This window comes from Micromonospora sp. U21 (assembly GCF_018070045.1).
Lineage (GTDB): Bacteria > Actinomycetota > Actinomycetes > Mycobacteriales > Micromonosporaceae > Micromonospora.
Window position 1 is genome coordinate 111,990 of the sequence record NZ_JAGPYK010000002.1, and the last position, 229,621, is coordinate 341,610.

Consider the following 229,621-nt stretch of genomic DNA (forward strand, 5'->3'; position numbering starts at 1 on the left):
CGGTGAAGTTGTTCAGCGCGTTGTTGAGGATCATTCCCCGCGCTTCCAGGTGCGACCCGAAGTGGGTGTTGTTGGTCGTGGTCATGGCCACGGCGTTGCCGTCCGAATCCACGATGCTGACGTGGCTCGTCGGGTCACCCACGTCCACCGTGCTGGGGACGGCATCCTTCGGCGGGCCGGCGGGAGGGACGACGCCCGGAGGATCCCCCGGGGTGATCGGATCGATCGCCTTGTCCGGGTCGAAGAGCGAGAAACGCCGGTCGAGGTAGGCGTTGTCGAGCAGCCCGTCCACGGGCACGTCGTGGAACTTCGGGTCGCCAACGTACGCCCGGCGGTCGAAGTTCGCCAGACGGCTGACCTCGACCGAGAGATGCAGCCGTTCTCCCGAACCCGGTTTCGTCTTTGCCACCTGGCCGCGTTCGAGCATCCCGAGCATTTCCAGGACCGTCACACCTCCGAACGCCGCCGGCGCCGACGTGCACACCTTCACGCCGAAGACGTTGCGGCAGAGTGGTTCCCGCTCGATGGCCTGGTAGTCGGCGAAGTCGTCCGCTGTCATGAGGCTGGGAATCACCACCGGGCCGGCGGTGTTGCCCTTGAGCTTGATCGGGCCCTTCGCCGCGTGGTGGGCGATCGCGGGAGCGATCGTGCCGTTCGGGTCGTAGAACGCCTCCGCGCCGCCGTCGCGGACCTCGCGCAGCACCTGGGCTATCTCCGGGTTCTTCAGCGTCGTCCCCGGCGACTTGGCCCGGTCGCCGTTGCAGTACCGGGGCCGCAGGTCGGGATAGTTGCACCGTTTACGTCCGTTGAAGCGGTCGTTGACACCGCTGCTCAGGGACTCGGACATCGGAAAGCCATTGGCGGCCAAGCGGATGGCGTCGTCGAAGAGCCGGTCCCAGTCGAGGGTGCCGTACACGTCGTGCACGTCCTTGAGCACTTTCAGCGTTCCGGGAACGCCGAAGGCGCGCCCGGTCGCCGACACGTCCCAGGGAAAGCGGTCGACGTCCAGCCTTCTGCTCTCCTCCTCGGTGGGAGTCATGAGGTTCTGCGTCACGGTCCTCGGTGCTGTGGACATTCCGTCGAAGAGGCGTACCGTGCGCTTGTCCGGATCCCAGTAGTTGATGAGCGTGCCGCCCGCCAGACCGGAGGCGTGTGGCTCCACCACGGCGAGGACGGCCTGCACCGTCACCGCGGCATCGGCAGCGTTGCCGCCCCTGGCCAGGATCCGGCAGCCGGCCTGGACTGCGAGCGGGTTGGCCGCCGCCACCATGAACTTCGTGCCGACCGCATCGGAATCCCGGCCGCTAGTCAAATTCGCGCAAGGGTCCGCTGGCGCAGCCTGGGTGTTTCCTGGCTCTTTCGCCAGGACCGTCAACCCGAGCGCCAGTACCAGAGCGGCAGCCAGGAAACGCAGCTTACGTGCGTGCATATGACAACTCCGGTTCGATGTGGAAACGGGTGCGTCATGCTCGACCTGCGTTGCTCGTAGGGACCGGCACGCGCGGGTTCGGTAGGAACTCAGCGTCGGCGGGGCCGGCAGACCCGACATCGGAATCATCTTCGGCGCTGGGATGACGGCGCAGGAGATCACGAAAAGTCGTGGCCCTCGGGACTGGCGTGCCGAAGGTGGCGCCGTGGAGTTCGATGGGCCGAGCATTATGTTCCCCATCCACGATGAATCGGGTCGGCTAAAGGGAATGTGGCCGTCGACGTCCCGATCAGCGTGTTTGTCCGCCGCGTCTGGTGCCGGATGCTGCGGGCACATATTGTCGGCCGGCAATGAATAGGCCACCGGTCATCGTGCCGTGTTAGCGTCGGCAAATGAGGGCGCCATGACATGCGCCGCGCCCGGTCGCCCGGTCGTCTCACCGGGCAGCGGGTAACGACCTGCGGTTCGAGCCGTCACATTCGTCCAACACCCGGCGCGACATCCACCCTGAGGAGGAATCGTGCAGGATCGGATCGACAACCCGGGTCACACCCGGTGGCGGCGCTCCGCCGCACTGCTGGTTCCGGTGGCCGTGGTCGCGGGCGCCATCGTGCTCGGCATGGCCAACGGCGCGGTCGCGGCCTCGTTCGCCGTCTCCGGCCAGACGTTCAAGGTGTCCGCGTCGGAGCTGCAGGGCACCGGCTTCGTCCAGTACGGCGGCGTTGCCCGGGAGGTGGACGGCAAGGAGCACCCGGTTGCGGTCACCGGCATCCGCGAGGCGCGACTCTACGACCTCTGTCAGTCGGTGAAGACGCCCGGCCTCCCCGTGGTGCTCACCATCAACGCCGGCGGCGGCGGTAGACCCGCCACCGCGAGCGACCTCTTGATCGACGCCGAGTCGCTCGAGGGTGACGTCGTGTTCAAGAACGTCAACATCGGGCAGGACGCGTCGACCCTGCAAGGCGGTCCGGACGGTGCGCAGGGTCCCCCGAAGGGCTTCGGTCAGCAGGCCGACGCGGTGACGATCAAAAACCTTCGCCAGGTGGCCCGCTCCACCCAGGCCGGGACGTTCAACCTGACGGGAATGCGGCTGAAGGTCAACGTGGGCGCCGCCGCGAAGGAATGCTTCTGAGCTGACCACCGGAGTCCGCGGGAGGGCTTGGCGGCTCCGTGCCGGCCCTCAATTTTCCCTTCTCCGGCAGGAGGCCATGCGTGACGACCGCCGAACCGCAAACTGCCGGGTCCAGCCGGTTCCGCGACACGCTGGGCGGCTTCCGACTCTGGCGGCGGACCCGTCCGTTCTGGGGTGGCCTGCTCACCGCACTGGCCGGTCTGGAGATCTTCGGCACGACCCAGATGTCGCTCGGTGGTCTGGCATTCCAGTTGGGGCCGACCGGCTTCCTGTCCTGGTTGATCCCCGCCATTCTGGTGACCTGCGGGATGTTGATGTGGTTCAAGCCGCAACACCGGATCCTCTACGCGGTGGTCGCGGCGGTTACCGCACTCTTCTCCCTGATCGGGGTGAACCTCGGCGGCTTCTTCATCGGGCTGCTGCTGGGCGCGTTCGGCAGCGCCCTCGGCTTCGGCTGGATGCCGGACACCCACCGGACCGTCCGGTCGGATGACCAGCCGGCTGACGACACCGCGCGCACGCCGCCGAGCGCGGGCGGCCGGCGCTCCTCGACGAGTTGATGACCGGCCGGGACGGCACCGGGCGGGGTGGGTCGCCGCCGGCGTCCACGGTCTACGGGGTGTGCGGTGCGCGCCGTGGTTCTCGGCGGTTCGGGCGACCGGAGGCGGCGGAGCCGATGCCCTGGCACACCGACCTGCGGGTCGTCACGGTACTGCTGGGTATCTCCGCCGCCGTTGCCCTGGCGGCGCCCGGCCCGGGCCGGGCGTCCGGTCCCGGCACCCCGACGCTGGACGGACCCACCTGTCCGACCATCGACTGCACTCCGGGGCCGCCACGGACCACCACCGGCGGCGCCGAGGCCCGGAAGCCGTTGCCCCTGGTCTCGCCTGAGCCTGGACAGCCGGTGGTGGCGACGACGCCGTCACACTGGACCGGGTCGCGGGTGACGATGACCGGGCTCCGGATCGAGGGGATCGTCAAGCTGCCCACAGCGGACGGCACGGTCACGACGTTGAAGTTCAAGCTGGACCGTGCGGTCACCGACGATCTCCTGCTCGACGCACCCGCCCCGGCGGGCCGGATGCTGCACCTGCGCACCAGTGAGCTGACGCTCGACGGGAATGTTGCCTTCTACGCCACCAGGTTCGTCGGAAAGCTTCTCGACAACAAGATCACACTTGCCCCGGACCTGCCGCTCCCGGACGGCATCCCGCTCGCGTCAGCCGTCTCGATCACGGTCACAGAGCCGGCGATCGACATGGTCTCCGTCGGCAGTGACACGCTGACCGCGCGGTCGACGCTGAAGCTCACCTCGAACTGACCGCGCCGCCGGCCCGCCCACCATCCGACCCGGGGCACTGACCGACAACGCCGCCGAACAGACCTTCCTCAGCGGGCGGGCGGCGGCCGTGGCACCGGACCGACCGTGCCGGGCCGGCTGCCGGTGCGGCATCGCCTACTCAGCGGATGTCGTGCGTCTGGAGCCAGAGTTCCAGCAGCCCGAGCTGCCACAGCTTGTTGCTGCCGGCCGCCGCCTCCGCCCGGTCCGGTTCGGCGAGCAGCCGTGCCACGTACTCCGGGCGGAACAGCCCCCGCTCCCGCGCGGCCGGCGCCTGCAACGCCTCGGCCACCAGCTCGCGCACCGGCCCGTCCACGTTGCGCAGCGCCGGCACCGGGAAGTAGCCCTTCGGCCGGTCGATGACCTCGGCCGGCAGCACCTCCCGGGCAACCTCCTTCAGCACACCCTTGCCACCCTGGGCCACCTTGTGCTCCGGCGGGCAGTGCGCGGCCAGGGTGACCAGGTCCTGGTCGAGGAAGGGGGTGCGCACCTCCAGGCCCCACGCCATGCTCATGTTGTCCACCCGCTTGACCGGGTCGTCGGGCAGCATCAGGTGGGTGTCCAGGCGCAGCACCGCGTCCAGCGCGGTCTGTGCACCGGGTGCCGCGAGGTGCTCGGTCAGCAGGTCGCGGCTGGCGTCGTGGTCCAGCGCGTACACCGGGCCGACGATCCGGCGCAGCTCGTCGTGGCCGCGGTCGAAGAACGCGGCGGCGAACGTCTCGGCGGCGCCGTGCCGGGGCGCCTCGGTCAGTGGCTGGTGGTAGCCGTAACCGGCGAACACCTCGTCGGCGCCCTGCCCGGACTGGGCCACCTTCACCTGCTGGGCCACCTGCTCGGAGAGCAGGTGGAAGGCGACCACATCGTGGCTGCCCATCGGCTCGGCCATCGCCAGAACGGCGCGCCGCACGGCGGGCACCAGGTCGTCGTTGGACAGCCGGATCCGGTCGTGGTCGGTGTCGTACGCGCGGGCCACCAGGTCGGAGTAGTGGAACTCGTCGCCGGATTCGCCGTCGCGGCTGTCGAAGCCGATGCTGAACGTGCGCAGGTGCCGCTGGCCGGCCTCGGCGAGCAGCGCCACGATGAGGCTGGAGTCCAGCCCGCCGGAGAGCAGCACCCCGACCGGCACGTCCGCGACCAGCCGACGGCGTACCGCTGTGCGGAGCGCGTCCCCGATGGCGGCCCGCCAGTCCGCGGCGTCCATCCCGGCGTCGGCCGGTTCCCGCACGTAGTCCGGCCGCCAGTACACCTCCTCCCGGCTGCGCCCGTCCGCCTCGATTACCCGCAGGGTGGCTGGCGGCAGCTTGCGTACGCCGCGCAGCACGGTCCGCGGCGCGGGCACGATCGAGTGCCACGACAGGTAGTGGTGCAGCGCCACCGGGTCGATGCTGGTGTCCACGTCGCCGGCGCGCAGCAACGCGGGCAGGGTGGAGGCGAACCGGAGCCGCCCGGGGGTCTCGGCGAGGTAGAGCGGCTTGATACCGAGCCGGTCGCGGGCCAGCACCAGCCGCCGCCGGGCCCGGTCGACCAGCCCGATCGCGAACATGCCGACCAGGTGGTCGACGAAGCGGTCACCCCAGTGCGCGTACGCCACCAGGATCACCTCGGTGTCGCTGGTGGAGTGGAAGGCGTACCCGGCGTGGGTGAGTTCCTCGCGCAGATCCGGATAGTTGTAGATGCAGCCGTTGAAGATCAGCGCCAACCCCAGGTCCTCGCGCACCATCGGCTGGCCGCCCGCGTCGGACAGGTCGATGATGGTCAGCCGGCGGTGTCCGAGGGTCACCCAGTCGTCGGTGAACAGCCCCTCGCCGTCCGGGCCGCGGGACCGCATCGCCTCGGCCATCCGGGTGACCGCCGTCGCGTCGGGCGGCCTGCCGTCGAATCGGGCCTCCCCGCTGATCCCGCACATCAGGCGGAATGGTGAGTCAGATGGGACACCAGCGGCACGGCCATCCTCCTGTCACCTCGCCCGGCCCGTCACGGCCGGTCCCGCCGACCGGACGGGGCGCTGGCTACCCGGGCGCGGGGTGGGCAAACCCGCTGTTAGGAAGGGGCCCTTCCTATGCACCAGGCGTTAACAAGGGGCCCTTCCTTGCATCTCAGCAGAGCAGGGTGCGCAGGATGCGGGCGAGTTGGTCGCGGTCGGCGTCGTCCAGGTGGCCGAAGAAGCGGTCGGCCTCGGCCCGGCGGGCGGCCCGGATGGCGGCGCTGACCCGGTTGCCCTCCCCGGTGAGCGCGACCAGGGTCGCCCGCCGGTCGGCCGGGTCGGGTCGGCGTTCGACGAGCCCCCGGGTCTGGAGGTCGTCGACGACCTCGGTGGCGGAGCGGGGCGCGATGCGCAGGTGCTCGGCGATGGTGCCGGGGCGCAGCTCACCGTGCCGGGCCAGCACCCCGAGTGCTCGGGACTGGCTGGGGGTGACGTCCCACGGCGCCAACGACTCCCGCGCCTGCCGGCGCAGTCGCCCGGCCACCGCCCAGAACGTCTCCGCCAGGCTCTCGTCGTCGCCGTCCGCCGTGCGCTCCGTCACGGGGAATACGGTAGCAGGGGACGCGGTTGCTACCTCATGATGAGGTAACCTCAGCAATATCGCCGACGAGAGGCAGGGCCCCTTGGAACCCACCCCCACCGGCCGCGACCGCGGCCACCGCACCGTCAGCGCCGACGAGAAGGCGCAGGCCCGCCAGGTGTCACTGCGCCGCATCGGCCGGCTGTTCACCGCCCACCGGCCCGCGGTGGCCGCCGTGACCGCGATCATCGTGGCCTCCTCGATCATCGCGATGGCCACCCCGTTCCTGCTGCGTGCCGTCATCGACCGGGCCCTGCCGCAGGGCGACGTGACCCTGCTGGTCTGGCTGGTCCTCGGCATGGTCGCGGTGGCCGCGGTGACCGCCGCCCTCGGCGTCGTCCAGACCTGGATCTCCACCCGCGTCGGGCAGCAGATCATGCACCGGCTGCGCACCGACGTCTTCAGCCACCTCCAGCGGCAGTCGCTGGGCTTCTTTATCCGGACCCGCAGCGGGGAGGTGCAGTCCCGCATCACCAACGACATCGGCGGCATGCAGTCGGTGGTCACCTCGACCGCCACCGCCGTCGCGTCCAACCTCACCACCGTGATCGCCACCGCCGTCGCCATGGTCGCGCTCTCCTGGCAGCTCTCCCTGGTCTCGCTGGTGGTGCTGCCACCGGCGATCTGGCTGACCCGCCGGGTCGCCCGGATGCGCCGGGAGATCACCGCCCAGCGCCAGCGGGAGCTCGCCGACCTCAACGTCACCGTGGAGGAAGGGCTGTCGATCAGCGGCGTCCAACTGGCCAAGACCCTCGGCACCGGGCCCGCGCTGATCGACCGGTTCAACGCCTCGTCGGCCCGCCTGGTCGACCTGGAGCTGCGTAGCGAGCTGGCCGGTCGCTGGCGGATGGCCTCGATGAGCATCATCTTCGCCGCCGTCCCGGCGGTCATCTACCTCGCCGCCGGCCTGCCCGGCACCGCCGGCACGCTGAGCATCGGCACCCTGGTCGCCTTCACCGCGTTGCAGGGCGGCCTGTTCCGGCCGCTGATGGGCCTGCTCAACGTGGGCGTGTCGCTGACCGCCTCGCTGGCGCTGTTCGCCCGGATCTTCGAATACCTCGACCTGCCGGTCGACGTGGCCGACCCCACCGAGCCGATCCGCCTCGACCCCGCCCAGGTGCGCGGCCGCCTGCGCCTGGAGGACGTCACCTTCGGCTACCCGGGCAGCGACACCGCCGCGCTCGCCGGGGTCACCCTGGACGTGCCCGCCGGCACCAGCCTCGCCCTGGTCGGCGAGACCGGCTCCGGCAAGAGCACCCTCGCCGGGCTGGTCAGCCGGCTGCACGACCCGACCGCCGGCCGGGTCACCATCGACGGGGTCGACCTGCGCGACCTGCGCCTGGCCGACCTGGCCTCGATCGTCGGCGTGGTCAGCCAGGAGACGTACCTGCTGCACACCACCGTCCGGGAGAACCTGCGCTACGCCCGGCCGGACGCCACCGACGCGGAGATCGAGGACGCCGCCCGCGCGGCCCAGATCCACGACCTGATCGCCGGCCTTCCCGACGGGTACGACACCGTGGTCGGCTCGCGCGGCCACCGGTTCTCCGGCGGCGAGAAGCAGCGGCTGGCCATCGCCCGTACGCTGCTGCGCGACCCGCGCATCCTGGTCCTCGACGAGGCCACCAGCGCGCTGGACACCGAGACCGAACGGGCCGTGCAGCGGGCGTTCGACGTGCTGGCCGAGGGACGTACCACCATCACCATCGCGCACCGGCTCTCCACCGTCCGCGACGCCGACCAGATCGCGGTGCTCGACCACGGCCGGATCGTCGAGGCCGGCACCCACGACAGCCTGCTGCACCGCAACGGCCGCTACGCCACCCTGGCCGCCTGACCGTCCGGCCGGGCGGTTCACAACCGTCTCGAAACCGTCGCTAAAACCGTCTCGTTATTGCTCGTCCAGATGGCGGTAGACGGTGGCCCGCGAGACGCCCAGGGTGGCGGCGATGGCGTCCACCGAGTGGGTGCCCGCCGCGTGCATCCGCCGGGCCGTTTCGATCTGCTCACGGCCCAGCGCCCGCGGCCGCCCCGGTCGCCGCCGACGCTCACCCGGCCCGACGGCGGAGACCGTGGCGGACGGCGCCGCCAACAGACGGCGTGCGCCGTCGAGCATGTCGGCGCGCAGCACCTCATCGGGCACGTCGGTGAAGAAGACGATCGGATCGCTGCACGTGGCGACCGCCTGCACCGCCCGGACCCGCTCCCGCCGCCCGGCCGCCGGTCCGGCGATGAGGTCGTTGGCCCGCATCGCGATCCCCATCAGCCGGTGGTACGTGTCGCCCCGGCCCACTAGCGCGATGTCGTGGAAGAGCATGCCGAGCGGCCGACGGTGGGCGAGCAGGGTGTCCACCCAGCCCTCCAGCACAGTCCACCGGGCCTGCTCCGTGGGCTGCTCCCGGGCCGCGTCGAGCAGCGCCTCCAGGTCGGCCAGCAGTGGCTCGACCAGTGCCGCCAGCAGGTGCTCCTTGGCCGGGAAGTGGTACAGGATCGCGGCCTTGGTCAGCCGCAGCCGCTCGCCGATCTGGCGCAGCGAGGTGCGCTGGTATCCGTGCACGGCGAAGAGGTCGAGCGCGGCGCGCAGGATCCGGGTACGGGTGTCGTCCGCGGGATCGGCGGTCATGCCGGCCAGCCTAACCGGCGTCCTGACCGGTGGCTGACGTCACCGTTGATTGTGCTGACCGGCGGTCAGTACAGTGGGGACGGTCGACGCATCCAACGGCTGGAGGGGCGATGCCCGTCATCTCGATCGACAACCTGGTCAAGACCTTCGGCGGAATCCGGGCACTCGACGGGCTCGACCTGCGGGTCGAGGCGGGGGAGGTGCACGGCTTCCTCGGGCCCAACGGGTCCGGGAAGTCCACCACCATCCGGATCCTGCTCGGGCTGCTCCGCCATGACTCCGGCGAGGCGCGGGTGCTCGGCGCCGACCCCTGGCGCGACGCGGTGCGCCTGCACCGCCGGCTGGCGTACGTGCCGGGCGACGTCAGCCTCTGGCCGAACCTCTCCGGCGGGGAGGCGATCGACCTGTTCGGTGAGCTGCGCGGCGGCCTCGACCGGCGTCGCCGCGACGAGCTGCTGCAACGCTTCGATCTGGACCCCACCCGCGGGTGCCGCACGTACTCCAAGGGCAACCGGCAGAAGGTCGCCATCGTCGCCGCCTTCTCCTCCAACGTGGAGCTGTACGTGCTCGACGAGCCGACCTCCGGCCTCGACCCCCTGATGGAGGCGGTGTTCCAGGACGAGGTGCGGCGGATCAAGCAGGCCGGCGCCACCGTGCTGCTGTCCAGCCACGTGCTCGCCGAGGTCGAGGCGCTCTGCGACCGGGTCAGCATCATCCGCGAGGGTCGCACCGTCGAGTCCGGCAGCCTCGCCGAGCTGCGTCACCTCACCCGCACGGCGGTGATCGTCGAGACGGCCCGACCGGTGACCGGCCTGGACGCGCTGCCCGGTGTGCACGACGTGCGCGAGGTCGACGGGCGTACCCACCTGGAGGTCGAGCCGGCGCACCTCGACGAGCTGCTCGGCCAGCTCATCCGCTTCGGCGTCCGCGCGCTGACCAGCACCCCACCCACCCTGGAGCAGCTGTTCCTGCGCCACTACGGCGACGAGCGCGTCGCCGCCGACGACCCCGAGTCGGCCGAAGCCCAGCGGGCCGGTACCCGGTGACCGCCCTCACCGGCACCCGCCGGCTGGCCCGGCTCGTGCTGCGCCGCGACCGGATCCGCCTGGTGATCTGGGTGCTCGGCACGCCCCTGCTCGGCTACGCCCTCGCCGGCAGCGTCGCCGGCATCTACCCCGACGAGGCCGCCCGGCAGGGCTACGCCACCACGTCCGCATCCAGCCTGGTCGCCCGGGCCTTCAACGGCCCCATCGCCGGCACCGACGTCGGCGCCGTGGTGGTCGCCGAGACGTACGTGACGCTGGCCCTGATCGTCGCGCTGCTGAGCACCTTCGCGGTGACCCGGCACACCCGCCAGAACGAGGAGACCGGCCGCGCCGAGCTGCTCGGCGCCTCCGTCGTCGGCCGGTACGCGCCGCTCACCGCCGCGCTGCTGGTCGTGGTCGCGGCGAACCTTGCGGCCGCGGCGCTGCTCGCCGTCGCCCTGACCGGCGCGGGCCTGCCACTGGCCGGCTCTGTCGCGGCAGCCGGCGCGGTCGGCGGCGTCGGGGTGGCCTTCACCGGCGTCGCCGCGGTCACCGCGCAGGTCTCGGTCACCTCCCGGGGCGCCAACGCGCTCGCCGCCGCCGTCGTCGGGCTCTCCTTCGTGCTACGCGCCGCCGGTGACGTGCTCGGTGACACCAGCGCCGACGGCACCCGGGTGGAGAGCGGCTGGCCGTCCTGGCTCTCCCCGCTCGGCTGGGGCAACCAGGTGCGGGCCTTCGGCGGGGAACGCTGGTGGGTGCTCGCCCTGCCCGTCGCACTGCTGCTCGCCGGGGTGGCGCTGGCGTACGCCCTCGCGGAGCGGCGGGACCAGGGCGCCGGGCTGGTCGCCCCCCGACCCAAGCCCGCGACCGGTGCGGCGTGGCTGCTCAGCCCGGCCGGGCTGGCCTGGCGGATGCAGCGCGGCACACTGCTCGGCTGGGCGGTCGGGATCGCCGTGCTCGGCGTCTCGATGGGCGTCGCCGCCGACGAGTTCAACGCCATGATCGAGCAGAATCCGGCCGCCGCCGAGGCGATCAACGCGATGGGCGGCGGAGCCGACCTGGTCGACGCGTACCTGGCCGCGATGCTCGGGCTCTTCGCCCTGACCATCGGGGCGTACGTGGTGCAGGCCCTGCTCCGGATACGTGGCGACGAAGCCGACGGGGTGCTGGAGGCCGCCCTCGCCACCGCGGTGAGCCGCACCCGATGGCTCGGCACCCAGGTCCTCGCCGCGGCGCTCGGCACGCTCGCCCTGCTGCTGCTCGCCGGCCTGACCACCGGGCTCGGCTACGGCCTGGTCACCGGCGACCCGCTCGGCGAGGCCATCGCCCTGGGCGGTGCCGCGCTGCTGCGGCTGCCGGCCCTGCTCGTGGTGGCCGGGGTGGTGACCGCGCTCTTCGGCCTGCTGCCCCGCCGGTCGGTGGTGCTCTCCTGGACGGCGCTGCTGGTCTTCCTGCTCCTCGGGCAACTCGGCGCGGTGCTGGAGCTGCCACAGGCCGCGCTCAACGTCTCGCCGTACACCCATGTGCCGTCCGTACCCGCGGTCGACCCGGCGGTGCTGCCGCTGGTGCTGCTCGCCGGGGTGGCGGCGGCGCTGCTCACGGTCGGCGTCACGGCCTTTCGGCACCGCGACGTCCCGAGCTGACGTGCCTCTTTCCTGGTGATCGTTGGCCTCTGGGCGACTCGACACGCCGAGGCACGCCTTGCTGAGCTGCCACCGATCGCTTCGGCTAGCAGAAATCGAGCGGTGAGTGGGTGTCCTCCACAGGTTGGCGGGTGTCCACAGGGGGAGGAGTGATGTGGTTGCGGGGGGTTGAGGTGGAGCGACACGGTCGGTGGTGTGAATTCGGTGCTTCTGGAACTGGTGGAGCTTGGTGGAGGGCTGGTGACGCGTGGGGTCGCCAGGCAGGTAGTGCCACAGTGGACGCTAGATGATCGATTCCAAGGGATGCGGGACAGCAAGCAGACGCGAGGGCGTCCATGATCGGCGTTGCCTAGGCAACGAGACCATGGAGGCCACGTGCACGTCGATCTGGACACCCTCGCGACCGCACTCTACGTCAGGATCGACGACGAATTGAAGGCGTCTCCGCAGCTCAATCGGTGGCGGCCTAAGGTCGGGATCGCTCCGCAGATCACCGACGCCGAACTGATCACGGTGTCGGTCATGCAGGCCCTGCTGGGCTATCACAACGAGAGTCGCTGGATCCGCTACGCCCGCAAGTCGATCATCCACTTGTTCCCCTACTTGCCCAAGCAGCCTGGCTACAACAAGCGCCTGCGAAGTCTGGGCGCCCAGATCAGCCACCTCATCGCGGTGCTGGTCACCGACACCGACCTCTGGCGGCACCCGATCAGGATCGCCGACTCCACCCCGGTGCCGTGCGGCATGTCCCGCGAGACGGTTCAACGCTCCGACCTGGCTGGCTGGGCCGGCTATGGCTACTGCGCCTCGCACTCCCGGCTCTTCTGGGGCCTGCGGCTGCACCTGGTCACCACCGTGCACGGCCTGCCCGTCGCGTTCGCCCTGAGCAACGCCAAAACCGACGAACGTGAGGTCCTCACCGACCTGGTGACCCTGCAGCCGAACATGTTCCACCACCCGGACGGGCTGATCCTCATCGTCGACAAGGGCTACCGCGACCGCGACACCGAAACCTGGCTCAACGACAGCGGTATTACCCTCGTGCGACCCGCGTACCGCACCGAACCGGCACGCCCCGGTCGTGGCCTGCTGCGGGCCGTCCGGCAGAGCATCGAATCGGTCAACCAGACCATCAAAGGCCAACTCGATCTCGAACAACACGGTGGCCGTACCATCACCGGCGTCGCCGTCCGGGTCCTGCAACGCGTCCTCGCCCTGACCGCCGCGATCTGGCACAACTGGCACACCGGCCAACCAATCATGCGATCACTGATCGCCTACGACCACTGACCCCTTGGAATCGATCATCTAGACCAGGCTTGCCGCAACGGTGAGCTGGTGCGGGTGTTGCCCGAGGTGTTCGTCGCGGCCCAGCTGTTGGGCGGTCGACCGGGTGGCCCTGCCCTGAGTCGACTCGACCCTGCACTGGGTCACCGTGCGGTCCTCGCCTGGGCCGACGGCTGCGGCGCACTCAGTCACCTAAGCGCGCTCAGCGCATGGGGCCTGCTCCCGCAGGCAGTCGGCGACCCGGTGCACCTGAGCACGCCGGCGGACGCCAGCCTGCGCACCCGACCCGGGGTGGTCGTGCATCGACGCCGGGGCCTCGTCATCGGGCCGCCGCACGTGGTGATCCGGCGGGGATTGGTGGTCACCCGCCTTGAGCAGGCACTCGTCGAGTCGTGGCCGATGTTGCCGTCCACCGAGCGGCGGGCACCGGTGATCCGGGCGGTCAACGATTGGCTGACCACGCCCGAACGCCTGGCGGAGGCCTTGGGCACTGTGCCGAAGCTGAACGACCGAGCAGCTTTCCGAACGCTGCTGACCCGGCTCGCCGACGGCTGCCGCAGCCCCTTGGAGATCTGGGGGCACGAGCACGTCTTCACCGGCCCGAACATGCCGGCGTTCCGCCGACAGGTGCCGCTACGCGTCGGGCGGCGCACCCTGTACCTCGACATGCTCGCCGAGCGGGAGCGAGTCAACATCGAACTCGACGGGGCCAGCACCCACGGCGACCCACGCCAGCGGGAGATCGACCTGCGCCGGGACGCCTTGCTGGCGACCACCGGAATCCTGGTGGTCCGCTTCGCCCACCGCCGCCTGGTTCATGAGACCGACGCGGTACGCCGGGAAACCCTGGCCATCCTCGCGACCCGCCGGGCGGGCGCGACCGCCTGAGGATCACTTGCACAAGCGGAAAGTGTTCGCATACGCTTTCCGGCGTGGAAAGTACTGGTATTGAGGAGCAGCTCAGGGCGGCCGAGCGCGGTGCCGCCGCGCCCTACGTGAACTATCCGCCCACCCCATGGTGGTATGCGCCAGCCATCGGGGCCTGGGCCGCCGCCATGATCGGCACGTTCACGTGGTGGCGGGAGAACGCGGCCCTGTTCATGGCGTCGCTCGCCGCCCTGATCGCCGTCGAGGCCCTGTTCGTCGTCTGGATGCGGCGTCGGCACGGCGCGCTCCCGATGCCGGGCAAGGGAACGCCACCCGCCGAGATCGCCGCGGTGTGGCGCGGATATTTCGCTGCCCTACCCGTGGTCACCCTGGTCGTCGGGCTCGTGTGGTGGCTGGTCGGTATCCCAGCTGCCGCCGGGGCGGCATTCGTCCTCGTGACGGTCGGCCTGGCCGTCTATGAGCGGCGATATGCCTCGGCTGCCGCCGGGACGCGGGCACGCCTGCGATGATCGACGGACTGGACCCGATCATCCACGTGCCCAAGCGCCTGGCGGCCATGGCTGTCCTGGCCAACGCCCCTTCGGTCTCGTTCCGGTTCCTGAGGGACCATTTGCAGATCAGTGAGTCGGATCTGTCCAAGCAAATGTCCACATTGGAGGCAGCGGGCTATGTCGCCTCGACGAAGGTCGGTCGTGGCCGTGGCGGCAGTACCACCTATCGGATGGTCGAGGCCGGGCAGAAGGCCTACGAGCAGCACTGCGCGGCACTGAGAGCACTGATCGGCGACGCATAGCGTTGGTGTGCGACACCGGGTAGGGGCTGGCGGGGTTGCCCGGTGCTGGCAGCCTCGGCGGCGTGGGCACTCTTCTGACGCAGCTTCCGGCACTTCTCGGCGTACTGGTCGGCACCCTGGGCACGATCCTCGCCACCTCGCTCACCGACCGCGCGCGGTGGCGGCGCGGCCAGAGCGTCCGCTGGGACGAGCGGCGGCTGGACGCGTACGTCGACTACGCGCACGCCATCAAGGAGAGTCACGCCATCGCGCTACGGATGACGGCCGACCACCGGCCGGGATCGCACAGCCACCCCATCGACCGCGAGAGCGGGCTGGTCCGGCTGGCCGAGGCGGACGCGCGACGCACCATCGTCTGGGAAAACCTGCTGCTGCTCGGCGGCTCCCGGGCGGCGATCAAGCTGGGGGAGTACGTCGAGCAGGCGTGGCAGCTCACCGTGCCTGCGCTGCGGGCCTCGTTGTCGGCTGCGGCTGGGCCGGTGCTGCTGCACGACGCGGCAGTGCTGGCGCGGTACCGGGCGATGGACCGGCTCTACGAGCTGGTCGACGTGGCACGCGGTGGGGTGGGGGCGTGTGGCTGCTCTGCCCGATGGAGGACCCGGCGCTGCTGCCCAAGCTGGACGGTGCGGTCGTGCGGGTCGGCGACAACGAGTGGATCGCCCTGCCGGACGCCTGGGTCGTCAACGCACACCGCAGCACAGCGGCCGCCTCCTGACGGATTCGGCGTGCACGCCGATTGGTGCGACCGGCCGCCGTACCCGGATCCCATGATCGTTGACGGCTGGGCGACGCGACACACCGACGACCCTGCAGCTGAACCGTCAACGATCAAGGCTCGCGTTCCCGGTTCATGGTGGGTTCTCGTTCTCGGCGTGTCGCGGTTTGCGGTCAGGCCGGTCGGGTGCGGCAGACTGTGCCGGTGAGTCCAGTGAGCCGTGGTCGACGCCGCAATGCAAAGAAGCGATCAGTACGCGGCGGTGCGCCGCTCGTCGTGGTGGGCACGCCGGAGGAGTGCGACTGCCCGCACTGTGCCGGTGTGCAGCCAACGCCGGGGCAGATCGGTGACCTGCTCAAGCAGTCGGTCGACATCGACGCCATGCAGGATCCGCTGGAGGTAGAGCTCGCCGCCTCGATGTTGCTGGCGATCGGGGCGGCCATGGGCGACGACTTCGACCGGGCGTTGCTGGACCTGTTCGTGCCGACGTTCGAGGCGAAGTCCACCCCAGAGGCGCGGGCGATGCTGGCGGGGATCGCTTCGGTCACCGATGGTGAGGTCAGTCGGGCGGCGACGGAGGCTGCCCGCCGGCTCACCGGTGCCGGCGTCACCGCACCATCCTGGCTCGCCGAACTGGACGCCCCGATCACGGTCAAGGATTGCTGCTGCTTTGTCGATCCGTCGGGGTCGGCGTTCCTGCTGGCTGGCAGGTTCCAGCGGGCCGGTCGGTCGAATGTTGTCGCCGTCAGCCTGGACGACTGCGACTGTTGTGCCGCCGGTCAGATCCTGTTGATCGAGGCGTACCGGTGGGACGAGGCCCGCGAAGCGCTCCTGTCCGACCTGCACGCCGGTGGCGTCGACGTCACGGAGGAGAAGCTGCGGCCGGCGGACTTCCGCCGAACCGTGGAGGACGCGCTGGACGCCCGAGCCGAGCACGACCGGTTCGACCCTGAGGTGCTGGACGAAGTCCTCGAGGAGGACGGTCCCGACTACCCCGCTCTGGCCCTGTTGCTGCGTAGTTGGATGCGGGCGCTGCCAGCGAGCCGCCGCCGCCCCCGGGGTTACGGTCACGATGCCGAAGTGGATGTTGCCTCGATCTCCGCGCTGCTCGACCTCCTGAGCCCAAGGGGGCCCGGCGGTGCCGTACCGGCCCAGCGTCGCCCCGCCAGCCTGCCCGCGAAGCGCAAGAAGTCCGACGGCCCAGCACCGATCTACCAGATCAAGGTCAGCCTGCGGGGCGCCCGCCCGCCGATCTGGCGGCGTCTCGAGGTGCCCGCCGACGTCAGCCTCGCCCGGTTGCACGAGCTGATCCAGGTCGCCTTCGGCTGGCACGACAGCCACCTGCACGTCTTCGAGACCCGACACGGCAGCTTCGGCCGACCTGACCCGGAACTCGGCCACCGCGCCGCATCGCGGGTCACCCTGGAGCAGGTCGCCCCCGCCGTCGGGGACAAGCTGCGGTACACCTACGACTTCGGCGACAACTGGGAGCACGACATCCTCGTGGAGAAGGCCCTCGACCGGGAGAAGTCCGGGGCGTACCCGCGCTGTGTCGGCGGACGACGTGCGGCGCCGCCGGAGGACTGCGGCGGCGTGTGGGGGTACGCCGAGCTGGTGGAGATTCTTGGTGACCCCACCCATCCCGAGCACCAGGACCGGCTCTACTGGCTGGACCTGGACGATCCGACCGGCTTCGACCCGGCCCGTTTCGACGCGAAGGCGGTGACCGTAGCCCTGCAGCAGAGCCGGTAGCCCATGGAGCCAACCCCCGGGCGTCGATCGCCGGCTTGGGCCAGCGGGCGAGCGCCGGCTTGTCGAGGAGGTAGATTTGCCCACGAGCTGGGCCATCTCGTTATCGGCCTCGAGTATTCGAGCGGAATTCATTGAGGCGTCGGGGTGGACTCCACAGCCCTACCTTGACTCGGCGCGGATACCGCCGACGTACGCGCACGCGGTGATGGAGGCCTGGCGGGCGAACCGGATCACCCAGGCCCGGGCGCTGGAGCTGATGCACGGCCAGGTCGTCGACGCGGACCTGCCGGTGAACGACGACTTGGAGATGGAGCCGCGTGGTCGGGTTCGCCGGTGCCGGTGCCGGTGCCGGTGCCGGTGCCGGTCCTGGTCCTGGTCCTGGTCCTGGTGCTGGACACGATGGTGCTCAGCCACTTCACCCTCGCCGACCGGTTGGATGTCCTCCAGAATCTGTTGATCGACGCGGACTGCTGAACGACGCAGGTCGTCATCAAGGAATTGAGGGCGGGGGCGAGTACCGTCCCCACGGGATGGGGATGGTTGCAAGTGGAGTCATGACCGTTCGGGTGGTGGCGACGAGATCAACTTCGGTGCACCCTGGCCGTTGTGAAGGCCTTCGTGGGAGTGACGGACGAGAAGTGGTACCGCTTCCTGGCGGCCCGCCCCGGCCTGAACGAGGTCAACTTCTGGCGCCCTTCAGGAGGCGGATTTCGTGCACTCACCCCTGGCGAGCCCTTCTTCTTCAAGGCTCACTATCCCCTCAACCGGGTCATCGGTGGCGGCTTCTTCAGTGGGTTCACGCAGTTGCGGATTTCGGAAGCCTGGGAGCTGTTCGGCGAAGCCAACGGCGTCGCCAGCCTCGATGAGATGCGTCGTAGCGTCGGCCGGTACCGCAAGCAGGCGATCGGCCTCGACGAAGATCCGGTCATCGGGTGCATCTTTGTCCGCGATACCACTTTCTTCCCGAACGAGTCCACCGTTGCGGCGCCGCCTGGATTCGCGTCGAACGTCGTACAGGGAAAGACCTATGATCTTGCCGACGGGCTCTCGGCCGATTACTTCAACCTGTTGATCCACCGCCTGATCGGTACGACGGTTGAGCTTGATCTGAGCGAGCCCTGGCACCGTCCGGGGCCGGTGTACGGGGATCCCAGGCTGGTGCCGCAGCGCCTCGGTCAGCAGTCGTTCAAGGCTGTGGTGCTCGGAGCCTACGGTCGGCGCTGCGCCATCACCGGTAACAAGGTCCAGCCGGTGTTGCAGGCTGCCCACATCCGGCCGCTTCCAATGGGCGGCGAGCACCGCCTGGACAACGGTCTGCTCCTCAAGTCGGACGTCCACATCCTCTTCGACAGGGGCTATCTGGGGGTGGACCCGAAGCACCGGCTGATGGTCAGCCGACGGCTGCGCAGCGAGTTCGGCAACGGCGACCAGTTTTACTCCAAGGCCGGAACGCAGATAGCCCTTCCAGAGCGGCGTGGCGACCGGCCGAATGGTGAGTTCCTGGAGTGGCATCTCGATACGGTGTTCAAGGCCGCCTGAGAACCTTCACGGCTCTCGTACCCGGTGACCGACCGGGAGTACGCGGTGTCGCCCGACCTGCCGTCGTGGCGCGCGGAATCGTTGCGACGCCGTCCTGGCCGTATCGAGATGCACGGACCGGACATCTGCGGTGACAACCACGTCATCGTGCTACCGGGTCAGGGCACCCCGGAATGGACGGCTGCGCTGACGAAAGGCCGCCAGCCGGACGTTGGTGTCACCTGGCGGGCCCCACCCCCACCAATTGTCCGAAGAGCCCTATAACGAATAGCGGTGACTGCCGTCTGCGGCCTGAGGTTGTTGTTGGTGTCGCTACCACCGCCTATGGTGTGGATGTCAGTTTGGGGAGGGGACAAGACGTGAGCACTGATAACAAGGCAGCCGTGCCAGTATGGACACTCGCTACGGAGGCCGTGAGCGTGCCGGACGTGCTAGGCGATGAGGGCATGACACCGGCCCGGCTCGCAGAACTGAGAACAGTCCTGGCAACACTTGCAGGTTCCCGCATCGCCACGCTCGAAGCGCATCCGATGTCAACCAAGCGCGATCGTAACGGGGGGATTCCGCTTCATGCAGCCAGTCCGCTCGCTCAACAGTTGTCGCAACTCGTGGCTCAGACAGCGAAGTCAGCTCCTCCGACGCTGAACGTCGCCGCTGCCGGTGACGTGCTCTATAAAATGGTGGTACCGGCAAAGTTCGCCGCACAGGTCGGTAAAGGACTTGTCCGGCCCATGGCTGCGAAGGCATCTGCAGGAGGGTTCTACGGCGACCTGGTCAACTCCACTGGCATCGTAGCAAAAGCCACGTTTGTGCCCGTTGCTGGCAAGGCCGCTGTTGCAGGTGCTGCAACCGGCTCGGCCACCACGGCTGGTGTGGCCGTGGCCAGCACCGGAGCCTTGACAGTGGCCGCGCCACTTGTGCTGATGGCCGTCGCGGTCAGCGTCAGCGCCTACGCTGATCATCAACGCCAGAAAGCGATCGAGCGAATCACCGACCTCCTGGAGCAGTTGCACGAAGACAAACTCGAGAACGAACGCAGCGAGTTGGACGGTTGTCGTGACGCGATCGACAAGGCGACGTCGGTTCTCCTCGACCAGGGAAGAATCGGCCTGTCGTTAGGACTGGATTCCTCGTCGTACGCGATCAACACGGCGATCGAACGGACCAAGCGTCGGCTCATGAAGTGGCAAGATGCGCTAGCTGCGCTGCCCGACGGCCCGGTTGAAGTCGGTGCATTGACGAAGTCATTCCCCGGTATCAACGAGGAGGGCGGTGCATTCCGCGCACACATGGAGCTTGCCCGACTCGCCATTGCTCTCAAACGCCGAGTGCTCGTGCTTCAAGCAGTTGAACACGCTCAACAGCCGGGAACGGACAATCCGTTCAAGAGCTTCATCGGAAGCTTGCAGGACGACGAGCGTCGCGTCGACGAGTTGGAATCAGGCATCAACTCGATCCTACTTCGATTGTCGACTCTCGAGTTGAAGCGGCACGGCGGTTTCCGAAGCATCATGTTCACGCAGGGCGAGGTCGACGACCTACTCAAAGCCGCATATCGCCTTCGCGGCTTGGCCGATGGCCTCAACGTGGGAATCCACCAGGCTGACGTTGCGATTGAGATCGAACGAAGCAGCGACGGATCGCTCGTAGTGTTCCCTGCAGTCGCTGCCTGACCGGACGCCACGCGCAAGGCCGTCGGCCGGGCGGTCGGCACCGAGGTCGCCAGGCCGCTCGTCTTCTATGTTGGGGAGCAGCACGTGCGGTGCCGCCGGAGGCATGGCCCGGCAAGGGCGCGGGTAGGCGGCGGGCATGACTGGATTGGTTGCGCACCTGCACGGTGGGCCACTCGACGGGGTGGATCGGCAACTGCCCGGCGCCACTGACGAACTCGTGGAGTTCACCCATGAAAGCCGTGATGGCACCTGGTACGTGGAGTACCGCAGGGTTCGCCGCGACGATGACGGATGGCATTACGAGGCGACCGGCGAGATGGAAAAACAGGACGAGGAGTAAGCAATAGCCGCCAAAGCGCCACACCCTCCGCCGGGTGGTTGTCGGGGGCCGGCGCGGGTAGACATCAGCGCCAGCCCAGGCAGTGACCACTGCAATCGTGGTCGCGGCTGCCCATTGTCTGCTGGCCGCCGCGCTTGGGGGTCGCTGACTGATGTGCGACGTGACACCGTCGTCCGTACCAGGGCGGTTGTCGGGGGAGATCGTGGAGCTGAGGGTCCACGGGGTGGCAGGCACCGGGGCCGGTCAAATGCTCGGTTGCCAGGACGTCCGTCAGGTGGCCGGCGACCGGCGGGCCGGCTTCTACCGCCCCGGGGCGCAATCCCGGCATACTTCCGGTCCGGGCGGGACCGTGCTGGAGGCGTACCAGTGGAGCGACCTGCCCTCGGGCACCGCGGGGCGAACGCTGTCCCTGGTCTTTCTCCTGCCGTTCATGCTGAGCAACATGACCTTCTGGATGCGTCCAGCGGGCGGGGGCTTGCGGTCCGGCGTCACGGCGCTGTGCCGGCTCCTTGCGCTCACCCTGACGCTGCTGTACGCGCTGACGGCAGCCGGGGTCGTCCTCGATCTCCTGGGATGGACGTGCCTGGGCTCGTCCCGTTGTCTCGCCGGGCGTGGCTGGCTGTCCTGGCTGGCCGGCCGACCGGTCGGTCTGCGCCTGGCGCTGCTGGCCCTGGTGCCGTTCGCCGCGGTGGCACTGGTGTGGTTGCTCAGCGCACGACAGGTTCGCTCGTACGGGGCCTTCCGGTTGTCGACGGCGGACTCGCAGGATGCCCACTTCGCGGCCTTGGACCGGTGGGACGTTTCGCCGACGGCGAAGCGGCTTCGCGCGATCCACGTCGCCGCTGCTTTCGTCACGCTGGACCTCGTGCTGCTCGCCGCACGCGCCGCCGCCGGGGCGTCCGTGGCGGTGATCGTGCTGTCCGCGCTCACCGGAGCGCTGCTGGCCACGTGTGTTGTGCTGCTCTGCTTCTCGGGCCTGCTGGAGCCGACCCCGACCGACAGCACCACGGATCGGATGCCGGTGACGCTGCAGGTCGTAGCCGGCGGCCTGACGGTCGCGACGCTCGGGGCCGTCGCCATGGGGCCGGTCCGCTGGCCGCGGTCGAACGGGCTGCCCAGGTACGACGCCATCGTCGCCATCGTCTTCGTCGCTCAGACGGCGCTGCTCGTCGCGCTCGCCGTACTGGTGCTGTGGCGTCCTGACGGCCGGGATCGCCGGCCGGCGCTGCTGCACGGGTTGGGCGCCGTCATCGTCGCCACAGTCGCGGCGGGCCTGGCCGGGGCCCTTTCCGGCGAGTTGGTCTACCGGACGGCGTCCCTGCTCAGCGGGCCGACGTTCGTGCTGCGGCCCAGCGACCCGGCGGTGCCAGCGCCGGCGTACCGGTGGGCGATCCTGGCCTTCTTCCTGACCACGATCGCCGGCGCGGCGACGTGGGTCATCATCATCCTGTCGGCTCGCGCGGACCGTCGGCGGACCGCGGCGGCCATCGTGACCCGGGACTACCCAGCTCCTCCTCCGGAAGCGACCACTCAGGTGCAACGAGTGAGGAAAGCGGTGAGCCGGGCTTCCCTCACCGAGCAGTTGGGCACACTTGGCATCGCCTACGCGTGCCTGACCGTGATCGGGCTCGCGGCCGGCGTGCTGGCTCTTGTGGGCTTGGAGCCCGGCCCGCTGGTGCAGAACCGCCTCGGCGTGTCGAGTGGGGCGGTGAGCGTGGTGATGGCCATCGGCAGCTACATGATTCTCGCGGTCGTCGGCGGGCTCCTGGTCGGCGCGCTGTTCCCGAACGAGACGGCGGGATTTCGCCGCTACGGCGGAGTGCTGTGGGACATCGGCACCTTCTGGCCCCACGCGGCCCACCCGTTCGCGCCGCCCTGCTATACCGACCGGGCGGTCCCCGAGCTGACGGATCGGATCTGCCGGCTGGCGCGGCGCTACGACGGTGTGGTGCTCAGCGGACACAGCCACGGGTCCGTCATTCTGGCCGCAACCGTGCTGCGACTGCCCCCAGAGGTGCGGCGACGAGTCGCGCTGCTCACCTACGCCTCCCCCCTCAAACGGCTCTACGCCCAGCTCCACCCCGCGTACTTCGGCGATCCCGTGCTGCACGAGGTCGGCGACCGGATCGGGTGGCGCTGGCTGAACCTGTGGAGCGACACCGACCCCATCGGTGGCTGGATCTTCTCCGGGCATCGGCCCGGGGATTCTCCCCTGCGCCCTTCGCCCGCCGCGTTGGTGGATCGCCGCCTACGCGACCCCGAAAACGTGCTGCCTCAGCCAGGGGAGAGCGCCCCGCCACAGGTGAAGGGGCACATGCCAAATGAATCGGACGATCGGTACGCGGCGGCAGTCCGTGAGTTGGCAGACCAGCTGCGAGCAGATCTGGAGGAGCGGAGTAGCTGGCCGGACCGTCGGGCAGCGTGACGGCGTGGCGAGGGGTCCACCAAGAACTATCCATTCCAGCGCAAGGACCGGCGTGACTACGCGACGAGGGCGTGGCGGGCGGGCGAGGTGCTGTGCGCGGTCTGCAGCGTCACGAAGGGGGTGTATCCGGGGCTGGGCGGGTCTGCTGGGGTGGGATGAAGGGGGAGGGGATCGGGTCGGCGGGGTGTTTGGAGCGGTGGTGGAGGAGTTCCTTGATCCACCGTGCGGCGTCCCTCTGCGCGGTGAGCATGTGGTCGCGGGCGTCGGCGAAGTCTTGGTCGCCGGTCACGGTGGCGTGTTGGGCCAGGATCTCCGCCCAGCGGCGGCTCAGCTCCTCGGCGTACCGGGCTCGCCGAAGCTGCTCGTCGAACTGGTACTCGAGCTTGACCAGCCGGTCGATGTGCGGCTGGAGCGCTGGCATGATCCGCTCGTCGAGCCGGACTGAGGCGTCGGGCTGGCAGGTGATGACGACCTCGCCCCGCTCGTAGCGCCAGATGGGGTCGTCGGCGAGCGCCCGCTGCAACGCCACTTCCAGGTCGCCTGCCCGGTTCGGCGGTAGGTCTCGAGCGGCGTCGGCGGCGAGCCGGGTCAGCCGCTGGATCGCGTTCGGCTGGAAGTACCGCACGTACCAGCTCAGCACCTCGGACCGCAGGCTCGCCTGAGACGACCAGGCGAACGTGGCGCGGATGTAGAAGGAGTACACGTACCCCCGGGCGGGAACCGCGATCAGCCGCGGCACGTGGCGCTGCTCGACGAGCGGGCCGGATGGCGATGGTGCGGCGCCGGCCCCGACGGGCGCCTCATCCTGCAGCGCGGCGACCAGTCGGTCCCAGGTCCGCGTCCACCAGCGCCAACCGCGGACGCTCGCGTCCCGGGTGACGCTCAGCCCGCGGGTACCCCACTGTCGCCACCGATCCGCGGTCTTCGGCGTCCCGTCGGGGGCGTCCGTCATGGCACCCCTCCATGGTCACGGATCCGCATGCCACGCTAACAACCGGTGACCGATCCGCTCGCCGCCACGCCGACGCGAGCGGCAAGCGGCAGAGCTGGGGCGCCGGCCACCACGATGAGCGTGATGACTCTGCGGTATCAAAATGACTCTGAGGTATCGCGCTCGCGAGAGAACATTCCGTCCGGCGCCGGGCCGTCCCCGGTGCTCAGTTCCCGACAGTCCGGGCCGCTTCCGGTCGCGGTGACGGTGGCGGTGACGGTTGCGTGACGGGCCCTTCGCGATCCTCGTGCCGAGCCGGGCACTGTGCACCCGGCGCGGGCAGCGGGGAGGCCGGTGCAATGGACTTCGTCGACGGAGTGCTGGTGCGGTTGGCCGATCCGGGCACCCGCGCCGCGGTCTTCGACGACGCGTCGCTGGCACACCTGGTGGAGGCCGCGTACGACACCGAGGCGATGCCGGTCGCGCCTCCGTACGCGGCGGTCTTCGACGAGCTGACCCTCGGCTTCGCCGCCGCCCCGGTCACCCTGGCCGAGGGGGAGTGGCTGGGCTCCGGCGGCACCACCCGCACCGAGCTGCGGGTACGCCTGCACGGCCTCGGCGGTTCGGCGCTGCGCATCGACGCGCTCTGGCGGGGCAGCCTGGTGGTGCGCACCAGCGCGGCCCGGGACCGGGTCGAGGATCTCGACGTCGCGGTGCCCGCCTTCGACGTCGACCCGCAGATCATCGCCGACCTGGGCGCGCTGCCGGCCGACCCGGCCCAGTTGGAGACCGAGCGCCGGACGCGGCTGGTGACCCGGCTGCGGGCCGGGCTGCACCAGCCGGCCGCGTTCACCGACGCGCACCTGGACCGGCTGCTCGCCGGCGTGGGTGCTGCCAACGCCGGTGACCTGGTGGCGCGGATGCGCGGTCAGGCTGCCGGCGCCACCGTCAAGCTGCGCTACGCGGCCCCGCCGGCCGCCCCACCCACCCCGCGCCCGCTGCCGTTCGCCGCCGCCGTGCTGGTCCGCGACCGGGGCTTCTCCCTGGCCGACCTGCTCGTCGAGACCCGCCTGGTCCGGGCCCGCGCCGAGGAGCTGGGGCTGGACGTGCCCGCGCCGGACGACGTCCGGCGGCGGCACCGGGTCGTCGCCGTCTGGGTGGTCCCCATCGAGACGTTCAACGACGACGGCTGGCCCGGCGGCGGCAGCGGCACCGACGCACAACGGAGGGCCGCCCGGTTCGCTCGGGCCGGCCAGTGGCTCGCCCGCAGTGGCATCGGACTGGCCGCAGTGAACACCTGAGGCTCCCGGCCGCTGCCACCCACAGCGGCCGGGAGCCGCCTACCGACCGCAGCAGCAACTCCGTCCGGGAGGACCCGTGGCACCGACAGCAGCATTCCCGTTCATCGAGGTCCGGATCGTGCCGCCACCGGCGCCACTGGCCCAGCGCTCGCCGGGCGTCATCGCCGTGGTCGGCAAGACCCCGGCCACCGCCGACGGCGGCTCGGCGCCGGCGAACACCCCGGTCCGGATCGAGACCCTCGACGACGCGGTCACCAACTTCGCCCGCCGGCAGGCCGGCAACGTGGTCCGCAACGCCCTCTACAACTCGCTGGAGCTGGCGTTCCTCCAGGACCCGCGCCCGGCCAAGGTGTACGGGGTCAAGGTCGCCGGGGACGACTACGCCGCCGCGCTCAGCGGCCTGGAGGCCGCAGACGACGTGACCATGGTGTCGCTGGCCAACGAGTCGACCGTCGGCAACCCCGCCGGGGCGGGCGCGCCGACCGGGCTGCATGCGCTCAAGGCGCACGTGGAGACGATGTCGGCGGCTGGCCAGCGGCGGATCGGCTTCGCCATGGTCAACCCGGCCACCGAGAAGAGTCCCACCTACGTCGCCGACATCACCACCGCGGCGAACCCGCTCAAGAGCAGCACCAGCCGGATGGTGATGATCGCGGCCCGGGGCGCGGACGGCGATGCCGCCACCGCCGCGATGGCCGCCGTGGCCGGGCTGCCGGTGCACCACAGCATCGTGCTGAAGAAGATCCGCGGGGTGGCCATGCCGGTGGCCAAGCAGTACAGCCCGGCCGAGATCAAGGGCCTGTCCGAGGCCAACCTCACCCCGATCATCGACCCGAGCCTGATCACCGGGGAGAGCCTGCACTTCGCCGACGGGCGGCTCTTCACCTCCGACGCGAGCCTGCTGCACATGGACCTGCTGCGCACCCTCGACCAGATCGAGTTCATGCTCCGCGCCGGCCTGATCGGTCTGATCGGCGACGCGCGGATCACCAAGCCGGGCATGACCCTGCTGAAGACCCAGGTGGACGGCATCCTCGGCCCGCTCAAGCGGCAGGCGGTGATCGACGACTACCGGATCGAGATCCCGGTGCTGGACATCCTCACCATCCCGGAGGTCGCCCGCACCGCCACCGACACCTCGATCGTCACCACCGCCCGGGCCGACCGCACCGTCGACCTGGTCGTCACCGTCACGTACGGCCCGGCCGTGAGCCGCCTGCTGGTCACGCTCGTGGCCAAGTTCTGACCGGAGGAACCAGACCATGGAGTGGAAGACCCGCCTCGCGGTGCAGTACACCAAGGGCACCGAGACGGTGCTGATCAGCCCGATCGACTCGTTCAGCCCGTCCTTCTCGCTCAACGTCGAGCCGCTGCACTCGTGCGAGGTGACGCACATGGGCGCGATCCACGCTCCGGTGTCGATGAACTTCACGATGACCGTCAAGGCCATCGGGGACGTCGCCGGCCGGCTCACCAAGCTGGCGCTCGACGGCGACCTCTTCGACATCACCCTGCTGGAGCACACCGGCGACGACTGGGCGTTCTCCTCCTTCGTGCTGCAGGACTGCCTGATCACCAGCGCGACGCCGACCACCGCCACCATCTCCGGCGCCCCGGCGGCGACCTTCAGCGGTTTCAGCCTGGCCGCCACCGTCGACCCGAAGACCGGCGACCAGTCCGTGCTGCCCTGACCCGCCAACGACAGCCCGCCGACGACGAACCGGAGGTAGCAGATGGCGACCGGAGCTGGCCGTGCCGCCCGGGTCACCCGTACCGGGCTCGCCCTGGTGCACGCGGGCGAACTGGTGCTGCCGGCGGCCGGCAGCGAGGCGGAGGCCGAGCAGGTGGCCGAGGACGACCGCGCGGTCATCGCGTACCACTTCCCGGTGGAGATCGAGGTGGTCGCCGCCGGCGGCGCGGTCGACGCCGACGCGCTCGCGGACCTCGCGCTGGCCCGGCTCGCCGAGCACCTGGACGGGCGGTCCTGACAGTGGCCATCTCGGTGAACGTGCCGGTGCAGATCCGGCTGGACGCCCGGTCGCTGACCGAGCGGCCGGAGGCGGTGACCGAGGCGCTCGCCGCGGCCCTGGCCCGCGCCCTGGAACGCTCCCGCCGGGAGGTGGTCGCGCCGCGCGGCGGCTACCTGGAGGTACGACCCGGCGCTCCAAAGTTCCGCTGGACCGGCGCGGCCGGCGAGCGGGTGTCCCCGGACGACCGGCGGGCCTTCGAGGCCCGGCTGCGCCGGCGCATCGACGAGGTGGTGACCGCGGCGCGGCTGGACCCGGGGTTGCCGGTCGGGGTGGCCGCGCCGCTGAGCCGGCCGCCGGCCGAGTTGTTCGACCCGCAGCGGATGCGCCACCTGCTGGCCGTCTACCGGGTGCCGTCCTACGACGACGGTGGCGACGCCGCCGAGGTTCCGGTGGACGGCGACGAGCCCCCGCCGGTGCGCTACGAGTGGCAGTTGCGCCCGGTCACCTACCTCGTCGGCCACTTCGCCGAGCTGGCCCGCGAGGCGGTCCGGCAGCACGGTGGCCTTCCCTCCGGCACCCCACAGGGCGTCATCGCCCGGGTCACCGACCCCGGGGGGCGGCAGGTGTGGCTGGTCATGGTGACCACGACCCCGCTGTCGTACTTCACCTTCGACCGGTTCGGCGAGACGGTCTTCCGGGCCACCCCGCAGCCGCACTTCGAGATCGAGGCGCGGACGCCCAGCCCGCAACCGGGCACGGTCGACCGCCGACCGGTCGCCGACCGGGCCGCGCTGGTGGCCATGGTGGACGAGGAGATCGGCGCCGACATCCGGTCCCGGCTCCGCACCGCCCAGCCGCGCGGCGAGACCACCACCGCCGAGGAGTACCGGGCGCAGGTCGAGCGGGCCGTCGAGGTGGAGGTGAACCGGCGGGTCGACGGGATCGTCGGCTCGCTGGGCGGCGCGACGCCGACCAGCCTGATCATCGTCCAGGTCGGCGGGACGTCGCTGCTGCTGGTCGGCACCGAGGCCACCGACGCGACGCTGCACTGGACCGGGCGGGCCAACCTGCTCCCGATCAGCGTCGAGCAGCACCCGACAACGCCGGTCGACCCGAACGCGCCGCCCGGCGGTGGCGTCGGCGGCGGTACCGGCCCGGGCGGCGGCACCGGCTCCGGTGCCGGCGGTGGTACGGGAGCCGCCGGTGGCACGGGCACCGGGGCGGGCGACGGCACAGGGACCGGCGCGGGCGCCGGTGGCGGCACCGGCGACGGAGCCGGCGGTACGCCACGAGGGGGGTTCGTCTTCGACCCGAGCGCCCCGACCGCGCCGCCTGGCGCCAACGCGAGCCGGTTCCCACTGGTCACCGGCGGGCGTGCGGAGATCCCGCCGTGCGGATCACTCAACGGCGAACCCGAACTCGACGCGCTCGGCACGGACGCCGACGACCTGCGCCGGCTGATGGACGACATCGCGTTCCGGCTGCAGATGAACCAGCCCTGCCGCTACCCGGCGACCTTCTGCCTCCAGGCCGCCGCGGTGCTGCGCGCCCGGGCCGCCGCGATCGGCGTACTGGTCGGCGCGGCGGAACGGGAGGCGTTCAGCCGCCCGGTCCCGGAGGGCACCGGCCGGCTCGGGCCGCTGGACTTCCGGCCGGTCGCCTCGCCCGCCATCCAGTTCCTGCGCCACCTCGCCGGGGTGGTGCCCCGGCTGGACAACCTCGCCGAGCGGATCATGGCCGTCTACCGGAAGCCGGAGCACTGGGCCCGGATCCGCAGCGACTGGTTCGAGCATCCGGCCGCCTGGAACCTGCACTTCCTGCACGAGTTCACGCCAGCGGTGAAGGACGCCGTCGGGACGATCTTCGTGATCGGCAACAAGGCCCTGCTGGTGCAGTTGCTGCTCACCTCGCGGCAGAGCATCCAGGCTCGGATCACCAACTTCAACCGGTACGCGCCGATCTTCGAGCGGCTGATCGTCTCCCAACTCACCGAGTACGTCGAGTTGCAGGGCCTCCGGGACCGGCTACGCCGGCACGAGGCGGCCCGAACGGTCGTGACCCACACCGGCACCGGTGGAGGGACGCTCGCCACCGCCAGCCTGGTAAACCCCTCCACCGCCTGGTATGGGGCGGCGCACTCGCTCTCCGGAACGTTCCTGGCCGCCGAGACCGCCTTCACCAGCCCCGGGGCGGCCGGCGAGATCGTCGAGCGGGACGGCGTGACCCGGATCCGGGACTCCCACGGGGTGCTCTGGACCGTCGCCGACATCGAGCAGGCGATGGTCATCCAGCGCGGCGAGGCCGAGGGCATCGACCCGCTGGTCAAGCAGATCACCGACCTGCCCGACGTGCTGGCTCGCTTCGCCGGCGACCGGAACGCGATCCGCGCCGAGCTGTGGCGGGTGTTGCACGACATGCAGCGCAACAACGCCGAGATGCTCGGACGCGCCCGCGAGGACGCCGGGTTCGCGTTCCGCTCCAGCCGGATCAGCGAACACATCCCGTCGGCGACCATCCCCGGTGGCCGGTACGCCCTGCAGGGCATCCACCTCGTCACCCACCAGCAGCTCGGCGAGTTCTTCGGCGGCAACTCGTTCTATGCGCTCGGCGTCGACGACCTGTTCAGCAGCGAACTGGGCCGGCAGGCGCTGTCCGCGTTCGCGCTGACCGTCGGGATCATCGCCCTGTCGGTGCTCTGCCCACCGCTGGGCTTCGCCGTCGGGGTGGCCGTCGCCGTCGGTGACGTGGTCCACGCCCACCGGCGGGAACGGCTCTACGGGGCGCTGATCGACCCGGAGCTGGTGCTCACCCGCGCCGAGGTGGAGGTGGAGCTCTTCGCCGCGTACCTCGGGCTGGCGCTGTCGCTGGTACCGGAGGTCGGCACCATCGGCGGCGCGGCCGTGCGCGGCGGCCGGGTCGCCCTGCGGTACGGGCTGCGCGCCGGCCTACGGTCCGGTGGCCGGTACGTGGCACGCCGGCTCGCCCGGCAGGTCATCGAGGCGGCCTCCCGTGACCTGCTCCAGGCGTTCATCACCGAGATCCTGCTCAACGAGGTGCTCGAACGCGTCGTCCAGAAGCTGATGGAACCGTTGCTGGCGTACGTGGAGCGGGAGGCGATGCTGCGCAGCTCGGTCGGCGGCCCGGAGGGCGCCGGGTTCATCCTCATGGTGCTCGACTCGCAACCCGGTGGCGCCGCCGCCGGGCCCCACGTCCCGGTGGTGCGGCCGTGACTCCGCCCCGCCGGTTCCGCGCCGGCCGCTTCCTCGACGCCGCCGCGGTGCACGCCGCCGCCGACGCCAACCCGCGGCTGCGCCGCTTCCTGCGCACCGTCGCCGGGCACGGCGACGCCGGCGAGGTACGCGCCCGACGGCTGCTGGAGCACATCATCCGACGCGTCGTCGACGACGTGGGTGACCTGCATCTGGGCAACGCGGTGTCCCGGCTGGAGCGCATCGCCGTGCTGCGGGAGCGGATCGCCGGCATCCTCGACCACGTGCTCGAGGGCGGGACTCTACCCGAAGGCGTGCGGGTGGAAGCGCTCGGCGAATCCTTCGACCAGCTCCGCACCGAGATGCGCGAGCTGAGCCGACCCCGCGATGGCATCGTCGGCGACGCGCCGCTGCGGCTGGCCGAGGACGCGGCCGCGTACGCCGACTCGATGCTGCGGGAGTTCGAGGCCGGCGGCGGGGCAGTCGGCCTGCACTCCGAGCCGGCCGCGGCGGTCAACGACGCGTTCCGGGCCATGCCCGCCAACCGGCAGGCAGCCGTACGCCGCGCCGCCGCACTGGAGCCGCAGGCATTGTGGCGGGCGGTGGCCAGCGAGACCGAGGGCGGCAAGCGCGCCGCCGTCGCCGACCTCGAGACCCGGCTCGGCGGCCGGCTCACCCCCGCCGAGCTGGGCCGGCTACGCACCGCCCTGGACGACCTCGGTCGGGCCCGCAACCGTGGCCTGCAGGTCAGTCAGACCCGGCTCACCGCGGCACTCGCGCGCATCGCCGACCCGGAGCTGCGCGCCGTGGTGGCCGGCGGCGACGTCTGGCTCACCCAGCAGCTCGCCCTGCACAACCCGGAGGCGCTGGCCACCCTGTGGCAGCGCTTCCGGGACCGGGGTGGACGCTCCGACGACGGTCCCGGGTTCCGCGCCTACCTGCGCCACGACATGGTCACCTACGGCCGGGGCGTGCTCGGCGAGTACACCGCCGCGTTCTCGCTGAGCAGCATCGAGCTGTTCCTCAAGGGGCCGGACGCCAACGTCAAGGCCGCCGGCACGGACCTCGTCGGCATCGGTCACGACGGCTGGGTGTGGCTGGTCGACGACAAGTCGCACCGCGCGACCAGCGTCGGCGGAGTCAGCGCCCTCACCGAGAACCTGGTCACCAACCTGCGCCGCGACGCCGGAGACTTCCGCGACGGCATCGCCCGGCTGCAACGCGACGACCCCGGCTTCACCCCCGACCCGCGGATCCTGGACGCGATATCCCGGATGGAGGACGCGGCCGCCGAGATCGACCGGATCAACCGGCGCGGCTCCGCGGCCACCCGGCCGGCGCGGATCAGCCGGGCGCTCGAGGAACGCCGGCTGCGGCTGCGGGTGACCAGCGCCGTCGGCGAGGTCCGCGAGATCACCCGGGCGCTGCGCGACCTGGGACTGGCTGTCGAACCCACCGGCGCACCGGTGCCACTGCCACCCACCGGAGGTCGCTGAGCATGGCGTTCACCAGCAGTTTCATGCGGTACGACACGGTGCCGTCGGCGATCATCAGCGACGGGGTGCTGCCGATCCCGCTCTGGGCGGTCACCGCCATCTCCCTCGCCCAGACCTACCACCTGCCACCGATCGGCTCCACCGCGCACAAGGCCATCGTGGCCACCCACGACGACACCATCACCCTGACCGGGGTGCTGGTCGGCGCGGAACGCTACGCCTGGAAGTTCGCCCTGGAGACGATGGCCGAGGCGAGCAAACGCGGTACCGCCCTGGCCGCGTACTCCGGCGGGAAGTTCGGCGGGCTGATCCTGGTCACCTCGATGACCATCCGCACCGACATGCAGGTGCAGTCGCTGACCTTCAGCGCCTCGGCCGCCCGCCGCGACGTGCTGGACACCACCATCACCCTCGTCCACGTGCCCCGTCCCAGCCTGCTCGGCAAGCTGCTCGACGTGGCCAGCATCGGAGTCGGCGCGCTCGCCGACGGGTTGGGAAACTGATGCCGCCGTTCCCGATCGACCGCTACCTGCTGCCGGAGACGCCGATCGAGGTGCCGGCCGGGTTCACCGAGGTCCGGCAGAGCCTCACCGCCGGCCTGCCGCACCGCGTCGAGCTGGGCGCCGGCGTGCACGGCGTGCTGATCCTGCCCACCGGGCTGGCCCGGCAGTGGCTGGACACCGACCCGCTCGCCGTGGTCAGCAGCTCCGCCGACGACCTGGCGCCCCGGCCGGCACCACCGGCCACCCCCCGACCACCGGCGCTGGTCGGCCGGGTGCCGCTACGGCTGGTCGTCCGCCAGGGCACCCAGATCCTCGGCTCGGTGCCGCTCGCCGCCGGGCTGCGCCGGGTGTGCCCCGACGCCGGCCCGCCCGCCGCCGACGCCGCCGCGCCCGCCCCGGTCGCCGTCGAACTGCTGGTGCTGAGCTGGCTGCTGCACGCCGGGACGGTACGCGGCTCCGGCGACTACGGCTCGTCTGTGACGCTGGCCTGGCGGCCGGCGGACCGCGCCGTGGACCGGTTCGGTCCGCCGCCGATCAACGAGTTCGTCTGGCGTCGACGCCCGCCCGCCCAGCGGGTCGAATCCGAGCTGGGCCCCGGCAAGCTGCGCTACCGCTATCTGCTCGACAAGAAGCTGCGGAGGGTGTTGCGATGACGCTCACGCCGTTCCAGACCGGCCAGGTACGCCAGGGCGCGGTCGGCAACGACGCCGGCTGGACCCTGACCTTCCACCGCGAGACCCCGACCGGGCTCAGCCAGGACTCGGCCCTCACCCTGTCCAGCGCCGACTACTACGCGGCCATCGACGCCGCGCTGCCCGACGGGCTGGGCCCCGGCGCATACACGATCACCGTGCAGGGGCTGATCGACGAGCACTTCGCCGCGCTGCGCACCGCCGAGGGACAACCGCCGCTCGTGGCGAAGCTGCACCTGTACTGGCGGGACGCCAACACCTCCGTCGGCGCGTTCTTCACCAACCTGGTCGGCGTCAACGCCGGCCCCTCACCGGCCGAGCTGACCCAGGCGCTGGTCGCCGTGCTGCGGGTGACCAAGGTGCGCCGGCTCACCGGCGAGCGGACGTACGACACCGAGCTGACCCTCGTCGAGCAGGCGTACGCCCGGCTCGGCCAGCGGGTCGCCGAGCGGTTCGAGGCGGCCACCTTCACCGCCGCGATCCGAGCCATCGCCGAACGGACCAGAGTGGACATCGCCGGCTGGGGCGCCAACCCGGACGGCACGATGACCCGGGGCGCCACCGAGGCGGCCGGTGACGAGCGGGTCGCCTTCGGCGCCGGGCTGCTCTACCGCGCCGCGCTGGACCGGATCGGTGGCGCGTTGCAGCAGTCGCTGAACGCGTACGGGCGGGGGATGCTGCTGATCCGCGACGGCACCGTGCACGTCGGCAAGCGGCCGATCCCGTACCCGGAGGGGGAGCCGAAGCCGCTCACCCTCGCCACCGGCCTGCTCGAGTGCACCGAGAACGGCAGCCAGGACACCGACCCCTACGCGGACACCGAAACGGGCGGCACCGCGCCGCCGCGCCGACGGGCGTGGACGCTCACCCTCAAGGGCCGCCCCGATCTCAAGCCCGGCGACCTGGTCCGCTTCGACCCGCCGGCGGTGGACGAGGCGACCACGCTGGGCAGCGTCGGCGCGGCGCTGCTCGGCTCGTTCGCCGCCCCGTTCGCCCCGTCCACCGGCGAGTTGGGTCCCGGGGCGAAGCTGCTCTACCTCAGCGCCGCCCGGCACACCCTGTCGCGGACGGCCGGGTTCGTGACGGTGGTGCAGGGGGTGGAGGTGGCGTCGGCCAGCCAGGCCTGGGACAGCTGGAGCGACGCCTCCGGCGTGGGCACCGCCGAGCCGGCCGGTCCGGCCTCCTCGCCCGGGGTGGCCGCCGCCGAGGCGGTGCGCCGCGCGGCCCGGGCGGCCCGCGGCGAGACGCGCGGGTTGGAGATCGGCGAGGTGCGGGCGGCGGCCACCAACGCCAGCGGCGCGGTCGAGCCGCCGGCGCAGACCGAGACGGTCTGGGAGGGGCTCGCCCGCCCGGACGGCCGACCGAACGGCGCCCGGCGGCTGCCGGTACGCAGGGAGCAGCCGGCACCGTTGCCCGGGGTGACGTACCTGACCCCGTTCGCCTGGGGTGGCTGCGGACTCATCCTGCCCCGCTACCCGGGCACCCGCGTGGCGCTGGCCTACCGCAACGGCGCCCCCGACGACCCGGTGGAGGTGGGCGCGCTCTGGCCCACCGGGCACGCCCCGGTCTCCCAGCCGGGGGACTGGTGGCTGTCACTGCCGGTCGGGGTCGACACCAACCGCCGCTCGTCCATCGGCGACACGCTGGTGCCCGCCGACCACGACGGCAAGGTGGCGCACGACCTCACCGACGGCGACGGCAACCGGGTCATCGAGCTGGGTGAGTTGACCGTGCGGGTGGGCCGGGCCCAGCTGCGCGGCCGGGGCCAGCGCCCGGAACGCGCCGACGAGGCCGACAGCATCACCATCGAGCACGCCGCCGGCGGCTCGTCGATCGTGATGAAACAGGACGGCTCGATCACCATCACCGCCACCCAGATCGACCTGGATGCCGGCAACGGCGCGGTGAACATCAGCGGCGGCTCGGTCAGCATCGCCGCCGACGACGTCGACGTCCAGGTCAGCAACACGATGAACGTCCACTGAGGAGGTCGAGATGCCCTTCGTGCTCACCACGTCGAGCGACGTGCACTGCCCCAGCCAGGGAAAAGTCTCCCCGGCCGGGCAGGGCAAGCTGACCGTCGACCACGTCCCGGTGGTCCGGCTGGACGGCATCAGCGGCAAGTCGGTGGCCGGGTGCACCATCGCCACCAGCAACTCCACCAAGCAGTGCAGCACGGTGACCTCGGCCTCCGGCGCCGCCGGCAGGCTCATGGTCGGCAGCGTCGCCGTGGCGCTGGACTCGCTCACCGGCGCCACCGACGGCTCCACCCCGGGCCTGGCTGCCAGCGCGGGGCAGAGCAAGCTGCGGGCGGTCTGAGATGGACCGGACCGAGCGGGAACGGCAGGCCGCCCAGCGCCGGTACCTCGGCTGGGGCCTCGCCTTCGAACCCACCATGCCCGGGCTGGACCTGGCCCGCGACGTCGTCTTCGACGACGGCCCGAACGGCCGGGTGCTGGCCCTCGTCGCCGGCACCGAGAACGTGGCGCAGAGCCTCGCGGTGGCGCTGACGACACTGCGCGGCTCGAACGTCTTCGACGCCACCTTCGGTTTCGACGGGCTCAACGCCCTGGCCGAACCGGTCGAACCGACCCTGATCCGCGAGCAGGTGCGGATCGGCATCATCACGCTGCTCGACCGTGACCCCCGGGTCCGCCGGATCGTCGACGTCAACCTCGACGACGGCCGGCTGGGTGTCGGTGGCACCGGCGATGGCCAAGGCGGCGCCGACGACGCCACCCGGGCAGCGCTGCGCGCCTCACGCACCCTGCAGGTCCAGGTCCAGTTCGAAACCATCACCGACGACCGGCTCTCGGTGCACCTCGGGGAGCTGCCCAATGTCTGATCCCACCCTCCCGGCCGAGCTGGCCGACGTCCTCGCGGTCGACGCCGCCGCGCTGCGGGCCACCGGCTCGACCGGATTCGGCATCGTCGAGACCGGCTTCGTGCCGAAGTCCTTCGCCCGGCTGCTCGCCGAGAAGCTGGCCACCGCCCGGCTGCTCTTCGGTGAGGACGTCGACCTGACCAGCGGCGCCGTCCTGCGCAAGGTGCTGGAACTGGCCGCGCTGGAGGACGCCCGGCTGTGGGCGGCGCTCGGCGCGGTCTACGACAACTCGTACGTGGTGTCGGCGACCGCCGACGCGCTGACCCGCCTCGGCGAGGAACTCGGCATCCCCCGGCCGTACCTGCCGGCCCGCGGCACCGTGAAACTGAAGCTGAAGGCCGCCCTGCCGACCGGTCGGACCCAGCTCACGCTGCCCCGCGGCGCGCGACTGTCCACACCCGGCGGGCACCACGTCGCGCTCGACGAGACGGTGGTGCTCTCCGCCGCCGTCGGCGAGCGGACCCCGGCCGTCGCCGCGTTCTACCCCGGCCCGTCGCACAATCTCGACCCCACCGAGCCCAGCCAGAAGATCGACCGGTGGAACCGGGCCGACACCCTGCTGGCCGACCTGGACGACGCCGAGCAGGCCGCCGGGAAGGAGCTGGTGGAGATCACCCACACCGTCGCGCTGACCGGCGGCGAACAGCAGGTCCCCGACGCCCGCTACCGGCAGCTCCTGCTGGCCGCGCCCCGGTCCATCTGGACGGCCGAGGCGATCGGACTGGCCGTGGCCACCGTGCCCGGCGTACGGCAGGTGCAGGTCTTCGACGGCCGGGGCGGCCTGGACCTCAACCAGTCCATCTTCGGCAACTTCAACTTCATCGAGCGGGTCTTCAGCACCGAACGGGACCTCGGCAACCCGTACTACGTGACGGTGCTGGTCGCGCCGACCGCGGCGGCCATCTGGGACGGCCCCGACGGGCTGCACGCCACCGTCGAGTCGGTGATCGAGGACCTGCGCCCGGTGGGCATCTTCGCATCGGTGGACCGGGCCGACGAGGTGGGCATCGGCGTGGAGGCCGACCTGGTGATCCGTGGCCTGCCACTGCCCACCGGCTCCCGGGAGACGGTGAACGCGTCCACCGCCGCCACCGAGCTGCGTGCCCGGCTGCACGCCCGGCTGCGCCGCTACGTCGACGAGCTGCCCTTCGGTGAGCCGGTCCGCGCGGCCGAGGTGATCTGGACGCTGATGAACGAGCCGGGCGTCGCCGACGTCCGCGAGCTGCGGCTGGTCCGCTTCCCGGCCGACTCGGCGGCGGTGGTGACCGGCAGCGCGCCCACCGGCGACGGGGTGCAGCGGCTGCCGGTCGGTGACAACGCGGTGCTCGCCGCCAACCAGGTGCCCGTCTACGTCGACCGGGACGCCCCCCGGCCGTTCCGGATCGTCTGAGGGGACGCGATGACCGACATCCGGGTGCCGGTGGACGGGGCCGACCCGTCCGTCGAACGCAACCTCGTCGACCAGCTGGAGGGCCCGTACCCGGGCACCGTGCGGCGGGTGGTGGTCCCTATCGCCAACACCGGCGCCGCCGCGGTGGACTGGACCAGCCGGCACCCGCTGCTCACCGCGGTGCTGCGCCGGGACCTGGCCGAGGAGAGCGTCCGGGTGACCGTCACCGTGGACCCGGGCGGCGCCGGCGAGCAGGTGCTGCCGCCGGTGGTCTTCGCGCCCTGGTCGGCCGCCGGCGCGTCGGTGCCGGCGTACGTGCCGGACACCGCCGACGAGCCGCTGGTCGCGCCGTTCACCGTCGCCGTGGCCGTCGAGCGGACCGTCGACGGCGGCGCGGGTACGGCGGTCACCGGGGCGGCGCTCGCCGCGCTGGTCGAGCTGGCCGTGCTGGAGGGCAACCTGGGCCGGCTGCTCTACCTGGTGTCGTACGAGAAGCACCGGCTGCGCCGCGCCGCCCGGGAGGTGCACGCGTACCGCACCCTCCCGCACGCCCGACGGGACGCGCTGGACCGGATCGGTGCGGACGTCGGGGTGGCCCGCTTCGTCGACGAGCTGGTGCACGAGCCGGCCAGCGGCGAGGTGTACGCCCGTCGGCTGGCACCGCCGGCCCGGGAGCCGGACTCCGCGTACGCCCACCGGCTCGGGCTCTACCGGCGGTTCCTGCTGCCCACCCCGGGCGCGGTGCGCCGGCTGCTCAACGGACCGGGCGCGGACACCGACCCGAACGCCGGTCTCTTCGCCGACCTGCCCGGCGGCGCGCGGTTCACCCTGCGGGAGGACGACGACCGGTTCGCGGTGGCGATCCGGCTGGTCGCCGCAGGTGACCCGCAGCACCGCACCAACTTCCTCGCCCAGCTGCGCCGGGACCGGCTGGTGCTGCCCGCGAACACCCCGCCGAACAACACCGTGCACGCCGGCCGGGCGCTGCCCGCCAGCCGGCTGGCCGAGGTCACCGCGCTGCGAGCCAGCCTGCGCCAGTCGTACGCCTTCGCCAGCGGGCACGGCGTCGCGCCGCCGCTGGCCGCCGCGCTGGACCGGGCCGGGCGCGTCTGCCGGGCGCTCGGCTCGACAGTGGTGTGGCAGGTGACCCGGGCCCAGGACGACGCCGGCGGCAGCCGCTACGAGCTGGGCCTCGGCGTGGACCTCACCCCGCCGACCGCGGCGCAGGCCACCGAGCTGCGCAACCGGGTGCTGGACACCGGACGCGCCGCCACCACCGATCGGACCGCCGAGGCACTGGTCGCCGCGGCCCGCGCGGCCGGCGTGCCCACCGTGGCGGCCGACGGCGAGCTGGCCTGGCTGTGGCGGGTGTGCGGGCTGCAGACCGCGCACCGGGTCAGCACCGGCACGCTGTACCTGTCCCACCTGCCCACCCGAGGGCTGGCGGTGACCGCGCCGGTGACCGCCGCGGTCGGCGTCAACGCGGCGGTTGAGGCGCAGTTCCACGCGCCGGGCGACCCGGGCGGCAACGCGCTGCTGCTGGCCGGGCTGACCGCCGCCCGGGCGGCCTGGACCGGCGCCGGGGAGCCGGCGTGGACGTCGCTGACCGACGCGGCGGCCCGGACCCGGTGGGCGGCGGTGCCGACCCGGCCGGCCGGGCAGCCGGTGGACCAGGTGCTGGCCGCCGCCGGCCTGCCCGCGGTACGGGAACCGGCGCCGGTGGTGGCCGCGTTGAACCGGCTCCCCGACGAGCTGGTGGAGACCATCGAGCTGCCGGCGGCGCTCGCCAGCGCCCTGGTGGCCGGGCAGCCCGCCGCCGCCGACCGGCTGGCCCGGCTGGTCGCCCTGCTGCGCGATCAGCACCTCGCCGCCGCGCTGCCGCTGGTCGACACCGGCAACCGGGTGCTGCTGGTGTGCAGCGTGATCGGTCTGCCGCAGGCCGGCCTGAACCTGGCCGAGCGGCGCGCCACCGGGTTCCGCTGGTACACCGTGGGGCTCGGCGGCGGCACGGCGGAGATCAAGGCGATCGGCGCGCGGACCACGCTGCGGCCCACCCACGCCGGGCTGGTCGCCGTGGTGGCGCTCTCCTACGTGCGCACCGGCCTGACCGACCCGTACGAGTTCCGGGTGGAACTGCCCGACGGGGTGACGCTGACCCTGGCGCAGTACGAGCGGCTGATGAACGCGTTGACCCGGGTCTGCCCACTCGGCGTGGAGATCAACACTTTCGGCATCCGGCGCGACCACGTCGACCTCGACGCCGACGGCGCCGCCGAGCCGCTGCGCCCGGCGGTGGCCCGGACCTTCCGCACCTTCCAGCAGCGCCGGCACCGCGGCGTGTACGACCAGCTCTGAGAGGGACACCACCATGGCGAGCGAGATCAACTACGACGGGGTGACCGTCACCGAGCTGTACGAGACGTTCACCAAGCACGGCATCCCGGCCTCGGACGCCAGCGTGCTGGTCTCCTCCTGGATCTACGAGAACGTGGGCACGGCGAAGCGGGTGTTCAGCTACGCCGAGCCGTTCCCGGCGGTGGAGCCGGGCTGCGCGCCGCCGCCGTTCGCCCGCACCTTCGCGCACAGCGACTGGGTCGACGGCGAGGACGTCGTGCAGGCCGGGCAGACCCCCGGCGAGCAGGGCTTCAACGAGCGTTTCCACCGCATCGAGCACGACCTGGACCACCTCGGCGCCGACCTGGCCAAGGCGTTCTCCTGCATGGCCGCGATGCGGGTGAGCCTGCGGCGGCTGCTCGACGAGATCCGCGCGGAGATCAACCGGCTGCACTCGACGGTGCACGAGAAGAAGGTCGACGGCGGACCGCTGCTGGTCGACAAGATCCCCAACTACATCGGCGCGCTGGACTTCGGAAAGTACATGGGCACCACGATGTTCCTGGACAAGAAGGTCAGCATCTGGCAGACAAAGGCCGGGACCATCGTGCTGCCCGCCGTGGAGACCCTCGGCGTGGACGTGGTCGCCGGGCCGAAGCTCAAGGGCGCCGCCCAGCTCGACCGGTACACCGCGGAGCACGAGGACGTCCGGCAGCGCTTCCCGCGTGAGGTGAAGCTGTCGGAGTTCATCCGCGTCTTCGGCGAGGACGAGCTGGCTGACGGCCGGCTGGTCCGTGACGTGCTCAAGGTGCTGCCGGCGGAGACCGCCTACCCGAGCGTCGACGCGATGCTCGCCGAGGTCAGCGAGCGGGAGGCGGTGATCGTCCGGACCACCGTCGGCGCCCAGGCGGCGGTCGCCGCGGCGTTGGGCATCGAAACCGAGCTGGAGAACGTCGGGGACGCCGACATCGCGATGCTCACCGGGGTGCCGACCAAGGCCCGGGCGGCGCTGGCCCGCAGCGGCATCAGCACCCTCGGCAAACTGGCCGAGGCGCCAGCCGAGCAGGTGCTCGCCATCATGAAGGAGGCCCAGGTACGTGCCGACGTCGGCGACGCCGCCGAGTGGACCGGATACGCCCGGACGCTGAGCAAGCTGCGCTGAACGGCCGGGCCGGGCTCCGGCGAACGGCTGGACCGTCCCGCCCGCCGCGTCGGTGTGACGACACAGCGCTGGCGCGCCGACCATCCACATCCGAGCGTGGAACTCCCACGGTGCGATCGGGTGTGGAGGCGCGCGAATGGTTCTCTCCCAGGTGGCGTACGGCCCCGCTCCGGCAATCGGTGACGGCGGGCACCCGCCCCGGTACGTCCTGCGGCTGCTCGGCGGGTTCGGGCTGGAACGCGACGGGCGGGCCGTGGCGGTGCCGCAGGGCGCCCGCCGGCTGCTGGCCTACCTCGGGGTACGCCAGCGGTGCGCCCGGGCGGAGGCCGCCGGCACGCTCTGGCCCGGCTCGCACGAGGAGCGCGCCCGCGCCAACCTGCGCACCATGCTCTGGCGACTGCACCGGGTCACCCCCGAGCCACTGCTGGAGGAGGACGACCGGCTGGCCCTGGCCGCCAGCGTCACGAGCGACGTGGTCACCCTGGGCGCGGCGGCGGCCGCGCTGCTGGCCGGCGGGTCGCCGGTGGGCACCGGCCCCGGAGTGCCGGCGTTGGCGACCGGCGAGCTGCTGCCGGGTTGGTACGACGACTGGGTCCTGACCGAGCGGGAACGGCTGCGCCAGACCCAGCTGCACGCGCTGGAGGCGCTCGCGGAGCGGCTCACCGCGCAGGGCCGGTTCAGCGAGGCCGTGCAAGTGGCGTTGACCGCCGTGCAGTTGGAGCCACTCCGGGAGAGCGCCACCCGGGCGTTGATCGCCGTGCACCTGGCCGAGCGGAACATCAACGAGGCGGTACGCCGGTTCGAGCTGTTCCGTGCCGACCTGGGCCGGGAGCTCGGTGTCGCTCCGACACCCTGGCTGGAGCACCTGGTGCGGGCCGGCAGGTCCGGAACCGCAGTCCCTTATCCGTGAGCGGCTGCACCGCCCATCCCGACGTCCCGCCCGGGCCCAGGCCGGCGCGAGCCCGACGTCCCCCGCGCAGCCTTTGCTCTGCTTCAGCCGGCGCAACACTTACGGCGTCTAGGTGTTGCGTCCGTTGAAGCAGAGCAAAGGACGTGCGGGGCGGGGCTGGGCTGGGCTGGGGATGACCGGCGGTGCGGGTGGTGCGCCCGCACCGCCGGTCATCCAGATCAGTGTGTCGCGGGCGGGATGCTCTGCTCGTACTGGAAGACGTTGTGCGGGTCGTACTTCGCCTTGATCTTGCGCAGCCGTTGGAAGTTGCGCCCCCAGTAGGCGGTCTCCCACTCGGCCATGCCGATGTTCGGGACGTTGACGTAGGCGCCGTCCACGTAGGGCCGCAAGGCCTGGCTGAACTCGGCGATCCAGGTCTGGGCGATCGGGGTGACGGCATCGCCGCTGTTGGGCTCGCCGCGGGTGCCCCAGCCCACGCCGGGCTCGGAGTAGAAGAGCGCGTCGCGGTGCGGGAACGCCGCACCGCCGAAGGGCTCCTGTCGTTGGGCTCCCTTACCGAAGGCCTGGGTGAAGAAGTTGCTGTCCGGTGACGGGGACTTCTCCATGAACTCGCGGACCACGCTGATGGCCTTCTCGGGGAACGGCTCGCGAGTGAACTGGGAGAAGAACTTCCAGTTCGCGGGCTCGTCGTCGGTCGGGATCTGGAAGCCGGCATAGGTGTCGCCCCAGCCGTCGATCTGCACCGTGACCGTGGGGTTGCCGATCGACAGGATCGGCGCCAGCAGCTTCCTGGCCTCTGCCTCCGACCCCTCCGCGAGCACCGCGAACAGCAGGATCTCGTTCGGGTGGACCTCGACCTGGCTGCCGAGGCGGGGGTCGGTGAAGGGTGCGACGCGCTGCCAGGCGTCGAAGACCTCGTGCAGGTCGTCGAGGCCGGGCCAGGTCACCTGTAGGTAGGCGACGCTCTTCAGCGGCGCCACCTCGTAGGTCAGGGAGGTGACGATCCCGAAGTTGCCGTTCCCCGCTCCGCGCAGCGCCCAGAGCAGGTCCGAGTGGTTCCACGGGTCCACCTCGAGCACCCTCGCGCCGTTGGCGCCCGCCGCGACGACGATCTCCGCCCCGATCAGGTTGTCGCAGGCCATGCCGAGGTAGCGGGTGAGGAACCCGAAGCCGCCGCCGAGGGTCGCCCCGGACAAGCCGACGCTTCCCTCCGTTCCGGTCGTCGCCGCGAGGTCGTGCTCCCCGAGCGCGGTCACCGCCTCCGACTGGTTGAGCCCCGCGCCGACCTTCGCCGTGCGAGTGGCGGTGTCGATGTGTACGTCCTTGAGCTCGCTGACGTCGATCACGATGCCGTTGTCGACGTTCGACCAGCCTTCCAGGCTGTGCCGGCCGCTGCGCACTCGCAGCGCGACGTCGTGCTGCCGTGCCCAGGTGAGGGCGTTGACCACGTCCTGGGTCTCCTGGGCGAAGACGATGACCAGCGGATAGCGCACGAACAGCTCGTCCCAGCCGATGCTCGCCTGCGCGTAGTCGGGGCTCTGGGGGCGGACGATGCGCCCGGTCAAGGTCGCGGGCGGGTACGTCGCGTCGGACGAGCCGACGCCGTCCGCCGCGATCGCCGAACTGCCGCCGACCAGCACGCCCGGCAGGGCGACCGCCCCGGCGCCAACCGCTGTCGCCCTGAGTAGATCGCGGCGAGAAAGGTCACCCATGGCCAAGTCCTCTCAATCGGGTCACGCCAGGCATTTCGACCAAGAGGTGTCTTGGTTCGCATCTGGCGCAAACCAACCGTAGGGCCGGTGTACGTCCCGAAGATCTGAGAACTTGTCGCGGAACCCGGTCGGGTGACGGGGCGATCCGCTCAGCTGCGCAGGACCGGCTGGTCCAGGATGGCGCTGAACCGCTCCTCGGCCAGGTCGAGCTGACCGAAAATGTGTCGCTTCACCGCCGGCGACAGCGGAGTGTCCGGGCGGCCGATCAGGTCGCGGAACAGTGGCACCAGCGGTCGGTACTTCCGGGCCGACGAGACGACCTTCGGCCCGACCGTGTGGATCACGCCCACGCCGTTGTCGGTGAAGTCCGACACCTTGATCACCCGTGCCCAGGGCTCCCGGTCCAGGCTGACCGCCAGGTGCTCTCGGTACTGCGCGTTGCGGTCCCGCTCCGGGTCGTACGCCGGATTGGTGACCGCGGCGACCAGGGTGGCCACCCGGGGCCCGAACCGCGCGGCGAGGGCGGTCAGCGCGGCGCCGGTCGGGTCGGCCCCCGGGTCGCCGCCGGCCAGCTCGGCCGGGTGGTCCTCGACCGCGTCGTGCAGCAGGCCGGCGACGATCACGTCCACGTCACGCACCTGGTAGTGGTGCATCAACCGGATCGCGACCCGCAGCAGGTGGTTGAGGTAGGGCTCGCGGACGCGTCGGTCGTCGCGATGCAGCTCGGCGGCGAGGTCGAGCGCGGCGGTCAACCGCGCCCGGGCGGCGTCGTCGAACTGCTGGACCTCCAACCGGAAACGCTCCAGCAGGCCCGGTTCGCCGTGGATCTCGGTGATCGCGTGCATCGGCATGCTGCCCAGGTGCGGCGGGAAGTCCATGCGTCACTTATAGCCGATCTTCACCATGTCGATGGTGCCGTGCGTCGCCGACCCGACCGTGCGGGACCGGGCCGACGCCGTGCGGGCGTCGACCCGGTCGTGGGGCGATCGGGGTCAGCCGGTGATCCGTCCGTGCCGGCGCCAGCGGTTGCCGTCGCCCCCTATCCCGCCAGCTCCGCGCGGTACGCCGGCACCGCCCACGGCACCGCCAGCTCGCTCGGCAGCGCCCCCCGTTCGGCCGCCCGACGCAACACCTCGACGACGCCCCGCACATGGCGGACCCGTTCCCCGCCTTCGCCGACCGTGGTCACCAGGTCGCCGTCGAGCAGCCGGGGCTCGGGCGCGGGTCGCAACGCGTCCAGCAGCGCGGTGAACGGCGCGGTACGGGCCAGCGGCGCGATCAGCGGCACGCCCACCGGGTCGGCCCGGTGGGTGAGCAGGTTCTCCAGCAGCCCCACCCGACCCGGTACCCGGCGGGTCACCACGTCCCCGGGCAACCGCAACCGGTCGGTCGGGTACTCCAGCACCGCGCGCCCGGCCGTGCCGGTCGTCACCACCTCGCCCGCCACGAACTCCTCGGCGGCCAGGGTCACCGCCACCACGATCGGCGGCCCGGCGCGGAGCCGGACCCGCAGCACCGCGGTGTCCTCCACCTCGATCGGTCGGACCCGGTAACGCTCCACCTCGATCGCCACCGGCCACGGCGGCGCCCCGCCGAGCGCCTCGGCGACCGCCAGGCACTGCATCACCGCGTGCGCGAGCGGGTTGGCCAGGGCGCCGTCCAGCACCGGACGGCCGTCCACGCTCCGCCGGCCGGCCCAGGGCGATCGGGCGTAGTAGGCGTCCGGCCGCTGCCACGCGGCGACGGTGGCGATGCCGGTGACCGTGCCCAGCCGGCCGGCCGCCAGCGCGTCGGTCAGCGCGGTCAGCGCCGCCGAACCGAGCGCCTGGAAACCGACCTGGGCCACCCGTCCGGCAGCCGCCAGCGCAGCGGTCAGCTCCTCGTGCTCGGCCAGCGACAGCACCGGCGGCTTCTCCAGCAGCAGGTCCGCGCCGGCGGCCAGGGCGTCCCGGGCGATCGGCAGGTGGGTGTGCGGCGGCGTGCAGATCACCACCACCTCCGGGCGCGTCGCGGCGAGCATCGCGCGGTGGTCGGTGAACACCCCCACCCCGGGCGGCACCCGCGCGTCCGGGTCGTCCTCCACCGGCTGGACGTCGACCAGAGCGACCAGCCGCAGCCGACCGGCGGCGTGCAGCGGCGCGATGACCCGCCGGTGCCACCGGCCGTGGCCGTTCGCCCCGATCACCGCCACCCGGGGCCGCGGCGTCGCCCCGGTCACCGGGCACCGGCCAGCGTCGCCGCGACGCCGTGCCGCTCCAGCGCGGTCAGCCAGGCGGTCACGTCGGCCCGCACCTCGTCGTCCCCGGCCACCTCGGCGGGGATGACCTCGCGCAGCGCGAAGACCGCCTCGACGACGCCGGCCGGACTCCGCACGCCGGCGTCCAGCGCGGCCCGGATCGGCCCGGCCAGCGGATCCTGGAACGGCAGCGGCCGGCCGTCGTCCGCGTAGCCCAGCGCGAAGCGCAGCCAGGCGGCCACCACCAGCGCGGCCCAGCGCGCGGACCGCCCACCCGCGCGCAGGTCGACGATGGTGTGCAGGACCCGCTGCGGCAGCTTCTGCGAGCCGTCGATCGCCACCTGGAGGGTGCGGTGCCGGATCGCCGGGTTGCCGAACCGGGCCAGGACCTGCTCGCCGTAGTCGACCACCCGGACGCCGTCCGGCGGGATGAAGCTGGCCGCCACGTCCTCGGCGATCAGCCGGCGCAGCACATCTGACAGGTGCGGGATCTCCAGCGCGTCGGCGACCGTCTCCCGACCGGCCAGTGCACCCAGGTACGCCACGGCCGAGTGCACGCCGTTGAGGGCGCGCAGCTTCAACCGCTCCCAGGGGCCGGCGTCGTCGGTCAGCACCGCCCCGGCGTGCTCCCAACCCGGCCGGCCGCCGGGGAAGTCGTCCTCGATCACCCACTGCGCGTACGGCTCGGCGGCCACCGCGGCCAGGTCGGTCACGCCGAGCGCCCGGCGGGCCGCGTCGATCGTCTCCGGGGTGCTGGCCGGCACGATCCGGTCCACCATGGTGCCCGGGCAGGTGACATTGCCGGCCACCCAGTCGACCAGCCCGGTCGGCACGCCAGCGGCACGGCCGACCGCCTGGTCGACCAGGCCGCGCAGCCGCCGGCCGTTGGCCGGCAGGTTGTCGCAGCTGACCAGCGCCACCGGCCCGGCGTCGGCGGCGGCCCGCGCGGCCAGCCCGCGCAGCAGCAGACCCGGCACGGTGGTCGGCGGGCGGCCGCCGGCCAGGTCCGCGGCGAGGGCCGGGTCGGGGCACAACTGGCCGGTCACCGGGTCGAGTTGGTACGCCTTCTCGGTGACGGTCAGCGTCACCACCCGCACCGCCGGGTCGGCGAGCAGGGCTACCACGGCGTCCGGGTCGCTGGCCGCGTGCCGTACCCCGCTCAGCGCGCCCACCACGCGGGTGGCGCTGCCGGCGGCGGAGAGGGTGCTGACGCTGAACAGGTTGTCCTGCGCGGCGAGCGCTTCCACCAGGGTGGTGCTGCGCGGGGCGACCGCCACGATGCCCCAGTCGCCGCCGGCCGCGCCGATCGCGGCCTCGGTGTAGACGGCCTGGTGCGCCCGGTGGAACGCACCGAGCCCGAGATGCACGACACCGGCCGGCACGGTGCCCGGCCGCACCAGCGGTCGGGCCGCGGCGGGCAGCCGGCGCAGCACACCCAGGCCGAGCCGGGAGCCGCCGACGGTCACCGCCACGCCGGGCCGTCCGGGAAGCGGAACTCGGCGATCGACGCCGGCTTCATGGTGGCGCTGTAACCGGGCCGCTGGGGCAGCAGGTAGCGGCCACCACGGGTGCGTACCGGGTCGACGAAGTGTTCGTGCAGGTGGTCGACGTACTCGATCATCCGCCCGTCCAGGCTGGTGCCCACCCGCAGGTAGTCGAAGATCGCCAGGTGTTGGACGTACTCGCAGAGGCCGACGCCGCCGGCGTGCGGGCAGACCGGCACCCCGAACTTGGCCGCCAGCAGCAGCTCGGCCAGGACCTCGTTGACCCCGCCGACCCGGCACGCGTCGATCTGCATCACGCCGATCGCCTCGGCCTGGAGCAGCTGCTTGAAGATCACCCGGTTGGCGGCCACCTCACCGGTGGCCACCCGGCACCGGCCGTCGGTCAGCTCGCTGACCGCGCGGGCGATCCGGGCATGGCCGAGGATGTCGTCGGCGTGCGTCGGCTCCTCGATCCAGTACGGGTCCACCTCGGCCAGCACGGTCATCGCGGTGATCGCCTCGTCGACATCCCAGACCTGGTTGGCGTCCATCATCAGCAGCGCGTCGGGGCCGATTTCGGCGCGGATGATCCGGGCGCGGCGCAGGTCGTCGGCGAGCGGGCCGCCGACCTTCATCTTCATCGCCCGCCAGCCGTCGTCGTACGCCCGCCGGGTCAGCGCCCGCACCTTGTCGTCCGGGTAGCCGAGCCAGCCGACCGAGGTGGTGTACGAAGGGAAACCGGTCCGCTCAAGCTCCGCGAGCCTGCCATCCCCTCCGATCAATCCCTTGTCGAGGATGGCGGCGGCGTCGTCCGGGGTGAGCGCGTCGGTGATGTGCCGGAAGTCGAGGCTGGCCACGAGGTCGTCGGTGGGCAGCTCGGCGAGGAACCGCCACATCGGCTTGCCGGCCAGCGTGGCCCGCAGGTCCCACACCGCGTTGACCAGCGCGCCGGTCGCCATGTGGATGACACCCTTCTCCGGGCCCAGCCAGCGCAGCTGCACGTCGGCGCTGAGCGAGCGCCAGAACGCCACCGGCTCGGCGGCGATCTCCTCGACGGTGCGCCCCCGTACGTGGTGGGCCAGCGCGCGGACCGCCGCGCAGGTGATCTCGTTGCCGCGGCCGTTGGTGAAGGTGAAACCCGCGCCGGTCGGCCCCGCGTCGGTGCCCAGCTCCACGTAGGTCGCCGAGTAGTCGCCCCGGTTGATCGCGTCGGAGCCGTCGCCCCGCGCGGCGGTTGGGAACCGCACGTCGTGCACCTCGACGGAGGTGATGGTGACGCTCACTGGTTCTGCCCTCCGAAGTTGAAGACCCGCTTGGGCAGCCGGTACGCCAGGTCGACGATGGTCTCGGCCGCCTCGTCGATCGGCAGCCGGTGCTCGGCGACGAGGCGGGCCAGGAAGCCGGCGTCGACCCGGCGGGCCACGTCGTGGCGGACCGGGATGGAGCAGAACGCCCGGGTGTCGTCGACGAACCCGGTGGTGTTGTAGAAGCCGGCGGTCTCGGTGACCGTCTCCCGGAACCGGCGCAGCACCTCGGGGGAGTCCAGGAACCACCAGGGCGCGCCGAGCAGCAGCGCGGCGTAGCCACCGGCCAGGGGTGCCAGCTCGCGGGTGAAGGTGTCCTCGTCGAGGGTGTAGAGCACCACCCGCAGCCGGGGGTCGTTGCCGTAGCGCTCCAGCAGCGGGGCGAGCGCGTGCACGTACTCGGTGGCCTGCGGAACGTCCCCGCCGACGTCGCGCCCGTGCCGGGTGTGCAGCCAGCGGTTGTGGTTGCGCACCGCGCCGGGGTGCAGCTGCATGACCAGGCCGTCGTCGAGCGACATCCGGGCGAACTCCACCAGCATGTGCGCCCGGAACGCCTCCGCGTCAGCCGGGCCGGCCTCGCCGCGCCGGCCCCGGTCGTACAGCCGAGCGGCCTCCTGCGGGGCCAGGTCCAGGGTGCGGGCGGTGGGGTGGCCGTGGTCCGACGAGGTCGCCCCGGCGGCGATGAACGCGGCCCGGCGTGCCCGCAGCGCGGTCAGGTAGCCGGCGTACGTGCCGGTGTCCTCTCCGGCCAGCTCGCCCAGCCGGTCGACGTTGCTCGACCAGCCCTCGAACTCCATGTCCACCACGTCGTCGGGGCGGAAGGTGGTGACCACCCGGCCGCCCGGCCCGCCCCAGCCGTCGGCGGCGAGCTTGGCGTGCTGGCCGAGGTCGTCCAGCGGCGACTCGGTGGTGGCCAGCACCTCGATGCCGAACCGCTCGAACAGCGCCCGGGGCCGGAAGCCCGGCTCGGCGAGCCGGGCGGCCAGCTCGTCGTAGAGGGTGTCGGCGGTGGCCGGGCCGAGCGGGGTGTGCACCCCGAACACGGTGCGGAAGGTCTGCTCCAGCCACAGTCGTGACGGGGTGCCCCGGAACAGGTGCCAGTGCGCGGCGAAGCGCCGCCAGATGACCCGGCCGTCGGTCTCCACGGGGCTGCCGTCGCGGGTGGGTACCCCCAGGTCCGCCGGGGGTACGCCCTGGCTGAGCAGCATCCGGGTCAGGTAGTGGTCGGGCACGATGAGCAGCTGCGCCGGGTCGGGAAACGGCCGGTCCTCGGCGAGCAGGGCCGGGTCGACGTGCCCGTGCGGTGAGATGATGGGCTGCTCCGCCGCGAGGGCGTACAGCTCCCGGGCCAGCGTGCGCTGGCCGGGCTCGGGCGGCAGGAGCAGGTCGGTGTTGTCGAACGTGGGCACGGGGATCGGCTCCTCGTCTCCTGGGTCAGCGGGGGGTGAGCAGGTCGGCGACCCGGACCGGTTGACCGGTCTCGAAGGACCGGTTGGCGGCCAGGCCGGTGAGCAGGGCCAGGGCGCCGTCGTCCGCGGACGCGGCGCGGTCCAGCGGGTCGGGTTGGCCACCGAAGAGCACGCCGGTCATCCGGGCGTCCGCGCCGCCGTGCCCGTGCCGGGTGCGGCCCTCGACGGGGATCTGCCGGGGCGGCGTCCAGAACGGACGCAGGGTGAGCGTCGCGCCGCCGCCCTCGGCCGGCGCCTCGGCGCCGTGCGGCGCGGCGCCCTTGACCGCGCCGGCGGTGCCCCGGTCGACGAAGTCGTTCTCGGTGACCTCCAGCTCCAGCCGGCCGTGGCTGCCGTTGACCATCACCCGGTAGCCCTCCCAGGGGGCGTACGCGGTGAGGTGGTAGGTCATCGTGGCGCCGGTGGAGTAGCGGGCGAGCACCGCCATGTCGTCCTCGATGCTCACCCCGGGGGCGAACACGTTGCGGTCGCGCTGGTAGCCGTCCTCGGCCTCGGCGTCGAGGTACAGCTCGCGCAGCCGGGGGTGTGCGTCGAGTCGGAGCGCGAACGGGTCGTCGACGGCGGCGGGGGAGCCGTGCGCCCGGTCGTAGTCGCGGGCGTAGCCGTGCCGGCGGCCGTCCTCGCCGTAGAAGAACAGTCGCCCGGCCGCGTACACCTCGACCGGGGTGGCATCCAGCCACCAGTTGACCAGGTCGAAGTGGTGGCTGGCCTTGTGCACCATCAGCCCGCCGGAGGTGGCCTTGTCCCGGTGCCAGCGGCGGAAGTAGTCGGCGCCGTGCCGCACGTCGAGCAGCCACTCAAAGTGCACCGAGCCGATCTCGCCGACCGCGCCGTCGGCGAGCAGTCGGCGGACCTGTTCGTGCAGCGGGTTGTAGCGGTAGTTGAAGGCCACCGTCACCCGGCCGCCGGTCTCCGCCACGGCGTCCAGGATCCGCCGGCAGCGCGGCGCGTCCACGGTCATCGGCTTCTCGGTGATGACCTCGCGCCCGGCGCGCAGCGCGGCCACCACGTACTTGTCGTGGGTGACGTCCACGCTGGTGACCAGGACGACGTCGACCCGCTCCTTGTCCAGCATGGCCACGAAGTCGCCGGCCGGATAGGTCGGCACCGGGCGGTGGCCCAGCTCGGTGAGCCAGCGGTTGTGCGCGTCCATCCGGGCCTGGTTGACGTCGGCGAAGGCGACCAGCTCGGTGGTGTCGGGGTGGTCGAGCGCCAGGGCCCGGACGAACATCTCCGCCCGGGCTCCGGTGCCCACGACGGCGTGCCGGACCCGGCCGTCGGCTCTGGGTGACATTCGGTCGCCTCCCGGTGATCCTGCAAAGGTTTGCAGTGAAGTAATCACGATCGATCCGATCCCGTCAACGAGGGCGGCGCAATCGGCGGTAAATGTCAGTGTTTGCGGGCCTGGAAGTCGCCAACGGGAGTCCTGGCGCAACAGAACCGTAATCATGCGCCGTTGACAGTGGAGCAACCGTTTGCATTAATTGGCCCCACCCACGTGACCGCCGCCACATCGGACGAAGGGGCCGCCGTGCCAGTCACCATCCGGGACGTCGCCCGCGCCTCCGGGGTGCACATCTCCACCGTGTCGCGCACCTTCTCCGCCCCGCACCTCGTCAACCCGGAGACCCGGGTCCGGGTGCTGGCCTGCGCGGAGGATCTGGGCTACCGGCCGAACCGTGCCGCCCGGGCCCTGATCACCGGGCGGACGCACAACATCGGGCTGATCATCGCGGACATCGCGAACCCGTTCTTCCCGCCGCTGATCAAGGCGGCGGAGAGTCAGGCCCGGCACCGCGACTACCACGTCTTCGTGGCCGACACCAATGAGGACCCGACCGCCGAGGAGGAGCTGGTCCACGCCCTGGCCAAGCAGGTGGACGGGGTGCTGCTGTGCAGCCCGCGGATGAGCAACAGCCTGATCGAGCAGCTCAGCCGCGAGGTGCCGCTGGTGGTGGTGAACCGCCAGGTCACCGGCCTGCCCTGTGTGCTGATGGATGTCGGGCAGGGTGCCCGGGCGGCGATCGAGCACCTGATCGGCCTGGGTCACACCCGCATCGCGCTGCTCGGCGGCCCACGCAGCTCGTGGACCAACCGGGAGATGCGCCGCGCCGCCAGCACGGCCGCCCGGGCCGGTGGCGCCGAGCTGACCCTGCTCGGCCCGAACGCGCCCACCGGGACCGGTGGATCCGCGGCCGCCGAGCAGGTGCGGCGCAGCGGCGTGTCCGCCGTGCTCGCCTACAACGACCTGATGGCGATCGGCCTCATCGAGGGGCTGGACGCGCTCGGGGTCCGGGTGCCGCAGGAGGTGAGCGTCGTCGGGGTCGACGACATCGCCCTGAGCCGGCTCACCCGCCCCAAACTGACGACGGTGGCCACACCCACCGCGGCCGCCGGCCGGACGGCCGTCGACATGCTGCTGCAACAGGACACCGAGTCACCGCGCGGTGCGCGGGGGTCCGGTGCCGGCGCGGCGCTCGGCGTCCGTCGTACCACCGCACAGGTAATGCTCCAGACCGACCTGGTCATCCGCGACTCGACCGGCCCGGGCCCGCACGCCCGACCGGCACGTCCCCTGGCCGCGCCGCGAAGCCCGGACCCGCATTGCCCTGCGGGCCCGGGCATCCCGACCGCGGCCACCGGTGACGCCGTCGCCTCCTAATGCCGAGGAGTGAGCGCACATGCACCCCGCAACGCCCCCCACCACTGACGCGCCCGTCGGGCGCACCCACCGTACTCCGCTGCCCCGGCGGCGACTGCTGCGCGGCCTGCTCGTCGCGACGGTCGCCGCGCCGCTGATGTTCGGCGCCGCGGCCTGCGGAGACGACGGCGGTGCCGCCGACCCGAACGCCCCGGTCAAGCTCTCCATCTTTTGGTGGGGCGGCGACGCCCGGGCCAAGCTGACCGAGGACGCGCTCGCCCTTTACACCAAGAAGCACCCGAACGTGACGTTCGAGAAGACCTGGCAGGCCAACCAGGGCTACTTCGACAAGCTGGCGACGCTCACCGCCGGTGGCAACCCGCCCGACCTGTTCCAGATCGACGACAACTACCTGGCCGAGTACGCGGCCCGCAACACCACGCTCGATCTGACCTCCTACCAGAAGTCCGGCAAGCTGGACACCTCGAAGTTCCCTGAGAGCCTCTGGCAGTACGGCGTGGTCGACGGCAAGCTCGCCGGCCTCGCCTCCGGGGAGAACACCCAGGGCCTGGTCTACAACAAGACGCTGCTGACCAAGCACAACCTGCCCGAGCCCACCACCGGGATGACCTGGGAGCAGCACATCGCCTGGGCCGAGCAGGTCACCGCCAAGTCCAAGGTGCCCGGCACCCAGGACCCGAGCGCCGACTACAAGGCGTTCTGGGTCTGGCTGCGCCAGCAGGGCAAGGACCTCTACCAGGGCAAGGACCTGGGCTTCACCGCCGAGGACGTGACCAAGTGGTTCGAGCTGTGGAAGGGCGCACGGGACCGCAAGGCCACCCCGACCGCCGACGTCATCCACGAGGGCAACTCCAGCGACATCACCAAGCAACTGGTGGTCACCGGCAAGTCGGCGACCTCCTGGGTCTGGGCCAACCAGATGCCGGATCTGAAGAAGAACACCAAGGACGAGCTGGGCGTCATCGCCTACCCCGGTGACCCGAGCGCGCAGTGGGCCCGGGCCTCGATGTACTGGTCGGTGTTCAGGGGCAGCAAGCACAAGGACGTCGCGGTCGACGTGATCAACTTTCTGAACAACGACCAGGAGGCGGTCAAGCTGCTCGGCACCGACCGGGGCCTGCCGTCCAACCAGGACCTGCGCCGGGTGGTCAGCGACGACACCACCGACCCCGCCATGAAGCAGTCGATTGCCGTCGAGGCGGAGCTGACCCAGAAGTTCGGCAAGTCCCCGCAGGTGCCGATCAAGGGACACAGCAAGGTCCGCTCCGAGCTGATCAAGGCCGCGGAGAACGCCCAGTACGGCCGGGCCACCCCCGCCGAGGCGGCCGCACAGTTCATCGAGGCGTGCAAGTCCGCCATCGCCTGACCGCCGCACCAGGCGAGGAGAGGAGCTGTTCGTGGCGTTGACCACGGCACCCGAACCGACCCGACCTGATCCCGGCCCCGTCCGGCACAGCGAAGGTCTCGCGGGGTACGTCTTCCTGTCGCCGTGGCTCATTGGCCTGATGGGTGTCACGGCGATCCCCATGCTGCTGTCGCTCTACCTGAGCTTCACCAACTACGACATCCTCACCCCCTGGTCCGAGGTGCAGTGGGTGGGGCTGGCCAACTACGAGCGGATGTTCACCGCCGACCCGTCGTACTGGCATTCGGTGCGGGTCACCCTCACCTTCGCGCTGATCGCCGTACCGCTGAAACTGGCCGCGGCGCTCGGCGTGGCGCTGCTGCTCAACCGCGCCTGGCGTGGGGTCGGGCTGTTCCGCGGGCTGTTCTACCTGCCGTCGCTGCTCGGCGGCAGCGTCGCGCTGGCCATCGTCTGGGTCAACATGTTCAACCGCGACGGCGCGTTCAACTCGCTGCTGAGCCTCTTCGGCATCCAGGGCAAGCCCTGGGTCAACGACCCGGACTGGGCCCTCGAAACGCTGATGGTGCTGGCGATCTGGCAGTTCGGCGCGCCGATGGTGATCTTCCTGGCCGGGCTCAAGCAGGTGCCCACCGAGCTGTACGAGGCCGCGTCGGTCGACGGCGCCGGCCGGTTCCGTAAATTCCGGAACGTCACCCTGCCGATGCTCTCCCCGGTGATCTTCTTCAACCTGGTGCTGGAGACGATCAACGGCTTCCAGGGCTTCACCGCCGCGTTCGTGCTCAGCAACGGCACGGGTGGCCCGGTCGACTCCACCCTGATGTACACGCTGAACCTCTACATCACCGGCTTCACCGACCTCGAGATGGGCTACGCCTCGGCGATGGCCTGGGTCTTCCTGCTCGCCATCGCGGTGATCACCGCGATCTTCTTCAGCACGGGGCGGTTCTGGGTGCACTACTCCGACGGGGAGGACCGGTGATGGTGGTGGTGACCCCGACGGCCGGCGCGCCGACCGGAGCAGGGCCGACCACGCGTCGTCGGCCCGGCGGTCGGCCGGTGCTGCGACTGCTCATCCTGGTGGCGATCGTCGCCGTGGTGCTCTACCCGCTGATCTGGATGGTCGGCACCTCGGTGAAGTCCCAGGAGGAGATCGTCAACAACATCGGGCTGCTGCCCGAGCGGTTCACCCCCGGCAACTACACCGCCGGGTGGAGCAACTTCGACGTCAGCTTCGGCCGGTTCTTCCTCAACAGCGCCATGGTCAGCCTGCTCACCGTGGTCGGCAACGGGATCTCCTGCCTGCTGGCCGCGTACGCCTTCGCCCGGCTACGGTTCCGGCTGCGCGGCATGTGGTTCGCCGTCATGATTGGCACGCTGCTGCTGCCCTCGCACGTGCTGATCGTGCCGCAGTACATCCTGTTCCGGACGCTGGGGCTGGTCGGCGGGGACTGGCCGTACCTGCCGCTGCTGATCCCGCAGTTCCTGGCCACCGAGGCGTTCTTCGTCTTCCTGATGGTGCAGTTCATGCGGGGCGTCCCGCGCGAGCTGGACGAGGCGGCCCGGATCGACGGCGCCGGCCCGTACGGCATCTTCCGGCACGTCATCCTGCCGCTGAGCCGTCCCGCGCTGGTCACCACCGCGATCTTCTCGTTCATCTGGACCTGGAACGACTTCTTCCGGCAGTTGGTCTTCCTCTCCCAACTGGAGGACTACACCGTGCCGGTCGCGCTGACGCTGTTCATCGACTCGACCAGCCAGAGCGCGGTCGGGCCGATGTTCGCCATGTCGGTGCTGTCGCTGCTGCCGGTCTTCCTGTTCTTCGTCGCGTTCCAGCGCATGCTCGTCGAGGGGATCAACACCAGTGGCATCAAGGGCTGAGCCGGCGGACACCAGCGGGCGGCGGGACTGGCGCGATGTCGTCCGGGACGCCGCCGACCTGGCGCTGCTCGGCATCCTGCTGACCCTCGCGGCGGTGCCCCTGCTCACCGCCGCCGCAGCGGCGGGCACGGCCAGCGCGGCGGTGCACGACTGGACCCGGACCGGCAGTTGGCCGTCGGCGCGCACGACCCTGCGCCGGTTCGGCCGGTCGGTGCTGCCCGGCGTGCCGGTCAGCCTGCTCGCGCTCGCCGTGGCCGGGCTGCTCGCCGCCGACCTGGCTGCGCTGGCCACCGGGCGTGTGCCGGGCGGCCCGCCGGCGCTGCTGGTGACCGCGCTGGTCTCGGCCGGCCTGGCGGGTTACGCCGGGTTGGTCGTCGTCGAGGTGGGCGGCAACGGGGGCGGGCGGTGGCGGGCCGCGGCCCGGTCCGCCGCCCGCGCCTGCCTCGACGCGCCCACCCGCTGGGCCGCGCTCACCGGGGTGACCGCGCTGGCCGGGCTGCTCGCCGTCCTGGTCACCCCGGTCGCGGTGCCGATCCTCGCCGGTTACACCGTGGCTGCCCTGCACGCCGTCGCCGCCCGCCGGCCGGTCTCTGCCGACCTCACCGTCGGCCGGCAGAGACCGGCCGACCCCACCGTCCGCCGGCCGGTCTCAGCCGCCGTCGTCGGCCGCCGGGAGCTGTCGTGAGTGGGGAGCCGGTGCGGCTGACGGTCGGGGCCACGGAGGTGGCCGAGTACGTGCTCGACCCGGCGCTGGACGCGCGGCACGGGCCCCGACCGTACCTGCACCCGGTACGCACCCTCGGCGGAACGGTGGTCACCGACGCGCTACCCGCCGACCACGTGTGGCACCTCGGCGCGTCCCTCGCGGTGCAGGACGTCGACGGCAGCAACCTCTGGGGCGGGCGTACCTACGTCCGCGACGTCGGCTACACCTGGCGTGACGACCACGGCATCATCGCGCACACCGGCGAGGTCGAACGGTCCCCGGGCCGGTACGCGCACGATCTCCAGTGGCGCGACCGGGCCGGCGGGGTACTGCTGACCGAACGACGGGGGCTCGCAGTGTCGGCGGTCGCGCCGGACACCTGGCGGCTCGATGTGGATTCCGTCCTCACCGCCCCGGTCGACCGGGAGGTGCGCCTGGGCAGCCCGGCCACCAACGGCCGCCCGGGCGGGGCCGGCTACGGCGGGTTCTTCTGGCGGGCCGCCGCCGACGGCGAACCGGTGGTGTTCACCGCCGACGCGGCCGGGGAGGAGACGGTCAACGGCAGTGCGGCGCCGTGGCTCGCGTTGACCGGCGTCCGGTCGGGCGGCGGGGCGTACACCTTGGTCTTCGCGGGCCTCGGCCGAGGCGACCGGTGGTTCGTGCGGACCGGGATGTATCCGGGGGTCTGTGTGGCGTTCGCGTTCGACCGGCCGGCGGTGGTGCCGGCCGGTGGGAGCCGGCACGGCCGGTACCGGGTGTGGGTGGCCGACGGGACCCTCGACCGAAACGGTGTCGCTGCCCTGGTCGCGGCCGTGCCGTGAACCTCGCGCGGGCCCTGCGGTCAGCCGGACCGGTCGGTCAGCTCACGGATCGCCGCCTGGTACGCGGCCTGGGTGTGGTACGGCCAGTGTCCTTCGATCGGCGGCGGCACGGTGTCCGCCGGGTCGATGGTCAGGCTGCGGGGATCACGGAGTCGACTGTCGACGTCGGCGCCGGGCGGTGGTCCGTCCGGGCCCGGAGGGAAGAGCGGCCCGCCGATCGGGTCGGTGTCGCGCCACAGGTTGCGCCACCGCCACCCGATCCGCCCGCCCAGGTCGCGCAGCGTCCGCGGCCCGAGGTACGCCGGGTAGAGCCGCGCGTAGGTGCGTTGCAGCGGTGAGCCGTAGGTCAACAGCGAGACCCGGGCCAGCACGGACGGCGGTAGTTGCAGGATGGTGGCCGTGGCGAGCACCGAGCCGTGGCTGTGTCCGGAGATGACCACCGGTCCCCGCGCGGTGAGCCCGGCGACCCGTTTGGCCAGCTCCGGAACGGCGCGGGCGGCGTAGCAGGGCGGCGCGAACGGGTGGACCGTTCGGGGCCAGAACGTGCCGAGGTCCCACAGCACCGCCACCACCCGCCGGGTCTGGGCCGACCGGTACGCCCGGAAACCGAGGATCATGAGGCAGAGCACCAGCAGGCTGATCACCCAGACACCGGCGTCGGTGACGTAGGCGGCGAGCACGGCGGCCGCACCACCGTGCCCGCCGAGGCGGTCCGCGAGCTGGGTGGGACCGATCCCGATCACGTCGAAGGTGACGGTGGCCAGCCCGAGCGACGCGATCAGCAGGAACGCGACCAGCACCGGGCCGAGCTCCTCGGTGATCCGGGACCGGGCGATGGTCTCCCGGACCAGGCGCAGCCGGTGCGCGTCCTCCGCCGACACGTCCGGGTAGTCCCGCTCGATGATCCGCGCCGCCAGCCTCCGTCGCTGTCGGCGGGTCAGCAGGAGGGTCGCCGAGGTCACCGCCGCGCCGATCAGCAGCGCGCCGAGCCCGGCGAGCGCGGCCCACCAGTAGGCCACCGGCGGCTCCAGCGGGCCGACGATCGGCGGGTTGGGCCGGATCGGATCGGGGATGTCGCCGTGGTCGAGGGCGTCCGCGACGCGGTAGACCAGGGTCGCGGTGAAGGCCGCGCCAACGCTCACCGCTGCCGCCGCCATGATCGGGGTGCCGAGCCCGCGCAGGAAGGGGCGCTCGTCGTCGCGGGCGGCACGCTGCCGGGTGTACGTGACGACGGTGAGCACGACGAGCAGGACGCCCTGAGTGGCGACCACCCCGGCGGCGGCGCCCTCGTACCCGGGCAGCTTGCCCGAGCCGGACGGTGCCGCGTCCGCGAGCGCAGCCGAGCCGAGGCACAACACGGTCACCACCACGGTGGCCGCCCAGAGGGGGCGCAGAAACCGTCGGGCCCCCGCCGGGCTGGCCGGCACGGGCAGGGCGAGGAGGGCCACCTCGACCACGAGCAGCCCGACGGCGATCCCGAACAGCGCGCCGTGACCGGGCGCGCCCACCCCACCCGGTGAGATGCCGGCGAGCAGGGCGACGTTCAGCGTCCCGATGCCCAGCACCACGTGGATCTGTCGCAGCCAACCGGTGGTCTGCTCGTCCTGCCAGAAGCCGGCGTCGGTGAGGCTCTCGGTTTGGCCGCCGGACGGGGGTTGCGCCGACGACGGGCCGAACCCCTCGAAGGCCCGCGCCGACCGGGTGCCGATGGCCCAGACGACCCGCAGCGCCAGCAGGGGAACGATCGACAGCAGGGCCAGCCGGGGCCCGGTCGGGAGGGTGTGCAGCCAGGCCAGGTAGGGGCGGCTGGCCCGGCACCCGGGGTACGGCACACACTGCCAGCCGACCAGGTCCAGCGTGACGCCCACCGCCGCCAGCATGAACGTGGCCGTGAGGGCGCCGGCGAGCAACCGGCACAGCACGCCGAGCAGCCCCCACCGGTCGTGCCCCGGCGGCCGGAGCCAGATCGCCAGGTTGCTCAGCATGAAGGGCAGCAGCAGCAACATCGAGGCCGTCCGTACCGCCGCGCCGGCGGTCAGCGAACCCCAGCGGTACGCCTCGACGGCGACTCCATCGGTGGCCCCGCCGGCGGTGCCGCTCCCCGGCCGGGGCCGGAAGAAGCCCGCGTGCGTGTTTCCGGCGACCCGGGTCACGATCGGGTGGTCGAGGATCCGTTCGGCGGTGACTCCGGAGATGCCGTGCACGCGCAGCTCCACGGCGTCGCGCCCCGGCGTCCTGTCCACGCCGTCAGGGTCACAGACAATCCACTCGGGCGCTGCCGATACCGCAAACGTCGACGGGTGGGCGGCACGGCTCTGACCCGGGTGGCCGTGCGGTTCGCCGGTGCGACGAGATGACGTACCTTCCCGGAGGAAGTCGCCAACGGGGAAGTCACGTCCACGGGGTTCCACGATCGTGATGAGGACCAACGCCGCCATGCGGAGCCTGCTCGGCAGTGCGGCCTTCGCCGCCGACCAGCCGACCGTTCCCGAGTTGGACCAGGACACGCTCGACGCGGGCTGGACGGTGGAACCGAGCGGTGCGCTCCTCTTGGTGGGGAATCGGCCGAAGCGCATGCACGACATCCCGGCGGAGGCGCTCGGGGAGGGCGAGTACGAGATCAACGACGTCTACGTGTCGCTTGACGACCTGGGTAGGGAGACAGCCGACTTCCTCCCGAGGGCGGCGTCCCGTGGGCTGTACTTCGCCCGCCGGATGCTGGCGGCGGCGCGCGGCCTGCCGGGTTCGGAGACGCTCCTGGCGACCGTCGCCATCCATGTCGAAGTACTTCGCCCTTCAGGGCGCCACGATCCGCTTCTTCTGCCGGCGCGGGGCCCATCCACCCTGGTTCGACGAGCTGGAGACCTACACTCGGGAGGCGATCGCAGTGCTCGACCTGTCCGACGTAGGGGACCCCCAGTCGGCCGCAGGTCCCTAACCCGCTCAGGTTGGCCATGAAGTTGTTGCCACGACACGCCGAGCGGAGTGGCAACAACTTCATGATCAACGGGGTGAGGAGTGGGTGGCGGCGGCTGCGCGGGCCGGTAGTGCCGCGGTGACCCGGATGGCTTTGACGATCGCCGGGATGGAGCCGATCAACAGCACCAGTCCCCAGATGATCGCGATGATCGCGAAGATCAGCGCTGCCACGTCGTCGACGATGCTGACCAGGATCACCGGCACCAGGTTGTGCAGGAACTCCAGCACGACCGTGCACAGCAGGGTGGTGAGGATCAGCAGGACGAGGCCCTTGTTCTGCAGGAAGCGCGGCTGGGCCAGCACCAGCATCCCGGCCCACACCAGCTTGAGCAGCAGCACCAGCCCGAGCAGCACCGCCGCCTCGCCGACCGGGAAGAACCCCCACAGCGCCAGGTACGCCAGGGTGCCGAACGGGACGGCCAGGAACAGCGACACCATGATGGACAGCTCCACGAACGCGACGACCAGCGCGACCAGCCCGACGATGATCAGGATGATCGAGAAGATCAGGCTGGCGACGCCCTGCACCCGACCCTGGACGCGTTCGGGCAGCAGCAGGCCCAGGCAGAACAGCCCCGTGCTCCAGACCGCCACCGCGTCGATCAACGCCAGGTAGCCGGTGCCCCGGCCGGACGGTTCGCTGACCCCGGAGGCGTCGTCGATCTCCACGTCCAACGCGCCGGCGCTGTCCGCGAGTGCCGCACCGGCGTCGGCGCCGCCGAGCAGCAGCCCGGCACCGAGCTCCACCCCGATCGCCAGGACGATGGCGAGCATTGCCAGCAGCAGGAACGGTTTGCGCAGGTCACCCACGGCGGCACCTTCCTTTCCAGTCCCGGTGTGGCCAGGACGATCGGGTCAGGACGTGGCCACGACGACCGTGCAGGCGCCCAGGCCGGGGCAGACCAGGCCCACATCGGTGACCTGGTCGACGGCGATCTTCGCCACCGCGCCGGTGCCGTCCGCCGCCGGCTCGACCTCGTCGCGGATGGTGAGGTCGGCGTCGCCGGGCGCCGGGGCGACGACCGTGAACCGCGCCGCGCTGCGCAGCACCAGGGTGCGCAGCCCGCCGGGGTCCGCGACCCGCACCGCGCAGCTGCCGGAGAACTCCAGCCGGCCCGTTTCGTCGGCGCAGTCGGCGCTGACCGTCGCCGGATCCACCGCTGAACGCTCGCCGCCCAGCGCGCCCAACCGGTCGACGAACCCGTGCCGGGCCCCCGGATCACCCTGGTCGTCGCGGCCCGCGCCGACCGCGACCACGAACAGCGCCACCAGCAGGACGGCGAGCAGCCCCAGCAGCGCCTTCTGCCGACCACTCATCGCGCCACGGCCTGCGCCACGATCTCGGTGAACCGGATCTCGTCGACGCCCGCGAAGTAGCGGTTCGTGCCCTGCGTCTTGCCGACCACCAGCAGCGTGACCTGGTGCGGGCCCTTGGTGAGCTGCACCGTGCCGACGTCCAGCAACTCCGTCTTTCGCACGGTCGGCGTGAAGCCGAGGAACGTGCCGCCGACCTGGTTGCCGTCGATCGTGAAGACGGTGTTGGCGTAGTCGAGGGAGGTGGTGCGTACCGCCGCGAAACGCCAGGTGCCGTCGGTCGGGATCTGCACCGTCACGGTGACCTTGTCGCCGATGGCCAACCCCTGGAAGAACAACTGCCTGTCGCCGGACCAGGTCACCCCACAGCAGTTGGATTGCGCCTCCACCTTCGCCCCGCTCTTCTTCGGAGACTCCACCAGCGCGCCCGGCACCAGGCTCTCCGCCTCGACGGTGACCACCCGCGGCTCGTCAGGGGCCGGCTCGCCGTCGCGGGTCAGCAACACCACCGCCACGGCGACCACCACCAGCACCAACGCCGCCGCGGCGGCGATCCACAACCACGGGGTACGCCGGGGCGGGGCGACCGCCCGCACCTCGTAGGTGACCCGGCCGCTGGAGCGGGAACTCTCCTCCGGCGCGGTGTTCGCCGAGTACGCGAACCCGGTCATGTCGTAGCGCCGGGGTGGGGTGCCCGCCGGCACGGCGAGCTTGACCAGGAACGAGACCGAGCCCTGCCCGGGCACCACCCGCTGCGGCTCGGTCACGGTGAACCAGGCCCGCTGGGAGCCGTCGCCGGGCGCAACGTCGAACACCACCGTGTCCGGCGCGTTGCCCGGGTTGGAGACGGTGAAGGTCAGCTCGCCGCTGTTGCGCGGGTCGAGGGTGAACTGTTCGGCGGCGGCGACGACCGCCCACTCGGTGGTCATGACGACTCCTCTGCGACGACGATCTCGGCGGTGGCCGAGGCGGGCTTCTCCGCCTCGACGATGCGGGTGATGACGGCGAGCTGGTCGGCGGCGGCCGCCGGCACCCGCACCACGACGTGAAACGGCTGCTCGGCCGGCTCCTCGATCGCGAAACCGCGCATCCCGGTGGCCAGCTCAAGAGCCCTGCACATCCCGTACGGGGTACCGCGCCAGCGGGCCAGCAGGGCGGCGTTGGCCACCAGGTCGCGCAGCCGGCCCACCGGCAGCGGCAGCGGGGCGTCCGGGCGCGGCGAGGCCACCACGTGGTCCATCGCCACCCAGCGGGTCAGCTGCACGACCAGCCCGTCCGGTGCCCGGTACGGGTCGAACAGGGCGTCCACCTCGGCGAGGATCGCCTCGTCCGGGGCGTGCAGCCCCTCCATCACCTCCAGCAGCGCCCAGAGGACGCTGCCCGGCACGCAGGCCCGCTGGTAGGCGGCGGGCAGCAGCCGTTCAATCGCCGAGCGTCGCATCCTGCCGCACCACCTCGATGTCGTGCTCGCCGGAGCAGAGCAGCCAGGTGTCGGGGACGGTCACCACGTCGGCGGTGGCCTGGTTGGCGCTGGCGGTCCAGTCCACCGCGCCGGCACTGCGGTACACGCCGCGCTCGCCGCCGGCCAGGATCAGCCGTTCCTGATCGGCGCCGGTCGCCGCGCCGCCGCTCACCGCGATGGCGTCCACCGGTACGAACCGGGTCCGGTCGCGCAGCGGCAACCCGCAGTTGACCATCACCGGTTGCCACTGCGGATGAGCGGCCAGGGTGTCCAGCCGCAGCACCCCGCCGCTCTGCGTGGCCGCCACGGCGAGGGGGCCGGCGAACGCGAGATCCCGGCAGGTGCCGCCGATCCAGCCGCCCTGCACCGACTGCCACTGCACGTCGGACTCGAACAGCCGGGTGCGGTGGCAGCCCTGGCCCGGCTTCTTCGGGTCCGGCTCGCCGGCGCCGCTCCACAGCAGCGTGGCGGGGCCGTCGTACTGCACCGCCAGCACCCGGTTGTCCACGTTGGACAGGCCGACGTGGGCGAAGCTGCCCGGTCGACCGCCAGCCGTCGACAGGTACACCCCGAAACCGGCCTGCGCGGCCACCGCCACGCCCGGCGCGCCCCGCTCGGAGACGAACGCGCGCACCGCGTAGAACCCCCGGTCGGCGTCGGACGGGTCGACCAGGATCTGCAACGGCACCGCGCCGGGCAGCAGCGACACCTCGTACAGGCCGGTGTCGGTGGCCACCAGCAGCGCGCCCGCGCCGTCGCGATCCAGCCAGGCCACGTCGGAGATCCGCGAGTCCAGGTCGGTCAGCAGTGACCACGTCTCGCCGAGGTCGGTGCTCAGGTGCACCCGGGAGCCGCCGGAGGCGCGCAGCGTCACCACGGCCACCGAGCCGGGACGCGGCACGATGCCCGGGCGCGCCGGCGCCGGGGCGGGCGCCACCCGCAGCACCGTCTCGCCGTCGAAGCGGCCGGCCGGTTCCCACCCCGCACCCGCGTTGCTGGAGCGGAACAGCACCGGGCCCCGCCCGGCGTACCAGGTGCGGGGCTGGTACTGGTCGACGGCGAGGGCGCGTACCTCGGCGTCGGGCGCCTCGTCGACCACGAACCGCACCGACTCGACGTAGCGCACGCCCGGCTCGGCGTGCTCCAGCAGCCGGTACACGTTGGACGCCCGCAGCGGCTCGCCGAACGGCCAGCCGGTCGGGTTGAGCGCGGTGGGCAGCGGGCTCAGCGTCTGGTGCAACCGGTCATGGATCCGCCGGCGGACCGCGTCCACGTCCTCCTCCCGCCGGACCACCACCCGGGCTCGTACCGACACCGCCTTGAACCGGGCCCAGGTCGCCCGCGACCGGATACCGACCATCCGCCGCTGTTCCAGGTCCGTCTCCACCCGGCGCCGCGCCTCGGGCACCTCGTGCTCGCGCAGCACCGCCACCGGCAGCCGTCCACCCGGCCGCGCCGCCGCCGGCACGTACGGCACCAGCACCACCTCGACCTCGCCGGGCCGGGCGAAGCTGTACACCGCGGCGCGGGTGAACGCGCGGGCCCGGGCCACCGCGCCGGAGCTGGTGGCGAGCACCTCGAAGTCGCGGGCGGTGACCGCGCGCTGCTGGGCGAAGAACTCGTACGGGCCGCGCAGCAGCACCGATTCCAGCGCCTCCTTCTCCCGGCCGCCGGCCGCTGGCCCGGGGTTGTCGACGCGTACCCCGGTCAGTGGGTCGCGCAGGCTGGTCAGCGTGCCGGCGGCCACGTTGCCGGCCGGCCCGCCGCCGGCGCGGTACCAGAGTCGGATCTGCCGTCCGGCCGGCGGCACCGCCGCCACGGTCACCGGCGACGGCGACGGCGCCGGGCCACCGGGTGCGGCCGGGGGTTCGGCGGAGGCGGCCGGATCGGCCGGCGCGGGCTCGCCGGTGCTGCCGGGCTGGGTCGGCCCGGCGGGCGGCCGCAGGTCGAGGGCGGGGGCGAAGGTGACCGTTCCCGAGCACCGGTCCACCAGGTACACCTTGGCCTGCGGACCGAGGCCGGCGAAGCTGTCGACCGGCCGCCAGATCTCGAACGTGCGGCCGTCGTGCTCGCGCGCCGCCGCGCCCAGCTCGACCGTGCCGGCCGGCACCTCCACCCCGAGCAGCAGGTCCAGCGGCTCGGCGGTGTGCGCGAGCGGGGCCCGGGCCGCCCGCAGCACCTGGCCCGGCTGGCCGGTGCCGATGCCGAGCAGCTCCGCCTCGACCGGCTCGCAGTGGTGCATCCGCACGATCACCGAGGTCTCGCCGGCGGGCAGCAGCGCCGGCTCGGTGGTGACGAACACGACCGGCCGGGGGTCGGCGCCGCGAGCCGCCGCGACCCGCAGGCCGGCCGGGATCCGCACCGCGCCCCGGTCGGTGCCGCTGCGGGTGAACCGGACGTCCGCCCAGGCCGCGGTGGGCGCGTGCCGGGCCACGCCGAGCAGGTTCAGGAACGAGACGTACGCCTTCTCCGGCAACTGGTTCAGCCGGTAGATCATCACCTCGGTGAGGTGCGCGAACGCCTCCACCAGCGCCATGCCCGGGTCGTGCGCCGACAGGTCGGTCCAGGCCGGGCAGGACTGCCGGATCCGCTCGCGGGCCTCGGTGACCAGATCGAGGAACGCGCGGTCGTCCAGGTGCGGCACGGGCAGCGTCATGAAGGTCCTCCCGGTGCCGGTTCGTCGAGGGGGAGCAGGTCCACGGAGACGATCAGCTGTCCGGGGGTCAGGCTGGCCCGTACCCGGTAGTCCAGCCGGATCACCAGCCGCCACGCGTCGTCCGGGTCCGGGCCGGCGTCCACGTCGATCACCTCGACCCGGGGCTCCCACCGGGCGATGGCCTGCCGCACGTAGTGGATGGCCAGCCCGGCCGTCGTGTCGTCGTTGGGCGCGAAGATCAGCCGGTGCAGCCGGGAGCCGTACCGGGGCCGCATCAGCCGCTCGCCCGGCGTGGTCGACAACAGCAGGAACAGCGCCTGGCGTACGGTCTCGTCGCCCTCGGTCATGGCCAGGCCGCCGGCCGCGGTGAGCGCCAAGCCGCCGCTGCGCCCCGCGTCGAAGCCGGCGCCGACGAAGCGGAACGCCCTCATCGGTCCGCCTCCAGGAACCGCTGGCGCGGGTCGCGCACCGTGTGGTGGACCGCGCTGGGCGGCGTTCCGTTGGTGAACCCCTCCAGGTGGGACAGCACCACCCGCTGCCCGTCGACCCGTAGCCAGTCGCTGTAGCCGACGCGCAGGCTCTCCGTCGTGGTGCACGGTTTGATGGTCGGGCCGTAGTTCGGGCAGGCGATGATCTTGCGTCCCTCCGGGTCGTCGTCCACCAGCACCGGCACGCCGGTGACGGTCACCCACCGCTGGGAGGGCCGGTTCTCGACCCGGCCGTCGTGGTCGCAGGTGATCACCGAGTCGCGGTGGATCCAGCGCATCAGCCGCCTCCTTCGTGGTGTGCGCGGGCGAGCGCACGGGCCCGCTCCACCGCGGTGGTCGGGTCCTCGGTCGACTCGGCGTGCAGGAAGTCCACGCTGCGGGCCCGGACCACCATGGCCCGGCCCGGCGCGGAGATCACCAGGTCGGTCGCCGCGTGCAGGGTGGCCAGGTCGGGGGTGAGCTCCAGCCAGCTGCCGCCCTCCGTGGCCAGGCGCAGGCTGCGCTGGACGTCGTCGACGACGATCGACTGCCCTCCGGCGGTACGCAGCGTCCAACGGCGGGCCCGCCCGTCGTTGATGCCCGCGTCGTACGGCTCGACGGCCCCGAACAGCGAGCCGAGCACGATGCCGGAGGCCGGCTCGCCGCCGGGCAGCACCACCAGCACGGTGTCGTCCGGGTCGGGGAGAGCGACCAGCCCCTTGCCGCGCCCGGCACCGGGACAGAGCACGCCGAGCCACCCGGCGTCGAGGTCCCCGTACGCCGGCAGGGTCAGCCGGACCCGGCCCAGCCTGTCCGGGTCGGCGACGTCGGTGACCGTGCCGAGCGTGACGACCGCGCCGGCGCTCGACGCGGTGGGCGGCGCGGCCGGTGGCACGGTGGAGAACCGGGTCAGGTGGCCGTTGCCGTCCACGGTGTGCACCACCTCGGTCAGCACGTACGCCCCGGCGACCGGGTCGGGCACGCCGGTCAGGTCGATCCGCCGGCCGGGCCGCAGCACCGGGTCGCCCTCGGCCACCCCCTCGGCGGTGACCAGCGCGGCCGCGCGGATGTCCAGCCGGGCCTGGGCCAGCGCGGCCAGCTCGTCGTCGCTGCGGCCGGGCTGGTCGACGGCCGTGCGTACCCCGTCCGCGCCCACGTCGGCCGGGTCCGGCCGGTCACCGGCCGGCCGGCCGCAGCGCGCCTCGTCGGCCTGCTGGCTGATCGGTTCGGCCCGTTGTGGGTGCCAGCCCAGCGCCGCGCTGGCGCCGCTGGCCTGGTCCAGGTTGGTGGACAGCCGCAAGGTGTGCACGCCCGCGCCGAGGGCCAACGCGACCGGTTCCCCGTACCCGGCGAGCGTGATCAGCCGGACCTCGTCGCCGTCGGCGGCCAGGTGCAGCCCGGCCCGGCCGGTCACCTCCCGCAGCAGCTCCAGATCGCTGTGCCGGTGCTGGAGCAGCCGCTCCAGCCGCGGCCCGTCGGTCTCCGCCGTCACCGTCAGCCCGACCTCGCCGCACAGCTCCCGGGCCAGCTCGGCGGCGGTCACCGAGGTGAACACCCGCAGACCCTGTCGCTTGCGCAACCGGTGCAGCGCGTCGTACGCCCGCAGGCGCAGCACCGCCGCGCCGTCGGCGGCGTACTCGACCTCCACGCAGGTCACCTCCCCGGTGAACAGCGCGTCGGGATGATCGGCGAGCCGTACGTCCAGTGCGGCGCCGGGGCGTACCGCGGGGTCGAACGCGCCGCTTCCCGCGCTGGTGGCGAGCACCAGCTCGGCCTGGGTGGGCTGGTCGAGGCGGGCGGCCACCCGCAGCGAGCGGACCCGCTGGCGGGCCGCACCGGCCAGCTCGGCGCCGTCGAGCAGGACCGTCAGCGCCCGGGGCGCGACGCTGGTCACGGCGCACCGCCCGGCCCGGCGCCGCCCGGGTTGGTGCCGGCTGGGCTCATGCCGGCTGGGTTGGTGCTGGCCGGACTGGCGCCGGTCGTCGTTCCGGTCGCTCCCCAGGCCGCGGGCGCGGTGGCGATCGAGGTGCCCCCGAACGACGCGCCGGCACCCACCGCACCGGCCACCGCCCTGGCCATCCCGGCCACCGCACCCGTCACCGTGGACGCTGCCGCGACACCGCCGGCCGGGACGCCGGACGGCGGGACGGCCAGCGTGGTGCCGGCCGGCACGGCCAGCGGATCGGTGATCCGGTTGTGCTCGGCCAGCAACCGCCAGCGCAGCGGCGAGCCGAGCGCGTCGTTGGCCAGCAGATCGAAGCGCACCCCGGAACGGCCGGGTTCGGCGGCGCCGTCGCCGGCGGCGACCACCGCGCTGCCCGGGGCGGCGGTCGGGGTGCTCGCCGCGGCCAGCTCCTCGGCGAAGCCGGCCTCCGCCTGATCGGCCGTCTCGGCGGCCCGGACCAGTTTCAGCCGCAGCCAGGAGCGCCGTGGCGAACCGGTGCCGGTGAACGCGTCGAACCGTTCGGCCACCGCGATGATGACGCCGGGCACGTTCCAGGTCTTGCCCCAGACCAGCCGGACCAGCGGCGGCCGCAACCACCCGTGCTCGGCGCTGGAGTTCTCCGCCAGCATCCACAGCGGACGGGTGAGCACCCGTACGTCACCCGGACGGACCTGAGCCTCCACGAAATCGACGTCGAAGAGCAGGTCGAGCACCAGCTCGGTCCGGCCGCCGCCGGTGAACACCAGCGGGTCGTCAGCCAGCCCGGCCCCGGTGAGCTGCCCACCGGCGGCCGCCCGATGGCGTACTCCGGCGAGCCGGGTCACCTGCACGGTCTCCGGGTTGAGCAGACAGTCCACCCGTTCGCCGGAGGAGTCGATGAGGAAGGCGACGCGTTCCATCAGTCACCCGCCTGTTCCCGTTCCAGTCGGCCCAGGTCGGTCGCGTCCAGCGCCGCACCGGGCACCGTCCACAGCAGCCGGTCGTCGGGCAGCGCCGGCCACAGATCGCCGGTCACCGTCAGCCACCCTCCGCCGGCCGGGCCGCGCCCCGACCCACCCGTCCACGCCGCGCCGGTGACCGCCTCCGCCCCGCCGGTCCGGTGCCCGGACCACGCCGGCTCGTCCGGCAGCGCCGGCCAGGGTCCGCTGCCGGCGGCGCGGGCCACGTCGAGCGGGCCACCACCCGTCGCGAGCCCCACCGGGCCCGTCCGTCCGGCTCGCTCGTCGGCCTCGTAAAGGTGCGGCCCGCGCGGCGCGTCTCCAGCCGCCGCCGAAGCCACGCCCGGCCGTCCCGCTCGACCACCGCCCGCCGTGAGCCCGCCTCGACCGACCTCGAACCCGTCCCGGTCGACCTCGAACCCGTCCCGGCCGGTCTCAGGGCGGCTGGTTCCCGCCGAGTGCATGCTCCCGCCCGCCGTGGACCGGTCTGTGCCCCGATCCGGCCCGCCCTCGGATCCGCCAGCGGATCTTGGTGGGAAAGTGCCCCTGGAGGGGTCGAGATCTTCCAAGATCCGGCCCGGCCCCCGGGAGTCGAGCGCGGCGGTGGCGGGCGAGGTGGTTGCGGGGGGCTCAGATCTGCGCGAAGGGCCGGTGACCGCGGGCGGGTGGGACGGCCCGGGGACGGCAGGACGGATCATCGGCCGGAATGGCGCAACGGCTTTCCCCGCCTGTCCGGATCGCGCCGGCCGGTCCCCGTCCCTCCCGGCAACGGCGCCGGAGGCAGCCCGTTGCGCCGGTCCGCCGAGCCCCGAGGTCGCACCCGATCCCGCCGACGCGGTCGACCCTGCCGGTGCGTCCGGCCCGGGCGGCGAAGCGAACCCGCGGCGGAAGCGCGGTCGGGCTGACCTCGTCCCGTCGGCCGCCGAGCCACCCGGCGCCCCGAACCCCATCCTCGCGCGAAACACGCCAGACGTCCCGGGGGCACCCGCGTCTGCGGACCCGCCGGCCGCGCCGATCCTGGCACCCCGGCCGGACGAGCCGCCGGCGCCGGACGAGCCACCGTCGCCTGGGTTCGCATCGCCGGACCGATCAGCTGCACCATCCGCGCCGGGCACTGCGAACCCGCCGGCCCCAGGCCCGCCGGATGCACCACCCGCGCCGGGCACTCCGAACCCGCCCGCGCCAGGAACGCCGAATGCGCCGGCATGCGGGCCGCCGGCGCTGGCAGGACCACCGAACTCGGCAGCGCCATACCGCCCCGACCCACCCGCACCCGGGAGCCCGGCCGGATTCCCGAATCCAGCCGACGGGTCGACTGTGGACCGCTGACGACCCGATCCCTGGACGGCCCCGCTCGCCCCATCGCCGGCTTCTGCACGCCGGACGGCGTCCTCGCGGCCGGGACGGCCGTGGTGTCCGTCCGTACCATCGCCAGCGGCGCCGGCCCAGGCCGGCCCGGCCTCCGGCCCGTCGAGGTTCAGGTCCTGCAGCAGACCGGGAGCGTGTGTGGCGACCAGGTCCAGCCAGTGCTGCGGTGGCTCCCCGAAGCGGCGCGGCGCAGCCGCACGGACGTCCGGCGGCCGGTGCCCGGTCGCGGGTTCGACGCGCCCGGCGAGACGCTGCACCGCCCCGGCCGCCGAGCGCAGCCGGCCGGCCAGCCAGCTACGCGGGAGCCGGTGCGGTGGCACCGCCGGTCTCCAGCTCCAGACCCTCGTAGCGCAGGGTCAGCGATGCGATGGCGATCTCGTGGCTGAGTGTGTTGAGGTGCGCCCCGCGCCACCGGGTGGGCCAGGCGTCGATCAGGTTCCAGCGCAGCACCTCGGCGGTCCCGACGGAGTCCAGCAGCACCACCGAGACGTTGCGGCGGTTGAGTGTGCCCTGGGCCGTGGCGTGCACCCAGTCCCACAGCTCCCGGGATGCGGTGAGCCCGAAGTGCAGCGTCACCGGCTCGTACTCCGCCTGACCCGGCACCATCCGCATCCGGCCCAGGCCGTGCTCCCGGTACGGCTGGCCCGGGATGTTCACCTCCAGGCCGCTCATCTCGGTGAAGTGGCCGTTGGTGACGCCGTTGATGAGCAGCCGGAAGTTGTACGCCCGGTACGGGTCGACCGGGGCACCCGGCTGCGGGGTGGCTGTGGTGGGCATGTCAGCCTCCGATCGTCTCGGTCTCGGTGCCGCCGGCCCACTGGCTCAGCTTGAACACCACGAATTCGGCGGGCTTGACGACGGCGATGCCGATGTGGGCGATCACCATGCCCGCGTCGCGGACCTCCGGCGGGTTGGTCTCCTCGTCGCACTTGACGAAGAACGCCTCCTCGGGGCTGCGCCCGAGCAGCGCGCCGTCGCGCCACACCCGGGTCAGGAACGCCCCGATGTCGCGTCGGATCGACCGCCAGAGGGTGAAGTCGTTGGGCTCGAAGACCATCCACCGGGTGCCGTTGGCGATGGCCTGCTCGATGGCGATGCTGAGTCGGCGCACGTTGAGGTAGCGCCATTCACTGGCCTCGGCGGCGAGCGTACGGGCGCCCCAGACCCGGATGCCCTCACCGGCGAAGTAGCGGATCACGTTGACGCCCTTGGGGTTGAGCACGTCGTGCTCCGGCCGGGTGACCAGGTAACCCAGGTCGACGGCGCCGCGGACCGGCTCGTTGGCCGGTGCCTTGTGCACACCGCGCAGCGCGTCGGTGCGGGCCCAGATGCCGGCCAGGTGACCGCTCGGTGGGGTCAGTTCCAGCTCCCCGCTGATCGGGTCGCGCACACGCAGCCACGGGTAATAGAAGGCGCCGAACTCCGACTGCCGGGGCCGGTACGCCGCCCCCTCGTGGCCGCCCGAGCCGCCAGGGCCGCCGGAACCGCCTCCCGCGCCGCCGGATCCGCCGGCCGGGCCGCTGCCCCCGCCCTCGGCAGGCTTGGGGGGCTTGCCGGAGGACGGGGTGGCGACCCGGGTCAGCGCGGAGATGTCGTCGATGTCGGGCGCCGGGTCGCAGATCGCCACCATGGTGCGGGTCCGCTCGGCCATGCTCAGCAGCGCCTCGTGGGCGACGACGTCGTGGAAACCGGGCGCGGCGATGATGGAGATCTCGTCGATCGCCTCCAGCAGTTGCAGCCCGCCCCGCCGCTGCCCGGTGCCGCTGATCGCGCCGCCCTCACCGACGTTGACCACCCAGCAGCGGGCGCCGCCGTTGTCCAGGAAGCCGAAGACCGCCCGGGCCAGCGCGGTGCTCTCCGCCTGCTCACCGCCGGCGTAGAGCCGCAGGAACTCGGTCCAGTTGTTGACCGGCACCGCCCTACCCAGTTGGGCGGAGCGGTCCGGGGCGACGCCGACGAAGGCGGCGATGCTGGTGCTCGCCGGTCCGATCGGTCGGGCGCCGCTGGGGACCTCCTCGACGTAGATGCCGGGGGAGAAGTAGCTGGGCATCGGTCCTCCTGTGCGGGTGGGCGTCAGCGGGTCGGTGGCGCGCAGACGATGACGATGTCGGGTTCGGCCGGGTCGACCTCGGCGGTGAGCACGAGCCCGCGCCCGGTCAGCCGGAGCCGGACCGGGCCCGGGTGGTCGGGGTCGTGCGGTACGCCGACGATCAGGAACCGGCCGTCGGGGTCGGTGCGGGTGACGGACGACGTGCCGGGCAGCTCGACCCGCATCGCGGCGAGGGGTTGCTCCTCGGGGCCGACCACCCGGCCGGTGAGGGTGCGCAGTTCCAGTTGCCGCAGCCGCAGCGGTTGCAGCACCGGCGGCGCGGCCGGGGTCGGGTGGTCCACCTGCGCCGGCACGTCGATCAGCAGCGCGGGGCGTGGCGCGGTGCCGAACGCGGTCCACAGCGGCGCCTCGCCGGCCTCCAGCACCACCGGGTAGCGACCGTCGCGGGTCGCGGCGGTGAGCACCCGGTCCAGCCGGTCCAGCCCGGCCGGACCGGTCACGCAGAGCAGGTAGCGGACCGTGAACCGGTACGGCTCGCGGACCGCGCCGCTGGAGCGGGTCTGCCGCGCCGGGCGCAGCTCCATCGGCCAGAGGGTGAGGCCGGCGGCGTCACCGTCGGTACGGGGCGGGCCGACCGGGACGGTTTCCCCCGCCGCGCTGGTCAGCCAGGCGGCCAACTCGGCGGTCGCCGTCTCGATCGGTCCGCGCCCGTCGGTGCTCATCGCGGCGGCGTGCCCTGGATCCGGTACGCGATTGCCTCGTTCCACACGTGCGGGTAGACGCCGATCTCGAAGTAGCGGGTGAACCGGTTGATCGGCGCGTTGGTGTGGTCGTGGTAGAGCAGCCACACCGGTGCGATGGTGAACAGCACGTAGTTCGCCAGCACCAGCGGGATGTAGAGCGGGCCGAGCAGGCGGCCCTGGAAGATGTGCACGTCCTCGTGCCGCTGGATGCCGGGGCTGGAGCCGGCGCAGACGGTGCCGATGGTGGTGGCGTACCGGGGCGACACCCCCTCCACCAGGCTGACCCGGCCGCTGCCCAGCGAGGTTGGCCGGTCCAGCGAGTGCCCGAAGAGCAGGTGCACGGCCAGGTAGATGGCCCCGACGACCGTGTTCAGCAGGCTCCAGGTGTGGTCGACGACGAAGAGGAAGATGCCGCGGGCGTCCGACGCGTACACCCCGGCGGAGGCCACCGCCCAGCCGAAGACCGCGCCGACCAGCAGGCCCACGACGGCGCCGATCAGCAGCCCGATCGGGCCGCCGGCCAGGAGGCCGAGCAGGGCACCGAAGCCGACCTGGACCGCCGCGCTGATGATTCCGAAGACCATGACGTCACCCCTCAGACCCAGGAGCGGAAGACACGGGGCTCGCGACCCTGCGCGACCTGGGTCGGCGACGCCTGGGTCGCCTGCCGGTTGCCGGGCGGGATCTGGTTGACGCCGAGCGCGGCGGAGAAGATCACCAGTGCGTTGAAGAACGCGATGATCCACTTTTCGCCGCCGGCGTCGTCGGCGAACGCCGCGGTCACGTAGGACAGCAGGAGCGCGATGGCGATGGCGATCCACTTGCGGATCTTGTCGCCGCTGGGGCCGATCAGCCCGCCGATGACGTTGGTGGCCAGCAGGGTGGCGGCGCTCGCGCCGGCGAGGCTGCCCAGGGCGGCCCAGGTGAAGAGATCGTTCATGGCGATCCCCCTTTTCTGCGATGGTGCGACCGGGATGTGGTGGTGGTGAGGTCCGGTGCTCCCGGGTGGGAGCACCGGGGCCGGTCGCCGTCGTGGCGGGGCGGCCGGGGCCGGGCGTGGCCGGCAGGGCCGGCCACCGGATGGATCAGCCGGGCCCGGGCGCGCCGGCGGGCGGGCCCGGCGAGGTCGGGCCCGGTGCGGCCGGCGCCGTCGGGCGGCGGCGACGCAGCAGGAGTACGCCCACCGCGGCGAGCAGCAGCAGGAGGAGCAGCCCGCCGACGATCAGCAGCCAGGGGAACCCGCCTTCGCCGGCGGCGGCGACCGGCGAGGCCGACGGCCGGGGCGGCGCCTCGGCGACGGCCCGTAGCTCGGTCGGCTTGTCCTGGTTGGAGTCCACCTTCCAGCTGACCGAACGGCCGTTGACGGTGCCATTGGAGTCGATCACCCGGCCGGGAAATGTCACCGAGATCTCGAACGACATCAGCTTGAGGAATGCCTGTTGCTGCTGCGGATTCTGCTGGGCCATTTTTCCGCCGTATTTCGCGGGGTCGAGCGGCAACGTGAAGCGGTAGAAATCACCGTCCCGGACCAGTTTGACGCTCTCGCTGTCGAAGCTCGCCAGCGGTGCCTTGCGGTAACTGATCTGGGTGCCGAAGAGTTGGTTGTCCTCGTAGCCGGTCTCTTCGCCGGGCGGCAACGCGGGAATGTTCTGCCGCAGCTCCGCGAACGCCGCCGGGACGTTCTTGTTCCGCGAGGTCAGCAGGGACTTCTGGGCGGTCAGCAGCAGCTGCCCGTCGACCGTGTCGTCGGCGTTGACGGTGAGCCCCATGTTGAGCTGCATGCAGCCGCTCAGAACGGCGAGGAGGAGGAGACACACCGCGACGCGGAGTGCCTTACCGCGGTTGAATCTCCTGTTCATGGAATCAGTGTGTGTGATCCCATTCACACGAGCAGTCGGCGATCAGTCACAACGCAGTCGCCGATCTTACCGGTGTGCTGTCACGTTCGGCTGAGGCCGACGCCGGTACACATGACTACTCTGGAGTCTTGGGCCCAGCGCAGTTTTCACGCGCCTCGGTTCGTCACGCGGGCCGACGCGCCAGCGCCTACCCGGCAGAGTCACCCGCCCGGCCTAGGCTCAGGGAATGATTGTGATCGCGGCCGTGCTGCTGGTGGATTCCGATGGACGACTGCTGCTGCAACTGCGCGACGGCAACGCCCGCTACCATCCCGACGTGTGGGGGCTGCCCGGCGGGCACGCCGAGGCGGGGGAGACGCCGGAACAGACCGCCGAGCGGGAGCTGTGGGAGGAGACCGGCCTGCGCGCCGACGGCCCGCTGCGCCCGTTCGCGGTGCAGCCGCTGCCGCAGCTCCGGCGGGTCAAGCACTACTTCATCGGCGGCACCCGGGCCCGGCAGGAGGACGTCGTGCTCGGCGAGGGGGCGGCGATGGTCTTCGTGCCCCGCGACGAGGTGCTCGACGGCCGCCCCTACACGCCGGGCACCGTCGAGGTGCTGACCAGGTTCCTCGCCGCACCCGAGTACGCCGGCACGGCCACCGCCGGCTGAACGTCCGCCGGGACCGGCTCAGCCATGCGGTGCAGGGTGGCCCGGTGTACGCCGAGCGCCGTGGTGCCCAGGTGGCGGGTCATCTCCGCTCCATCCACCCTGGACAGCCACCGGCCGTGCCGGTCGCGGATCCCGTCGGGCGCCTCGGCGTGCTCGCCCCGGCGGACGGCCGGGCCGAGACCGAGCGCGTCCAGCGCCCGCAGCGCGTTCGCCATCAGGGTCAGCCCGGCGCCAACCTCGCGTAGCTCGGCGGGCGCGCTCCAGGACGGTGACCCGCCATCCCTGTCGGTGCAGGGCGAGCGCCGCGCTCAGCCCACCGATCCCGGTGCCGACCACCACCGCGTGCGGGTCGTCCATGTCGACCACCTTTCCACACCGGTAGGAGCGACCCCGCTGGCGATCAGTCGGCGGTGGCGCCGATCCGGTGCTGGCTCGGGCTGATCCCGCGGACCCGACGGAACGCGGTGCTCAGCGCGTACGGGCTGGCGTAGCCGACCCGGCGGGCCACCGCGCCGAGCGTGGCGTCCGGCTCGCGCAGCAGATCCGCGGCGAGCGCCAGCCGCCACCCGGTCAGGTACGCCATCGGCGGCTCACCGACCAGCTCGGCGAACCGGCGGGACAGCACCGCCCGGGAGACGCCCACCTCGGCGGCGAGCACGGCGACCGTCCACGGTCGGGCCGGGTCGTTCTCCAGCAGCCGCAGGGCCGGGCCGACCACCGGGTCGCCGGCCGCCCGGTACCAGCCCGGCGCCGCGTCCGGGCGGCCGAACCAGGCGCGCAGCGCGCCGATCAGCAGCAGGTCCAGCAGCCGGTCCAGCACCGCCGCCTGGCCGGGCGCGTCCCGGGTCACCTCCTGCGCCAGCAGCGGGACCAGCGGGCTGCGCCACTCGTCGGCGGGGACCACCAGCAGCGGCGGCAGTGCGGTGAGCAGCCGCCGGCTCACCTCGCCGGGCAACTGGTACGTGCCGGTCAGCAGCACCGTCGACCCGTGGGGGCCGGTGCCCCAGGTGCGTACGCCCAGCGCCATCGACTCGGCCAGCGGCTCGCCGCGCAGGGTGGTGCAGCGCTGACCGGGATGGATCACCACCTGGGGTGGGGTGGCCGGGTCGTCGGCGACGAGGTAGCCGTCCGGCCCCCGCAGCACCGCCACGTCGCCGGGGCCCAGCGCCGCCGCAGCGGCGTCGTCCGGTACGAGCCAGGCGGTGCCGCTGACCAGCGCCACGACGGTGAGCGGCGCCCGGTCCTCGATCCGTAGCGCGTACGGCGGGTCGAGCACCGAACGGAGCAGGAAGGCGCCCCGGGCCCGGGGACCGTCGAGCAGCCCGGTGAGGGGGTCCATCGCGCGATGGTAGACGATCGCGAGGGGCGCTCCGGAGGCCGCGAGCCGCCGGCGCAGTGTGCGGAAGGTGGGCGAAGGTGCGGTTCAGGGGGCTGCGGGTCGCCGGTGGCCGGCTGCGGCGGGACTGGCGGCCGGTACTGGAGACGACCCTCGCGGCGACGGTTGCCTGGCTGCTCGCCACCCGGCTGGTCGGGCACCCGCAGCCCTTCTTCGCCCCGGCGGCGGCGCTCATCGTCCTCGGTCAGGCCCGGGGACAACGGATCCGGCGGGCCGTCGAGGTCGTCCTCGGTGTCGCCGCCGGGGTGCTGGTCGCGGACCTGGTGGTGCAGGCGCTGGGCCCGGGTTCCACCTGGACGGTGTTCACCGTCATCCTGCTCACCGTCCTGCTCTCGGCGGCCCTCGGCGCCACCGGCGTGACGTTGGTGCAGGCCGCGGTCTCCGCGCTCTACCTGGTGGTGGTCGCACCGCCGGACGCATCGCTGGTGCCGTTCCGCTTCGTCGACGCGCTGATCGGCGGCGCGGTCGCGCTCGCCGTCAGCCTGCTGGTCGACGCCCGGCACCCGTTGGCCCCGCTGGTCGCTGAGGTACGGCGGACCTTCGACGAACTGGCCGGGCTGCTGGACGGCATCGCCGACGCGCTGGACCGCCGCGACGAGCCCGGCGCGGTCGCCGCGCTGACCCAGGCCCGCGGCATGGACGCCCGGGTCGACGGGCTGCGCGACGGGGTGCTCGCGGCCGGCGAGGCGCTGCGGCTCAACATGCGCCGGCGCCGGCACATCGGCCGGCTGCGGTCGGTGGACGAGTCGATCCGCCAGATCGACTACGCGGTACGCAACGTCCGGGTGCTGGCCCGCGCCGGGGTGACGCTCAGCCGGCTGCAGTCCCCGGCGCCGCCCGAGCTGGGCGTGGCGCTCCGTGCGCTGGCCGAGGCGGTCCGGGAGGCCGGTGCGGCCCTCGCCGCCGACCTGAACGGGCAGGACGAGGCAGCCGACCGGCACGCCAACCGGGCGAACGAGGCCGCGCTGGCCGCCGTGCACACCGCCGGACAGCTCTTCGGGCCGAGCCAGACCCTCCCACTCGCCATGATCATCGGCCAGGTCCGGGCCACGGCCATCGACCTGTTGCGCGGCGTCGACCCCGACAACGACGTCGCCGTCCTCACCCGGGTGGACGACGCCCTCGGCCTTCCCCCGGTCTGACCCGCGCCCGGTCTCTCGGGGTCAGGTGGTCAGCCAGGTGGTGGCGGACCGCCGTACCGGGGTGGGAATTTCGTGGCCACCGGGGAACTCCTCGTAGGTGACGTCGTAGCCGAGGTCGTGCAGGTGCGGGACGAGCCGGCGGCTGCACATGTCGATCGGCAGGACGCGGTCGTCCACCCCGTGCGAGACGAAGATCCGTGGCCGGCCATGGGTCGCCGGCGGCGCGGCGAAACCGGGGGAGAAGGCCAGCACCGCGTCGACCAGGTCGCCGTTGGCCAGGCCCAGCGAGAGCGCGTACGAGGCGCCGTCGGAGAACCCGCCGAACGTCACGTCGCGTACCGGGTAGCCGTCGAAGACGCTGGCCAACAGCCCGTCGATGCGCCGCACGTCCGCCCCGAAGCCCCCGGCGATCAGGTCCCAGCTGCTGGCGGCCGCCTGCGGGGCGACCAGCAGCAGGTGGTGCGCGTCCGCGACCGGCAGCAGCAGGTCCAGCCCCTGCCGCGCGGAGCCGCCCGCCCCGTGCAGCAGCACCACCAGCCGGTACGCCGCGCCGTCGGCGGCGGGCTCCGGGGCGTACACCATCGCCAACAGCCCACCGCCGGGGGCGCTCAGCGGCATCAGCCCGGCGGGCGCCGGCGCCACCGGCGGGTGGGCGCGGGCGGTCAACCGGCCGGGGCCGGAGCCGCCCGTCGGCTCCTGCCGCGGCGGCCTGAGTTCGGACACGGGTCACCGCTCCTCGCTGTCGGCGGGTGTGCGCCGCGGTTACCCGGCCCGCCACGGGTTAACCGCCGGCAGCTGGTCAGGCGCTGTCGCGGGCCACCAGGACGGACGGGAAGAGGGTCACCGGCGCGGTCGGGCGCCGGTCCAGCACGGCCGTGGCCGCGGCGGCGGCGATCCGGCCCACCGGGTGGCTCGCCGTCGTCAGCGCGGGGGCGGTCATCCCGGCCAGCGGGATGTCGTCGAAGCCGGCCACCGCGACGTCGCCGGGTACCCGCACCCCACCCTCGCGCAGCGCCGCGATCACCCCGAGCGCGGTCTCGTCGCTGATCGCGTAGACCGCGTCGAGGTCCGGCCAGCGCCGCAACGCCTCGCCGGCCGCCGCCCGGCCGCTCGCCGCGGTGAAGTCCCCGGGCAGCACCCGCTCCGGCAGCCCCGCCTGGCGCATCAGCCGGCGGTACGCCTGCACCGGCCGCTGGGAGCACGGCAGCCAGCGGGGGCCGGTCACCATGGCGATCCGGCGGCGACCGCTGGCGTACACGTGCCGCAGCACCTCGTCGGCGCCGGCGCCGTTGTCGACGTCGAACGACGGGACGGTGGCCGAGCCGATGCCGATCGAGGCGATCCGGCCGCGCAGCGACCGCGGCACGGCATCCAGCAGATCTTCGGTGGTGTTCACCAGCACCACCCCGCACACGCTGCCGTCCGCGGCGAGCTGGTCCAGGCTGTTCGGCTCGCTCAGCGGGAGCCAGTGCAGCGCCACCCCGATGGCGGCCGGTGCGCAGACCCGGGCCGCCGAGCCGACCACCCGCTGCACGTACGGGTCGTCCAGCACCGCCGCGCTGGACCCGGCGACCGCGACGACCAGCCGTACGCCGCCGCCACGGACCAGTGCCCGGGCGGCCAGGTTGGGCACGTAGCCGAGCCGGTCGGCGGCCGTCACGACCCGCTCCCGGGCCGCCGGCGAGGCGAACCCGGTCCCGGCGATCACCCGCGAGGCCGTGGACCGGGACACCCCGGCGGCCCGCGCGACGTCCTCCAGCGTGGCCGGTCGGTGTGCCGCTGCCGTCATCGTTGTCTCCCCCCGACCGCCCGTCCGGGCGGACGGACGCCTGTCCGGCATCATGCCCCGCCCGGGTCACCGCCGGTAAGGGGCGGTCATCCCGGTTGTGGTGGAAGCGCTCTCAGGTGTGCGATCGTGCCAGGAGATCACCCCGAGAAAGAGGAACCGCCCCCGTGAGCGCCGCCACCAGTCCGCCCGTTCCCCCGGCCACCGCCCCGGCGCCCCCACGGGCCGTACGGATCGCCCGCAACGGCGTGGCCGTCGTGTTCACCCTCAACGGGCTGGCGGTCGGCAGCTGGTTCTCCCGGGTGCCGGCGGTCCGCGAGGCGTTGGACCTCTCCGCCGGCCGGCTCGGGCTGCTGCTGCTCGCGATGAGCGTCGGCGCGCTGCTCGCGATGCCCACCTCCGGTCTTCTCGCCCAGCGTTTCGGCGCGGCCCGCACCGTGACGCTGGCCACCGTGCTGGTGGCGGTCGGCCTGACCGTCGCCGGGTTGGGCGCCACGGTGACCGGTTCGGTCGTCGTCGTCGCGGTGGGCCTGGTCGCGTTCGGGTACGGCTCCGGCGCCTGCGACGTGGCGATGAATGTCGAGGGCGCGACGGTGGAACGGCGCCTGGGGCGTACCGTCATGCCCCGCTTCCACGCGGCCTGGAGCCTCGGTTCGGTGGCGGGCGCGGCGCTCGGGGCCGGAGCGGCCCGCTTCGACCTGCCCGTCGGCGCGCATCTCGCCGGTGTGGCGGTGGTGGTTCTGGCCGGCACCGTGCTGGGCGCCCGGGCGTTCCTGCCCCAGCCGGCCGTCGATGAGACGGAGGGTACGGCGGACGCCAGCCCGCGCGCTCGCCGCCGCGCCCAGCTCGCCGCCTGGCGGGAGCCGCGCACCCTGCTGATCGGGCTCTTCGTGCTCGTGGCGGCGTTCACCGAGGGCAGCGCCAACGACTGGCTGGCGGTCGCCTTCGTCGACGGCCGCGACCTGAGCGAGGCGGCCGGCGCGGCGGTCTTCGGCGTCTTCGTCGTCGGCATGACCCTCGGGCGCACCGCCGGCACGGTCGCGCTGGACCGGTGGGGTCGGGTGCCGGTGCTCACCGGCACCGTGCTGCTCGCCGCGTTCGGCGCGGGCCTGGCCGTGCTGGCCGGCTCGGGGCCGGTGGCCATCGTCGGTGTCGCGCTCTGGGGGCTCGGCGCGTCGCTGGGCTTCCCGGTCGGCATGAGCGCGGCGGCCGACGAGGAGGCACACGCGCCCGTCCGGGTCAGCGTGGTCGCGGTGATCGGCTACACCGCGTTCCTGGGCGGGCCACCGCTGCTGGGGTTGCTCGGCGACCGGGTCGGCATCCTGCACGCGCTGCTGGTGGTGCCGTTGCTGCTGGTGCCGACGCTGGCGCTGGTGCCGGTGCTGCGCCCGCCCGGCGCCGCCGAACCGACCTCGCCAGCACAGAAAAACTAACCCGTAACGCCGCCGAGCGGTATCGGGCGCGCGGCCGACTGCGCCGCGCGCCCCGGCTGGCTACGGTCGCCCGATGCCGAACGACTCGACCACCGCCGCCGCGGCGGGCAGCTGGACCCTGGGCGACCGCGCCGTGCACCGGATGGGCTTCGGGTCCATGCGGATCACCGCGAACCCGGATCGCGCCCGTGCGATCGCGCTGCTGCGCCGCGCCGTGGAGCTGGGCGTCAACCACATCGACACCGCCGCCTTCTACGTCTCGCCCGGCGGGACCCTGGGGGTCGGCACCGGCCGGGCGCGCTACGCCACCGAGCTGATCCGGGCGGCGCTCGCCCCGTACCCCTTGGATCTGGTGATCACCACCAAGGTCGGCTTCGGGTACGACCCGGTGTCCGGCTTCACCGAAGCGCTCACCCCGGCGCAGTTGCGGGCCCAGGTGGAGGAGAACCTGCGTCGGCTCGGCCTGGACTGCCTGGACGTGGTGAACCTGCGGCTCGGCCGGGGGCCGGGTCCGGTGCCGCTGGCGGATCGGTTCGGCGCCCTGGCCGAGCTGCGCGCCGCCGGGCTGATCCGGCACCTCGGGCTCTCCAACGTCCGGCCCGAACGGCTCAAGGAGGCGGCGGACATCGCGCCGGTGGTCTGCGTGCAGAACAACTACGGGGTGGACGCCTACCGGGAGCAGGACGAGTTCGTCCGAGTCTGCGGCGAGCGGGGGATCGCCTACGTGCCGTTCTTCGCGCTGGCCGGCACCGGCCGGGAGGCGGGCGCGAGCGCCGAGCAGGCCGAGGCCGTTCGTTCCGTCGCCCGGGCCCACGGCGTCACCCCGCACCAGGTGCGCCTGGCCTGGACCCTGCACCAGGGGCCGCACGTGCTGGCCATCCCCGGCACCGGCGACCCGGCGCACCTGAGCGCGAACATCGCCGCCGGCGCCATCCACCTGACCCCCGGAGACCTGGCCCTCCTCAACTGACCGTCCCGGCCGCCGCCGCCCGGTCCGTTCCGGTGATCATGAAGTTGGCGGCGCGACACGCCGGTGGCGAGGACGCCAACTTCATGATCACCGGGGTCGGAGGTCAGGGGTGCAGCCAGACGCGGAGGGGGCCCTGTTCGGTGAAGCCCGCCGCCAGGGCGGGGGGCAGGTCCGGTCCGGATTCGTAGCCGACCAGTGGTGCCCGGGGCACGGTGGCGAGTACGCCGTGCCAGATCTCGCGGGGGTCGATCCCGTGGGCGAACAGGTTGGAGACCCCGTACACGCTGTCGCCGCTGACCACCGCGCCGCCCAGGACCGTGCCCCCGTCGTCGTAGCGGGCCAGTATCCGCACCCGCGGGTCGGCCAGCAGCGCCGGCCGGAACAGCCTCCCCCCACCGTGCGCCGCCGCCCAGGCGGCGAGTTCCGCCGGCGTGGTGACCGGGGTCAGCGGAGCGCCGGTGGGCGGATCCAGCGGTGGTCGGTGGATCCACTGTGCGTCGAAGAGCACCCGGAAGCCGTACCGGGACAGGTCGAGGTCGGCGAAGCCGTCCTTCACCGAGGCGCCGGGCCCGGCGTCGATCCGGGCCAGCAGGGCGTCGGCGTCGACGCCGGGGCGCAGCGTGACCGCGTCCGGGTACCACGTTGGGGAACGGCGGGGAACCGACCAGGCGCCGGCGTCGGTCCGGCCAACCAGCCCGTGGCTGCCGCAGACCACGTCGCACCATTCGGCGTTGTTGCGGGCCGCCGGTTCCCGCACGTCCTTGGGCACGCCACGCAGCCTAAACGGCGACGTATTCGACGACGCTAGGGCAGCCGTTCGGCGTAGACCAGATCCATCGTGTCGGTGTGCCCGCCCCAGCGGAGTTCGAGGTGCCAGCAACCCGCGCGCGGCATGTCGATGATCGATGGGCCGGGACCTCCCGCGACCTCGCGCGTCACCCTGGTGTCGGTGCCGTCCAGTGTCGCCGTGATCGCCAGGACGTCCGGCGACGTCGAGGCAGGGCGGGACACCCACAGGATCTTGTTGTTCGACCCGTCCTGCCTGACCTGCGCCAGCGGGTGGGCGAACAGCACCGCCACCATGTCGCCCCTGGCGCCGAAGACGTGCGGGACCCGGGCGTCCCCGCTGAACCCACCGTCCGCCCAGTCGGGCAGGGACCCCGTCTCGATCCGCGAGCCGCAACCCGTCGCGGCGGTGGTGGCGGCGGCGGTGGTGGCGGTGGCGGCGGCGGTCGCGGAGGCCGTGCTGGCCGGAGCGCCGACCGGCGTGGCTGACCGGCCGGTGGTCGTGCACGCCGTCAACAGGAGCACCGACCCCATCATCAACCTGCCCCATGAACCCATGTCGCCCCTTCCGGATACGTGTCGAGAACTCGAAACGTGCCTCGCACCATCAAGACACCGGACGGGCGCGCCGGGTTCCCGATCCGAGCCTGGGCAGTACACCTAGTCCAGTGATCTGGCGATCTCGATCGCCTCGGCCCTGGTGAAGTCGCCCTCAAGCCGGTAGCTCACGTCGGCCCCCTGCCAGATCAGGGTCGAGGCGGCCAGCCGGGCGGTCTCCTTCCGGACCTGTCCGGTCCGATCCACATAGGCCAGGACGTGCGGGCCGCCCACCCAGACGGCGAACTCGCCGTTAACCTGGACCCACTCCACTCCCGGCCGGCTGGTCTCCTTGTGGAAGGCCAGGTCGAGTCGACCATCAAAGGCGTCGATGCGCAGTGCACCCCCGCGGTAGAGCAGCGTCGCCACCCGACAGGTGCCGGTCTCGTCGGGATCGGCGACCAGCACCTGCTCGGGCGGGCCGAGCTTCGCCGGTAGGCGGATCGGGAAGCGCACCGCCCGTTGTGCCTCATCCAGGGCGGCGGCTCGCTGCCCGGGCAACGACGGCGGGGTGCCGGTGGGCAGCACCGGGGCGGACGACGTGACAACGGTGACTCCCGCGAAGCGCAGCAGTTGCGCGACGGCGTCGGCGAGGGCGGCCCGCCCCGGCGGCAGCACCGCCACGAGCAGGGCGACGAGCGCCGCGGCGACCCAGACGCGCCACCGCCGCCGCCGGGGCGCGGGCGCGGGCGCGGTGAGCCGAGCGCGTACGCGCGTGGTCACGTCGGGCGCGTCGGGTGTCTCCAGCCAGGCGGAGAGGTCGCGCAGCTCCCGTTCGAGGTCATCCATTCCGGACCTCCTCGCGGTCGAGCAGGCCACGGAGCTTCGCCAGCGCCCGGGACGTCCGTGACTTGACCGTGCCCCGGGGCCAGCCCAACGTCGCCACCGTCTCCTCCTCGCTGAGATCGAGGAGGAACCGGCAGACGATCACCTCGCGGTCGCGTACCGGCAGTTGGCGGAGGGCCTCCACCAGCGCGGCGCGGCGCTCCCCGGCGAGGACGGCGCCGACCGCGCCGTCCTCGGCGATCTCCGACGCGGGGTTCGCCGCCGTGGCGCGCAGGACGAGGCCGTCCCGGCGGGTGCGCGACCGGTGCAGGTTGCGCGTCTCGTTGGCGACGATCGCCAGCAGCCAGGAGCGGAACGACGACTCCCCCCGATAGCGGGAGAGCTTGCGGTACCCCTTCACGAAGGCCTCCTGGATGACGTCCTCGGAGTCCGAGCCCGCGCCGAGCAGCACCGCCGTCCGGTACGCGGACGCGGTGTGCCGGGCGACCAGGAGGTCGTACGCCTCCAGGTCACCTGCCCGAGCGCGGGTGACGAGCACGTCGTCGTCCAGGGGGACCTCCGGTTGGATCACACTCATGACACCGCCCGGGCGTCGCGGGTTCCATCCGCGGCTCGGTCAGCTCACTCCCATTCGGCGTGCAGCGTATTGCCAGGATCCGGTGGTGCACTGGAGGGGCGTCGAGGAGAGGAGTCGGGCATGGGCTGGTTCAGTCGGCGGGCCCGGGGCGCCGAGGCGACCCCGACGAAGTTGGACCGGGAGGCGACCCGGGACGACCTCGCCGCGCTCGAGGCGTTCATCGCCAGCCGGCAGGGGGTGGAGTTCTACCTGGAGCCGGAGACCACCGCTACGGACACCACGGTGGTGGCGATCGCCCACGACGGCGAGTGGATCCGCCGCCGGACCGGCACTCCCCGCGCGGCGGGCGCCATCGCCCGCAAGCACGCGGTGCCGCTGTACGAGGCGGCCCGCACCGGCTACCCGGAACGGATGCGTGCCTGGAGCCGGGCCCACCCGGAACGCCACGCCCGCTGAGTGGGGCCGTTCGTCGGCGCGGCGGGGAGCTCGTCGGCGTGTGCCGGGCTCTGCCCAGCGTCGATGATCACATTGCCGCCCCTGTCGGCCACCGTGGCGACGCCGCCGGGACCGCCGTCCGGGTCGGCCTGCCCGGAGAGAGGGCGCCAGCCGGGGCAGGCGGGCGTCGGGACCGCAGGGCGACGATGGTGATCGCCCGTAGATCGATCGCGGACGCTGGCCGGGCGATCGTTGATCCTGAAGGACGGGCCGCGGGTCACGGCCCTGCCGGGCGATCGGGGCAGGCCAGGGTACGTGCGCGTACGCTTTGCTCTGCTTACCCGGGCGCAACGAAAATGCGTCGTCACTGTTGCGTCGGATGAAGCAGAGCAGAGGACGCGTCGCATTGACCCCGGGCATTCCGACGGTGGCGTCCGCGCCCGTGCCCATCATCAAATGTCGATGAGTGGCATGCGTTCGGCGCTGCTGGGGGCGGCGTTGACCGGCGACGGACGGGTGTGGCAGCATTCGCGGCCTGACGGCAGTGAAGGAAGTCGGTGTGATTCCGACGCGGTCCCGCCACTGTCACCGGGGAGCAATCCCCCCTTGTGAGCCACGGCCGTGCTTCTGCGGTTGGAAGGCCGGGGGAGAGCGTCGATCCGGAAGCCAGGATACTTCGGCCGTCGGGATGTACCCCAGGGCGTGGACACCCGAGGAGGATCCGATGACGCACGGCGTCTCTTTCATCGACGAGCACCGTCAGAATTCCCGCGCCGGTCGCTCCGGCCGCGCCGGCCGCCTGCGCCGCTGAGCTGCGCGTCGCCACGCTGACCGCGTCCCGACGCCCGCGTCGGTGACCTGGGCCGGCCTGTCGCATCCGCTGACGCCGCACCCACCCCGCTTCGTTCAGACCGCCCCCGTGGCGGTCGGGGCGTCACTTCCCGGAGCCTTCCGTGCGCATCCTGCTGCTCTCCACCGCCGACACCGACCTGCTGGCCGCCCGTGCCAGTGGCGCCGACTATCGCCTGGCCAACCCCGTGCGGGTCGCCGCCGACGAGGTGCCCGCCCTGCTCGACGGTGTGGACCTCGTCGTCGTACGCCTGCTCGGCGGCCGGCAGGCCTGGCCGGACGGCCTCGCCCGGGTGCTCGCCACCGGCCTGCCGACGGTGGTGCTCGGCGGCGAGGCGGTGCCCGACGCGGAGCTGATGGCCGTCTCCACCGTGCCGTCCGGTGTGGTCACCGAGGCGCTGGCCTACCTGGTCGAGGGCGGCCCGGAGAACCTGGGGCAGCTGGCCCGGTTCCTCTCCGACACGGTGCTGCTCACCGGCGAGGGTTTCGCCCCGCCCGCACCCACCCCGGCGTACGGCGTGCACGGCGACCACCCGGCAGAGCCGGACCGGCCCACGGTGGGAATCGTCTTCTACCGGGCCCACGCGCTGGCCGGCAACACCGGCTTCGTCGACGTGCTGGCCGACGCGGTGCGGGCGGCCGGCGGCAACCCGCTGCCGATCTTCTGCGGCTCGCTACGCGGGCTGACCGCCGGCGCCGGCCCGCTCGGGCTCTTCGCCCGCTGCGACGCGTTGCTGGTCACCGTGCTCGCGGCCGGCGGCGCGGTCGCCGCGGACGCCTCCGGCGGCGGTGACTCCGACGCCTGGGACGTCGGCGTGCTGGCCGCCCTGGACGTGCCGATCATCCAGGCGCTCTGCCTGACCAGCACCCGGGAGCAGTGGGCCGGCAGCGACGCCGGACTGTCCCCGTTGGACGCCGCGATGCAGGTGGCCATTTCCGAGTTCGACGGCCGGATCGTCACCGTGCCGTTCTCGTTCAAGCGGATCGACGCCGACGGGCTCTCGGTCTACGCCGCCGACGAGGAACGCGCCGCCCGGGTGGCCGGCATCGCGGTGCGCCACGCCCGGCTGCGGTACGTGCCCAACGCCGACAAGCGGGTCGCGGTGGTACTCAGCTCGTACCCCACCAAGCACTCGCGGGTCGGCAACGCCGTCGGGCTGGACACCCCGGTCTCGGCGGTCCGGCTCCTCGCCGCGCTCGCCGACGCCGGCTACCACCTCGGCGACACCCCGGTGCCCGACGACGGTGACGCGCTGATCCACGCGCTGATCGCCGCCGGCGGTCACGACGTGGAGTGGCTCACCCCGGAGCAGTTGGCCGCTGCCGAGGCCCGGGTGCCCGGTGAGACCTACCGGCGCTGGTTCGAGCAGGTGCCCGGCGCGCTGCGCGAACGGATGCGCGAACACTGGGGCGAGCCCCCCGGCGAGCTGTACACCGACGGCGGGGACATCGTGCTCGCCGGGCTGTGCTTTGGCAACGTGGTGCTGCTGATCCAGCCGCCGCGCGGCTTCGGAGAGAACCCGATCGCCATCTACCACGACCCGGACCTGCCACCCAGCCACCACTACCTGGCCGCGTACCGCTGGCTCACCGCGCCGGTCGCGGACGGTGGGTTCGGCGTCGACGCCGTGGTGCACCTCGGCAAGCACGGCACCCTCGAATGGCTGCCCGGCAAGGGCCTCGGCCTCGCCGCCGACTGCGCCCCCGACGCCGTCCTCGGCGACCTGCCGCTGGTCTACCCGTTCATCGTCAACGACCCCGGCGAGGGCACCCAGGCCAAGCGGCGGGCACACGCCGTCGTCATCGACCACCTGGTGCCGCCGATGGCCCGCGCCGAAACCTACGGCGACCTGGCCAAGCTGGAGCAACTGCTCGACGAGTACGCCACCGTGCAGGCGCTCGACCCGGCCAAGGTGCCCATCGTGCGGGCGCAGATCTGGGACCTGGTGCGCGCCGCCGAGCTGCACCACGACCTGCACGCCGACGCGATGCCGGACGCCGACGACTTCGACGACTTCGTGCTGCACCTCGACGGTTACCTCTGCGAGGTCAAGGACGTGCAGATCCGCGACGGGCTGCACATCTTCGCCGATGCGCCCACCGGTGAGCCCCGGGTCAACCTGGTGCTCGCGGTGCTGCGCGCCCCCCAGATCTGGGGCGGCACCCGCGCCCTGCCCGGCCTGCGGCAGGCCCTCGCCGCCGCGTACGGGCTCGATGAGCAGGAGTTGCTGGCGTCGCCGGGACAGCGGCTGACCCTGCCCGCGGCGTTGACCGACGTCGCGGACGGACCCGCCGGCACCGCCGCGGACGCCGTCGACCTGATCGAGGCCCTCGCCCGCCGGCTGGTGGTCGGGATGGAGACCCTCGGCTGGGCCGCCGGGGCCGTCGACGCGGTGGTCGAGGAGGTGACCGGCCGACCGATCCCGGACGTCGCCGCCGTGCTGCGCTTCGCCGCCACCGAACTGGTGCCCCGGCTGGACCGGACCACCGACGAGCTGACCAACACCCTCGGCGCGCTCGACGGCCGGTTCGTGCCGCCCGGCCCGTCCGGTTCACCCACCCGGGGTCTGGTCAACGTGCTGCCCACCGGCCGCAACTTCTACTCCGTCGACCCCAAGGCCATCCCCAGCCGCAACGCCTGGGACGTCGGGGTGGCCCTCGCCGACTCGCTGCTGGCCCGGCACCTCGCCGACACCGGCGAGTACCCCCGCTCGGTGGGGTTGACCGTGTGGGGCACCAGCGCCATGCGCACCCAGGGCGACGACATCGCCGAGGTGCTCGCTCTGCTGGGCTGCCGGCCGGTCTGGGACGACCGGTCGCGGCGGGTAACCGGGATCGAGGTGGTGCCGACGGCCGAGCTGGGCCGGCCCCGCGTCGACGTCACGGTGCGCATCTCCGGCTTCTTCCGCGACGCGTTCCCGCACGTGGTGGCGCTGCTCGACGACGCCGTCCGCCGCGTCGCGGCCCTGGACGAGCCGGACGCGGAGAACTACGTACGGGCGCACGTCGTAGCCGATCTCGCCGAGCACGGCGACGAACGGCGGGCCACCGCCCGGATCTTCGGCTCCAAACCCGGGGCGTACGGGGCCGGGCTGCTCCCGCTGATCGACGCCCGGACCTGGCGCAGCGACGCCGACCTGGCCGAGGTGTACGCGGTCTGGGGTGGCTACGCCTACGGCCGGGGCCTGGACGGGCGGGAGGCACGCGCCGACATGGAACGCTCGTTCGCCCGGATCGCGGTCGCGGTGAAGAACCAGGACACCCGCGAGCACGACATCGTCGACTCCGACGACTACTTCCAGTACCACGGCGGGATGGTGGCGATGGTCCGCCACCTCACCGGCGCCTCGCCGCAGGCGTACGTGGGCGACTCGGCGATGCCGCCCGACGTGCGGACCCGCACGTTGGGCGAGGAGACCCGCCGGGTGTTCCGGGCCCGGGTGGTCAATCCGAAGTGGATCGCCGCGATGCGCCGGCACGGCTACAAGGGCGCCTTCGAGCTGGCCGCCACCGTGGACTACCTGTTCGGCTACGACGCCACAGCCGGTGTCGTCGACGACTGGATGTACGAGCACCTGGCTGCGGCGTACCTCTTCGACGAGACCACCCGGGAGTTCCTGGAGCGGTCCAACCCGTGGGCGCTGCGCGGCATCACCGAGCGGCTGCTGGAGGCCGCCGACCGGGGGCTGTGGGCCGAACCCGAGCCGGCCACCCTCGACCGGCTCCGCGACACGTACCTGGCCAGTGAGGGTGACCTTGAGGACCGGGTGTGAGCGCGAGGAGTGAGCCGGTTTTGCGAGCCCCGCAGTCGCGAACGAAAGAAGGCCCAGTGACCGTGACCTACCCGTTCAGCGCCGTGCTCGGCATGGCCGACATGCGGCTGGCGCTGCTGCTCAACGCGGTCTCCCCGGCGATCGGCGGGGTGCTGGTCCGCGGCGAGAAGGGCACCGCCAAGTCCACCGCCGTTCGCGCGCTCGCCGCGCTGCTGCCGCCGGTGCACCGGGTCGCCGGTTGCCGGTTCGGCTGCGACCCGGCCGAGCCCGACCCGGCCTGCCCGGACGGCCCGCACCCGGCCGGCGCCGCCGCCGAGGCCCGTCCGGCGCGGCTGGTGGAGCTGCCGGTCGGCGCCGCCGAGGACCGGGTGGTCGGCTCGCTCGACCTGGAGAAGGCCCTCGGCGAGGGGGTACGCGCCTTCGAGCCGGGCCTGCTGGCCGCCGCGCACCGGGGCGTGCTCTACGTCGACGAGGTCAACCTGCTGCACGACCACCTGGTCGACCTGCTCCTGGACGCGGCCGCGATGGGCCGCAGCCACGTCGAGCGGGAAGGCGTCTCGGTCAGCCACGCCGCCCGGTTCCTGCTGGTCGGCACCATGAACCCGGGGGAGGGGGAGCTGCGCCCCCAACTGCTCGACCGGTTCGGGCTCACCGTCGAGGTCGGCGCCAGCCGGGACCCCGCGGTCCGGGTCGAGGTGGTGCGCCGCCGGCTCGCCGCCGACGCCGACCCGGCCGGCTTCGCCGCCCGCTGGGCCGCCGCCGACGCCGAGGTCGCCGGCCAGGTGGCCGCCGCCCGCCGTCGGCTTCCGGGGGTACGCCTGCCGGACGCCGCGCTGCGCCAGATCGCCGAGGTGTGCGCCGCGTTCGACGTGGACGGGATGCGCGCCGACATCGTCACCGCCCGTACCGCGCTGGCGCACGCCGCCTGGCACGGCCGGGACCGGGTGACCATCGACGACGTCCGGGTGGCCGCCCGGCTGGCCCTGCCGCACCGCCGTCGCCGCGACCCGTTCGACACCCCGGGCCTGGACGAGAAGCGCCTCGACGAGGCGTTGCAGCGAGCCCAGGACGCGCACCCCGACGACCCGGACGACGGCGGCCCCGACGACGGTGGCCCCGGCGGCGGCGACGGTCCGGCCGGTGGGGGCGGTCCCGGTGGTGGTCCGGCCGGCGACGGCGGCCCGGGCGGACGTGGCCCCGACGCGAGCGCCGAAGGGAGGGACGACGGCGCCGACCAGGGCGAAGCCACCTCGACCGCGTATCCGGACGCCGGGCCGGACTTACCGGCCGAGGTGACGGACGGGCCCGCCGGCGGGACGGCCGGCGGCGCGGACGACCCGTCCGGTGGGCGGGGCAGCGCCGCTGACGGCCGGGGCGGTCAGCCGGTGGCCGTACCCCGGGGTGGGTTGACGGCGCGGCTGCTCACCGCGCCCGGCGTGGGTGACGGCGTTCCGGGCCGACGCTCGCGTGCCCGCACCGGGCGGGGCCGCACCACCGGGGCCCGGGTGCCGGCGGGTCGGGTCGGCGCGCTGCACCTGCCGGCCACGGTCCGCGCCGCTGCCCCGCAGCAGGCCGCCCGGGGGCGGCTGGCCGGCCCGCTGCGGCTGCGCCCGGACGACGTGCGGGAGGCGGTCCGCGAGGGACGTGAGGGCAACCTGGTGCTGTTCGTGGTGGACGCGAGCGGCTCGATGGGCGCCCGGCAGCGGATGACCGCCGTCAAGGACGCGGTCCTCGCCCTGCTCACCGACGCGTACCAGCGGCGGGACAAGGTCGCGGTGATCGCCTTCCGGGGCGCCGGCGCGCGGACGCTGCTGCCGGCCACCTCGTCGGTGCTGGCCGCCTCGACCCGGCTGGCCGAGCTGCCCACCGGCGGGCGCACCCCGTTGGCCGAGGGGCTGCTCGCCGCCGCCGACCTGCTGCGGGTGGAGCGCCTGCGCGACCCGAGGCGGCGGCCCCTGGTTCTGGTCGTCACCGACGGCCGGGCCACCGCCGGCCAGCGCCCGCTGGACCGCGCGGCGGGAGCGGCGGCGGTGCTGGCCGCTACGGGGGCCGCCTGCGTCGTCGTCGACTGCGAGTCCGGCCCCGTCCGCCTGAACCTGGCCAACCGCCTGGCACGCCAACTGCACGCCCCGCACCGCCGACTCGACGACGTCACCGCCAACCCCCTGCTGCATCCCCAAGCCGCAGCCAGCACCATCACCACCTCGCCCGACAGGAGTGTCGCCTGATGCCGCAGGGAAAGCCGAGCACGGTGCCCGCCGACGGGTTGACCACCCGGCAACGACGTCACCGGCCGCTGCTGCTCGTCCACACCGGGCAGATGAAGGGAAAGTCCACCGCCGCCTTCGGGCTGGCGCTGCGGGCGTGGACCGCCGGCCTGCCGGTGGGGGTGTTCCAGTTCGTCAAGAGCGCCAAGTGGCGGGTGGGGGAGGAGAAGGCCTTCCGGGCCCTCGGCGAGGTGCACGAGCGCACCGGCCAGGGCGCGCCGGTGGCATGGCACAAGATGGGCGAGGGCTGGTCCTGGATCCAGCGCGGCGGCGACGCCGACCACGCTGCCGACGCCCTGGAGGGCTGGCGGCAGATCCAGCGCGACCTGGCCGCCGAGCGCTACGGGCTGTACGTGCTGGACGAGTTCACCTACCCGATGACGTGGGGCTGGGTGGACGTCGACGAGGTGGTGGCCACCCTGGCCGACCGCCCCGGCTTCCAGCACGTGGTCATCACCGGCCGGGACGCCGACCCACGCCTGGTCGCCGCCGCCGACCTGGTGGCCGAGCTGACCAAGGTCAAGCACCCGATGGACGCCGGCCAGAAGGGCCAGAAGGGCATCGAGTGGTGAGCACCGCCGCCGAGCCGTGGCCGCTGCCCCGGGTGGTGGTCGCAGCGCCCGCCAGCGGCCACGGCAAGACCACCGTCGCCACCGGGCTGCTCGCCGCGCTGCGCCGTCGGGGCCTCACGGTCAGCCCGCACAAGGTCGGTCCGGACTACATCGACCCCGGCTACCACGCCCTCGCCGCCGGGCGACCCGGTCGCAACCTCGACCCGTTCCTGGTCGGCGCGGAGCGGATCGCCCCGCTGCTGCGGCACGGCGCGAGCGTCCCGACACCCGCCGACGTGGCCGTGGTGGAGGGCGTGATGGGCCTGCACGACGGCGCGGTCGGCCGCCGCGACTACGCCTCCACCGCACACGTCGCGCGGCTCATCGGGGCCCCCGTGCTGCTGGTGCTGGACACCACCGCCCAGGGCCGCTCGGCCGCCGCGCTGACGCTGGGCATGGCCGCCTTCGACCCGGCCGTGCGGATCGGCGGGGTCATCCTCAACCGGGTCGGCTCGCCCCGGCACGAGACGCTGCTGCGCGACGCGCTGGCCGAGGTCGGCGTACCGGTGCTCGGGGCGGTCACGCGGGCCGCCGAGGTGGCCGCCCCGGCCCGGCACCTGGGGCTGATCCCGGTCGCCGAGCGGGCACCCGAGTCCCTCGCGATCGTGAGCGCCCTGGCCGAGCTGGTCGAGTCCACCGTGGACCTCGACGCGGTGCTCCACCTGGCCCGGACCGCCCCACCGTTGACCGCCCCGGCCTGGGATCCGGTCGCCGCCGTCGGCGGGCCGGCCGGCGCGGAGCGGCCGATGGTCGCGCTCGCCGGTGGTCCGGCCTTCACCTTCTCGTACGCGGAGACCGCCGAACTGCTCGCCGCCGCCGGCGCGGACGTGGTCACCGTCGACCCGCTGCGCGATCCGGCGCTGCCCGCCGGCACCCGCGCCGTGGTGGTCGGCGGCGGCTTCCCCGAGGCGTACGCGGAGGCGCTGGCCTGCAACGCGGCGCTCCGCGCCGAGCTGGCCGCCTTCGACGGGTCGATCGTGGCCGAGTGCGCCGGGCTGCTCTACCTCGGGCGGTCCCTGGACGGTGCGCCGATGTGCGGCCGGCTGGATCTGACCGCCCGGATGACCGGCCGGCTCACCCTCGGCTACCGGGAGGCGGTGGCCGTCACCGACTCCCCGGTGGCCCGGGCCGGCGAGCCGGTACGCGGGCACGAGTTCCACCGCACCACCACCGACCCGGGGCACGGCGACCGGCCGGCGTGGCGCTGGAACGGCGCGGACCACGGCTTCGTCGCGGGCCGGGTGCACGCCTCCTACCTGCACACCCACTGGGCCGGCCACCCCGGCGCGGCCCGACGCCTGGTCGAGGCGTGCCGGTGAGCGCCGACGGCGTCGTCGGCGTCCGGGCGGTGGCCACACTGACCGGGGTGGGCGTCGGGCCCGGCGACCCGGAACTGCTCACCGTCAAGGCGGTGCGGGTGCTGCGCGAGGCGGACCTGGTCCTCGTACCCGTGATGGCCGACCGGGCCGAGCCGACCGCGACCGCCGTTGCGCCGGGCGCGGACGCGGGGCGCGCCGAGCGGATCGTGCGGGCCCACGTCGCGGCCGACCGGTTGCGCCGGCTGCCCTTCGCCCTGGACGATCGGGGCGGGGTGACCGCCCGGCGGGCCGCGGCCTGGGACGCCGCCGCGCGGGTCGTCGTCGAGGCGATCGACGCGGGCGCCCGGTCGCTGGCCTTCGCCACCATCGGTGACCCGAACGTGTACTCCACCTTCGGCTACCTGGCGCAGGGCGTCCGTGCGCTGCGCCCGGCGGTGCGCGTGGCGACCGTGCCGGGCGTCACCGCCATGCAGGAGCTGGCCGCGCGCAGCGGCACCCCGCTCTGCGAGGGACGCGAGCCGCTGACCCTGCTGCCGGCCACCGCCGGGCTGGCGCTGTTCGCCGACGCGCTGGCCGGGCCGGGCACCGTGGTCGCGTACAAGGGCTGGCGGCGGCACCCGGAGCTGCTCGCCGAGCTGCGCCGACACGGCAGGCTCACCGACGCCGTGCTCGGGCGGAGCCTGGGGCTTCCCGGGGAACGCATCGGCCCGGTCGACGACGCCGAGCACGACCTGCCGTACCTGTCGACGCTGCTGGTCCCGGCCCGCCGCGACCGTCGAGGAGGAAAACTGTGACCGGCGACGGCACGGTGTGGTTCGTCGGCGCCGGCCCCGGGGCGGCGGACCTGCTCACCCTGCGGGCCGCCCGGGTCATCGCCGAGGCGGACATCGTGATCTGGGCGGCCAGCCTGGTGCACGCCGACGTGCTCGCACACGCCCGGCCCGGCGCGGAGATCGTGGACTCCTCGCAGCTACCCATCGAAGGGGTGCTCCCGCTCTACACGCGGGCCGCCGAGCAGGGGTTTGACCGTGGCGCGGATCCACTCCGGCGACCCGGCGCTGTGGGGTGCGGTGCAGGAGCAGCTGGACGTGTGCCGGTCGCTCGGCCTGGCCGTCGAGATCGTGCCCGGGGTCTCCTCGTTCACCGCCGTCGCGGCGATCGTCGGGCGGGAGCTGACCGTCCCCGAGGTGGCTCAGTCGGTGATCCTCACCCGGCTGGAGGGCGGCAAGACCCCGATGCCTCCCGGGGAACGGGTGCGCGACTTCGCCCGGCACGGCACCACCATGGCGCTGTTCCTCTCCGCGGCCCGCTCCGGGCAGGTGCAGGCCGAGCTGCTGGCCGGCGGCTACCCGGCGGACACCCCGGCCGTGGTGGCGTACCAGGCGACCTGGCCGGACGAGCTGGTGGTGCGCTGCACGGTCGGGACCCTGGAGGCGACGGTCAAGCAGCACCGGCTGTGGAAGCACACCCTTTTCCTGGTCGGGCCGGCGCTGGCCGCCGAGGGCACCCGTTCGCACCTGTACCACCCCGGGCACTTCCACACCTTCCGCCGGGCCGAGCCGGCCGCCCGCGCCGAACTCCGCCGCCAGGCGGGCGCCAGGGCCAGCGCAGCGGTCGAGGGTGGCGGCGAGCCGGCGACACCCGAGCACAGGCCCACCCCGTGACGTACGCCGAGCCGCCGCTGCGCGAGCCGGACCTGCCGCGTACCGCGAAGGTCCGGCCCACCGCGCTGCGCACCGGCTGGACCACCGGCGCCTGCGCGACGGCGGCGGCCAAGGCCGCGGTCACCGCGCTCGTCACCGGCGCGGCCCAGCCGGAGGTGGAGATCGGGCTGCCCGCCGGGCGGCGGGTGCGCTTCCCGGTGGCCCGCTGCGAGCTGACCGGCACGCCGCCGGCCCGGGCCGAGGCGGTGGTGGTCAAGGACGCCGGCGACGACCCGGACGTCACCCACGGCGCCGAGTTGACCGCCACCGTGGACTGGACCGACGTTCCCGGGCTGCGGCTGGCCGGCGGCCCCGGCGTCGGCACGGTCACCAGACCGGGCCTCGGGCTCGCGGTCGGCGGCCCGGCGATCAACGACACCCCCCGTCGGATGATCAGCGAAGCGGTGGCCGAGGTGGTCGACCTCACCGAGGTCGGCGTGCAGGTGGTGATCAGCGTCCCGCGCGGCGAGGTCATGGCACGCAAGACCACCAACCGGCGGCTCGGCATCCTCGGCGGCATCTCGATCCTCGGCACCACCGGGATCGTCCGACCCTTCTCCACCGCCTCCTGGCGGGCCAGCGTGGTGCAGGCCGTGCACGTGATGGCCGCCCAGGGCGAGCGGACGGTGGTGCTCTGCACCGGCGGGCGCACCGAGCGTGCCGCCCGCGCGCTGCTGCCCGAGCTGCCCGAGGTCTGCTTCGTCGAGGTCGGCGACTTCACCGGCGCCGCGGTCACCGCCGCCGTCGGCGACGCGATGACCGGGGTGGTCTTCGTCGGCATGGCCGGGAAGCTGGCCAAACTCGCCGCCGGCATCCTGATGACCCACTACACCCGCTCGAAGGTGGACCTCTCCCTGCTCGGCGCGGTGACCGCCGAGGCCGGCGGTGATCAGGCGCTGGTCGCCGCGGTGACCGAGGCGAACACCGGCCGGCACGCGTACGAGCTGTGGGAGGACGCCGGGCTGCTCGCACCGGCCGGCGACCTGCTCTGCCAGCGCGTCCGCCAGGTGCTGCTGCGGTTCGCCGAGCAGGCGGTCACCGTGGACGTGGCGATGGTCGACTTCGCGGGCGCCCGGGTGGTGGCCTCCTCGGGCCGGTGGCCCCGGTGACGCCGGTGGCCCCGGTGACCTCGGTGACGCCGGTGACCGTGGTCGGCCTGGACGCCGCCGGCGCCCCGCCGCACCCGGCGCTCGCGCCCGCGCTGGCCGCCGCCGGGCTGGTGGTCGGGGCGGCCCGACACCTGGCTGCGGTGCCCGTACCGCCCGGCGCGACCACCGTCGCCCTCGGGCCGCTCGCTCCCGCCGTGCACCGGCTGGCCGCCGCCGTCGCCGACGGCGTGCCGGCCGTGGTGCTGGCCAGCGGTGACCCCGGTCTGTTCGGCATCCTCCGGCGGCTCCGCGCGGCCGGGCTGCCGCTGCGCGTGGTGCCGGCGGTGTCCAGTGTGGCCGCCGCGTTCGCCCGCGCCGGGCTGCCGTGGGACGGCGCCGCCGTCGTCACCGCGCACGGTCGCGACCCGCGACCGGCGCTGAACGCCTGCCGGGCGCTCCCGCTGGTCGCGGTGCTCACCGCACCGGGCGCCGGTGCCGGCGAACTGGGCGCCGGCCTGGCCGGCTGGTCCCGTCGCCTGGTGGTCGCCGAGCACCTCGGCACCGATGCCGAGCGGGTCCGCGAGGTGACCCCCGAGCAGGCCGCCGCCGGAACCTGGTCCGACCCGCACGTGCTGCTCAGCATCGCCACAGCGGACACAGCGGACACAGCGGACACAGCGGACGCCGGGCCCGACGCCGCTCGGGCGGCCGGTCGGATGCGGTCCGACAACCAGCCCGCCGCCGCGCCGGTCGGCGGTTGGGCACTGCCGGAGAGCCGGTACGCCCACCGCGCCTCGATGATCACCAAGTCGGAGGTGCGTGCCCTCGTCATCGCCCGGCTGCGCCCCCGGCTCGGCCGGCTGGTCTGGGACATCGGCGCCGGCAGCGGCTCGGTCGGCATCGAGTGCGCCCTGCTCGGCGCGGCCGTTATCGCCGTCGAGCAGGAGCCCGGGGCCGGCGAGACGATCCGCGCCAACGCCGCCGCGCACGCCGTCGACGTCCGACTGGTCGTCGGGCGGGCCCCGGCGGCGCTGGCCGGCCTGCCCGAGCCGGACGCGGTCTTCGTCGGCGGCGGTGGTGCCGACGTCCTCGCCGCCGTGACGGCCCGCCGGCCCGACCGGGTGGTGCTCACCCTCGCCGCCCTGGACCGGGTAGCGCCGGCCGTCGGCCTGCTGCGCGCCGCCGGCTACACGGTCGAGGGCAGCCAGCTCTCCGCCGCCCGCCTCGCCGACCTGCCCGGCGGGTCGATCCGCCTCGCGGCCACCAACCCGGTGGTCGTCCTAACCGGGGAGCGCCCGTGAACGACCTGAGCACGCCCACCCGGATCGGCCTGGTCGCGGCCACCGCCGCCGGCCGGCGGCACGCCCACACCGTCGCGACGGCCTGGCCACACGCCCGGCTGGTCGAGGGGGACAGCGTCGCCGACGCGCTGCGGACCGCCTGGACGCGGTGTGACGCGGTGGTCGCCTTCCTGGCCACCGGCGCGGTCGTGCGGATCCTCGCCCCGCTGCTCGGCGACAAGCGCACCGACCCGGCCGTGGTGGTCGTCGACGAGGCGGCCCGGCACGCGGTGGCGCTGCTCGGCGGGCACGTCGGCGGCGGCAATGACCTCGCCGAGCACGTTGGAGCGCTGCTCGACGCCCGGCCGGTGGTCACCACCGCCACCGACGCGGTCGGGCTGCCCGGGCTGGACACCCTCGGTTGGCCGGTGCAGGGCGCGGTCGCCGCGGTGTCCCGGGCCATCCTGGACGGCGAACCGGTCCGGCTGATCGCCGACGCCGACTGGCCGCTGCCCGCGCTGCCGGCGAACGTCCACCCGGAGGCCGTCGGCACCGACGGCGGTGACGTGGCGGACGGCGGGTACCGGCTGCTGGTCACCGACCGGGTGGTGCCGCTGGACGGGCGGACCGCGGTGCTGCGACCCCCGTCGCTGGTCGCCGGGGTCGGTGCCAGTCGGGGCGTACCCGCCGCCGAGGTGGCGGAGCTGCTGCACCGGGTGCTGGCCGAGGCCGGCCTCAGCCCGGCCAGCCTGCGCTGTCTGGCCAGCGCCGACGTCAAGGCCGACGAGGCGGGCATCCGGTGCACCGCCGACGCGCTCGGCGTACCCCTGGTGACCTGGCCGGCGACGCAGCTGGCGGCGGTCGACGTGCCCCATCCCAGCGAGGTGGTCCGCGCCGCGGTCGGCACGCCGAGCGTGGCCGAGGCCGCCGCGCTGCTCGGCCCGGCCGACCGGGCGGGCGACGCCGCGCTGCTGGTGCCGAAGACCGCGTCGGCGATGGCCACCGTGGCGGTGGCGCGGCACGCGCCGCGCGGCCGGCTGGCCGTCGTCGGCCTCGGCCCGGGCGCAGCCGACCTGCGTACCCCGCGCGCGGTGGCCGAGCTGCGCCGCGCCGCCGTCGTGGTCGGCCTCGACCAGTACCTCGACCAGGTCCGCGACCTGCTCAGACCGGGCACCCGCGTGCTCTCCAGCGGGCTGGGCGCGGAGGAGGCACGGGCCCGGGCCGCCGTCGCCGAGGCCACCGCCGGCCGGGCGGTCGCGCTGATCGGCTCCGGCGACGCCGGGGTGTACGCGATGGCCAGCCCCGCCCTGGAGTACGCCGACGAGCGGATCGACGTGGTCGGCGTGCCGGGGGTGACCGCCGCGCTCGCCGCCGGCGCGCTGCTCGGCGCCCCGCTCGGCCACGATCACGCCTACCTGAGCCTGTCCGACCTGCACACCCCGTGGGAGGTCATCGAGCGGCGGGTGATCGCCGCCGCGCAGGGCGACTTCGTGACGCTCTTCTACAACCCGCGCAGCCGGGCCCGCGACTGGCAGCTCGGCAGGGCGCTCGGCATCCTCGCCAGCCACCGGCCGCCGGACACCCCGGTCGGCGTGGTGCGCAACGCCAGCCGCCCCGGCGAACGGGTGCACCTGGCCACCCTGGCCACCCTCGACCCGGCGGTGGTCGACATGTACAGCGTCGTGGTGGTCGGCAGCAGCGACACCCGGCTGGTCGCCGGCCGGATGGTCACACCCCGGGGGTACCGGTGGCGATCGTGACCATCGGCGCCTGCCAGGGCTGCGGCGCCTGCCTGCTCACCTGCCCGACCCACGCGATCCGGCCGGTCGCCGGGGGACTGACCGTCCGCGCCGACCGCTGCACCGGCTGCCTGGAATGCCTGGAGATCTGCCCGGTGGACGCCATCGGTGTCGCCGAACCCGATGAACGTGGAGGAGCCCGATGAGTTCGGGGATGGTGCACCCGATCGAGGCCGAGTCGTACCGGATCCTGCGCGACCGGGTCGACCTGTCCCACCTGCCGCCGCTGACCCGGGCGGTGACCGAGCGGGTGGTGCACGCCAGCGCCGACCTGGCGTACGTCGACGAGCTGGTCTGCGACGAGGCGGCCCTGGAATCGGGGCTGGCCGCGCTGCGGGCCGGTGTGCCGGTGGTAACCGACGTGGCGATGGTCGCCGCCGGGATCACCCGGGCCGGTCTGGAGCTGGTCTGCCCGATCGCCGAGCCGGCCGCCGCGGAGCTGGGCCGGGCGGTCGGGATCACCCGCTCGGCGGCGGCCGTGCGGATCGCGCTGGACCGGGTCGGCCCGGGCGCGGTCTGGGTGGTCGGCTGCGCCCCGACGGCACTGGTCGAACTGCTCACCCTGGACGCCGTGCCGGCGCTCATCGTCGGCCTGCCGGTCGGCTTCGTGGGCGCGGCCGAGTCGAAGGCGGCACTGCGGGCCAGCGGCCTGCCCGGGGTGTCCAACGTGGGGGAGAAGGGTGGGTCGGCCGTCGCCGCCGCCGCCCTCAACGCCCTGCTCTACGTCGAGGAGACGCCATGAACGGGTTGGTGATCGTCGGGCACGGCACGCGCAGCGTGGCCGGGGTCGAGCAGTTCGCCGCGCTGGTGGAGCGGGTCCGCCGCCGTGGCGCGGGCGCCGTCGGCGACGTCGAGGGCGGCTTCATCGAGCTGTCCCGCCCGCCACTGACCGACGCGGTCGGCGCGCTGGTCGCGCGCGGGCACCGGGCGCTGGTGGCGCTGCCGCTGGTGCTCACCGGGGCCGGGCACGGCAAGGGCGACATCCCCGCCGCGATGGCGCGCGAGCAGCAGCGCCACCCTGGGCTGAGCTACCGCTACGGTCGCCCGCTCGGGCCGCACCCGCTGCTGCACGACGCCCTCGAGCAGCGGGTCGACGCGGCGTTGGCCGGCGCGGACCGGGCCGGCACCTGGGTCGCGCTGATCGGTCGCGGCTCCACCGACCCGGACGCCAACGCCGAGGTGGCCAAGGTCGCCCGGCTGCTGTGGGAGGGGCGTGGCTACGCGGGCGTCGAGCCGGGGTTCATCTCCCTCGCCGAGCCGTCGGTGCCGGCGGTGCTGGACCGGCTGCGTCGGCTCGGCGCGCGGCGGATCGTGGTCGCGCCGTACTTCCTGTTCGCCGGGGTGCTGCCGGACCGGATCGTCGCGCAGGCGGCGGAGTTCACCGCCGCCCATCCCGAGCTGGACGTGCGGGTGGCCGACCTGATCGGCGACTGCGACGCGCTGGCCGACCTGGTGCTGGAGCGGTACGCCGAGGCGCTGGGCGGGGACATCCGGATGAACTGCGACACCTGCGCGTACCGGGTGCTGATGCCGGGCTTCGCCGACAAGGTGGGCCGCCCGCAACGCCCGCACGACCATCCCGACGACCCGGTCGGCGGCCATCATCACCACCACGGGCACGACCACCACCACGGGCACGGCTCGGTCGGGGTGGTCGGCGGCGGGCCGGGGCCCGACGACCTGATCACGGTACGCGGCCAGGCGCTGCTCGACGCGGCGGAGGTGGTGGTGGTGGACCGCCTGGCACCGCAGGGGCTGCTCGCCGGCCTGCGCCCTGACGTGCTGGTGGTCGACGCCGCCAAGGTGCCCCGTGGCCCCTCGATGGCCCAGGACGCGATCAACGCGGCCCTGGTGTCGCACGCGCGCGCCGGCCGGCGGGTCGTCCGGCTCAAGGGCGGTGACCCGTACGTCTTCGGCCGTGGCCACGAGGAGGTGCAGGCCTGCCGGGCCGCCGGCGTACCGGTGACCGTGGTGCCCGGGGTGAGCAGCGCGATCGCCGCGCCGGCGCTGGCCGGGGTCCCGGTGACCCACCGGGGCGTGGCGCACGACGTCACCGTGGTCTCCGGGCACCTGCCGCCCGGCCACCCCGACTCGCTGGTCGACTGGGCGGCGCTGGCGCGGGCCCGGGGCACCCTGGTCCTGCTGATGGCGGTGGACACCATCGCGAAGATCGCCGCCGCGCTGGTGGAGCACGGCCGCGCCCCGGACACTCCGGTGCTCGCGATCCAGGACGCCGGGCACCCCGACCAGCGGTCGGTGCCGGCCCGACTCGACGAGATCGGCGCGGTGGCCGCCCGCGCGGGCATCGCACCGCCGGCCGTCTTCGTCCTCGGCCCGGTGGTCGCCCTGGCCGCGCCTCCCGCATGAGCCTCGCCCATGATCGCGCTCGATCCAGCAGGTATGGCGTCAGCCGGTCAGGGCCCGGGCGAGAGCGTAGCCGGCGGTCGCGGCGGCGAGTCCGGCGGTCACACTGGCCAGCACGTTGGCCAGCGCGAGGAGCCGGTTGCCGGTCCTGGTCAGTCGCAGCGTCTCGTAGCTGAAGGTGGAGTAGGTGGTCAGCGCGCCGCAGAAGCCGGTGCCGAGCAGCGCGCTGACCGCCGGCCCGGCCGGCAGCCCGACGAGCACGCCGAGCAGCAGCGAGCCGAGCACGTTGACGGTCAACGTCCCCCACGGGAACGCCGAGTCGTGCCGGGCCTGGACGGCCCGGTCGGTGAGGTAGCGCAGCGGCGCGCCGACGGCCGCCCCGAGCGCGATGAGCAGCACGGTCACCGGGCGGCCCGCCCGTCGTCGCGGCCGTTCCGATCGAGCAGCCGCGCGGCGGCGGCGTCACCGAGCCACACCGCGACCAGCGCGCCGAGCACCGTCGCGGCCAGGTACGCCAGCGCGGTGGCCGGAGCGCCCGCGACCACCGCCTGCTGCACGTCCACGGCGTAGGTGGAGAAGGTGGTGAATCCGCCGAGCACCCCGACGCCGAGGAACGGGCGGGCCAACGGACGCCCACCGCCGAGGTGCCCGAGCACCGCCATGAGGACGCCGATCAGCAGGCAGCCGGTCAGGTTGACGCCGAAGGTCGCCCACGGGAAACCGGTGGGCTGGGGCGGGACGGCGTGTTGCAGGCCGGCCCGGGCCAGCGCGCCGAGCACACCGCCGGCCGCGATCGCGGTGAGCACCGCGGCGGGGTGGGCGGGCAGCTCGTGACGGTCGGCGGGGACGCGCAGATCGACGTCGGGATCGGTACGGGGGTCGAGTGGTCCGGACACGATGCCTCCCCACCAGTACGGGTGCCACTGGCAGGGACCGTTGGCGAGCGGTGTCGCGGTTCTCCCGGTGCGTTCGCCGGGACGGCGGGCCCCACCGCCGGGAACCGTCCGGCTCCGGCGTCAGCATATCGCCCACCCTGTCGAGCGCCGGGCCGACCGGCGGTTCGCGGACGCCCGGCCCGATCAGGCGGGGCGCCGGGGTTGGCCGGTCAGCGCACCGCCGCGACCGCGGCGTCCGGGCCGCCGCGCCACACCGTGCCGGCCTCGCTGAAGCCGGCCGCGGTCAGCGTGGCCAGGTGCCAGGAGACCGGCGGGTTCCACTCGGGGCTGTGCCCGGTCGGGTAGATGGTGTGCCGCTGGGTGACCAGCGGGGCGAGCACCGGGTCGGCGCCGGCCCGTTCCCACCAGTCCGACCAGGACAGCACGGACCCGGTGGCGTACCGGGCGGCCCGCCGGTCCCGCGCCCGGTCGAGCAGCCGCTTGGTCAGCTCCGGCAGGGTGTCGTCGGGCATGTGGTCGGCGTTGACGAAGATTCCGCCCGGCCGCAGCAGGTCGCGGATCTCGCCGTAGAGCCGGCCGAGCCGCTCGGCCGGAAGCCAGTGCAGCGCGGTGGCGGTGAGCACGGCGTCGTACTCGCGGTGGGGCAGCGCGGAGAGCCATTCGGGGGCGCCGAGGTCGGCGGTGACGATGGTGGCCCGGTCCGTCAGGGAGGCGTGGGCGATGGCCAGCAGCGCCGGGTCGAGGTCCACCAGGGTCACCTCGGCGGTGGGGAACCGCGCCAACGCCCGCAGGGAGATGGTGCCGGTGCCGCCGGCCAGGTCGAGCACCCGTGGCGGCCGGCCGTCGCGGACCGCGTCCACCGCGTCGAGCATGGCGGTGAACCGGTGCTCCCGGTCCGGTAGGTACGCCTCCTGCTGGCGGTCCCAGCTCTCCTGCCACGCCGACGGATCCGTGATGTAAGGAGTCATGGCGATCAGGCTAGTTACGCAGCGCGACACCTGTCCAGACCTTGTTGCATATGACTTGCAATTGCGAGAGGACGGCAGCGCGTTGCCCAGGGTGAACGCCGCGATGTTCGCTCCGCCGACTCCGAGCTGCTCACGCGGGCCCGACCGACGCACGACCAGGTGCTGGCGGACGCGCTGGCCGAGGCGGAGGCCATCCCGGAGCTGGCCGCGCTGGTGGCCGCGCCGCACCGGTTGCCGACGACCGGCTGACCAGGCACGCCCTGGTGGACGCCCGAGAACCCCTGACCGGGGCGGGCGTACCTTACCCGGGTCGGCCGGTGTGGACCCGGCCGCGCCCGTGGACAGGAGGCACCCCCCGATGCAGGACCGCACCCCTCGCCCGGAGGAATTGGAGCCGATCGAGCGAGCCGGCGTCGACGAGCTACGCGACCTGCAACGCGAGCGGCTGCGCTGGTCGTTGCGGCACGCGTACGACAACGTGCCGCACTACCGTCGGGCGTTCGACGCGGCCGGGGTGCATCCCGACGACTGCCGCGACCTCGACGACCTGGCCCGGTTTCCGTTCACCGGCAAGGCGGAGCTGCGGGAGAACTACCCGTTCGGCATGTTCGCCGTGCCCCGCGAGCGGGTCGCCCGGCTGCACGCCTCCTCGGGCACCACCGGCCGGCCGACCGTGGTCGGCTACACCCGCGACGACCTGCGCACCTGGGCCCGGCTGATGGCCCGGTCGATCCGCGCGTCCGGCGGCCGTCCGGGCGACCGGGTGCACGTGGCTTACGGTTACGGGCTGTTCACCGGCGGGCTCGGCGCGCACTACGGCGCCGAGGAACTGGGCTGCACCGTGATCCCGGTCTCCGGCGGCATGACCGAACGCCAGGTCATGCTGATCCGCGACTTCGAACCCGAGGTCATCATGGTCACGCCCAGCTACATGCTGGCCATCGTGGACGAGATGCAGCGCCAGGGCCTCGATCCCCGGGCGACCTCACTGCGGGTGGGCATCTTCGGTGCGGAGCCGTGGACCGAGGACATGCGCCGGGAGATGGAGCACCGGCTGGACATCCATGCGGTCGACATCTACGGGCTCTCCGAGGTGATGGGCCCGGGTGTGGCCACCGAGTGCGTCGAGACCAAGGACGGCCTGCACCTCTGGGAGGACCACTTCTATCCGGAGATCATCGACCCGCTCACCGGCGCGGTGCTGCCCGACGGCGAGCAGGGCGAGCTGGTGCTCACCTCGCTGACGAGGGAGGCGATGCCGGTCGTCCGGTACCGGACCCGGGACCTGACCCGGCTGCTGCCCGGCACCGCCCGCCCGATGCGCCGGATCGAGAAGATCACCGGCCGGACGGACGACATGATGATCGTGCGCGGGGTGAACATCTTCCCGACCCAGATCGAGGAGCTGATCCTGCGGACCCCGCAGCTGTCGCCGCACTTCCAGTGCGTACTCGACCGGCAGGGCCGGCTGGACACCCTGACGGTGCGGGTGGAACGGCGGGCCGGGGTCGCCGTGGACGCCGCCGAGCGCGCCGGCACGACCCTGGTGGAGCTGGTGAAGAACACCATCGGGGTGAGCGTGGCGGTCGAGGTGCTCGCCCCGGACGGGGTGGAGCGTTCGGTGGGCAAGATGCGGCGCATCGTCGACCAGCGGCGGGCCGGTTGACGTGACGGACCATCGCAACCCGGCGTACGACATGTTCGCCGCCGACGCGGCCTCGCGCGGTCTCGGCATCGAGCTGGTCGAGGCGGGCGACGGCGCGGCGGTGGCCCGGATGCGGGTGACCGGGCGGATGCTCAACGGCCACGCGATCGCCCACGGCGGCTTCGTCTTCCTGCTCGCCGACACCGCCTTCGCGCTGGCCTGCAACAGCCGGGGCCCGGTCACCGTCGCGGCTGGCGGTGACATCACCTTCGTCCGGCCGGCCCGCGCCGGTGACCTGCTCACCGCCCGCGCCACCGAGCGCACCCGCTACGGCCGCAGCGGCATCTACGACGTCACGGTCATCCGGGACGACGGCGAGGTGGTCGCGGAGTTCCGGGGCCGCAGCCGGACGACGGCGTCGCCACCGTCGACATAGGATCCGCCCATGCGTGTCCTGGTGGTCTCCGCGCCGCTCGTCGGCCACGTCTTCCCGCTGGTGCCGCTCGCCGTCGCGCTACGCGACGCCGGCCACGACGTCCTGCTGGCGACCGGTGGCGGTGGCCTGGCCGCCGCCGACGCCGGCCTGCCGGTGCACGACGTCGCGCCCGGCTTCGACTTCGGCCGGATCGCGCTGCGCGTGCTGCCGCGCCATCCGCTCATCGCCCGCGCCGAGCTGGCCGGCACGGCCGGCACCCGGGGCGCCGGCCTGCTCTTCGGGGCACTCAACGACCAGCTCACCGACCCGGTCGTCGCGCTGGCCACCCGGTGGCATCCGGACCTGGTGCTGCACGAGCCGTTCGCGGTGGCCGGCGCGGTGGCCGCCGCCCGGCTGGGCGTGCCGGCGGTCCGGCAGGAGAACGCCCTCTTCGACGGTCGGGACCTGGTCCGCGCCACCACCGCCCGGCTCGGCGCCGCGTTGCGCCGGCACGGCCTGGCCGAGTTGCCGCCGCCCGCCGCGGCCCTCGCCGTGGCCCCGCCCAGCGTGACCACGCAGGACGGCTGGCCGATGCGGTACACCTCCTACGCTGGCGGAGGCGAACTGCCGGCCTGGCTGCGCGAGCCGGGTGACCGGCCCCGGATCCTGGTCACCCGCAGCACCCTCACCGGCCCCGGCGACCGGGGGCCGATGCCCGCTGTCGTCGCGGCCGCCGCCCAGGTGGACGCCGAAATCGTGCTGGTCCGGCCGGACCCTCGCTCGCGCCGTGCGCTGCCCGGCAACGTCCGGGTGGTCGACTGGATCCCGCTCGACGAGGCGCTGCCGGCGAGCGCGGCGCTGGTCCACCACGGCGGGGCGGGCAGCGCACTCGGCGCCCTCGCCGCCGGCCTGCCGCAGCTGGCCACCGTCGGTCCGGGGGACCGGCGGCACAATGCCGAGCTGGTGGCCCGTCGAGGCGCCGGCCTGGCACTACGGCCCCGCGACATCACCCCGCGGACGCTGACCCGGCTGCTCACGGACGACGGCCTGCGGACCGCGGCCGGGCAGGTCGGCCGGGAGATCGCCGCGATGCCGCCACCGTCCGAGCTGGTGGCCCGGCTGGCCGCGCTGGTCTGACGGCCGCCCCGCGTGCCCACACCGCACGGCCGCCCAGCTGGGGCAGGATGACCGGATGCGACACGTCGTGCTGTTCCACTCCGTGTACGGGCTGCGGCCCGCCGTGCGCGCCGCCGCGGACCGGCTGCGTGCCGTCGGGCACCGGGTCGTCACGCCCGACCTCTACGGCGTCCAGGCCACCGATACCGTCGCGGACGGTTTCGCACTGCTTGACAAGATCGGCCAGGAGGTGGTGCTCGACCGGGCCCGGGCGGCGCTGCGGGAGCTGCCGGCGGAGACCGTGCTCGCCGGCTTCTCGATGGGCGCCGGCGTGGCCGGGGCGCTCCTGGCCGAGCGCCCTGACGCCGCCGGTCTGCTCCTGCTGCACGGCACCGGTGGAGCGCCGGAAGCAGTCCGCGCCGGGCTGCCGGTACAGCTGCACCTCGCCGACCCCGATCCGTACGACGCGCCGGACGAGGTCGACGAGTGGCAGCGGGCGATGACCGTGGCCGGCGCGGACCTGACGGTGTTCCGCTACCCGGACGCGGGGCACCTGTTCACCGATCCGGACCTCGCCGAGTACGCCCCGGACGCCGCCGCGGCGACCTGGCGGCGGGTGCTGGCCTTCCTCGCCACTCGCTGAGGTCGAACGGCGGGCCTTCAGGCGGAGGCGGCCAGGCCGTCGGGCCGGCGGATCAACGGCGGCCGGGGTGCGGCGTACACCGGGCGGGGGAGACCACCGACGACGGCGAGCGCGCCGGGACGGGGCGTCGGGCGTCGCCCGGTTGACGTGCTGGCGGGCATCGTACGGACCGCTGCCGACGGTGGGTCGACACCGGGGCTCCGGTCACCGCCGGCACCGGTCGACGACCCGGGTACGGCGGCAGCGCGGGGGGTGGCGAGCGCGGCGGCCCAGGTCGGCGGCAGGCTGCCCGCCGACGCGACCGCGGGCGGTCGGCGCCCGGCCGCCGTCGGGCCGATCCCAGCCTCCGGTGCGGCCGGCGGGGCGACCGCCGTGGGAGTGGGGAGGCGTTGGCGCAGTGTTGCCGGGTCGGATGTGGTCGGCCGCGTCGCGGTCAGCGCCGAGAAGACTGCGTCGAGGCGACGGGCCCGGGAGCGGACGGCGTCGAGATGCACGACTTTGGCGCGATCGGCGGCAGAGCCGACCCCGGCAGCAGGGAGGGCGCCGGTTGCCCGGCTGGCGAAGATGGCGCGCAGCGCGCGCGGCAGCCGCTCGGCGGCGACGCGGCGCAGTGCGGGCGAGGCGAACGCGTACCCGTCGGCGCGGCGCGGGACCAGCAGCCCGGCGGCGGCGAGCCCGCGCAGCGCCGGCCCGGACCGCCCGGGTGTCCAGCCGAGCGCCCGGTCCACCGCCGCGCCGGTGGCCACCCCACCCAGGGTGGCAGCGGCCATCAGCACCGCTCGCCGTTCGCCGTCGAGCCGGTCCAGCTCCGCGCCGACGGGCCGGCGCACCTCGTCGGGCAGCGGGAGCGCCGCCGGGTCCGCTCCGTCGACGATGGAACGCACGTACGCCGCCGCGTGCCCGGGGCGGCCGCCCACCACCGGCAGCAGCCGGTCGACCAGCGCCACCGGTTGCCCGGCCCGGGTCAGCAGGAGGCGCAGCAGCCGCCCGCTCTGCACCGTGGCCAGGGGCCGGACCGCCACCCGCCGGGCCGCGCCGGGTCGGGTGTCGGCCCAGTGCGGCTGGTGCAGGGTGATTACGGCCAGCGGCAGTCCGCGCGCCGTGGCGGCGGTGAACAGCGCGTGCAGGAACCGGCTCACCGCGGGTGCGGCCCGGTCCAGGTCGTCCACGGCGACGATCAGCGGCCGTTGGGCGGCCAGGCGCAGCAGGGCGTCCCGGCAGGCCGCAGCGCCGGCCAGCGAGGCCGCCGAGCCGTCCGGGGTGGCCAGCAACCGTTCCAGCGCCGGGACCGCCGCAGCGACCCGGGCCGGCGGGAGGAGCGGTGTCAGGGTCGCCGTCAACCGGTCGTGGACCACCGCCGGGCCGTCACCGTGGCGGATCCCGGTGAGTACGCGCAGCAGGTCCGCGACCGGCGCCAGCACCTGATCCGGGTACGGTTGGCAGGTCGCCACGCACCAGCGCACCGCCACCCCGTCCACCGTGGTCAGCGACGTGGTCAGCTCGTGCAGCAGACGGCTACGACCGCTGCCCGTCGGACCGACCAGGGACACCCAGCGCGGGTTGTGCTCGCGGACCGCCCGGCTCAGCTGGTCCCGCACGGTGGCCAGCTCGCGACGGCGGCCGATCAGCGGGCCGTCGTGCGGGTCGGCACCGGGGCGTACGGGGCCGACGGCGTGCCAGACCGGCACCGGCGGCACCCGCCCGGCGACCGGCACCGGTGCCAGTTGGCGCTGGGCGATCAGACCGGCGGTGGCCCGGGCGGTGGCCGCGCAGAGCGCGACGGCGCCGGGTTGCGCGTACTCCTGCAGCCGGGCCGCGGTGGTGATCACCGCGCCGCTGGCCACGCCGTGACCGCCGTTGACCGCGCTGGCCAGGTCGACCACCACCTCGCCGGTGGCCACGCCGACGCGAACCCGCAACACGATGTCACCGACCATCGGCCGACGGTCCAGCGCGGCCTGGATCTCCAGCCCGGCGCGGACCGCGCGGTACGCGTCGAAGCCATCGGAGTGCCGCGCGCCGAAGAGAGCCATCACCGCGTCGCCGACGTACTTCTCGACCACCCCGTGCCAGCGGCGCAGCACGCTGGCGACGGTGTCGAAGTAGGCCCGTTGCAGCGCCCGGACGTCCTCCGGGTCCAGTCGGTCCACCAGAGCGGTGGAGCCGACGATGTCAACGAAGAGCACGGTCACCGTGCGCCTCTCCTCCGGCACCGGCCAGGGTGGGGTGGTGGTCCGCTGCGTGACGATGGTGGTCATGGGTATCGCACCGGCCTTTCTCCCGCTGCTGCCTGACGACCTTCGGAGATTGGCATTCCTGGGCTGACAGGGGATCGGCAGAACGACGTATGTCGGCCACCTGCAACCTTTAGTCGCAATGTCGACGCGAGGAGTACCACAAGCTGCAGATGGCCGTAGAACGGTACGGGGGAATGTGATTAGGCTGCGTGCCATGGCCAGCGATGTGGACACCGCACCGCTCGTGGGCCGGGCCGAGCTGGTGCAGACGGTTCGGTCCGCGCTGCTCGGTGACGTCGCGCACGGGCAGACCGCCGCCGTCTTCCTGACCGGCGAGAGCGGTGTGGGCAAGACCCGGCTGCTCGGCGAGATCGGCGCGCGGTTGCGCGACCAGGGCGCGCTGGTGCTCACCGGCAGCTGCCTGGACATCGGTGACGCCTCCCCGCTGCACCCGCTGTTGCAGGCACTGCGACGCTTCGACGCCGACCTGTCCGCCTCGCAGGCGCGTACCTCCTCGGCCGTACGCGGGCTGTTGCAGATGTTCGCCGACGAGACCGCCGGCCCGGACGGCGCGGGCGCGCTGCTGGAACGGGTCTCCCGGGGGCTGCACCTGATCGCCGAGGGCCGGCCGCTGGTGCTGATCCTGGACGACCTCCAGTGGGTCGACCGGAGCACCCGCCAGCTGCTGCTCTACCTGCTGGCCGGGCTCGGCGACCTTCAGCTCTCGGTGCTGGCCGCGGTCCGCGCCGAGTCGTTGCAGGGCGCACACCCGTTGCGCCGGGTGCTCACCGAGCTGCGTCGACTGCGGACGGTGCGGGTGCTCGACCTAGCCCCGCTGGACCGGGCCGGCACCGAACGGCTCGCCGCCGCCGTGGTCGGCCGGGAGCTCGCCGCCGACGCGGCCGAGCAGGTGTGGCAGCGCAGCGGCGGCAACCCGTTCGTCATCGAGGAGCTGGCCCGCGACCTGCGCGACGGCCGGGACGGGCTGTCCGAGACGCTGCGTGAGATCTTCCTCGCGCGGGTCGACGCGCTGCCCCAGCACGCGCACGCGGTCGTGCACGCGGTGGCCGCCGGTGTCGAGCCGGTGGAGCACTGGCTGCTGGCCCAGGTGCTCCGACTGCCGGAGGAGGAGCTGATCGAGGCGGCCCGCGCCGCGGTGGCGCACCGGCTGCTGGTCGGCGCCGACGACGGCTACCGGCTGCGGCACCGCCTCGTCGCCGAGGTCCTGGCGCACGAGCTGCTGCCGGCCGAGCGCTCCGGGTTGCACCGTCGCTACGCCGAGGCGCTGACTGCCGCGCCGGCCGAGCTGCACCAGGCCCGACTGGCGCACCACTGGCGGCTGGCCGGCGAGCCGGCCCGGGCATTGCCGGCGGCCGTGGCCGCCGCGCAGGAGGCCGAGCGGCTGCACGGCTACGCCGAGGCGCACCGGCACTGGTCGGCGGCGTTGCAGCTGGCCGGCGACCCCGGCACGCCGGGTGTGGACCGGGTCGAGCTGCTCGGGCACGCCGCCGAGGCGGCCCACCACTGTGGGGAGCACGCCCGGGCGCTGGCCCTGCTGGAGGAGCTGGCCGCGGTGCAGGGCGGCGAGCCGGGCTGCGCGCTGCACATCCGCCGGGCCCGCTACCTGGCCGCCGCCGGGCGCTCGGCGTTGGCCGAGAAGGAGTACCAGCGGGCGTTGGAGGCGGCGGACTGCTCCCCGGGTGAACGGGCCACCGCCGCCGCGCACCTGGCCGAGCTGCTGCTGCACCTCGGCCGGTACGCAGACGCCGGCCGGCGGGCCCGGGAGGCGCTGGCGCTGGCCGCCACGGTGGAGGGATCCACCACCGAGGTCGTGCTGGCCAGCTCGGCGCTCGGCTTCAGCGAGGCCTACCTGGAGGACCCGGACGCCGGGCTGGCGGTGATGCGCCAGGCGCTCGACACCGCCGAGCGCGCCGGCCGGCCGGAGGACGTGGCCTGCGCGTACCTGCACCTGGCCGAGCTGCTGACCGGTCCGCTGAACATCCTCGAGGAGGGGGTGGTGGTGGCCCGCCGGGGCGCCGAGCGGGTGGCCGAGCTGGGGCTGGGCCGCACCTGGGAGACCCGGCTGCTGGCCATCGCCACCAACGGGCTGTTCCGGGTCGGCCAGTGGGCCGAGGCGGAGAAGGTGGTCGCCGCCGCGCTCCGGCACCGCCCGTCCGGCGCGGACGCCGTCGAGCTGCTGCTGGCCCGGTGCCGGCTCTCGGTGGGCTACGGCGACATCGAGGCCGCCGACCGGGACCTCGACGCGGTGGCCACGGTGCTCGCCGGCGGCGGGGCCCGGCACGTCATCCCCCTGCTCACCCTGCGCGCCGGGTTGGCCATGTGGGAGGGCCGGCACGACGTGGCGCGGCAGGCGGTGCAGCGCGGCCTGACCGAGAGCCGCTCCGACGACGTGACCATCCTCTCGGCGCTGGTCTGGCACGGCCTGCGCGCCGAGGCGGAGGCGCACGCCAGCCGCACGGTGGCGGTCGACCCGACGGCGGTGCGCCGACTGCGGGACGTGGCCGAGCGGGTGGCGCGCAAGAGCGCGTCCGCGGCCCGTCCGGTGCGTTCGGTGGTGGACGGCTTCCTGGCGCTCTGCGCCGCCGAGGTGAGTCGACTCGACGGCAGCGACCCGGAGCTGTGGGCCAGCTCGGTCGCCGAGTGGGACCGGCGCAACCACCCCTATCCGGCGGCGTACTCGCGGCTGCGGCAGGCCGAGGCGTTGCTGGCGCGGCGTAGCCGGGTGGCCACCGCCGCCAAGCTGCTGCGCGAGGCGTACCGGGTGGCGCAGGGGTTGGGCGCGGTGCCGTTGACCTCGGAGATCCGGGAGCTGGCCGGGCGGGCCCGGGTGTCGCTGGAGGAGCGCGAGGCCGCCGACCGCGCGCGGGGCGCGGCCCCGGCCGAGCCGGTCGACGACGAGCTGGCGGCGCTCACCGCGCGGGAGCGGGAGGTGCTCGCCCTGGTCGCCGAGGGACTGACCAACAAGGAGATCGGGCAGCGGCTGTTCATCAGCGAGCGGACCATCGGCGTGCACGTGTCGCACATCTTCGACAAGCTCCAGGTCCGTACCCGGGTCCAGGCCAGCGCCATCCAGTTGCGCAACCGGCGCGGCTGACCGACCGGTCGGTCAGCCGGCGCCTGTGCGCGCCGGGATACGTCGTTCTACTGATCCGGCGCTCGATGTCGGCTGAAAAGCTGAGCACCGTCGACGGCGGCACGGGGGTGCCGCGGACCACCATGGAGGAGAGATGACCGAACCGGTCTGGGGGCCCGTGCACCGGGACATCGTCGACCTGCTCGCCGACCATCCGGCGGACGTGCCGGCCGTTGTCGATCACCTCACGAAGCTCCAGGACATGCTGGTGCGGCTGCCTCCGTTGGAGGAGAGCTGCCCGTTGGCCGACTTCAACAAGCTCTACCTGACCATCACCAGCAGCGTCCTCGACGGGCTGTACGACGACCGCTTCGTCGACCCGGTGTTCCTCTCCCGGCTGGACGTCGAGTTCGCCGCGCGGTATTTCGACGCGATGCGACTGTGGACCGACTCCAGTCCGGGCACCCCGAAGGCGTGGTCGTGCCTGTTCGAGCGGATGCGCGGGCCGGACGCCCGCCCGCTGCCGTCGGCCGCGGCCGGGGTCAACGCGCACATCAACTTCGATCTGCCGTTCGCCCTGGTCACCACGTTCGACCACCTGGAGTCGGAGCCGGTCGACGGCAGCGACCAGCACCACGACTACCTCGAGATCAACAACATCTTCGCGGACAAGATCCCCGGCCTGCGTCGGGGTTACCTCGAGCGGTGGCAGCTGCTCATCGACATGCTCAACGGTGACATCGACGACTGGTACCAGGGGGAGCTGGTCGAGTACACCCGCGATGTCGCCTGGCGCAACGCGCAGAAGATCTGGCGGTGCCGGCACGATCCGGACGCCCGCGAGTGTGAGCGCACGCGGTTGGACGACAACGCCGCGGCGCTCGGCCGGTTGCTGCTCTCGCCCCTGGGGGCGTTTCTGCAGTAGCCGGGACGGGGGGTCCCCGCGCTCCGCCCGATGGGGGGCGGCGGAGCGCGGGGACGCGTCCCGCCCCGCCAGCTCCACCCACCCGCGACGCCGCCCGGGTTCCGGTCGGCTCCGGGTGACAGCCGGCCGACCCGGGGGGTGTCGACCGTCTGCCATCGTCGGCCGGCCCGGGGGGTGCCGGCCGGCGGTCGGGGGAGCAGGCGGAAAGGGGCATCGGCCGCCGTTGCCGGTGGCGGGAGATCCGACCGGACGGGGGGTGTCGTCGGGCCTGTACGGGGTACGCCCGCGCCATGACCGTCCTGGCCCGGCGTCGGCCCGCCGCCCGACCCCGGCCCGCGCGGCCCGGCCCACTGCGGCCGGGTGGCCCGGTGCCGCGACCCACCGTCCGGCCCGGTGCGGGATGACCGGCCCCGCGACCCGGTTCCCGTTCCGCTTCGACCCGGTGTTCCGCCCGGCGCTGGCGCTGCTGGGGGTCCGGCCGGCGACGGCCTGGGTCGCCGTCACCGACCGGGACCTGTTGATCCGGTACGGGCCGTGGCGGTTGCGCACCGACCGGGACAACGTGACCGGCGTCGAGGTGAGCGGCCCGTACCGCTGGTGGCGGGTGATAGGCCCGCACGTGTCGCTGGCCGACCGCGGCGTGAGCTTCGGCAGCAGCACGGCCGGCGGGGTCTGCCTGCGCTTCGGCGTGCCGGTGCCGGCCGTGGTGCCCGGGAAGTGGCCCCGGCACCCGGCGGCCACGGTGACGGTCACCGATCCGCCCGCCCTGGCCCGGCTGATCGCCGGCACGGAACTGCCCTGAGCAGGCCAGCGGCCTGCCCGGTTCCGCCGGCCGCGCCGCGCGGTACCGCCTACCGTCTGAGCAGGACCTGCGAGCGTGGGACGGGCGATGGCTGACGAGCACCGGGGGAAACCGCGACGCGGGGGCGGACGCCGCCACCCGCTCGCCGGCCCGGACCCGGCGCTGCGCGCCGCCCGTGACCCGGCCCGTCCGCACCGGGGTGGCCGGCAGGGCGTCGTGGTGCCCGAGCGGATCGCCAGCCCGGTCCGTCCGGTGCCGCCGGCCAGCCCGCTGCGCCGGTGGCTCTTTCAGCACCAGGTGCAGCCGCCGGGCCCGGAGGCGGCCGAGGGGCAGAGCCGGGCGCACGCCTGGTGGCAGGTGATGTGCCTGACCGGCGTGGACTACTTCTCCACCCTGTCGTACCTGCCGGGCATCGCGGCGGTGGCGGCAGGAGCGCTCTCTCCGCTGGCGACGCTGCTGATCGTCGCGCTCACCCTGTTCGGAATGCTTCCGATGTACCGGCGGGTCGCCCATGAGAGCCCGCACGGGCAGGGTTCGGTGGCGATGCTGGAGCGGCTCCTGCCGTTCTGGCGGGGCAAGATCTTCGTGCTCGTGCTGCTCGGTTTCGTGGCCACCTCCTGGATCATCACGATCACCCTCTCCTCGGCCGACGCCACCGTGCACCTGCTGGAGAATCCGTACCTGCCGGAAGCTCTGCACGGCCGTTTCGTCGCGGTGGCGGTCACCGTGGCGCTGCTGCTCATCCTCGGCGGGGTGTTCCTGCTCGGCTTCCGCGAGGCGGTGGTGGTGGCCATCCCGCTGGTCGCGATCTTCCTGGTGCTCAACGCGGTGATCGTGCTGGTCGCGGTGACCCGGATCGCGACCGAACCGGGCGTCCTGTCGGACTGGACCACCGCGGTGACCGCGGGCGGCCGCGGGCCGGGCGGCGTGCTGCTGACCGCCGCGTTGGCCTTCCCGCTGCTGGTGCTGGGGCTGTCCGGGTTCGAGACCGGGGTCAGCATGATGCCGCTGGTGGCGGCCGGCGGACACGACCGGCAGGCCCGGCTGGCCGCCCGGATCCGCAACACCCGCCTGCTGCTCACCACCGCCGCGCTGATCATGTCGGTGTACCTGATCTCGACCACCTTCGTGACCACGGTGCTCATCCCGGCCGAGGAGTTCCGGCCGGGCGGCGCCGCGAACGGCCGTGCGCTGGCCTTCCTGGCGCACACGTACCTGGGTGAGGCCTTCGGCACCGTCTACGACGTGAGCAGCGTGCTCATCCTCTGGTTCGCCGGCGCCTCGGCGATGGCCGGCCTGATCAACATCGTGCCCCGCTACCTGCCCTCGTACGGCATGGCCCCGGAGTGGGCGCGCGCGGTGCGCCCGGTGGTGATCGTCTACACCCTGGTCAGCGTCGCCATCACCATCGCCTTCCGGGCCGACGTCAACGCCCAGGCCGGGGCGTACGCCACCGGCATCCTGGCGATGATGGTGTCCGGCGCGGTGGCGGTGACGATCTCCGCGGCCCGCCATCACCGGCGCGCCGCCGCCGTCGGCTTCACCGTGCTGACGCTCGTGCTGCTGTACGCGCTGCTGGAGAACGTCATCGAGCAGCCGGACGGGATCACCATCTCGGCGCTGTTCATCCTCGGCATCATCGGGGTCTCGCTGGTCTCCCGGGTCACCCGGACCACCGAGCTGCGCGCCGAGCGGATCGAGTTCGACGAGCCGGCCCGCCGGTTCATCACCGAGTCGCTGGCCCACGACGGGCAGCTGCACCTGATCGCGAACAAGCGGCAGAGCGGCTCGGTGAAGGAGTACACCGTCAAGGAGCGGGCGCAGCGCGGGATGAACCCGGTGCCCGGCGCCGCCGACGTGCTGTTCCTGGAGATCGACGTGGTCGACCCGTCGGAGTTCAGTCAGGTGCTGCGGGTGCACGGGGTCGAGATGGGCGGCTTCCGGGTGCTGCGGGCCAGCAGCCCGGCCGCGCCCAACGCCATCGCGGCGATCCTGCTCGCGCTGCGTGACGCGACCGGGGTACGGCCGCACGCGCACTTCGAGTGGTCGGAGGGCAGCCCCATCGCGCACCTGCTGCGTTACCTGATCCTCGGCCGGGGGGACACCCCGCCGGTGGTGCGGGAGATCATCCGCCGCACCGAGCCGGACCCGCTGCGCCGGCCGGGCATCCACGTCGGCGGCTGAACCCGGCGCCCGACCCGGCCGCCGCGGGGCCAGCCGCGGGCGGCGAGAAGTGACCTCGAACTGATGCTTCGCCGGCATTCAGCCCTGCTGGACCCGCTCGGCGCCGGATGGGGCATGGAAGCGGAACCGCAAGGTTATTCACGTTCGCCTGCCTTGTCACAATTTACCGTCGTATCGTCATTTTCGGTGGCGCAGCGATGTTGGCCACCCCGCGCCTGTTTCGGTGCGGCCGTTCACATGCACGAGAGGCAGGGAAGCCCTATGTTCACGTACCGAGTGAGTCGGCGCCCAGCGCGGCCCAGGCGGCGGTCCCGGTGGTTTTTAACCGGTGGCCTGGTGGCGGGCGGCGTGATGGTGGCGACGACGGGTCTGACCGGCGTGGCGGCCGCGGCAGCCGACCGGGTGACGGTGCCCTGCGACTCCGACCGACTCATCGCGGCGCTCGTCCGCGCCAACGCCGAGGGCGGCGGCGAGCTTCGGCTCGCGCGCAAGTGCACGTACACCCTCACCGAGGCCTTCCAGCAACCCGACGACTACGACGGCGGCATCCGGGACGCCCGCGAGGCAGCCGACACCGCCGAGAACCCCGGGGACGCCGAGGCGCCCCCGCGGGATCCGAAGGACGACAAGGCCGGCCTGCCCGTCATCTACCACCCCATCACCATTCGCGGGGAGGGCGCCACCATCCGGCGTGCCCCGGACGCCGACGAGTTCCGGTTCTTCACCGTCCGCGACGGTGGCGAGCTGGACCTGAGTGACGTCGTCCTCAGGAACGGCCGGTCGGCCGCCGAAGGGGGCAGCATCCACGTGGTCCACGGTGCCGCCGCCGCCGTGCGGCACACGACGATCATCGGAAGCACCTCCCGCTCCGCCGAGGGCGGCGGCGGCGGGATCTTCAACGACGGCAACATGGTCATCAGCGACAGCACCTTCGTCGGCAACCGGGCCACCGGCAATGAGGGCAAGGGCGGGGGCCTGCTCAACGGTGGCGTGCTCACCCTGGACAAGTCGAAGTTCTTCGAGAACACCGCCGCCAGCTACGGCGGTGGGTTCGGCAACTACCGGGGAGCGGCCGAGGTCCACCGGAGCACCTTCGCCGACAACAAGGCGGCGCAGGGCGGGGGCTTCGCCAGTTTCTCGGCGCGCACCAAGGTCTCGGACGTCCGGGTGATCGGCAACACCGCCGAGGTCGGCGGGGGCATCGCCAACTCCGATGCGGTGCTCTACCTGCGGGGCATGACGATCCGCGACAACACCGCCACGGTCAAGGGCGGCGGCATCTCCACCTTCCAGGGTCTGCTTCCGCTCGACGACAGCACCATCAGGCACAACACGTCCGAGGGCGATGGCGGCGGGATCCACGCCGAGAAGTCCAACCTGCTGGTGCGCCGTAGCGACGTCAGCCGCAACGACGCCGACAAGAAGGCGGGCGGCATCTTCGTCACCATGGGTCAGATCTCGCTGTTCAAGAGCCGGGTGAACGACAACGTCTCGAACGTGCCGCCGGGCGGCCTCTTCGTGGACAAGGCCCAAGCCAAGGTCGACGACGAGACCGAGATCAGCGAGAACGAGCCCGGCAACTGCCTGGGCAGCACGGTGCCGGTTCCCAACTGTTTCCGCTGACCCGTCAGCGGGGCGGCCCGCCGGAGTGGCGGGCACCGGTCCGGAACGCACCCGACCCGCAGGAGCGATCACCCCGATCGCCGGTGGGCCGGGTGCGTCGGGCTTCACCCCATGGGTGCAGCTGACGGCCGACGGCCGCGCCAACCAGCCTCCTAGGACGCCCTTCGCGATGTGCGGTGCGTCCTGGCCGCTCAGGGAGTCGGCGAGTCGAAGGGCTCGCCGTGTGCCGGACAGCGAACGGCCCGCGCCCCGAAGGGGCGCGGGCCGGCGCCTTGGTCCTACTTGGACGGCTCGGGCAGCGCACAGTCGACCTTGGGGTTCGCGCCGATGTAGTTCAGGGGCCCGGCCACGATGGTGACCAGGATGGTGCCGGCTTCAGCGCAGTTGGTGTCGTCGTTGCCGTAGTAGCCCCGCTGGCCGGCGGCGATCGCGCCGATCACCAACCAGATCACGACGATGACTCCGAGTATCGAGGTGCCGCGCATCGCTGCCTCCTGAGGGAATGTGGTGGATCGAGGTGCAGGCGTTGTACCCAATCGGGTCGAGCCGCTAACTGCTGCCCGCGCGACCCTGCGGATCGTCCGTCCGGCCGATACCGTCCGCCGTCGGTACAGCCCTGCCATCGGCCGCCCGCACCAGGTCGGGCGGGCCGGCTATCGGATCGACGACGGACCCGGCCGTCGGACGGGTCACCCGACGTAGAACTGCCTCACGGCCCCCGCCGAGGAGGACTCATGGACGCCCCGCAACCGACCCTGTACCTGGACCGCCCCGAGGACGTGGCGATCGCGGCTCGCGCGCTCGCCGGCGGCGCGGTCGTCGCGGCGGCCTTCGCCAACTTCTACGTCATCGTCACCCGCCCGGACACGGCCACCGTGCGCCGGGTCAACCTGGCCAAGGGCCGCCCGATCCACCAGGTCGGCAGCATCACCACCGCGGTCGGCCGGATCCCGGCGATGTTCGACTGGTCCCGGATCTCGCCCCGGTTGCCGGTCGGCCGGTTGCGGGCGCTGATGGACGCCCTCTACGGCGCCGGGCCGTTCGGCTTCCGGGGCCCGGCGGCGGACCGGCTGCCGGAGCACCTCACCCAGATCGACCAGGGGCTGCGCACCACCCAGGTGATCGCGCCCGGCCTGACCTGCCCGTCCAACGCGTTCTTCGAGCGGGCGCTCGCGGAGACGGGGTCGGACCACCTCTACATCACCTCGGCGAACCGGTCCCGGCACCTCACCGGCGCGGCCGAGGAGCCCGCGCACTGGAAGGCCGGCGGCCTCGCCGCCGACTTCGCCCACCTCGACGACCTGGTGGTGCTCGCCCATCGGGACGAGGCGGCGGCGCGCGCCGCCTATCCGGGGTACCTCACCACCTCGGTCACCCTGCTCTCCTTCCACGCCCCCGAGGGCGAGCTGGAGGAGCCGCCGGTGCTCACCGTGGACCGGCACGGCTCGCTGCACCTGGACGAGGTGCGCCGGGCCGCCGCGCCGCTCGGCCTCCAGGTGCGTCTCGGTGGCGCCGCCACGCAGCGGTTGCAGGTCCGGGGGTACGCCGGGGCGCTGGTGTGAGCGGCTACCGGGTCGGCCTGGTGCTGCCCAGCTCGAACACCACCATGGAGACCGAGATCCCGGCGATGCTGCGCCGGCGCGAGACCGTCGACCCGACGGTCCACTTCACCACCCACGCCAGCCGGGTACGGCTGCACCAGGTGACCCCCGACGAACTGGCCCGGATGAACCGCTCCGCCGTCCGCTGCGTCGCCGAGTTGGCTGACGCCCGCTGCGACGTGCTCGCGTACGCGTGCCTGGTGGCGGTGATGTGCGAGGGTCCCGGCGCGCACGAGCGTGCCGAGCAGCGGTTGGGCCGGGCGGCCGGCCGCGCCGGGCACGGCATGCCGGTGGTGACCAGTGCGGGCGCGCTGGTCGCCGGGCTGCGCGCGCTGGGCGCCCGGCGGGTGGCACTGATCGCGCCGTACCTGCCGCCGCTGACCGCGACCGTCGCCGGGTACCTCGCCGGGCACGGTGTGCGGGTGACGGAGGCGGTGAGTCTCAGCGAGCCGGACAACGTCGCGGTTGGCCGCATCCCCACGCAGCGGCTGGTGGAGCTGGCCGACCGGCTGGACGTGACCGATGTGGACGCGGTGGTCCTCTCCGCCTGTGTGCAGCTGCCGTCGCTGGCCGCGGTGCCGCAGGTCGAGGCCCGTCTCGGCCGCCCGGTGCTCACCGCGGCCACCGCCACCGTGCACCAACTGCTCACCGGCCTGGGCGTCGAGCCGTACGTGCCGGACGCGGGTCGGCTGCTGGCCGGGGCGACGCCGCGCTGACCGGTCCTGCACACCGGCGGCACCACGATCGGCCGGTTCAGTGCGGCGGGGCGGGAGCCTCCGGGGGTTTGCCGCGGCTGCGCCGGAAGTCCGCGTAGGCCACGCCGGCCAGCACCAGCATGGCGCCCAGGGAGGCGAAGACCGGTGGCAGGTACAGCACCGCGGGCGCGATGGTCAGCAGTGCCAGCAGGCCGCCCGGACGGGACAGCGACACCCGGCTGAACACCTCGTACTCGAAGGAGGCCCGGCCGGCCAGGAACAGCGCCGGGCCGCCCAGGATCACCGCCAGCCAGGCCGGCGGCGTCCGCCCGGGCTGCTCGTGCAGCACCAGGTGGAACCCGGCGGCTGTGGTCACCACCCCCGCGACCATCAGCAGGTGGGTGTACGGGGCGGTGAACAGGAACCTGCTTGGCTCCCTGGACGACTGGATGGCCACCGGCAGCAGCTCGCCGGACTTGTGCACGTAGATCCGCCAGAGCAGCAGGGTGGTCAGGAAGGCCACCGCGAAGGCCCCGATGTTGGCCACCTCCGAGTGTGCCAGGCTGAACATGGTGCCGACGGTCAGGATGGCGTCGCCAAGGGCGATGATGAAGAACTGCTGGTAGCGCTCGGAGAGGTGCTCCGCCTGAACATTGCGTTGCTGCTCCGGCACCACGCCAAGCCCGGGCACCGGGTACGCGAGCCGAAACCCGCCGTAGTCGATGGCGAGCGCGATGGCCCAGCACGCCATTCGGGCGTCGTCGCTGACGAACCCGCCGATGATCCAGGGGATCGCCGACACGGCGAACCAGACGAAGATCCGCGCCGCCCGACGCTGGGTCTGCGGTTCGCGGCGCACGGTGGGCATCAGGAACAGTCCGCGCCCGAGGTGGATCGCCACGTAGGTGACGGCGAAGACCAGCCCCCGGGCGCCGAACGCCTCCGGGATCGCGGTGGTCATCAGCAGCACGCCGAACATCACCGCCGCGACCAGCAGCTTGATCTCGTTGCGTTCCGGATCGTACATGTCGGTGACCAGGGTGGTGATCGCCCAGGTCCACCAGACGGCGGACAGCAGGATCAGCGCCTCCGCGGCCCGGTGCCAGTCGAGGCCGTCGACCATGTTCCGGGAGATGAGCGCGAGCGCGACCACGTACACCAGGTCGAAGAAGAGCTCGAGCAGCGTCACCCGGCGCGGGGACTCCGGGTCGCGCACCGGGGGACCGGACCCGGGCTCCGGCGCGGCGAAGTGCACGGGTTGCTCCTGTGGTGCCGGTCGAGGTGGCGGACTGTCCGGCCCACCTCGACCGACGGTAGCGAGCAGCCGACGACGCTACCTCCCGGTCGTCCGGTCTTCCCCCGACCGGGGTGATCGACTCGGTGTCCAGGAAGTCGGGGTGTCACGGTCGTGCGGACAGGCCGGTTTCCTGGACCCGGAGTCGATCATCGGGCCTCGGCACGCCGTCGTTCCGCCCCAACGGCCGGGCCCCGCCGGGCCGCCCTCGCAGGACGGCCCGCCGGGGCCCGGTTCTTCGTCGTCAGCCCCGGGCGTCGCCCGGCAGCACGGCGGCCATCTCGTCACCGGCGCCGGCCAGCACCCGCGCCTGCTGCGGCCAACTGGCCAGACCCGGCGCGGCGCGCAGGCCCGCGGCCCGGATCAGGTCGCGCAGCGCCGGCTCGTCCAGCTCGCCGAGCTGGCCGTAGGTGCGCACGCCGGCCGCCTGCAACGCGGCCGCCATCTTCGGCCCGACACCCTGGATCCGGCGGAAGTCGTCGGCCGGGCCCTCCGGGTCGGTGTCGGCACCGCTCGGCGCCGTGTCGGCCACCGGGCGGACCGGCGGCGTGGCGGTGGCGGTCGGCCGGACCGGCGGCGTGGCCCGTACCGGCTCGGAGTCGCCGTCCGCCCGCGCACCGATGACCGACGCCTCCGCCGGCGTCGTGTCGGCCGTCGTGGCCTCCGCCGGCGTCGTGTTGGTGCGCGCCGTCTCGGCCGTCGCGACCTCGGTCGCGGTGACCTCGTCCGGGGTGGTGTCGGCGTGCGGCGCGTCGGTGGGCCGGACGTCGTCCCCCGGCTGGCGGGGGGCGATCACCGTGGCCGGAGCGGACTGCTCCGCGACCGGCTCCGGCTCTGTGGCCGGCTCGGGCCGGAGGTCGGCCGCGTCCGCCGCCTCGGCGGCAGGGCTGGCCGGCGGGGAGTCGGTCAGCGCCATGTCGGCCGGGTCGGCGGTGCTCGGGGCGTCGACCGGGGCGGGACCGTCCGGCGTGGCGTCGGTGGTCACCGCGGCCGGCGCGCTGACCGTGTCCACCGGGGCCGGCTCGTCGGCGACCGCGGCCGGCGCCGTGTCGACGCTCGCCGCCGGCCGGGTGTCGTCGATGGTGGCGGCCGGCGCCGGCGTGGCGACCACGGCCAGGCCGGCGCCGGGGTCGCCGTCCACGATCGACGGACCCTGCCCGCTGGCCCGTACGCCCTGCCGGCCGCGCAGCAACCACCCGGCGGCCAGGCCCAGCAACAGCGCCAGTACCACTATCAGCGAGTGTCCGATAGACCACTCCACGGCGAACCTCCCTCTCACCTCGTCGGAAAAGTCACGAGAAAAACTCGCCGCAGCTTCGCACATGCGCGTAGACGACGACAGGGAGGCTCGGTCGGGGGCGGTACGGGTGGGACGGTCTCTGCGCCGGGTGCCCGGCGAGTGACAGAGTGTTGCGCCGGACGCGACGACTCCGGGCCCGGCGTCCCGACGCCGGGCCCGGGTCGACGTGACCGGGGAGTGCTCGATCAGTCCTGGTCGCCCTCGTAGGTGTGAAAGTCGTCGACGAAGCGGCGACGCAGCCGGGGTACCCGGCTGGTCACCCCGAAGTAGCCGCGCGCGCCGAGCAGCGCGAGCCGACCCACCACCGGGCGGTACATCCGGTCGTCGCCGCTGGTGCCGCTGCGGTTCAGCGATTCGCCGACCCGCGCGAAGCCGTACGGCACCATCGCCGCCTCGTAGTCGGCCACCGCCTGCAGCAACGTCTTGTCACCGGCGACGGCGCCGGTGAGCTGCTGGCAGAGCAGCCGGGCGTCACGCAGCGCGGTGTTCGCGCCCACCCCGCGACCCGGTGTCATGGTGTGGATGGCGTCGCCGAGCAGGGTGACCGTGCTGCTCTTCCAGGGCGGTACCGGCTCGGACGTGGTGACCCTGATCGGCAGGGCGCTGTCCGGGTCGCCGCGGCTCAACAACTCCCGCAGATGCGGATGCCAGTTCGGGGTGAGGTCCAGGGCGACCCGTACCAGGTCCTCGCCACGGCGCTGCAGCACGTCGGCCGGGAACCGGCGGGCGGCGCTCCAGATGATCAGGTTGATGTTGTCGGTGGTGGTGTCGTGGGACAGGCCGGGCCAATCCCGCAGCAGCGCGGCGTCGGCGTCGCTGACGCCGGGCTTGATCGCCCGTTCGGCGTCCCACTTGAACTCCATGACGTGCAGCACGCCCATCGTCCCGCCGGCGCCGAAGATCAGCGAGATGCCCTGGCGTACCCGCTCCGGTACCAGGTCGCGGGTCTGCGCGGTCAGCGGGATCCGCGTGGCGATGTTGATGGTGCCGGCGTCCCGGGTGACCGCGTGCGGCAGGTACTGGCGGCGCACCGCCGAGTGCGTGCCGTCCGCCGCCACCAGCAGGTCACCCGTGGCGCTGGTGCCGTCGGCGAAGTACGCGGTGACCGTCCCGTCGTCACGCTGCTCGTACCGGACGAAGGTCTTGTCGAAGTGCACCACGTCGGTCAGGCCGGTCAACAGCACCTGGCGCAGCACCATCCGGGCCACCGAGTGCTCGGTGTGCCCCGGGTCGGCGTCCGGACGCAGCTCGAACGAGGCGGTCTGGCGCAGCCGCTGGGTGACCACATTGAAGTAACGCGGCGGCCGGGCGCAGGTGGCCAGGAAGGTGGCGAACAGCTCCGGCGGCAGGCACTCCCGCAGTGCCCGGCTGCCGGTCGGACCGATTCCCACCCGGTAGCCGAGCAGTCCCTCGGCGCGGTGGCGGTGTCGTTCGTAGACGGCGACGCTGATCCCGGCGCGGTGCAGCCCGTGCGCCAGGCACAACCCGCCCGTACCGGCGCCGATGATCAGGACGTGTGGTGGCGGGGCGGACACGTCGGCCGTCCCGCTCAGCCGGCCGGGTGCGCCGCGGGGGCCTCAGCGGCGTCCCAGCGGTAGAAGCAGCCGGCGATGGCGTCCCGGGGCGAGCGCCAGGTCGGCAGGTACGGCGAGGTGTGCGCGGAGAGCCGCTCATTGACCTGCTGGAAGAGCGGGTGGTTGCGAGCGGCGGCGAGGGCGTCCGGGTCGACGTCCGAGGTCTCGATCAGGTGCACGCACAGGTCGTGCAGGCAGTACAGGGACCGGTGCGTGACGCCGGTCAGGTCGGGGAGTTCGCTGGCGTCGGACTCGGCGAAGATCTGCGCGACCCGCCCCTCCGCGCCCGGGATGATCCGGCTGACGATCAGTAGACGACTCATGGGACCCCTTCCGCCGGTGGCTTCCCCGACCCTCCGGTCGGCGGCCACGTGCTCCTGTGTGCCCACCGTGCCGCAGCGCCTGTCACGTCACCGTCACGTGCGCCGGCCGGCCGGTGACGGACGGATGGCGCCCTCCCGGCTGGCCTCGCGGATCGGGGCGAGCGTGTCGTCGAGCAGGGCGCTCATCGCGGGGCTGGGCTCCAGGCGTAGCTCCCGGCGCAGCAGATCGCGGTAGACGTAGAAGGCGTGCACGGCCTCGAAGGCGTTGCCCTCGGCGAGGTGGATGCGCACCACCAGCCGGTGTGGCGTCTCGCGCAACGGCTCGGCGGCCATCGCCTCCAGCGCGGCTTCCAGCGCCTCACCGTGGCGCCCCGCGACGAGATGCTGACCGGCAACCTGCTCCAGCATGTGCAGGCGCAGTTGGCGCAGCCGTTCCCGGTCCAGCAGCACCCAGTCGTCGTACCAGCCGGGCAGCAGGTCGTGCCGGCCGGCGGCGAGCGCTCCGGCGGCGGTGCGCGGGTCGTCGCCGTCGCGGACCCGGGCCGCGGTGCCGACCAGGTCGTCCACGTCGAGTCGGACCGCCGGACCGAGCCGCACGGTGTCACCGGTCGCGGTCATCGGGCAGCACGGGTCCTGCCGCAGCCGCCACAGCGCGGTGCGCAGCGACGACAACGCCCGCTCCTCCGACGCGTCGGGCCAGAGCAGCCCGGCCAGCTGGCTGCGGGTGGCGCCGGGGCGCAGCCCGATCAGCGCGATCACCCGTTGCAGTCCGCGCGGCACCACGACCGGCGCCGCGCCGCGTAGCAGCCGGAAACCGCCGAGCAGGTGCAGCGAGACACCGGTCTCGGGAGAATCCCCGGCGGTCGGCACGGACGGATCAGCGGCCACGGCGGCACCCCCTGCGGAACGCTCGTCCCGACTGTCTGCTGTGTCCCGGATCGGCTGCCCGTGACGCCACTGTCGACCCCACCGGTGGGGCGCGACGACGGCTGTCGGGGCGCGGCCCCGCCCGCCGGAGCCGCCGGGCTGGCCACGGTGAAGATTATCAATAGCGGTCACGGTGAGTCAACGCAACCGTGGACCTTCTATCGGTGACGGTCAACCATGAGATCGGTTCTGAACTGCTCAAACCTACGTTCGAATTCATCGCCGCAGGGCTGCTGGGCACATAGCTGATACACAGCTTGCGTCAACGCAGCGTCACCACCAAGCGTCGCTGGCCGACCCGGCACGGTGACGCCGCCGTGACGAGGACTGCCGCATCGTGTCGACAGTCGTCCAGCGCGCCCGGGGTCCACCGGCCACCGGCCCGGACGCCGTGGGGGGAGGCCCAGCATGGACCGATCGCTGATCGTCGCGAAGGTCGTCCCGACCGCCGAGGAGCAGGTCGCCGAGATCTTCGCCGAGTCGGACGCGACGGAGCTGCCGCGACTGGTCGGGGTCCGGCACCGCTCGCTCTACCGACTGCACGACCTCTACGTGCACCTGCTCGAGACCGAGCAACCGGCGCAGGGCGCGGTGGAGGCCGCCCGTGGCCATCCCGAGTTCATCCGGGTCAGCGACCGGCTGCGGCCGTACGTCTCGCCGTACCTGCCGACCTGGCGCTCGCCGCGCGACGCGATGGCCACCTGCTTCTACCGGTTCGACGCCGTGGACGCCGGGCGGCGGTCGTGACCGCCACCGCGCCGCGCGAGGAGCAGCTCTGGTCCCGCTGCGCCGGCTGCGCGAGCCTGCTGTACCGCAAACGGCTGCGGCGCAACCTGGACGTCTGCCCGGAGTGCGGCGCGCACGCCCGGCTCGGCGCGCCGGAACGCCTGCGCCAGCTCGTCGACCCGGGATCGCTGCGCCCGCTGCCCGACCGGCTGCCCGAGGCGGACCCCATCGAGTTCGTCGACGTGCTGCCGTACCCGCACCGGCTCACCGCCGCCCGGGCCAGCACCGGGCTGGCCGAGGCGGTCGTCTGCGGCACCGCCACCATCGGCGGGCACCCCGCGGTGCTGGCGGTGATGGACTTCCGCTTCCTCGGCGGCAGCCTGGGTTGTGCGGTGGGTGAACTGATCACCCGGGCCGCCGAACGGGCGCTGGACGACCGCGTCCCGCTCATCCTGGTCACCGCCTCCGGCGGCGCACGGATGCAGGAGGGCGCGCTGTCGCTGATGCAGATGGCCACGGTCAGCCAGGCCATCGCGGCGCTGCGCGAGGCGGGCCTGCTCACCGTCAGCGTGCTCACCGACCCGACCTACGGCGGGGTGGCGGCGTCGTTCGCCACCAACACCGACCTGGTGCTCGCCGAGAGCGGCGCCCGGATGGGCTTCGCCGGCCCCCGGGTGATCCGCCAGGTCACCGGCCGAGCCTTGCCGGAGGGCTTCCAGACCGCCGACTTCCTGCTCCGGCACGGTCAGGTGGACATGGTGGTGCAGCGTCGATCGCTTCGTGGACGGCTGACGGCGCTGCTCGCCGCCACCCGCGCCGGCCGGTCGGGTCGCCCGCCCGTACCCCGGCAGGAGCCGGCACCGCGTCGCGAGCGCCTGGCCGCCGACGCCCCGGCGCCGGCGCGGCCGGCGATCCCGCCGGCCGGTGCGGACCGGGACCCGCTCGTGGAGAGTCCGGCCAGCCCGACGGCCGGGGACCGTCCGGGCCCGGCGGCACGCGACCCGTGGGACACGGTGCGGACGGCCCGCCACCCCGGTCGACCGACCACTCTGGACTACCTCGACTCGGTCTTCGACGGCTTCGTGGAGCTGCACGGTGACCGGCTCGGCGGTGACTGCCCGGCCGTCGTCGGCGGCGTGGCCCGGCTGGAGGGCCGGCACGTGATGGTGATCGGCCACCAGAAGGGGCACACCACCGCCGAGCTGGTCGCCCGCAACTTCGGCATGGCCAGCCCCGCCGGGCACCGCAAGGCGCTGCGGCTGATGCGCCTCGCCGCCCGGCTCGACCTGCCGGTGGTCACCCTCGTCGACACCCCCGGCGCCGACCCCGGGGTGAGCGCCGAGGAGCAGGGCCAGGCGGCGGCCATCGCGGAGAACATCCTCACTCTCACCGTGCTGCCCACCCCGGTGCTGGCGGTGATCACCGGCGAGGGCGGCAGTGGCGGCGCGCTGGCGCTGGCGGTCGCCGACCGGGTCCTGATGCTGGAGCACGCCGTCTACTCAGTGATCAGCCCGGAGGGCTGCGCCGCGATCCTCTGGCCGGACCGGTCCGCGGCGCCGCAGGCGGCCCGCGCACTGCGGTTGACCGCACCTGACCTGCGCCGGCTCGGGGTGGTCGACGAAATCGTGCCGGAGCCGGCAACGGCCGCGCACGACGACCCGGCGGAGATCGCCCGGCGGCTGCGCGCCGCGTTGCTGGCCAACCTGCTGCCGCTGCTGGACGTACCGCCCGCGATGCTGGTCCGCCTCCGCAGGCAACGGTTCCGTCGGTTCGGCGCCGCGCGTGCCGGTGCCCGGGCGGGTGTGCGGTGACCGCCGAGCCCGCCGGAGACCGGGCGGTGTCGACGGCTGAGGTGCCCGGCGATCGGGCGGCCCCCACCGCCGAGCTGCCCGGCGTCGACCGTCGGGCCACCGGGCACGACGGCGCGCGCCTCGACCCCGGCCAGTCCAACGGCCATGGTGGCGTCCGCCTGGACGGGGACCGCCCGCCGGACGGGAGCCGGCCCGACGACGCCGGTGCGGGCGGCGAGGAGGTGCTGGCCGGGCTGCGCAGGCAGGCGCGGCAGCTGATCGCGGAGCTGACCGGCCCGGTGCGCCGGATCCGGCTGCGCAGCGGGCCGACGGTGCTGGAGGTGGAGTGGCACCCCGGCGAGGTGGCGCGACCGGACGTACCGCCGCCGCCGGACGAGGCCGTGGCCGCACCGCCTGCCGCGCCGGTGCCCGGCCCGCCGGCGGCGCTGATCAGGCCACCGGTGCCCGGGCACGCCGCGGTGCGGGCGCCGATCGTCGGCACCTTCTACCGGGCCCCGGAACCCGGCGCGGCGCCGTTCGTCGCGGTGGGCGACCTGGTCCGACCGGGTCAGCCGGTCGCCATCGTCGAGGCGATGAAGCTGATGAACGAGGTGGCCGCCGACCGCGCCGGCCGGGTGGTCGCGATCCTCGTCGAGGACGGCCAGCCGGTGGAGTACGACCAGCCGCTGGTCGAGCTGGATCCGACGTGACGGCGCGGGGTGAGTGAGCGATGTTCGAGACCGTGCTGATCGCCAACCGGGGCGAGATCGCGCTGCGGGTGCTCCGGGCCTGCCGGGAACTCGGCGTCCGGACGGCGGTGGTCTACTCCGCCGCGGACACCGATTCGGCGGCGGTCCGCCTCGCCGACCAGGCGGTCCGGATCGGGCCGGCGTCGAGCCGGCGCAGCTACCTCAACGCCGCCGCCATCGTGGAGGCGGCCCGGCAGGTGGGTGCGCAGGCCGTGCACCCCGGCTACGGCTTCCTCTCCGAGGACGCCGACTTCGCCGAGATCTGCGCGGACAACGGGCTGACCTTCATCGGCCCGCCGCCGGCGGTGATGGCGGCGCTGGCCGACAAGTCCTCGGCCCGGGCCCTGATGAGCCGGGCGGGCCTGCCGCTGCCGGCGGGCAGCGTCCAGCCGGTGCCGACCGCCGCGGCGGCGGCCGAGGTGGCCGGCGCCATCGGCTACCCGGTCATCGTGAAGGCCGCCGCCGGGGGTGGCGGCCGGGGGATGACCGTGGTGCGCACGCCGGGCGAGCTGGCCCGGGCGTACGCCCGCACGCGGGCCGCGGCGCAGGCCGCCTTCGGCGACGACCGGGTGTACGTCGAGCGGTACCTGACCGAGGCCCGGCACGTGGAGGTGCAGGTGCTCTGCGACGGGCATGGCAACGGGGTGCACCTGGGCACCCGGGACTGCTCGGTGCAGCGCCGGCACCAGAAGCTGGTCGAGGAGGCACCCGCGCCGGCGCTGCCCGCCAGCACACTCGACGCCATCGCGGAGACCGCGCTGCGGGGCGCGCTGGAGGTCGGCTTCGTCGGCGCCGGCACGCTCGAGTTCCTCGTCGACGGGGAGGAACGGTTCCACTTCCTGGAGATCAACTGTCGGATCCAGGTGGAGCATCCGGTCACCGAGATGGTCACCGGGGTGGACCTGGTGCACGAGCAGCTGCACATCGCCGCCGGGGTGCCGCTGCGCTGGCGGCAGGAGGAGATCCGCCTGCACGGCGTCGCGGTGGAGTGCCGGGTCAACACCGAGGACCCGGAGCGCGGCTTCGTTCCCACCCCCGGCCGGCTGGAGCGGTTCACCCCGCCCGGCGGCCCGTTCACCCGGGTGGACACCCACGCCCGTGCCGGCTACCTGGTCGGCCCCTGGTACGACTCGCTGCTGGCCAAGGTGGTGGTCTGGGCGCCCGACCGGGAGCTGGCGCTCAACCGGCTGGAGCGCGCCCTGGAGGAGTTCGACATCGCCGGGCCGGGCGTGCGCACCACCATCCCGTTCGTCCGGCGGGTGCTCGACGACGCCGCGTTCCGCAAGGGCCGCTACACCACCGGCCTGGTCGACCGTCTGCTCGCCGCGCCGCCCGAGCCGGCGCCCGCGCAGCGGCCGACCCCCACACCGCGCCCCGCGCCCGCCGCGGAGCCCGACGTATCCCACAGGAGGACCCGATGACCGTCACCCATGGTCGCCCGTTGACCGCCGAGATCACCGACATCCTGGTGGCGCACTGCGGGCTGGACGCCGACGCCGCGGCCCGGGCGCCCGCCGCGTCGCTGGAGGAACTGGGCATGGACTCGCTCGCACTGCTGGAGCTTTCGGCGGTCGTCGCCGACCGGTGGCAGGTGAGCATCCCGGAGCAGTCCGGGCAGCTGAGCATCCCGGCCGTGGCCGACCTGGTCGCCCGCCGCGCCGATCCGCCCGGGCACACCGAGAACGGCGTGCTCGTCGACGCGCCGCTGGCGCTGGTCTGGGAGATCACCAACGACGTGGCGAACTGGACCGAGCTGTTCACCGAGTACGCCGTGGTGGAGATCCTGCACCGCGACGGGCACACCGTGCGGTTCCGGCTCACCATGCATCCCGACGAGAACGGGGTGCGGTGGAGCTGGGTCAGTGAACGCACGGCCGACCCGGTGAGCCGGCAGGTCCGGGCGCACCGGGTGGAGACCGGGCCGTTCGAGTACATGCGGATCCACTGGCGCTACAGCGAGGAGGAGGGCGGCACCCGGATGATCTGGGTGCAGGACTTCGCCATGAAGCCGACGGCGCCGGTCGACAACGCCGCGATGACCGAACGGATCAACACCAACAGCGTCATCCAACTCGGGGTGATCAAGGACCGGGTCGAGCGTATCGCGCGGCAGCGCGCCGAGCTGGGCCGTCCGGCAGCTGGCGACGAGCCGACGGAGGCCGGCGATGAGTGACCTGAGCACCCGACCGGTCGCCGCCCGGGACGTACCGGCCGACCGGCGGCGCGGCGGTGAGCTGCGGGTGCTGCTCGGCCCCCGCACCGTCGGCAGCACCTCCGGCTTCCTCGGGGTGGCCACGCTCGCGCCGGGGGAGCGGATCGCCGAGCACTACCACCCGTACAGCGAGGAGTTCCTGTACGTGGCCCGCGGCGCGATCACGGTCGACCTGGACGACCAGCCGACGCTGCTGGCCACGGGCGAGGCGCTGTTCGTGCCGGTCAACGTGCGGCACCGGCTGCGCAACACCGGGGTCGAACCAGCCGAGGTGGTCTTCCACCTGGGCCCGCTGGCCCCCCGGCCGGAGCTGGGGCACGTCGACACGGAACTCGTCGAGCAGCGGGGCGGGGCGTGACCGGGCGCCGCACGGTGGTGACCGGCGTCGGGGTGGTCGCCCCCGGCGGCGCCAGCCGGGACCGCTTCTGGAAGACCATCACCGAGGGGCGTACCGCCACCCGGCGGATCAGCTTCTTCGACCCGTCGGCGTTCCGCTCGCAGATCGCCGCCGAGTGCGACTTCGATCCGGTCGCCGCCGGGCTCACCGAGGCCGAGCGGCGCCGGGCCGACCGGTACGTGCAGTTCGCGCTGGCCTGCTCCGCCGAGGCGGTCGCCGACGCCGGCCTGGTGCTCACCGACGCCGAGCGGGACCGGGCCGGGGTGGTGCTCGGCACCGCCGTGGGCGGCACCATGGCCCTGGAGCAGGAGTACGTGACGGTCAGCGAGCACGGCCGGCACTGGCTGGTCGACGCGGCGCGCGGCGGTGCGTACCTCTACCAGGCCCTGGTGCCCAGCAGCCTGGCCGCCGACGTGGCCTGCCGGCACGGGCTGCACGGCCCGGCGCAGGTCGTCTCCACCGGCTGCACCTCCGGCATCGACGCCATCGGTTACGCCCACCAGATGATCGCGGACGGTGAGGCCGACGTGGTGCTGGCCGGCGCGGCCGACTCGCCGATCTCGCCGGTCACCGTCGCCTCGTTCGACGCGATCAAGGCGACCAGCCCGGACAACGACGACCCGGCGCACGCCTCGCGCCCGTTCGACGCCGACCGGCACGGGTTCGTGCTGGCCGAGGGTGCGGCGGTGCTGGTGCTGGAGGAGGCCGGGCGCGCCCGGCGCCGTGGCGCGCACGTCTACTGCGAGGTCGCCGGCTACGCGAGCCGCAGCAACGGCTACCACATGACCGGGCTGCGCCCGGACGGGCTGGAGATGGGGCTGGCCGTCACCGACGCGCTCAAGCAGGGACGAATCGCCCCCGAGCAGGTCTCCTACATCAGCGCGCACGGCTCGGGCACCCGGCAGAACGACCGGCACGAGACGGCCGCGTTCAAGCGGGCGCTGGGCCAGGCCGCGTACCGGGTGCCGATCAGCTCGATCAAGTCGATGGTCGGGCACTCGCTCGGCGCGATCGGCTCGATCGAGATGGCCGCCTGCGCGCTGGCCATCGAGTTCGGCGTGGTGCCGCCGACGGCGAACTGGGCCACGCGGGACCCGGAGTGCGACCTGGACTACGTGCCGAACGAGGCACGGGAGGTCCCGGTGGACGTGGCGCTCTCGGTGGGCAGCGGCTTCGGCGGCTTCCAGTCCGCGATGGTGTTCCGCCGGCTGCCCGCCGCGGCGGTGCCGCGGTGAACGCCCGGGCGGTGGTGACCGGCATCGGCGTCGTCGCGCCCAGCGGTGTCGGCGCGGACGCGCACTGGCGCACCGTGCTGGCCGGCACCCGGCGGACCGGGCCGATCACCCTGTTCGACCCGTCCGGCTACCCGACCCGTTTCGGCGGGGAGGTGCCCGACTTCACCGCCGACGGGTACGCCGACAACCGGCAGTTGGTGCAGACCGACCGGTGGACGCATCTCGGCTTCGCCGCCACCCGGTTGGCGCTGGCCGACGCCGGGCTGCCGGAGCGGGCTCCCGACCCGTACGGCTATGCGGTGACCCTGGCCAGCTCGTCCGGGGGCAACCTGTTCGGCCAGCGGGAGCTGCAACGGCTCTGGGGCGGCTCGTCGCGCACCGTCGGGGCGTACCAGTCGATCGCCTGGTTCTACGCGGCCAGCGTCGGGCAACTCTCCATCCACCACCAGTTCAAGGGCCCGAGCGGGGTGCTGGTCGCGGAGACGGCCGGCGGGCTGGACAGCCTGGCCCACGCCGCCCGGGCGGTGCGCCGGGGCACGCCGGTGGTTATCGCCGGAGCCACCGAGTGCCCGCTGAGCCCGTACGCGCTGGCCTGCCAGCTGCGCTCGGGGCTGCTCAGTGACGTCGCCGACCCGGAGCGGGCGTACCGGCCGTTCGACGTCGCGGCCAGCGGCTACCTGCCCGCCGAGGGGGGCGCGGTGTTCGTGGTGGAGGAGCTGGGGCACGCGCTGGCGCGGGGCGCGCGGATCTACGGCGAGGTGAGCGGCTGGGGCGCGACCCACGACGCCGCGCACACGACGGCGGACAGCGCCGGCGACCCGGCCCAGTACGCCCGGGCGATGCGGCTGGCCCTGGACCGGGCCGGCGTCGCGGCGGCCGGGATCGACGTGGTGCTGCCCGACGCGCTCGGCGTACCCCGCTACGACCGCAGCGAGGCCGAGGCGCTGCGCGCCGTGTTCGCCGACCGGCCGCCTCCGGTCACCATCCAGAAGCCGCTGACGGGGCGGGCGTACCAGGGCGGGTCGGCGCTGGACGTGGCCACCGCACTGCTCGCCTTCGCGCACGACACGTTGCCCGCCTCCGCCGGCCCGGACGAGGTGGCCGACGGGTGCGAGCTGGACTTCCTCCGTGAACACCGCCGGCCGCGCAGCCGGCTGGCGCTGGTCTGCGCGCGGGGCTTCGACGGGTTCAACAGCGCGCTGGTCCTGCGCGGGGCCGCGCCGATGAGGGGAGAGGCGTCATGATCGAGCAGCGGGCCCGGGTGGTCTTCCTGGTGCGGGTGCCGGTGCCGCGCACCGAGCAGTTCCTCGCCGCGTACGAGGCGGTCCGGCACCTGGTTGCCAACGGGGTGCCGGGGCACCTGGTCGACCAGGTCTGTCGCTCGTCGACGGACCCAGAGCAGTGGCTGATCACCAGTGAGTGGGCGAGCCTGGCCGATTTCGAGAGCTGGGAGCGCAGTCCTGAGCACCGGGACCTGGTGCGCCCGATGCGGGAGTGCTTCACCGACGCCCGCTCGCTGCGCTTCCACATCCACGCCGAGACCCCCACCCCAGTCCTGGCTCCGGCGCCGCCGGGATGAGCGCGCTCGGCCGTGGCCGCGATGTGTGGCGCGGCGTCCGCCGCTGCGTCAACCGGCGGTGACACCCTGTCGACATACGCGGCCGATCCTGCCCGTCGAACAGCCTGCCGGCAATCCTGCCAGTCGTCAGTTCGATCCAGCCACTTGCATCTGGCAATGTCTTCGGCAGGCGCCGTATGGTTCCCCGCAACATCCTGGCAGGCGTACGTGAGGGTCTCGACGCTGGGTGGTGATCGGCAGTGGCGGCAGAGAGTCCAACGGCGACGGACCCCGGACCGACGGGCGAGGTTCCGTTCATCAGGCACCCGCCGGCCACCTGGCGCGCCGGGGCGGCGGCGATCCCGCGCCCGCGCGACCGGTCGCCCCGTACCACCACCGGCACAGTGGTCCGCTCGGCAGCCACGCCGCCCTCGGCAGCCACGCCGTGACCGGCCCGCTGCACCGGGTCGACGACCCGGCCCCGACCGCCCGGCGGGCGACAGCCTGCCCGGCCGGTCGCTCAGCCGGTCAGGCTGACCTCGGCCAGGTAGACGCAGGTCCGCTCCTCGTGGGAGGAGTAGTAGCTGACCCACAGCAGGTCGTCGTGCCAGACCAGGCCGGGGTAGCTGGTGTCGCCGCCGGAGGGCAGCGCGACCAGTTCGGTCAGCTCGCCCCGCTCCGGGTCCACCGCACAGACCGCCGTGCGCACCTCGCCGTCGAGCAGGCGCAGCCCAGCTAGCAGCCGCCCGTCGGGGAGCCGCAGCAGTGCCGGCCCGCCGACCTGGACACCCAGGTCGATCCAGCTCCAGTCCCGGTACGGCGGGCAGGCGCGGCCGAGCTGCGCGGTGGCGTCGTCACCATCGCGGCGCAGCAGGCAGATGGCGCTGCCGTCCGGGTCGAAGACCAGCCCCGACTCGTTGGGGTAGCCGCCCTCGAAGAGCGTCGGCACCCAGGGCTGGAGGTCGATGCCGTTCCCGCTGCGGTAGAGCCGGGCGAACCGCGGCTCACAGGTGGCGTAGCCGACGCCGTACATCGCGCCGTCGTGCCAGGCGGCCCGCCACACCCAGACGCCCGGCTCGCCGACCGGGGCAGGTTCGCCCCAGGAGTGCCCGTCCGCGGAGAGCCAGGTCATCGTCTGGAACGCCTTGGTGGTCTCGCCGGTGGCCGCCACCGCCAGCAGCTGTAGCCGCCCGTCGGGCCGCAGGACGAAGCGCGGGTCGCGCAGGTCAGCCCCGGCCCGGCGGACGACCGTCGCGGATGTCCACGACCGCCCGTCGGGGGAGGTCAGCACCCGGATCACGCCGTCCGCGGAGAGGTGGGTCCGGGCCTCCCGGAAGACGCAGAACCAGCTCCCGGCGTACCGGACCAGGTCGGTGAAGGCGCTGTGCGGCGCGCTGTCGCCGATCCGGTGGACGGCGGTGACCTCGGCGGTGGTGCGGCGGGTGGATGACGACGTCATGCGCGGCAGCCTCCTGGCGGTGGGGGGAGTGCGGGACGTTCCGGGCGCCGGCCAGTGCCCGGTCCCCGCTCCGGGTGCCGGGCGGTGCTCCGGACCCGCGCCGACCGTCCGGCCGGCCGGACGGGCCCGGGGCGGGGGGACGACAGCCGACGCTAGCCGCCCCAGCCGACGCCCGCACGGCCACGGGACGAACGCGCGACGAACTCCCCGGCCGGGTGTGGCTCGCACTGTCGGATTGATATCGCCCGTGTGACGGCGTCGGCCCGCTGGGGCGGGTTGATGGCGCCGGCCGGTCACGATTGCGGTGGGCCGGCGTCGTGGCGATGCGGGCCTGACCTGGGCAGATGCCTGTGACGCGCACGATCGCCGGTGCTCGGATCGGCATCCGGTGTGCGCGCCGGGCCGGTTGCGTCGGTTGGGGAGGTGGCGTCGGTGCTCAGCTCGTTCCTCCAGACCATGGCGACCAAGTTGGTCGAGGAGATCCTCAAGCGACTGGTCGAGTGGCTCGCACCGAAGGCGTTGCGGTCCGTGCCACACCGCGCCACGCCGAACTGCCCGCGCTGCGGCGGGTACGGCGTGGCCCGCTGGGCGCCCGGCGGGGTGCGGGCGGTCTTCGTGCTGTCCCTGCTGGCCTTCACGTGGGGCTTCGCCGGCATCCTGCTCGGCGTGCCCGCGGTGGTGTTGACAGTGGTCGGTGGGGTGTTGTCGGACGGTCTCGGCGCGATGCTGCCCGCCCTGCTCGCGCTGCTGGGTCTGCCGGTCTCGGCCACCGTGATGATCGCGGGAGCGCTCGGGCTGGCCTATTACCACAGCTACCCGCCGAAACGGTGCAACCGTTGCCGTGGCAGCTGGCCGCGCCGAGAGCGCGACGAGTACCTGCGGGCGGCCCGGCCGGTGTTCACCTGTGGTTGCGGTCAGCGGCTACGGGTGCCCGGGGCCGCCGGGGCGCGGCTGCGCTGCCCACGTTGCGCCACCGAACACGCGACCCCGGCCCCGGCCGGCCGTTGACTTGGAGCCGATCAGCGTGCCGTCCAGGTCGACGACGATCGCGTGCGTCTGCTGCATCCCGCCGAGCTAGCCGCCGGCCGGCTCCTGCTGGGCGCGGTGGGCGGTGGCGAGCCGCTTGGGGGCGCGGGCGTACCACGCCTCGGTGATCACCTCGGTCAGCTCGGGCACACCGATCCGGTCGAGCCGGACCAGCACCGCCGGGTAGCCCTCGAAGTGCGGGGTGGTGAAGTAGACCGACGGGTCGTCGGCGAGCAGGGCCTCCTTGACGCCGAGGTCGGGCACCTGGACGCCGAGGATCGGCCCGTCGGGCGCGGCGGTGCCGAGGGCGGCCAGGTCGGCCCGTCGCAGCGGCCTCTCCCAGACGAACGCCTTGTCCCGCACCCGCCAGGCGGGCAGCCCGTCGTACGAGGCCCGCTCGGTGGTCTCGGGCAGTGCGAGCGCGATCCGGCGGACGTCCTCCCAGCTGGCCATGTCCACACCGTACGGGGGGTCAGCGGGCCACGGTGTGCTCGGCGAGCAGTTGGTCGAGCACGTGTCGGGCTTCGGCCGGTGCCCGCCCGAGCGTGGGCCAGGGGGGTTGTCCCAGCCGTCGACCTCCACCGCGCGTACCGGCAGCTCGGCCCAGTGCGGGAGCTGGTCGGCGACCAGGCGGCGGACCAGCGCCTCGTCGATCCGGCCGGCCACCGCGTCGTCGGTGTCGGGTACGTCGGGCCCGCTCGGCGTGCTGACACACCGCGTTCATCGGATGGCAAAGCGCGACGACCCGCGTGCCGCCGTCCTGCGTGGACGGTCATAATGGGGTGCATGGTTGCCTGGGAGTACGCCCTGCTCGTCCGCCGCTATCAGGGGCAGGGCCGCAATTTTCACGTCTCGTTCGTCTGGTACGCGCCGGACGGTTCCCGCAGGGACATCACCGCCTTCGGTGACACCGCCATCGCGCACCTCAATCGGGTCGGCCGGGAGGGCTGGGAACTGGTCTCCGCCGGGGAGGACGTGAACAACGTCCAGGGCAGCACCGAAGTCCACCGCTACCACCTCAAGCGCCCCCTGGCCTGAGGCCGACCGACGTTACCGGCGCCGGTCCGGCCGGTCGAGCGCGATACCTCTGAGTCATCGATATGACTCAGAGGTATCGTGCTCGTCCGTCCGCGCTGAGCGGGCGGCCCGGCGGGTGGCCCGCCTCAGCGTCAGGCCAGGTCGATGGCGGGGTAGAGCGGGTGCGGGGCCAGCAGGTCGGTGGCCTGGCGGGCGATCTTGTCGGCGAGGGCCGGGTCGAGGGTGTACTTGGCCTTCGAGGGGGTGCCGTCGGCGTTGGCGCCGGCCGTGGTCTGGGTGAGCACGGTGTGCATCAGCTCCGCGGTCTGGTCCATCTCCGCGGCGCCCAGGCCCCGGGTGGTCAGAGCCGGGGTGCCGACCCGGATGCCGGAGGTGTACCACGCGCCGTTCGGGTCCTGTGGGACCGAGTTTCGGTTGGTGACGATGCCCGAGTCCAGCAGCGCCTGCTCGGCCTGCCGGCCGGTGAGCCCGTAGCCGGACACGTCGATCAGCAACAGGTGGTTGTCGGTGCCGCCGGTGACCAGCTTCGCGCCCCGGCTCAGCAGCCCCTCCGCGAGGGCCTGCGCGTTGTCCACGATCCGCTGGGCGTAGTCGGCGAAGTCGGGACGGCGGGCCTCGGCCAGCGCGACCGCCTTGGCGGCCATCACGTGCGGCAGCGGGCCACCGAGCACCATCGGGCAACCCCGGTCCACCTGGTCGGCCAGCTCCGGCTGGCAGAGCACCATGCCGCCGCGCGGCCCGCGCAGCGACTTGTGCGTGGTGGTGGTGACGATGTGCGCGTGCGGCACCGGGTCGAAGTCGCCGGTGAACACCTTGCCGGCCACCAGGCCGGCGAAGTGCGCCATGTCGACCATGAAGGTGGCGCCGACCGAGTCGGCGATCTCCCGCAGGATCCGGAAGTTCACCTTCCGGGGGTACGCCGAGTAGCCGCCGACCAGGATGAGCGGCTTGAACTCGCGGGCCGCCTCGGCCACCCGGTCGTAGTCGATCAGACCGGTCGCCGGGTCGGTGCCGTAGCTGCGCTGGTCGAACATCTTGCCGGAGATGTTCGGCCGGAAGCCGTGGGTGAGGTGGCCGCCGGCGTCCAGCGACATGCCGAGCATCCGCTGGTTGCCCAGCTCGCGGCGCAGCGCGAACCAGTCGGCCTCGGTGAGGTCGTTGACCTGGCGCACCTGCGCCTTCTTCAGCGCGGGGGACTCCACCCGGTCGGCCAGCACCGCCCAGAACGCGACCAGGTTGGCGTCGATGCCCGAGTGCGGCTGCACGTAGGCGTGCGCCGCGCCGAACAGCTCGCGGGCGTGCTCGGCGGCGAGCGCCTCGACGGTGTCGACGTTCTGGCAACCGGCGTAGAAGCGGCGCCCGACGGTGCCCTCGGCGTACTTGTCGCTGAACCAGTTGCCCATCGCCAGCAGGGTCGCCGGGGAGGCGTAGTTCTCGCTGGCGATGAGCTTGAGAGACTCCCGCTGATCGGTCAGCTCGGCGCCGATGGCGTCGGCCACCCGCGGCTCGACAGCCCGGATCACCTCAAGGGCACTCCGGAATGCGGTGGACTCGGCGTTGCGCGACATGCGACCTCCTACAGACGTGCGGAAGGCCCAGGCGCTCGGCAAACGTCCTCGTGACGGGGCCGCTCCCCGATGGTTCTCCATCCCCACGCGCCAGTAACGGCCCGCGCCGATCCTACCGGGCCGACCCGGGCCCGCCCCGGCCGACCTCGCGACGCGACCCGCCGGGGTGGTTGGGCGGTCCGTGGTGGGGCACACGGTACGAGGCGGGTCACCGCAGCGGGTGCGACCGCCGCCCGAACGAGAGGAGCCACCCTTCATGACCACACCGACCACCGAGCGGCCGCTCGCCGTGGTGACCGGGGCGTCCAGCGGGATCGGGTACGAGCTGGCCGTGCAGTTCGCCGAGCACGGCTTAGACCTTCTCATCGCCGCCGAGGACGACGGCATCACGGCGGCGGCGGAGAAGCTGCGACGCGACGGCGGCCCGCAGGTCCAGCCGGTCCGCGTCGACCTGGCCCGCGAACAGGGCGTGGAGGAGCTGGTGTCGGCCGTCGCCGCGACCGGGCGCCCGATCGGGGCCCTGGCGCTGAACGCGGGCCGGGGTGCCGGCGGGTCCTTCGTCGGCGGCACCGACCTGCGTGACGAGCTCGAGATCGTCGACCTGAACGTGCGCTCGACGGTGCACCTGGCCAAGCGGCTGCTGCCGGGAATGGTCGAGCGGGGCGCGGGTCGGGTGCTGTTCACCTCGTCGATCGCCTCCACGATGCCCGGGCCGTTCCAGGCGGTCTACAACGCGTCGAAGTCGTTCGTGCAGTCCTTCGCCGAGGCGCTGCGCAACGAGCTGAAGGACAACGGCGTCACGGTGACCTCGCTGATGCCCGGTCCGACCGACACCGAGTTCTTCGACCGGGCCGACATGCAGGACACCCGCGTGGGCTCCGCAAAGAAGGACGACCCGGCGAAGGTCGCCGCGCAGGGCTTCGCCGCGTTGATGAAGGGCGACCAGACGGTCACCGTGGGTTCGCTGATGAACAAGGTGCAGACCGCGGCCGGCAAGATCGTCCCGGACAAGCTCAAGTCCGAGCAGCACCGCCGGATGGCCGAGCCGGGCTCGGGCGACTGAGCGCGGTGCCGCCCCGAGCGGGGTGGCGTACGACGAAGGGCCCGGCAACGCGCCGGGCCCTTCGTCGTACGCGGGGTGGTTCAGGCGGTCACCGCGTCGATCGCCTTCTTGATCGCCTTCGGCTCGCCGGGGGTACGCGGCGCGTCCGCGCGCAGTGCGAGCATCTTCTCGCCGATCTCCTGGAGCTGCTTGCGGCCCAGTGCCTCGCGCACCTTGGGGAACCACTCCTGCTCCTCCTCCTCGACGTGGTGGGTGACGTTCTCGATCAGCACCGTCGTCTTGGCGTTGAAGCGCTCGTCCTCGGCGTCCATGCTGGCCAGCTCGAAGCAGAGCAGGTCCGCCACGTGGTGCTCCTCGTACGACTCGAGGATGTCGTCCTCCAGGTCGGGCAGGAGCCGGCGGATCTCCGGGTACATCACCTCGTTCTCCAGGTAGGTGTGCACGGTCAGCGCCTCCAGGATCTGGCCCACCAGCTTCTGCCGCTGGCTCGCCGGCCCCTCCTCGGCATCCTGGAAAGCCTTGAACAGGCGGCGCATCTCCTTGTGGTCCTCTTTGAGCAGGACGATGGCATCGGTCGACACCGGCATGACCTCCCTGGATCTCGTCTGGTGTCGATCCGGTACCCCGGTGGTGAACTGCGGAAACAGGTTGAATACGCCGGAATCGACCGGTCAGACGGTGGCCAGGGTGCGGGGGATCTCGTCGAGCAGTTCGCGGGCCAGGAAGCCGATCCGGCCGTACCGGGGGATGAGCCGCTGGCCGCTCACCGCGTGCGCGAACGCGCCCCAGCAGGCGGCCTGCGCCGGCTCCGCGCGCCGGGAGAGCAGCCCGGCCAGCAGCCCGGCGAGCACGTCCCCGCTGCCGGAGGTGCCCAGCCCGGCGTCGCCGCTCTCCTCGCGCCAGCGCCGCCCGTCCGGGGTGGCCACGTGCCCGTACAGCGAGACGACCGCCTCGTACCGGGCGGCCAGTACGGCCGCCTCGGCGTCCAGGTCGTCGGCGGGGTCCCGGCCGAGCAGGTGCCCGGCCTCGGTGACGTTCGGGGTCAGCACCACGGGCCGCCCCGAGCCGACCAGCAGGTCCGGCTCGTGGCTGAGCGCGCCCAGCGCGTACGCGTCGAGCACCAGCGGGGTGCGCGGCCCCGCCGCGTCCAGGACCAGGCTCAGCAGCTGGCGCGTCTCGTCGATTCCCTTCAGCCCCGGACCCAGGGCCACCACGTCGGCGTGACCGATCAACTCGCCGAGCTGGCCGTCCCCGTCCGCGCCGACCGCGCCGGTCGGGGTCTCCGGCAGCCCGATCACCAGCGCCTCGGGCACCTGGACGCTCAGCGTGGCAGCGGTGGACCCGGCGGCGGTGAGCTGGAGCACGCCCGCGCCGGCGCGCAACGCGGCGACCCCGGCGAGCAGCACCGCCCCGGGGGTGAAGCGGGAGCCGCCGACCACCAGCACGGTGCCCCGGCTCTCCTTGCCGCCGGCCGGGACCGGCAGCGCCCAGTCCCGCAGCAGCCCAGGCGTGATCACCTTCACCTCAGACCGGCTCGGCATGGACCTCGTCCTCCGTGGTTGGCTGGGCGCCCTGCTGGCGCAGGTGGCCGACCTCGTTGAACCCGCCGGGCGTCAGCCGATCCTCGCTGTCGGCCGACCAGTGGGTGATCGAGCAGTTGGCGATCACGTGTTCGCGGGTCAGCGCCATCAGTTCCGGCTCGGTCAGGCCCTCCACCAGGTAGCGCAGCAGGAAGACGAGGGCGTCGTGACCGAAGAGCAGCACCCGCTGACCGGCATGGTCCCGGCGCAGGTCGCCGAGGAGCGTCCGCAGCCGCAGCGCCACGTCGGTCCAGGACTCACCGCCGGGCGGTCGGTAGTAGAACTTGCCCAGCCGGGCCCGGCGCTCGGCCTCGTCCGGAAACCGCCGACGGACCCCGTGCCCGGTCAGCCCGTCGAGGATGCCCAGATCCCGGTCGCGCAGCCGCTCGTCCCGGCTCACCGGCACCCCGGTGGCGTGCAGTGCCAGCTCGGCCGTGGAGACCGCCCGCAGGTACGGCGAGACCACCGCCACGTCCGGGCGACGGTCCGCGGGCAGCCCGGCCAGCCAGCGACCGGTGGCCCGGGCCTGCTCCTCGCCGGTGGGGGAGAGCGGCACGTCGGCGTCCCGGTGGGTGAGCCCGATCAGGTCCGCACCCGAGGACTCGGCCTCGGTTGCCGCCACGTTCGCGGTGCTCTCGCCGTGTCGGATGATCCACAGGGTTGCCAGTTCGGCCATGCGGCACCCCTACCCGGCCCGTGTGCCCGGTAACCGCGCCATCATGCGGCACCGGCGACCCCGGTCGGCGCGTGAACCCGTGCCGGCCGGGTAAGCGTGGGCTTCACCGCGAGCCGACAGGGGAGGTGCGCCGTGGCAACAATGGTCAAGGAACAGACCAGCCCGGTGAAGGACAAGAACTACGACCTGATCCGGACGTTGCAGATGTCGCTGGAGAACGTGTACCGGATGGACACGTACATCTCCGACGCCGAGCAGCGTGGCGACAGTGAACTGGCCAACTGGTTCCGCATGATCCAGGAAAACAGCCGCAAGGCGGGCGAGCAGGGCAAGCAGATGCTGATGTCCCGGATGCAGCAGGAGAAGCGCTGACCGGGGCGAACGTCGTCTGTGCGAAGGCGGATGCCGGTCGCTGACCGGCATCCGCCGCGCTCACCTCCGCAGCACAGTGCCCCACCGTGAGGCAATCCCCTCGATACCCCCGGGACCGGTCCGGTTCAGGACAGCGCCGCAGGAGGTTGATGGGGAACAATGCCGTCCGGGGTGGCCGGGCCGCCCCGAGACGGAGGGGTGGGGCCGACGATGACGGTCGTCCGGGGTCTGCGCGAAGCTTTGCTGCTGTTCCTGATCGCCGCTGTTCTGGTCGCGGCCGCCGCGGCGGTCTGGGTGGCGGTCGACGGGGGTGACTACACCGGCCGACTGGGGATCGCGCTGATGGTGGTGGGCGCCCTGTTCGGAGTGACCGGCGACCTGACGCTGAGCCGGATCGGCATGCTGGGCCCGCGTGCCACCTTCGGGATCGCGCCGGAGCGCGAGGAGGCCGGCGGCGGGCGGGTGCTCACCGGGGTCGGCATCTTCCTGTTCGTCGGGTTGCCGCTGATTCTGGTCGGCGTCCTCCTGGTCACCTGACCGGGCCTGCCGCCCGGACGGCGGTCGACGGCGGGCCGGGCGGACACGCCCGCGCCGCGCCGTGCTGGTCTCCCGTCGATGACCGCGAGGAGCCCGCCGGCGTCGTACCCTCGTGGGCGTGGCAACGGCGGCGGAGGAGATCCAGGTGGGGGAGCGGCTGGTCCGCGTCTCCAGCCCCGACAAGCCGTACTTCCCGGAGCGCGGGCTGACCAAGCTGGACGTGGTCCGCTACTTCCTGTCGGTGGGTGACGGCGTCCTGCGCGCGCTGCGGGACCGGCCGACCATGTTGGAACGCTGGCCTCGTGGCGTCTTCGAGGGCGCGACCATCGCCACCCGGCAGACCAACCGGGGTGACGCGTTCTACCAGAAGCGGCTGCCGGCGGGCGCGCCCGAATGGGTGCGGACCGCGCACATCACCTTTCCCAGCGGCCGCACCGCTGACGAGGTCGCGCCGAGCGAGCTGGCCGTGGTGATCTGGGCGGCCAACCTGGGCACGCTGCGCTTCCACCCGTGGCCGGTCACCGCCGTCGACGTGGAGCGTCCCGACCAGCTGCGCATCGACCTCGACCCGGCGCCCGGCGTCGACTTCGAGCAGGTGGTGCCGGTCGCCCAGGAGGTGCGGGCGTTCCTCGCCGAGCTGGGCCTGACCGGCTATCCGAAGACCACCGGCGGCCGGGGCCTGCACATCTACCTGTCGATCGAGCCGCGGTGGAGCTTCGGCGACTGCCGCCGGGCGGTGCTCGCGCTCGGCCGGGAGATGCAGCGCCGGCTACCGGAGCTGGTCACCACCACCTGGTGGCGCGAGCAGCGGGACAAGCCGGTCTTCGTCGACTACAACCAGATGTCCCGCGACCACACGATGGCCTCGGCGTACTCGATCCGGCCGACACCCCGGGCACTGGTGTCGGCACCGCTGGACTGGGCGGAGCTGGACGACGCCCGCCCGGAGGACTTCGACGTGCTGTCCGTGCCGGCCCGGTTCGCCGAGCGGGGCGACCCGCACGCCGGCCTGGACGGCGACCGGCGCTCGCTGGAGCCGCTGCTGGAGCTGGCCGACCGGGAGGGGCTGGAGGCCCCGCCGGAACGCTGAGCGCCCGGCTGTCACGCCCAGGGGCTGCCCGCCCCGTCGAACTCCTCGAAGACGAGCCAGGTGCGGGTGGACAACACGCCGGGGATGCTCTGCACCCGGCCCAGCACCACGTCCCGCAGCGCGGCGTTGTCCGGTGCGCGGACCAGCGCGAGCACGTCGTGGTCGCCGCCGAGCAGCGCGGCGTGCTCGATGTAGCGCACCCGGGCCAGCTCCGCGGAGACCTCCCGCCAGGTGTTCTGCTCGATCGTCAGCGCGATGTACGCCGAGGTGCCCAGGCCGGCCGCCACGGGCGCCACCTGGGCCCGGAACCCGGTGATCACTCCGTCGCGCAGCAGCCGCTCCACCCGGGCGTACGCGTTGGTGCGGGAGATGTGGATCCGCTCGGCGAGGGTGCGCACCGAGGTCCTCCCGTCACGGACCAGCTCGTCGAGGATCCGCCGGTCCACCTCGTCCAGGGGGCGTGCCGATCGTCCCGATCCGGCCGCCCGGCCCACCCCGTCTGTGGCCTCCTGGCTCACCGATACGCCTTCCGCATGCCAACCGTCCCGCCTTCCACCTGGATCTTGAGTCAATCATCCGACAGGCGGAAGCATAGGCCCACCACACGTCCCAGGAGGTTCCGCCGTGACGACCACTCCCCAGGCGGTCCGCAGGGCATCCCCGCGCACCCGTCGGGCGGCCACCCCGCCCGACCCGGCGCGCCCGCTGCTGCCCGACGCCGAGCCGGTCCGCCTGCTCGATGAGAGCGGCACGCCGCTGCCCGCCCGCACCGACTACCCGGAGCCGCCCGTCGAGGCGCTGCGGGAGCTGTACCGCCGCATGGTGCTCGGCCGCCGGTTCGACACGCAGGCGACCGCGCTGACCAAGCAGGGCCGGCTCGCCGTCTACCCGTCCTCCCGCGGCCAGGAGGCCTGCCAGGTCGCCGCGGTGCTCGCGGTCCGGGACACCGACTGGGTGTTCCCCACCTACCGTGAGTCGATGGCTCTGGTTGCCCGGGGCATCGACCCGGTCGAGGTGCTCACCCTGCTGCGCGGCGACTGGCACTGCGGCTACGACCCGACCGAGGTACGCACCGCGCCGCAGTGCACCCCGCTCGCCACCCAGTGCGTGCACGCCGCCGGGCTGGCCCACGGCGAGGCGTACCAGGGGCGCGACACGGTGGCGCTGGCCTTCATCGGCGACGGCGCGACCAGCGAGGGTGACTTCCACGAGGGGATCAACTTCGCCGCCGTGTTCAAGGCGCCGGTGGTCTACTTCGTCCAGAACAACCGGTACGCGATCAGCGTCCCGCTGTCCCGGCAGACCGCCGCGCCGTCGCTGGCCTACAAGGGCGTCGGCTACGGGGTGCCCAGCGAGCAGGTCGACGGCAACGACCCGGTCGCGGTGCTCGCCGTGCTGACCCGCGCGGTCGCGCACGCACGGGCCGGCAACGGGCCGTACCTGGTGGAGGCGCACACCTACCGGATGGAGCCGCACACCAACGCCGACGACGCCACCCGCTACCGCGACGGCGCCGAGGTCGACGCCTGGCGGGACCGGGACCCGGTCACCCGGCTGGAGACCTACCTGCGGGCGCGCGGAGTGCTCGACGACGCGGCTGTCGCCGACGTCGCCGAGCAGGCCGAGGCGTACGCGGCGGACCTGCGGACCCGGATGAACGAGCAGCCCACGGTCGACCCGCTGAGCCTCTTCGACCATGTCTACGCCGAGCCCACCCCGCAACTGGTCGAGCAGCGCGAGCAGGTCCGCGCCGAGCTGGCCGCCGCCCGCGACGAGGAGGGTGACGCCTGATGGCCACCACCATGGCGAAGGCCCTCAACACCGCGCTCGGCGACGCCCTCGCCGCCGACGAGCGGGTCGTCGTCTTCGGTGAGGACGTCGGCCAGCTCGGCGGCGTCTTCCGGATCACCGACGGCCTCCAGGCCCGGTTCGGCGAGAACCGCTGCTTCGACACCCCCCTGGCCGAGGCCGGCATCGTCGGCTTCGCCGTCGGCCTGGCCATGTCCGGGCTGCGGCCGGTGGTCGAGATGCAGTTCGACGCGTTCGCGTACCCGGCGTTCGAACAGATCGCCTCGCACGTGGCGAAGTTGCGCAACCGCACCAGGGGCGCGCTGAGCGTGCCGATCGTCATCCGGGTGCCGTACGCCGGCGGGATCGGCGGGGTGGAGCACCACTGCGACTCGTCCGAGGCCTACTACGCGCACACCCCCGGCCTGAAGGTGGTCACCCCGGCGACCGTGCAGGACGCGTACTCGCTGCTGCGGGAGGCGATCGAGGACCCGGACCCGGTGGTCTTCATGGAGCCCAAGAAGCTCTACTTCGCCAGCGCCGACGCGGAGCTGCCGGCGCGTACCGAGCCGTTCGGCCGGGCGGTCGTGCGTCGGCCCGGTCGCGACGCCACCCTGGTGGCGTACGGGCCGGCGGTGCCGGTCGCGCTGGAGGCCGCCGAGGCCGCCCGTGAGGAGGGCTGGGACCTGGAGGTGGTGGACGTACGCACCATCGTGCCGTTCGACGACGCCACGATCACCGCCTCCGTCCGGCGTACCGGCCGGTGCGTGGTGATCCAGGAGGCGCCCGGGTTCGCCGGCGTCGGCGCGGAGATCGCCGCCCGGGTGCAGGAACGCTGCTTCCACGCGTTGCACGCCCCGGTGCTGCGGGTGGCCGGGCTGGACATCCCCTACCCGGCGCCGATGCTGGAGCACACCCACCTGCCCGGGGTGGACCGGGTGCTCGACGCGGTGGCCCGGTTGCAGTGGGACGACCAGCCGGACCCGCGCTGGTCGATGCAGGGCAGCGCGGCATGACCACCGTCGAGCGGACGCAGGTCTTCCTCCTGCCCGACCTGGGCGAGGGGCTGAGCGAGGCCGAGATCGTCGAGTGGCGGGTCGCCGTGGGCGACGTGGTCACGGTCGACCAGAGCGTGGTCGAGGTGGAGACCGCCAAGGCGGTCGTCGACGTGCCCTGTCCGTACGCCGGCCGAGTGGTCACCCTGCACGGCGCGGCGGGTGAGGTCCGTCCGGTCGGCCAGCCGTTGATCACCATCGCGCCGCTCGACGGCGACGACGAGCCGGCCGGGCACGCCACCTACCGCGAGGAGGAGCGCGCGGGCTCCGGCAACGTGCTGATCGGGTACGGCACCGGGCACGGTGGAGCGGTCCGGCGGCGACGCCGGCCCCGGCTCGCGCTGGCACCCGAGCCCACCGACGCCCCACCGTCCGGTGGCACCAGCGCCGCGACCGGCGCCAGCCCGGCGGACATCGCCGAGCCGGGCGACCGCGTCACCGCGCCGACGGCCCTGGTCATCTCACCGATCGTCCGTCGGCTGGCCCGGGAGCACGGCGTCGACCTGAGCACGGTGCGTGGGTCCGGGCCCGGCGGCGTGATCCGCCGCGCTGACGTGGAGGCGGCACTGGCCGCGCCCGCTCCCCGGCTGGCGGCCGTACCGGACCTGCACGTGACGGTGGCTCCGGGCGGGGACGGCGATGTGATCGTCCCGCTCACGGGGGTCCGCAAGGTGATCGCCGACAAGCTCTCCCGCAGCCGGCGGGAGATCCCCGAGGTGACCATCTGGGTCGACGTGGACGCCACCGGGCTGCTGGAAACCCGGGCCGCGATCAACGCGGCGACGCCGGACGCGCCGGTGAGCATCCTGGCCCTGCTGGCCCGGATCTGTCTCTCCGGGTTGCGCAGGTTCCCGCAGCTCAACGCCCGGGTCGACACCGACGCCCAGCAGATCGTCCAGTCCGCCGGGGTGCACCTGGGCATCGCCGCGCAGACCGACCGGGGCCTGCTGGTGCCGGTGCTGCGCGACGCCCAGCGGCTCACCACCGCCGAGTTGGCCGCGGAGTTGGCTGCCACCACCGCGGCGGCGCGGGCGGGCACCCTGGCGCCGGCCCGGCTGACCGGCGGCACCTTCACCCTGAACAACTACGGGGTGTTCGGCGTGGACGGCTCCACACCGATCATCAACCACCCCGAGGCGGCACTGCTCGGCGTGGGGCGGATCGTGGACAAGCCGTGGGTGGTGGACGGGCAGCTCGCCGTGCGCAAGGTGACCCAGCTCAGCCTCACCTTCGACCACCGGGTCTGCGACGGTGGCGTGGCCGGTGGCTTCCTGCGGCACGTCGCCGACTGCGTGGAGCGCCCGGCGCTGCTGATCGCCGCCGTCTGACCCGGCGTACCCCGGCCCCGGTGCTGCCCTGTGCGGTGCCGGGGCCGGCCCGCATCCATGGGTTTCCCGCACACGTCACCGGGAAGTCGGCGCGCACCACCCGCGTCGAAGGGAGCCGGCCCGTGGCGTACGAGGCGATACTCGACTCGGTGCGGGTACGGCGGCCCGCCGCAGCCGGCGCGCCGCTCTACTGCGACGCCCTGGAGTACGGGTTGACCGGTGACGGCGCGACCAACGACCAGCCGGCGCTGGCAGCCCTCGTGGACCGGCTCGGCGCAGGGTACGCCTCGGACGGGCGGGCCCGGGTCATCTACTGCCCACCGGGCATCTACTCGATCCGCGACGCCGGCACCGTGTGGCGCAGTGGGGTGTCGCTGGTCGGGGCCGGCCCGGCGGCGACCCGGTTCATGCTCAGCAACGAGGGCAACCGGGTCGACCCCACTCCGTTGGCCTTCTGGACGACCCTCCAGCACGGCGCCGACCGGGACCGGCACATCGCCGACTGCACCTTCGCCGACTTCCAGGTCGACGGCTCGGGCGTGGCGATGGCCGAGTACAACTACCTGGCCAAGGGCCTCGGCCTGCAGTACGTGGTGCGGGGCGTGTTCCGGAACCTCTACATCCACCACACCGCGGCCAGCGGACTGGGCTGCGACTTCCTCCAGGACTCGCTCATCGACGGCGTGGTGGTGGTCGGCTGCGGTCGACTGGACAACGGCGAGCAGATGGGTGGGGCCGGCATCGGAATCGGCGTCGGCGGGTGGGGCCCGGTGGAGCGGCTGACCATCGCCAACTGCACCGCGTTGGCCAACGGCACCAACGGGATATTCCTGGAGCTGCAGAAGGATTACTGGGAGCCGCCCCGCGGCTACCGCATCATCGGCTGCCACAGCCAGGGCAACCGGTTCGGCATCTCCGACTGGGGCACCGACGGCCTGATCGTGTCCGCCTGCACGATGTCCGGCAATCTGGAGGCCGGCTTCGACGTGTCGGCGCAGGGCACCTCGTCCGTCGCCGGGCGGGGTGGACTCCTCACCGACTGCGTCATCGACGGCAACCTGCGCGACGGGGTCAGCATCGGCAACAGCCCCGGCCCGTACATCGTCCGGGGCAACCGGATCAGCGGCAACGGCCAGCACGGCTACCACGCGCACGACCTCGGGCGCGGTTACCAGGGCCCGATCCGGGACGTGGTGATCGAGAGCAACGAGTTCTGGGGCAACGGGCTGGACGCCGTCCGCATCGACCACCAGATGACCGACGCGGTGCTGCTCAACAACCGGATCCGCAACAACGGGCGGCAGTACGCGAGAGCCGCCGGCGGTACGGGCGATGCCGTCCGCTACAGCGAGCGGAGCCTGGTGGATCGGGCGGCCGACTGGCCGCACGACGGGCACCGGGGCAAGGTCCTGCGGGTCGGCCGTTCCGTGGCCACGGTGGCCTCCAACACCGCCGACGAACTGAGCCTGGCCCCGGTCCGTCCGGACGCGTTCACCGCGTGGAGCGGGGACGTGCCGCCGCCGGGCTGCGCGTACGAACTGGCCCCCGCACCCGGGCGGCGAGCCGGCATCACCATCGACGCGCCGTTCGACTCGGCCACCATCCGCGGCAACCGGATCTGGGACAACCACGAATCCGGAACTCAGACCCACGGACTGTGGATCACCGAGCGGGGCAGCTGCGTGGACTGCCGGGTCGAGGACAACGACCTCGCCGGCAACGCCGAGGACGGGATGCGGCTGGACACCCCGCCGGTGGGCGGTCGCTGGCGCGACAACCACGTCGACAGCGACTGGGCCTGATCGACGGGCGGCGGCGGCCGGAATGCTCCGACCGCCGCCGCTGTCACCGTGAAACTGGTCAGCCGGCCAGGCCGGCCACCGGGGTCGGATCCAGCACCACCGTGGCCGAGGCGGACTGCGGCGGCACGCCCGGCTCGGTCGGCGCGTCGGTGTACTCCGCGACGAAGACCGCCGTCAGGTTGTCCGCTCCGCTGTGCCCACCGTCGATGAAGGTCGGGATGGTCCCGCTGCAACCCGTCGACGTGGAGAGCGGGTGCCCGTGCTCGTCGTGCCCGAGCACGTAGGTGACCTTCACCCGGGAGCAGTCCACCGGCAGGTCGTCGGTGACCTTCACCTCGTACGCGACCGTCTGCCCGAACTGGAAGGGCTGCCCGGCCACCGGTGCGACGAACTCGACGATCGGCGCGGTCGGCCCGACCACCAGCGGCAGGGAGGCCGAGGCGGACCGTCCGGTGCGGTCGGTCACCTTCAGCGTCGGCGTGTACGAGCCGTTCTCCGGGAACGTCCAGCTCGCGTTCGGAGCGGTGCTGTCCACCGAGCCGTCCGCGTTGAAGTCCCACGCGTAGCTCAGCTTGTCACCGTCCGGGTCGGTTGTGCCGGCGCTGGAGAACGCGACGGTCAGCGGTGCCTGCCCGACGGTCGGGGTGCCGCTGATCTTCGGGATCGGCGTCCGGTTGCCCCGGACGAAGTCGATCCGGGACAGTTGCGCGTCCGGGTTCTCGGCGAAGTAGCCGTCGCCGTACTCCAGGACGTAGAGCGCGCCGTCCGGGCCGAACTCCATGTCCATCGGGTTGTCCACCACCAGCGACGGCACCACCGGGCGGATGTCGTTGACGTCGCCGTCGGAGTCGAGGCGGAACTCCTTGATGTAGTCGCGGGTCCACTCGTAGAACAGCGGCACCCCGTCGTAGTAGGCCGGCCAGCGGGTCCGCGAGGTGCTGGTCCCGTCGTAGTCGTACGCCGGGCCGCCCATCGGCCCGATGCCGCCGGTGCCCAACTGCGGGAACTCACCGGACGCCGCGGACGGGTACCAGACCTCCGGCTGCTCGACTGGCGGCAGCTGCCGCTTGCCGGTGTTGTGCGGCGAGTCGTTGACCGGGCGCTTGCAGTTGAACTTGGCGCCGGACTCGCCGGTGGCGAAGTCGTAGTCGCGGTAGGCGATCGTCGGCGTCACACAGTACGGCCAGCCGTAGTTCGCCGGCTTGTCGATGCGCATCCACCGACCGTGCCCGGCCGGCCCGCGCTCCGGGTTCGGGTTGGAGGCGTCCGGGGAGTAGTCGCCCAGGTACACGTCGTCGGTCCGCCGGTCGACGGCGAACCGGAACGCGTTGCGCAGCCCCATCGCGTAGATCTCCGGGCGGGTCTGCGCCGTGCCGGGCTTGAACAGGTTGCCGGCCGGCACCGTGTAACCACCACCGGCCTTCACCTTGATACGCAGCAGCTTGCCGCGCAGGTCGTTGGTGTTGGCCGAGGTGCGCTGGGCGTCGTACGCCGGGTTGCGGTCGGCCCGCTCGTCGATCGGGATGTAGCCGTCGGAGGCGAACGGGTTGGTGTCGTCACCGGTCGACAGGTACAGGTTGCCCTTGCTGTCGAAGTCGATCTGGCCGCCGACGTGGCAGCAGATGCCCCGATCGGTGGGCACGTCGATGATCTGCTGCTCGCTGGCGAGGTTCAGCTTCTGCCCGTCCAGCTTGAACCGGGACAGCCGCAGCGCGCCCTTGAACCGCTGCCAGTCCGCCTCGGTGCCGGTCTCCGGCGCGTCCCCCTCGTTGACGTCGGGGGTCGCCGGGTCGTCCACCGGCGTGTTCATCGGCGGCGAGTAGTAGAGGTAGACCCACTTGTTCTGGGCGAAGTTGGGGTCGATGGCGACCCCCTGCAGGCCCTCCTCGTCGTGCTCGTACACCGGGATGTCGGCGGCGAGGGTGTTCAGCCCGGTGCGCGGGTCGTGGATGCGTACCTCGCCGGTGCGGGAGGTGTGCAGCACCCGCAGGTCGGGCAGGACGGCGAGGCTCATCGGCTCGCCGGGGAAGTCGTTCAGTGTCACCTTCTGGAAACTGCTGTCCGGTGGTGCCGCCGGTGCGGGCGCGGCGGCTGCCGGTGGCGCGGCCAGGCCGGCCGTCACCAGCAGCAGGGCGGACACGAGTGCGGTCCTTTTCATGGAGTCGTCCCCCGAGTGTTCGTCAGTACCGGAGTGAGGCGAGATAGTCGAAGCCGACGCGGGCGGTGTCCAGGGCATCGGCGGGCGCGCGCGGCGGGGTGCCCGCGTCGTCGCGTTCCACGATGTACTCCTCGATGCCGGCTTCCCGCTCGTGGGCGAAGATCCGTCCGAAGTCGATGACGCCGTCGCCGAGGTCGGCGAAGCCACCCTCGACGTCGAGGTCCTTGACGTGCACCTGGCGGATCCGGCCGCGGTTGGCCCGGATCACGTCGACCGGGTCGTGTGCGCCCCGCCAGGTCCAGTAGAGGTCGAGTTCGAAGTGGACCAGCCGCGGGTCGGTCTGCCGGGTGAGGATGTCGAAGCCGGTCGACCCGTCGGTCAGTGGCACGAACTCCAGTTGGTGGTTGTGGTAGCCGAAGTCCAGCCCGGCGCGCTCGGCGAGCCGGCCGGCCTGGTTCAGGTCCCGGGCCAGGGCGCGGTAGACGGCAGGGTCCCGGATCGGGCGCCCCTCGGCGTCCCGACCGAAGTACGGGTGGACGATCTTCTTGCAGCCCACCACGTTCGCGTCGGCGAGGGCGCGTTCCCAGGTGGCGGCGTCGAACGGCTGCGGAATGCCGGTGTGCCCGGAGGTGGAGCGGAGCCCTGCCGCGTCCAGCGCGGCCCGGAACTGCGCCGCGGTGCGCCCGACGAAGCCGGCGTGCTCCACCCGCCGGTAGCCGATCCGCCGCAGTGCGTCCAGGGTGCCGGGCAGGTCCGCGGCGAGCTGGTCGCGCAGCGTGTAGAGCTGGATGCTGATCCGGTCCACCGGCACCCGGCGCCGGCCGTGGGACTGTGCGGCCGGCGCGGCGGCGGCCGGACCGGCGAGCAGGCCGGCGGTGCCGAGGGCGGCGGCGGAGACGGTCGCGGCGCGGAGCACGCCGCGTCGGCTGACCGGTTCGGACGCCGGTGCCGACTCCGGTCCGTTGGTCTGTTGATCCATGGTGGTGGTCCCTTCCTGACGGCTGGCTCGCCGTCGGGGGAGGTCGACCGCCTGCCGCCTCCGGGCGCGCCGAACCGGCCGGATCCGGGATCCGGCGGGACGATGGCGGACGGCGCGCGGGTGCGGCCCGGACCTGTCGGGAGCGGAACACAGCGACCCGGCGGGGTGGCGGCAGAGTGATCGACGAATGGGCAACCTTCTATCTGAATCGCGACCTTACCCTTGCCTCCGGACGAAGGCAAAGCTTCGTCTCGATCAGCAGAAGTTTCGCTCCTGCCGACAAAAGTCCTTCCTCGTGCTGCGCCACCCGCCCTGACCTCCTGCTTCTCGTGTCCGACGCCGGCCTGGCCCGGTCGGGCGTCGTACCTCCAGGACCGTGGGATTCCTGCCTGGTGGTACCAGGGGCGAAAGCAGCGGAACTGTGGCAGACCGTGCAAGACCCCCGTGGTGAGGGCCGGACGGGACGGGGCGGGTCGGGTGGGGTGTGGCCGGTCGGAGTGGGTCGGTGCCGCTCACGGTGGGCCGGTTGCGCCTTTGTTTCGTCAAGTGCCTCAACGCCGGAAAATGCGCCGATAAATGCGCCGACGATTATTTCCGAATGGCATGGGCACCCCGATCGAGGCGGCCAGAATGTGGCAGAGGGAAGTCGAAAACGGGGGGACTGAACATGACGTTGAGGCGGCGATTGACGCTGTTGGCGGTAACCATCGCAGCCGCACCGCTGGTTGTGGGCGGGTGCACCTCCGACCGGGACCCGGCGTCGGGCAAGCGGCACGCCGCCCCGCCGGAGCTCACCGTGACGCCGGGGGACAAGGCCCGGGAGGTGCCGGTCAGCGCCGAGGTGGGTACCGCGGTCAAGGGCGGGCGGGTCACCGACGTCCGGCTCACGGACGACAAGGGCAAGCAGGTCAAGGCGGAACCGCGTGAGGACGGCTCGGGCTGGGTGCCGAGCACGCCGCTGCAACCGAAGCGGACCTACACCGCCGAAGTGACGGCGACCGGCGACTCGGGTGCCACGACGACCCGGACCACCACGTTCACCACGATGGCCAAATCCACCAGACCACAGATCACCAGCACGCTTTATTTCGTCGGCAACCGGACGTACGGCACGGCCATGCCGGTAACGGTGGCGTTCGACCCGGGAATTCCGAAAGAGGCCAGGGCGGACGTCCAGCGCCGGTTGTTCGTAAAGACGAATCCGCCGCAGCCGGGTGCCTGGTCGTGGTTGGACGACGGAACCCAGGTCTATTACCGGGCACCAGACTTCTGGCGTCCGGGCACGACGATCAGCGTCCGGGCCGGCCTGGAGGGACTGCCGATCGGCAAGGACCGGGTCGGCGACGCCGAGCGGACCGCAACCTCCAAGATCGGGAAGCAGGTCGCGCTGGAGATCGACAACGCCACCAAGCAGATGACCGTGCTGCGCGACGGCAAGCAGGTCCGCCGGATCCCCGTCAGCCTGGGCAAGCCGAGTACGCCCACCTCGAGCGGCAAGATGGTGATCATGGAGAAGCACGAGCGGACCACGTTCGACACCCGGGGTGAGCCGGACGGCGGCTACGTGGTCGACGTCGACGACGCTCAGCGACTCACCTGGGGTGGCGAGTTCATCCACTCGGCCCCCTGGTCGGAGGGCGACCAGGGCAGCACCAACGTCTCGCACGGGTGCACGAACGTCGCCGCCACCGCCGCGGACTGGTTGATGGGGCTGACCCAGGTCGGTGACCTGGTCACCGTGAAGGGCACCGAGGTGCCGTTGCAGGCCGGCAACGGCTGGACCGCGTGGAACGTGAGCTGGGACGAGTTCGTCCGGGGCAGCGCCCTGCCGGTGCCGCCCGGGCTGCGGCCCGCGCCGGTCGCCCCGGCGCACCCGGGCGCGGTGGCCGGCGGGTCGCCCGCACCGGCGCCCTCGGTCAGCGGCCGCTGAGAGATCGCCGACGGCCTCGGGGCCGGCCCGCCATTCCGGCGGGCCGGCCCCGGACCCGGTGCGGACCTCGGGGGCGCGGCCGACACCGGAGACGATCCCGGCCCGGCCGTATCAGTCCAGCGGTACCCGGGCCACTCCTGACCCGATCAGGCTGCCCAACCAGAGCTGGTCGCCGTGCTGGCGTACCCCGGTGATCATCCAGTAGTGCCCAGCCGGACCGTGCAGCGTCCGGCGGACCGTGCCCGCGCCGTCGACCAGCGCGACCAAGCCGTAGCGGCGTGGCTGCGGCTGCATCGCGTCGGGCAGCAACGCGGCGAGCTGGCGCAGCCGCGGGTGCGGCAGCAGCCGCTCGGCGACCGGCACCCGCGGACTGGGCAGCGCGATCCAGTACGTTCCGTCGCCCACCGCGGAGAGATTGTCCGGATAGGCGGGCAGGTCGCCGAGCACCCGCACCCCGCCGCCCAGCTCGACGCGGAGCAACCGGTGGGTGGTGGTCTCCACCAGGATCAGCGCCGACTCGTCGGGAGTCAGCGCGATCCCGTTGGGGAAGTACAGCCCGTCGGTCACCACCTCGGTGCGCCCGCTGGCCGGGTGGTGCGCGAGCACCCGACCGTTGGGGCGGTGCTCCAGCAGGTCCCGTTTCCAGTGCGAGACCGGGAACCGGTCGGAGGAGTCGGTGAAGTAGATGGTGCCGTCGCGGGACACCGTGGCGTTGTTGGCCAGGTGCACCGGGGGTGCCGTGCCGGTCAGCTCGCGTACCGCGCCGTCGGGCGTGACCCGCAGCAACCCGCGGTACGCGTCGCAGACGATCAGCGCCTCACCGGACGGGTCCAACTCGATGCCGAGCGGCCGACCGCCGGTCTCGGCCAGCAGGCGGGGTCGGGTGCCGGCCGGCGCGTCGGCCGGCCACCACCAGAGTCGGCCGTCCTCGTCGCCGCTGATCACCCGGCCGCCCGGGTCGACCAGCACGTCCTCGGGCCCGACGGCGCCGTCGGGCAGTGGCAGCAGGTCGACGTGGTCGAGCCGGCGGTCGTTGGCCGCCCACGCCCCGGTGAGCGGGGGAGGGACGGTGGCCTGCTCGCGGACGGGCCGGATGAGCCGGGGCGGCCGGGGCCGGGGGATCAGCATCTGTCCATTCTCCACCGCCGATGCCGGCCGGGACGGATCACCGCCGCGTCGCGGCGCGCCGGCCGTCGAGCGGACGGGCGTCGGACTCCCGGTGGCCGGCGCGTGCCTCGGGCGGCGGCGCCGGTGCTCTCCGCGGTGGCGAGCGCGGGGCCGGGGGACCCTGGCCTCCGCCCTGAGGGGGATCGGGGTGGCCTCGGGGTCTGACCCTGGACGTACCCGGAATCACTCCGCGGAGGGGCGAAACTGTCGGTGGTGGGGGCTAGATTTCTCGGCATGGGAGAGCGCAGCGACCGGTTCGACGTGCAGGTCAGCGTGGGTGATCAGGTTGTCCTGGTGCGGGTGGCCGGCGAGGTCGACATCGCCACGGTGGCCGCGTTCCGCTCCGCGCTGTGGTCGGCGCCGGCCCGCCCGGCGCTCCAGGTGGACCTGTCCGAGCTGCAACTGCTCTCCGCCGCCGGGGTGCGCGCGCTGCTCGCCGCCCATCTGCGGGTCCGGGCCCGTGGTGGCGAGCTCGTCCTGGTCGATCCGACCCCGGTGGTGACCCGGGTGCTGCGCGCCACCGGTCTGCACCGGGTGATGCCGATCCTGGAGCCGGCCCGAGCGGTCGAGGCCGCGCGCCGCCCGACGGTCGCGGCCGCACGCCTGGCACTGGCCGCCTGACCAACGCCCCCGTCTCCGCCTGATCCGGCCTCCGCCTGCTGCTGCCCAGCGGGGGCCGCCGGCTTCGGCCGGCGACCCCCGGAGGATCAAATCAGCGCACGCCGAGCAGGTCGACGACGAAGACCAGCGTCTCGCCCGGCTTGATGACGCCGGCCGCGCCGCGGTCGCCGTACCCCAGGTGCGGCGGGATGGTGAGGCGGCGCCGGCCGCCGACGCGCATGCCGACAACGCCCTGGTCCCAGCCGGCGATGACCTGGCCGCCGCCGAGCGGGAACTCGAACGCCTCACCCCGGTTCCAGGACGAATCGAACTCGCTACCGGTGGAGTGCGACACGCCGACGTAGTGCACGCTGGCCAGCTGGCCCGGCTGGGCCTGCGGGCCCTCGCCCACGGTGATGTCCTCGATCACGAGGTCGGCCGGCGGCGCACCCTCGATCGGACCCACCTCGGGCTTGCCCGATCGGGCGCCTGCTGCCTGGTTCATGCGGGGAACTCCTGCCATTTGGGTGATGTGTCCGGTCACCGTCGATCCTGCCGGATCGCAGCCCACCGATGTGCGGCGGTCCCGCTACCGGCGTGGCGACACCCCGGCGGATCCACGACCCACCGGGGTGTTCAGGGCAAAAGGCCGGCCGCACGCCTCGGCGGGCGTCACCGGTGCTGACACCCGCCCGAGGGTGGTGCGGTGTGGATCAGCGGAGCCAGCGCATCCGACGGACGATGGGCAGCCGTGCCCAGGCCCGGCCCAGGCCCCAGGTGTCGCCGGCGTTGACCAGCGCCAGCACCGCCAGCACCGCGGCGTAGATCAGGTGGTCGTCCATGAAGGGGTTGTTCTCCGGAGGCAGCACGGCGGTCCACATCAGCACCAGGAGGAGCCCTCCGGCGACGGCGGCGACCCGCATGCCGACGCCGAGCAACAGGGCGACGCCGATCCCGGCGAGGCCGGCCATGAACAGCCAGTCCGCCCAGGCGGCCCCGGCGATCCCGGCGTAAACGTCCTTGAAGGGACCGGCGACCCCGAAGGTGAGGAACCCCTCGGTCGGGCTGCCCCCGTTGATCCAGGCGTTCTTCGACTCGGTGGCCAGCCCGAGGCCGAACAGCTTGTCGATGAACGCCCAGAGGAAGATCCAGCCCAGCGCCAGCCGGATGCCGGCCAGGATGTACCGGGCGGCCCTCTCGCGGGGGGTGTCCGCCGTCGGAGCGGTGGTCTCGGCGCTGATCCGCTCGATCGTCGCGGCCATGGTCTCCACGTCCCTTCTCTGCTTCGCACCGCGCTTCCCGGTGGCAGCTCCAGTGGACCCCTGGAACGCCGTCGACGGCAGGGCCGACGGACCGCAACGGCCCGGGACCTTCGACCCCTGCCGGGCGGGCCGGCCGGCGCGCGCCGACTTCGCCGGAGCGCCGCCGTCGGATCGGCCGCTCGCCTAGGCTCGGGAACGGCCGTCCGGCGGGTGGGCGGGCGGGCGGTGCGCAGTGGTCGATGCGGGGGGCGCCGGGTGGCTGAGGCGACGGTCGCGGTGCCGCTGTGGGCCTGGGCGGCAGTCGGCGCGGTGATCGCCGTGATGCTCGCGGTCGACGTGCTCATGCACCGGGACAGCCACGTCATCGAGCTGCGCGAGGCGCTGGTCTGGAGTGGCGTCTGGATCGCCGCGGGCCTGCTGTTCGGGCTGGTCGTCTGGTTCGGCCTCGGCGGCGATCCGGCGATCGCGTACTACTCCGGCTACCTGCTGGAGAAGGCGCTCTCGGTGGACAACGTCTTCGTCTTCGCCCTGCTGTTCGGCTATTTCCAGGTGCCGCCGGGCTATCAGCACAAGGTGTTGTTCTGGGGCGTCGTGGGCGCGCTCGTGTTCCGGCTGCTGTTCATCTTCGCCGGCGCGGAGCTGTTGGACCGGCTCGCCTGGGCCGGGTTCGTGCTGGGCGCCTTCCTGATCTGGACCGGCTGGCGGCTGGCGGTGCGGGGTGAGCCGGACGTCGACCCGGAGCGCAATCCGGTGGTCCGGCTGTTCCGGCGGGTGGTCCCCACCGACGCGCGGTTTCACGGCGGCCGGTTCACCGCCCGGGTCGACGGCCGGCGGATGGCGACCCTGCTGCTGGTGACGCTCGTCGCCATCGAGGCCACCGACGTGGTCTTCGCCGTCGACTCGGTGGCGGCGATCCTCGCGATCACCACGAACACCTTCCTGGTCTGGACGGCCACCGCGTTCGCCGTGCTGGGGCTGCGCAGCCTCTACTTCTGCCTCGCCGGCCTGCTGCGCCACTTCGGCTACCTGCGCTACGGGCTGGCCCTGCTGCTCGCCTTCGCGGGGCTGAAACTGATCCTGGCCGAGACGCCGGTGGGCAAGCTGCCGATCTGGCTGACCCTCGCGGTGGTGGTGCTGACCCTGGCGGTCTCCATCGTGGTCAGCGTCATGGCCGCCCGGCGCACCCGTTCCACCGGCTGACCCCGCTCGACGTCAGCCGGCCAGCGTCGGTCGGGACAACTGGTCGGCCAGCAGCGCGGGCGCCTCGGCGAGGGACGGGCCGTACCAGGTGAGGTGTCGCCCGGAGAGCAGGGCGCACGGTACGCCGGGAAACGCCTCCGGCCCGTCGTCGGCGCTGAACCGGTACGGCTCGTCGGGCAGCACCACCAGCTCCGGCCGCTGGTCGCGCAGTTCGGCCAGACTCGGGCGGGGATAACGTTCGGCGTGCTGGTCGTACGCGTTGACCACGCCGAGCCGGCGCAGCACGTCGCCGGCGAACGTGTCGCCGCCGAGCACCACCCACGGCCGGCGCCAGACCGGCACCACCGCCCGGCGGGCCGGTGCCAGGCGGGCCGGCTCGGCCCACGCCCGCCGGGCCGCCCGCAACCAGCCCGGCTCCGCCGGCGCGCCCAGCTCGGCCAGCAGCTCGGCCAGTTCGGTCAGCGAGCCCGGGACGGTACGCGGATAGGTGACCCGCACCGGCACACCGACGGCCCGCAGCGCCTCGGCGTCCTCCCGGCGGTTCTCCTCCACGTTCAGCAGCACGACGTCCGGCCGCAGCGCGCGGACCCGGTCCAGGTCCGGGTACTTGGTGCCGCCGACCCGGACGACGTCCAGCCCGGCCGGGTGCGTGCACCAGTCGGTGGCCCCGACCAGCGCACCCGGCAGGGTCAACGCCACCGCCTCGGTCAGTGACGGCACCAGCGACACCACCCGCACCCGCGCACCTCCGTCCGCCATCCCGTTCCGGTACCGATCATGCCGGCCGGGCCGGTGCGGCGCGGATCAGGGTCGTCCGGGCTCGATCCGGGCGGTCACGTCGAGGTGCGCCGGTTGGCAGCCGGCGGTGGCCGCGAACCGGCGGACCGCGGCGCGGACGTGGTCGCGTACGCCGGCGGCCCGGGCGTCGGCCGTCAGGTCGACCCGGATCCACACGTCGGGTCGCGGCGGCGCGCCGGTGAGCACCACCTGGGCGCGGCGTACCCCCGGGCCGCCGGTGAGGTCGCGCTCCAGCGCGTGGACGAGGACGTCGGCGCGCAGGCGGGTGCGACCCGGGCGGCGCCCGGGGTGACTCAGCGTGCCCCGCACCGCGGAGCGCGGCGGGCGCAGCTCCCAGCCCAGCAGCCGATGCCCGGTCAGGGCGAGCAGCGCCCCGGCGACCGCCGCGGCCAGGGTGGTCCACGGCGTGGCAAGCCGCCACCGGGTCAGGAAGCCGGCGCTGAGCAGCGCCGCACCGGGGTCTCCGCCGGGCAGCACACCGAAGCTGGCCGCCAGCGTCACCGTGCCGCCCGCCACCAGCAGCAACGCGACGATGGTCCACAGCAGTCGGTGTGCGGCGTCGGTCATACCGGCCACTCGCGGGGAAGCAGCCGGACCTCGATCCGGCCGGTGCGTGGCGCGGCGAGGTGGTGCAGCTCCTGGTGCACCGCGAACTCCACCTCGGCACGGGCCGCCGGGTCGCCGGTGGCGCGCACCCGGGGCCGCCACTCGGCGCCGCGCCGCCGTACCCGGACCCGGGCCCGGCGTACGCCCGGCACGGTGCTCGCCGCGTCGGCCAGCCGGCGCTCCACACAGCGGCGGTGCAGGTACCAGCCGTCCCGCTCGTCGACGCGCAGACGGACCGGCGTCCAGCGTCGCAGCTGAGCGGCCAGGACGGCCAGGCCGAGCAGGACGGCCCCGCCGGCCACCGCGCGGACACCCGGGTCGCGCCAGCGGGCGCTGGTCAGCGTGTCGTACCAGCCGGTCGGGGCGAGCAGCGGCGCCGGGCGATCCAGGGTGATCAGCAGCGCCTGTACGGCCAGCAGCGCACCGCCGGCCAGCAGCGTTGCGGCCAGCAGCAGCGAGGCGACCCGGTTGGCGGTCCGCATGGTCAGCCTCCAGCCGTCCGTCCGGTCCCCGGGACGTCGACGCCGGGGAGGAGCAGGTCGTCCACCGTGACCGTCACCGCCGCCACGGTGAGCCCGGTGTCGGCGGCCACCCGGTCGGCGACCGCCACCCGGACCGCCTCGGCGACGGCGGGGACGCTGTGGCCGTACCAGGTGATCAGATGCAGGTCGAGGCCCACGGACCGGTCGTCCATGCGGACCGTGGCCGGGTGAGCGCCGGACACGCCCGGCACCCGGCCCGCCGCGTCGGCCGCGATGCGCGCGACGTCCGCCGATTCGACAGTGCCCCGGCCCGCGCCGGCGCTCTGGCTGATCCCGGCGCTGGGGCTGCTCCCGGCGCTCTGGCCGGTCCCGGCGGTCGGGCCGGTCCCGGCGCTCGGATCACGGCCGGCGGTCGCGATGGTGCCGCCGCTCGGGTCGGGGCCGGCGGTCGGGGCGGACGGGCGGATGGTGCGGGGCGGCGCGGCGAGCCGGTGGTGGCGCCCTGCTCGGCCAGCGCGAGGTCGCCGGAGGATGGTCGGATCACCTGCCAGCCGAGGCCGGCCGGCACGGCGAGTGCGGTCACTCTGGCGCCCGCGAGCGCCCGGACCGCTACCGGCGACGACGCCGAACTGCTGTTCCGACATGCTGACCTCCCGGCCGATCCGCCTACCGGCGACCCCGCTGAATACACGCTGTAGTGACCCCTGGAACTCTGCTCACCTGTGATCCCGGTCACATCGGCGCGCCCCGGTGGTCCTTGACACGCTTCTACAACGTTGCAACGCTCGCTCCGTCCCGAGGAACCGCATGAGTGTCCCGGCACCCGCCGCCACCCCCGCTACCAGCAGCGGGCGGTGCGCAGGTACCCGCAGCGCGGGGCATCTCCGCCCGATCGGCGCCGACCATCCACCGCCCGGTGCTGGTGCTCGCTCGGCGTGGACGCCCCCGGCGCGGGCAACGCCGCACACCACGACATGGCCGTCACCCACGGCTACTGGGAGCGCCTGCCCGCGTTGGTCCGGGCGCACCTGCCCTGCCCGGTGGTGGACCGGCTGGAGCCGATCCGGCAGAAGCACACGATCGAGGGTCTGGTGCTGGGCGCTGCCGAGTAACCGCCGGTCCGGCCGGCCGGGCGGTCCCGGCCGCACCGCCGACGCGCGCACCATGATCGACCGCCTAGACTCGGCGCGGCTCGACCGACCGGCGGATGGATCAGGCAGATGACGAGCACCGTCAGCGACGACCGTGGCTGGCTGCGGGCGTTGCCCGCCGACGGTGAGCGGGACACGCTGTTCATCCGTGCCGGTCACCGGGTGTACCCGGCGCGCCGGCTCAGCGAGCTGGTCCAGGGGCGTCCACCCGGTGTCACCGGCAGCCAGTGGAGTTCGGCCAGCCGGGCCGGCTTCGACTTCGTGGTCTGCGCCGCCGACACCGGGCGACCGATCGTCGCCGTGGAGATCGGCCCGGTCGCGTCCGCCGGCTCCGCGGAGCAGCGGGCCGAGCGGCTCAAGGACGCGGTGAGCGCGGCGGTCGGGCTGCCCGTGCTGCGGATCGGGTCGCCAACCCTGCGAGCGGCGGAGCACGGCCGACGCCTGGTGGAGTACGTGATCGACGCGCGGCACTACGCGGCCGGCGGCGCCGGGGACGAGCCGACCCCGGTGGGCTTCCGGGACATTCTCGGCCGGCTGCCGGACGGCCGGACCGGGCCGGTCAACGACCTTGGCGCGCTGGCCCGCGCGGCCGCGGTCGAGGCGTACGTCGCCCGGCAGCTGGTCGACCCGATCGTGCGGGGGCTGCACGTGCGCTGGGCCGACGGCCCGGCGCAGGGGTGGAGCTGGGTGCAGGTGCGCCCCGACGCCAGCCTGGTGGAGCGGGTTTCGGTGACCGAGCACCGCTTCTCCTGCGGCATCGACGCGGCCCGGCTGGCCGAGGACCTCGCCACGGTCGCCGTCGGGGAACGGCTGCGCGTCACGGAACCCGTCGACCCGGCCCTGCTGCCGCGCGCCGAGCTCACCGCGGAGATCGTCGCGCTGAGCCGGCGCCGGCACGAGCTGGTGGGCGGTTTCGCGTTCGACCACCTCTGCGTCGACTGATCCGTCACCGGCTGCATCCAGCCGACCCTTCCGGCGCGCCCCGCGCCAGATCCCGGCAATTTCCTGTGCGTCGGTTGAACCTTCCCGCTCGCCGTCCCGTACTCCTGCGCGAATGAAGAGGATCTCCCCATCCGCGTCGACGGGACGCGGGAGACGGTGCGGAAAGGGCATCGTCGGCCATCGACACGTCACCGGGTAGGTCGCGGTGGTCGCCGCCGTGGCGTGCCATCTCACATCCGTCGGTCCGCCGAGGGCAGGAATCCACTACCGGATCGAGAAGGAGAGCAATTCGATGCGCAGGTCCACACGGGCGCGCCGGTCATCCGGCATCGCGCGGAGCAAGCGTCTGCTGGCCGTTGTCGGCACGCTCGTGGTCTTCGGCGGAGTAGTCGCCGTGACCCAGATTTCGTCGGCCCAGGACCGGCGGCCGAACAATCCCCGGCCGGCCTCTGGACAGTGTGTGCAGCCGAGCCCGGGCGCGACCGCGCCGAATGGCGGCGGCTCAACCACCCGGACCTGGCAGAACGGTCGATGGGTGCGCAACCACTGGGGTGACGGGCAGCAGTCGGTCCCCGAGTGCGAGGACGGCAAGGACGGCACGGTTGGCAGCGGCTCGGCCGTCGCCTGCCCGGACGTGACGGTCAAGCTCCCGCAGGTGCCGGCCCGGGCCCGGGCCGAGGTGGACCGCAACCTCGCCCAGTTGCAGACCCAGATCGCCGAGGCCGACCGCCGGCTGGCCGCCGAGGGCAGCAAGGGCGAAGCCTTCATCCGCACCTCGATCCTGCAACCGCTGGCCGCCAAGCGGCGCGCGGTGCTGGACCGCATCACGAACGCCATCGACCGGTCCGGGCCCCGTCCGCAGGGTCTCGCGCAGCTCGCCGAATGCCAGGTGCAGCCCACGGGTAACAGCGGTGGCGGCAACACCGGTGGCGGCAACAGCGGTGGCGGAAACAATGGCGGTGGCGGTAACAACGGTGGCGGTACCGCTCCCGGTGCCGGGCTCGGCGTGCTGGCCAACAACTGCGACGAGAGCCAGCTCCAGCCGCACGACGGCTTCCAGACCGGCAACCGCTGTGTGAGCACCGAGTTCGGCGAGGTCGGCGCGGCCGCCAACAACCCCTCGCTGCTGATCACCCAGTTCCCCGAGCAGGTCGGGCAGAACCAGGCCTTCACCCTGCGGGTCAGCACCCGAAACCTGATCCGGGACCGCTTCCTGGCCGCCGGCCAGGGCGGGTACTACGTGGAGAGCTCGCTGCTCAACGACCAGGGCCTGGTCCGCGGTCACTTCCACACCGCCTGCCGGATGCTGGACAGCCTGACCGCCCCGCCGGAGCCGCAGGAGGTGCCGGCCTTCTTCGTCGCCACCGAGGACGGGCAGGGTGGCGCCCAGCCGGACGAGGTGACCATCCAGATCCCGGGCCTGCCCGAGTCGGGCACCGCGCAGTGCGCGGTATGGGCCGGTGACGGCTCGCACCGTCTGCCGATGATGGAACGGGCCAACCAGACCCCGGCGTTCGACGCGGTGCGTATCGAGGTCAACTGAGTCGGGACAGATCGAGCCGACCAGCGGCGGCCGGTCACCGGGGCGGACAGCCCGGGTGGCCGGCCGCCGCCTACCTCCCCGGCGCACTGCCACGCAGCGGTGCGGCCGGGGATGAGCCTTCGACAGAAGACGGCCGGTCAAAATCCGACGGGGTCACGCCGTTTCCGGCGAGACCCCGTCCCCGTGTCGTGCGATCAGCGGTTCTTGTACGCCTCGACGACCTCGACCGGGATCCGGCCCCGCTCGGAAATCTTGTAGCCGTTCTTGACGGCCCATTCCCGGATGGCCCGGTTCTGCTCCCGATCCATTCCGGCGCCGCTGGGTCGCCCCGGCCGCCGAACTGTCCGGGTGTTCTCCACCGGGCCCCGGCCGATCCGCCGACCCGCATTGATGTACGGATCCAACGCCTTGCGCAGGACTCCGGCATTCTCGTCCGAGACATCGATCGTGTAGGCCACGCCGTCAAGACTGAACTCGACGGTCCGGTCGGCCTTCCCACCGTCGAGGTCGTCGGTCAGCACCGTGATTACTTTTCTCGCCATTGCCGATTACTCCCTGTGTGTGGCGGGATGTGTCCAAAGTCTGACCTATCAGCCCGGGAAACCGCAACAATATGCGTCCCATTCATTTCGGCGCGTCGCGATTCCGCTGCGGCAAAACCATGAACGGACGCTGAATCGGGGAAGGGCCCGCCTCATTCGCCGAGCAGGCCGGCGTGCCCGGCGACGGCGGCGGCCTCGGCCCGGTTGGTCACCCGCAGCTTGCGCAGCAGCGCGGCGGTCATCCGTTTCACCGTCCGCTCCGAGACGTGCAGTTCCTCGGCGATGTCGACGGTGTTGCGGCCGGCGGCGATCGCGCGCAGCAGCCGGCGTTCCTCGCCGTCCAGGTCGACCGGCGCGGCGCGCGAGGGCCGCAGCACGGCGCGCAGCAGCTCGGCCGGCAGCACCGCCCAGCCGTCGAGAACGGCCAGCAGCGGCGGCAGCAGCTCCTCCGGTTCGCTGGTCTTCGGCAGGAACCCCTCAGCGCCCGCCCGTAGCGCCTCCAGCGCGGGTGCCGGGTCGGCGGAGCCGGACATCGCGACCACCCGCACCTGCGGCGTGGTCCGCCGGATCGCGGCCACCGCCCGGGTGCCACCGGGAGGCGGCATGTGCAGGTCGACCAGCGCCAGGTCGGGATGGCAGCGGCTGACCAGGGCGGCCGCCGCGGCGGCGTCGCCGGTCGAGCCGACCACCTCGGCGCGGCCGTCGGTGGTCAGCGGGAGCAGCAGCTCCAGGCCGCGGACGAAGAGGGGGTGGTCGTCCACGACCGCGAGTCTGATGCTGGGGGCGTCCGGCATGTCTGGGCCGTTCCCCAGCGGGTACCGATCATGCGGGTACGCACCGAACGAGGGGAGTCGGGTGGATGCGCGCACGCCACGGTTTGCAGGGCCTGTTGCGAGGGTTGCGCCGAACCGAGGTCGGACCCGGTGATCAGGGGCCCTCGCAGGCCGACTCCGAGCTGCTGCTGCGCGTGCTGTGCCACGAGTTCCGTACTCCGGTCAGCACCCTGACCTCGCTGACCCGGGCACTCGCCGACGAGCGCCGGGAGCTGACCGGCGCGGACCGGCGGGCCATCACCGAGTTGGCCCGCGATCAGGCCGTACACCTGCAGAGCCTGCTGCGCGACGCGGCCGCCGGCACCGGCGCGCTGGCGCTGACCGCCCAGCCGGAGCCGGCCGTGCCGCTGGCCGGGATCCTGCGCGAGGCTGCCGCGCTGGTGCCGGCGGACCGCCGGCGGGCTCGGGCGACCCGGCGGGCCTGCGCCTGCCCGGTGCCCGCCGGCCGGACCCGGCAGGTGTTGGTGAATCTCGTGGAGAACGCGCTGCGGCACGGGCCGGCGGAGGGCCAGATCGGGCTCCACGCCGCGCTGCGGCGCCCCGGGCTGAGCATCCTGGTCACCGACGAGGGGCGGGTGGACGACGCGCTGCTGGCCGCGATGCGCCGTCCGGCGCCGGTAGCCGGGATGTCCGGCCTCGGTCTCTGGATCGTGCGACAGCTGGTGGCGGCGGACGGGGGAGTGCTACGGGTGCACCGGTTGCGGCCGCGCGGTGTGGCGCTGGAGGTGCTGCTGCCCGTGGTCCGCCCGGTGCGCTGACCCCGCCGGGACACGGGTTGGCCCGGCCGGGTCACCAGGCGGGGAATCGTCCTCGTGCCAGCTCCCGGCGGCGAGGAGGACCGATGTTCGGTCACGTCAAGGACCTGCAGTTCGAGGCGAAGCCGGACGGCCCGGACGCGGCGTTCGCCCGCCGGTTGCAGGAGATCCTGGGCGGCAAGTGGGGCGAGATGACCGTCGCCAACCAGTACCTCTACCAGGGCTGGAACTGCCGGCTGCCCGGCAAGTACAAGGACCTGCTGCTCGACGTGGGCACCGAGGAGATGGGGCACGTCGAGATGATCGCCACCATGATCACCCGTCTGCTGGAGAACGCCCCTCTGTCCCTGCAGGAAGCCGCCGACGACAACCCGATGGTCGCCGCGATCTACGGCGGGTCGAACCCGGCGCACTTCATCCACGGCGGCGGCGGCGCCCTGCCCACCGACAGCAACGGCGTGCCCTGGAACGCCGCGTTCATCACCGCCAGCGGCAACCTGATGGCCGACTTCCACCTCAACGTCACCGCCGAGGCACAGGGCCGCCTGCAGGTCGCCCGGCTGTTCAACATGACCGACGACCCCGGGGTCAAGCAGATGCTGCGCTTCCTGCTGGCCCGCGACACCATGCACCAGAACATGTGGATGGCCGCCATCGAACAACTCAAGCAGGACGGCCTGGAAGAAATGCCGGTACCCGACGCCTTCACCGACTCCAAGGAGTTCACCCACGCCCCCGAACCGGTGCTCGCACCCGGTGATCCCCGCCTGTACGACACCACCCCGGACCTGGCCGACGACCTGCTCGACGACGACGCCATGTGATGCCGGCGCACCCGCGCGGGAGCTGCTGTTTCCCGTTCGCCGTCCGGAACCGGGCAGTGGCCTGGGTCACAGGCCGGAACAAGGGGAACGCTTTGTTACTTGAGTGAGACACGCTCAAGTCAACGCGATAGCAGGTGTTCGATGGCAACTCTTCCGGTACTTCCCCTGACCGACACCGTGCTGCTGCCCGGCATGGTCATCCCGGTGACCCTCGACCCGACCACCCAGGCCGCGGTCGACGCGGCCCGTGCGACCGGTGACCGCAAGCTGCTCGCCGTGCCCCGCATCGACGGCGAGTACGGCCCGGTGGGCACCGTCGCCACCATCGAGAAGGTCGGCCGACTGCCCGACGGCGAGCCGGCCGCGGTGGTCCGTGGCCTGTCCCGGTCCCGGATCGGCTCCGGCGTGCCCGGCCCGGGCGCCGCGCTCTGGGTCGAGGCGACCGAACTGACCGAACCCGCGCCCGCCGGTCGGGCGCGTGAACTCGCCCGCGAGTACCGCGCCCTGATGACGTCGGTGCTCCAGCAGCGTGGCGCCTGGCAGGTCATCGACGCGATCGAGCGGATGACCGACCTGTCCGAGCTGGCCGACTCGGCCGGCTACGTCTCCTGGCTGAGCCTGGAGCAGAAGACCGAGCTGCTCGCCGCGCCGGACGTCACCGCCCGGCTGGAGCTGCTGGTCGGCTGGGTGAAGGAACACCTGGCTGAGCAGGAGGTCACCGAGCAGATCAACACCGACGTCCGGGAGGGGCTGGAGAAGTCCCAGCGGGAGTTCCTGCTCCGCCAGCAGCTCGCCGCGATCCGCAAGGAGCTGGGTGAGGACGAGCCGGACGGCTCGGCCGACTACCGGTCCCGGGTCGAGGGCGCCGACCTGCCGGAGAAGGTCCGCGAGGCGGCCCTGCGCGAGGTCGGCAAGCTGGAGCGGGCCAGTGACGCCTCCCCGGAGGCCGGCTGGATCCGCACGTGGCTGGACACCGTGCTCGAGATGCCGTGGGGGACGCGTACCCAGGACAACACGGACCTGGCCGCGGCGCGGGCGGTGCTCGACGCCGACCACGCCGGCCTGGCCGACGTGAAGGACCGCATCCTGGAGTACCTCGCGGTGCGCAACCGCCGCGCTGAGCGCAACCTCGGCGTGGTCGGCGGTCGCGGCTCCGGCGCGGTGCTCGCCCTCGCCGGTCCGCCCGGGGTCGGCAAGACCAGCCTCGGCGAGTCGGTCGCCCGGGCGCTCGGACGCAACTTCGTGCGGGTGTCGCTCGGCGGCGTCCGCGACGAGGCGGAGATCCGCGGTCACCGGCGCACCTACGTCGGCGCGCTGCCCGGCCGGATCGTCCGCGCGCTGCGCGAGGCTGGCTCGATGAACCCGGTCGTGCTCCTCGACGAGGTGGACAAGCTGGCCGCCGGCTACGCCGGCGACCCGGCCGCCGCCCTGCTGGAGGTGCTCGACCCGGCGCAGAACCACACCTTCCGGGACCACTACCTGGAGGTCGACCTGGACCTGTCCGACGTGCTCTTCCTGGCCACCGCCAACGTGGTGGAGACCATCCCCGGCCCGCTGCTGGACCGGATGGAGCTGGTCACCCTGGACGGGTACACCGAGGACGAGAAGGTCGCCATCGCCCGGGACCACCTGCTGCCCCGGCAGCGGGAGCGGGCCGGGCTGACCGCCGAGGAGGTGAGCGTCGCCGACGAGGCACTGGCGCTGATCGCGGGGGAGTACACCCGGGAGGCCGGCGTCCGGCAGCTCGAGCGTGCCCTCGCCAAGATCCTGCGCAAGGTGGCGGTGGCGCTGACGACCGCCCCGGCGCCGGTCCGCGTCGACACCGGCAACCTCGCCAACTACCTGGGCCGGCCGAAGTTCACCCCGGAGTCGGCCGAGCGCACGGCGGTGCCGGGCGTGGCCACCGGCCTCGCCGTCACCGGCGCCGGTGGGGACGTGCTCTTCATCGAGGCGACCAGCATGGAGGGCGAGCCGGGGCTGACCCTGACCGGCCAGCTCGGTGACGTGATGAAGGAGTCGGCGCACATCGCCCTCTCCTACCTGCGCTCCAACGGGCGTCGGCTCGGCATCGACCCGAACGCTCTGGCCGCGCGCCGGATCCACCTGCACGTCCCGGCGGGCGCGGTGCCCAAGGACGGCCCCAGCGCCGGCATCACCATGGTGACCGCGTTGGCGTCACTGGTCACCGGCCGCCCGGTCCGCCCGGAGTTCGGGATGACCGGTGAGGTGACGCTCTCCGGTCGGGTGCTGCCCATCGGCGGGGTGAAGCAGAAGCTGCTCGCCGCGCACCGGGCCGGCCTCACCGAGGTGATCATCCCGGCGCGCAACGAGCCGGACCTGGACGACCTGCCGGCCGAGGTGCGCGACGCGCTGACCGTGCACACCCTGGCCGACGTGGCCGACGTGCTCGCCCTGGCGCTGCGCCCGACCGAGGTCAAGGCGCTGGACGGGCCGGCGCTCTTCGCGGTCTGACGCTCCAATCGTCAATGCCCCCGCCGTCCCGGACGGCGGGGGCATTGATGTGTACACGTATGGGTCTACTGTCTCGCTCGAACGCACAACGAGTCTCCCCGCCGCGAGGCGGTCCCTGGAGGAAACCCCCGTGAACGTGGTGCTCTGGATCATCCAGATCCTGCTCGCCGTCGTCTTCGCCGGCGCCGGCGCGGCCAAGCTGACGCAGCCCAAGGACAAGCTGCGCGACCTGATGCGGTGGGTGGACCCCGTCCCGCTGTCCCAGGTCAAGGCGCTCGGTGCCGTCGAGTTGCTGGCCGCCATCGGGCTCGTGCTGCCGCCGCTCACCGGCATCGCCACCGTGCTCACCCCGCTGGCCGCGCTCGGCCTGGTCATCGTCATGATCGGCGGCATACTGGTGCACCTGCGGGACATGAAGAAGCAGGACACGGAGGACCGGCGTCGGACGGAGATCCAGGGCGCGATCACGTGCGCGGTGCTGCTCGTCCTCGCGGCCGTGGTGGCGTGGGGTCGCTTCGGCCCGTACGCCTTCTGATCCTCCCGCCGGCGACCGTCGTACCCGGCGGTCGCCGGCGGTGCGCTCAGCGGTGGTCGCCGCCGCGGTCCCGGCGCACGGTGGCCTTGCGGCCCTTGATGGTGCTGCCGCGCAACCCGGCGATCACCTCGTCGGCCATCCCCTGCGGCACCTCAACCAGCGAGAACCGGTCGGCGATCTCGATCGAGCCGATGTCCCGGCCGCTGATCCCGGTCTCGCCGGTGATCGCGCCGACCAGATCCTGCGGGCGCACCCCCGCGCGCCGGCCCAGGCCGATGAAGACCTGGACGCCGTTGCCGCCCGGGCGCGGCCGGCCGCCACCGCGCCGGTCACCGCCCCGACCGCCGGCCTCCGGCCGGCCCTCGCGCGGGCCGCGCACCGGCGCCTGCGGGATCTCCTCCTCGTCGTCCGAGCCCGGTGAGGTCACCTCGTGTGCCAGCTTCACCGCGGCGAGGGCCACCTCCATCAGGTCGAACTCGTCCGTCAGCGTCTCCACGATCACCCGGTACGGGTCCAGGTCGTCCTCCAGCAGGCTCTCCCGCAGCGCCGCCTGGGTCAGCTCCAGCCGGCGGGTGCGCATGTCCGCCACCGTCGGGATCTTGTCGATGGTGATCCGCTGGCCGGTCACGCGTTCGATGGTCTTGAGCATCCGGTGCTCGCGGGGCTCGGCGAGGGTGATCGCCACGCCCTCCCGTCCGGCCCGGCCCACCCGGCCGATCCGGTGCACGTACGACTCCGGCGCCGACGGCACGTCGTAGTTGACCACGTGGGTGAGCTGCTCGACGTCCAGCCCGCGGGCCGCCACGTCGGTGGCGACCAGCAGGTCGGCGGTGCCGGCCCGCAGCCGCCCCATCACCCGGTCCCGCTGCTCCTGGCTCATCCCGCCGTGCAGCGCCTCGGAGCGGTAGCCCCGGCCGTTCATCGTCTCGGTCAGCCGGTCCACCTCCTCCCGGCTCCGGCAGAACACGATCGCCGCGGTGGGCGACTCGACGTCCAGCACCCGGCCCAGCGCGGCGGGCTTGTGCGCCCGGGTCACGATGTACGCGCTCTGCCGCACCCGGGGCGCCTCGCCGGCCACCTGCTGCTCCCGGCCGATCTCGATCCGTACCGGCTCCCGCAGGTGCTGGCGAGCCATCCCGTCGATCCGGGACGGCATCGTGGCCGAGAAGAGCACGGTCTGGCGCTGCGCCGGGGCGTGCTCCAGGATCGCCTCGATGTCCTCGGCGAAACCCATGTCGAGCATCTCGTCGGCCTCGTCGAGCACCACCGTGGCCAGCCCGCCCAGCCGCAGCGTGCCCCGGGCGATGTGGTCCAGCGCCCGCCCCGGGGTGGCCACCACCACGTCCACCCCGCTGTCCAGTGCCCGCAACTGCCGCCCGATCGGCTGCCCACCGTAGATCGGCAGCACCCGGGCGCCCAGGTCCTTGCCGTAGCGGTGGAACGCCTCGGACACCTGCACCGCCAGCTCACGGGTCGGCACCAGCACCAACGCCACCGGGTCCCCGCCGTCGCGGTGCGCCGGCATCCGGTGCAGCAGCGGTAGTGCGAACGCCGCCGTCTTGCCGGTGCCGGTGGCCGCCTGGCCCAGCAGGTCCCGACCCCCCAGCAGCGGTGGGATCGCCTCCCGCTGGATGGGGGTCGGCTCCTCGTAACCGAGGGCGGCCAGCGCGCCCAGCAGTTCGGCGCGCAGCCCCAGCTCCGTGAAGGCGTTCGCCTCGTCGGTGCCGTCGGGGGTGGTGTCGGTCGGTGCGTCGTGCTGTGCAGGTGCGGAACTCATGCGCCAAGCCTTTCATCACGCCGCCGCACCCGCTGCGGCGACCGGCACAACGCGCCGCGGGAGCCTCGGGCCGCCCGCCGGCCCGACCCCCACCGCCGGACGGTCCGCGACGGTGGGCGGCCCGCTCAGCCGGTGGTCAGGATCGCCAGGATCACGGCGACGCCCAGAATCGCGTCGAGCACGCCGCACCACTCGGCGTAGCCGCGCGGCACCACCCGGCCGCTGCGGTGGTGGGCCAGGTCCCAGCCGGCGTGCGCCAGCCAACCGAACGCCACCAGCCACGCGGCGGTCCGTCCGCCGGCCGTGACCGCGACCAGGGTCAGGGCGACCCAGCCGACCAGGCCGAGCAGTTGGGTGGTGAGCACGCCCGGTCCGCGTAGCGTGCCGCGGGCCAGGCCGATCACCAGGTATCCGCCGGGCAGCACCAGCATCGTCCAGGGGCTGAGCACCTTCGGGTCGAACACCATGTCCAGGCCCATGAGCAGCGCCAATCCGGTCGGCCAGCGGCGGGCGAGCGCCACCACGGCCGGATGCCGTCGTACCGGCACCGGCGTCTCGTGCCGGTGCCGCACCGCCACCAGCACCATCGCCGGCACCATCAGCAGGTGACCGCCGAGCAGCAGCGCGTCGCCGTCCAGCAGGCCGGCCCGAAACGGTACGAGCAGCAGCAGGAACGGGACGTACATCGCGGCGGCCATCTCGCCGACCGCACGCCACCGGTGTGCCCGGTACCGCATCCACACCGTCATGCCGACGGTCATGTTGGTGGCCATCACCAGCGCGGCCACCTCCGGGCGACCCAGCGCTCCGGCCAGCCCCAGCGCGGTGCCGGCCAGGTCCCACCACGGGGCGAGCAGCAGCATCCCGGCGACCATCGCGAGCGCCATCTCGGCGAGGTGCCACCGCAACCGCCGGGAACGGCCGGCCGCCGTCGTGGCTGGCGTGCCCGGCGCTGCCGGCCGGTCGGCCAACAGCGACCCGGCTGGCGGTACGGCGAGCGTGTCGGTGTGCGTCCATGTCTTCTCCATGCCGTCCAGCCTGGCGGCGACCCGGCGTTGGTGGGCAGGCCCGTCCGTCACCGGAAATCCGTGCGGATCGCACGGGTCGACCGTGACATCTCGCAGTGGTGGACCGTGCGCGGAGCCGCCCTAGGATCGGTGCGTGGCGAGCGAGGCGGTGACTCCCCGGGCGGACCGCCGGCTGCACCGGGCGCGGCAGGCGACCCTGCTGTCGCTGGCCACCGGCGTCTGGACGAGCGTGCTGCTGCCCGCCGTCGGCCTGACCCGGGACGCTGACCCCCGCCGCGTCGCGCTCGGCGCGATCGGCATCCTCGCCTTCGCGGCCACCCAGACCGCCGTGCTGTACGCGGCCGTGACGCCGTGGCTCGACCAGCGCTGGCGGCGCCGCGCCCAGCTGAGCCTGGCGGCGGTGGCGGTGCTGACCGTCCCGCTGGTGGGGCCCGTGGCGGCCGGTGCCTGGCAGACCTGGGCCTGGCTGGGCGCTTCGTTGATCGGCATGGCGCCGCTGCTGGTCCGTCACGCGGGCGCGCTGGCGGTGACCGCCGCCACCCTTCTCGTGTCGGCGGGCGTGGCGTGGTGGACCGGCGGCTCCGTCGGGCGGTACCTGGCCGTGAGCGGCGGAATCGGGGTGGGCGTCGCGGCCGTCAACTGGTTCCAGGTGTGGTTCTGGGACCTGCTGGTGGAGGCCCGGCAGGGCCAGGCCGCGCAGGCCCGGCTGGCCGCCGCCGAGGAGCGGCTGCGCTTCGCCCGCGACGTGCACGACGTCCTGGGGCACAGCCTCACCGTGATCGCGCTGAAGGCCGAACTCGCCGCCCGGCTGGCTCCGGTGGACCCGGAGCGGGCCGGCCGGGAGGCCACCGAGGTGCAGCGGCTCGCCGTGTCCGCACTGGCCGAGGTCCGGGAGACCGTGCACGGCTACCGCGCGGTCGACCTCGGCGAACAGTTGGCCGCCGTGGCGGGCGTGCTGCGCTCCTGCGGGCTGCGCTGCACGGTGCTTCCGCCACCGGCCGACCTGCCGCAGTCCGTCGCCACCGAGCTGGCGGTGGTGCTGCGCGAGGCGGGGACGAACGTCCTGCGGCACAGCCGGGCCGACTGGTGCCGGATCCACATCCATCGGGAGGGTGAGGTGGCCAGGATGACGGTGACCAACGACGGCGTCGACGACCGGGGTCCGGACGAGCACAGCCACGGCCTGCGCGGGCTGGCCGACCGGCTCGCCGCCGTCGGGGGCGAGCTGCGGGTGCGCCGCGAGGACGCGGTGTTCATCCTGGAAGCCATCGTGCCGGTGGCCTCGTGATCCGCGTCCTGCTCGCCGATGACGAGGAGCTGATGCGGGTCGCCGTCGCCGCGCTGCTCGGGCTCGAGCCGGACATCGAGGTGGTGGCCCAGGCCGCCGAGGGTCGGGCCGCGGTCGACGCCGCGCTGGCGCATCGTCCCGACGTGGCCGTGGTGGACCTGGAGATGCCTGGCCTGGACGGCATCGACGTGGCCGCCGAGCTGACCCGGGCACTGCCCGCCTGTGCGGTGGTGGTGTTGACCGGGCACGGCCGGCCGGGGCACCTGCGGCAGGCGTTGACGGCCGGAGCGCGGGGATTCCTGCCCAAGGGCTCGCCGGGCGGCGCGCTCGCCGACGTCATCCGCCGCGTGCACGGCGGCGGTCGGTACGTCGACCCGTCGCTCGCCGCGGATGCGCTGACCCTGCCCACCTGCCCGCTGACCCCCCGCGAGCTGGAGACGCTGCGGCTGGCCGAGTTCGGCGCTCCGGTGGCGGTGATCGCCCGCCGGGTGCACCTGTCCACCGGCACGGTGCGCAACCATCTCTCCGCCGCCGTGCAGAAGCTCGGCGCGGCCGACCGGGCCGATGCGGTGCGTACGGCCCGCGACAACGGCTGGCTCTGACCGGGCCGACCGTCCTGCGTCGCTCATCTCCCCTCGCCGGTGGCCTCCGGGGGTTGCGGGCCCGTTGAGCGGTGCAGCGAGCCCTAACCCGCCGGGCTAGCGTGGGTCGGTGCGTACGGTGGAACTGGTCTGCTCGGCCGGGTTGGACACCGCGGTCCGGTCCGCCTGGGACCGGCTGGCCGCGGCCGGGCTGCCCAGCCTGGCCCGCAACACCCACCCGACCAACCGGCCGCACCTGACCCTCGCCGCGGTGGACGGGTTCCCGCCCGGGGCCGAGCACCGCCTGGCCAACCTGTTCGACGCGGTGCTGCCGGTGCCGGTCACACTCGACCGCATCGTCGTCCTCGACGGCAGTGCCCCGTTGGTCTGGCTCGTGCGACCCGCGCCGGCGCTGACCGCGCTGCACGCCGCCGTCTGGGACGTCCTCGCCGACGCCGTCGGACATCGTCCGTGGCACGCGCCCGGTGCTTGGGTGCCGCACCTGAGCCTGGCCCTGCGGTTCCGCAACGCGGACCTGCGGCTGGCCCGGGCGGTCGCCGGCGGTCAGCGGCCGACAGGTGCCTTCGTCGCGGCCCGTAGCTACGACGGCGCCGACCGGACGGTGACGCCGCTGACCCACGTCTGAGCTGCCGCGACCGTCCGGTCCGGGTAACGGTCATCGCTCCGTCAGCATTACGTGGAGGGCCCGGTACCACGCTCGGCGTCGCACCGGGCCCCTCCCTGTCGTGTCAGCGGTAGAAGCGCAGGTAGTCGAAATCGGCGGTGACCGGCGGCTCGGCGCCGCCGTGCGCGACCAGCCCGATCCGCGGGGTGGTGTCGGCCGGGAAGGTCCACACCGCACCCCACGTCCAGTTCCGCCCGTCCCGGCTGGAGCCGGCCCGGAACTCGTGCTCTCCGGTGGCCGGGTCGAGGTGGTGCGCCAGCCGCAGCCAGGTGGTGGTGGCCGGGGTGCCGACGATGCTGCCGCCGTACACCGGCTGGCCGGCGAAGGGCAGCTCGTAGCCGTACTCGACCTGCCGGGTGTTCCAGATCGCGACCTGGGCCAGCCGGGCGAACCGGTCGTCGTCCACGTACGCGACCAGCCCGGCCTGCTGGTAGTTGCGGACCGTCTCCTCGCCCAGGTCCAGCGTCACCTTCGTCTCCACCACGTAGTCGCCGCGCGGCGCGTCGCGCAGCAGCACCGCTGCGGTGTTGCCGGTGCCGGTCAGGTCGGCGGCCTGTACCGGCCAGTGCAGCGCGCCGCCAGCGACGGTGGCCGCGGGGTCCTCGCGGACCCACCGCCAGTCGCCGTCCAGGCCGTCGCCGAACTCGTCGGAGTACGCCCGCAGCGGCGCGCCGATCCGGGGCTCGGGCACCGCCCGCCGGGCCGGCTCGTACAGCCCGGCCACGCTGACGTTGTCGAACACGGCCGGGCCGCCGGTGGCGGTCAGTCCCGGTCGACCGGCGACCGGACGATCGAGGCGCAGCGACACCACGGCGAGCTGGTCACCGAGCCGGGCCGGGCTCAGCTCGGCGACGAGCTGCCGGCCGCGTACCTCGATGGCCAGGTTGTGCCGGTCGGCCAGGTCGAGCCCGGCGGGCAGCGGCGCGGTGGCGCGCCGGTCGCCGTCGCGGGCCACCAGCCGGCCGGCCGCGTCCACCCGGACCTCGACCCGGTCGCCGAGGGTGATCCCGGCGGTGGCCGCGCCGGTCAGCCGCAGGTCGGCCTCCGCCCGGACGTCGCCGCCGACGGTGGTCCGGCTGGTCAGTGCGCCGCTGCCAGTGAGCTGGCCGTCGGTGACCCGCCAGTCGCCGGCGGCACGTCGCCAGCCGGCCAGCCCGGCGGCGCCGAACCGGTCGTCGACCCGGCCGGTGGTCACCGGCGCGGGCCGGGCGCCGTCGGACGGACCGGCGCCGGCGTTCACCGTCGGCCAGCCGTCGATCCAGTCGAGCCGGTCCAGCAGCATCGGGCGTTCGTTGATGCCGAACGGCTCGTCCAGGTACGGGTCGGCGCGGTCGATGGCGTGGTAGACGATCCAGTCCTGGCCGGACAGGTCCGTGAGGAAGCCGTTGTGCCCCGTGCCGATCCACCGGTTGCCGTTCTGGGTGAGCACCGGTGTGCCGCCGGCCCGGGAGGCGGTCAGCGCGACGCCGTCGCGGTCGGTGAACGGACCACGCGGGCTGCGCGCGCGTCCGACCTGGACGGAGTAGCCGGTGGCCGGGCCGGCGCAGCAGTTCGCGGTGGAGGCGAACAGGTAGTACCAGCCATCGTGGCGCAGCACGTAGCTGCCCTCGAACTTGTTGTCGATCGCCACAAGTGTCGGCGTGCCGACCGCGGTCAGCCCGTCCGGGCTGAGCTCGGTGACCGATATGCCGCCGTAGTAGCTGCCGTGGTAAAGGTAGCCGCGGCCGTCGACGTCGGTGAACTGGCTGGGGTCGATGGTCCACAGGTAGCCACCACCACCGCCGGGACGCGGTGCGACGACCGGCTGTGCGGCGAAGGTCCACGGCCCGGTCGGGGTGGGGGCGGTGGCGGCGCCGATGGCGTAGTCGCTGCCCTCGGTGGAGACCGTGGTGTCGGTGACCGTCACGTACATGACCCACCGGTCGCCGAGGCGGCGCACGTCCGGCGCCCAGAACCCCGCCCCGGGCGCCGCGTACGGCGGGCGCTGGTCGGGGCCGAACGCGTCGCCGACGTACGTCCAGTCGACCAGGTCGGCCGAGCGGGCGGTGGGCACGCGGTGGAACTCGTGCTCGCCCTCGCGGAGCGGGTCGGTGGTGCCGTAGGCGTACCAGAAGCCGTCGTCGCCGCGGACGATGACCGGATCGGCGAGGGTGTCGCCGACGGCGGTCGAGATCGGGTTGCGGTAGCGGGACGGGCCGTCGGAGCCGACAGCGGGAGCGGGTGAGCCGGCGGCCAGGATCAGACCGAGCCCGGCGGCGAGCGCGCCACCGCGGCGGAGATGTCGCATGTGGACCTGCCTTGGGGGAGTTGGCGGTGCATCGACAAGGGCGGTGTGTGCCTCCGTTTCTACAACGATGGATACAACGTTGTAAAGACCGTCGGAGTCGGACCCCTCTGACGAGTACGTCGCTGGCCGGGGCGATGATGGGGCGATGAGCGCTGTCACCGAGGGCCGGGGCCTGGCCGAGCTGGCCGCCCTGCTGGCCGACGGCACCCGGGCCGGCATCTGCCTCGCGCTGCTCGACGGCCGCGCCTGGACGGCTGGGGAGCTGGCCCGGCGGGCCGGGGTCGCGCCGTCGACCGCGAGCGACCACCTCACCCGGCTGGTCCGGGGTGGGCTGCTGGTCGAGGAGCGGCAGGGCCGGCACCGCTACCTGCGGCTGGCCGGACCGTCGGTGGCCCAGCTGATCGAGAGCCTGGCCGGGCACGCCCCGGCCGCACCCGCGCCGACCGGGTCGCTGCGGGCGACCATCGCCGGTGCCGCTCTGGCGTACGCCCGCACCTGCTACGACCACCTCGCCGGGCGGCTGGGCGTGCTGATGTACGACGCGCTGCTGGACGACGGGCGGCTGGACCGGGCCAGCGGGCTGACGCTGACGCCCGACGGGTGGGCCTGGGCGGCCGGGCTGGGCGTACCGGTGGACGTGCTGCGCAGCGCTCGGCGCCCGGTGGTCCGGGACTGCCTGGACTGGACCGAGCGCCGGCCGCACCTGGCCGGCGCGCTCGGCGCGGCGCTGTGCCGTCGCTTCGCCGAGCTGGGCTGGACCACACGGAGCACCGGCCGCGCCGTCCGATTGACTCCGACCGGCCGTCCCGCCCTGGCCGACACCCTGGACATCCCCGAGGAGAAGTTGAGCTTCGCCCCGTCCCCGCCACCCAGCAGCGGCCGAGCCTGACCCCTGGCTCCGGCGTCGTGCGCGATCATGGCGGCGGGGCGGGGCCGGCGGGATTGTTCGGTGGGGGGCGAACGGTCCGGGTTCTACGGTCGGGCGGTGACTGATCGCTGGCCCGTTGTTCCGCCCGCTGCCGAAGTGCCGGCGTGCGGGCCTCCCAGGTTCGAGACCGGCAGCGGTTGGTGGGTGACCCGGCACGCCGACGTCCGGGCGGCTCTGACCGATCCGGCCTTTCAGGTACCGGCCGTGGACACCGGGCCACCCGGCACCCTCGCGTGGCTGCGCGGCGCCGTCAGCCGGTTCAGCACGCCGGAGCGGCACGCCGAGCGCCGGGCGATCGGGGTGACCGCGCTGTCCGCGCTGGACCCGGGCGAGCTGCGGCACGAGGCGGCCCGCCGGAGCGCCGCCGCCCTGGACCAGGCCGGTGCCCACCTCGACGTGATGCGCGAACTGGCCAGGCCGGTGCCGCTTCGGGTGCTGGCCGACCGACTCGGCCTCACCGATCCGGCCGCCGCCGGGACGGCGGTCGCGGCCGTCGCCGCCGCGTACCACCCGGGAGCCGGTCCGGCGCTGGTCCGGCGCGCCGACCGGGCGGTGGCGACGCTGCTGACGCTCTGCCCGCCGGCCACGCCGGAGATACGGGCGAACCTGATCGGCCTGCTGGTCCAGGCGTGCGACGCGACCGCCGGCCTGATCGGCGCCGCCGCCCACCATCTGCTGCCCGCTGACCGCGAGGCCGCCGACCCGCCAGCCGGGAAGCGACCGGCCGACCCGCCGGCCCGAGAACAAGCGGGCCTGCCCCTCCGGGAGGGGACGGCGGACCTGTTGGCCGAGGTGCTGCGGATCGACCCGCCGGTCCGGGCCACCCGGCGGGTCACCGTCGCCGCGGTACGGCTGGGCGGCCAGGACCTGCCAGCGGGTAGCCCGGTGCTGCTCCGGTTCGACGCCGCCAACCGCGACCCGGAGGCGTTCGCCGAGCCGGCCGCGTTCCGGCCCGGCCGGCCCGGCGCCGGGCTGCTCACCTTCGGCGCGGGGGAGCGCGGCTGCCCCGGCGACCGGCACGCCCTGGCCCTCGCCACCGGGGTGCTCGACGTGCTGCGGGAGCGCTGCCTGCGTACCCGTGATCTCCTGCGGCACGAGCCGCACCCGACCCTGCGGATACCGACGACCCTGGGGGTGACCGTCCGATGATCGACCGCCGTGCCGCGTTCCGCGCCCTGCACCACACCGGCCGCCCGCTGCTGCTGCCGAACGCCTGGGACCACGCCTCGGCGGCGGCGCTCGCCGCGCAAGGCCATCCGGCGATCGGCACCACCAGTCTCGGGGTCGCCGCGGCGGCCGGCCGGCCCGACGGCGTGGCGGCCACCGGACCCGAGACCCTGGCCCTGGCGCGCCGGCTCGGCCGGCTGCCGGTGCTGCTCACCGTCGACGTGGAGGCCGGGTTCAGCGACGATCCGGGCGCGGTCGCCGGGTATGTTGCGGAGTTGGCCGGGCTCGGCGCGGTCGGGGTCAACCTGGAGGACGGGCGGGCCGACGGCACCCTGGCCGATCCGGAGTGCACCGCCGACAAGATCGCGGCGGTGAAGGCCGCGGTGCCGGACCTGTTCGTCAACGCCCGCACCGACACCTGGTGGCTCGGGGTGGCCGACCCGCTGCCGCGGACCCTGGCCCGCGCCCGGGCCTACCGGGCCGCCGGCGCCGACGGGATCTTCGTGCCCGGCACCGTCGACCTGGCGACGCTGCGGGTGCTGACCGAACGGATCGACGCGCCGCTGAACGCGCTGTACCAGCCGGGTGGGCCGGGGCTGGACCAGCTGGGCCGGGCCGGGGTCGCCCGGGTCAGCACCGGCTCATTGCTGTTCCGGGCCGCGCTGGCCGCCGCCGTCGCCACCGCCGACGCGGTCCGTGCCGCCGGGTTCACGGCGCCGCCGGGGCTGCCGTCGTACGCCGAGGTGCAGGGCCTGGTGCCGGCGGACGCGGACTGACGGTCGTCGCCGCGCCCGGGCGGTGGTTCGTCACCGCGCGGCGCGCCTGCCGTGCCTCGGCCCCGCCGCTCCCTTCGGGGTAGATAGGAGGATTGTTCGGTCCATTCCGGTCCCGATGATTACGGTGTGTTGAGGGCGATCTACCGACAGTCGTGACCGGAGAAGGGACCCCCGTCATGCGAGTGCCCAGCCGTAGTCCGGGACAGCAACCCCGTCCGCCCGTGTCGCCCACCACCCCGGCTCGCCGGCGGCCCTCCGGCACCACTCCCCGTCGCCTTCCCGCCACCGCCCCCGACCTCGCCGCCTACCGGGCGGCCGTCGCCGACCTGCTGGTCGAGGTGGGTGCCCTGGCCGACGCGGCCAGCACCCGGGCCCGTCAGGTACTCATCGACGAGCGGCTGCGCGAACCTGCACTCGCCGCGGTGCTCGACGCCACCCCGCAGGGGCTGATCGGCGCGCGCGAGACGCTGTTGCTGGAGATGGCGCGCTACCAGCCGAACGAGCGCACCTCGGCGCGTGACCTCACCGCGCTGGTCCGGATCTACCTGCTCTCCCGCATCGACGTGCTGTGGTGGCAGGACGCCCCCACCTTCGTCACCGACGACCAGGTCAACGGCAGTGCCGACCTGATCGACCTGGAGTGGCTGCGTCGCCGCGACCTGCTGTGCTTCCGCTACCAGCAGCAGCCCGCCACCATGCTGGGGCGGGCCGCGCGAGCGCTGCGTCGCCGGCTGCGGCCGGACGCCACCCCGCGCACCGCCGGGCTATTGTTCCGGCGTGCCCGGCGGGAGGTGGTCGCGCTGCTCAACGAGATCGGGCGGGAGTTCGCCGCGGCGGCGCCGCCGGCCACCCCGCCGCTCTGGGTGACCAGTCTGGTCCGCAGCACCGAGCACCAGTACCGGCTGCGCCGCCTGGGCTACGCCGCGATGCTGCCCAGCGGGCACTGCCTCGGCTACTCGATGGACGTCGAGCTGGCCTGGTACGAGCGCTTCGGCGCACGCGAAACGCTGGCGGAACTGCTGCTGGCCCGGCAGGAGGCCGGCGAGCTCAACGTGATCGACGAGGGGCAGGCCTGGCACCTCTGTCTCGCGCCCACCGCCCGACGTCGGCTGCGCCGCGCGTACGAAGCCGAGATGGGGGTCTGAGCCGGTGTGCGGCATCGCGTTGAGCATCGGCCCCGAGGCCGACCCGGCGACCTTCCGGCGGATGCTCAGCGTCCTCGCCTCCCGTGGCGAGGTCACCGAGACCCGGTCCGAGAGCGGCTTGCTGGCCGGCACCCGCCGGCTGCGGGTGGTGGACCGGGACCGGGCCGTGCAGCCGTGGACCTCGGCCGACGAGCGCTGGCTGCTCTGCTTCAACGGGGAGATATTCAACCACCGGGAGTTGCGCGCGCAGTTGACCCGGCTCGGGCAGGTGTTCCGCACGGAGAGCGACACCGAGGTGCTGCTCGCCGCGTTCGAGCAGTGGGGCGAGGCGGCGGTGACCCGGCTGCGTGGTGAGTACGCCTTCGCGGTCGTCGAGCGCGGCACCGGCCGGGCGTACCTGGCCCGCGACCCGCTCGGGGTGAAGCCGCTGTACTGGTCGCGGCGACCCGGTTGCCTGCACCTTGCCTCGGAGGTCAAGGCGCTGGTCGGGCACGGCGCCCCGATCGCCGAGGTGCCGCCCGGGCACCACGGCTGGGCGGCACCGGACGGCCACGTGCGGCTGCGCCCGTACGTGGACCTGCTCACCCTCGGCGACGGCCTGCCGGTCATCGACGACCCGGACGAGGCCGCCGTGCTCGTCCATGCCGCGCTGACCGACGCGATCCGGATGCGGGTGGAGACCGACCTCACCGTCGGCGTGGTGCTCTCCGGCGGGTTGGACAGCTCGTTCACCCTGCGGCAGGTGCGGGACATGCACCCGAACTGCGTGGCGGTGACGGTCGGCGTGCCGGACAGCCCGGACGTGGCGTACGCGCGGCGGTTCGCCGCCGACCTCGGCGTGCCGCACGAGGTGATCGAGCTGCGCCCGCGCGACATCCGGCTGACCGACGTGCGCGAGGCGATCCGGATCTCCGAGCTGACCGAGTACGGCGACATCATCAACGCGGTGGTCTCGGTGCCGATCTTCCGGCGTCTGCGCGCGCTGGGCATCAAGGTGGTGCTCACCGGCGACGGCTCCGACGAGCTGTTCGGCGGGTACCCGATGTACCGCCAGGTCGACCCCGTCGCCTCCCGTCGGCTGTTCCTGCACCGGATCCGCAACCTGTGCCGGACCGAGTTGCAGCGGGTCGACCGGGCGGCCATGGGCCACGGTGTCGAGGCCCGGGTGCCGTTCCTCGACCTGAGCGTGGTCGAGTTGGCGATGCGCCTGCCGCTCGAGCTGAAGCTGCGCGACGGGCAGGAGAAGTGGATCGTCCGGAGGGCGTTCGCCGACGTGCTGCCCGACTACATCCGCCGGCGGCCGAAGAACCCGATGTCGTACTCCACCGGGCTGCACGAGCGGGTCCGGCTGTACAAGCCGCTCTTCGCCCGGCTGCACCGCTCGTTCGGCTACGACCTGCTGGAGCCGGTCCGCCGGGACTTCGACACCGTGCTGAGCCGGTGCGGCAACGACCTGGACCGGGCCATCGCCGACGGGCTGAGCCGGCCCGACTACACCGTCCTGGAGCACGCCCGTGACCTGGTCGGGGCGGCGAAGTGGAACGCCGCGCCGGTGGTGCGCCGGCTGGTCGCTCCCCGCCCGCCCCGCCGGTCGCCGGTCGGCTGACCGGTTACCCGACCCGTGACTCCGCACCGGCACTGACCGCACCGGGGTCAGCGCCGGGTCCGATCGCCGCCAGCACCCGCGCGCTCGGCGGGCCAGGCTGGACGGATGACGAACACCATCACGTTCCGCGTCCGCGCCCTGCCGGCCGCGGTGCTCGACACCGTCCGCCGCACCAGTCGCGACGCCGCCGACCAACCCGTCGAGGCGCTCCCCGCCGGTGGCGGGGAACCCCTGCGCTGCTGCCTGACCGATGCCGAGGCGGGGGAGGCGCTGCTCCTCTTCGGGTACGCGCCGCCGGTGGCCGCCGGGCCGTACCGGGAAATCGGCCCGGTCTTCGCGCACGCCACCGCCTGCCCGGGTCCGGACCGGGCGGCCGGCCATCCGCCGGCCTGGCGGGGGCGACCCCAGGTCCTGCGGGCGTACGACCGGAGGGGCCGGATCCATGGCGGCCGGCTGCACGACGGCACCGACCCGGAGGCGGTGATCGCCGAGCTGTTCGCGGACCCGGCGGTGCACCACCTGCACAGCCGCAACGTGGTGTACGGCTGCTTCATGTTCGCCGTGGAGCGGGCGACGTAGCTCCGCTCAGGGGACCGGCGGTCAGCTCGCCAGCAGCAGCGCGCCGACCGCGGCGAGCGTGCCGGTGACCGCGAGCACGGCGCTGGTCACCACGAACCGGGTCACCGGCACCGCCACCCCGGCCGCCCGGCACCGCTCGAACCACAGCAGGGTGCGGGCGGGCGGCGCGCCGACGGCAGGTTTCACGTCGGGTCACGCTGGCACAATGTCCGACCGGCCGCCTCCGCTGCGGCCGCCTTGGTAACCGGTCCCACCAGCATGGGTGCCGTCCACGCTGGTCGGAGAGACACCGACGGGATCACGCTGGGCGGGAACCCGACAGACGGTACCGGCGCGGTGGACAACCGTCGATCAGTCCCATAGCGTCCAACGGGTATGCGCAGGACCCTGCCGGCCGTCACGACGGCCCTGCTGCTCGCCCTCACCTCCTGCACCACGCCGAAGTCCGGAGGGCCACCGCCCACCGGGCCGCCGCCGACGCCCGCGGTCACGCCGACCGCCTCCCGGCAGGACGCCGCCCAGGCCGAGCAGACCATGGCCAGCTTGCGCCGGGTGGACGACCTGCCGCTGTACGAGATGACCTACGTCGGGGCGTACGACCCCACGGTGGGCACCGACGCGACCCCGCCCAGCCCGTTCGGCTGCTCGCTGTTCGTCGCCGCGGGCGACCCGGCCCGCCCGGTGTTCGCCCGCAACTTCGACTGGGACGCCAACCCGGCGCTGGTGCTGCGGACCGATCCGCCGGACGGCTACGCGGCCGTCTCGCTGGTCGACATCTCCTACCTCGGGGTCGGCGCGGACCCGGCCGGTGACCGGCGGCTGCTCAACGCGCCGCTGCTGCCCTTCGACGGGATGAACGAGCGGGGCCTCGCGGTGGGTTTGGCCGCGGACGACGCGGCGACGGTCCGCCCCGATCCGGGCAAGCCGACCGTCGGTTCGGTACGGATCCTGCGGCTGGTGCTGGACCGGGCCGCCACGGTCGACGAGGCGGTCGCCGTGTTCACCCGGCACAACCTCGACTTCGACGGCGGGCCGGCACTGCACTACCTGCTGGCCGACGCGACCGGGGCGTCGGCCGTGATCGAGTTCGTTGATGGTGAGCTGCGGGTGGAGCGGGGCACGGGCGGCTGGCAGGCGCTGACCAACGTGCCGGTGGCCGGGGTTCCCGAACAGCGTCGTCGCGAGGACCACCGGTACGGGCAGATCGCCGCCGCGCTGACCGAGGCCGGCGGGGTGCTGGACGCCACCGCGGCACACCGGGTGCTCGCCGCCGTCCGGCAGGGGCACACCCGCTGGTCGGTGACGTACGGCCTGCGCAGCGGCGAGGTCCGGCTGGTCACCGCGACCGGTGGCGGCGAGCGGCGCTACCAGCTGCCGATGAGCTGACGTCCCCGGCGCACGCGCCCTGCGACGTGGCCGGGCCCGGCCCCCGGAGATCGGGGACCGGGCCCGGCGTCGTGCTCGGTGCCTGTCAGTTCAGTGCTCGGTGCCTACCAGCTCAGGTAGCTGGGCTGGGTCTGCACGTTGAGCTCCTTGTACTTGACCAGCTTGGCCGACCAGGTGCGCCAGTCGTTCAGCTCCAGGACGTCCAGGCCCTTCACCATGTCGTTCGAGTAGATGTGCCCGTTGTAGTAGTACGCGGACCAGGTGCCACCGCCGACGAACGTGTCGGCCGACAGCGGCCCGCGCTCCCAGAAGGCGATCTCCTTCGGGTTGGACGAGTCGGTGAAGTCCCAGACCGAGATGCCGCCCTGGTACCACGCCTGGACCATGATGTCCCGCCCGAGCACCGGGATCAGCGAGCCGTTGTGCGCCACGCAGTTCTCGGTGTCCGCGTTGTTGCGGGGGATCTTGTAGTAGCTGCGGAAGTGCATCGTCCGAGCGTCACCGCGACCGGTGATGTCGTAGATGGCGTCCGCGCCCCGGTTCGGGCCGATGGCCTCGTTGCAGGTCGCCGCGCCGCCGCCACCCAGCTCGTCGGTGAAGATCACCTTGGTGCCGGCGTTGTTGAACGTGGCCGAGTGCCAGAACGCGAAGTTGACCGTGTCGCGCACTCGGTTGATCACCCGGGGCGCCTCCCGGTCGCGGATGTCGAGCAGGATGCCGTCACCCATGCACGCGCCGGCGGCCAGGTCCTTGGCCGGGTAGACGGTGATGTCGTGGCAGCCGGTGGTCGCCGACCCGGTCCCACTGCCCGGGAAACCGCCGTCCGGGAAGAGGTTCGGGGCCGCGATCACCGAGGCGTCGGTCGGCTTCTTCACCGGCACCTTGATGATGGAGATCGAGTCGTGCGGCGGCTGGCAGTCCGGGAACTCGGCCCGCGGGCTGTACGACGAGACGTACAGGTAGACCGTCTTGCTGCTCTTGCCCGGCACCAGGGTGTGGGTGTGCGAGCCGCAGGCGGTCTCCACGGACTTCACGTACCGCGGGTTGGCCTTGTTCTTGATGTCGAAGACCTTGATGCCCTCCCAGGACCCCTTCACGTCCGCCCCCTGCGCCGTGCTGTTGCAGGAGTCGTCGCTGCGGGACGAGTCGGTGGAGAGGAAGAGCAGGTCACCGTGGACGGAGATGTCATTCTGCGACCCCGGGCAGAGGACCCGGGACACGACCTTCGGCGCACTGGGCCGCGAGATGTCGTAGATGACGAAGCCGTTGTAGTTGCCGGCGAACGCGTACTTGCCCTGGAAGGCGATGTCGCTGTTGGTCGCGTCCAGGGGAGCGACCTTGGGCACGTTGGCGATCTGGCGCAGGTTGGGGCTGCTCACGATCTCGTCGACGCCGGGGATGGTGTTCGCGGCGGCGGTCGTCGGAGCCGACTGCGACGCGACCTGAGCGTTGCTTGCCGGGGCGACGAGGACGCTGGCGACGAGCAGCCCGGTCGCGGCGAGGCCGACGATCCGGAGTTGTCGTAACCGTGGCATGTGGAGTCTGATCATCGGCGAGGCCCTTCGCAAGGGGGAGACGATGGTCGACACCTTACCGCCGGATGAAGAGCATCGATGTGACCTGGGTCACATCGAACCGTTCTCCTCAATGGATAGCATCGCGATGACCTCGACCCCAGGGAGTGGCCCATGACCAGTCGGCGCACACGGACCCTTGCGGTCGTCACACTGACGCTCGTGCTGGCGCTGGTGGCGTTCGTTCTGGTCCGCGCAGGCGGCGACCACGAAACGGGCGCCGCGCAGCCGGTCTCCGCACCTGCCACCTCGACACCGGCGGCCAGCCCCGTTCCCACCGACCTGACCGTCATCGTGCCCGGCCGTCCGGGCGAGTCGGCGACCACCCGCCCGGCCCACGAGGTCCGCGACGCGGGCCCGGCCCCGCACAACTCGTTGGACGTCATGTACGTCCGGATGATGATCCCGCACCACGCGCAGGCTCTGGAGATGGCGGAGCTCGCCCCCGACCGCGCCGCCGACCCGGACGTCCGCGCCCTCGCTGAGCGGATCCGGGCCAGCCAGGGGCCGGAGATGGGCATGATGCGCGGCTGGCTGCAGACCCGCGGCCTCTCGCCCGAGGCCCAGGGGCACGACCACGGCACCATGCGGGGCATGCAGTCGCCGGAAGCCATGCGGCAGTTGGCCGCCGCCCGCGGCGCCGACTTCGACCGTCTCTTCGTCCGGATGATGACCGAACACCACCAGGGCGCCATCGAGATTTCCACCGACCTGCTCAAGGTCGGCTCCGACCTGACGCTCAACGAGTTCGCCAACTCGGTCGCCACCGAGCAGACCGTCGAGATCGACCGCATGCGCGAGGTCCTCGGCAACTGAGCCCGCCCGCCCGGCAGCTCGGGCCCGCACGCACGGCGCCCGGGAGATGAGGCCGCTCGGCACGTACGCTGGGTGACCGTGAGACGCACGATGTTCGGTCGCCCGCTGCGCGGCGTCGCCTTCGACGTGGCCGTCTCCGGCCTGGTGGTGCTCGTCGGCCTGGCCGGCGCGGCGAACCAGCCGGGCGGCTGGGCCGCCACGCTGGTCGGCGCGGGGATGGCGGTCGCGCTGCTGTTCCGCCGCTCGCACCCGGGCGCGGTGACCGTGGTGGTCGCGGTGCTCGCCCTGGTCCAGGTGATCGCCCAGTGGGGTCCGCTCCCCTTCGACGTCGCCGTCCTGATCGCGCTCTACAGCGTGGTGAAGTACGGCGAACGGCTGCGCGACGGCGTGCTCGCGGGTGCTGTCGCCGCCGTGGGGGTGCTGCTCGCCGCCGCGCAGACCCAGGGCGTCATCGACTGGTGGGTGACCGCGCTGTGGTACGCGCTGGTCACCGGCGCGGTCTGGCTGTTCGCGCTGAACGTCCGGACCCGCCGCCTCTACGTGGTGAGCCTGGAGGAGCGGGCCAGCACGCTGGAGCGTGAGCGCGAGGCCGAGTCCCGCGCGGCGGTCGCCGAGGAGCGCACCCGGATCGCCCGCGAGCTGCACGACGTGGTGGCGCACAGCATGGCGGTGATGATCGTCCAGGCGGACGGCGCGCGGTTCATGCTGGACCGCGACCCCGAGCAGGCGCGTACCGCCGTCAAGGTCGTCGCCGACACCGGCCGGCAGGCCCTGGAGGAGATGCGGCGGCTCGTCGGCGTCCTGCGCGACGCCGGCCCGACCGGAGCGGGCGGGCCCGTGGTGGCCGCCGACCCGGAACACCGCCGGCTGGCCCTGGCCGAGCTGCCCGACCTGCTGGCCCGGTTCCGCGACGCCGGGCTGCTCATCCGGCACACCGTCGACGGCGAGCCACCGGCGCTCCCACCCGGCTTGGAGTTGACCATCTACCGCGTGGTGCAGGAGGCGCTGACCAACGCGCTCAAGCACGCCGGCGTCGGTGCCGGCGTCGAGCTGACCCTGACGTACGGCGCCGACGCCGTCGTGGTCCGGGTCGTCGACGACGGTCGGGGCCGGCCGGTGGTCAGCCCGGCGCCGTCCGGCGGTCACGGTCTGCTCGGCATGCGGGAGCGGGTGACGGTGTACGACGGCAGCCTCACCGCCGGCGCCCGGCTGGCCGGGGGCTGGCAGCTCGAAGTCCGGCTGCCGCTACCGTCGGAGCCCGCAACGGAGGTGATCGCGGCATGACGGTCCGAGTGGTGATCGTGGACGACCAGGCGCTGGTGCGCGCCGGGTTCCGGATGGTGCTGGATTCCCAGCCCGACCTGGAGGTGGTCGGGGAGGCCATCGACGGCGCGGACGCGCTGCGGGTGCTCGCCCGCACCGAGGCCGACGTGGTGGTGATGGACATCCGGATGCCGACCATGGACGGCGTGGAGGCGACCCGGCGGCTCTGCGCGGACCGGCCCGCCGGCCCTCCCCGGGTGCTGGTGCTGACCACCTTCGACACCGAGGCGGACGCGTTCGCCGCGTTGCAGGCCGGGGCGAGCGGCTTCCTGCTCAAGAACGTCCCGCCGGAGGAGCTGCTGGCCGCGATCCGGGTGGTCGCCGAGGGCGATTCGGTGGTCGCGCCCTCCATCACCCGGCGGCTGCTGGACCGGTTCGCCGGCCAGCTCGGCGCCGGCCCGACCACCGACCCCCGACTGGAGCAGCTCACCGAGCGGGAGCGGGAGGTGCTGCTGCTGGTCGCGCAGGGGCTGTCCAACGCGGAGATCGCCGCCCGGGTACACGTGGCCGAAGCGACGGTGAAGACCCACGTCGGGCGGATCCTGGCCAAGCTCCAGCTGCGCGACCGGGTCCAGGCGGTGGTGCTGGCGTACGAGAGCGGGCTGGTCACGCCCGGCGGATGACCCGGCGTACGACCTGGGTCGTACCGCGCGGCGGGCGCACCGCGACCCGGGACGCACCCAGGTCGAGCGCGCAGGTGGAGATCGACTGACCCGCGCCGGCCATAGCGTTTCAGGGGTCCGATCCGCACCCTGACCGGGAGCCCCACATGTCCCTCGCACCTCCCGCCCACGCCGGCAACGGCGTTGCGGTCACTGCCCGTGGCCTGGAAAAACGGTACGGCAGTGGTCCCGCCGCGGTCGTCGCGCTCGACGGGGTCGACCTCGATGTCGCCGCCGGCCGGTTCACCGCCATCATGGGGCCGTCCGGTTCCGGCAAGTCGACGCTGATGCACTGCCTGGCCGGGTTGGACCGCCCGAGCGCCGGCACGGTCGGGATCGGCGCGGCCGACCTCGGCCGGCTCGACGACCGGCGGCTCACCCTGCTGCGCCGCGACCGGGTCGGCTTCGTCTTCCAGAAGTTCAACCTGCTGCCGGCGCTGACCGCCGAGGAGAACATCGTGCTGCCGCTGGCCATCGCCGGCCGGCGGCCCGACCCGGGCTGGCTGCGTCAGGTGGTGGCGGCGGTGGGGCTGGCCGACCGTCTGCGGCACCGGCCCGCGGAGCTCTCCGGTGGCCAGCAGCAGCGGGTCGCGGTGGCCCGCGCCCTGATCACCAAGCCGTGGGTGATCTTCGCCGACGAACCGACCGGCAACCTGGACTCCCGCTCCGGGGCGGAGGTGCTGCGGCTGCTGCGCGAGGCCGTCGACACCCTGGGCCAGACCGTGATCATGGTGACCCACGACCCGGTGGCCGCCGGGCACGCCGACCGGGCGGTCTTCCTGGCCGACGGACGGCTGGTCGGCGACCTCGCCGCACCCACCGCCGAGCAGGTGCTGGACACCCTGGCCGGCCTCGACCCCGCCCGCCCCGTGCCGGCCCGGGGGCGGTGACCGCGATGATCCGCCTGACCCTGCGCTCACTACGCGCCGAGGCGCTGCGCATGCTGCTCTCCGCGCTGGCCGTCGTGCTCGGCGTCGCGTTCATCGCCGGCACCCTGATCCTGGTCGACGGGATGCGTGCCGGCGCGTACGACCGGGCCGGCACCTTCGATCGGCACACCGACCTGGGCGTCTACGCCACCGGCGATCAGCCGCTGCCCGCCAGCCTCGTCGACCGGGTCCGGGCGGTGGACGGGGTGGACGCCGCCGCCGGCGAGCTGACGAACACCGGTGGGATCGTCGGCGCCGACGGCCGGCCGGTGCTCGGCTTCACCGTGCTCGCCGCCATCCCCACCGAGGACGCGCTGCGCTCGTACGACGTCGTCGCCGGCCGGCTGCCCGACCGTGCCGGGGAGGTGGTGCTCGACGCGCCGACGGTCGCCGAGGAGGGATTCTCCCTCGGCACCCCGGTCCGGATCGGCGGCACCGGCGGCGCTGCCCGCCCGTACACCCTGGTCGGCGCCGTCGACGTGGCCGGCACCGCACGCGACGTCGGCGGTCCCTTCATCGGCCTGGTCGGGCCGGACGCGCTCGCGGTCACCGGCGAGCGTGGATACGGCCGGATCATGGTGGCCGTCCGGCCGGGAACCTCCGCCACGGCGGTGACCGACCGGGTGCGCGCCGTCGTGGGCGCCGACGCCAGCGTGAAGAGCCGACAGCAGATCCTCGACGAGGCCGTCGACGACGCCGTCCGGGACCTCGACACGTTCACCATGGTGCTGCTGATCTTCGCGGGCGTCGCCGTGGTGGTGGCCGGCTTCGTGATCGCCAACACCTTCGCGATCGTGCTGGCCCAGCGCACCCGGCGGACGGCGCTGCTCCGGCTGGTCGGCGCCACCAGGGGGCAGGTCTTCCGGGCCGCCCTGCTGGAGTCGGCGGTGGTCGGGATGGTGGCCTCCGCGCTCGGGGTGCTGCTCGGGGTGGCCCTCGCGGCCGGGATGCGGCTGCTGTTGTCCCGGCTGGACATGCCCGTCACCGGCGGGCTGACGGTGGCCGCCTCCACCGTGCTGACCAGCCTGCTGCTGGGCACCGTGCTCACCGTCGGCTCCGCGCTGCTACCGGCCTGGCGGGGCACCCGGATCGCCCCGATCGCCGCGCTCACCGACGCCGCGGTGCAGCCCAGCCGGGGCGCGGGTTGGCTCCGGCTGGCTCTCGGCGCGGTGGTGCTGGCCGCCGGCGTCGCCGCACTGGCCGGCGCCGCCGACGCCGGTCAGGTGCTGCTGGTGGCCGTCGGCGGGGTGCTGGCCTTCTTCGGGATCGTGCTGTTCGGGCCGGTGCTCGTCCCGGCGCTGGTCCGGGCCTTCGGCTGGCCGGCCCGCCGCCTCGCCGGGGCGACCGCCTCGCTCGCGGTCGCCAACGCGGTCCGCAACTCGCGCAGGGTCGCCGCGACCGCCACCGCCCTGGTGATCGGCATCGGACTGGTGTCGGCGTTCGTGGTCGGCGCGCACAGCACCAAGGAGGGCATCGAACGCAGCGTGGACACCCAGATCGGGACCGACTTCGTGGTCAGCGGCATCGGCCAGGACCTGCCCGCCCCGCTCGCCGGGGAGCTGGCGGCCCGCCCCGAGCTGGGTGTCGTGCACGAGCAGCGCAGCGCGGTCAGCGCCGGCCTCGAGGTCCGCTCCGCCCACCCGGCGCTGGTCGGCCGGACGCTGACCGGCGTGCTCGCGGGTGACGTCGGCCGGCTCGGGCCGGGGCAGGTGCTGGTGCGGCAGGAGCTCGCGGAGGCGCGCGGCTGGCAGGTGGGCTCGCCGGTCACCGTCCGCGGGCGGCCGTTCCGGGTGGCCGCGATCGTCGCCGCCGACACGGCGGCCAACGGCGCGCCCGCCGGTCACGTCATCGACATGGTCGACGCGGACTTCGCCGCACTCTTCCCCGATCAGCGGGGCTTCCTCGCCGAGATCGAGCCCGCCGCCGGGGTGGGTGCCGATCGGGCCCGGGACGCGATCGAAGCGGTGCTCGGCCGGTACCCGACGGTGAACCTGATGGACCAGGGCGCGTACAAGAAGATGCTCACCGGCACGGTGGACATGCTGCTGGCCCTCGTCACCGCGCTACTCGGCCTGGCCGTGGTGATCGCCCTGGTCGGGGTGGCGAACACACTGAGTCTCTCGGTGGTGGAGCGCACCCGGGAGAACGCGGTGCTGCGGGCGGTCGGGCTCACCCGCGGCCGGATGCGGGCCATGCTGGCCGTGGAGGCGGTGCTGATGGCGCTGGTCGGCGCGGTGCTCGGGGTCGGGTTGGGCACCGGGGTCAGCGCCGCCGCGATGGCCCTGCTGGCCCGTCTCGACGAGGAGTTCCAGCTGGTGCTGCCGCTCGGTCAGCTCGGGCTGATCCTCGGCGTCGCCGTGCTGGCGGCCCTGCTCGCCTCGGTGCTACCGGCCCGCCGGGCGCTGTCCCGGCCGGTCGTCGAGGCGCTCGGCGACCTGTGACCCGCGACGCGGACGGACATCCGCCGGCCGGCCCCGCCGTCTTCCTCGGCGGCGGGACCGGCCAGCGGTGCCGGGTCTACAGGCGCTCGACCATCGGGCCGGCGCACCGGTTGCGGGTGTCGAAGACGTAGCGGGCGTGCCGGACCACGAGGTCGTAGTCGAAGCTGTCGTGGTCGGTGACCACCACCACCGCGTCCGCCGCCCGCACCTCGCGCTCGGTCAGCCCGACCACGGTCACCCCGGCGGGAATCTGGTGCGCCTCGGCGTACGGCTCGACCGCGTGGACCTCGGCGCCGAGGGCCTGCAACCGCCGGGCCACGTCGACCGCGGGGGAGTCCCGCATGTCGCCGGTGTTCTTCTTGTACGCCAGCCCGAGCAGCAGCAGCCGGGCCCCGCTGACCGCCTTGCCCGTCCGGTTCAGCCCAGCCATGATCCGCTGCGCGACGTGCTCGGGCATCTCGTGGTTGACGTCGTTGGCCAGCTCGATGAACCGGAACTGTCGGCCGAGGCGGCGCTTGACCTGCCAGGACAGGTAGCACGGGTCGATCGGCAGGCAGTGCCCGCCGACGCCGGGGCCGGGGCGGAACGGCAGGAAGCCGAACGGCTTGGTCTCCGCCGCGTCGATCGCCTGCCAGACGTCGATGTCCAGGTGGTGCGAGAGCATCGTCAGCTCGTTGATCAGCGCGATGTTGACCTGCCGGAAGGTGTTCTCGATCAGCTTGGTCAGCTCGGCGACCCGGGTGGAGTCCACCGGTACGGTGCGCTCCACGAGGCGCCGGTAGAACCCGTCCACCCGGGCCAGCGACGCCGGGTCCACACCGGAGACCACCTTCGGGGTGTTCTCCAGCCGCCAGGTCGGGTTGCCCGGGTCGATCCGCTCCGGGCTGTAGCCGAGGTGGAAGTCGCCCGGGCTGTGCAGCCCGCTGGCCGACTCCAGCAGTGGTCGCAGCAGCTCCTCGGTGGTGCCCGGATAGGTGGTCGACTCCAGGATCACGGTGCTGCCCGGCCGCACGTACGGGCCGATCGCGATACCGGCCTGCTCGACGAAGCTCAGGTCGGGGGTGCCGTCGCGCAGCGGGGTGGGCACGGTGATGACGCAGATGTCGAAGCCCTCGGCGTCGGCGTACTCGGTGCTCGGGTGGTACCGGCCGCTGCCCAGCGCCCGGCCCAGCCGGTCGGTCGGGATGTCCTCGACGAACGACTCGCCGGAGGCGAGCCGCTTCACCCTGTCGGCGTCGACGTCGAGGCCGACCACGTCCAGGCCCGCCTCGACGGCTCGCATGGCCAACGGCAGTCCGACGTACCCCTGGCCGATCACGACCAGCTTCTCAGCGCTCACCCGGGCTCCCGCGGCAGATGGGGAAATGACCTGCTGAGAGCCTAGAGAGGTCTTCGGCGACGTAAGTCCGTTTTGGGGAAATCGGTGCTGGTGGGGCGGATGGGCCGCCCAGCTCAGCCGGCTGGTGGCCCCGCTGGTTCGGTCGGCGGGCTCGTGGTGGTGGACGGCTCGGCCGAGGGTGACGGGTCGTTGGGCGGCGGGGTCGTCGGATCGATGGGCGTCGGGGTGGTCGTACTCGGCGTCGGCGTCGGCGTGCTGGCCGTCTCGCTGGGCTGTGCGCTCGGCGTCGCGCTGACCGTCGCCGACGGGGTGGTGTCGGGGACGTTCGGCCGGTTCGGCCGGGTCGGTTTCTCGGTGATCTCCTCATTCACCGCCGGCAGGTCCATCTGGCGAGTCGTCTCCGACGTCGGCGTGGTGGTCGGCAGGTTGACCGCCGGGACCTCGCCGGCGTTCCGCGCCGCGCCCAGGGCGGCGCCGAGGCCGACCAGCGCGACCAGGGCGGCCGCGGCCGCGCCGACCAGCGGACCACGGCGTCGCCGACGGCCGGCCACCGCCGCGCCGAGCGGCACGTCAGTGCGGGTGCCCGGTCCGGCGTCCCGCAGCGGGGTCGCCGCCGTCACCATCGCGGTGGGTGGCTCGCCGCCGGTCACCGCCAACCTGGCCGCCTCGGCCATCGCCGCGCCGCTGCTGAACCGATCGAGCGGATCCTTGGCCAGTGCCTGGGACACCAGGGCGCGGACCGCCTCCGGGATGTCGTGCGGCAGCTCCGGCGGCTCGTCGTCCAGATGCCGGACGGCGACCTGGAGCGGGTTGTCGCCCGTGAACGGCGGACCGCCGGTGAGGCAGCAGTACGCCACCGCGCCCAGGGCGTAGATGTCGGTGGCGCCGCTGACCGGCCGGCCGGCAGCCTGCTCGGGCGCCATGTAGAGGGCCGTGCCCGGCACCGCGTTGGTGCTGGTGATGCTGGTGACGTTGGTCGAACGGGCCACGCCGAAGTCCACCAGGACGACCGTGCCGTCCTCCTGCACCAGCAGGTTGCTGGGCTTGACGTCGCGGTGCACGATGCCGCCGCGGTGCGCCGCGTTCAGCGCCTGGGCCGCCTGGGCCACGATCGACGTCGTCTCGGCCACGTCGAGCCGGCCGGCCGCCTCGATCCGCTTGGACAGCGGCTCGCCGTCGACGAACTCCATGACCAGGTAGTCGGCCCGACCGCCGTCGGGCAGGTCGTCCTCGCCGCAGTCGTAGACCTGGACGATGCCCGGGTGCCGCAGCGCCGCCATGATCCGCGCCTCGGCCCGGAACCGGGCGATGAAGTCGGGGTCGGAGACCAGCGCCGGCAGCAGGACCTTGACCGCGACCTGACGGCCGAGGACCAGGTCGGAGGCACGCCAGACGTCGCCCATGCCGCCGGTGGCGACACGTTCGTCAAGGCGGTACCGACCGCTGAGCACGACCTCCGAAGACAACACGGCATTACCGTACCCAGAGCGGCGTGGAACGGCGCGCCGCGGCTGGTCGGCCGGGTGGCCGTACCGGCCGGGCCATCCGGTCTGACCTGTGTGGACATGGACCGGGTTGTGACGCTGCGGCAACATTCTGTGACGAAACCCGACACACGGCGGCGTACGCTTGCCCGGCGACGGCGGAAAAGCGCCCCTCGGGGCGCGGAGCGTCCGCTGGTCACGATCCGTTACGGCGACGCGCCGTTCGGCGGGCTAGATAATTGTCACTCTTCCGTGACGTGGTGCCGACTTGTCGCCCCTTTGGTTGCCTCCTAGCGTTAGCCCGGCTCGGGCCAGCCGGGGGGCAGCGCGTCGAGAACCGCCCGCCGTGGCGCTGGTCCAGACATCCCGCCCCGACCCACCATGGCGCGGGCGCGATCACGTTCGGCGGAGGGGCGGTGCGGTGCGGGAGCTGGTCGGGCCAACGGTTCACGCCGCCTGGAACGCTCCGGTGCGGTGGATCCGGCCGGGGCGCCCCGGACGATCCGTGGCCCGCGGATGACCGGCGAGCTGTCGGAGGCGGTCACCGCAGCGCAGGACGGAGACGAGGACGCCTTCCGCTTTCTCTACCGCAGCCTCCAACCCGGTCTGCTGCGCTATCTGACCGCCCTGGTCGGCGCGGACGCCGAGGACGTCGCGTCGGAGACCTGGCTGCAGATATCCCGCGACCTGCCCAGCTTCACCGGCGGCGAGTTCCGCGCCTGGACCGTCACCATCGCCCGCAACCGGGCGATGGACCACCTGCGCCGGCTGCGCCGCCGACCGTCAATGCCGGTTCCGGTGCAGGCGCTCGCCGACCTGGCCGGCGACGCAGACACCGCTGAGCGGGCGGGCGAGACGATCGGCACCGAGGCGGCCCTGGCCCTGATCGCCACCCTGCCGCCCCGCGAGGCCGAGGCGGTCCTGTTGCGGGCCGTGATCGGCCTTGACGCGGAGTCCGCCGGCCGTGTGCTGGGCCGCCGGGCCGGCGCCGTCCGGACCGCGGCCCACCGAGGCCTGCGACGGCTCGCCGCCCTGATGGAACGGCAGGAACCGGTCACGCCCCCGGCCGACGGTGTCGGGCCGTCCCTGGCCGCCGACGGCGTCGCGCCGTCGGTGGGCGACGAGGGTGTCCCGCCGCCCCGTCCGCGCACCGGCCGGTCCCCGCGGACGTCGCACGCTGAACCGGCGGACGGCTGACGTGAGGGGATTCCGGATGAACCCGAACCGGTCCGACCGAGGGGCCGAGCGAGCCGAGACCGAACGGCTGCTCGACGCGACCCGCGCCGGCGCTGCGCCGGACGAGGTCCGCACGTCCACCCCCGCCGACCCGGACGCCGTGACGGCCGAGGTCCGCGCGTCCACCCCCGCCGACCCCGACGTGAACGTGGCGTACCCGCTGGCCCGGCTTCTCGCCGCGGCCGCCGGCCCCGCCCGGCCCGGCGAGCTGGCCGGTGAGGAGGCCGCACTGGCCGCGTTCCGGGCCGCTCGGGCCAACCCGGCGCCCACCGTGGCCCGTCGGCCGCACCGTCGCCGGCTGACCACCAGCGCGGTGGCCTGGACAGGCGCGCTGGCGGCCACCGCGACCGCGGGCGCCGCGTTCGCGGCGGTCACCCTGGACCGGGCGCCGGACCCGGTTCCGGTGCCACCCAGCAGCCCGTCGCCGACCCTCAGCGACGTCGAGGCGACCCCGTCCCTCGACCGCACCGCCGCGCCCAGCCGGTCCACGCCCGGCACGCCGTCCGCCACCAGCACGCCGTCCACGATCGGCACACCCTCCGCGGGCGCGGCGAACGTCGACCAGTTGCGCGGACTGTGCCGTGCCTGGCAGGCCAAGAAGCCCGAGCAGCGGGACAGGGCGCTGCGGACGCCAACCTTCCAGGAGCTGGTGACCGCCGCCGGCGGCGCCGGCGAGGTCGAGGCGTACTGCCAGCGGTTGGCGCCCGAGGCGAAGCCGTCCACATCGGCGAAGGTCAAGCCGTCACACCCGGCGACCGGCCGGCCCGCCCCGGAGTGAGCGTCCGACGGCCGGGGGCGTTCGTTCCGCCCTGCACCGGGAAATTCGTCTGTTAGACAGAGGTTGGTGGCGCCGCGGACGGCCCCCGACGGTGTCGGTGGGTGGGTGGGTTTACGGTGGCACAGTGTTCCGGAGCCGGCGCACGGAGAGGAGCCCGACCGGTGGTGACGTCGCCCGAGCTGGACCGCAGCGCGATCCTCCGCGAGTCCGGTGCCGCAGGCCGGCACCTCGCCCGGATCTGCTTCAAGACCGGCCCACCCACCCGCACCGGTGTCGAACTGGAATGGACCGTGCACGACGCCGCCGACCCCGCCCGACCCGTCGATCCGGCCAGGCTGCGGGCGGCGCTGGGGCGGCACAGCCCCGTCACGCTGGACGCCACCAGCCCGGCCGAGCCGCTGCGACACGGCGGCACGGTGACCGTGGAGCCGGGCGGCCAGCTCGAGATCTCCACCCCGCCGCGCTCCTCGATCGCCTCGTTGATCCAGGCCACCGAGGCCGACATCGCCCAGGTCACCGACCTGTTGGCTGCCGCCGGGTTGATCCTCGGCCGCAGCGGCATCGACCCGCACCGCCGGCCTCGCCCGGTGCTGGAAACTCCCCGCTACCGCGCCATGCGTGGCGCCTTCGACCGACGCGGCCCGGCCGGCCGGACGATGATGTACAGCACCGCCGGCCTGCAGGTCTGCCTCGACGCCGGCGAGCCGGACCAGGTCGCCGCGCGGTGGTCCGCAGCCCACGCGGTCGGCCCGCCGCTGCTCGCGGCCTTCGCCTCCGCCAGCCGGCACGCCGGGCGGCGCACCGGCTGGGCCTCCGCCCGGATGGCCGCCTGGCTGGCCATCGATCCGGCCCGCACCCGCCCCGTCTGGGCGCCGGGCCGCGCCGACGATGACCCGACCGCCACCTGGATCCGGTACGTGCTCGCCGCGCCGTTGCTCTGCCTGCGCCGGCACGGCCCGGACTGGACCCCGCCACCCGGCGTGACCTTCGCCGACTGGCTCGACGGCGCGCTGCCCCGCCCACCCACCACCGACGACCTCGACTACCACGTCAGCACCCTCTTCCCGCCGGTGCGTCCGCGCGGCTACCTGGAGCTGCGTTACCTGGACGCCCAGCCCGGCCGGGACTGGCGGCTCCCGACGGCGGTGCTGACCGCCCTGTTCGCCGATCCGGGCACCGTTCGCGCGGCGTACGCGATCGGCGCGCCGGTGGCGCACCGCTGGTCGGCCGCCGCCCGGCACGGCCTGGCCGACCCGGCCCTGGCCACCGCCGCGGCGGCGCTCTTCGACCTGGCCCTGACCACACTGGCCCGGCTCGACCTGCCGGGCGGCACCCACGACGAGATCCAGCGTGACGTACGCCGGCGGCTGGCCGCCGCGGAAAGGGGAGACCGGTGAGCGCGAGGAGTGAGCCGGGGTTGCGAGCCCCGCAGCCGGGAACGAATGGCGATGCGGTGAGCGCGAGGAGTGAGCCGGGGTTGCGAGCCCCGCAGTCGGGAACGAAAGGCGACGCGGTGACCGCGAGCACGACAGGTCACGCCGACGGGGAGCGGTTGCGCGTCCGGATCGCGGCGGAGCTGGCGCGGGCCCGGTCCCGCACCACGCTGCTGACCGAGGTGGTCGACGACGCCGACCTGATGCGCCAGCACTCGCCGCTGATGTCGCCGCTGGTGTGGGACCTGGCGCACGTCGGCAACCAGGAGGAGCTCTGGCTGGTCCGCGACGTCGGGGGCCGCGAGCCGGTCCGGTGCGACATCGACGAGCTGTACGACGCGTTCAAGCAACCCCGCCGCGACCGGCCCGCGCTGCCCCTGCTGCCACCCGCGGAGGCACGCGCCTACCTGGGCACGGTCCGGGACAAGGTGCACGACCTGCTCGACGCGGTGACCTTCACCGAGCGGCCGCTGCTCGCCGACGGGTTCGCCTTCGGGATGATCGTCCAGCACGAGCAGCAGCACGACGAGACGATGCTCGCCACCCACCAGCTGCGCTCGGGGCCGGCGGTACTGCACGCCCCATCCCCGCCGGAGCCACCCGTCGGGGTCGCCGGGGAGGTGCTGGTGCCGGCCGGCCCGTTCACCATGGGCACCGACACCGACCCGTGGGCACTGGACAACGAGCGCCCCGCGCACCGCGTCGACCTGCCCGCGTACCTCATCGACGCCACCCCGGTCACCAACGGCCAGTACCAGGCCTTCATCGCCGACGGTGGCTACACCGACCCGCGCTGGTGGAGCCCCGCCGGCTGGGCGCACCGGCTTCAGCAGGAGCTCAGCGCGCCGATGCACTGGCGCCCCGACGGCGACGGCTGGTCGTACCAGCGGTTCGGCCGGTGGGACCGGGTCCGCGCCGACGAGCCGGTGGTGCACGTGTGCTGGTACGAGGCCGAGGCGTACGCGGCGTGGGCCGGCAAGCGGCTGCCGACCGAGGCGGAGTGGGAGAAGGCGGCCCGTTGGGACCCGGTGACCGGGCGGTCCCGCCGCTACCCGTGGGGCGACGACGACCCGACCGACGCCCACGCGAACCTCGGCCAACGCCACCTGCGGCCGGCGCCGGTGGGCGCGTATCCGGTCGGCGCCTCACCGCTGGGCGTGCACCAGCTCATCGGTGACGTCTGGGAGTGGACCTCGACGGCCTTCCGCGGGCATCCCGGCTTCACCGCATTCCCGTACCGCGAATACTCGGAGGTCTTCTTCGGCGACGACCACCGGGTGCTGCGCGGCGGCTCGTTCGGCACCGACCGGTCGGCCTGCCGGGGCACCTTCCGCAACTGGGACTATCCGGTCCGGCGGCAGATCTTCAGCGGCTTCCGCTGCGCCCGCGACGCGCGTCCGGACGAGTCGCACCGGTGATCCGCCGGGCCACAGGCGAGCCGGCCGGCGGGGTGCGCTGATGTGTCGCCACCTGGCCTACCTGGGGCCTCCGGTCGCCCTGGCCGAGTTGCTGTTCGATCCTCCGTACTCGCTGGTGCGGCAGTCCTGGGCGCCCCGCGACATGCGCGGCGGCGGCACGATCAACGCCGACGGGTTCGGCATCGGCTGGTACCCGGGCGACGGCGACCCGGTGCGCTACCGGCGGGCCCAGCCGATCTGGAGCGACCCGACCATCGCCCAGCTCGCGGCGGTGACCCGCGCCGGTGCGGTGCTCGCCGCGGTCCGCTCGGCCACCGTCGGGATGGCGGTGCTCGACGGCGCCGCCGCGCCGTTCGCCGAGGGGCGGTGGCTGTTCAGCCACAACGGGGTGGTGCGCGGCTGGCCGGACGCCGTGGTGCCGCTCGCCGCCGGCCTGCCGGTGCGCGACCTGCTCACTCTGGACGCCGCCACCGACTCGGCGCTGCTGTGGGCGCTGGTCCGGCAGCGGCTGCGCGCCGGCACAGATCCGGCGGAGGCGGTCGGGCGGACGGTGGCCGACGTCGCCGCGGCGGCGCCGGGGTCGCGGCTCAACCTGCTGCTCACCGACGGGCGCCGGGCGGTGGCCAGCGTGGCTGGGCACGCCCTGTCGGTACGCGCGGTGGCCGGCTCGGTGCTGCTCGCCTCCGAGCCGCATGACGAGGACCCCGGATGGCGGCCGGTGCCGGAGGGGCACCTGGTGACCGCCACTGCGAGCGAGGTGCGAGTGAGCCCACTGCCGACCCGGTGAGCCGCACCGGTGGGGCACGCGACGGTTGACCGAACAGAGAGGCGATGTGATGACGGCGGAACCGCTGGAGATCTACCTCGAGGAGCAGGACCTGGACCGTGGGCTGCGCCAGGACGTCCGGGCCGGGCTGAGCGCCGAGCCGAAGTGGCTGCCGCCGAAGTGGTTCTACGACGCCCGGGGCAGCGAGCTGTTCGAGGAGATCACCCGCTTGCCCGAGTACTACCCGACCCGGGCCGAGCGGGCTGTGCTGATCGAGCGGGCTCCCGACATCGCGGCGCTGACCGGGGCCAAGACCCTGATCGAGCTGGGCTCCGGCTCGTCGGAGAAGACCCGGCTGCTGCTGGACGCCTTCACCCGCCAGGGCGGGCTGGGCACCTTCGTCCCCCTCGACGTGTCGGTCAGCGCGCTGCGTGGGTCCACCGCCGAGATCGCCGCCGACTATCCGGGGCTGCGGGTCCGCGGCATCGTCGGGGACTTCACCCGGCAGTTGGACCGGCTGCCCACCGGCGGCCGGCGGTTGGTGGTGTTCCTCGGCGGCACCATCGGCAACCTCCTGCCGGCCGAGCGGGCCGAGTTCCTGGCCGCGATGCGCGCCGCGCTGGAGGTCGGCGACTGGCTGCTGCTCGGCACCGACCTGGTGAAGGATCCCTCGGTGACCGTGCCCGCGTACGACGACGCGGCCGGGGTGACGGCCGAGTTCAACCGGAACGTTCTGCACGTGATCAACCGGGAACTGGGCGCCGGCTTCGATCCGGACGCGTTCGAGCACGTCGCCCGCTGGGATCCGGACCACGAGTGGATCGAGATGCGGCTGCGGGCGACCCGGCGGATGCGGGTCCGGGTGCTGGACCTGACCGTGGAGTTTGCCGCGGGTGAGGAGCTGCGCACGGAGGTCTCGGCGAAGTTCCGCCCGGCGGGGGTGGCCGCCGAGCTGACCGCGGCCGGCTTTGTCGCGGCGGAGTTCTGGACTGACCCGGAGGGGCTCTTCGGGGTCACCCTGGCCCAGGCGCGGTGAGCCTGTTCACCCGCCCGGGCCGGCCTGGACGGTGATCGGCTAGGCTGATCGCGCGAAGGGGAGTAGCCCCCAATGTCGTGGTCGACATACTGGTGCGTTCCGCATCCGGCCACGCGGCCCCGGTCTCCGGGGCGGGCGAGACCTTCGACTCAGGCTGTTGCAGCCGGGTCGAGGGCGCCCCTGTACCTCCTCCCGGCATGATCGGGAAGGGTGTCATGGAAGGATTCTTCGCCGCGCTGGTCATCAGCTTCGGCGTCATCTTCGTCGCCGAGCTGGGGGACAAGTCCCAGTTGATGGCGCTGACCTTCGCCACGCGGTTCCGGCCGGTGCCGGTGCTGATCGGCATCACCGTCGCCACGGCGGTGGTGCACCTGGCGTCGGTCGCCATCGGCTCGGGTCTCGGCGCCGTGCTGCCCACCGAGTGGATCACCCTGGTGGCCGGCCTGGCGTTCCTCGCCTTCGGCGCGTGGACCCTGCGCGGGGACAGCCTGACCGACGAGGAGAAGCGCAAGGCCGAGAAGACCAGCAAGTCCGCGATCGTCGCGGTCTCGGTGGCGTTCTTCCTGGCCGAACTGGGCGACAAGACGATGCTCGCCACGATCACGCTGGCCACCAAGTACGGCTGGTTCGGCACCTGGCTCGGCTCGACGATCGGCATGGTGGCCGCGGACGCGCTGGCCATCCTGGTCGGCCGGATGCTCGGCCGCCGCCTGCCGGAGAAGGCCATCAAGTACGGCGCCGCGGTGCTCTTCGCCATCTGCGGCCTCTGGCTGATCCTGGAGGCGGTGAGCCAGCTGACCTGATTGCCGACTACCTGCCCCGGTGGCGGGTAACGGCCCGGGGTGGAGGCGGCGGAGCTACTGCGCCAGGGCGACGCGGTGCTGGTCGCCGTGGTGGAGGTCGCGGGCGCTCTGGTGATCTTCGTCGGCGCGGTGTGGGCGGCGGTGCGGTTCGTGGTCGAGGGGCTGCGACGCCGTACCGCCGCTGTCTTCACCCCGATCCGGCTCTCTCTGGGCCGGTTTCTCACTCTCGGCCTGGAGTTTCAGCTGGCGGCCGACGTGTTGCGCACCGCGGTGTCCCCGTCGTTCACCCAGATCGGCCAGCTCGCCGCGATCGCCACGATCCGGACGGCGCTGAACTACTTCCTGGGCCGGGAGATCCGTCAGGAGCAGCGGCAGGTGGCCGAGGGTGAGCGCCCGACATGATCAACGGGCTGGTCACCGTGGTGACCACGCTGGCTCTGGTCACCGGTGTGGTCACCGTGCTCAGCACCGGGGCCGGCCGAACCGCCATCCGGGTGGTGTTGGACCTGCTGACCGCGGCCGGTCTGCTCCGGCTCGTGGGGGAGCCGAGCTGGGCGGGCCTGGCCGGTTCGGCGGCGATCGTCGCCCTGCGTCTGATGCTCGGGGCGGCGCTGGCCGCCGCACCGCCGTGGTCGCGTCGACAATCCCGGCCGCCCTGCGCCGGGGACGACCACCACCTACCGTTGGCGGTACGAGGCGAAACCGGTGCGAGCGGAGGGACGACCACATGAGCAGGCACGACGAACCGAACGAGTACGGCTTCGCCGGCGGTGCCACCGCTCCGGAGCCGCAGCCCGGCGGGAAGCCCGACGAGCAGGACCTCGCCGAGGAGGTGGCGGTGCCCGGTGACGACCTCACCGAGCCGGCAGCCGAGGCGCTGTCCGAGGAGACCGAGGAGCGCAGGCCCGCCGAACGCGGTCGCTGACCGGACGGCGGGCCGGGCCCGACGGCCGACCGTCGGGGAGCGTTACGGTCAGCCGTCGGGCCGGTCAGCCGTCGCCGTTGCGTTGATAGACGTCGGGCACGCCGTCGCCGTCGGCATCCAGCTGCTCCCGCTCCGCCACCCGGCGGTACACACCGTTGCGGCGGACCAGCACGGTGGCGGCCAACCCGGCGGAGATCACCGACCCGGTCAGCACGGCCACCTTGACCCGGTCGTCGGCCGTGCTGCCGGCACCGAACGCCAGGTCGCCGATGAGCAGCGACACGGTGAACCCGACGCCGGCCAGCAGTGCGATCCCGAGCAGGTCGGGCCAGGTGATGTCCTCGTCCAGCTCGGCGCGGGTGAACCGGGCCAGCAGGTAGGTCGATCCGAAGATGCCGAGGCTCTTGCCGAGCACCAGGCCGGCGACGATGGCGATCACCACCGGGTCGGTCACCAGGGCGCCCAGGTCGGTGCCGCCCAGCGTGACCCCGGCGGCGAACAGCGCGAAGACCGGCACCGCGAAGCCGGCCGACACCGGCCGCCAGCGGTGCTCCAGGTGCGCGGCGAGCCCGCCGCCGGCCCCGTCGGCGCCCGGCCGGTCGCCGGTCGGGGCGTCGCCCGCGCGCCTGCGGGCGGCCAGCACCGGCACGGTGAAGCCGAGCAGTACGCCGGCCACCGTGGCGTGCACCCCGGAGGCGTGCACCAGGGCCCAGGCGGCGACCGCGAGGGGAATCAGAGCCCACCACCAGGTACGCCCGCGCTGCACCAGCAGGGCGAAGAGCCCGATCGGCGCCAGCGCGGCGAGCAGCGGGACGGGATGGAAATCGGCGGTGTAGAAGATCGCGATGATGGTGATCGCGAACAGGTCGTCGACCACGGCGAGGGTGAGCAGGAAGGCCCGTAGGCCCTGGGGCAGGTGCGAGCTGACCACCGCGAGCACGGCCAGCGCGAAGGCGATGTCGGTGGCGGTGGGGATCGCCCATCCGCGCAGCCCTTCACCGCCCGCCGTCAGGACGACCGCCACGTAGATCAGCGCGGGCAGCAGCATTCCGCCGAGCGCGGCCACCATCGGCAGCGCGGCGCGCCGCGGGTCGCGCAGTTCACCGGCGACGAACTCCCGCTTGAGCTCCAGGCCCACCACGAAGAAGAAGATGGCCAGCAGGCCGTCCGCGGCCCAGGTGGCCAGGTCCAGGTCGAGATGCCAGCGTGCGCCGCCGGGCCAGGGCACCCAGTCGCCCAGCCGCGCGTACGCGTCGTCCCAGGGGGAGTTCGCCCAGAGCAGCGCGATCACTGCACCGAGCAGCAGCAGGGCGCCGCCGACGGTCTCGGTGCGCAGCACGTCGGCGAGGTGCCGGGCCTCGGGCCAGGACGATCGCGAGAACAGCCGTGCCGGCCGGAACCGGTCGGACGGTGGGGTGCGGTTGCTCATCTGCGGCGTTCACCTCGGGGATGTCGGGACGGCATGAATCCACTCGCCGACCAGGCTTCCCGGCACACCGTTGTCGACCCTATCCGGGCTCGTCCGTGCCGGCGACCGCAGGGCGATCCGGATGCCGGCCGATCGGCTGTCGACTTTTCCCCGATGTCGCCGCTGCCGAATGGACGTTTCTCGGGTTGGTCATGCGGACGCACTTGTCACCCTTGAAAACACATAACTCCGGACATAAGCCGTATGAGCGGCTTTAATGGTTTCACGAGTTTAAGACGACCTTGGGGGTTTTCGTGAAGTTCTTTGGCGTAACCGGACCGGCACGGAGGCGCGCCTGATGGACCTGCTCCGCCAATTGCGCCACGTGCGTCGGCACTGGTGGATCCCGCTGGTCACGGTCATGGTGGCCCTGGGCGTCTCGGCGTTTCTGACCGTACGGGCCCAGCCCCGGTACGTCGCCTCGGTGACGTTCTTCGTCACCACCCCCAATCAGGGCGTCAGCGACGCCTATCAGGGTGGACTCTTCCTTCAGCAGCGTGTCAAGTCGTACGCCGACCTGCTCACCAGCGACCGGCTGGCGCAGAGCGTGGTGGCCGAGAACCCGGTCGGGCTCACCGCGGACGAGGTGCAGCGTCGGGTGAGCACCTCCACCGAGACCGGCACCGTCCTGCTGCGCGCGTCGGTCACCGACACCGATCAGACCCGCGCGTTGCGGGTGACGGAGACCCTCGCCGCGAAGTTCGTCGAGCTCGTGCAGAAGGTCGAGACCCCACCCGAGGGCAAGGCGCCAATCAAGATCGAAGTGGTCAGCGGTCCGCGGGTCAGCGCCAGCCCGGTCTCGCCACAGCCGGTACGGAACCTGACCCTCGGTGGGTTGATAGGTCTGGTGCTCGGCGTCGGCCTGGCGATCCTGCGCGGCGTGGCCGACATCCGGCTGCGTGACGCCGCCGGTCTGCAACGTGCCACCGGCAGCCCGCTGCTCGGCGAGATCCCGTTCGAGAGCGGCGCCCGCTCCGCTCCGCTGATCGTCGGCGACGCCGCGACGTCGGCGCGGGCCGAGGCGGTCCGCAAGCTGCGCACCAACCTGCGCTTCGTGGACGTGCACGAGCCGGCCCGGGTCATCGCCGTGACCAGCGCCCTGCAGGGCGAGGGTAAGACCACGCTCTCCTGCAACCTGGCCATCGCACTGGCCGAGGCGGGCTGGCGGGTGCTGCTGGTCGACGCGGACCTGCGCCGCCCCAAGGTCGACGAGTACCTGGGCCTGGACGCCGGGGTCGGCCTCACCGACGTGCTGGTCGGTGACGTCCAGGTCGGCGACGTGGTGCAGCGGTGGGGCGACAAGTCCCTGCTCGTGCTGCCCAGCGGCTCCGCGCCGCCGAACCCGAGCGAGCTGCTCGGCTCCAAGGCGATGGCGGACCTGCTGCTGGCGCTGCGCGAGTCAGCGGACATCGTGATCATCGACACCGCGCCGCTGCTCGCGGTGACCGACGGTGTGGTGGTGGCCGTGCAGGCCGACGGCGCGCTGCTGGTGACCCAGCAGGGGCGGACCTCCCGCACCCAGGTGGCCGCGGCGGCCCGCTCCCTGCACTCGGTCTCGGTCCGGTTGCTCGGCTGCGTGCTGAACATGGCCAAGGTGGCCAAGGCCGAGGCGTACCAGTACGAGGCCTACCGGGTGGTGGCCTCCACGGCCACGCCGTCGGTGTCGACCGACCGGGCAACGTCCGCCCGGCACAGCGAGAGCACCGGGGTCAACGGCGTCAGCGACCGCACCCAGGAACTCACCCGGTTGCCCCGATGAGCGCGGCGAGGGGTCGTAGCGATCGTTCGATCTCCTCGGCGCAGCGTCGGAAGTCGGCGGCGGTGCCGCCGATCGGGTCCCGTAGGTCGTCCGCGTCCGGGGCGGCGGGTTGCAGCCGCCCCCGGACGCGGGCGGCGGCGGCGATCGCGGCCCGCAGCGAGTCGTCTGCCGGCTCGGCCTGCGGATCGGCCGCCGCGGCCAGCCGGCCGAACTGGCGCAGGGTGAACGTCCGGTGCAGCGCGGCCGGCGCCAGCGCGGTGCAGACCGACCGCTGGCGCCGGGTCGCGGTCAGCACCAGCGTCGCGTCAGCCAGATACTCGGGGCGCAGCGCCCGGCTGCGGAACGCCGCCGGGTCCGTGCCGCCCTCGGCCGCGATCTCCGCGGCGTACGGGTGCATGGCCAGTCCGTCCATCGCGTCGGTGCCGGCACTGGCCACGGTGACCGGCCGGTCGGCCAGCAGCCGGCGGGCCAGGTACTCGGCCATCGGCGACCGGCACAGGTTGGCGTGGCAGACGAACAGCACGCGGTCGACCATCGGTGCCCCTTTCATCGGTGCGGACGCGGGCGGCCGCACCGCTGGCGCGGTGCGTCGACGCCGGTGGCCGCGCGGGGAGGGGTTGTCGGCATCGTACGCGGACCGGACACCCGCCGGTCGCGGTGCCGCGCCGGCCGGGTCGGATCCATGGCGGACGGCGGTGGCCCGATGAAGATCGGCATCCTGTCGTACCACTTTCCACCAGAGCCGGCGTTCATCCCCGGCAGCCTCGCCGAGGAGTTGGCCGCACGCGGGCATGAGGTTCGGGTGCTCACCGGCTTCCCGGACTACCCCGGCGGGCACGTCTACCCGGGCTGGCGTCAGCGCTGGCACCACGAGACGCACAGCGAACGGCTGTCCGTGCGCCGGGTGCCGCGGTACTCCGGTGGCGCCGGGTCGACCGGCGGCAGGATGGCCAGCTATCTCTCCTTCGCCGGCAGCGCGACGCTGATCGCGCGCCGGTTCCTCGGCGACGTGGACGCGCTCTACGTCTTTCAGCTGCCGGCCACGACATTCGCCGCAGCCGGGGTGCTCCGGCTGCTCGGGCGGGTGCCGGCGGTGCTGCACGTGCAGGACGTCTGGGCGCGCGACGGCGCCGACGAGGCGGGCGACGGGCGCTGGTCGGCACGGATGGGCGCCGCGATGGCCCGCATCTACCGGGCCGCCGCGCGGGTCGCCGTGGCCGCGCCGTCGATGCGGGACCTGGTGGTCGCCGCCGGCGCCGACCCGGCCCGGGTCCGGCTGGTGATGAACTGGACCGACGAGAGGATCTTCCACCCGGCGACGCCCGGTGCCGCGGCCCGCCAGCTGGTCGGCCGCGACGGTCGGTGCGTGGTGATGCACGCCGGCACCATCGGCGCCCGGCAGGGGCTGGAGACCGCGGTACGCGCCGCCGCGGCGCTGGACCGGACGATGGAGCTGGTCCTGGTCGGCTCGGGCGCCGACGAGCGGCGGGTGCGGGGGCTCGCCGCCGACCTGGGCGCCGAGAACGTCCGCTTCGTGGAGCGACGCTCCCCGGTGGACATGCCCGAGCTGTACGCCGCTGCCGACTACCAGCTCGTCATGCTGCGCGACCTGCCGGAGCTGCGGGGCATGGTGCCCGGCAAGCTGCAGGCCGCGCTCTCCTGCGCCGCGCCGGTGGTGGCCTCGGCCGGCGGGGACACCGCCGAGCTGGTGGAACGCGCCCGGGCCGGGTTGTCCTGCCCGCCGGAGGACTGGGCCGCGCTGGCCGACCGGTTCTGGTTGGCCGCCACGATCCCCCCGCCTGCGCGGGCGGAGATGGGCCGCCGGGGCCGGGAGACGTACCTGCGGGAGATGTCGTTGCCGGCCGGGGTGGACCGGATCGAGCGGCTGCTGCATGAGGCGGCCGGCCGGGTCACCGAGCGCGTCGACCCGCGAGGAAACCTCGCGTAAAGGGACGAGAAATGCCATAACGGTACGAGGTCCCTGGATACGTGCTAAGAACGTCAGGGATATCGGACCTTCTGTCCGATTCCACGAAACGGGAGTGTGGTGTGACGGAGGAGAGCGAACGACCGCGCCGGCGGCGAAGCCGGTCCAGGCGCCGCCGGCGGGCCCGACTGCGACGGGCCCTCCTCGGCGCCCTGGTGGTCGGCTCGTTGCTGCTCGCGACCGGCGGGTGGATCGGCTTCCGCGGCTGGCAGGCCCGGGCCCACCTGCTCAACGCCGCTGGCCTGGCCCGCGAGCTGAGCGCCCAGGTGGTCGGCGGAGACACCGATCGTGCCCTGCGGACCCTGGCCGCCCTTCAGGAGCAGTCCGGCGCGGCCCGGGCCGCGACCGCCGACCCTGGCTGGGCGCTCGGTCGGCGTACCCCGATCGCGGGTGACGACCTCGCCGCGGTCCGGCAGATCGCCGTCGCCATCGACGAACTGGCCCGGCAGGCGTTCCCGACCCTGCTCCGGATGGACCTGACCAGCCTGGTGCCGACCGAGGGTCGGCTGGATCTGGCCCGGCTCACCGGGGCCTCCGCCGAGCTGTCCCGGGTGGACGGCGCGGTGCAGCGCACCCGCCGCGACCTGGCCGCGGTGCCCGCCGACCAGCTGGTCAGCCAGATCCGTCGGGCGTTGACCGACCTGCGCGGCGAGATCGACCGGCTGGCCGGCCTCACCACGGCCGCCGACCAGGGCGCCCGACTGCTGCCGCCGCTCCTCGGCGCGAGCGGCCCGCGCCGGTACCTGCTGGTCTCGCAGAACCTGGCCGAGTTGCGCGCCACCGGCGGCATGTTCGGCGCGTACGCGATGATCGAGGCCGAGAAGGGCGAGGTCCGGATGGGCCGGCAGGGCAGCAGTGCCTCCCTCGGCCGGTTCACCCCCGCGCTGAAGCTGCCAGCCGAGATCAGGGCGGTCTGGACCGATCTGCCCGGCATCTATCCCGCCGACGTCAATCTGACCCCGCACTTCCCGACCGCCGCCGCGCTGTACCGGGAAATGTTCCGCCGCAAGACCGGCACCACGGTCGACGGCGTGCTCGCCGTCGACCCGGTGGTGCTGTCCTACCTGCTCAAGGCGACCGGCCCGGTCCTGGTGCCCGGCGGCGTCCCGCTGGCCAGCGAGAAGGTCGTGCAGACCCTGCTCAACGAGACCTACCAGCGGTTGGACCTCAAGGAGCAGGACGCGTTCTTCACGGCGTCCGCCGCTGCGGTGTTTGACGCCTTCTTCAAGAAGAATGTCAACCCGCGGGTGTTGTTGTCCGCATTTGACCGTGCTATCACCGAACGCCGGATATTGTTCTGGAGTGCCCGACCTGAGGAACAGCGGACATTCGGCGAGAGCCGGATGGCCGGGACGCTTCCGGAACAGGACACCGTGCCGACGGTCGGCGTGTTCCTCAACGACGGCAGCGGCGCGAAGCTCGGCTACTACCTGCGGCCGACGGCGAACCTGACGGTCGGCGAATGCCGGCCCGACGGCCGCCGTGAGCTCCGGCTGCGGGTGACCCTGCGCTCGACGGCGCCGAAGTCCGGACTCAGTGAGTCGGTCCTCGGCCTCGGCCTGGCGGGGGACCCGTACACCATCCGCACGCTGGTGTCGATCTTCAGTCCGGCGGGCGGAAGTGTGCTCGACGCGCGCCTCGACGGCACGGAGATCGCTCTGGGCAGCGGCACCGAACGACGCCGGCAGGTCGCCACGGCCAACGTCGAGGCGAGCCCCGGCGCCGAACGGGTCTTGGAGGTCACCGTGTTGACCGCGAAGACCGGCGTCGGACAGGCCGAGCTGTGGCTGACCCCCACCGCCAGCCCTTGGACCACCCAAGTTCATTCCGCACCAAGCTGTGACCAGTAGGAGGGAACCAATCATGCGGCTATCCCGCATCATCATGGCGCTCACGGTCGGCCTGGCCGTGGTGGCCGTGCCGACCGCGGCGGGGGCGGCACAGCCGCAGCCGCAGCCGTCGCCGACGATCACGGACACGCCACAGCCACCGCCGTACGTGCCAGCGCCCCCGTCGCTGACCGTCAACCGGCCGACGATCTTCCTCGGCGAGACGGTCGTGCTGACCGGTACCGGCTTCGGTCCGAACGAGACCGTCGACATCGTCGTGTCGGTCACGCCGCTGGCAGCCCCGGCTGCCGGTCAGGTGCCGGCCCGACGCAGCGACGGCAGCACCGTGGCAATGGCTCCGGTGGCGTACCAGGCGAGCGCGCCGCTGAGCTTCACGGCCCGCACGAACGCCCAGGGCCGTTTCACCAAGAGCTACCGGCCGTCGGTGACGGGTCTGCTGACCTTCACCGCCACCGGCCGGGAGTCCGGTCGGACCGCCAGCGCGGAGCTTCGCGTGCTGCACAAGAAGCAGCCGCTGCCCGTCACGGGTAGCAGCCTCGGCACGCCCATGAAGCTCGGCGGCGGCCTGGTCGGCGCCGGCGCGGTCATGCTGCTGCTGACTCTCGCGTGGCGTCGTCGCCAGCGCCTCGGTGGGGCCGCGCACTGATCCGCACCACCAACCGGGCAGGGCCCGGGTAGCACCTGAGGCTGGCGCCCGTCGGAGTTGTCCGACGGGCGCCAACCTGTCTGTGCCGTGAACGCCGGTGCGGCTTCCGGGGCGTGCGTTGCTGTGCAGTCTGACCCGGCCTGCCGTCGGTGCCGGGGTCCTTCTGGTGTGCCGGGTCCGGGGCCTGGCCTGCCCGTCGTGGCTGGGGTTGGTTTGCGTGTGCCGGGTTCGTGCGGGGTGGGGCCCGCCGTGCCCGGCTCCGGGCGGTCAGGCTTGATCCCTGCGCCGGGCACGGCGGGCCCCACCCCGTCGGTGGTCGCCGTCCGTCGTGCGATTCCGCCCGGGGACCGCCATCGGTTCCGATCCTCGCCACGTGTGGTGAGAGTTCCATTCCGGCGGGTGGTCGCCGTTCCTGCCGAGTCTCTGCGTGGGTTCCGGCAAGCACCGTTCCGGCGGCGAGCGTCGTCGGCACTGATTGCTGCGTCGGGTGCGGTGAGTCCCATCCCGTCGGTGGTCGCCGTCCGTCGTGATCCCTGCGCTGGGTCCGGCAAACCCATCCCCGGCGGTGATCCTCATCCGTGCCGTTCCTGCGCCCGGTGGGGTGAGTCCTATCCCGTCGGGGTTGTCGTTCGCGCTGATCCCTGCCGCTTGGGGGCGTCCCGCCGGCGGTCGCCGGCCGATTACTCCCGATATAGAGAGAAGACGGAGGATGTCGCTGATGCCTACCGGGCCGCTTCGCACAGAACCTGGGACGACGGTCGTCGAGGCGACCGAGCGGCGGCTTCCGCTCGATTACTACCTGCTCCTGACGAATCCGGGCGACCGTGGTCCGGCCGCCGGTGTGGACGGGATCGTCGTCGAGGAGTTCACTGCGGTGGACGTGGCTCATGCCGACCCTTGCCGGGGCGGTCGGTGGGGTGAGCGTTATACCTGTGAGTCATACATATGCCTCTGAGGTATATCGGTCATCGACCACTTCGCCTCCGGATCGCCCCTGCCCGGGGTGATCGACTCGGTATCGCGGATGTCGCGGTGTCCACGGCCACCGGATGCCGCGATATCGTCGATACCGAGTCGATCATCCCCTCAACCGGCCCCATCCGACGTCGGAACGCTCGGTGATCTCGTGCTGGGTGTCCGGTATCGGGGGTTTGTGGGTTGTGACCGGCTGCATCCGTGGGGTGGAATCGTGGCGGGCCGGGGGTCGTTACATACCCTGACGATCGCAGCACCACCGGCCGCCAGGTCCCGTCCCCGCGGGTTGGCAGCGGGGCCGTCCGGGGTTGGAATGCCCGCGAGGCCGTGGTCGTTGCAGAGTCCCTGACCGACCGCACCAGCACCCTCGAACGGGGTGCCTGTCGGATGGGCCAGTCCTGGAATGGGCCCGGCCCGGCGGTCGTTACACACAGTCCCGGCGCCACGAGCCCCCCGGCTTGTAGGCCGCCGACCTAAGACTTTCCCCTGTGTTGTTGAAAGCGCCGGACGAGGTGCTCGCACCCGCGTGCCGTTTCCCCTGTTGGCGGTGGGTGTCTACCCCCTTGAAGGAGCTGACCCCTGATGAACACGATCATTCGTAAGAGCGTGCTGTCGGTTGCTGGTCTCGCGTTCGCCGGTGGTGTCTTCGCCGGTCCGATCGCCGCCACCGCCGCCACCCCGGTCGAGGGCAAGCCGGTCGCAGTCGCCGTGCAGAAGGCGCAGGGTGCGCAGTCGCGCATCGACCTGAACGACGAGCAGACCGCGAATGTCAAGGCGATCATCGCCGCGACGAAGAAGGCCAGGCTGCCCGAGCGGGCCGCGGTCATCTCGATCGCCACCAGCCTGCAGGAGTCCAAGCTGGAGAACCTGGGTCACCTCGGCGACCGCAACGACCACGACTCGCTGGGCCTGTTCCAGCAGCGCCCCAGCTCGGGTTGGGGCACGCCGGAGCAGATCACCGACCCCGAATACTCCACCACCGCGTTCCTCAAGGGCCTCAAGCAGGTCGACGGGTGGCAGGACATGGCGTTGACCGACGCCGCGCAGACCGTGCAGGTCTCGGCCTACCCCGACGCCTACGCCCAGTGGGAACAGCAGGCCACCGACCTGGTCGCCCAGCACTGGAACAGCTGACCCAAGCAGCACCTGCGTGACACCGACCGCTGGCCGGCACCCCACCCCCGGGGCGCCGGCCAGCGGCATGTCCGCGTCTCGCCCCTGGTGGCGTACCCCTCGGGTTGTCAGTCCGGGGTGTGGTTGCGTGTGCGCAGGATGTCGATCAGCGCGGCGATCAGCGCGAGCGCGATGATCCCGGTCGCCAGCAGAAGTGAGTGTTCGAAGGCGGTGGTCCAGTTGCCCTGGTTGTCGGCGAGCGAGGAGAAGAACAGCGAGCCGACGGCGGCGATGCCGGCCGCGGCCCCGATCCGCTGACCGGTCTGGAGCATGCCGGCGCCGCTGCCCGCCTGAGGTACCGGCACCTGGGCGAGGGTGAGGGTCTGGTTGGGTGCGATCACCAAGCCGCTGCCGATGCCGGCGACGAGCAGGGGGCCGGCGGTCACCCAGGGCGCCGGGGCGTCCGGCGCGAGGCGCAGCGCGACCACTGTTCCGGCCAGGCCGATCACCACGCCGAGCAGGCCGATGGCGACCAGCGGCCTGCCGAAGCGGTTCACGATGCGTCCGCCCAGCGCCGACGCCGCGGCCGAACCGAGGGCGAACGGCGTGATGGCGAGGCCGGCGACGAGCGCGCTGTAGCCGAGGCCGTTCTGCAGGAAGAGGGTGAAGATGAAGAAGATCGCGGTGAAGCCACCGAAGTAGACCAGAGCGATGAGCGACCCCAGGATGTACGACTGGAAGCTGAACAGCCGCAGGTCGAACAACGGTTCCCGGTGCCGGGCGTACCACCGCTCCCAGAACCCGAAGGCGACCAGCACCGCCAGGCCGGCCGGGATGAGCGCCCACTTCCACGGGGTCTGCCACTGCTGCTCCTGGACGAGCGGCAGCAGGACCAGGACCACACCCACGCCGAGCAGCAGTACGCCGACCGGGTCGAGTCGGCGCCGGTCCGGCTGGCCCTCGGGTCGGCCCGGCAGCAGGCGCCAGCCGAGGATCGCCGCGAGGATGCCGACCGGCACGTTGACGAAGAAGACCCACCGCCACCCGTGCTCCTCGCCGCCGATCGCGATGAGCAGACCGCCGAGCAGCGGGCCGACCGCCGTGGAGATACCGATGGTGGCGCCGAGGACCCCGAACGGCCGGGCCCGTTCCGGCCCCTGGAACAGTTGCTGGATCAGCCCGATCACCTGGGGGTTGACCACGCCGGCGGCGGCGCCCTGGAGCAGGCGGGCGGCGACCAGCCACGCCGGGGAGGTGGCCAGACCGGCGAGCGCGCTGGTCACGGTGAACAGCGCGATGCCGAAAACAAACGCGTTGCGCCGGCCACGGGCATCACCGAAGCGGCCCGCCGGCACCAGCACCAGCCCGAAGGTGAGCGCGTACCCCGAGAGGACCCACTGCAGGTCGCTCGGGGAGGCGTGCAGCGCCCGGTCGATGGATGGCACGGCGACGTTGACGATGCTCACGTCGAGCAGCGTCATGAACGCGGCGACCAGCCCGACGCCGACGGCCTGCCAACGTCGCCGGTTCTCCGCCGCGTCGACCGGCTGCGGCGAGCGCGCCGCTGTCATCGTGCCCCCCGTTGACCGTCGATCATCACTCGTGACCGCTACCCCGGTCACCGGAGGGCGAATCGTCGAGGGCCGTACCGGGGGTCAGGTCACGCCATCTGGCGGGCGCAGAACCGTGGACCGAAGTCGAGGCCGGCCATCGGTGAATCCTCGCGGTGCAGCAGGCCCTTCTCGGTGAGCAGGTGCAGCGGCGCGTTCAACTGCTCCGCGGCCAGCCCGGACTCTTCGGCGATCATGTCCGGGTACGGCACCTGACCGCGCGCCTCGAGTGCGGTGACCGCCTGGTACACCCGTTGCTCGACCTCAGACAGTTGCATTTGCTGCATGACATCCTCCTTCGCTCGTCCGCCTCTACGCAGACGGTTGCGTTGCGCCGGTTACCCCCTGCGTGACCGAAGATGCCCACCCGATCGGGCGGTCCGGGTGGCCTGCGGGCTGCCCGGCGGCCAGGCTGGCTGGCGGGCGGTGCCCTAGGCTGCACCCGTGATCGTCTGGGATCTCGTCGTCGTCGGCGCCGGCCCCGCCGGACTCTCCGCGGCACATGCCGCCGCCCGCGCCGGCGTCCGCACCCTGGTTGTCGAGCGGGCCGAGCACCCCCGTTACAAGACCTGCGGCGGTGGCCTGATCGGCACCTCACTGGCCGCCGTGCGGGACCGGATCGAGGTGCCCGCGCACGACCGGGTGACCCGGGTGACGTTCACCCGCGACGGCCGTCGTGAGTTCACCCGCCGGCACGACAGTCCGGTGGTGACCATGGTGCGCCGCGAGGAGTTCGACGACCGGCTGCGCGCGGCGGCGGTCGCCGCCGGCGCGCAGGTGCGGCAGCGGGTACCGGTCCGCGCCATCGAACAGGACCCCGAGGTGGTACGCCTGCGGCTGGCCGACGGTACGTCGCTCGCGGCCCGCGCGGTGATCGGCGCGGACGGCTCCTCGGGGGTGACCGCCCGGCACGTGGGGGTCCGTTACCGGCAGGTGGACCTGGGGCTGGAGCTGGAGGTGCCGGTGCCGCCCGCGGAGCAGGAGCGTTGGCGCGGACGGCTGCTGCTGGACTGGGGCGCGATGCCGGGCTCGTACGCGTGGGTCTTTCCCAAGGGCGATCGTCTGACCGTCGGCGTGATCGCGGGCCGGGGTGCGGGGGAGGGGACGCGGGACTACCTGCGGCGGTTCGTCGACCGGTTGGGGCTGAACGGACTGCCGACGGAGCACGACTCAGGTCACCTGACCCGCTGCCGTGCCGAGGATTCGCCGTTGCGGCACGGCCGGGTGCTGGTCGTGGGGGACGCGGCCGGGCTGCTGGAGCCCTGGAGCCGGGAGGGCATCAGCTTCGCGCTGCGCTCCGGCGAGCTGGCTGGGGCGGCGGTCGCCGACGGCGAGTTGGTCGGGTACGAGCGGGCGGTGGCCGAGCGCCTGGTGCCGTCGATGCGGGCGGGGTACCGCCTGCTCGAGCTGTTCACCCGCCGCCCGGAGGCGTTCCACGCACTGTTGGCGACCCCGCCGGGTTGGCGGATGTTCGTTCAGTTCTGTCAGGGCCGGGCGAGCTTCGACGAGATGCTGGCGCGCCGGTCGATCCGGGCGGGGCTCGCGGTGCTGGATCGGCTACCTGTCCCTCGTCGGCGGCCTGCTTCGGCGCCAGCTCGCCCCTGACCGCCCGGGTTCCCTATTCACCCAGGATCCTAGGATGCCTTACGGGTGGTGACGGCCGTATCCGAGCATCAGGCACATCACACCGACCGGACCGCTGGTGCGGGACGGCCCGGTCGCCACACAATGGCGGGAGAGCTGGGGGTGCGCGATGGCCGAGCAGCCGTTCACCGATGATGAGTACGCGTTCCTGCGCCACGTCCGGTTCGGGGAGCTGCCGCCCGCCGTCCACCCCGAGGAGCGGGTCGAGCTGACCGAGACCGATCCGGGGCGTGACCGCCCGGAGAGGGCCGAGGACCCGGTCCGTTGGAACGTGCAGGGCTGAGAACGCGGAACGGGCCGCAGGTGTCGCCACCCACGGCCCGTTCGCGGTACGTACCGGTTCGCCCGACCGGCACGCCTCGGTCAGAAGACCGGTACGCCCTCGCGCACCAGCCGCCAGTTGGGCTGGAAGAAGTCGGCCGGGTCGATCGTCCCCTTGGCCTGCGCCCAGTCGATGAGCAGCTGGCGGATCTCCTGCTGCGCGTTGTAGACCTGGGTCTTCACGATGCCGGGGAAGTTGCCGCCGCCGCTGCGCCGGTAGTTGTTCACCGCCACCACGAACTGCGCGTTGTCCGCCACCGGGGTGTCGGTGCCGGGCTGCACCAGCCGCGTGATCCGCTGGCCGACCGGCTTGGAAATGTCGATGTCGTAGTCCAGGCCGGAGAAGACGTCGTAGTTGTAGTCCGGCACCGCCGGGTCGCTCATCTGCTCCGGGTCGACCGGCGCACCCGGCGCGAGAGTCCGGAAGTACTTCGCCGAGTACTCCAGGTACGCACGTACCTCGGCTCCGCTGAGCACGACCGCCTCGAGCGTGTTGTCGAAGACGTACAGCCCGGCCACGTCACGGATCTTGACGTCGCCGGCGGGGAAGACCGCCGTCCGGCTGAACGGCGCCGCGATTGACAGCACCGGCAGGTCCGCGTACGCGGTGCCGGTCAGCGCCGTGCCGACGACCTCGGTCTGCACGTGGTTGATGAAGTCCAGGATCGGGGTGTCCTTGTACCGCGACTCCGCGGCGGACAACTCCACCGTGGACTGCGCGACCACCTGGTTGACGTACGCCACCGTCTTCTGGTGCTGGGCCCGTACGACGGCGAGCACCTTCGGGTCCTCCACCACCGTGTTGGTGTTCAGCATGCTGGCCCGCTTGGTGGTGATCTTCCAGCGGCCGTGCTGCCGGGCGAGGGTGAAGTCCATCCGGGTGAGCCGCTGGCCCCACTTCGACGGCTCCGAGAGCAGCACCTGCGCGCCGGTCCGCTCGTTGGTGACGAACCGTTCGATCACCTCGTTGTGTGCGTGGCCGAAGAGGATCGCGTCGATCCCCGGCACCTGCTGGGCGATCAGCGCCACCGGGTTCTCGTTGGGCAGCTCCGGCCCGTAGCTGGAGGTGCCGCTGTCGCCGCCGTGCGCGGAGATCAGCACGAGGTCGGCGCCGCGGGCCCGCATGATCGGCACCCACTTCGCAGCGGTCGCGACCATGTCGTCGAAGCGCAGCTTGCCCTCGACGTTGCCCTTGTCCCAGATCGCCACGCCCGGGTTGGTCAGGCCAAGGATGCCGACCCGCAGGGTCGGCGCGGCGAAGCCGAGGGAGACCTTCTTGATGACGTACGGCAGGAAGGCCGGCTTGCCGGTCTTCGCGTTGACCGCGTTAGCGGCGAGCGCCGGGAAGCCGAGCTGGCGGATCCACAGGTCCAACAGCGGCAGGCCGTAGTTGAACTCGTGGTTGCCCAGCGTCACCGCGTCGTAGTCGATGACGTTCATCGCGCGGGCCATCGGGTGCTTCTCCCCGGTGGCGGTGATCGGCTCCTGCTTGGCGTAGTACGTGGCCAGCGGCGTGCCCTGGATGGTGTCGCCGGCGTCGAGCACCAGCGTCGCCTTGCCGCGCCGCTCGGCGCGGATCTGGTTGATCAGGGTGGCCAACTTCGCGACGCCGATGTCGTTCTGCTTGCTGTCGTCGTACTCGGCGTCCCGGTAGTAGTCCCAGTTGTAGACGTTGCCGTGGGTGTCCGACGTGCCCAGGAGGGTGAGGTCCCAGGTGCGTGACCGGGCCGCGCCGGCCGCCTGCGCGGGGGCGGCGGCGATCAGCGGGGCGGTCGCCGCCGCGGCCGCGGCGGCGAGCACCTGGCGACGCGACGGGCCGGAGGGAGAGGTCATGACGTGCCTTTCCATCGGGTGGACGCGCCTCGTGGGCGCCTCGCGCACCATAACCAGCATCGGTCACTCCCGCCACGCCAGCCCCGACGTCCCGTGGACTCCGCCGCATCGGTCGGCGAAGCGGTCGGCGAACAGGGTCAGCGTGGCCAGGTTGCCAGGCGCTGCCGGACGCGGGCGACGTCCGTGGGGCCCAGGCCGTAGCGGCCGAAACGCTGGTCGGGCAGCCGGTCCAGGTACCGTCCGGCGGCCCGCACGTCCGCCGGGTCCAGTGCGGGGTCGACCTGCCGAGCCAGTTCCAGCAACTCGGTAACGTCGTAGTACTCCAGAGCCGCCGCCACGTCGATGAAGTCGCGAACCTCGCGCCGGTTGACCAACGCCGCGATCTTGTTGGCGACCAGGTCGCGGACGTCCATCACCGGCCCGAGGTCCATCACCACCGGGCTCTGCTGCCGGTCGAGCCGCGCCAGGCTGAGCCGGATCTGCCGCCCGTCGCGGCTCACCACGAAGTCCTTCATGTCCCGCCCGTACCCGTCGAACAGGTCGGCGAGGTCGCTGTCCGGGTCGGCGTCGGTGACCGTGAACCCGGCCCGCTCCAGCGCCACCCGTACGCCGGCGGAGGCGGCAGCGGCGGCGCCCTCCACGTCGGCGAAGAGGTCCACGTCCTCGGTGGGGCGGGCGACCAGCCCGTGCGCGGCCCAGGCGACCCCGCCGCCCAGCACGAACCGGTGCGGCCCGGCGGCGGCGAGCGCAACCCGCGCCACTTCGCGGTAGAACTCGTGCAGGTGCGGTGCGATCACGCCGCGCGCAGGCCCCGGTGCCGGCTCTCCCACGCCTGGCGCACGCCCCTGGGCAGGTTGAGCAGCCGCCACACCCGGCGCAGCGTCCGCCCGTTGATCAGGACGCACAGATCTTCGGCGCGGGTGGTTTCCCGCAGCACGTTCTCGTACATCCAGAGCAGCTGGTCGGGGTCACCGAGGTCGAAGGTGCGCTCGGCGTTCCACATCAGCCGTACCGGTAGCTCCACCACACCCCGGGTGGGGCCGGCCAACTCGGCGAGCGTCCGCGCCACCACTGCAGGGCGACCCGGGCGGGCCAGGAAGGCCACGCCGGTCGTGGTGGGGGAGACGGCCTGCATGGTGTCAGGGTAACGCTCGCCGGTGCTGGTGTCGCTCACGACGTTCCCTGGGCTGCTGGCGGCCTGGCTGTTTCGGGTGCGTTTGGTGTGCCGGGTCCGTGTGGGTGGGCCTGGGCTGCCGTCGTGGCTGGGGTTGGTTTCGGGTGTGGCTTGTTCGTGCGGGGCTGGGGGCTTGGCTTGCCCGTCGTGGCGGGGTTGGTTTTGGGTGTGCCGGGTTTGTGCGGGGTGGGGCCCGCCGTGCCCGGCTCCGGGCGGTCAGGCTTGATCCCTGCGCCGGGCACGGCGGGCCCCACCCCGTCGGTGGTCGCGGTCCGTCGTGACTCCTGCGCTGGGTCCGGCAAGCCCATCCCGGCGGGTTGGTCGGTCCGGTCCGATGCCTGCGCCGGCCCGGCAAGCCCCGACCTGGGCGGCGATCGCCATCCGCTCTGATCGGTCCGCCCAGGGCGCGGTCAGTCCCATTTCGCCGGCGGTCGTTGTCCGCACCGATCCCTGCGTAACGTGCGATGCGTCCATACCGTCGGCGATCGGTGTCCGGCCCGGGTTCCTGCGCCAGCGCGGTGTGTCCCGTCCTGTCGGGCGGTCGTTCGCGTTGATCCCTGCCGCCTTCGCGTATCCCGCTGGCGGTCGCCGGCCCGATCCCTGCGCTGGATACGGCCAGACCCACCGACTCGGGCGGTCGGTCGGTGGGGTGAGCGTTATACCGGTGAGTCATACATATGCCTCTGAGGTATATCGGTCATCGACCACCTTGCCCTCCGGATCGCCTGGCTCGGGGTGATCGACTCGGTATCGCGGATATCCCGGATGTCGCGGTGGCTACGGCCCTCGGATGCCCCGATATCGTCGATACCGAGTCGATCAACCCCCCGAACCGGCGCATCCGACGTCGGAACGCTCGGTGATCTCGTGCCGGGTGTCCGGTATCGGGGGTTTCTGGGTTGTGGCCGGCTGCATCCGTGGGGTGGAATCATGGCGGGCCGGGGGTCGTTACATACCCTGACGATCGCAGCACCACCGGCCGCCAGGTCCCGTCCCCGCGGGTTGGCAGCGGGGCCGTCCGGGGTTGGAATGCCCGCGAGGCCGTGGTCGTTGCAGAGTCCCTGACCGACCGCACCAGCACCCTCGAACGGGGTGCCTGTCGGATGGGCCAGTCCTGGAATGGGCTCGGCCCGGCGGTCGTTACACACAGTCCTGGCGCCACGAGCCCCCCGGCTTGTAGGCCGCCGACCTAAGAGCGACCGGCAATAGGTGTCACTTGAGTCGGCGGGTGGTGGGCCGGGTATCCCAGCGGTAGAGGACCCGTGCCCGTTGGATGAGTTGACGGACGGTGACGATGGCGGCGGCCAGGTACAGGTAGAAGTCGATGATCTGGGAGTCGCGGTCGGTGCAGCGGCGTATCTTGCCGAATCCGTTCATCCACGAGTTCGTCCGCTCTACCACCCACCGCTTACCGACCTGGATCGGTGCGGGCACACCCTTGCGGGCGATCTCGGCGTCGAAGCCGATCTCGTCGAGTAGTTCACGGGTGCGCCGGCTGTCGTATCCGCGGTCCAGGTGGGCGGTGACCTGCTGCGGCCAGTGATGGCGCAGTTGGCGGCTGCACTGCTCGAAGGTGTCGCGCAGCAGCGGCGAGTCGTGCCGGTTGGCCGGGGCGCCGGTGATGCCGAGCGGGATGCCGTAGCCGTCGACGCCGGTCGAGCGTTTCATGCCGCCCTTGCCGCGGTCGACCGGCGACCGGCCGGCCCGGTCCCCGCCGCACGGAGCTTTCGTGATCGCGCCGTCGGCGCTGACGTCGGCCAGGTCCAGGCCGATCATCCGGTCGTAGGCGTCCAGGACCAGTTCGTGTAGTTGTTCGCCCAGGCCGGCCTCGGCCCACAGGCGCAGGCGCCGGCGGATCGTGCGGTCCGAGCACTGCTCGGTGGCCACCCGTTCGTAGCCCGATCCGTGGACCAGAGCGGCGATGAGCAGCTCGAACACGACCCGGTTCGGGATCCGGCGGCGGTGGCAACCGAGAGGATGCCCCGGGTCGAACCCGGGTTGCTCGGGACACAACACGGCGAACTGGACGAAGATCGGTTCGAGCAACGATGATGGCAGGGCAGGCACGGGACTCCATCGGTCACAGAGCGTAGAGAACTCCGATGATCGATGGACCCGTGCCTGTCTACTGCCCGCGGGTACTCGCCTGTCCGAATCTTGGACCTACTGCCGGGCGCTCTAAGCGATGACGGTGGTAACACTGGCGCGAGCCAGGTACTGCGGGTCGCTACTCCGGCACTGGTCCACTGCCTGGCGCTCGTGCCCGACGGCCATCACGGCGGTACGCCTCGCGCCGCCACGACCTCGGAAACGTTCATTAGCCGCTGACCGGGTGGTCGCCTTGTATGCTCCGCGGATGCCCGACGCGCCCGACCGCGAGTGTCATTGCCTACTCTGCGAGGGCGACGGCGCACCGCGGGTTCGGTGGCGGCGGGCAGAGAAGTCCTGGCCGGAGCGCGAGCGCCGCAATGCCCGGCTGGTTCGTGAGTACGGTTGGGGCGTCACCGGCGTTCTTGGCATGACCACGCCCGACTGGGCCTACTCGATCGGTCTGTGGCACAGCTACGGCAGCGTCGAGTTGTGCCTGCTCGGCATCCCGCAGCAGCGGGCCATGGAGATCGTCAACACGGTCGGCCGCCTGATCCGTGACGGGCAGCCGCTGACCCCCGGCCGCAGGCTGGCAGGCGTCATCGACGGGTACGAGCTCGCGCTCGCTCCGGTGCACAGCAGTTGGTACGGGCCACTGTTCGGCGCGGCCATCGATTACTATCAGCGTCCGCCGTTTCCGGTCGTGCAACTGCTGTGGCCGGACAGGGCCGGCCGCTACCCGGGTGACCCCGAGCTCGAAGACGGCGCGCATGAAACCCAGCCGTCGCTGTGGCTGCCGATGGACGAGCACCCGCGCAGTATGTGGACCGAACCGACGCCGCCATGGGTGTACCCGAGACTTGATCCTTGCCAGGTCGTGTTCACGCTCAAGCGCATCATGGACGGCGGCCGCCCGGTCAATGGTGTGATCCACGATCACGACGGGAGCTGGCAGTTCCTCGACGGCGACGCGATGGAGCAGCCGGACGTGACCACCGCGCATCTGGTCCACCTCGTCGCCCACCACGACGTCGGCCAGTTGCTGGACCTGCCGGTGGGTTGGCGCGCTTGGCGCCAGCCCGACGGCAGCTGGCTACGCTCGACCGTCGAGCCGTAGTAAGCCTGCCAGTCCCACTGCGGGCCCGGGCCCAGCAGCGAGGACCTGACCAATGGACGCCTGGCTCCAGGTCGAGCTGCCCGCACCCGACGGAGTCGGAGCAACTGCTCGCCGGTCTGCAAGGAGCGGATGCGGCAGACGATCTGACGCTGCCACGCTGCCACGGTGTCCGGAACGCTCACCTCTGCACGCTTGTGCCGCCGGTCGTGCGCGCTCGCCGTCGCACTGGGCGTCGCTGCAGCAGCAGCCTCGGCTCCGGCAAAGTGCGAACCTCACGATGGCTCCGGCGGTCGCACGTGCGGAGCCAGTCGCTCTCCAGCAGCGAGGTTGTCGCGCCAGTAGCGATAGACCAGGCCGTGTACCACCTCGACCGACCCTGCTGCGACGAGACAGGAAGGAAGATCGCCCCCGGCCGGTACCTCGACGTCGAAGGCAATGACCACTGGTGATTCTTCACCGACGTGCCGACGCACCAGTGCGCGCTCGTCGAGGGTGGGATCGCGGAACCGAGGATCCCAGAACCGCGCCGGGCACGCCATGTATGCGACGTCGGTGAAGATCACCTCGAGACCGTGGTGGTAGGTCAGGTCGTGTCCCGCGGCCAACCGAAGCTGGGAGCCGTCGAAGTGCAGCACGTCCCAGTCCCACCAAGATCCCCCAGGCAGTTCAATCACACCGCCGATCCTCGCATCGGTGACCAGTCAATGGACCGTGCCGGCACCGGGATCTGCCGCGTTCCGCTCGCCCGTACGGAAGGTCATTCCGCTGCGCTCCGGCCGCGGCGCTCAAGTCGGGCGCGGACGTCTCGGTCACCGTGCGCTTGGACGCCAAGGTCAAGACCGCGATCTCCTCGATCCCGAGGACGCCTGGACCACGATGGAGTACACCGGCGCCGTCTACGACGAACAGACCAGTCGTTTCTCCCGCTCGATGTCACATCCGCGGCCCGGCCGGTGTCTCCATGGCATGACGACCTACCACCCCGTCGGCACAGCCACCGACACAGGAGGAGACATGGCGCACACGACCCGCATCCCCCCGGCAGAGATCACCGGCGTCAAGGGAGCGCTGATCAAGCGGATGATCGAGAAGAAACTGGGTAAGGTGCCGACGGCGGTGGGCGTCTACTGGCACAACCCCAAGGTGCTGTTCGCCAGCTTCGGCCTCGGCGGCAAGCTTCAGAAGTGGGACGCCTGCGACGAGGGCCTGAAGTCGTTCGCCCACATGGCGGTCGCGTCGCTAGTCGGCTGCACGTGGTGCCTGGACTTCAACTACTTCGAGATCCGCAACAAGGGGCTCGACGTGGAGAAGGCGCGCGAGATCCCGCGGTGGCGGGAGGCGGACGTCTTCACTCCGCTGGAGCGGGACGTCCTGGAGTACGCCGAGGCGATGAGCCAGACACCGCCGACCGTGACCGACGAGCTGGTGGACCGGCTGCACGCCGAGCTGGGACCTTCCGCCGTGGTCGAGCTCACCTCGGTGATCGCATTCGCGAACATGAGCACGCGTGGCAACGTGGCGCTCGGCATCGAGTCCGACGGCTTCGCCGCCACGTGCGGCTTGAAGCCGCTGGCCGAGCGACCGGGAGTAGCGTCCGCGTCATGAGCGAGGACCCCTTCGTCGCCCACCGCAGCCTGCTGTTCACCGTCGCCTACGAGATGCTCGGCTCGGTCGCCGACGCCGAGGATGTGGTGCAGGAGACCTGGCTGCGGTGGGCAGCCGTGATCGGGGCCGAGCGCTGCGAGGTCCGGGCCCCTCGGGCGTACCTCGTGCGGATCGTGACCCGGCTCTGCCTCAACCGGTTGCGCACGCTCGCGCGGCAGCGCGAGGAGTACGTGGGCGAGTGGCTGCCCGAGCCTGTGCTGACCAGCCCGGACGTCGCCGAGGACGTCGAGCTTGCGGAGAGCGTGTCGATCGCCATGCTGGCGGTACTCGAGACGCTGCTGCCGACGGAGCGTGCGGTCTTCGTGCTCCGCGAGGTCTTCGACGTGCCGTATGACGAGATCGCCGAGGCGCTGGACAAGTCGCCGGCGGCGGTGCGCCAGATCGCGACGCGGGCCCGCAAGCACGTGGCGGCGCGCCGGCCGCGGATGTCGGTGAGTCGCACCGAGCAGGAGCGGGTGGTCGAGCGGTTCCTCGCCGCGCTGACCACCGGCGACGTGCCCGGCCTGCTCGAGGTGCTGGCTCCCGACGTGCTCGTCGTGGGCGACGGCGGCGGCCTGGCCCCGACAATCCCGAAGCCGGTCCGCGGGGCCGCGAAGCTCGCCCCGGTGATGGCCCGCTTCGCCGAGGTTGCGCCCGGCGCCAGGGCTTTCATCGTCGACCTCAACGGCGGCATCGCGGCGCGCATCGACCCCGGCGGCGAGAACGACACGGCCGTGTCGTTCGTCATCGAGGACGGCCGGATCACCCAGATCTACGCGATCCGCAACCCGCACAAGCTCGAGCGGCTGGGCGAGGTGGCCGAGCTTCGACGGTGAGTCCAGGCTTACGCATGCTCGCATCTGCCGCGGACCCGTGCGCTGCGGAGCGTCACGATCGCTTGAGCCAGGCGCCGTCCGGTCGTAGCCGAGTTGAGTGCGTTCGCCAGGGCTCACGTAATCTCGTCGCAGCCCGAGCCGAACGGTGGGAGGTCTCCGCTCCCGGGCATCGTTCGGGCCATCGTGATTGAAGGCGAGCTGAACATGGGCACTGATATCGCTGGTGGAGTAGAAATCCGCCTGCACGGTCGTGGTTCGCCGTGGCTACTGGCCGATCTCAACCTGGACGCCC

General features: G+C 73.2%; 211 protein-coding genes, 3 pseudogenes and 2 riboswitches (2 of these 216 only partly in view). Of the genes and pseudogenes, 132 read left to right on the top strand and 82 right to left on the bottom strand.

What is annotated here, in order from left to right; all coding sequences use genetic code 11:
- Positions 1–1,792, bottom strand: the 5' portion of a protein-coding gene (locus KBX63_RS03245) for a gamma-glutamyltransferase family protein (RefSeq protein WP_210907903.1). It extends 452 nt beyond the left edge of the window; only the first 1,792 of its 2,244 coding nucleotides appear in the window; it begins with the start codon at positions 1,790–1,792; the stop codon falls past the left edge of the window.
- 157 nt (positions 1,793–1,949) lie between these two features.
- Here KBX63_RS03245 and KBX63_RS03250 point away from each other — a divergent pair, with 157 nt between their 5' ends.
- From KBX63_RS03250 to KBX63_RS03260, 3 genes are all read left to right on the top strand, one after another.
- Positions 1,950–2,561 (top strand): DUF6230 family protein, encoded by a 612-nt coding sequence (locus tag KBX63_RS03250; RefSeq protein WP_210907904.1) that lies wholly within the window; start codon positions 1,950–1,952, stop codon positions 2,559–2,561.
- Positions 2,562–2,641: 80 nt separating this feature from the next.
- Positions 2,642–3,121 (top strand): DUF6114 domain-containing protein, encoded by a 480-nt coding sequence (locus KBX63_RS03255; protein WP_307871592.1) that lies wholly within the window; start codon positions 2,642–2,644, stop codon positions 3,119–3,121.
- Positions 3,122–3,237: 116 nt separating this feature from the next.
- A complete protein-coding gene (locus KBX63_RS03260) occupies positions 3,238–3,882 on the top strand; it encodes a hypothetical protein (protein WP_210907906.1) in 645 nt (214 codons plus the stop codon).
- 139 nt (positions 3,883–4,021) lie between these two features.
- Here the strand turns inward: KBX63_RS03260 and KBX63_RS03265 are convergent, their stop codons facing one another.
- Together KBX63_RS03265 and KBX63_RS03270 are read right to left on the bottom strand one after the other, a co-directional pair.
- A complete protein-coding gene (locus KBX63_RS03265) occupies positions 4,022–5,806 on the bottom strand; it encodes an N-acetylglutaminylglutamine amidotransferase (protein ID WP_210907907.1) in 1,785 nt (594 codons plus the stop codon).
- A gap of 190 nt (positions 5,807–5,996) precedes the next feature.
- Positions 5,997–6,425: a MarR family winged helix-turn-helix transcriptional regulator gene (locus KBX63_RS03270; protein ID WP_210907909.1), complete on the bottom strand. Its 429-nt coding sequence runs from the start codon at positions 6,423–6,425 to the stop codon at positions 5,997–5,999.
- An 82-nt stretch (positions 6,426–6,507) separates the two neighbouring features.
- Between KBX63_RS03270 and KBX63_RS03275 the strand changes: the two genes are divergently transcribed.
- Entirely contained in the window at positions 6,508–8,301 is a 1,794-nt protein-coding gene (locus KBX63_RS03275) for an ABC transporter ATP-binding protein (RefSeq protein WP_210907911.1), read from the top strand.
- A 54-nt stretch (positions 8,302–8,355) separates the two neighbouring features.
- Here KBX63_RS03275 and KBX63_RS03280 read toward each other — a convergent pair whose 3' ends face one another.
- Positions 8,356–9,087 (bottom strand): TetR family transcriptional regulator, encoded by a 732-nt coding sequence (locus KBX63_RS03280; protein WP_210907913.1) that lies wholly within the window; start codon positions 9,085–9,087, stop codon positions 8,356–8,358.
- 110 nt (positions 9,088–9,197) lie between these two features.
- On the opposite strand from KBX63_RS03280, the gene KBX63_RS03285 reads away from it, so the two are divergent.
- The 13 genes from KBX63_RS03285 to KBX63_RS03345 all read left to right on the top strand — a co-directional run bounded on the left by KBX63_RS03285 (position 9,198) and on the right by KBX63_RS03345 (position 23,167).
- A complete protein-coding gene (locus KBX63_RS03285; RefSeq protein ID WP_210907915.1) occupies positions 9,198–10,133 on the top strand; it encodes an ABC transporter ATP-binding protein in 936 nt (311 codons plus the stop codon).
- A complete protein-coding gene (locus KBX63_RS03290) occupies positions 10,130–11,755 on the top strand; it encodes an ABC transporter permease (RefSeq protein ID WP_210907917.1) in 1,626 nt (541 codons plus the stop codon). The genes KBX63_RS03285 and KBX63_RS03290 overlap by 4 nt, the downstream gene beginning before the upstream one ends.
- Positions 11,756–12,130: 375 nt before the next feature.
- Positions 12,131–13,045, top strand: a complete 915-nt coding sequence (locus tag KBX63_RS03295; protein ID WP_210907918.1) for an IS982 family transposase — start codon at positions 12,131–12,133, stop codon at positions 13,043–13,045.
- A 48-nt stretch (positions 13,046–13,093) separates the two neighbouring features.
- On the top strand, positions 13,094–13,930 hold the full coding sequence (locus KBX63_RS03300; protein WP_307871593.1) for a DUF559 domain-containing protein: 837 nt from the start codon (positions 13,094–13,096) through the stop codon (positions 13,928–13,930).
- Between the two features lie 44 nt (positions 13,931–13,974).
- Positions 13,975–14,439 carry a hypothetical protein gene (locus tag KBX63_RS03305; RefSeq protein WP_210907920.1) on the top strand — a complete coding sequence of 155 codons (465 nt, stop codon included), beginning with the start codon at positions 13,975–13,977 and terminating at the stop codon, positions 14,437–14,439.
- Entirely contained in the window at positions 14,436–14,723 is a 288-nt protein-coding gene (locus KBX63_RS03310; protein WP_210907927.1) for a transcriptional regulator, read from the top strand. Before KBX63_RS03305 ends, KBX63_RS03310 begins: the two co-directional genes overlap by 4 nt.
- Positions 14,724–14,785: 62 nt before the next feature.
- Positions 14,786–15,646 carry a hypothetical protein gene (locus KBX63_RS03315; RefSeq protein WP_210907929.1) on the top strand — a complete coding sequence of 287 codons (861 nt, stop codon included), beginning with the start codon at positions 14,786–14,788 and terminating at the stop codon, positions 15,644–15,646.
- Entirely contained in the window at positions 15,643–17,190 is a 1,548-nt protein-coding gene (locus KBX63_RS36320) for a plasmid pRiA4b ORF-3 family protein (RefSeq protein ID WP_210907931.1), read from the top strand. Before KBX63_RS03315 ends, KBX63_RS36320 begins: the two co-directional genes overlap by 4 nt.
- Before the next feature lie 333 nt (positions 17,191–17,523).
- Complete coding sequence (locus KBX63_RS03325; protein WP_210907933.1) at positions 17,524–17,664, top strand: hypothetical protein; 141 nt, start codon at positions 17,524–17,526, stop codon at positions 17,662–17,664.
- 132 nt (positions 17,665–17,796) lie between these two features.
- Entirely contained in the window at positions 17,797–18,729 is a 933-nt protein-coding gene (locus KBX63_RS03330) for an HNH endonuclease (protein WP_307871594.1), read from the top strand.
- A gap of 359 nt (positions 18,730–19,088) precedes the next feature.
- Complete coding sequence (locus KBX63_RS03335; RefSeq protein WP_210907941.1) at positions 19,089–20,402, top strand: hypothetical protein; 1,314 nt, start codon at positions 19,089–19,091, stop codon at positions 20,400–20,402.
- A gap of 136 nt (positions 20,403–20,538) precedes the next feature.
- Positions 20,539–20,742 (top strand): hypothetical protein, encoded by a 204-nt coding sequence (locus KBX63_RS03340; protein WP_210907943.1) that lies wholly within the window; start codon positions 20,539–20,541, stop codon positions 20,740–20,742.
- 223 nt (positions 20,743–20,965) lie between these two features.
- The gene (locus KBX63_RS03345; RefSeq protein WP_307871595.1) at positions 20,966–23,167 is read left to right on the top strand and encodes a hypothetical protein; all 2,202 of its coding nucleotides are present in this window, start codon (positions 20,966–20,968) and stop codon (positions 23,165–23,167) included.
- Positions 23,168–23,276: 109 nt separating this feature from the next.
- Here the strand turns inward: KBX63_RS03345 and KBX63_RS03350 are convergent, their stop codons facing one another.
- Positions 23,277–24,119 carry a hypothetical protein gene (locus KBX63_RS03350; protein WP_210907947.1) on the bottom strand — a complete coding sequence of 281 codons (843 nt, stop codon included), beginning with the start codon at positions 24,117–24,119 and terminating at the stop codon, positions 23,277–23,279.
- Between the two features lie 338 nt (positions 24,120–24,457).
- On the opposite strand from KBX63_RS03350, the gene KBX63_RS03355 reads away from it, so the two are divergent.
- The 15 genes from KBX63_RS03355 to KBX63_RS03425 all read left to right on the top strand — a co-directional run bounded on the left by KBX63_RS03355 (position 24,458) and on the right by KBX63_RS03425 (position 41,949).
- Positions 24,458–25,399, top strand: coding sequence for a hypothetical protein (locus KBX63_RS03355; protein WP_210907949.1), 942 nt, complete (start codon positions 24,458–24,460; stop codon positions 25,397–25,399).
- Between the two features lie 76 nt (positions 25,400–25,475).
- Positions 25,476–26,645: a hypothetical protein gene (locus tag KBX63_RS03360; protein ID WP_210907951.1), complete on the top strand. Its 1,170-nt coding sequence runs from the start codon at positions 25,476–25,478 to the stop codon at positions 26,643–26,645.
- A 16-nt stretch (positions 26,646–26,661) separates the two neighbouring features.
- Entirely contained in the window at positions 26,662–27,090 is a 429-nt protein-coding gene (locus tag KBX63_RS03365; protein ID WP_210907953.1) for a hypothetical protein, read from the top strand.
- A gap of 42 nt (positions 27,091–27,132) precedes the next feature.
- Complete coding sequence (locus tag KBX63_RS03370) at positions 27,133–27,387, top strand: hypothetical protein (protein WP_210907955.1); 255 nt, start codon at positions 27,133–27,135, stop codon at positions 27,385–27,387.
- Between the two features lie 2 nt (positions 27,388–27,389).
- Positions 27,390–30,599 carry a hypothetical protein gene (locus tag KBX63_RS03375; protein WP_210907957.1) on the top strand — a complete coding sequence of 1,070 codons (3,210 nt, stop codon included), beginning with the start codon at positions 27,390–27,392 and terminating at the stop codon, positions 30,597–30,599.
- A complete protein-coding gene (locus KBX63_RS03380) occupies positions 30,596–32,074 on the top strand; it encodes a hypothetical protein (protein ID WP_210907959.1) in 1,479 nt (492 codons plus the stop codon). The genes KBX63_RS03375 and KBX63_RS03380 overlap by 4 nt, the downstream gene beginning before the upstream one ends.
- Before the next feature lie 2 nt (positions 32,075–32,076).
- The gene (locus KBX63_RS03385) at positions 32,077–32,577 is read left to right on the top strand and encodes a hypothetical protein (RefSeq protein WP_210907967.1); all 501 of its coding nucleotides are present in this window, start codon (positions 32,077–32,079) and stop codon (positions 32,575–32,577) included.
- Positions 32,577–33,230: a hypothetical protein gene (locus tag KBX63_RS03390; protein WP_210907969.1), complete on the top strand. Its 654-nt coding sequence runs from the start codon at positions 32,577–32,579 to the stop codon at positions 33,228–33,230. Before KBX63_RS03385 ends, KBX63_RS03390 begins: the two co-directional genes overlap by 1 nt.
- Positions 33,227–35,254, top strand: coding sequence for a hypothetical protein (locus KBX63_RS03395; RefSeq protein ID WP_210907971.1), 2,028 nt, complete (start codon positions 33,227–33,229; stop codon positions 35,252–35,254). Before KBX63_RS03390 ends, KBX63_RS03395 begins: the two co-directional genes overlap by 4 nt.
- Before the next feature lie 10 nt (positions 35,255–35,264).
- Positions 35,265–35,588, top strand: a complete 324-nt coding sequence (locus tag KBX63_RS03400) for a hypothetical protein (protein WP_210907973.1) — start codon at positions 35,265–35,267, stop codon at positions 35,586–35,588.
- 1 nt (position 35,589) lies between these two features.
- A complete protein-coding gene (locus KBX63_RS03405) occupies positions 35,590–36,114 on the top strand; it encodes a hypothetical protein (RefSeq protein WP_210907975.1) in 525 nt (174 codons plus the stop codon).
- Positions 36,107–37,543 carry a baseplate J/gp47 family protein gene (locus tag KBX63_RS03410; RefSeq protein ID WP_210907988.1) on the top strand — a complete coding sequence of 479 codons (1,437 nt, stop codon included), beginning with the start codon at positions 36,107–36,109 and terminating at the stop codon, positions 37,541–37,543. Before KBX63_RS03405 ends, KBX63_RS03410 begins: the two co-directional genes overlap by 8 nt.
- Before the next feature lie 9 nt (positions 37,544–37,552).
- Entirely contained in the window at positions 37,553–39,898 is a 2,346-nt protein-coding gene (locus tag KBX63_RS03415; protein ID WP_210907990.1) for a hypothetical protein, read from the top strand.
- A gap of 13 nt (positions 39,899–39,911) precedes the next feature.
- Positions 39,912–41,039, top strand: coding sequence for a hypothetical protein (locus KBX63_RS03420; RefSeq protein WP_210907992.1), 1,128 nt, complete (start codon positions 39,912–39,914; stop codon positions 41,037–41,039).
- Between the two features lie 136 nt (positions 41,040–41,175).
- The gene (locus KBX63_RS03425; RefSeq protein ID WP_210907994.1) at positions 41,176–41,949 is read left to right on the top strand and encodes a BTAD domain-containing putative transcriptional regulator; all 774 of its coding nucleotides are present in this window, start codon (positions 41,176–41,178) and stop codon (positions 41,947–41,949) included.
- 218 nt (positions 41,950–42,167) lie between these two features.
- Here KBX63_RS03425 and KBX63_RS03430 read toward each other — a convergent pair whose 3' ends face one another.
- The 7 genes from KBX63_RS03430 to KBX63_RS03460 all read right to left on the bottom strand — a co-directional run bounded on the left by KBX63_RS03430 (position 42,168) and on the right by KBX63_RS03460 (position 51,448).
- Positions 42,168–43,661 (bottom strand): FAD-binding oxidoreductase, encoded by a 1,494-nt coding sequence (locus KBX63_RS03430; RefSeq protein WP_210907996.1) that lies wholly within the window; start codon positions 43,659–43,661, stop codon positions 42,168–42,170.
- Positions 43,662–43,810: 149 nt separating this feature from the next.
- Positions 43,811–44,539, bottom strand: a complete 729-nt coding sequence (locus KBX63_RS03435) for an HD domain-containing protein (protein ID WP_210907998.1) — start codon at positions 44,537–44,539, stop codon at positions 43,811–43,813.
- Positions 44,540–44,700: 161 nt separating this feature from the next.
- The gene (locus tag KBX63_RS03440) at positions 44,701–45,879 is read right to left on the bottom strand and encodes a Gfo/Idh/MocA family protein (protein ID WP_210907999.1); all 1,179 of its coding nucleotides are present in this window, start codon (positions 45,877–45,879) and stop codon (positions 44,701–44,703) included.
- Complete coding sequence (locus tag KBX63_RS03445) at positions 45,876–47,369, bottom strand: mannitol dehydrogenase family protein (protein ID WP_210908001.1); 1,494 nt, start codon at positions 47,367–47,369, stop codon at positions 45,876–45,878. Before KBX63_RS03445 ends, KBX63_RS03440 begins: the two co-directional genes overlap by 4 nt.
- Complete coding sequence (locus tag KBX63_RS03450; RefSeq protein WP_210908007.1) at positions 47,360–48,664, bottom strand: enolase C-terminal domain-like protein; 1,305 nt, start codon at positions 48,662–48,664, stop codon at positions 47,360–47,362. Before KBX63_RS03450 ends, KBX63_RS03445 begins: the two co-directional genes overlap by 10 nt.
- Positions 48,661–50,094, bottom strand: coding sequence for a glucuronate isomerase (uxaC, locus tag KBX63_RS03455; RefSeq protein WP_210908009.1), 1,434 nt, complete (start codon positions 50,092–50,094; stop codon positions 48,661–48,663). The genes KBX63_RS03450 and uxaC overlap by 4 nt, the downstream gene beginning before the upstream one ends.
- 25 nt (positions 50,095–50,119) lie before the next feature.
- Positions 50,120–51,448 carry a Gfo/Idh/MocA family protein gene (locus KBX63_RS03460; RefSeq protein WP_210908011.1) on the bottom strand — a complete coding sequence of 443 codons (1,329 nt, stop codon included), beginning with the start codon at positions 51,446–51,448 and terminating at the stop codon, positions 50,120–50,122.
- A gap of 237 nt (positions 51,449–51,685) precedes the next feature.
- Between KBX63_RS03460 and KBX63_RS03465 the strand changes: the two genes are divergently transcribed.
- The 6 genes from KBX63_RS03465 to KBX63_RS03490 are packed head-to-tail and all read left to right on the top strand — an operon-like array spanning position 51,686 to position 57,587.
- Complete coding sequence (locus KBX63_RS03465; RefSeq protein ID WP_210908013.1) at positions 51,686–52,816, top strand: LacI family DNA-binding transcriptional regulator; 1,131 nt, start codon at positions 51,686–51,688, stop codon at positions 52,814–52,816.
- 19 nt (positions 52,817–52,835) lie between these two features.
- Positions 52,836–54,182 carry an ABC transporter substrate-binding protein gene (locus KBX63_RS03470; RefSeq protein WP_210908015.1) on the top strand — a complete coding sequence of 449 codons (1,347 nt, stop codon included), beginning with the start codon at positions 52,836–52,838 and terminating at the stop codon, positions 54,180–54,182.
- 31 nt (positions 54,183–54,213) lie between these two features.
- Positions 54,214–55,161, top strand: a complete 948-nt coding sequence (locus KBX63_RS03475; RefSeq protein ID WP_374102181.1) for a carbohydrate ABC transporter permease — start codon at positions 54,214–54,216, stop codon at positions 55,159–55,161.
- Complete coding sequence (locus KBX63_RS03480; RefSeq protein ID WP_247661619.1) at positions 55,161–56,060, top strand: carbohydrate ABC transporter permease; 900 nt, start codon at positions 55,161–55,163, stop codon at positions 56,058–56,060. Before KBX63_RS03475 ends, KBX63_RS03480 begins: the two co-directional genes overlap by 1 nt.
- Positions 56,044–56,745, top strand: a complete 702-nt coding sequence (locus KBX63_RS03485; protein WP_210908017.1) for a hypothetical protein — start codon at positions 56,044–56,046, stop codon at positions 56,743–56,745. The genes KBX63_RS03480 and KBX63_RS03485 overlap by 17 nt, the downstream gene beginning before the upstream one ends.
- Positions 56,742–57,587: a PmoA family protein gene (locus KBX63_RS03490; RefSeq protein WP_210908019.1), complete on the top strand. Its 846-nt coding sequence runs from the start codon at positions 56,742–56,744 to the stop codon at positions 57,585–57,587. Before KBX63_RS03485 ends, KBX63_RS03490 begins: the two co-directional genes overlap by 4 nt.
- Before the next feature lie 20 nt (positions 57,588–57,607).
- Here the strand turns inward: KBX63_RS03490 and KBX63_RS03495 are convergent, their stop codons facing one another.
- The 17 genes from KBX63_RS03495 to KBX63_RS03575 all read right to left on the bottom strand — a co-directional run bounded on the left by KBX63_RS03495 (position 57,608) and on the right by KBX63_RS03575 (position 75,368).
- Entirely contained in the window at positions 57,608–59,830 is a 2,223-nt protein-coding gene (locus KBX63_RS03495) for a hypothetical protein (RefSeq protein WP_210908020.1), read from the bottom strand.
- Between the two features lie 760 nt (positions 59,831–60,590).
- Positions 60,591–61,376: a hypothetical protein gene (locus KBX63_RS03500; RefSeq protein ID WP_210908022.1), complete on the bottom strand. Its 786-nt coding sequence runs from the start codon at positions 61,374–61,376 to the stop codon at positions 60,591–60,593.
- 45 nt (positions 61,377–61,421) lie between these two features.
- The gene (locus tag KBX63_RS03505; protein WP_210908024.1) at positions 61,422–61,883 is read right to left on the bottom strand and encodes a hypothetical protein; all 462 of its coding nucleotides are present in this window, start codon (positions 61,881–61,883) and stop codon (positions 61,422–61,424) included.
- Positions 61,880–62,809 (bottom strand): hypothetical protein, encoded by a 930-nt coding sequence (locus KBX63_RS03510; protein ID WP_210908025.1) that lies wholly within the window; start codon positions 62,807–62,809, stop codon positions 61,880–61,882. The genes KBX63_RS03505 and KBX63_RS03510 overlap by 4 nt, the downstream gene beginning before the upstream one ends.
- Entirely contained in the window at positions 62,806–63,321 is a 516-nt protein-coding gene (locus tag KBX63_RS03515) for a phage tail protein (RefSeq protein ID WP_210908027.1), read from the bottom strand. Before KBX63_RS03515 ends, KBX63_RS03510 begins: the two co-directional genes overlap by 4 nt.
- A complete protein-coding gene (locus KBX63_RS03520) occupies positions 63,302–65,998 on the bottom strand; it encodes a putative baseplate assembly protein (protein WP_210908035.1) in 2,697 nt (898 codons plus the stop codon). The genes KBX63_RS03515 and KBX63_RS03520 overlap by 20 nt, the downstream gene beginning before the upstream one ends.
- Positions 65,995–66,429 carry a GPW/gp25 family protein gene (locus KBX63_RS03525; RefSeq protein ID WP_210908037.1) on the bottom strand — a complete coding sequence of 145 codons (435 nt, stop codon included), beginning with the start codon at positions 66,427–66,429 and terminating at the stop codon, positions 65,995–65,997. Before KBX63_RS03525 ends, KBX63_RS03520 begins: the two co-directional genes overlap by 4 nt.
- Positions 66,426–66,764 (bottom strand): hypothetical protein, encoded by a 339-nt coding sequence (locus KBX63_RS03530; RefSeq protein ID WP_210908039.1) that lies wholly within the window; start codon positions 66,762–66,764, stop codon positions 66,426–66,428. The genes KBX63_RS03525 and KBX63_RS03530 overlap by 4 nt, the downstream gene beginning before the upstream one ends.
- Positions 66,764–68,359, bottom strand: coding sequence for a contractile injection system protein, VgrG/Pvc8 family (locus KBX63_RS03535; RefSeq protein WP_210908041.1), 1,596 nt, complete (start codon positions 68,357–68,359; stop codon positions 66,764–66,766). The genes KBX63_RS03530 and KBX63_RS03535 overlap by 1 nt, the downstream gene beginning before the upstream one ends.
- Positions 68,356–69,309, bottom strand: a complete 954-nt coding sequence (locus KBX63_RS03540) for a hypothetical protein (RefSeq protein ID WP_210908043.1) — start codon at positions 69,307–69,309, stop codon at positions 68,356–68,358. The genes KBX63_RS03535 and KBX63_RS03540 overlap by 4 nt, the downstream gene beginning before the upstream one ends.
- Positions 69,309–69,608 carry a hypothetical protein gene (locus tag KBX63_RS03545; RefSeq protein WP_210908045.1) on the bottom strand — a complete coding sequence of 100 codons (300 nt, stop codon included), beginning with the start codon at positions 69,606–69,608 and terminating at the stop codon, positions 69,309–69,311. Before KBX63_RS03545 ends, KBX63_RS03540 begins: the two co-directional genes overlap by 1 nt.
- Positions 69,609–71,010: 1,402 nt before the next feature.
- Entirely contained in the window at positions 71,011–71,493 is a 483-nt protein-coding gene (locus KBX63_RS03550; RefSeq protein WP_210908047.1) for a phage tail protein, read from the bottom strand.
- Position 71,494: 1 nt separating this feature from the next.
- Positions 71,495–72,766 (bottom strand): phage tail sheath subtilisin-like domain-containing protein, encoded by a 1,272-nt coding sequence (locus tag KBX63_RS03555; RefSeq protein WP_210908060.1) that lies wholly within the window; start codon positions 72,764–72,766, stop codon positions 71,495–71,497.
- Between the two features lie 23 nt (positions 72,767–72,789).
- Positions 72,790–73,488 carry a carboxypeptidase-like regulatory domain-containing protein gene (locus tag KBX63_RS03560; protein ID WP_210908062.1) on the bottom strand — a complete coding sequence of 233 codons (699 nt, stop codon included), beginning with the start codon at positions 73,486–73,488 and terminating at the stop codon, positions 72,790–72,792.
- Positions 73,485–74,093: a glycine zipper family protein gene (locus KBX63_RS03565; protein WP_210908063.1), complete on the bottom strand. Its 609-nt coding sequence runs from the start codon at positions 74,091–74,093 to the stop codon at positions 73,485–73,487. The genes KBX63_RS03560 and KBX63_RS03565 overlap by 4 nt, the downstream gene beginning before the upstream one ends.
- Before the next feature lie 11 nt (positions 74,094–74,104).
- A complete protein-coding gene (locus KBX63_RS03570) occupies positions 74,105–74,449 on the bottom strand; it encodes a hypothetical protein (protein WP_210908065.1) in 345 nt (114 codons plus the stop codon).
- 145 nt (positions 74,450–74,594) lie between these two features.
- The gene (locus tag KBX63_RS03575) at positions 74,595–75,368 is read right to left on the bottom strand and encodes a DUF3153 domain-containing protein (protein ID WP_210908067.1); all 774 of its coding nucleotides are present in this window, start codon (positions 75,366–75,368) and stop codon (positions 74,595–74,597) included.
- Positions 75,369–75,594: 226 nt separating this feature from the next.
- On the opposite strand from KBX63_RS03575, the gene KBX63_RS03580 reads away from it, so the two are divergent.
- Positions 75,595–76,017: an NUDIX domain-containing protein gene (locus KBX63_RS03580; protein ID WP_210908070.1), complete on the top strand. Its 423-nt coding sequence runs from the start codon at positions 75,595–75,597 to the stop codon at positions 76,015–76,017.
- On the opposite strand, the gene KBX63_RS34960 is transcribed toward KBX63_RS03580, so the two are convergent.
- The 3 genes and pseudogenes from KBX63_RS34960 to KBX63_RS03590 form a co-directional block, all read right to left on the bottom strand.
- Positions 75,939–76,232, bottom strand: a complete 294-nt coding sequence (locus tag KBX63_RS34960; RefSeq protein ID WP_247661735.1) for a hypothetical protein — start codon at positions 76,230–76,232, stop codon at positions 75,939–75,941. The two genes, KBX63_RS03580 and KBX63_RS34960, sit on opposite strands and share 79 nt — an antisense overlap.
- A 67-nt stretch (positions 76,233–76,299) precedes the next feature.
- Positions 76,300–76,374: pseudogene (locus KBX63_RS34965) on the bottom strand (hypothetical protein); the annotation flags it as partial.
- Between the two features lie 43 nt (positions 76,375–76,417).
- Complete coding sequence (locus tag KBX63_RS03590) at positions 76,418–77,356, bottom strand: AraC family transcriptional regulator (protein ID WP_210908072.1); 939 nt, start codon at positions 77,354–77,356, stop codon at positions 76,418–76,420.
- 77 nt (positions 77,357–77,433) lie between these two features.
- On the opposite strand from KBX63_RS03590, the gene KBX63_RS03595 reads away from it, so the two are divergent.
- Positions 77,434–78,555, top strand: coding sequence for an aromatic acid exporter family protein (locus tag KBX63_RS03595; RefSeq protein WP_210908074.1), 1,122 nt, complete (start codon positions 77,434–77,436; stop codon positions 78,553–78,555).
- 21 nt (positions 78,556–78,576) lie between these two features.
- On the opposite strand, the gene KBX63_RS03600 is transcribed toward KBX63_RS03595, so the two are convergent.
- Both KBX63_RS03600 and KBX63_RS03605 read right to left on the bottom strand, forming a co-directional pair.
- On the bottom strand, positions 78,577–79,278 hold the full coding sequence (locus tag KBX63_RS03600) for a phospholipase (protein WP_307871596.1): 702 nt from the start codon (positions 79,276–79,278) through the stop codon (positions 78,577–78,579).
- A 76-nt stretch (positions 79,279–79,354) separates the two neighbouring features.
- Positions 79,355–80,344 carry a LacI family DNA-binding transcriptional regulator gene (locus KBX63_RS03605; RefSeq protein WP_210908076.1) on the bottom strand — a complete coding sequence of 330 codons (990 nt, stop codon included), beginning with the start codon at positions 80,342–80,344 and terminating at the stop codon, positions 79,355–79,357.
- Between the two features lie 164 nt (positions 80,345–80,508).
- On the opposite strand from KBX63_RS03605, the gene KBX63_RS03610 reads away from it, so the two are divergent.
- Together KBX63_RS03610 and KBX63_RS03615 are read left to right on the top strand one after the other, a co-directional pair.
- Positions 80,509–81,774 (top strand): MFS transporter, encoded by a 1,266-nt coding sequence (locus KBX63_RS03610; protein ID WP_210908077.1) that lies wholly within the window; start codon positions 80,509–80,511, stop codon positions 81,772–81,774.
- Positions 81,775–81,847: 73 nt separating this feature from the next.
- Entirely contained in the window at positions 81,848–82,744 is an 897-nt protein-coding gene (locus KBX63_RS03615) for an aldo/keto reductase (RefSeq protein ID WP_210908079.1), read from the top strand.
- Positions 82,745–82,847: 103 nt separating this feature from the next.
- Here the strand turns inward: KBX63_RS03615 and KBX63_RS03620 are convergent, their stop codons facing one another.
- The 4 genes from KBX63_RS03620 to KBX63_RS03635 form a co-directional block, all read right to left on the bottom strand.
- Positions 82,848–83,513, bottom strand: coding sequence for a hypothetical protein (locus KBX63_RS03620; protein WP_210908081.1), 666 nt, complete (start codon positions 83,511–83,513; stop codon positions 82,848–82,850).
- 35 nt (positions 83,514–83,548) lie between these two features.
- A complete protein-coding gene (locus KBX63_RS03625) occupies positions 83,549–84,064 on the bottom strand; it encodes a hypothetical protein (RefSeq protein ID WP_247661621.1) in 516 nt (171 codons plus the stop codon).
- Positions 84,065–84,190: 126 nt separating this feature from the next.
- A complete protein-coding gene (locus KBX63_RS03630; RefSeq protein WP_210908085.1) occupies positions 84,191–84,916 on the bottom strand; it encodes a hypothetical protein in 726 nt (241 codons plus the stop codon).
- Complete coding sequence (locus tag KBX63_RS03635; protein ID WP_210908087.1) at positions 84,909–85,490, bottom strand: RNA polymerase sigma factor; 582 nt, start codon at positions 85,488–85,490, stop codon at positions 84,909–84,911. Before KBX63_RS03635 ends, KBX63_RS03630 begins: the two co-directional genes overlap by 8 nt.
- A 120-nt stretch (positions 85,491–85,610) precedes the next feature.
- On the opposite strand from KBX63_RS03635, the gene KBX63_RS03640 reads away from it, so the two are divergent.
- The 13 genes and pseudogenes from KBX63_RS03640 to cobA all read left to right on the top strand — a co-directional run bounded on the left by KBX63_RS03640 (position 85,611) and on the right by cobA (position 102,981).
- Positions 85,611–85,946, top strand: coding sequence for a hypothetical protein (locus KBX63_RS03640; RefSeq protein ID WP_210908089.1), 336 nt, complete (start codon positions 85,611–85,613; stop codon positions 85,944–85,946).
- 526 nt (positions 85,947–86,472) lie between these two features.
- Positions 86,473–86,602: riboswitch (cobalamin riboswitch) on the top strand.
- Between the two features lie 276 nt (positions 86,603–86,878).
- Complete coding sequence (gene cobN, locus KBX63_RS03645; RefSeq protein WP_210908091.1) at positions 86,879–90,547, top strand: cobaltochelatase subunit CobN; 3,669 nt, start codon at positions 86,879–86,881, stop codon at positions 90,545–90,547.
- The gene (locus tag KBX63_RS03650) at positions 90,544–92,775 is read left to right on the top strand and encodes a VWA domain-containing protein (protein WP_210908093.1); all 2,232 of its coding nucleotides are present in this window, start codon (positions 90,544–90,546) and stop codon (positions 92,773–92,775) included. Before cobN ends, KBX63_RS03650 begins: the two co-directional genes overlap by 4 nt.
- Complete coding sequence (gene cobO, locus KBX63_RS03655; protein ID WP_210908095.1) at positions 92,775–93,386, top strand: cob(I)yrinic acid a,c-diamide adenosyltransferase; 612 nt, start codon at positions 92,775–92,777, stop codon at positions 93,384–93,386. Before KBX63_RS03650 ends, cobO begins: the two co-directional genes overlap by 1 nt.
- Complete coding sequence (locus KBX63_RS03660; protein ID WP_210908097.1) at positions 93,383–94,744, top strand: cobyrinate a,c-diamide synthase; 1,362 nt, start codon at positions 93,383–93,385, stop codon at positions 94,742–94,744. Before cobO ends, KBX63_RS03660 begins: the two co-directional genes overlap by 4 nt.
- A 29-nt stretch (positions 94,745–94,773) precedes the next feature.
- Entirely contained in the window at positions 94,774–95,538 is a 765-nt protein-coding gene (gene cobI, locus KBX63_RS03665) for a precorrin-2 C(20)-methyltransferase (RefSeq protein ID WP_210908539.1), read from the top strand.
- Positions 95,535–96,408, top strand: a pseudogene (gene cobM / locus KBX63_RS03670) (precorrin-4 C(11)-methyltransferase). Before cobI ends, cobM begins: the two are co-directional and overlap by 4 nt.
- Positions 96,405–97,556 (top strand): cobalt-precorrin-5B (C(1))-methyltransferase, encoded by a 1,152-nt coding sequence (locus KBX63_RS03675; protein ID WP_210908099.1) that lies wholly within the window; start codon positions 96,405–96,407, stop codon positions 97,554–97,556. Before cobM ends, KBX63_RS03675 begins: the two are co-directional and overlap by 4 nt.
- The gene (gene cbiE, locus KBX63_RS03680) at positions 97,544–98,836 is read left to right on the top strand and encodes a precorrin-6y C5,15-methyltransferase (decarboxylating) subunit CbiE (protein ID WP_210908101.1); all 1,293 of its coding nucleotides are present in this window, start codon (positions 97,544–97,546) and stop codon (positions 98,834–98,836) included. The genes KBX63_RS03675 and cbiE overlap by 13 nt, the downstream gene beginning before the upstream one ends.
- Positions 98,833–100,575 carry a precorrin-3B C(17)-methyltransferase gene (cobJ, locus tag KBX63_RS03685; protein WP_210908103.1) on the top strand — a complete coding sequence of 581 codons (1,743 nt, stop codon included), beginning with the start codon at positions 98,833–98,835 and terminating at the stop codon, positions 100,573–100,575. The genes cbiE and cobJ overlap by 4 nt, the downstream gene beginning before the upstream one ends.
- On the top strand, positions 100,563–100,760 hold the full coding sequence (locus KBX63_RS03690; RefSeq protein ID WP_210908105.1) for a DUF362 domain-containing protein: 198 nt from the start codon (positions 100,563–100,565) through the stop codon (positions 100,758–100,760). Before cobJ ends, KBX63_RS03690 begins: the two co-directional genes overlap by 13 nt.
- Positions 100,757–101,356: a precorrin-8X methylmutase gene (locus KBX63_RS03695; protein WP_247661622.1), complete on the top strand. Its 600-nt coding sequence runs from the start codon at positions 100,757–100,759 to the stop codon at positions 101,354–101,356. The genes KBX63_RS03690 and KBX63_RS03695 overlap by 4 nt, the downstream gene beginning before the upstream one ends.
- Entirely contained in the window at positions 101,353–102,981 is a 1,629-nt protein-coding gene (gene cobA / locus KBX63_RS03700) for a uroporphyrinogen-III C-methyltransferase (RefSeq protein WP_210908113.1), read from the top strand. Before KBX63_RS03695 ends, cobA begins: the two co-directional genes overlap by 4 nt.
- Before the next feature lie 39 nt (positions 102,982–103,020).
- Here the strand turns inward: cobA and crcB are convergent, their stop codons facing one another.
- The 3 genes from crcB to KBX63_RS03715 form a co-directional block, all read right to left on the bottom strand.
- Positions 103,021–103,383, bottom strand: coding sequence for a fluoride efflux transporter CrcB (crcB, locus tag KBX63_RS03705; protein WP_210908127.1), 363 nt, complete (start codon positions 103,381–103,383; stop codon positions 103,021–103,023).
- A complete protein-coding gene (locus KBX63_RS03710) occupies positions 103,380–103,874 on the bottom strand; it encodes a CrcB family protein (protein ID WP_210908135.1) in 495 nt (164 codons plus the stop codon). Before KBX63_RS03710 ends, crcB begins: the two co-directional genes overlap by 4 nt.
- 209 nt (positions 103,875–104,083) lie before the next feature.
- On the bottom strand, positions 104,084–104,842 hold the full coding sequence (locus KBX63_RS03715; RefSeq protein ID WP_210908137.1) for a trans-aconitate 2-methyltransferase: 759 nt from the start codon (positions 104,840–104,842) through the stop codon (positions 104,084–104,086).
- 358 nt (positions 104,843–105,200) lie between these two features.
- Here KBX63_RS03715 and paaK point away from each other — a divergent pair, with 358 nt between their 5' ends.
- Genes paaK through KBX63_RS03735 form a run of 4 tightly spaced genes read left to right on the top strand, consistent with a single transcriptional unit; the run spans position 105,201 to position 108,661 of the window.
- Entirely contained in the window at positions 105,201–106,508 is a 1,308-nt protein-coding gene (gene paaK, locus KBX63_RS03720; RefSeq protein ID WP_210908154.1) for a phenylacetate--CoA ligase PaaK, read from the top strand.
- Positions 106,509–106,539: 31 nt separating this feature from the next.
- Positions 106,540–106,923 carry a hydroxyphenylacetyl-CoA thioesterase PaaI gene (paaI, locus tag KBX63_RS03725; protein WP_210908544.1) on the top strand — a complete coding sequence of 128 codons (384 nt, stop codon included), beginning with the start codon at positions 106,540–106,542 and terminating at the stop codon, positions 106,921–106,923.
- Between the two features lie 9 nt (positions 106,924–106,932).
- On the top strand, positions 106,933–108,039 hold the full coding sequence (locus KBX63_RS03730; RefSeq protein WP_210908162.1) for a nucleotide disphospho-sugar-binding domain-containing protein: 1,107 nt from the start codon (positions 106,933–106,935) through the stop codon (positions 108,037–108,039).
- A 55-nt stretch (positions 108,040–108,094) separates the two neighbouring features.
- Positions 108,095–108,661: a dienelactone hydrolase family protein gene (locus KBX63_RS03735; RefSeq protein WP_210908164.1), complete on the top strand. Its 567-nt coding sequence runs from the start codon at positions 108,095–108,097 to the stop codon at positions 108,659–108,661.
- Between the two features lie 17 nt (positions 108,662–108,678).
- Here KBX63_RS03735 and KBX63_RS03740 read toward each other — a convergent pair whose 3' ends face one another.
- Positions 108,679–110,919: an adenylate/guanylate cyclase domain-containing protein gene (locus tag KBX63_RS03740; RefSeq protein ID WP_210908166.1), complete on the bottom strand. Its 2,241-nt coding sequence runs from the start codon at positions 110,917–110,919 to the stop codon at positions 108,679–108,681.
- A 193-nt stretch (positions 110,920–111,112) separates the two neighbouring features.
- Here KBX63_RS03740 and KBX63_RS03745 point away from each other — a divergent pair, with 193 nt between their 5' ends.
- The 5 genes from KBX63_RS03745 to KBX63_RS03765 all read left to right on the top strand — a co-directional run bounded on the left by KBX63_RS03745 (position 111,113) and on the right by KBX63_RS03765 (position 119,526).
- Complete coding sequence (locus KBX63_RS03745) at positions 111,113–114,013, top strand: LuxR family transcriptional regulator (RefSeq protein WP_210908168.1); 2,901 nt, start codon at positions 111,113–111,115, stop codon at positions 114,011–114,013.
- Between the two features lie 133 nt (positions 114,014–114,146).
- Positions 114,147–114,917, top strand: a complete 771-nt coding sequence (locus tag KBX63_RS03750) for a DUF5995 family protein (RefSeq protein ID WP_121652244.1) — start codon at positions 114,147–114,149, stop codon at positions 114,915–114,917.
- Between the two features lie 400 nt (positions 114,918–115,317).
- Complete coding sequence (locus KBX63_RS03755; RefSeq protein ID WP_210908169.1) at positions 115,318–115,719, top strand: hypothetical protein; 402 nt, start codon at positions 115,318–115,320, stop codon at positions 115,717–115,719.
- 87 nt (positions 115,720–115,806) lie between these two features.
- Positions 115,807–117,903, top strand: coding sequence for an APC family permease (locus KBX63_RS03760; RefSeq protein WP_210908171.1), 2,097 nt, complete (start codon positions 115,807–115,809; stop codon positions 117,901–117,903).
- Between the two features lie 261 nt (positions 117,904–118,164).
- Positions 118,165–119,526, top strand: a complete 1,362-nt coding sequence (locus tag KBX63_RS03765; protein WP_210908173.1) for a hypothetical protein — start codon at positions 118,165–118,167, stop codon at positions 119,524–119,526.
- A 278-nt stretch (positions 119,527–119,804) separates the two neighbouring features.
- Here KBX63_RS03765 and KBX63_RS03770 read toward each other — a convergent pair whose 3' ends face one another.
- Positions 119,805–120,011: a hypothetical protein gene (locus tag KBX63_RS03770; RefSeq protein ID WP_210908175.1), complete on the bottom strand. Its 207-nt coding sequence runs from the start codon at positions 120,009–120,011 to the stop codon at positions 119,805–119,807.
- 249 nt (positions 120,012–120,260) lie between these two features.
- Between KBX63_RS03770 and KBX63_RS03775 the strand changes: the two genes are divergently transcribed.
- Positions 120,261–121,088, top strand: coding sequence for a hypothetical protein (locus KBX63_RS03775; RefSeq protein ID WP_210908177.1), 828 nt, complete (start codon positions 120,261–120,263; stop codon positions 121,086–121,088).
- Complete coding sequence (locus KBX63_RS36325; protein ID WP_210908179.1) at positions 121,085–121,843, top strand: Asp/Glu racemase; 759 nt, start codon at positions 121,085–121,087, stop codon at positions 121,841–121,843. Before KBX63_RS03775 ends, KBX63_RS36325 begins: the two co-directional genes overlap by 4 nt.
- Before the next feature lie 37 nt (positions 121,844–121,880).
- Here the strand turns inward: KBX63_RS36325 and KBX63_RS03785 are convergent, their stop codons facing one another.
- From KBX63_RS03785 to KBX63_RS03805, 5 genes are all read right to left on the bottom strand, one after another.
- The gene (locus KBX63_RS03785) at positions 121,881–123,077 is read right to left on the bottom strand and encodes a low temperature requirement protein A (protein ID WP_210908181.1); all 1,197 of its coding nucleotides are present in this window, start codon (positions 123,075–123,077) and stop codon (positions 121,881–121,883) included.
- Between the two features lie 283 nt (positions 123,078–123,360).
- Positions 123,361–124,377 carry a hypothetical protein gene (locus KBX63_RS34970; protein WP_307871598.1) on the bottom strand — a complete coding sequence of 339 codons (1,017 nt, stop codon included), beginning with the start codon at positions 124,375–124,377 and terminating at the stop codon, positions 123,361–123,363.
- A 224-nt stretch (positions 124,378–124,601) separates the two neighbouring features.
- The gene (locus KBX63_RS03795; protein ID WP_210908188.1) at positions 124,602–125,951 is read right to left on the bottom strand and encodes an NAD(P)/FAD-dependent oxidoreductase; all 1,350 of its coding nucleotides are present in this window, start codon (positions 125,949–125,951) and stop codon (positions 124,602–124,604) included.
- 14 nt (positions 125,952–125,965) lie between these two features.
- A complete protein-coding gene (locus KBX63_RS03800; protein ID WP_210908195.1) occupies positions 125,966–126,313 on the bottom strand; it encodes a TcmI family type II polyketide cyclase in 348 nt (115 codons plus the stop codon).
- A gap of 93 nt (positions 126,314–126,406) precedes the next feature.
- A complete protein-coding gene (locus KBX63_RS03805) occupies positions 126,407–127,201 on the bottom strand; it encodes a BTAD domain-containing putative transcriptional regulator (RefSeq protein WP_210908197.1) in 795 nt (264 codons plus the stop codon).
- Positions 127,202–127,648: 447 nt separating this feature from the next.
- Here KBX63_RS03805 and KBX63_RS03810 point away from each other — a divergent pair, with 447 nt between their 5' ends.
- From KBX63_RS03810 to KBX63_RS03850, 9 genes are all read left to right on the top strand, one after another.
- Positions 127,649–127,987, top strand: coding sequence for a TcmI family type II polyketide cyclase (locus KBX63_RS03810; RefSeq protein WP_210908205.1), 339 nt, complete (start codon positions 127,649–127,651; stop codon positions 127,985–127,987).
- Positions 127,984–129,777, top strand: a complete 1,794-nt coding sequence (locus KBX63_RS03815) for an acetyl-CoA carboxylase carboxyltransferase subunit alpha (RefSeq protein ID WP_210908207.1) — start codon at positions 127,984–127,986, stop codon at positions 129,775–129,777. The genes KBX63_RS03810 and KBX63_RS03815 overlap by 4 nt, the downstream gene beginning before the upstream one ends.
- Before the next feature lie 158 nt (positions 129,778–129,935).
- On the top strand, positions 129,936–130,466 hold the full coding sequence (gene accB, locus KBX63_RS03820; protein WP_374102183.1) for an acetyl-CoA carboxylase biotin carboxyl carrier protein: 531 nt from the start codon (positions 129,936–129,938) through the stop codon (positions 130,464–130,466).
- A 20-nt stretch (positions 130,467–130,486) separates the two neighbouring features.
- Complete coding sequence (locus tag KBX63_RS03825) at positions 130,487–131,926, top strand: acetyl/propionyl/methylcrotonyl-CoA carboxylase subunit alpha (RefSeq protein WP_210908209.1); 1,440 nt, start codon at positions 130,487–130,489, stop codon at positions 131,924–131,926.
- The gene (locus KBX63_RS03830) at positions 131,923–132,678 is read left to right on the top strand and encodes an SRPBCC family protein (RefSeq protein ID WP_210908210.1); all 756 of its coding nucleotides are present in this window, start codon (positions 131,923–131,925) and stop codon (positions 132,676–132,678) included. Before KBX63_RS03825 ends, KBX63_RS03830 begins: the two co-directional genes overlap by 4 nt.
- A complete protein-coding gene (locus tag KBX63_RS03835; RefSeq protein WP_210908212.1) occupies positions 132,671–133,075 on the top strand; it encodes a cupin domain-containing protein in 405 nt (134 codons plus the stop codon). Before KBX63_RS03830 ends, KBX63_RS03835 begins: the two co-directional genes overlap by 8 nt.
- Positions 133,072–134,349 (top strand): beta-ketoacyl synthase, encoded by a 1,278-nt coding sequence (locus tag KBX63_RS03840; protein ID WP_210908214.1) that lies wholly within the window; start codon positions 133,072–133,074, stop codon positions 134,347–134,349. The genes KBX63_RS03835 and KBX63_RS03840 overlap by 4 nt, the downstream gene beginning before the upstream one ends.
- Positions 134,346–135,593 (top strand): beta-ketoacyl synthase N-terminal-like domain-containing protein, encoded by a 1,248-nt coding sequence (locus KBX63_RS03845; protein ID WP_210908221.1) that lies wholly within the window; start codon positions 134,346–134,348, stop codon positions 135,591–135,593. The genes KBX63_RS03840 and KBX63_RS03845 overlap by 4 nt, the downstream gene beginning before the upstream one ends.
- A complete protein-coding gene (locus KBX63_RS03850; RefSeq protein ID WP_210908224.1) occupies positions 135,590–135,928 on the top strand; it encodes an antibiotic biosynthesis monooxygenase in 339 nt (112 codons plus the stop codon). Before KBX63_RS03845 ends, KBX63_RS03850 begins: the two co-directional genes overlap by 4 nt.
- A gap of 499 nt (positions 135,929–136,427) precedes the next feature.
- On the opposite strand, the gene KBX63_RS03855 is transcribed toward KBX63_RS03850, so the two are convergent.
- On the bottom strand, positions 136,428–137,366 hold the full coding sequence (locus tag KBX63_RS03855) for an exo-alpha-sialidase (RefSeq protein WP_210908225.1): 939 nt from the start codon (positions 137,364–137,366) through the stop codon (positions 136,428–136,430).
- 432 nt (positions 137,367–137,798) lie between these two features.
- Here KBX63_RS03855 and KBX63_RS03860 point away from each other — a divergent pair, with 432 nt between their 5' ends.
- Positions 137,799–138,374, top strand: a complete 576-nt coding sequence (locus tag KBX63_RS03860) for a hypothetical protein (RefSeq protein ID WP_210908227.1) — start codon at positions 137,799–137,801, stop codon at positions 138,372–138,374.
- Between the two features lie 66 nt (positions 138,375–138,440).
- On the opposite strand, the gene KBX63_RS03865 is transcribed toward KBX63_RS03860, so the two are convergent.
- The gene (locus KBX63_RS03865; RefSeq protein ID WP_307871600.1) at positions 138,441–139,058 is read right to left on the bottom strand and encodes an MmcQ/YjbR family DNA-binding protein; all 618 of its coding nucleotides are present in this window, start codon (positions 139,056–139,058) and stop codon (positions 138,441–138,443) included.
- Between the two features lie 111 nt (positions 139,059–139,169).
- On the opposite strand from KBX63_RS03865, the gene KBX63_RS03870 reads away from it, so the two are divergent.
- A complete protein-coding gene (locus KBX63_RS03870) occupies positions 139,170–139,430 on the top strand; it encodes a hypothetical protein (RefSeq protein ID WP_210908235.1) in 261 nt (86 codons plus the stop codon).
- Between the two features lie 131 nt (positions 139,431–139,561).
- On the opposite strand, the gene KBX63_RS03875 is transcribed toward KBX63_RS03870, so the two are convergent.
- On the bottom strand, positions 139,562–140,998 hold the full coding sequence (locus KBX63_RS03875; RefSeq protein WP_210908237.1) for a glycine hydroxymethyltransferase: 1,437 nt from the start codon (positions 140,996–140,998) through the stop codon (positions 139,562–139,564).
- Positions 140,999–141,016: 18 nt separating this feature from the next.
- A riboswitch (ZMP/ZTP riboswitch) is annotated at positions 141,017–141,106 on the bottom strand.
- Positions 141,107–141,254: 148 nt separating this feature from the next.
- On the opposite strand from KBX63_RS03875, the gene KBX63_RS03880 reads away from it, so the two are divergent.
- Positions 141,255–142,061, top strand: coding sequence for an SDR family oxidoreductase (locus KBX63_RS03880; RefSeq protein WP_210908239.1), 807 nt, complete (start codon positions 141,255–141,257; stop codon positions 142,059–142,061).
- A gap of 80 nt (positions 142,062–142,141) precedes the next feature.
- On the opposite strand, the gene KBX63_RS03885 is transcribed toward KBX63_RS03880, so the two are convergent.
- The 3 genes from KBX63_RS03885 to KBX63_RS03895 all read right to left on the bottom strand — a co-directional run bounded on the left by KBX63_RS03885 (position 142,142) and on the right by KBX63_RS03895 (position 144,317).
- Entirely contained in the window at positions 142,142–142,642 is a 501-nt protein-coding gene (locus KBX63_RS03885) for a hemerythrin domain-containing protein (protein WP_210908241.1), read from the bottom strand.
- 90 nt (positions 142,643–142,732) lie between these two features.
- A complete protein-coding gene (locus tag KBX63_RS03890) occupies positions 142,733–143,602 on the bottom strand; it encodes an NAD(P)H-hydrate dehydratase (RefSeq protein WP_210908242.1) in 870 nt (289 codons plus the stop codon).
- Complete coding sequence (locus KBX63_RS03895; protein ID WP_210908244.1) at positions 143,586–144,317, bottom strand: histidine phosphatase family protein; 732 nt, start codon at positions 144,315–144,317, stop codon at positions 143,586–143,588. Before KBX63_RS03895 ends, KBX63_RS03890 begins: the two co-directional genes overlap by 17 nt.
- 141 nt (positions 144,318–144,458) lie before the next feature.
- On the opposite strand from KBX63_RS03895, the gene KBX63_RS03900 reads away from it, so the two are divergent.
- The 3 genes from KBX63_RS03900 (at position 144,459) to KBX63_RS03910 (ending at position 146,316) form a co-directional block, all read left to right on the top strand.
- Positions 144,459–144,689 (top strand): hypothetical protein, encoded by a 231-nt coding sequence (locus KBX63_RS03900; protein WP_210908555.1) that lies wholly within the window; start codon positions 144,459–144,461, stop codon positions 144,687–144,689.
- 210 nt (positions 144,690–144,899) lie between these two features.
- Positions 144,900–145,226: a hypothetical protein gene (locus tag KBX63_RS03905; protein ID WP_210908251.1), complete on the top strand. Its 327-nt coding sequence runs from the start codon at positions 144,900–144,902 to the stop codon at positions 145,224–145,226.
- Between the two features lie 118 nt (positions 145,227–145,344).
- On the top strand, positions 145,345–146,316 hold the full coding sequence (locus KBX63_RS03910; protein WP_210908253.1) for a DNA polymerase domain-containing protein: 972 nt from the start codon (positions 145,345–145,347) through the stop codon (positions 146,314–146,316).
- 11 nt (positions 146,317–146,327) lie between these two features.
- Here the strand turns inward: KBX63_RS03910 and KBX63_RS03915 are convergent, their stop codons facing one another.
- A complete protein-coding gene (locus tag KBX63_RS03915; RefSeq protein WP_374102182.1) occupies positions 146,328–146,834 on the bottom strand; it encodes an Lrp/AsnC family transcriptional regulator in 507 nt (168 codons plus the stop codon).
- A 106-nt stretch (positions 146,835–146,940) separates the two neighbouring features.
- On the opposite strand from KBX63_RS03915, the gene pdhA reads away from it, so the two are divergent.
- From pdhA to KBX63_RS03935, 4 genes are all read left to right on the top strand, one after another.
- On the top strand, positions 146,941–148,107 hold the full coding sequence (gene pdhA / locus KBX63_RS03920) for a pyruvate dehydrogenase (acetyl-transferring) E1 component subunit alpha (RefSeq protein ID WP_210908255.1): 1,167 nt from the start codon (positions 146,941–146,943) through the stop codon (positions 148,105–148,107).
- Positions 148,104–149,120, top strand: a complete 1,017-nt coding sequence (locus KBX63_RS03925) for an alpha-ketoacid dehydrogenase subunit beta (RefSeq protein WP_210908559.1) — start codon at positions 148,104–148,106, stop codon at positions 149,118–149,120. Before pdhA ends, KBX63_RS03925 begins: the two co-directional genes overlap by 4 nt.
- Positions 149,117–150,487 carry a dihydrolipoamide acetyltransferase family protein gene (locus KBX63_RS03930; protein ID WP_210908257.1) on the top strand — a complete coding sequence of 457 codons (1,371 nt, stop codon included), beginning with the start codon at positions 149,117–149,119 and terminating at the stop codon, positions 150,485–150,487. The genes KBX63_RS03925 and KBX63_RS03930 overlap by 4 nt, the downstream gene beginning before the upstream one ends.
- 122 nt (positions 150,488–150,609) lie before the next feature.
- Entirely contained in the window at positions 150,610–152,289 is a 1,680-nt protein-coding gene (locus tag KBX63_RS03935; protein WP_210908259.1) for a right-handed parallel beta-helix repeat-containing protein, read from the top strand.
- Between the two features lie 58 nt (positions 152,290–152,347).
- Here the strand turns inward: KBX63_RS03935 and KBX63_RS03940 are convergent, their stop codons facing one another.
- Entirely contained in the window at positions 152,348–154,429 is a 2,082-nt protein-coding gene (locus KBX63_RS03940; protein WP_307871601.1) for a PQQ-dependent sugar dehydrogenase, read from the bottom strand.
- 40 nt (positions 154,430–154,469) lie between these two features.
- Positions 154,470–155,426 (bottom strand): sugar phosphate isomerase/epimerase, encoded by a 957-nt coding sequence (locus tag KBX63_RS03945; protein ID WP_210908268.1) that lies wholly within the window; start codon positions 155,424–155,426, stop codon positions 154,470–154,472.
- 667 nt (positions 155,427–156,093) lie between these two features.
- Here KBX63_RS03945 and KBX63_RS03950 point away from each other — a divergent pair.
- Positions 156,094–157,356, top strand: a complete 1,263-nt coding sequence (locus KBX63_RS03950) for an Ig-like domain-containing protein (protein WP_210908270.1) — start codon at positions 156,094–156,096, stop codon at positions 157,354–157,356.
- A 111-nt stretch (positions 157,357–157,467) separates the two neighbouring features.
- On the opposite strand, the gene KBX63_RS03955 is transcribed toward KBX63_RS03950, so the two are convergent.
- Positions 157,468–158,484 (bottom strand): SMP-30/gluconolactonase/LRE family protein, encoded by a 1,017-nt coding sequence (locus KBX63_RS03955; protein WP_210908272.1) that lies wholly within the window; start codon positions 158,482–158,484, stop codon positions 157,468–157,470.
- A 273-nt stretch (positions 158,485–158,757) separates the two neighbouring features.
- Here KBX63_RS03955 and KBX63_RS03960 point away from each other — a divergent pair, with 273 nt between their 5' ends.
- A complete protein-coding gene (locus KBX63_RS03960) occupies positions 158,758–159,144 on the top strand; it encodes an STAS domain-containing protein (protein ID WP_210908274.1) in 387 nt (128 codons plus the stop codon).
- A gap of 91 nt (positions 159,145–159,235) precedes the next feature.
- Here the strand turns inward: KBX63_RS03960 and KBX63_RS03965 are convergent, their stop codons facing one another.
- Positions 159,236–159,628, bottom strand: coding sequence for an FKBP-type peptidyl-prolyl cis-trans isomerase (locus tag KBX63_RS03965; protein WP_074310352.1), 393 nt, complete (start codon positions 159,626–159,628; stop codon positions 159,236–159,238).
- A gap of 208 nt (positions 159,629–159,836) precedes the next feature.
- The gene (locus tag KBX63_RS03970; protein ID WP_210908276.1) at positions 159,837–160,394 is read right to left on the bottom strand and encodes a DoxX family membrane protein; all 558 of its coding nucleotides are present in this window, start codon (positions 160,392–160,394) and stop codon (positions 159,837–159,839) included.
- Positions 160,395–160,640: 246 nt separating this feature from the next.
- Between KBX63_RS03970 and KBX63_RS03975 the strand changes: the two genes are divergently transcribed.
- A complete protein-coding gene (locus KBX63_RS03975; RefSeq protein WP_307871602.1) occupies positions 160,641–161,585 on the top strand; it encodes a TerC family protein in 945 nt (314 codons plus the stop codon).
- Positions 161,586–161,597: 12 nt separating this feature from the next.
- On the opposite strand, the gene KBX63_RS03980 is transcribed toward KBX63_RS03975, so the two are convergent.
- From KBX63_RS03980 to KBX63_RS03995, 4 genes are all read right to left on the bottom strand, one after another.
- Positions 161,598–162,323, bottom strand: a complete 726-nt coding sequence (locus tag KBX63_RS03980) for a helical backbone metal receptor (RefSeq protein WP_210908574.1) — start codon at positions 162,321–162,323, stop codon at positions 161,598–161,600.
- 66 nt (positions 162,324–162,389) lie between these two features.
- The gene (locus KBX63_RS03985; protein WP_210908278.1) at positions 162,390–162,950 is read right to left on the bottom strand and encodes a hypothetical protein; all 561 of its coding nucleotides are present in this window, start codon (positions 162,948–162,950) and stop codon (positions 162,390–162,392) included.
- Positions 162,947–163,471 (bottom strand): DUF6286 domain-containing protein, encoded by a 525-nt coding sequence (locus KBX63_RS03990; RefSeq protein ID WP_210908280.1) that lies wholly within the window; start codon positions 163,469–163,471, stop codon positions 162,947–162,949. Before KBX63_RS03990 ends, KBX63_RS03985 begins: the two co-directional genes overlap by 4 nt.
- A gap of 2 nt (positions 163,472–163,473) precedes the next feature.
- Positions 163,474–164,115, bottom strand: a complete 642-nt coding sequence (locus KBX63_RS03995; RefSeq protein WP_210908290.1) for an Asp23/Gls24 family envelope stress response protein — start codon at positions 164,113–164,115, stop codon at positions 163,474–163,476.
- A gap of 291 nt (positions 164,116–164,406) precedes the next feature.
- On the opposite strand from KBX63_RS03995, the gene KBX63_RS34975 reads away from it, so the two are divergent.
- The 3 genes from KBX63_RS34975 to KBX63_RS04010 all read left to right on the top strand — a co-directional run bounded on the left by KBX63_RS34975 (position 164,407) and on the right by KBX63_RS04010 (position 167,107).
- Positions 164,407–164,583 (top strand): hypothetical protein, encoded by a 177-nt coding sequence (locus KBX63_RS34975; RefSeq protein ID WP_247661625.1) that lies wholly within the window; start codon positions 164,407–164,409, stop codon positions 164,581–164,583.
- Between the two features lie 108 nt (positions 164,584–164,691).
- Positions 164,692–165,564, top strand: a complete 873-nt coding sequence (locus KBX63_RS04005; protein ID WP_210908292.1) for a DUF2726 domain-containing protein — start codon at positions 164,692–164,694, stop codon at positions 165,562–165,564.
- Between the two features lie 292 nt (positions 165,565–165,856).
- A complete protein-coding gene (locus KBX63_RS04010; protein ID WP_210908294.1) occupies positions 165,857–167,107 on the top strand; it encodes a hypothetical protein in 1,251 nt (416 codons plus the stop codon).
- Positions 167,108–167,301: 194 nt separating this feature from the next.
- Here the strand turns inward: KBX63_RS04010 and KBX63_RS04015 are convergent, their stop codons facing one another.
- Positions 167,302–167,649: an Lsr2 family protein gene (locus tag KBX63_RS04015; RefSeq protein WP_074310340.1), complete on the bottom strand. Its 348-nt coding sequence runs from the start codon at positions 167,647–167,649 to the stop codon at positions 167,302–167,304.
- 152 nt (positions 167,650–167,801) lie between these two features.
- A complete protein-coding gene (locus KBX63_RS04020) occupies positions 167,802–168,410 on the bottom strand; it encodes a response regulator transcription factor (RefSeq protein ID WP_307871603.1) in 609 nt (202 codons plus the stop codon).
- A 98-nt stretch (positions 168,411–168,508) separates the two neighbouring features.
- On the opposite strand from KBX63_RS04020, the gene KBX63_RS04025 reads away from it, so the two are divergent.
- From KBX63_RS04025 to KBX63_RS04040, 4 genes are all read left to right on the top strand, one after another.
- Positions 168,509–169,240 carry a sensor histidine kinase KdpD gene (locus KBX63_RS04025; RefSeq protein ID WP_210908304.1) on the top strand — a complete coding sequence of 244 codons (732 nt, stop codon included), beginning with the start codon at positions 168,509–168,511 and terminating at the stop codon, positions 169,238–169,240.
- An 83-nt stretch (positions 169,241–169,323) separates the two neighbouring features.
- Positions 169,324–170,061: a manganese catalase family protein gene (locus KBX63_RS04030; RefSeq protein WP_210908312.1), complete on the top strand. Its 738-nt coding sequence runs from the start codon at positions 169,324–169,326 to the stop codon at positions 170,059–170,061.
- A gap of 141 nt (positions 170,062–170,202) precedes the next feature.
- Entirely contained in the window at positions 170,203–172,533 is a 2,331-nt protein-coding gene (lon, locus tag KBX63_RS04035; protein ID WP_210908314.1) for an endopeptidase La, read from the top strand.
- A 130-nt stretch (positions 172,534–172,663) separates the two neighbouring features.
- Positions 172,664–173,068, top strand: a complete 405-nt coding sequence (locus KBX63_RS04040; RefSeq protein ID WP_210908316.1) for a DoxX family protein — start codon at positions 172,664–172,666, stop codon at positions 173,066–173,068.
- A gap of 46 nt (positions 173,069–173,114) precedes the next feature.
- Here KBX63_RS04040 and KBX63_RS04045 read toward each other — a convergent pair whose 3' ends face one another.
- A complete protein-coding gene (locus tag KBX63_RS04045) occupies positions 173,115–174,845 on the bottom strand; it encodes a DEAD/DEAH box helicase (RefSeq protein ID WP_210908318.1) in 1,731 nt (576 codons plus the stop codon).
- 125 nt (positions 174,846–174,970) lie between these two features.
- Entirely contained in the window at positions 174,971–175,924 is a 954-nt protein-coding gene (locus KBX63_RS04050; protein ID WP_307871604.1) for a hypothetical protein, read from the bottom strand.
- Positions 175,925–176,006: 82 nt separating this feature from the next.
- On the opposite strand from KBX63_RS04050, the gene KBX63_RS04055 reads away from it, so the two are divergent.
- The 3 genes from KBX63_RS04055 to KBX63_RS04065 all read left to right on the top strand — a co-directional run bounded on the left by KBX63_RS04055 (position 176,007) and on the right by KBX63_RS04065 (position 178,388).
- Positions 176,007–177,161, top strand: coding sequence for a histidine kinase (locus tag KBX63_RS04055; RefSeq protein ID WP_210908320.1), 1,155 nt, complete (start codon positions 176,007–176,009; stop codon positions 177,159–177,161).
- On the top strand, positions 177,158–177,763 hold the full coding sequence (locus KBX63_RS04060; protein ID WP_210908322.1) for a DNA-binding response regulator: 606 nt from the start codon (positions 177,158–177,160) through the stop codon (positions 177,761–177,763). Before KBX63_RS04055 ends, KBX63_RS04060 begins: the two co-directional genes overlap by 4 nt.
- A 109-nt stretch (positions 177,764–177,872) precedes the next feature.
- Positions 177,873–178,388 (top strand): 2'-5' RNA ligase family protein, encoded by a 516-nt coding sequence (locus KBX63_RS04065; protein WP_210908324.1) that lies wholly within the window; start codon positions 177,873–177,875, stop codon positions 178,386–178,388.
- A 103-nt stretch (positions 178,389–178,491) separates the two neighbouring features.
- On the opposite strand, the gene KBX63_RS04070 is transcribed toward KBX63_RS04065, so the two are convergent.
- Positions 178,492–180,714 (bottom strand): family 43 glycosylhydrolase, encoded by a 2,223-nt coding sequence (locus KBX63_RS04070; RefSeq protein ID WP_210908326.1) that lies wholly within the window; start codon positions 180,712–180,714, stop codon positions 178,492–178,494.
- Positions 180,715–180,859: 145 nt separating this feature from the next.
- On the opposite strand from KBX63_RS04070, the gene KBX63_RS04075 reads away from it, so the two are divergent.
- The 6 genes from KBX63_RS04075 to KBX63_RS04100 all read left to right on the top strand — a co-directional run bounded on the left by KBX63_RS04075 (position 180,860) and on the right by KBX63_RS04100 (position 186,915).
- A complete protein-coding gene (locus tag KBX63_RS04075; protein ID WP_210908328.1) occupies positions 180,860–181,603 on the top strand; it encodes a helix-turn-helix transcriptional regulator in 744 nt (247 codons plus the stop codon).
- Between the two features lie 183 nt (positions 181,604–181,786).
- Positions 181,787–182,791 (top strand): cytochrome P450, encoded by a 1,005-nt coding sequence (locus KBX63_RS04080; protein WP_307871605.1) that lies wholly within the window; start codon positions 181,787–181,789, stop codon positions 182,789–182,791.
- The gene (locus KBX63_RS04085) at positions 182,788–183,585 is read left to right on the top strand and encodes an isocitrate lyase/phosphoenolpyruvate mutase family protein (protein ID WP_210908331.1); all 798 of its coding nucleotides are present in this window, start codon (positions 182,788–182,790) and stop codon (positions 183,583–183,585) included. Before KBX63_RS04080 ends, KBX63_RS04085 begins: the two co-directional genes overlap by 4 nt.
- A 176-nt stretch (positions 183,586–183,761) precedes the next feature.
- On the top strand, positions 183,762–184,730 hold the full coding sequence (locus KBX63_RS04090; protein ID WP_210908333.1) for a DUF5715 family protein: 969 nt from the start codon (positions 183,762–183,764) through the stop codon (positions 184,728–184,730).
- Between the two features lie 4 nt (positions 184,731–184,734).
- Positions 184,735–186,336, top strand: a complete 1,602-nt coding sequence (locus KBX63_RS04095) for an asparagine synthetase B (RefSeq protein ID WP_210908335.1) — start codon at positions 184,735–184,737, stop codon at positions 186,334–186,336.
- A 105-nt stretch (positions 186,337–186,441) separates the two neighbouring features.
- The gene (locus KBX63_RS04100; protein WP_210908336.1) at positions 186,442–186,915 is read left to right on the top strand and encodes a DUF1203 domain-containing protein; all 474 of its coding nucleotides are present in this window, start codon (positions 186,442–186,444) and stop codon (positions 186,913–186,915) included.
- Between the two features lie 21 nt (positions 186,916–186,936).
- On the opposite strand, the gene KBX63_RS04105 is transcribed toward KBX63_RS04100, so the two are convergent.
- Positions 186,937–187,101, bottom strand: coding sequence for a hypothetical protein (locus KBX63_RS04105; protein WP_247661626.1), 165 nt, complete (start codon positions 187,099–187,101; stop codon positions 186,937–186,939).
- 189 nt (positions 187,102–187,290) lie between these two features.
- On the opposite strand from KBX63_RS04105, the gene KBX63_RS04110 reads away from it, so the two are divergent.
- The gene (locus KBX63_RS04110; protein WP_210908337.1) at positions 187,291–188,301 is read left to right on the top strand and encodes a linear amide C-N hydrolase; all 1,011 of its coding nucleotides are present in this window, start codon (positions 187,291–187,293) and stop codon (positions 188,299–188,301) included.
- A 104-nt stretch (positions 188,302–188,405) separates the two neighbouring features.
- Here the strand turns inward: KBX63_RS04110 and KBX63_RS04115 are convergent, their stop codons facing one another.
- The gene (locus tag KBX63_RS04115) at positions 188,406–189,851 is read right to left on the bottom strand and encodes an LVIVD repeat-containing protein (RefSeq protein ID WP_210908338.1); all 1,446 of its coding nucleotides are present in this window, start codon (positions 189,849–189,851) and stop codon (positions 188,406–188,408) included.
- Between the two features lie 138 nt (positions 189,852–189,989).
- Here KBX63_RS04115 and KBX63_RS04120 point away from each other — a divergent pair, with 138 nt between their 5' ends.
- The 5 genes from KBX63_RS04120 to KBX63_RS04140 all read left to right on the top strand — a co-directional run bounded on the left by KBX63_RS04120 (position 189,990) and on the right by KBX63_RS04140 (position 196,046).
- Positions 189,990–190,691, top strand: a complete 702-nt coding sequence (locus KBX63_RS04120; RefSeq protein ID WP_210908339.1) for a DUF305 domain-containing protein — start codon at positions 189,990–189,992, stop codon at positions 190,689–190,691.
- Positions 190,692–190,763: 72 nt separating this feature from the next.
- Complete coding sequence (locus KBX63_RS04125; protein ID WP_210908340.1) at positions 190,764–191,975, top strand: sensor histidine kinase; 1,212 nt, start codon at positions 190,764–190,766, stop codon at positions 191,973–191,975.
- Entirely contained in the window at positions 191,972–192,637 is a 666-nt protein-coding gene (locus KBX63_RS04130) for a response regulator transcription factor (protein WP_210908341.1), read from the top strand. The genes KBX63_RS04125 and KBX63_RS04130 overlap by 4 nt, the downstream gene beginning before the upstream one ends.
- Before the next feature lie 146 nt (positions 192,638–192,783).
- Positions 192,784–193,566: an ABC transporter ATP-binding protein gene (locus KBX63_RS04135; protein ID WP_210908342.1), complete on the top strand. Its 783-nt coding sequence runs from the start codon at positions 192,784–192,786 to the stop codon at positions 193,564–193,566.
- A 5-nt stretch (positions 193,567–193,571) separates the two neighbouring features.
- Positions 193,572–196,046 (top strand): ABC transporter permease, encoded by a 2,475-nt coding sequence (locus KBX63_RS04140; protein ID WP_210908343.1) that lies wholly within the window; start codon positions 193,572–193,574, stop codon positions 196,044–196,046.
- Between the two features lie 76 nt (positions 196,047–196,122).
- On the opposite strand, the gene KBX63_RS04145 is transcribed toward KBX63_RS04140, so the two are convergent.
- Positions 196,123–197,385 (bottom strand): nucleotide sugar dehydrogenase, encoded by a 1,263-nt coding sequence (locus tag KBX63_RS04145; protein ID WP_210908348.1) that lies wholly within the window; start codon positions 197,383–197,385, stop codon positions 196,123–196,125.
- 113 nt (positions 197,386–197,498) lie between these two features.
- Entirely contained in the window at positions 197,499–198,854 is a 1,356-nt protein-coding gene (locus KBX63_RS04150; RefSeq protein ID WP_307871606.1) for a serine/threonine-protein kinase, read from the bottom strand.
- 531 nt (positions 198,855–199,385) lie between these two features.
- On the opposite strand from KBX63_RS04150, the gene KBX63_RS04155 reads away from it, so the two are divergent.
- The 10 genes from KBX63_RS04155 (at position 199,386) to KBX63_RS04200 (ending at position 207,264) form a co-directional block, all read left to right on the top strand.
- Complete coding sequence (locus KBX63_RS04155) at positions 199,386–200,066, top strand: RNA polymerase sigma factor (protein WP_210908351.1); 681 nt, start codon at positions 199,386–199,388, stop codon at positions 200,064–200,066.
- A gap of 16 nt (positions 200,067–200,082) precedes the next feature.
- Positions 200,083–200,883, top strand: coding sequence for a hypothetical protein (locus tag KBX63_RS04160; RefSeq protein WP_210908352.1), 801 nt, complete (start codon positions 200,083–200,085; stop codon positions 200,881–200,883).
- Positions 200,884–201,044: 161 nt separating this feature from the next.
- A complete protein-coding gene (gene egtA / locus KBX63_RS04165) occupies positions 201,045–202,280 on the top strand; it encodes an ergothioneine biosynthesis glutamate--cysteine ligase EgtA (protein ID WP_210908354.1) in 1,236 nt (411 codons plus the stop codon).
- A 116-nt stretch (positions 202,281–202,396) separates the two neighbouring features.
- Complete coding sequence (gene egtB, locus KBX63_RS04170) at positions 202,397–203,734, top strand: ergothioneine biosynthesis protein EgtB (RefSeq protein ID WP_210908355.1); 1,338 nt, start codon at positions 202,397–202,399, stop codon at positions 203,732–203,734.
- A 40-nt stretch (positions 203,735–203,774) separates the two neighbouring features.
- Positions 203,775–204,521: an ergothioneine biosynthesis protein EgtC gene (gene egtC, locus KBX63_RS04175; RefSeq protein WP_210908356.1), complete on the top strand. Its 747-nt coding sequence runs from the start codon at positions 203,775–203,777 to the stop codon at positions 204,519–204,521.
- 49 nt (positions 204,522–204,570) lie between these two features.
- Entirely contained in the window at positions 204,571–205,536 is a 966-nt protein-coding gene (gene egtD / locus KBX63_RS04180) for an L-histidine N(alpha)-methyltransferase (RefSeq protein ID WP_210908357.1), read from the top strand.
- Positions 205,537–205,751: 215 nt separating this feature from the next.
- Complete coding sequence (locus KBX63_RS04185) at positions 205,752–206,339, top strand: TMEM165/GDT1 family protein (protein WP_210908577.1); 588 nt, start codon at positions 205,752–205,754, stop codon at positions 206,337–206,339.
- A 39-nt stretch (positions 206,340–206,378) separates the two neighbouring features.
- A complete protein-coding gene (locus KBX63_RS04190; protein WP_210908358.1) occupies positions 206,379–206,741 on the top strand; it encodes a DUF1622 domain-containing protein in 363 nt (120 codons plus the stop codon).
- The gene (locus KBX63_RS04195) at positions 206,738–207,070 is read left to right on the top strand and encodes a hypothetical protein (protein ID WP_210908360.1); all 333 of its coding nucleotides are present in this window, start codon (positions 206,738–206,740) and stop codon (positions 207,068–207,070) included. Before KBX63_RS04190 ends, KBX63_RS04195 begins: the two co-directional genes overlap by 4 nt.
- The gene (locus KBX63_RS04200; RefSeq protein WP_210908361.1) at positions 207,067–207,264 is read left to right on the top strand and encodes a hypothetical protein; all 198 of its coding nucleotides are present in this window, start codon (positions 207,067–207,069) and stop codon (positions 207,262–207,264) included. The genes KBX63_RS04195 and KBX63_RS04200 overlap by 4 nt, the downstream gene beginning before the upstream one ends.
- A gap of 64 nt (positions 207,265–207,328) precedes the next feature.
- Here the strand turns inward: KBX63_RS04200 and nhaA are convergent, their stop codons facing one another.
- The gene (gene nhaA, locus KBX63_RS04205; RefSeq protein ID WP_210908362.1) at positions 207,329–208,693 is read right to left on the bottom strand and encodes a Na+/H+ antiporter NhaA; all 1,365 of its coding nucleotides are present in this window, start codon (positions 208,691–208,693) and stop codon (positions 207,329–207,331) included.
- Between the two features lie 337 nt (positions 208,694–209,030).
- Between nhaA and KBX63_RS04210 the strand changes: the two genes are divergently transcribed.
- A complete protein-coding gene (locus KBX63_RS04210) occupies positions 209,031–210,491 on the top strand; it encodes a polysaccharide biosynthesis tyrosine autokinase (protein WP_210908368.1) in 1,461 nt (486 codons plus the stop codon).
- On the opposite strand, the gene KBX63_RS04215 is transcribed toward KBX63_RS04210, so the two are convergent.
- Positions 210,472–211,026, bottom strand: a complete 555-nt coding sequence (locus tag KBX63_RS04215) for a low molecular weight phosphatase family protein (protein WP_210908370.1) — start codon at positions 211,024–211,026, stop codon at positions 210,472–210,474. The genes KBX63_RS04210 and KBX63_RS04215 overlap by 20 nt on opposite strands.
- 168 nt (positions 211,027–211,194) lie before the next feature.
- Between KBX63_RS04215 and KBX63_RS04220 the strand changes: the two genes are divergently transcribed.
- The 4 genes from KBX63_RS04220 to KBX63_RS04235 all read left to right on the top strand — a co-directional run bounded on the left by KBX63_RS04220 (position 211,195) and on the right by KBX63_RS04235 (position 217,083).
- The gene (locus tag KBX63_RS04220) at positions 211,195–212,439 is read left to right on the top strand and encodes a glycosyltransferase family 4 protein (RefSeq protein WP_210908371.1); all 1,245 of its coding nucleotides are present in this window, start codon (positions 211,195–211,197) and stop codon (positions 212,437–212,439) included.
- 101 nt (positions 212,440–212,540) lie between these two features.
- Positions 212,541–214,328, top strand: coding sequence for a DUF4012 domain-containing protein (locus tag KBX63_RS04225; protein ID WP_210908373.1), 1,788 nt, complete (start codon positions 212,541–212,543; stop codon positions 214,326–214,328).
- Positions 214,329–214,341: 13 nt separating this feature from the next.
- Entirely contained in the window at positions 214,342–214,974 is a 633-nt protein-coding gene (locus KBX63_RS04230) for a hypothetical protein (RefSeq protein WP_210908375.1), read from the top strand.
- A 1,557-nt stretch (positions 214,975–216,531) separates the two neighbouring features.
- Positions 216,532–217,083, top strand: a complete 552-nt coding sequence (locus KBX63_RS04235) for a hypothetical protein (protein ID WP_210908376.1) — start codon at positions 216,532–216,534, stop codon at positions 217,081–217,083.
- Positions 217,084–217,190: 107 nt separating this feature from the next.
- On the opposite strand, the gene KBX63_RS04240 is transcribed toward KBX63_RS04235, so the two are convergent.
- Complete coding sequence (locus tag KBX63_RS04240; protein WP_210908378.1) at positions 217,191–218,633, bottom strand: MFS transporter; 1,443 nt, start codon at positions 218,631–218,633, stop codon at positions 217,191–217,193.
- Between the two features lie 89 nt (positions 218,634–218,722).
- Positions 218,723–218,959 carry a hypothetical protein gene (locus KBX63_RS04245; protein WP_210908379.1) on the bottom strand — a complete coding sequence of 79 codons (237 nt, stop codon included), beginning with the start codon at positions 218,957–218,959 and terminating at the stop codon, positions 218,723–218,725.
- Positions 218,960–219,116: 157 nt separating this feature from the next.
- On the opposite strand from KBX63_RS04245, the gene KBX63_RS04250 reads away from it, so the two are divergent.
- Positions 219,117–220,277 carry a geranylgeranyl reductase family protein gene (locus tag KBX63_RS04250; RefSeq protein WP_210908381.1) on the top strand — a complete coding sequence of 387 codons (1,161 nt, stop codon included), beginning with the start codon at positions 219,117–219,119 and terminating at the stop codon, positions 220,275–220,277.
- A gap of 148 nt (positions 220,278–220,425) precedes the next feature.
- Positions 220,426–220,599, top strand: a complete 174-nt coding sequence (locus tag KBX63_RS04255; RefSeq protein ID WP_210908382.1) for a hypothetical protein — start codon at positions 220,426–220,428, stop codon at positions 220,597–220,599.
- An 80-nt stretch (positions 220,600–220,679) separates the two neighbouring features.
- Here the strand turns inward: KBX63_RS04255 and KBX63_RS04260 are convergent, their stop codons facing one another.
- The 4 genes from KBX63_RS04260 to KBX63_RS04275 form a co-directional block, all read right to left on the bottom strand.
- On the bottom strand, positions 220,680–222,470 hold the full coding sequence (locus tag KBX63_RS04260) for a bifunctional UDP-sugar hydrolase/5'-nucleotidase (protein WP_210908383.1): 1,791 nt from the start codon (positions 222,468–222,470) through the stop codon (positions 220,680–220,682).
- Positions 222,471–222,607: 137 nt separating this feature from the next.
- Complete coding sequence (locus KBX63_RS04265; protein ID WP_210908384.1) at positions 222,608–223,267, bottom strand: nucleotidyl transferase AbiEii/AbiGii toxin family protein; 660 nt, start codon at positions 223,265–223,267, stop codon at positions 222,608–222,610.
- Positions 223,264–223,605 (bottom strand): hypothetical protein, encoded by a 342-nt coding sequence (locus KBX63_RS04270; protein ID WP_210908579.1) that lies wholly within the window; start codon positions 223,603–223,605, stop codon positions 223,264–223,266. Before KBX63_RS04270 ends, KBX63_RS04265 begins: the two co-directional genes overlap by 4 nt.
- A gap of 1,251 nt (positions 223,606–224,856) precedes the next feature.
- Positions 224,857–225,711 (bottom strand): IS5 family transposase, encoded by an 855-nt coding sequence (locus KBX63_RS04275; protein WP_210908385.1) that lies wholly within the window; start codon positions 225,709–225,711, stop codon positions 224,857–224,859.
- Between the two features lie 289 nt (positions 225,712–226,000).
- Between KBX63_RS04275 and KBX63_RS04280 the strand changes: the two genes are divergently transcribed.
- Positions 226,001–226,849, top strand: a complete 849-nt coding sequence (locus KBX63_RS04280) for a DUF4262 domain-containing protein (RefSeq protein ID WP_210908386.1) — start codon at positions 226,001–226,003, stop codon at positions 226,847–226,849.
- Positions 226,850–227,121: 272 nt separating this feature from the next.
- Here KBX63_RS04280 and KBX63_RS04285 read toward each other — a convergent pair whose 3' ends face one another.
- Positions 227,122–227,484, bottom strand: a complete 363-nt coding sequence (locus tag KBX63_RS04285; protein WP_210908388.1) for a hypothetical protein — start codon at positions 227,482–227,484, stop codon at positions 227,122–227,124.
- A gap of 140 nt (positions 227,485–227,624) precedes the next feature.
- Here KBX63_RS04285 and KBX63_RS36625 point away from each other — a divergent pair.
- The 4 genes and pseudogenes from KBX63_RS36625 to KBX63_RS04300 all read left to right on the top strand — a co-directional run.
- Positions 227,625–227,803: pseudogene (locus KBX63_RS36625) on the top strand (IS1380 family transposase); the annotation flags it as partial.
- 60 nt (positions 227,804–227,863) lie between these two features.
- A complete protein-coding gene (locus KBX63_RS04290) occupies positions 227,864–228,454 on the top strand; it encodes a carboxymuconolactone decarboxylase family protein (protein ID WP_210908392.1) in 591 nt (196 codons plus the stop codon).
- On the top strand, positions 228,451–229,329 hold the full coding sequence (locus KBX63_RS04295) for an RNA polymerase sigma-70 factor (protein ID WP_210908393.1): 879 nt from the start codon (positions 228,451–228,453) through the stop codon (positions 229,327–229,329). The genes KBX63_RS04290 and KBX63_RS04295 overlap by 4 nt, the downstream gene beginning before the upstream one ends.
- A gap of 183 nt (positions 229,330–229,512) precedes the next feature.
- On the top strand, positions 229,513–229,621 hold the 5' portion of the coding sequence (locus tag KBX63_RS04300) for a hypothetical protein (protein ID WP_210908394.1). It continues 506 nt past the right edge of the window; only the first 109 of its 615 coding nucleotides appear in the window; its start codon is at positions 229,513–229,515; the stop codon falls past the right edge of the window.

Excerpts from the sequence above, each read along its gene's own strand:
- KBX63_RS03630 (WP_210908085.1), bottom strand. The coding sequence starts at position 84,916 with ATGGATGACCTCGAACGGGAGCTGCGCGACCTCTCCGCCTGGCTGGAG.
- KBX63_RS04075 (WP_210908328.1), top strand. The coding sequence starts at position 180,860 with ATGAGCGCTGTCACCGAGGGCCGGGGCCTGGCCGAGCTGGCCGCCCTG.
- KBX63_RS03280 (WP_210907913.1), bottom strand. The coding sequence starts at position 9,087 with ATGACCGCCGATCCCGCGGACGACACCCGTACCCGGATCCTGCGCGCC.
- KBX63_RS03825 (WP_210908209.1), top strand. The coding sequence starts at position 130,487 with ATGTTCGAGACCGTGCTGATCGCCAACCGGGGCGAGATCGCGCTGCGG.
- KBX63_RS03515 (WP_210908027.1), bottom strand. The coding sequence starts at position 63,321 with ATGCGACGCTCGGCGATTGAACGGCTGCTGCCCGCCGCCTACCAGCGG.
- KBX63_RS03570 (WP_210908065.1), bottom strand. The coding sequence starts at position 74,449 with ATGAACGATCTCTTCACCTGGGCCGCCCTGGGCAGCCTCGCCGGCGCG.
- KBX63_RS03435 (WP_210907998.1), bottom strand. The coding sequence starts at position 44,539 with ATGGACTTCCCGCCGCACCTGGGCAGCATGCCGATGCACGCGATCACC.
- KBX63_RS04210 (WP_210908368.1), top strand. The coding sequence starts at position 209,031 with ATGGACCTGCTCCGCCAATTGCGCCACGTGCGTCGGCACTGGTGGATC.
- KBX63_RS03640 (WP_210908089.1), top strand. The coding sequence starts at position 85,611 with ATGGGCTGGTTCAGTCGGCGGGCCCGGGGCGCCGAGGCGACCCCGACG.
- KBX63_RS03370 (WP_210907955.1), top strand. The coding sequence starts at position 27,133 with ATGGCGACCGGAGCTGGCCGTGCCGCCCGGGTCACCCGTACCGGGCTC.
- KBX63_RS03755 (WP_210908169.1), top strand. The coding sequence starts at position 115,318 with ATGACCGGCCCCGCGACCCGGTTCCCGTTCCGCTTCGACCCGGTGTTC.
- KBX63_RS04240 (WP_210908378.1), bottom strand. The coding sequence starts at position 218,633 with ATGACAGCGGCGCGCTCGCCGCAGCCGGTCGACGCGGCGGAGAACCGG.
- KBX63_RS03835 (WP_210908212.1), top strand. The coding sequence starts at position 132,671 with ATGAGTGACCTGAGCACCCGACCGGTCGCCGCCCGGGACGTACCGGCC.
- KBX63_RS03695 (WP_247661622.1), top strand. The coding sequence starts at position 100,757 with ATGAGTTCGGGGATGGTGCACCCGATCGAGGCCGAGTCGTACCGGATC.
- KBX63_RS03810 (WP_210908205.1), top strand. The coding sequence starts at position 127,649 with ATGGACCGATCGCTGATCGTCGCGAAGGTCGTCCCGACCGCCGAGGAG.
- paaK (WP_210908154.1), top strand. The coding sequence starts at position 105,201 with ATGCAGGACCGCACCCCTCGCCCGGAGGAATTGGAGCCGATCGAGCGA.
- KBX63_RS04140 (WP_210908343.1), top strand. The coding sequence starts at position 193,572 with ATGATCCGCCTGACCCTGCGCTCACTACGCGCCGAGGCGCTGCGCATG.
- KBX63_RS03385 (WP_210907967.1), top strand. The coding sequence starts at position 32,077 with ATGGCGTTCACCAGCAGTTTCATGCGGTACGACACGGTGCCGTCGGCG.
- KBX63_RS03575 (WP_210908067.1), bottom strand. The coding sequence starts at position 75,368 with ATGAACAGGAGATTCAACCGCGGTAAGGCACTCCGCGTCGCGGTGTGT.
- KBX63_RS03505 (WP_210908024.1), bottom strand. The coding sequence starts at position 61,883 with ATGAGTGGTCGGCAGAAGGCGCTGCTGGGGCTGCTCGCCGTCCTGCTG.
- KBX63_RS03890 (WP_210908242.1), bottom strand. The coding sequence starts at position 143,602 with ATGCCGAGCCGGTCTGAGGTGAAGGTGATCACGCCTGGGCTGCTGCGG.
- KBX63_RS03425 (WP_210907994.1), top strand. The coding sequence starts at position 41,176 with ATGGTTCTCTCCCAGGTGGCGTACGGCCCCGCTCCGGCAATCGGTGAC.
- KBX63_RS03560 (WP_210908062.1), bottom strand. The coding sequence starts at position 73,488 with ATGAGCACCGACGGGCGCGGACCGATCGAGACGGCGACCGCCGAGTTG.
- KBX63_RS04135 (WP_210908342.1), top strand. The coding sequence starts at position 192,784 with ATGTCCCTCGCACCTCCCGCCCACGCCGGCAACGGCGTTGCGGTCACT.
- KBX63_RS03625 (WP_247661621.1), bottom strand. The coding sequence starts at position 84,064 with ATGGGGTCGGTGCTCCTGTTGACGGCGTGCACGACCACCGGCCGGTCA.
- KBX63_RS03615 (WP_210908079.1), top strand. The coding sequence starts at position 81,848 with ATGCCGAACGACTCGACCACCGCCGCCGCGGCGGGCAGCTGGACCCTG.
- KBX63_RS03415 (WP_210907990.1), top strand. The coding sequence starts at position 37,553 with ATGACCGACATCCGGGTGCCGGTGGACGGGGCCGACCCGTCCGTCGAA.
- KBX63_RS04290 (WP_210908392.1), top strand. The coding sequence starts at position 227,864 with ATGGCGCACACGACCCGCATCCCCCCGGCAGAGATCACCGGCGTCAAG.
- KBX63_RS04230 (WP_210908375.1), top strand. The coding sequence starts at position 214,342 with ATGCGGCTATCCCGCATCATCATGGCGCTCACGGTCGGCCTGGCCGTG.
- KBX63_RS04005 (WP_210908292.1), top strand. The coding sequence starts at position 164,692 with ATGACGAGCACCGTCAGCGACGACCGTGGCTGGCTGCGGGCGTTGCCC.
- KBX63_RS03965 (WP_074310352.1), bottom strand. The coding sequence starts at position 159,628 with ATGAACCAGGCAGCAGGCGCCCGATCGGGCAAGCCCGAGGTGGGTCCG.
- KBX63_RS03775 (WP_210908177.1), top strand. The coding sequence starts at position 120,261 with ATGGACGCCCCGCAACCGACCCTGTACCTGGACCGCCCCGAGGACGTG.
- KBX63_RS04090 (WP_210908333.1), top strand. The coding sequence starts at position 183,762 with ATGCGAGTGCCCAGCCGTAGTCCGGGACAGCAACCCCGTCCGCCCGTG.
- egtD (WP_210908357.1), top strand. The coding sequence starts at position 204,571 with ATGACGGCGGAACCGCTGGAGATCTACCTCGAGGAGCAGGACCTGGAC.
- KBX63_RS04195 (WP_210908360.1), top strand. The coding sequence starts at position 206,738 with ATGATCAACGGGCTGGTCACCGTGGTGACCACGCTGGCTCTGGTCACC.
- KBX63_RS03410 (WP_210907988.1), top strand. The coding sequence starts at position 36,107 with ATGTCTGATCCCACCCTCCCGGCCGAGCTGGCCGACGTCCTCGCGGTC.
- KBX63_RS03400 (WP_210907973.1), top strand. The coding sequence starts at position 35,265 with ATGCCCTTCGTGCTCACCACGTCGAGCGACGTGCACTGCCCCAGCCAG.
- KBX63_RS03430 (WP_210907996.1), bottom strand. The coding sequence starts at position 43,661 with ATGGGTGACCTTTCTCGCCGCGATCTACTCAGGGCGACAGCGGTTGGC.
- KBX63_RS03990 (WP_210908280.1), bottom strand. The coding sequence starts at position 163,471 with ATGCGGACCGCCAACCGGGTCGCCTCGCTGCTGCTGGCCGCAACGCTG.
- nhaA (WP_210908362.1), bottom strand. The coding sequence starts at position 208,693 with ATGAGCAACCGCACCCCACCGTCCGACCGGTTCCGGCCGGCACGGCTG.
- KBX63_RS04130 (WP_210908341.1), top strand. The coding sequence starts at position 191,972 with ATGACGGTCCGAGTGGTGATCGTGGACGACCAGGCGCTGGTGCGCGCC.
- KBX63_RS03530 (WP_210908039.1), bottom strand. The coding sequence starts at position 66,764 with ATGCGCTGGATCCACCGCGACTCGGTGATCACCTGCGACCACGACGGC.
- KBX63_RS04215 (WP_210908370.1), bottom strand. The coding sequence starts at position 211,026 with ATGGTCGACCGCGTGCTGTTCGTCTGCCACGCCAACCTGTGCCGGTCG.
- KBX63_RS04245 (WP_210908379.1), bottom strand. The coding sequence starts at position 218,959 with ATGCAGCAAATGCAACTGTCTGAGGTCGAGCAACGGGTGTACCAGGCG.
- KBX63_RS03995 (WP_210908290.1), bottom strand. The coding sequence starts at position 164,115 with ATGTCGGAACAGCAGTTCGGCGTCGTCGCCGGTAGCGGTCCGGGCGCT.
- KBX63_RS03350 (WP_210907947.1), bottom strand. The coding sequence starts at position 24,119 with ATGACGGACGCCCCCGACGGGACGCCGAAGACCGCGGATCGGTGGCGA.
- KBX63_RS03715 (WP_210908137.1), bottom strand. The coding sequence starts at position 104,842 with ATGACTCCTTACATCACGGATCCGTCGGCGTGGCAGGAGAGCTGGGAC.
- KBX63_RS03525 (WP_210908037.1), bottom strand. The coding sequence starts at position 66,429 with ATGAGGGCGTTCCGCTTCGTCGGCGCCGGCTTCGACGCGGGGCGCAGC.
- KBX63_RS04155 (WP_210908351.1), top strand. The coding sequence starts at position 199,386 with ATGACCGGCGAGCTGTCGGAGGCGGTCACCGCAGCGCAGGACGGAGAC.
- KBX63_RS04160 (WP_210908352.1), top strand. The coding sequence starts at position 200,083 with ATGAACCCGAACCGGTCCGACCGAGGGGCCGAGCGAGCCGAGACCGAA.
- KBX63_RS04255 (WP_210908382.1), top strand. The coding sequence starts at position 220,426 with ATGGCCGAGCAGCCGTTCACCGATGATGAGTACGCGTTCCTGCGCCAC.
- KBX63_RS03285 (WP_210907915.1), top strand. The coding sequence starts at position 9,198 with ATGCCCGTCATCTCGATCGACAACCTGGTCAAGACCTTCGGCGGAATC.
- paaI (WP_210908544.1), top strand. The coding sequence starts at position 106,540 with ATGTTCGCCGCCGACGCGGCCTCGCGCGGTCTCGGCATCGAGCTGGTC.
- KBX63_RS03855 (WP_210908225.1), bottom strand. The coding sequence starts at position 137,366 with ATGACGTCGTCATCCACCCGCCGCACCACCGCCGAGGTCACCGCCGTC.
- KBX63_RS03985 (WP_210908278.1), bottom strand. The coding sequence starts at position 162,950 with ATGACCGACGCCGCACACCGACTGCTGTGGACCATCGTCGCGTTGCTG.
- KBX63_RS04110 (WP_210908337.1), top strand. The coding sequence starts at position 187,291 with ATGCGCAGGACCCTGCCGGCCGTCACGACGGCCCTGCTGCTCGCCCTC.
- KBX63_RS03340 (WP_210907943.1), top strand. The coding sequence starts at position 20,539 with ATGACTGGATTGGTTGCGCACCTGCACGGTGGGCCACTCGACGGGGTG.
- KBX63_RS04120 (WP_210908339.1), top strand. The coding sequence starts at position 189,990 with ATGACCAGTCGGCGCACACGGACCCTTGCGGTCGTCACACTGACGCTC.
- KBX63_RS04235 (WP_210908376.1), top strand. The coding sequence starts at position 216,532 with ATGAACACGATCATTCGTAAGAGCGTGCTGTCGGTTGCTGGTCTCGCG.
- KBX63_RS03460 (WP_210908011.1), bottom strand. The coding sequence starts at position 51,448 with ATGTCACCCAGAGCCGACGGCCGGGTCCGGCACGCCGTCGTGGGCACC.
- lon (WP_210908314.1), top strand. The coding sequence starts at position 170,203 with ATGGCAACTCTTCCGGTACTTCCCCTGACCGACACCGTGCTGCTGCCC.
- KBX63_RS03745 (WP_210908168.1), top strand. The coding sequence starts at position 111,113 with ATGGCCAGCGATGTGGACACCGCACCGCTCGTGGGCCGGGCCGAGCTG.
- KBX63_RS03850 (WP_210908224.1), top strand. The coding sequence starts at position 135,590 with ATGATCGAGCAGCGGGCCCGGGTGGTCTTCCTGGTGCGGGTGCCGGTG.
- KBX63_RS03260 (WP_210907906.1), top strand. The coding sequence starts at position 3,238 with ATGCCCTGGCACACCGACCTGCGGGTCGTCACGGTACTGCTGGGTATC.
- KBX63_RS04185 (WP_210908577.1), top strand. The coding sequence starts at position 205,752 with ATGGAAGGATTCTTCGCCGCGCTGGTCATCAGCTTCGGCGTCATCTTC.
- cobA (WP_210908113.1), top strand. The coding sequence starts at position 101,353 with ATGAACGGGTTGGTGATCGTCGGGCACGGCACGCGCAGCGTGGCCGGG.
- KBX63_RS03800 (WP_210908195.1), bottom strand. The coding sequence starts at position 126,313 with ATGAGTCGTCTACTGATCGTCAGCCGGATCATCCCGGGCGCGGAGGGG.
- KBX63_RS03420 (WP_210907992.1), top strand. The coding sequence starts at position 39,912 with ATGGCGAGCGAGATCAACTACGACGGGGTGACCGTCACCGAGCTGTAC.
- KBX63_RS03730 (WP_210908162.1), top strand. The coding sequence starts at position 106,933 with ATGCGTGTCCTGGTGGTCTCCGCGCCGCTCGTCGGCCACGTCTTCCCG.
- KBX63_RS03540 (WP_210908043.1), bottom strand. The coding sequence starts at position 69,309 with ATGGAACGCGTCGCCTTCCTCATCGACTCCTCCGGCGAACGGGTGGAC.
- KBX63_RS03950 (WP_210908270.1), top strand. The coding sequence starts at position 156,094 with ATGACGTTGAGGCGGCGATTGACGCTGTTGGCGGTAACCATCGCAGCC.
- KBX63_RS03875 (WP_210908237.1), bottom strand. The coding sequence starts at position 140,998 with ATGTCGCGCAACGCCGAGTCCACCGCATTCCGGAGTGCCCTTGAGGTG.
- KBX63_RS04200 (WP_210908361.1), top strand. The coding sequence starts at position 207,067 with ATGAGCAGGCACGACGAACCGAACGAGTACGGCTTCGCCGGCGGTGCC.
- KBX63_RS03930 (WP_210908257.1), top strand. The coding sequence starts at position 149,117 with ATGACCACCGTCGAGCGGACGCAGGTCTTCCTCCTGCCCGACCTGGGC.
- KBX63_RS03770 (WP_210908175.1), bottom strand. The coding sequence starts at position 120,011 with ATGCGCGGCACCTCGATACTCGGAGTCATCGTCGTGATCTGGTTGGTG.
- KBX63_RS03960 (WP_210908274.1), top strand. The coding sequence starts at position 158,758 with ATGGGAGAGCGCAGCGACCGGTTCGACGTGCAGGTCAGCGTGGGTGAT.
- KBX63_RS03590 (WP_210908072.1), bottom strand. The coding sequence starts at position 77,356 with ATGGACCCCCTCACCGGGCTGCTCGACGGTCCCCGGGCCCGGGGCGCC.
- KBX63_RS04115 (WP_210908338.1), bottom strand. The coding sequence starts at position 189,851 with ATGATCAGACTCCACATGCCACGGTTACGACAACTCCGGATCGTCGGC.
- KBX63_RS04045 (WP_210908318.1), bottom strand. The coding sequence starts at position 174,845 with ATGAGTTCCGCACCTGCACAGCACGACGCACCGACCGACACCACCCCC.
- KBX63_RS03550 (WP_210908047.1), bottom strand. The coding sequence starts at position 71,493 with ATGCCCACCACAGCCACCCCGCAGCCGGGTGCCCCGGTCGACCCGTAC.
- KBX63_RS04295 (WP_210908393.1), top strand. The coding sequence starts at position 228,451 with ATGAGCGAGGACCCCTTCGTCGCCCACCGCAGCCTGCTGTTCACCGTC.
- KBX63_RS03390 (WP_210907969.1), top strand. The coding sequence starts at position 32,577 with ATGCCGCCGTTCCCGATCGACCGCTACCTGCTGCCGGAGACGCCGATC.
- cobO (WP_210908095.1), top strand. The coding sequence starts at position 92,775 with ATGCCGCAGGGAAAGCCGAGCACGGTGCCCGCCGACGGGTTGACCACC.
- KBX63_RS03870 (WP_210908235.1), top strand. The coding sequence starts at position 139,170 with ATGGGGTGCATGGTTGCCTGGGAGTACGCCCTGCTCGTCCGCCGCTAT.
- KBX63_RS03750 (WP_121652244.1), top strand. The coding sequence starts at position 114,147 with ATGACCGAACCGGTCTGGGGGCCCGTGCACCGGGACATCGTCGACCTG.
- KBX63_RS04280 (WP_210908386.1), top strand. The coding sequence starts at position 226,001 with ATGCCCGACGCGCCCGACCGCGAGTGTCATTGCCTACTCTGCGAGGGC.
- KBX63_RS03895 (WP_210908244.1), bottom strand. The coding sequence starts at position 144,317 with ATGGCCGAACTGGCAACCCTGTGGATCATCCGACACGGCGAGAGCACC.
- KBX63_RS03830 (WP_210908210.1), top strand. The coding sequence starts at position 131,923 with ATGACCGTCACCCATGGTCGCCCGTTGACCGCCGAGATCACCGACATC.
- KBX63_RS04085 (WP_210908331.1), top strand. The coding sequence starts at position 182,788 with ATGATCGACCGCCGTGCCGCGTTCCGCGCCCTGCACCACACCGGCCGC.
- KBX63_RS03470 (WP_210908015.1), top strand. The coding sequence starts at position 52,836 with ATGCACCCCGCAACGCCCCCCACCACTGACGCGCCCGTCGGGCGCACC.
- KBX63_RS03520 (WP_210908035.1), bottom strand. The coding sequence starts at position 65,998 with ATGACGCTGCCCGTGCCGCACCTGGACGACCGCGCGTTCCTCGATCTG.
- KBX63_RS04025 (WP_210908304.1), top strand. The coding sequence starts at position 168,509 with ATGCGCGCACGCCACGGTTTGCAGGGCCTGTTGCGAGGGTTGCGCCGA.
- KBX63_RS03395 (WP_210907971.1), top strand. The coding sequence starts at position 33,227 with ATGACGCTCACGCCGTTCCAGACCGGCCAGGTACGCCAGGGCGCGGTC.
- KBX63_RS04015 (WP_074310340.1), bottom strand. The coding sequence starts at position 167,649 with ATGGCGAGAAAAGTAATCACGGTGCTGACCGACGACCTCGACGGTGGG.
- KBX63_RS03955 (WP_210908272.1), bottom strand. The coding sequence starts at position 158,484 with ATGCTGATCCCCCGGCCCCGGCCGCCCCGGCTCATCCGGCCCGTCCGC.
- KBX63_RS03945 (WP_210908268.1), bottom strand. The coding sequence starts at position 155,426 with ATGGATCAACAGACCAACGGACCGGAGTCGGCACCGGCGTCCGAACCG.
- KBX63_RS03905 (WP_210908251.1), top strand. The coding sequence starts at position 144,900 with ATGACGGTCGTCCGGGGTCTGCGCGAAGCTTTGCTGCTGTTCCTGATC.
- KBX63_RS04100 (WP_210908336.1), top strand. The coding sequence starts at position 186,442 with ATGACGAACACCATCACGTTCCGCGTCCGCGCCCTGCCGGCCGCGGTG.
- KBX63_RS04070 (WP_210908326.1), bottom strand. The coding sequence starts at position 180,714 with ATGCGACATCTCCGCCGCGGTGGCGCGCTCGCCGCCGGGCTCGGTCTG.
- KBX63_RS03555 (WP_210908060.1), bottom strand. The coding sequence starts at position 72,766 with ATGCCCAGCTACTTCTCCCCCGGCATCTACGTCGAGGAGGTCCCCAGC.
- KBX63_RS03900 (WP_210908555.1), top strand. The coding sequence starts at position 144,459 with ATGGTCAAGGAACAGACCAGCCCGGTGAAGGACAAGAACTACGACCTG.
- KBX63_RS03635 (WP_210908087.1), bottom strand. The coding sequence starts at position 85,490 with ATGAGTGTGATCCAACCGGAGGTCCCCCTGGACGACGACGTGCTCGTC.
- egtC (WP_210908356.1), top strand. The coding sequence starts at position 203,775 with ATGTGTCGCCACCTGGCCTACCTGGGGCCTCCGGTCGCCCTGGCCGAG.
- KBX63_RS03765 (WP_210908173.1), top strand. The coding sequence starts at position 118,165 with ATGTTCACGTACCGAGTGAGTCGGCGCCCAGCGCGGCCCAGGCGGCGG.
- KBX63_RS03880 (WP_210908239.1), top strand. The coding sequence starts at position 141,255 with ATGACCACACCGACCACCGAGCGGCCGCTCGCCGTGGTGACCGGGGCG.
- KBX63_RS03310 (WP_210907927.1), top strand. The coding sequence starts at position 14,436 with ATGATCGACGGACTGGACCCGATCATCCACGTGCCCAAGCGCCTGGCG.
- KBX63_RS03405 (WP_210907975.1), top strand. The coding sequence starts at position 35,590 with ATGGACCGGACCGAGCGGGAACGGCAGGCCGCCCAGCGCCGGTACCTC.
- KBX63_RS03565 (WP_210908063.1), bottom strand. The coding sequence starts at position 74,093 with ATGGTCTTCGGAATCATCAGCGCGGCGGTCCAGGTCGGCTTCGGTGCC.
- KBX63_RS03735 (WP_210908164.1), top strand. The coding sequence starts at position 108,095 with ATGCGACACGTCGTGCTGTTCCACTCCGTGTACGGGCTGCGGCCCGCC.
- KBX63_RS03740 (WP_210908166.1), bottom strand. The coding sequence starts at position 110,919 with ATGACCACCATCGTCACGCAGCGGACCACCACCCCACCCTGGCCGGTG.
- KBX63_RS03760 (WP_210908171.1), top strand. The coding sequence starts at position 115,807 with ATGGCTGACGAGCACCGGGGGAAACCGCGACGCGGGGGCGGACGCCGC.
- KBX63_RS03355 (WP_210907949.1), top strand. The coding sequence starts at position 24,458 with ATGGACTTCGTCGACGGAGTGCTGGTGCGGTTGGCCGATCCGGGCACC.
- KBX63_RS04030 (WP_210908312.1), top strand. The coding sequence starts at position 169,324 with ATGTTCGGTCACGTCAAGGACCTGCAGTTCGAGGCGAAGCCGGACGGC.
- KBX63_RS04270 (WP_210908579.1), bottom strand. The coding sequence starts at position 223,605 with ATGCAGGCCGTCTCCCCCACCACGACCGGCGTGGCCTTCCTGGCCCGC.
- KBX63_RS03480 (WP_247661619.1), top strand. The coding sequence starts at position 55,161 with ATGGTGGTGGTGACCCCGACGGCCGGCGCGCCGACCGGAGCAGGGCCG.
- KBX63_RS03605 (WP_210908076.1), bottom strand. The coding sequence starts at position 80,344 with ATGACGGCAGCGGCACACCGACCGGCCACGCTGGAGGACGTCGCGCGG.
- KBX63_RS03510 (WP_210908025.1), bottom strand. The coding sequence starts at position 62,809 with ATGACCACCGAGTGGGCGGTCGTCGCCGCCGCCGAACAGTTCACCCTC.
- KBX63_RS04010 (WP_210908294.1), top strand. The coding sequence starts at position 165,857 with ATGCGCAGGTCCACACGGGCGCGCCGGTCATCCGGCATCGCGCGGAGC.
- KBX63_RS34960 (WP_247661735.1), bottom strand. The coding sequence starts at position 76,232 with ATGGCGAACGCGCTGCGGGCGCTGGACGCGCTCGGTCTCGGCCCGGCC.
- KBX63_RS04220 (WP_210908371.1), top strand. The coding sequence starts at position 211,195 with ATGAAGATCGGCATCCTGTCGTACCACTTTCCACCAGAGCCGGCGTTC.
- KBX63_RS04260 (WP_210908383.1), bottom strand. The coding sequence starts at position 222,470 with ATGACCTCTCCCTCCGGCCCGTCGCGTCGCCAGGTGCTCGCCGCCGCG.
- KBX63_RS03265 (WP_210907907.1), bottom strand. The coding sequence starts at position 5,806 with ATGTGCGGGATCAGCGGGGAGGCCCGATTCGACGGCAGGCCGCCCGAC.
- KBX63_RS03580 (WP_210908070.1), top strand. The coding sequence starts at position 75,595 with ATGATTGTGATCGCGGCCGTGCTGCTGGTGGATTCCGATGGACGACTG.
- KBX63_RS03365 (WP_210907953.1), top strand. The coding sequence starts at position 26,662 with ATGGAGTGGAAGACCCGCCTCGCGGTGCAGTACACCAAGGGCACCGAG.